This window comes from Protaetiibacter mangrovi (assembly GCF_024752305.1).
GTDB classification, from domain to species: Bacteria; Actinomycetota; Actinomycetes; order Actinomycetales; family Microbacteriaceae; genus Homoserinibacter; species Homoserinibacter mangrovi.
In genome coordinates this window covers 393,341-604,662 of the sequence record NZ_JANTHX010000008.1, presented here as the reverse complement: position 1 = coordinate 604,662, position 211,322 = coordinate 393,341, and the positions used below count along the sequence as shown (strand labels likewise).

Genomic DNA, 211,322 nt, shown 5'->3' with positions numbered 1-211,322 from the left:
CACGAGCGCGAGGGCGCCGCGCACGCTCACGCCGAGACGCACCTCCGTGGCCGAGCGGGTCGCCTCCGCGAGTCGGGAGACGTAGTCGTTGATCGAGGGGTCGACGTGCACCGTCCGCACGAGCGCGGCGAGCTCCACCACCTCGGCGGCCGAGATGACCGAGGGGATCACCGTGTCGTGGGCGCGCACCCCGGCGCCCTCCAGGATGCGCACGGTGGCGGCGTGGTCCGGGTAGCCGATCGACGCCTTCAGCAGGAAGCGGTCGAGCTGGGCTTCGGGCAGCCGGTAGGTGCCCGCCTGCTCGATCGGGTTCTGCGTCGCGATCACCATGAACGGGGCGTCCACCGGATGGGTGGCGCCGTCCACGGTCACCCGACCCTCCTCCATCACCTCGAGCAGCGCGGCCTGGGTCTTGGGGCTCGCGCGGTTGATCTCGTCGGCGAGCACGACGTTGGCGAACACGGGACCCTGGTGGAAGTCGAAGCGCCCCGTGCGCTGGTCGTAGATGCTGACGCCGGTGATGTCGCCCGGCAGAAGGTCCGGGGTGAACTGGATGCGGTTGCTCGTGCCGTCGAGGCTCTGCGCGATCGCCCGTGCGAGCGAGGTCTTGCCGGTTCCCGGGTAGTCCTCGAGCAGCAGGTGCCCCTCGCTGAAGAGGGCGATGAACCCGAGGCGCACCACGAAGGTCTTGCCGAGCAGCACCTGCTCGACGCCGGACACGAGGCGCCCGAACGTCTCATGGAAGCCGCTCGCCTGCTCGGGCGTCATCGTCATGGGAAGTCCTCTCGGATCGTTGGGGGCCGGCTGTCGGGTCAATGCGGGGTCTCCGTCCAGAGGTATGTTCGCGTATAGCTCGTGCCGTTGGCGGTCACCGTGACGGTGAGGTCGGGATAGGCGTTGCCGAGCACCCCTCCCCCGACGACCTCGCACTGGTTCGCGGTGGCGGGATCGTCGTCGGGACCGCACGTGATGTCGACCGTGTCGTAGCCGGGGACGCTGCCGATCGGCGTCGGCCCGCCCGTCCAGACCCAGTAGCCCTGGCCCGGGGACAGCGCGGTGACCGGCGGCACCGTCTCGATCGCCTGCAGCCCGCTCATCTCGATGCGCACCGGCACGCCCACGCCGATCACGGGCGACCAGTTCGGGCTGCACAGCCGCACCTCCGGGTACTGCTTGCACGCCTTGACCTGCACCGAGATGCTGTTGCCGTACTGCGTTCCGTTGGCCGTGAGGAACCCCGCGCCCGGAGTGCCCGAGTACTCGGATCCGTCGGTCGTGCCGCCGGACAGCCGGTACTGGAACCCGTCGACGTCGCTCGAGCCGCTCGGGATGGTGAAACCGGTGAGCCGGAAGTCCCAGGTGCCCGTGCCGCTCGACAGCGGGCCGACGAGCCCGATGCCCGCCACGTCGCCCGGCGCGGCCCGCGGGGTCGCGGTGACGGATCCGGACACCGTGCACCCCTGTCCGTTGTAGGCGTAGACCGTGAAGGTGTAGGTGGTGTTCGCGGAGAGGCCCGTGAACGTCGCGGATGCCGCGGTGCCGCCGAGCGTCTGCACGTCGCCCGTGGGTGGCGACAGCGTCGGCGATCCGGTGTCGACGCCCGTCACCGTGCACGCCGGCGCCGCACCGTCGTGGCGGGCCACGAAGTAGTTCGAGATCGCCTTGCCGTTCGCGTCGAAGGCGCCCGCCCACGCGATCGTCGCGGTCGTCCCGTCGGTGGTCGAGGCGGAGGCGGTGGGGCTCGCGATGAGGATCGGGGCGCCCGCGGGCGTGGCGCTGCCGCCCGCCTCGTTCCAGGTCGCGAGAGAGTTCGGCGCCTTGTTGCGCGCGCTCACCGAGAACGCGACGGCCGCACCGTTCGCGATCCCGGGGTTCGAGATGATCCGGGTGTACTCCGTGCCGACCGCGTCGTCCGCCGAGACGGACACCGTGGCGGTCAGCCCGCCCACCGTGACGAGGTAGCTGTCGATGGGGGTGCCGGCCGTCGCGGCGGGCTTGCGCCACACCACCCGGAGGCCGTGGTCGACGGGGGTCGCCGTGACGGCGCTCGGCGGCGGCGGGATGACATCCGACCAGATCGTGCCGGGGAGCTGGGTGGGGTCCGACTCGCCGATCGCGTTGACCGCGACCACGCTGATGCGGACCGCGTTGTCCGGTCCGTTGCCGGGGGTCGTCACCGCGCATCCCACCGTGATGGTGCAGCTGGTGGTCGAGAGCACCGATCCGGTGGCCGCGCTCGACAGCGTGACCCGGTACTCGCTGATGGGCGAGTTGTTGAAGGGCCCCGGCGCCCAGCCGAGCTTCAGCAGCCGGTCGCCGAACTCGGTGACGCGCAGATTGGTGACGGGGTCGGGCACGTCCTGCACCGAGATCGTCACGAGTCCCCACACGTAGCGGTCCACGTCGCCCGTCGCGTCGGCCACCTCGTACTGCAGGGTGACGTCCACGGGCTCCGCGGTGTCCGCGACGGTCACCGACAGGCGGGAGCGATCGGCGCTCGGCGTGATGGTGATACCCGCCGGCACCGCCGCCCCGTCGAGGCCGCGGATGTCGACGACGCGCAGCGGCACGTTCGGGAACGGGTTCGTCGCGTTGTCGTTGGCGAGTACGTCGACGACCGTCGTGGCGCCGCGCTTCGCGATCGCCTGGTCGGCGACCGGTTTCGCGAGCGGGCGTGTCGAGGGCACCACGCGCAGCTGCACGCGGCCCGACTGGCCGTCCTTGATGGCGTCGCGCACCGCGAGCGTGATGCTCGTCGTGCTGCCCTTGACCGCGGAGGGGTCGGCGCGCAGCACCAGCCGCTGGCCGTTCAGCTCGTAGCTGAAGCCGGCGGGCAGCGGATCCAGCACCGTGTAGGTGAGCTCGTCGATGTCGTCGTCGTACGGGTACTTGGTGAGCTTGACGAGGTCGAGCTCCTTCTCCTGACCCGGTTCGAACTCGACCACCGCCCCCGTGAACACGGGCGGCTGGTTGTCGCGCGGTTCGACCGTGATCGGCAGCGACAGCGTGGTCACGTGCCCGTCCGGGTCGGACGCCGAGCCGCCGTCGGTGACCTCGAAGGTGATCGACGCCGGCCCCCAGTACCGGTCGGCCGAGGTGTACTGCAGGGTGTCCTCGTCCACGACGAGCGAATCCCCGTTGGCATGCGTGGCGCGCACCGTGCTGGAGTCGGTGAGCCGCACCCGCGAGCCGCCGAGCGCCACCACGTACTCCGACAACTGGATCGTCAGCGTCGACTCGCTCTTGACGACCAGCAGCGGCGCCTTGGTGTTCACCTGCGGCAGCGCGTCGTCGTAGCCGGGCACCCGGATGAACGCGTAGGTGCGGATCGCGCTGTTGTCGGGGTGCACCACGGCGAACGGGATGATCTGGCTGCGGTCCTCGATCGTCACCCGGATGCGCTTGTTCGGCAGCACCTCCGCCGACGACGCGTAGCCGGGCACGAGCTCGACGCCGAGCTCCGACACCTCGCCGTCGGCGAAGAAGACCTTGTCGAGCACCGAGACGTCGACGGTGGTGCGGTCGAGCACGTCGGTCACGCTCAGCACCGAGTCCTCCGCGGTCGGCCGCGAGAGCGGCGCGTCCGGATCGACCGTCACCCGGATGAAGTTCGAGCTCGTGCCGCCCGTCTGGTTCTCGATCGTGTAGATCACGCTGTAGTCGCCCGGCACCGCCGGCGGGGTGATCTTCACGACGTCGTCTCCGACGATCTCGGCCGTGATGTCGGCGCCGTTGGGCTCGACCTGGCGGATGGTGAGCGCCGAGCCGTCCGGATCCGAGTCGTTGAGGAGGGGACGCACCGAGACCGTGCGACCGGGTCGCACGAGCACCGAGTCGAGGTTGGCGACCGGGTTGCGCGCGCCCTCGAGAGCCGGCGAGATGCCCACCCGGATCGTGCCGGTGGCGCGCGCGCCGAGTCCGTCGACGACGGCGTACTGGAAGACGTCCGTGCCCGAGGAGTAGTCGCCGGCCTGGTAGAGGATCGTGCTGCCCTCGACCGAGAGCACGCTGCCCTTCTCCGGGTTGGTCACCTGGCCCACCAGCTGCACGGCGTCGCCGTCCGGGTCGACCCCGCTCGTCGGGATGTCGATGCGCACCGTCTGCCCGGCGAGCACGCGCGCCGTCACGGTGAGCGGAACCGGCGGGTTGTTGGTGGCGAGGTTGCGCTCGCGCACCGAGATGAGCACGCGCGCCTGAGCCGTCTGCCCGTCGGTGCCGGAGATCGTGTAGATCGCCGTGTAGTTGCCCGCCGTCTCGGGCGCCAGGTAGCGCAGCCGATCGCCCGACGCGAACAGGAGGCCCGCGTCGGCGGGGAGCGGCTGAGCGAGATCGGGCTGGAGCGTGATCTCCTCGCCGTCGGGCTGCTCGTCGTTGTCGAGCACGGGGATGTCGATGACGTCGCCGACCCGCACCGTCACCTCGTCGTCGGTCGCGATCGGCGGCTGCAGCCGCAGCGGGTGCGGGATCTCGACGACCGTGATCGTGCCCTGCGCCTCCGCCAGGCCGTTGCTGATGCGGTAGTTGAAGGTGACGCTGTCGTCGAGCGGCGCCGTGAGGGTCACCCGGATGCGTCGCTGATCGAGCACCTCCACCTGGAGGCCGGAGCCGGCGGGGACGTTCATGACCCCGGTGACCACGAGCACGCCGCCCGCGGGGTCGATGTCGGTCGTCGGCGGATCCACGGTCTGCGAGCTCTGCGAGGTGATGAACATCGTCTTCGGCACCGTGATCGGCCGGGTGGAGGCGTCGGCGGGCGCGGAGACGTCGATGCGGACGGTCCCGGTGGCGGTCTGGGTGCCGTCGGTCACCGTGAACTCGACGTAATGGGTGCCCACCTGATCGGAGCGGAAGGTGAAGGTGCCGGCCTCGAAGCTCGCGACGATCGTGGTGCCGGCCTTCGGGGGCACGCCGCCGAGACGGATGGTGGCGTTGCCGCCGCGCACGTGCTGGAGGGGACGCACCGTGATCTCGTCGCCCGCCGAGGCGAGCGCGACCCAGGGCTCGACGACGATGTCGACGTCTCCGCGCGACTTGACCGTGACCTGGAGGGCGCCGTTGGTGGCATCCCGGCCGTCGGACACCGTCACCGTGACGGTCTTCACCCCCGTCGCGGCGCCGCCGTCGGTGAAGATGACGACGCCCTCCGGCTTGAAGCTCACCTGATCCGGGTCCGCGGTCGCGGCGCCCGTGACGAAGATCGCGTCGCCGTCCGGGTCGATCCAGTCGCCGCTGACCTGCGTGGAGACGCGACCGCCCTGCCCGACGGTCGCCTTCGAGGTCCGCACCTGCCTCGGCGGCGAGTTCTGGTCGGGGGTGCGCACCTCGACCGTCACGATCGCCGACGCCGACCCGCCGCGACCGTCGGAGATGGAGTACCCGAACACGATCGTGCCGCTCGCCTCGGCGGTGAGGGTCAGCTGGAGCTGCTGGTTGCGGCTCACCAGGTCGATCCGTCCGACCGAGTCGTCGATGGCGTCGACGGAGGTCACGACGAGCACGTCGCCGTTCGGGTCGTAGTCGTTCAGCAGCACCGGGAGCACGCTGGCCCGACCCGGTCGGGCCCCGAAGGTGTCGTCGACGGCGACGGGGGGCTGCTGGATCTCCTCGAGCTGCGGGGGCGTGTCGTCGGTGGCCTGCGGCTGCTCCTCCTGCTGCTGGTCGTCCGTGATCAGCTCGTCCCAGTTGTCGATGAGCTCGCCGTCGGCCTGCACCGCCCAGCTCGAGCCCCCCACGGCGTCGTTGAGGGCGACGTTGGCCCCGTTCACCGCGAACCGCAGGGTGGGCCCGCCCGGCATCCCCGACAACGGCAGCCGCGCGGGGTCGTCGGAGCCGCACCGTCGCCAGGCGGTGCCCGAGCTCCACGCGGCGTAGCGGCAGCCGTCGACGACCACCGGCTCGGCGGGAACGCCCGAGGCGTCGTCGACGAGCACCGTCGGGTCGCCGCCGTCCATGTCGGCGGCCACGAGGCCCTGCGAGTGCGCGACGAGCACCCGCGAGTTCGCGGGACCGGGCTGCTGCAGACGCACCCCCGCCCCGGCGAGCGCGGTGCTCAGCCCGCGCACGCCTGCGGCCGTCGCCAGCTCGTCGGTCGTGGTGTCGAGCACGGCCCAGCGCTCCCCCACCGCCGTCACCTGGACGGTGTCGGTGGCCGCCGCATCCGGGCCCCAGGCGATGTCGGAGCGTTCGCCGACCGTGTCCTCGTCGGCGTCCACCCGCCACAGCTGCGCGGCCTCCGGCACGTAGGCGAGCACCGCGCCCGTCTCGGTGACGGCGACCACGGCGTCCGTGCCGAGGCTCAGCGCGGCGGGGGATGCGGCGTCGAAGGAGCCGAGGTCGGCGAGCGGCACGAACCAGACCTCACCCGTCGCGCGGGCGACGATGACGACGCGATCGCCCGCGAGCAGCAGCTCGGGATCCTGGGGTGGGAGCGCGATGTCGTCGCCGAGCGTCGCGGTGGCCGGGTCGAGCTGCCGGACGGTGGCGCTCGCGCTGTCCACGAGCAGCACCGTCGATCCGGACTGCACGAGCTGGGGCGACGCCGCGTCCACCGCGACGACGCTGTCGAGCTCGAAGACGTCGGTGTTGGCGCGCCCGATCGCGTTCTGCACGGAGCTCGTGACCCACACCGACGGATCGCTCAGATCCATCCGCTGGGCGGAGTAGCCCGTCGAGACGATCGCCAGGGTCGCCACCACGGCGGTCACCACCGTGCCGCTCGTCACCGTGGCGACGAGCGAGCGATGGGCGGCGAACCAGGTGCGCACAGGTCAATCCTCGACGACGTCGACGCACTTCTCGGCACTCGCCGCACCGGTGGTCCCGTCGCGGTTGACGACGACCGTCACGCAGACGTCGTGTCCGGCGTCGGTGTCGACCACGAAGCGGCTGGCCGACTGCAGCGCCGGGGTGGACCGGACCCCGTCGTCGGTCACGGTGATCTGATAGCGGTCGCCGTCGGAGATGCCCGGGTCGGGCCAGCTGAACTCGACCCTCCCACCGCTCTGGACGTCCGCCTGGATGTCGCTCACCACGGGGATGCCGTCGCCCACGGCCCGCACGAGCACGACGAGCGCGACCGTGCCGAGCACCGTCACGAGCGCGGCCGCGGCGGCGAGCGCCCACGCCATCCGGCGGAAGCCGGTCCCGGCCGCCCCGGGTGCGCTCCGCGAGAACGGCCCGTCGGGCGCGCTCCGGTCGCGCACGGTGCCGACGGGGGCGTACGGCTCGCTGGGCACGGGGCGGCGGCGCCGACGTCCCGCCTTCGGCGGTGCGGATCCGGTGCTCACCGGGCGCAGGCGCGTGCGCTCCTCCTGGTCGGCCACGGTCCCGAGCGCCCAGTCGTCCATGGCGATCTCGGCCGCCGTCTGCGGCAGGCCGAGCTCCGTCTCGACGAGCTGCAGCTCGCGCACGAACTCGAGGGCGCTCTCCGGCCGCTGCTCGGGCCGGCGCGACATGCCCCGCCGCAGCAGCGCCTCGAGGCTCGCGGGCACGTCGGGGCGGCCGATGGCCTGCGGCTTGGCGCGGGCGATGCGCCCCATGAGGTCGCTCGACGAGTTCGCCCCGCCCGGCACCTCGAAGGGCGATCGCCCCGCCAGCAGCGAATACGTCGTCGCGGCGAGCGACCACACCTCCGAGGCGATCGATCCGGGCGTCTCGTCGAGCAGCACCTCGGGTGCCGACCAGGGGATCGACAGTCCGACCGAGTTCTCGTCCTTCTGCCCGCCGAGGGTCGAGGCGATGCCGAAGTCGGACAGCACCGGGTGCCCGTATGCCGTCTGGAGGATGTTCGAGGGCTTGATGTCGCGGTGCAGCACCCCGGCGCGGTGCGCGGTCTCGACGGCCGAGCCGATCTTGATCGCGATCCGCAGCACCTCGGGAACCGGGATCGGTTCGCGCCGGTACCGCTCCGAGAGCGACGACGAGCAGAGCTCCATCACGAGATACGGGCGCCCGTCGCTCGAGACGCTCGCCTGGTAGACCGTGAGGATCGACGGATGCGTGCTGAGCTGCGCCATCAGGTTCGCCTCGGCCTGGAACATCTGGCGCACCTGGTCGTTCACGACCTCGCTCAGCATGACCTTCACCGCCACCTGGCGCCGCGGCATGTTCTGCTCGTAGAGGAACACGTCCGCGAAGCCGCCGGATCCCAGCACGTGCACGTACGAGAAGCCCGGCAGCACGGGCGGCTGGGAGGGAAGACGTCGCACCACGACCTACCCCCTCGTCCCCGCCGAGCCTTCATTGTAGAGGCCGCTTCCTGCGGGTTCGGGCGCATCGAGCACGTCGACGATGACGACCGTCACGTTGTCGCGCCCCCCGGCCGCGAGTGCCGCGTCGACGAGGGCGGCGGCCGTCTCGGACGCCGACAGCCGGGCCGAGAGGTGCAGACGCAGACGATCCGCGTCGAGCTCCTTGGTGAGCCCGTCCGAGCACAGCAGCAGGCGCAGGCCCACCCGGATGGGGACCGTCCAGTAGTCGGGTCGCGGGACCTCGCGGAAGCCGAGGGCCCGGGTCACGACGTTCGACTCCGGGTGCGACTCGGCATCCGCGGCCGAGAGCAGCCCGGCGTCGACGAGCTCCTGGACGACCGAGTGGTCGTGGGTCACCTGCACGAGCTCGTTGCGCAGGAAGCCGTAGACGCGGCTGTCGCCGACGTTGAAGACCACGAATCCCGGTTCGGCGCCCGCCAGGTCGAGCACCGCGCCTGTCACCGTGGTCCCCGCGCCGAGCGGCAGGTCGGCCGCGAGCGTGTCGATGTCGCCCGCGGCGAGCCCGAGAGCCTCGCGGACCACCGCCTCGTCGACGTCGTCGCGCCCCGCGAGCGCGTGCAGCCGGTCGACGACCGCGGCGCTCGCGCGGTCCCCCGCCGCGTGACCGCCCATCCCGTCGGCGACGGCGAACACCGGCGGCTGCACGATCAGGCTGTCCTCGTTCGCCTGGCGGCGGCGCCCCACGTCGGTGACGGCCGCCCAGGAGAGGGTGATGTGCTCGTCCGGTCGTCCGGGGATCGCGAAGCGGTGTCCCGCGACGTCGTCGCCGTGCCGCGTCACGGGAGCCGCTCCGTCCGGGGCCGCGGCCGCTCCGGCCCCAGCACCTCCACGACGACCCCCTCGCCGAGGTCGATGCGGGTGCCGGGCGTCACGACCACCGACTCCCCGCGCCGCAGTGCCTGTACGGGAGATCCGGGCACCCGCACCTCGCTGCCGTTGAGCGTGCGCATGTCGGTCGCGACGACCACCGCCCCCTGCTCGCGCAGCTCGAGGTGCGTCGCCGAGATGCCGCCGGCGGGGCTGGCCACCGACACGAGATGCGGTGCGCTCGCGCTCGGTACGCGCTGCGCCCGCGGTCGCCGCCCGATGTGGACGGGGTGGTCGAGCGTGATCGGCTCGTCCTGGCCGACGCGGATGCGATGGTGGGGGCGCAGCGCTGTCGGCACGGGCGGGAGCTCGGGCACCGCCGGGCGGCGGGGCCGCGGTGCGGACCCCCGCACGATCGTGTCGCCGAGGGCGACCTCGACCTCGTCGACGTCGACGACGGAGCGGGCGAGTCTCTCGCGCACCGCGTGCGGGACCGTGTCGTCGCTGCTCTCGTGCACGCGCGCGTCACCCCCCTCCCTCGTCGCACCATTCTCCCGCGTACGCACGGCGGGCCCGTATCCCCCGAGGGGGTGAGGTCGGGTCACTCCCCGATGTAGCTCATGACGTGCTTGATGCGCGTGTAGTCCTCGAAGCCGTACATCGACAGGTCCTTGCCGTAGCCGGAGTGCTTGAAGCCGCCGTGCGGCATCTCGGCGACGAGCGGGATGTGGGTGTTGATCCACACGCAGCCGAAGTCGAGGTGCTTGGCGAAGCGCATCGCACGGCCGTGATCGCCGGTCCACACGCTCGAGGAGAGCCCGTACTGCACGCCGTTCGCCCAGGCGAGGGCCTCGGCCTCGTCGGAGAAGGTCTGCACCGTGATGACGGGTCCGAAGATCTCGGTCTGGATCGCGTCGTCGTCCTGCTGCAGGGCGTCGACGATGGTCGGCTCGATGAAGTAGCCCGCGCCGTCCTTGCGGCGGCCGCCGGCGACGATCTCGGCGTGGGAGGGCAGGGCGTCGATCATGCCCATCACCCGCTCCAGCTGGTTCGCGTTGTTGACCGGGCCGAAGAAGGTGTCGGGGTCGCTCGGGGCGCCCGTCGTCACGTTCTCGGCGACGTAGGCCGCGAGGGCCGCGACGAAGGCGTCGTGCGCGTCGCGGTGCACGAGCACGCGCGTGGCTGCGGTGCAGTCCTGACCCGCGTTGAAGTACCCGGCGGTCGCGATGCCCTCGGCCGCCCTGGCCATGTCGGCGTCGGGGAAGACGATCACCGGCGCCTTGCCGCCGAGCTCGAGATGCACGCGCTTGAGGTCGGCGGACGCCGCCTTCGCGACCTCCATGCCCGCCCGGACGGACCCCGTGATCGACACCATCTGCGGGGTGCGGTGCTCGACCATCCTGGCGCCCGTGGTGCGGTCGCCCGTGATGACGTTGACGACGCCCGCGGGGAGGAACTCGGCGCAGATCTCGGCGAGCAACAGGGTCGACTGGGGCGTGGTGTCCGAGGGCTTCAGCACCGTGGTGTTGCCGGCCGCGACGGCGGGGGCGAACTTCCAGACCGCCATGTTGAGCGGGTAGTTCCACGGGGTGACCTGCCCGACGACGCCGATCGGCTCGCGCCGGATCGAGCTCGTGTGGTCGGCCATGTACTCGGCGCTCGCGCGGCCCTCGAGGTTCCGCGCGGCACCGGCGAAGAAGCGGATCTGGTCGACCGACAGCATGATCTCGTCGTCGACGAGGGTCGTGCGCGGCTTGCCGGTGTCCTGGGACTCCAGGTCGGCGAACTCCTCCGCGCGCTCCTCCATCCTGTCCGCGATGCGGAACAGGGCGAGCTGCCGCTCGGCGGGGGTCGTCTCGCCCCAGGTCTCGAAGGCGCCGGCGGCCGCGGCGAACGCCGCGTCGACATCCGCCTGCCCGGAGACCGGCGAGCTCGCGTAGCTCTGCTCGGTCGCCGGGTCGATGACCGCGAAGCTGTCGTCGCCGCGGGCGTCGACGTACTCGCCGTTGATGAAGTTGCGCAGGATCCGTTCGGCCATGTGCTCACCCTAATCGCTTCGGACGGCACCCGGAACTGCTGATTTCGTCGCCACGACACTCTCGGATTGCGGATTCGATTGTCAGAGCCTCTCGGAGGTGAGAGAATCGAGCGCATGACGCCCCGAAGCCGCCCGCTCGCCCTCGACGACGTGTCGAAGGCGATCATCGAGCAGCTCCAGGAGGACGGTCGCCGCTCCTACGCCGAGATCGGCAAGGCGGTCGGGCTGTCCGAGGCGGCCGTGCGCCAGCGCGTGCAGAAGCTCACCGAGGCGGGGGTCATGCAGGTCGTCGCGGTGACCGACCCCATGCAGCTCGGCTTCTACCGTCAGGCGATGGTGGGCGTGCGCGTCACCGGCGACAGCCGGATGGTGGCGGCCCGCCTCGCCGAGATCGACGCCGTCGACTACGTCGTGCTCACGGCCGGCAGCTTCGACGTGCTCGCCGAGGTCGTCTGCGAGGACGACGACGACCTCATCGAGCTGCTCAACGAGCGCATCCGGCGCATCGACGGCGTCCAGTCGACCGAGACCTTCGTCTATCTGAAGCTGCAGAAGCAGCTCTACAACTGGGGAACCAGGTGATCGCACCATGACCATGATCGACAACGCCCTGAGCGCGCAGACCGAGCAGGAGCTGCAGCAGAAGGCCAAGGACCACCTCTGGATGCACTTCGCACGCCAGTCCGTGCTCGAGGAGCACGGTGCGCCCATCATCGTGAAGGGCGAGGGCCACCACATCTGGGACTCGCACGGCACCCGCTACTTCGACGGCCTCTCGGGGCTCTTCGTCGTGAACGCCGGCCACGGCCGCAAGCGCCTCGCCGAGGTCGCCGCGAAGCAGGCGGAGGAGCTCGCGTTCTTCCCGCTGTGGTCCTACGCGCACCCCGCGGCGATCGAGCTGGCCGACCGGCTCGCCGACTACGCGCCGGGCGACCTCAACCGGGTGTTCTTCACCACCGGCGGCGGCGAGGCGGTCGAGACGGCCTTCAAGCTCGCCAAGTACTACTGGAAGCTGCAGGGCCGGCCGACCAAGCACAAGGTCATCTCCCGCTACGTGGCGTACCACGGCACCCCGCAGGGGGCGCTCGCGATCACCGGCATCCCCGCGATGAAGGAGATGTTCGAGCCGATCACCCCGGGCGGCTTCCGGGTGCCGAACACCAACTTCTACCGCGCCGCGGAGATGGGCTACGAGGGCCAGAGCCTCGAGGGCTTCGGCCGGTGGGCGGCGAACCGCATCGAGGAGATGATCCTCTTCGAGGGCCCGGAGACCGTCGCGGCCGTGTTCCTGGAGCCCGTGCAGAACTCTGGCGGGTGCTTCCCGCCGCCCCCCGGCTACTTCCAGCGGGTGCGCGAGATCTGCGACAAGTACGACGTGCTGCTGGTCGCCGACGAGGTCATCACCGGATTCGGACGCATCGGCGACATGTTCGCCTCGACGACCTACGACATCCGCCCCGACATGATCACCTGCGCCAAGGGCATGACGAGCGGCTACTCCCCCATCGGCGCCTGCATCGTGAGCGACCGGCTGTACGAGCCGTTCCGCCACGGCACGACGGCGTTCTACCACGGGTACACCTTCGGCGGTCACCCGGTGTCGGCGGCCGTGGCACTGGAGAACCTCGCGATCTTCGAGGAGGAGGGGCTGGTCGAGCGGGTCAAGCAGAACTCGCCGATCTTCCGCTCGGCCCTCGAGAGGCTGCTCGACCTGCCGATCGTCGGCGACGTGCGGGGCGACGGCTACTTCTTCGGCATCGAGCTCGTGAAGGACAAGGCGACCCGCGAGACGTTCGACGACGACGAGTCGGAGCGTCTGCTGCGCGGCTTCCTCTCGAAGGCGCTCTTCGAGGCGGGGCTCTACTGCCGCGCCGACGACCGCGGCGACCCCGTCGTGCAGCTCGCGCCGCCGCTCACGATCGGGCCGGCCGAGTTCGACGAGATCGAGGGGATCCTGCGCTCGGTGCTCACCGAGGCCTGGTCCCGGCTCTGAGCCGCCCGTGAACGCGGCGTACCGCGGACTGTCGTACTGGCACGACTCGGCGGCCTCGGCGGGCGACGCCCTCGAGCCGCGCGCCGCACTCGACGGCGACACGGATGCCGACGTGGTCGTGGTCGGCGGGGGCCTGACCGGGCTCTGGACGGCCTGGTACCTGCACGAGCGGGAGCCCGACGCGCGCATCCTCGTCGTCGAGAAGGAGATCGCCGGTTTCGGCGCCTCGGGCCGCAACGGCGGATGGTGCTCCGCGCTCTTCCCGCGTTCCGCCGCCTCGCTCGAGAAGGCGCACGGGCGCGATGCCGCGGCCGCCATGCGCCGCGCCATGATCGCGACCGTCGACGAGGTCGGCCGGGCCGCCGCCCGGGCCGGCGTCGACTGCGACTTCGTCCGCGGGGGCACGCTCGTCTACGCGCGCTCCGGCGTGCAGGAGCGCGCGGCGCGGGCCGAGGTCGAGGAGGCCGCGGACTTCGGCACGGACCCGCTCGAGTGGTGGGGTCGGGATCGCGTGCACGCCGCGGGGGCGACGGGCGGCGTCTTCGACCCGAACTGCGCGCGCGTGCACCCGGCCAAGCTCGTGCGCGGTCTCGCGGCGGCGCTGGAGGCGCGCGGTGTCCGCATCGCGGAGGGCACGACCGCCCTCGAGGTGTCGCCGGGTCGGGTGGCGACGGACCGCGGGGTCGTCTCCTGCGATCGGGCGGTGATCGCGCTCGAGGGCTACGGCGCGGGCTTCCGGCAGACGCACCGTCGCATCCTGCCGCTGTACTCCCTCATGATCGCGACCGAGACGCTTCCCACCGCCTTCTGGGACGAGGTCGGCATCCCGCACGGCCGCACCTTCAGCGACTACCGCAACCTCATCGTCTACGGACAGCGCACCGCCGACGACCGCTTCGCCTTCGGCGGGCGCGGAGCCCGCTACCACTGGGGCAGCGCGATCCGGCCGGAGTACGACCGCGTCGACCGGGTGTTCGCGCACCTGCGCCGCACCCTCGGCGAGCTGTTCCCCGCGATCGGCGACGCCCGGGTCACGCACACCTGGGGAGGCCCGCTCGGCGTGCCGCGCGACTGGCACGCGGCGGTGCGCTACGACCCCGAGACGCGGATCGGGTGGGCGGGCGGCTACGTCGGTGACGGCCTGTCGACGACGAACCTCGCCGGGCGCACGCTCGCCGACCTGCTGAGCGGCACCGACTCCGAGCTGGTCCGCCTGCCGTGGGTCGGCCACCGCTCGCCCGACTGGGAGCCCGAGCCGCTGCGCTTCGCGGGCGCCAACGCGGGACTCGTGGCGATGACGGCCGCCGACCAGGAGGAGCGGCTCACCGGCCGCGGCTCGCTCGTGGCGAAGGTGATGGGTCCGCTGGTCGGGCACTGAGCGTCGCAGCACCCGGACGGCGCCGCGTCAAGGGGGCTGACCCGGACGGGCGGCGGGGCTAGCGTGGCCCCGATGAGCACCGACAGCGCCGCCGCGGACGCGCCTCCCGCCCACTCGCGCCGGGAGACGCATCCGGCCGTGTCGACGCTGGTGCTGCTCGGCTCGGTGATGCTCACCTCGACCGTCGGCATGGGCGGTGCCATCGCGACGATGCGGAACGTGTCGGGCTGGTACGCACTGGCCGACAAGCCGGCCTGGACGCCGCCCGACATCGTCTTCGCGCCCGTGTGGACGGCGCTCTACCTCGCGATGGCGGTCGCCGCCTGGCTCGTCTGGCGACGACGCCACGAGGTCGACGTGCGCTCGGCGATCGCGGCGTACCTCGTGCAGCTCGCGCTCAACGCCGCCTGGACGCCGGTGTTCTTCGCGCTCTACCCGGCGTGGGGCGCCGCGGCGCTCTGGCTCGCCTTCGCGATCATCGTGGCGCTCTTCGGGACCGCGATGTTCACCGCGCTGCGCTTCTGGCCGGTGAGCCGACCGGCGTCCGTGCTGCTGTGGCCCTACCTCGGCTGGCTGGTGTTCGCCGCCGGGCTCAACGCCACGGTCGCCGCGTACGCGGGCTGAGCGTCACGACCGCGGGAACAGGGCGTCGATCGCCGCGACCTCGTCGGGCGTCGGCCGCCATCCCGAACCCGCGCGGGCGTTCGACGCGATCTGATCCGGACGCGTCGCGCCGGCGATCACACTCGAGAGCTCGGCCCGGGCGAGCAGCCAGCCGAAGGTCGCCTCCAGGATGCCGATCCCGCGCTCGGCGGCGAAGGCCTCGAACGCCTCGATCGCGTCCCACGGGGCGTCGTCCGCGATGTGCGGGCGCTGGCGCGCGATCCGGGAGTCGGCGGGCCGTTCGGTGCGGCTGAACTTGCCGGTGAAGAGGCCGTTCGCGAGCGGGAAGTACGGGAGGAACCCGAGCCCGCGCTCCCGCACCGCGGGCAGCACGTCGTCCTCGACCGCGCGCGCGAGCAGGCTGTACTCGTTCTGCGCCGAGGCGAAGCGCACCGTGCCGGCCCGCGTCGCCGCGACGTCGGCCTCGCGGATCGCGCCGCCGTCGAGGTTCGAGTGCCCGATCGCGCGCACCTTGCCCTCGCGCACGAGCTCGTCGAGCGCGGCGAGCGTCTCCTCGACGGGCGTCGACGGGTCGGGGGTGTGCAGTTGATAGAGGTCGATGCGGTCCGTCCGGAGCCGGGCGAGCGACCCCTCGACGGCGGCGCGGATGTACGCCCGGCCGCCGCGGGGGCCCAGCTCGGCCAGGGGCGATGGGTAGTCCTGGTGACCGAACTTGGTGGCGACGACCGCCTCGTCGCGACGCCCGCGGAGAGCCTCGCCGAGCAGCGTCTCGCTCACCCCGTATCCCGATCCGTAGATGTCGGCGGTGTCGAAGAAGGTCACGCCCGCGTCGAGTGCGGCGGTCACCACCGCGGTGGCGCCCTCCAGGGTCTCGGTGCGGGTGCCGGGGCGGCCGAGGTTGTTGCACCCCAGACCGACGACCGAGACGAGCAGTTCCGACGGGCCGAGCTCGCGCATCTCCATGTCGCGAGCCTACGCGTCCGCTCCTCCCCCGACCGGCCGCCCGCGTGCCCGTCCGCGATGTCCGATTCCCGCCGGTGGGTGTCGCGGGTCGGGGTTACGCTCGTGCCATGACCAGCCCCTCCGTGTCGTCCGACCCCCTGGCGCTCCGCCGCCTCGACAGCCCCATCGGGCGCATCGAGGTGGTCGGAGACGGCGCCGCGATCGTCGCGCTCTCGATCGAGCGCGACGGCCTGCTGCCCCACGACGAGCTCGACGAGCGCCCCGACGCCGTCACCGACCGGGCGGTCTCCCAGCTCGAGGAGTACTTCGCCGGGAGGCGGCGGGACTTCGACGTGCCGGTGTCGCTCGCGGGGACCGCCTTCCAGCGCGAGGTGTGGGAGCAGCTCGTCGAGCTCCAGTGGGGCGAGGTGATCTCCTACGGCGAGCTCGGTCACGCGACGGGGCGCGCGACCGCCGGTCGCGCGGTCGGCGGCGCCGTCGGGGCGAACCCGGTGCCGATCATCGTGCCGTGCCACCGGGTGCTCGGCGCGAACGGCGTCATCACCGGCTACTCGGGTGGCGAGGGCATCCCGACCAAGACCTGGCTGCTCGACCACGAGGGCATCCCGCACGCCTCGGGCACCCGCCCCGCCGAGACGCCGCTCGAGCTGTTCGCCGCGACGGATCCGGCCGCGTGACCCGGGCCGACCTGCTCGTCGCCGACGACGGGCTGGCGCGCTGCGGCTGGGTCGGCGACGACCCCGAGTACCGCCGCTACCACGACGAGGAGTGGGGCCGGCCCCTGCACGGCGACCGTGCGCTGTTCGAGAAGCTCGCGCTCGAGGGGTTCCAGGCGGGGCTGTCCTGGATCACGATCCTGCGGCGCCGACCGACCTTCCGCGCCGCGTTCCGGCAGTTCGACATCGATGCCGTGGCCGAGTTCGGCGACGACGACGTCGCGCGGCTGATGGGCGACGCCGGCATCATCCGCAACCGGGCGAAGGTCGAGGCGACGATCTCGAACGCGCGCGTCACCCGCGCGCTCGTCACCGCGGATCCGGGCGCGCTCGACCGCCTCGTCTGGTCGTTCGCGCCACCCCCTCGGTCGCACCGCCCGGCGACGCTCGGCGACATCCCCGCGGTCACGCCCGAGGCGACCGAGCTGAGCCGCGCGCTCAAGAAGCTCGGCTACCGCTTCGTGGGACCCACCACGATGTACGCCCTCATGCAGTCGGCGGGACTCGTCGACGACCACGTGGCCGGCTGCCACCGGGCCGAGCGCTAGACGACGAGCTCGAGCTCGCCCGGGGCGCCCGGCTCGAGAACGAACCCGGCGTCGCCCGCCCACGCGCGCAGACTCGCGGCATCCGGGTGATCGATCCCGGCGAGCAGCATGGCCCGCACCAGGCGCCCCTTGCCCGCCTTGTTGAAGTGGTTGAGCGCGCGCCGGCGACCGCCCTCGTCGGTGACGACCCGTACGAAGACGCTGTCCGGGCGCGACGGTGCGGGACCGAAGGCGGCGTACGCCTCCGAGCGCAGGTCGAGCACGAGCCCGGGTTCCCGGGCCACGATCGCCGACACGGGCGCCGACCAGAGGGCCCGCATGCCGACACCCGGCAGCCGGGAGTCGGCCGAGAGCCGATAGGCGGGGATCGGGTCGAGCGCGCGCGTCAGGCCGAACAGCGCGGAGGCGATCGCCAGGTGCCGGTGCGCGAACGCACGCGCCGCATCCGGGAGCGACGGCGCGTCGAGGGCGTCGTAGAGGACCCCGTCGTAGCGGTCGATCGCGGGACGCACCGGTGAACGGCGCACGCGCAAGTTCCGCAGCACCTCGGCCTGCTGGCGCGGGCCGAGGCCCAGCGCGCGCGCCGACGCGGCCGGGTCGCGTGCGAGCTCCTCGAGGGCGGTCATGGCGCGGCGCCGCGCCGCGGCGAGCTCCCGGAACCCGAGCTCGGACACCCGCAGGCGACTGCCCTCGACGCCGCCCTCCCGCTTGGTCTCCGACGGGGGCAGCAGGATGAGCACACGCCAGCCTACGACGGGCGGGGGCGCCCCGAGACCAGGGCGAGGCCGGCGCCGACCGTGAGCAGGATCCCGCCGAGGAGGAGGCACCCCAGCGGATCCGGGCCGGTCGGCGCCAGGTCGTCGGCCTGGAAGGTGAGGACCCCGATCGCCGTCCCCTCTCCCCCCGGATCGACGTCGTCGGCCAGCCGCGCGGTGACCGTCACGCTCACCCGGCCCGCACCGAAGGCCGACCCCACCGCCGACGAGACCGGGGCGCAGGCGACCCCCGCGCCGCACACGTCGACGTCCAGCACGGCGTCGACGAGGACCCCGTCGCGCTCGACCCACGAGAAGGCGACGAGCGTGGCGTCGCGCGCGAGCGCAGCCTCTCCCGTGCGGGTCGCCGTGGCGCCCGGATCCAGCCGGCCGAAGTCGAGCACGAACTGGAGCGCAGGCGCCGAGCGGGCCGTGGATGCGGGGAGGAGGGCCCCGCCCACGCAGGCGACGAGCGCACCCAGCACGAGCAATGCCGCGCCGAGGCGCGCGGGGAGCCGAGCACGCGTCATGTCGCCGCCTTCCGCTCCCCCGGTCGCCGCCGCCCCCCGGAGGTGACGCTCAGCGCGACGAGCGCGACGAGCCCGATCACCAGCGGGATGCCGACGACGGGACGCGACACGGTGATGACGAGGTCGCCGACGCCCGGGAGGGTCAGCACCGGGTGCCACACCCGCGCATCCGCCGCCACGCGGTACGGGGCCGGGTCCGGAGTCCCGTTGGCGTCGCCCTGCATCCGGATGTCGACGCCGCCCCCCACGCGATCGATGCCGACGATGCGGTGCGTCACGAGGCGGTCGACCCGGGGGTCCTGCAGGGTGACCACCTCGCCGACCTCGAGCTCGCCGACATCCTGGCGCACGGCGAACAGCAGATCGCCCTGGCGGATCGTCGGCGACATCGACCCCGAGACGACGAGCAGCGGTTGCACGAGCCCGGCCTGGTTGGCGATCCACACCCCGCCCGCGAGCACGCCGACCACGGCGAGCACCCACACCAGGGCCTCGCCTGCGACACGCAGGAGGGTGGTCACGACGTCACCGGCTGGGCGCGCCTCAGTCGGAGGTCCCCGTCACGAAGAAGACGATCGTCCCGTCGAGCCCCATCGCGGCGGGCGGGAAGTCCGCGGTCGTCGTGATGTTGAGGTTCCCGGAGATCGGCGACGCGCACGTGGGATCGGAGGGCACCGCCGTGCCCACCGACGGTGCATCGACCGTCGCCGTCACCTCGGCCCCGGCGGTGTCGAACAGCTCACCGGCGAGGGTGGGCGTCGAGATCGCCGTGATCGTCCCGTCCGCGGTGCCGACGTTGCACAGCTCGAACGGAAGGTCGACGTCGACGCCCGGCGAGAGCTCCACGGCATCGACGTCGAGTTCGATCGGCGCGGTCTCGGTGGTCTCGCCCGGGATCCCGATGTCCTCCCAGTCGCCGGCCCCGACACGACCCTGCAGATCGAAGCTGCTCGACGTCGCGGTCGCACCGAAGTAGACGTCGTCGGTCCAGGCCGCGATCGTGATGGCGGCGCCGATCCCCACGACGGCGATGCTCGCGAGCGACAGCCGCGCGGCCAGCCCGATCCGGCGGCGCCGACGCGCCGCCTCCTCCACGATCTCCTCGTTCATGTTCTTCCTCCTTCTCCTCGGTATGAGAGAGCTGTCGCCGCCGATGCGGTCACGGGGTGATCACGCCTGTCGAGCGCCCGAGGAACGCGCAGGAGCTGATGACCCGGTCCTCGCGACTCGAGACGTAGGCGTACTGGCTGTCGTAGGGGGTGAGCGAGACCCGGTAGTCGGCCCCGGTCGCGCCGGTCGCCCCCACCGAGTTGCCGGGCGCTGTGCCATCCCAGTGCGTGTAGTCGATCCACTGCGCCTGCTCGGCGGGCGTCGCCTGCGCGGCGAGCACCTCATCCCAGGCGAACGACGCGGTGTACCCCACGTAGTACGGCAGGTAGCCGCGGATCGTCACGATCACGCAGGGCTGGGTGCCGTTGCGCACGAGCGTCACGTCGACCACCTCCCAGGTTCCCGGCCCCTCGGGCTGCCACGCGGGCGTCGGCACGCCGAGGGCGCAGAACTGGAGGTGGAACGGCGTCGTGCTGCTCGCCCACTGATCGGGCCGCTGCGGGGTCACGATGAGATCGCCCGAGTCGGCGTAGTCGGCCGCCTGGGTCACCACCAGGTCCCCGGGGTAGAAGGTGCCGACCGGTGTCCCGAAGGGAGGACCCGGCTGGTTGAAGGGAGGCATCCCGGAATGGATCAGGACGCTCCAGGCGGCGGGGTCGTCCGACTCCGTCCGCACGTCGACGTCGAAGCAGAACTGCGTCGGCGAGGTGACCGACCAGACGGGCAGCGCATCGAACGAGGTGGCCGGCACCGAGTCGGGGTCCGGGATCACGACCGTGCCGACCTCGGGCGGCGGATCGGCGATCGCCGTGATCCCGAGCTCGGCCGAGGCGCCGTCCTCCCATGCCGCATCCGTCGGAGAGACGGATGCGCGGACGGCACCCGCCACGAGTCCGGTCACGAGCCCGCCCGCGAGGGCCGCGACGAGGATCACCGGGCGTGCGCGCACGACTCAGCCCTGCACCGTGAGTTCGAGCACGACGGTGGTCTGCACCCCGTACAGGCCGGTGAAGTCGTCGACCGTGGTCAGGGCGATCGTGCCGACGACGTCGTCGGGCGGATCGGTCGGCACACCGCCGCCCGCAGGGGACGCGGGGCAGGACCCCGCGGGGATGACCGTGCCGACCGGTACACCCGAGGCGACGATGCCTCCGGCCGGGACCAGGTAGTCGCCGCGCACTCCCCCGGCGTCGACCTCGTAGGCGTCCGTGGCGACGAGGGTGCCGTCCGCGCTCCCGGCGTTGCAGATGAAGACGTCGCCGAGGTAGCTCGTATCGGGTGTCGCGGCCGCGATGTCCCCCAGGTGGAGCGGGACCACGAGGGTGTCGGGGTCACCGGGCAGGCCCACGTCCACCCAGTCGGCGCTGTCGGAGAACCGCACCCAGATGTCGAGGCTCGTGGCGCTCGCGTCCGCGCCGAACGGCACCTCGTCGACCCATGCTGCCGCCGTCGAGCCCACCGCGGCACCGAAGCCCGCGATGCCCACCACCCCGACGACCGCCAGCACGCGCATCCGCTGCGCGCGCGACGAGGGGTGCACGGTCACGAGTCCCCCTTCGGAGTCAGACTCCTCAGGCTAACCGCTGTGCCCCGTCCGGGGCTAGACCGCTCGGTCTACCGGACGCCCCGTCACCGCTGCAGGAAGGTCAGCGCCCGCTCCACGTTGACGCCCAGAGGATCGACCGAGTCGAGGGTGATCCGGGCGATCGCGCCGCTCGGACCCGTCCACTCCTCCCACTCGTCGAGACTCTGCTCGACGGCGAAGGCGCCGGGGAGCGCCGACGACCTGAGGCGCTCGGCGCGCGCGGTGAGCCGCTGGTGGTGCAGCACCTCGTCCGAGCAGACGACCTCGATGAAGCGCACCTCGGAGCGCTGCCGCTCGGCGAGCTTCACCCACTGCTCGCGCGCCGGGCTGACCGCGTTGACGGCATCCACGACGACACTGCCGCCGCCGGTCAGCACCGCGTCGGCGAACGCCTCCGCCACCAGGTAGGCCGCGAGGCCGGTGGGCTGGTCGGCACCGATCCCGGCGGACAGGATGGCCGCCTCGATCGGATCCACCGAGACCACGGGCACACCCATCCGGTTGCCCACGACCTCGGCGATCGTGCTCTTGCCGGCCGCAGGGAGACCCGCCATCACGATGAGCATGGCTCTACTCTAGGAGTCGGCGGGGTCGGTCGGCACCACCCGTGCCGATCGGGATCAGACCAGCTCGGCCGTGCCGGCCACGATGGTGACCGTGTCGCCCTGCACCGAGAGGAAGCCGTCCTCCACGCGCGCCGTCACGACGGTGCCGTCGGTCGCGGTGATCCGCGACTCCCCGGGTGCGAGGATCCCGAGCACGGGCTCGTGCCCGGTCAGGATGCCGATCTCGCCCACGGTGGTCCGGGCGATGACCTGCTTGGCCTCGCCGGTCCACAGCTCCCGCTCCGCCGAGACGACCGCGACGTTGAGCACCATGGTCAGCTGTTCTCCTTCTGGAGGCGGTCCCAGTTGCGCTCGACGTCGGCGATGCCGCCGACGTTGAAGAACGCCTGCTCGGCGACGTGGTCGAACTCGCCCTTGACGATCGCGTCGAACGACTCGACGGTCTCCTTGAGGGGCACGGTCGACCCGTCGACACCCGTGAACTTGGTCGCCATGTAGGTGTTCTGCGACAGGAACTGCTGGATGCGGCGGGCGCGCGACACGGTGATCTTGTCCTCTTCGGAGAGCTCGTCGACACCGAGGATCGCGATGATCTCCTGGAGCTCCTTGTTCTTCTGGAGGATGGCCTTCACCGAGGTGGCCACGCGGTAGTGGTCCTCGCCCAGGTAGCGCGGGTCCATGATGCGGCTCGTCGACGACAGCGGGTCGACCGCGGGGTACAGACCGCGCGAGGCGATCTCGCGGCTCAGCTCGGTGGTCGCGTCGAGGTGCGCGAAGGTCGTCGCCGGGGCCGGGTCGGTGTAGTCGTCGGCCGGCACGTAGATCGCCTGCAGCGAGGTGATCGAGTGACCGCGGGTCGAGGTGATGCGCTCCTGGAGCACACCCATCTCGTCGGCGAGGTTCGGCTGGTAACCCACGGCGGAGGGCATGCGGCCGAGCAGCGTCGACACCTCGGAGCCCGCCTGGGTGAAGCGGAAGATGTTGTCGATGAAGAGCAGCACGTCCTGCTTCTGCACGTCGCGGAAGTACTCGGCCATGGTCAGCGCCGAGAGGGCGACGCGCAGACGCGTCCCCGGGGGCTCGTCCATCTGTCCGAACACGAGGGCGGTCTTGTCGAAGACGCCCGCCTCCTCCATCTCGTGGATGAGGTCGTTGCCCTCACGGGTGCGCTCGCCGACGCCGGCGAACACCGACACACCACCGTGGTTGGCGGCGACGCGGTAGATCATCTCCTGGATGAGGACCGTCTTGCCGACGCCCGCACCGCCGAAGAGGCCGATCTTGCCACCCTGCACGTACGGGGTCAGCAGGTCGATGACCTTGATGCCGGTCTCGAAGAGCTGCGTCTTCGACTCGAGCTGGTCGAAGGCCGGGGGCTTGCGGTGGATCGGCCAGCGCTCGGTGACCTCGATGGTCTCGCCGGGCTCGGCGTTCAGCAGGTCGCCGGTCACGTTCCACACGTGGCCCTTGGTGACGTCGCCGACGGGGACCGAGATCGCCTCGCCGGTGTCGCGCACCTCCTGGCCGCGGACCAGGCCGTCGGTCGGCTTCAGGGCGATCGCGCGCACGACGTCGTCGCCGAGGTGCTGCGCGACCTCGAGCGTCAGCGTGGTCGTGCTCTCGCCGATGGTGACCTCCGTCTGGAGGGCGTTGTAGATCTCGGGGATCGCGTCGTGCGGGAACTCGATGTCGACGACGGGGCCCGTGACGCGCGCGATGCGTCCGACGCCGCCGGCGGCGGGAGCGTCGGATGCCGTTGCCTTCTTGGTAGCGGTAGCCATGGTTTCTCTTCCTGATCGTTACTTCGCCGAGCCGAGGGCGTCTGCGCCGCCCACGATCTCGGAAATCTGCTGGGTGATCTCCGCCTGACGCGCGTTGTTCGCGAGGCGGGTGTAGTCGCGGATGAGCTTGTCGGCGTTGTCGGAGGCCGACTTCATCGCCTTCTGCGTCGCGGCCTGCTTCGAGGCGGCCGACTGCAGCAGCGCGTTGAAGATCCGGCTCTCGATGTAGACCGGGAGCAGCGCATCCAGCACCTTCTCGGGCTCCGGCTCGAACTCGTAGAGCGGGAACACCTCCGCGTCACCGGGCGCGTCCACGCCCTCGACGACCTCGAGCGGCAGCAGGCGCACCACCTCGGGCTCCTGCGTGAGCATCGACACGAAGCGGTTGTAGACGATGTGGATCTCGTCCACGCCGCCCTCGGCCGACGACTGCACGAAGCGGGAGACGATCTCCTCGCCGATCTCCTGCGCGGTCGCGAAGGACGGGGTGTCGGTGTCGCCGATCCAGGCGCGCTCGGGGGTGCGCTTGCGGAAGTTGAAGTAGCTCACGCCACGACGTCCGACGACGTAGTGCACCACCTCGCGGCCCTGCTCGGTGAGGAGCATGGTGAGCTCCTCGCTCGCGCGCAGGACGTTCGCGTTGAACGCGCCCGCGAGTCCGCGGTCGGAGGTGAAGACGACCACGGCGGCGCGGTGGATCTTCTCCGGCTCGGTCGTGAGCACGTGGCCCACGTTCGAGTAGGTCGCGACGGCCGAGACGGCGCGCGTGACCGCGCGCGCGTACGGCGCGGAGGCCGAGACCCGCTGGAGCGCCTTCTGGATGCGGCTCGCCGCGATCAGCTCCATGGCACGGGTGATCTTCTTGGTCGTCTGGGCAGAGCGGATCTTCTGCCGGTAGACCCGAAGCTGGGCTCCCATGTCCTATCTCTTCCTATCGGTGTGTCGTTCGAGGGCGGTGCGGCGTGCGCGGATCAGCGCTTGCCCTTCACGATGCGCTCCTGGTTGACGTCCTCGACGTCGGTCGCCTCGAACTCCTCGCGACCGAGGGCGTCGAGGTCGACGCCGCCGCCCGGCTGGAAGTCGACGATGAACGCGTCGATCGCCTTCTCGAGCTCGGCCTCGGTGGCGTCGTCGAGCACGTTCGTCTCGCGCAGCGTGTCGAGGATCTTCGTGTTGCGGCCCAGGTGGTCCAGCAGCTCGGACTCGAAGCGCAGCACGTCCTCGACCGGGATGGTGTCGAGTTTGCCCTTCGTGCCGGCCCAGATCGAGACGACCTGCTGCTCGACGGGGAACGGCGAGTACTGCGGCTGACGGAGGAGCTCGGTCAGGCGCGCGCCGCGCTCGAGCTGACGACGGCTCGTCGCGTCGAGGTCCGAGGCGAACAGCGCGAACGCCTCGAGCGCGCGGTACTGGGCGAGCTCGAGCTTCAGGGTTCCGGAGACCTTCTTGATCGACTTCACCTGGGCGTCACCGCCGACGCGGGACACCGAGATGCCCACGTCGACCGCCGGACGCTGGTTGGCGTTGAAGAGGTCGGACTGCAGGAAGATCTGGCCGTCGGTGATCGAGATGACGTTGGTCGGGATGTAGGCCGACACGTCGTTCGCCTTGGTCTCGATGATCGGCAGACCCGTCATCGAACCGGCGCCGAGCTCGTCCGACAGCTTCGCGCAACGCTCGAGCAGACGCGAGTGCAGGTAGAACACGTCGCCGGGGTAGGCCTCGCGGCCCGGCGGGCGGCGCAGCAGCAGCGACACGGCGCGGTAGGCCTCGGCCTGCTTCGACAGGTCGTCGAAGATGATCAGGACGTGCTTGCCGCCGTACATCCAGTGCTGGCCGATGGCCGAACCGGTGTAGGGCGCCAGGTACTTGAAGCCGGCGGGGTCGGAGGCCGGAGCGGCGACGATCGTCGTGTACTCCATGGCGCCGGCGTCCTCGAGAGCGCCCTTGACGGCCGCGATCGTGGAGCCCTTCTGACCGATGGCGACGTAGATGCAGCGAACCTGCTTGCTGACGTCGCCCGAGTCCCAGTTGGCCTTCTGGTTGATGATCGTGTCGATCGCGATCGCCGTCTTGCCGGTCTGGCGGTCGCCGATGATGAGCTGGCGCTGGCCGCGGCCGACCGGGATCATCGCGTCGATCGCCTTGATGCCGGTCTGCATGGGCTCGTGCACCGACTTGCGCTGCATGACGCCGGGAGCCTGGAGCTCGAGGGCGCGACGGCCCTCCGCCTTGATCTCGCCGAGACCGTCGATCGGGTTGCCGAGCGGGTCGACCACGCGGCCGAGGAAGCCGTCGCCGACGGGCGAGGAGAGCACCTCGCCGGTGCGGGTGACCTCCTGGCCCTCCTCGATGCCGGTGAACTCGCCCAGCACGATGACGCCGATCTCGTTCTCGTCGAGGTTCAGCGCGAGGCCGAGGGTGCCGTCCGCGAAGCGGAGCAGCTCGTTGGCCATGACGCCGGGGAGACCCTCGACGTGGGCGATGCCGTCGGCGGCGTCGGTGACGGTGCCGACCTCGGTGGCCGCGGCGGCCGAGGGCTGGTAACCGGCGACGAAGTCCTTGAGGGCGTCGCGGATCTCGTCGGGGCTGATGGTGATGTCTGCCATGGGGTGCCTGTCTGTCAGGTTGTCGGGGCCGGGTTATCCGGCGAGCTGGAGTCGGAGGTCGGCGAGGCGGGTCGCGATCGTGCCGTCGATGACGGTGTCGCCGACCTGCACGCGCACCCCGCCGATGACGGCGGGATCGATGAGGTACTGGAGGCGCGGGGTGCGCCCGAGTCGCTGCGTGAGCTGCGTCTCGAGCGTGGCCTGCTGCGCGGCGGCGAGCGGCGCGGCCACCGTGACGGTCGCCACGATGCTGCCCGCGGCATCCGCCACGATGTCGGCTGCGCCGCCGAGCAGCGCGCCGATGCGGCGCCCGCGCGGGCTCTGCACCAGGTGCCGGGCGATCGCGAGGGTTCCGGCGGAGCCGGACTTCGCGAGCAGCTTCGACACGAGGGCGGCCTTCGCGGCCGGCTCGGCGAGCTTGCTGCCGAGGGCCAGTTCGAGCTCGGCGTCGCTCGACGCGGCCCGCTCGAGCGCGAACAGCTCCCCGACGATCGCGTCGGCGCTGGGGGCGGCGCCCGCGATGGCGCGGATGCCGATCTCCTCGACGCCGTCGACCAGGTCGGATGCGGTCGACCAGCGACTGGAGGCGAGGCCGGCCAGCAGCTCGGTGGCCGCGGGGCTGAGGGTGGAGAAGATGCGCCCGATGAGGGCCTTCTTCTCCGTCGGCTCGACCGCGGGGTCCGCGAGCAGCGAGCGCAGCTGTGCGGAGGAGTCGAGCGCCCGAGCGGCGGCGAGCAGCTGCTCGCCGGTCTCGAGCGTCGTGCCCTTCGCGGCGGCCAGCTCTGCGGCCCCTGCGGCGAGTGCGGCGCGAGTCGCGGAACCCATTACTTCGAGGCCCCCAGCTCGGCGAGGAAGCGGTCGACCACCACGGCGGCCTTCGCGTCGTCGGACAGGCTCGCACCGACCACGCCGGAGGCGAGGTCGAGGGCGAGCGTGCCCACCTCCTGCTTGAGCGAGGCGAGCGCTGCGGCGCGCTCGGCCTCGATCTGGGTCTGCGCGTTGGCGACGATGCGCGCGGCATCGGCCTGCGCCTGCTCACGGATCTCGGCGGAGATCTTGCCCGCGTCGAGACGCGCGGTCTCGCGGATCTTCGCTGCCTCGGCGCGCGCCTCGGCGAGCTGGGCCGTGTAGTCCTCGAGCGCTGCGGTGGCCTGCGCCTGCGCCTCCTCGGCGCGCTTCAGGCCGCCCTCGATCGCCTCGGCGCGCGCGTCGAGCGCCTTGTTGATGTTCGGCAGCACCTTCCAGACGACGAAGAGCAGGACGATCAGGAACGCGACGGTGCCCCAGATGAGGTCCGGAAGCGCCGGCAGCAGGATGCTGCCGCTCTCCTCGCCCTCGGCGGCGGCGGTGAATGCGAGATGCATTCAGACTCCTTCGAACGAGGGGATGACTTACGGGGCGGGGAACGGGATGAACGCGACGCCGATGGCGATGAAGCAGAGCGCCTCGGTGATCGCGATACCGATCCACATGAGGGTCTGCAGGCGACCGGCGAGCTCGGGCTGGCGGGCGACCGACTCGATCGTCTTGCCGACGATGAGACCGACGCCGATACCGGAGCCGATGGCCGCGAGGCCGAAGGCGAGCGGCGCGAGGTGTCCAACGAGGTTCATGGATGATCCTTTCGGGGATGGTGCGGGGATGCCGCGGGCTCAGTGGCTCTCGGCCAGAGCCAACTGGATGTAGATGGCGGTGAGGATGGTGAAGATGTAGGCCTGCAGGGCCGCCACGAAGATCTCGAGGACGGTGAACGCGACACCCAGGGTGAGCGTGCCGAAGCCGATGAGGCCGATCGCCTGACCGCCGACGAGGATCGCGAAGAAGAAGCCCGTCGCGGAGAAGCAGAGCACGAGCAGCATGTGGCCCGCGACCATGTTCATCGTGAGTCGGAGGGTCAGCGTGATCGGGCGCACGATGAAGGTCGAGAGGAACTCGAGCACGGCCACGATCGGCTTGACACCGGTCGGCACGCCCGGGAGCCAGAGCGAGTTCTTCAGGAAGTGCCCGACGCCGAACTTCTTGACGCCCGCGTAGATGAAGGTGACGTACGCGATGATCGCCATCAGGAGCGCCTGGCCGATGAGGCCCGTGCTCGGGATCTGGAGCCCGGGGATGGTGCTCGTGAGGTTCAGGCCGAGCAGCAGGAAGAAGATCGTGAACAGCAGCGGCATGAACCGCTTGCCGTCCTTCTCGCCGAGGGTGTCGATGACGATGCCCTTGCGCACGAAGTCGACCACGAACTCGAAGGCGGCCTGGCCGCGGCCCGGGACGAGCTTCATGCTGCGCGAACCGAGCCACAGCAGCAGCACGACCACCGTCACCGCGAGCAGGCGGATCAGGAGGACGCGGTTGAGCTCGAACGGCGTGCCGGCGAAGAGGATGGCGTCGGGGAAGAACTCATCGATCGAAGGACCGTGGAAATCGCCGTCGCCCGTTCCGTCGGCGGCGACGAACGGGATGAGGGTGGCTAGCAGAGACAGAATGCTCTCCAGAATCGGGGCGTGCGAAACGCGGCGATCGAAGGGGATGTGACACTCACACTATCAGACATTCCGGGGCCCCCCGCCGGGCTGATCGGGCCCTTGGTCCCTGTTCTCGGCGGGCAATTCGACGTCGACGTAGGGCACGCGGGTGCGCACCATCGCGACCACGTCGACGACCAGCGAGGCGAGCACCGCGACGATCGCGACGATCGCGAAGACGGCCGGATCCAGCCAGTCCTGACCCCGCAGGACGAGCGAGAGCACGAAGAACAGCACGAGCTTGAGGAACCAGGTGCCGAGCACGATCCCGAAGTACGCCGGGTTGAGCATGTCGCCCCCGGCGACCCGGGATGCGATGAGGATGCTCGCGGAGGTCGTCGCGCCGAAGACGAAGGCGAGCGAGGCCCCGAGCACTCCCCCGACGAGCCCCGGCGTGCCCGCCACGAGCGCGCCGATGCCGCCGCCGAGAACGGCGAGCACCGCGGCGACGATCGCACCCCAGATGAGCGCGCGCGTGAGGACGCGGTTGACGGCGGTCATGCGGATGACTCCTTCTCCTGCAGCCGGCGCAGAGCCTCCCGCGCGGCGGCGTCGCTCGGCTCGATGTCCAGGTTCGCCGCCGCGTCGAGCGGATCGAAGCGCGCGAGCTGCGCATCCGCCGCGGTCGCGGCATCCGCGCTCTGCACGGCGGCCTCGACCGCCTTGCGCCGGCTGAGCGGCGCGAGCGTGACGATCGCGCACGCGACGAGCCCGAGCACCGTCGCGAGCGCCGCCCACCAGGTGTCGATGAACAGGAACAGCAGCATGCCGATCGATGCCGCAGCGGTCCACGCGTACAGGATGAGCACCGCGTGCAGGTGCGAGTGCCCCATGTCGAGCAGTCGGTGGTGCAGGTGCTTGCGGTCGGCGCTGAACGGCGACTTTCCGGCGCGGAGGCGACGGATCACCGCGAGGCTGAAGTCGAGCAGCGGCACCACGAGGATCGCGAACGGCAGGAGCAGCGGGATGAGCGCCGGGAACAGCTGCCGGGCGCTTCCGACCGTCTCCTCGATGCGATCCGGGTCGATCTGGCCGGTGACAGCGATCGTGGACGCCGCCATCATGAGGCCGACCAGCAGCGCGCCGGCGTCGCCCATGAAGAGACGAGCCGGGTGCCAGTTGAGCGGCAGGAAGCCGACGCAGGCGCCGATGAGCACGGCCGAGATGAGCTGCGCGAGGTTGAAGTAGTCGCTCTGCCCGGTCGGACCCGACGACACGAAGAACACGTACACCGAGAACACGCCGTTGGCGATGATCGCGACACCCGACACCAGGCCGTCGAGACCGTCGATGAAGTTGATGGCGTTCATCACGAGCACGATCACGATCACCGTGATCACGAGCGACTGCCACGGGGCGAGGGTGACGATGACCGACGACGACGAGTCGGCCGCGCCGAACAGCTTCGGCAGCGGGAACGAGAGGAACTGGATGCCCGACCAGGCCAGCAGGGCGGCGGCGAGCAGCTGGCCGGTGAGCTTGGTGAGCCAGTCGAGGTCCCAGATGTCGTCGGCGACGCCGATGAGCACGATCATGACGGCCGAGCCGAGCAGGCCCCAGACGTGGGCGGGCTGCGAGTAGATGATCGCGAGCGAGGGGAACAGCGATCCGACCGCGAAGGCGGCCACGACGCCGAGGAACATCGCGACTCCGCCGAGCCGCGGGGTCGGGCGGGTGTGCACGTCGCGCTCGCGGATCTTCGGGTAGAGCCGGAAGCGTGTCGACAGCTTCCAGATCACCATCGACAGACCGAACGAGACGATCGCGGCGATCCCCGCGGTGACGATGTAGAAGATCAGTCGCATCGATCGGCTCCGACGACGCGCACGATCTCGGCGTCGGGGATGACGCCGTGGCGGACGATGCGCAGCCTGCCGTCCGGGTGCTCGAGGTTGGTGGCGTCGACGATCGTGGACCCCGTGTGGGCGGCCGCGTCGGGGTAGCCCTCCCCCGCGGCGCCCGCCTCGAGGTAGACGGCGACGCTGTCTCCGAGCATCGCCTCGGCCTCGGCTGCGGAGAGCGCGGCGGGCTCGCCGGTGCGGTTGGCACTCGACACCGCGAGCGGGCCGGTCTCGGCCAGCAGCTCGAGGGCGATCGGGTCCGACGGCATCCGCAGCGCGACCGTGCCCCGGGTCTCGCCGAGGTCCCAGTCGAGCATCGCCCGCGCGCGCAGGATCACGGTGAGCCCGCCGGGCCAGAACTCGGCGACCAGGGCGCGCACTTCATCCGGGATCGGGTCGGCCAGCGCGTCGAGGGTCTCGACACCCGGGACGAGCACGGGCGGCGGGGCCGTGCGGTCGCGTCCCTTCGCGTCGAGCAGGCGCTGCACGGCTGCCGGCGAGAAGGCGTCGGCGGCGACCCCGTACACCGTGTCGGTGGGGATGACGACGAGTTCGCCGCGCCCGATGGCGCCGCGGGCGAGGCGCATCCCGGTCATCAGCTGGTCGGGGACGCCCGTGTCGTAGATCGCCATGGCCCCTCCATCCTAGGAGTGCGCGCCGGGGCCGCCGATCGGGTTCTCGCTCGTCTCGGCGGTCGCCGAGGGTTCCGGGCGTCGGCGAGGATGGAGGTGATGAGCCTGCTGTTCCTCTTCGACATGGACGACGTCCTCTACGACTACGACTGGCGCGCCCGGATGGCCGGGCTGACCGCGCTCACCGGCCTCGAGCTCGCCGAGCTGCGCCGCCGCTGGTGGCACGACGAGGGCGAGTGGGCCGCCGAGGCGGGCGGCTTCGCGGACGGCGAGGCGTACCGCGCGGCCTTCGGTGCGGCGTTCGGCGTCGAGATCACGACGGACGACTGGCTCGCCAATCGGCGATCAGCGATGACGGCCCGTCCGGATGCGATCGCCGCCGTCGCGCGCGCCGCCGAGCTCGGGAGGGTGAGCCTGCTCACCAACAACGGTCCCCTCGTCGACGAGCACCTCGCGCGGCTGGCCCCCGAGATCGCGCCGCTGTTCGGTGACCACCTGCGCACCTCGAGCCGGTACGGCGCCCGCAAGCCCGATCCGCGCGTGTTCGAGCGCGTGCTGGAGCACTACGCGACCGACCCGCGCGACACCTTCTTCGTCGACGATCTCCCGGAGAACGTGGCGTCCGCCGCATCCCTCGGCATCACGACCTACCGCTACGGCACGGCCGAGGGCTTGCGCGCCGCGATCAAGGACTTCGCCGCCGCGCGCGCGTAGCCGCGCCCTGGCCCGGGCAGCATCCCGAATCAAGGAGCCGAGCAACCCAACTCAAGGACGCCGTGTGCCTGCCGTGGCCCATGTGGCGAATGCGGCCGGCTGAGCGGCTCGACTCCTTGAGATCGGTTGCCGAAGTCCTTGATTCGGGATGCCGAGGGAGAGGTGAAGAGGCGGGGAGGCGGACTTCGCACTGCACGCGCCGCGGATCATCGCGGCGCCGAGGGACTCAGCGCAGCGCCGTCGTCGCGCGGTCGCGGCCCAGGAGGTCGCGGTGGGTCGCGGCGGCGCGCCAGCCGTCGGCCTCGAGGAGGGCGCGCAGCTCGGCGCCCTGCAGCTCGCCGTGCTCGATCACGAGCGCGCCGCCCGGGCGCAGCAGGGCGAGCGCGCGTCGTGAGAGCGCACGCACGACGTCGAGCCCGTCCGGCCCTCCGTAGAGCGCGACGGCGGGATCGTGGAGCCGCACCTCCGGATCGCGCGGGATCGCGTCGTCGGGGATGTACGGCGGGTTGGAGACCAGCACGTCGACCGTGCCGTCGAGCTCGGGCAGGGCCTCGGCGAGATCCGCGAAGACGAGGCGCAGGTTGTCGGCGCCGATGCGGCGCGCGTTCTCCTTCGCCCAGATGAACGCGCGCGGCGAGTTCTCGACCGCGGCGACGCGGGCGTGCGGCACCTCGGTGGCGAGGGCGAGGGCGAGGGCACCGGATCCGGTACCCAGGTCGACCGCCACCGGCACCGGCGAGGCGACGGCCTGCAGCGCGTCGATGGCGAGCTGCGCCACGAACTCCGTCTCGGGGCGCGGCACGAAGACGCCGGGTCCGACGGCGAGCTCGAGCGAACGGAACGGCGCGACGCCCGTGATGTGCTGCAGCGGCTCGCGGGCCGCGCGGCGCTCGACGGCCTCGAGGTAGGCGAGCAGCTCGTCCGGATCGACGCCCGAACCCGTGACGGCCTTCGCCTGCACCTGGCCGCGGCTGAGCCCCAGCACGTGCGCGAGCAGCAGCTCGGCGTCCGCCTCGGGCGTCGGCACGTGGGCCAGCTCGAGCACGCGGACGCCGTGGGCGCGCAGCTCCGAGACGGATCTCAGCGGGGCGAGGTCGGTCATGGTCATCGGCGTGGGGTCACTCGGCGAGCGCGGCGAGCCGCGCCTCCTCGTCCATCTGGATGCACGAGTCGAGCAGCGGCTGGATCGAGCCGTTCATCACCTGGTCGAGGTTGTACGCCTTGTACCCGGTGCGGTGGTCGGCGATGCGGTTCTCGGGGAAGTTGTAGGTGCGGATGCGCTCCGAGCGGTCCATCGAGCGGATCTGACTGCGGCGGGCGTCGGATGCGACGGCGGCGAGCTCCTCCTGCTGCTTCGCCAGCAGCCGGGCGCGCAGCACGCGCATGCCCGCCTCGCGGTTCTGCAGCTGCGACTTCTCGTTCTGCATCGACACGACGATGCCGGTCGGCAGGTGGGTGATGCGCACCGCCGAGTCGGTCGTGTTGACCGACTGGCCGCCGGGGCCCGAGGAGCGGAAGACGTCGATCTTCAGCTCGTTCGGATCGATGTGGATCTCCTCGGGCTCGTCGACCTCGGGGAACACGAGCACGCCCGTCGTCGAGGTGTGGATGCGTCCCTGCGACTCGGTCGCCGGCACCCGCTGCACGCGGTGCACCCCGCCCTCGTACTTGAGGCTCGCCCACACGCCGTCGGCGGGGTCGGTGGCGTTCGACTTGATCGCGACCTGCACGTCCTTGTAGCCGCCGAGGTCGGACTCGGTGCGCTCGAGCAGCTCCGTCTTCCACCCGCGCGACTCGGCGTAGTGCAGGTACATCCGCAGCAGGTCGGCCGCGAACAGCGCCGACTCCTCGCCGCCCTCGCCGCCCTTGATCTCCATGATCACGTCGCGCCCGTCGTCCGGGTCGCGCGGGATCAGGAGCCGCCGAAGCTTCTCCTGCGCCGACTGCACCGACTCCTCGAGAGCGGGCACCTCCTCGGCGAAGGCCTCGTCCTCACGGGCGAGCTCGCGCGCCGCCTCGAGGTCGGACTGGGCCTGCTGCCACGCGGCATGCGCCGCGGCGATCTGGCTCAACTCGGCGTAGCGCCGGTTGACCTTCTTCGCGCGCGCCGCATCCGCGTGGATGGCGGGATCGGCGAGCTGCTGCTGGAGCTGTTCGTGCTCGGCCAGCAGCGACTGGACCGACTCGAACACGGCTCAGGCCTTGTGCGCGGCGTGGCCGTTGCCGTTGCCGCCGTTGCCGTTCGGCAGCGACTGCTGGATCTGCACCAGGAACTCGGTGTTGGAACCGGTCTCCTTGAGCTTCGACAGCACCACCTCGAGCTGCTGCTGCAGTTCGAGACCGGCGAGCGCCCGGCGCAGGCGCCAGGTGATCTTGACCTCGTCGGCCGAGAGCAGCTCCTCCTCGCGGCGGGTGCTCGAGGCGTAGATGTCGACCGCCGGGAAGATGCGCTTGTCGGCGAGCGCGCGGGAGAGGCGCAGCTCCATGTTGCCGGTGCCCTTGAACTCCTCGAAGATGACCTCGTCCATCTTGGATCCGGTCTCGACGAGCGCGGTCGCGAGGATCGTCAGCGAGCCGCCGCCCTCGATGTTGCGCGCCGCTCCGAAGAAGCGCTTCGGCGGGTAGAGCGCCGACGCGTCGACACCACCCGAGAGGATGCGCCCGGATGCCGGCGAGGCCAGGTTGTAGGCGCGGCCGAGGCGCGTGATCGAGTCGAGCAGCACGACGACGTCGTTGCCGAGCTCCACGAGGCGCTTGGCGCGCTCGATGGCGAGCTCCGCCACGGTCGTGTGGTCCTCGGCGGGGCGGTCGAATGTCGAGGCGATGACCTCGCCCTTCACCGAGCGCTGCATGTCGGTGACCTCTTCGGGGCGCTCGTCCACGAGCACCACCATGATGTGGACCTCGGGGTTGTTGACCGCGATCGCCTTCGCGATGGCCTGCAGGATGAGGGTCTTGCCCGCCTTCGGCGGGGCCACGATGAGACCGCGCTGGCCCTTGCCGATGGGCGCGATGAGGTCGATGATGCGCGTCGAGAGCTTCTCGGGCGTCGTCTCGAGGCGCAGGCGCTCGTTCGGGTAGATCGGGGTGAGCTTGCCGAAGTCGACGCGGTCGGCGGCCTCCTCGACCGTGCGGCCGTTGATGGAGTCGATCTTCACGATCGCGTTGTACTTCTGACGGCCGCTCTGCTGGTCGCCGTCGCGCGGCTGGCGGATGGCGCCGACCACGGCGTCGCCCTTGCGCAGGTTGTACTTCTTCACCTGGCCGAGCGAGACGTAGACGTCGCTCGGACCGGGGAGGTAGCCGGTGGTGCGCACGAAGGCGTAGTTGTCGAGCACGTCGAGGATGCCGGCGATGGGGATGAGCACGTCGTCGTCGGAGATCTCGGGCTCGAGCTCGTCGACGTTGCCGCTGCGGCGGTTGCGGTTGCGGTCGCGGCCACGACCGCGGCGTCCGTCGCCGTCCTGCTGCTGCGCGGCGGGGCCGTTCTGGCCCCCGTCGGACTCGCCCTCGGCGGGCTGCTGGCCGTTCTGGCCGTTCTGCTGCTGGCCGTTCTGGCCACCGCGGCCGCCACGGCGGTTGCGGCTGCGACGGCTGGGCTGCTGGCCCTCGCCCTCGGTCTCGCCCTCGGTCTGCTGCTCGGAGGCGGGGACCAGCTTGTCGAGCTCGAGACCGAGCTCGGCGGCGGCGGCGTGCTGCGCGGCGCTGCGGCGCTGCTGCGGCTGCGCGGCCTCCTCGGCCTGCGGCAGGGCTGCGGCGATCGCGGCGGCGTCGGCCGACGGAACGCTCGCCCGGCGGGATCCGCGGCGGGGTGCGGGCGCCTCGGCCGCGGGCTGCTCCTCGGGAGCCGCCTGCTCGGCGGGGGCCTCGGCGGCGGGTGCCTCGGTCGCCTCCTGCGCGGCGGGCTGCTCCTCGGCGGGCTGCTCGCCCGGCTGCTCCTCGGCGGGCGCCTCGACCTGTGCGGTCACGGCGTCATCCGCCCCGGGAAGTTCGGAGAGGGTGTCCACGAGATCTCCTTTACGCATCGAAGACACGCCGCTGATGCCGCGTGCGGCGGCCAGAGCCTGGAGCTCGGGCAGGCGCAGACGGCTCAGAGCGGCGCGGTCCCCCACGACATCGGCGGGGGTGGTGGTGTCAGTCACGACTGGGTTGTCCTTTCGACCCGGGCACAGAACTTCCCGGGATGGAGGCGCCGCCCGCTGCGGTTCGGGTTGCATGAAGATGCGGGAAACCGCGGTCGGCGAGCGCCGGTGAGATGCACCCTCGCGCCGGCCTAAGCGGCGGCGTCGTCCGAGTGCAGCACCACTGTAGCACCCCGGAAGTCGACGGCGAGCATCAGGCACTCCCACCGCGACTCGGCGTGCTGGGCGATGAGCTCGGCGGCCCGGAGGCGCTGCGCGGGGTCGGAGCCGAGCACCAGGATCGAGGGCCCGGCGCCGGAGACGACCGCCGCGAGACCGTCGGCGCGCAGCATGCGGATGAGCGCATCCGTCTCCGGCATCGCGCTCGCCCGGTAGCTCTGGTGCAGCTTGTCCTCGGTGGCGGCGTGCAGCAGCTCGGGGCTCTGGACGAGCGCGGCGATGAGCAGCGCCGACCGCGAGACGTTGAAGATCGCGTCCTCGTGCGGCACCGAGTCGGGCTGGAGGCTGCGGGCGAGCGCGGTCGACATCGTGCGCTCGTGCGGCACGGCCACCAGCGGGCTGACCCCGCGGTGCACGATGAGCTTCTTGTAGCGCGGCCCCTCGGGGGTGACCCACGTGATGGTGAGACCGCCGAAGAGGGCGGGCGCGACATTGTCGGGGTGGCCCTCGAGCTCGGTGGCGAGCGCGAGCAGCCGCTCGGCGTCGAGGTCGACGATGCCCTCGAGCAGCCCCTTGGCCGCCATGATGCCCGAGACGATCGCGGCACCGGAGGACCCCATGCCCCGACCGTGCGGGATGGTGTTGTGCGCGACCAGCTCGAGCCCCGGGAGCTCCTGGCCGAGGGCCGCGAAGGTGTGCGCGATCGCGCGGACGACGAGGTTCGACTCGTCGGTGGGCACCTCGCCCTCGCCGACGCCGACCACCGTGACGGTGGCCCCCGGGCGCTCGCGGACGGTCACCTCGAGCTCGTCGTAGACGGCGAGGGCCATGCCGAGCGTGTCGAAACCCGGTCCGAGGTTCGCCGTCGTCGCGGGGACCTTGACCGTGACCGAGCGGCCGATGAGGCTCATGCAGAGGCCGTCGCGTCGGCGCCGCTCGGCGCGAGGTTCAGCACCCCGGCGATCTCGTCGACGTCCACGGCGACGCTCGTGGGCCGCACCTCGGACCCGTCGGCCGCCTGCAGCGCCCACTGCGGGTCCTTCAGTCCGTGACCGGTCACGGTGAGCACGACCGTGGAGCCGGCCGGGATCACGCCGGCCTCGGCGCGCTCGAGGAGCCCTGCGACGCTCGCCGCGGACGCGGGCTCGACGAAGACGCCGACCTCGCTCGAGAGGATGCGGTGGGCCTCGAGGATCTTCGCGTCGCTGATCGCGCCGAAGTAGCCGTCGGTCTCGTCGCGCGCCGTGAGCGCGAGCTCCCAGGACGCCGGGTTGCCGATGCGGATCGCCGACGCGATGGTCTCGGGATCGCGCACGATCTCGCCGCGCACGATCGGCGCCGACCCCTCGGCCTGGAAGCCGAACATCCGGGGGCGCTTCGTGGTGACGCCGCGCTCGGCCTCCTCCTTGTAGCCCCGCGTGTACGCCGTGTAGTTGCCGGCGTTGCCGACCGGGATGAGGTGGAAGTCGGGCGCGTCGCCGAGCACCTCGACGACCTCGAACGCCGCCGTCTTCTGGCCCTCGATGCGGTCGTTGTTGACCGAGTTGACCAGGTGCACGGGGTAGTTCGCCGCGAGGTCGCGGGCGATGTCGAGGCAGTCGTCGAAGTTGCCCCGCACCTGCAGCAGCTCGGCGCCGTGCGCGATCGCCTGCGCGAGCTTGCCCATCGCGATCTTGCCCTCCGGCACGAGCACCGCGGCGGTGATGCCGGCGTGCGTCGCGTAGGCGGCGGCGGATGCGGAGGTGTTGCCGGTCGAGGCGCAGATGATCGCCTTCGCGCCGTGCTCGACCGCCTTCGAGACCGCCATCGTCATGCCGCGGTCCTTGAAGGAGCCCGTCGGGTTCATGCCCTCGAACTTCACCCACACCCGGGCGCCGGTGCGCGCGGAGAGCGCGGGCGCGGGGATCAGCGGGGTGCCGCCCTCGCCGAGCGTGATGATCGGAGTCGCGTCCGTCACGTCGAGCCGGTCGGCGTATTCGCGCAGCACGCCGCGCCACTGGTGAGCCATTGTCTTCCTTAAAGTCCCTCGACCCGGAGCACGCTGTCGACCCGGGCGACCACGGGGCTGTCCGCGAGTGCGGCGACGGTCGCGGCGAGCGCGGCCTCGGTCGCCCGATGCGTGCCGATCACCAGCGTAGCGCCGGGCGCATTCCCGTCCTGACCGTCGGCCGCGGGGTCGACGACCGACTGCTGCACCGCCTCCACCGACACGTCGTGCTCCGAGAACACCGAGGCGATCTGCGCGAGCACGCCCGGGCGGTCCAGCACGCTGAGCGTGATCTGGTAGCGCGTGGTGACCGAGGTGATGGGAAGGATCGGAAGGTCGGCGTGGGTCGACTCGGCGACGCCCGGGCCGCCGACGACGTGCCGGCGGGCCGCCGAGACGAGGTCGCCGAGCACGGCGGATGCGGTCTGCACTCCCCCGGCCCCCGCCCCGTAGAACATCAGGCTGCCCGCCGCCTCGGCCTCGACGAACACGGCGTTGTTGGCGCCGTGCACCGCGGCGAGCGGATGCGTCGTCGGGATGAGCGCCGGGTGCACGCGCGCGGAGACGCCGTCGGCGCCCGTCTCGGGGTCGACCAGCCGCTCGCATACCGCGAGCAGCTTGACGACGAAGCCGCTGCGCTGCGCCGCCGCGACCTGCTCGCGGGTGACGCCCGTGATGCCCTCGCGGTGCACGCCGTCGACCGGGACGGCCGTGTGGAAGGCGAGGCTCGCGAGGATCGCGGCCTTCTGCGCGGCGTCGAATCCCTCGATGTCGGCGGTCGGGTCGGCCTCGGCGTAGCCGAGCTCGGTCGCCACGGCGAGGGCCTGCTCGAGCGAATCCCCGCCCTGGTCCATGCGGTCGAGGATGTAGTTCGTGGTGCCGTTGACGATGCCGAGGATCCGGTGCACGCGGTCGCCCGCGAGGCTGTCGCGCAGCGGGCGGATGATGGGGATCGCCCCGCCGACGGCGGCCTCGTAGTACAGCTGCGCGCCGACCTGCTCGGCGATCGCGAACAGCTCCGGGCCGTGGGTGGCCAGCAGCGCCTTGTTGGCGGTGATGACGTCCGCGCCCGAGGTGAGGGCGAGCTCCAGGTATTCGCGCGCCGGCTCCAGTCCGCCCATGACCTCGATGACGATGTCGGCGCCGAGGATGAGCGAGCGCGCATCCGTCGTCAGCAGCTCGCGGGGGATGTCGGCCGTGCGCGGCGCGTCGAGGTCGCGGACGGCGATGCCCACGAGCTCGAGCCCGGCGCCCACGCGCCCCGCGAGCTCGTCGGCGTGCTGCAGCAGCAGCGCCGCCACCTGGGCGCCCACGGAGCCCGCCCCGAGGACGGCGATGCGGAGATTGCGGTATTCGATCATTCAGTTGTCCCGATCATGGATGGACTCCACCTCGACCTGGTCGGCCCCGGAGGAGTAGCCGGAGTCGCGGCGCAGCAGGTCGTGGGTGTTCTCGCGGCGGATGAGCACCCGGCTCTTCCCGTCGCGGACGGCGACCACGGCCGGGCGGCCGAGGTAGTTGTAGTTGCTCGCGAGCGACCAGCAGTACGCACCCGTGGCGGCGACCGCCAGCAGGTCGCCCGGGCGCACGTCGCCGGGCAGGTAGTCGTCGCGCACGACGATGTCGCCCGACTCGCAGTGCTTGCCGGCGACGCGCACGAGCGCGGCGTCGGCGTCCGAGACGCGGTTGGCGACGCGGGCCGTGTAGTCGGCGCGGTAGAGCGCGGTGCGCAGGTTGTCGCTCATGCCGCCGTCGACGCTCACATACCGCCGGGTGGCCGACTCGTCGACGCGCACGTCCTTGATGGTGCCGACCTCGTAGAGGGTGACGCCGGCGGGGCCCACGATGATGCGGCCCGGCTCGATCGCGATCGCCGGCACCGGGATGCCGTGGTGCGCGCATCCGGACTCCACCGCGACGGCGAAGTCGGCGGCGATCCGCTCGATGGGGGTGACCTCGTCGGCCGAGGTGTAGGCGATGCCGAACCCGCCCCCGAGGTTCAGCTCGGGCACCTCGCCGCCCGCGAGCAGCTCGGCGTGCAGCGCGAGCAGGCGCCGGATGGCCTCGGCGAAGCCCGCCGACTCGAAGATCTGCGACCCGATGTGCGAGTGCAGCCCGAGGAACTCGAGGCTCTCGTGGGCGCGGATCAGCGCGACGGCGTCGGCGGCCTCGGAGAGCGGGATGCCGAACTTCTGGTCTTCCCGCGCCGTCGCGAGGTACTCGTGGGTCGAGGCGTGCACCCCGCTGTTGAGCCGCAGGCGCACCTTCTGCACGCGACCGTGCCGGGTGGCCGCCTGCGCGACACGGTCGATCTCGACGACGCTGTCGAGAACGATCGCGCCCACGCCCAGGCCGACCGCGTGGTCGATCTCGGCGAGGCTCTTGTTGTTGCCGTGGAACCCCAGGCGGCGCGGGTCGAACCCCGCCTCCTCGGCGACCGCGAGCTCGCCCCCGCTGCAGACGTCGAGGTTGAGACCGGCCTCCCGCATCCAGTGCGCGACCTCGATCGAGAGGAACGCCTTGCCCGCGTAGTAGACGTGGGTGGCGACCCCGAGCGGGGCGAAGGCGGCGGCGAACGCGTCGCGGATGCGGGCCGCGCGCCCGCGGACCTCGTCCTCGTCGACGACGTAGAGCGGGGTGCCGTAGGCGGCGTGCAGCGCCGGGGCGGGGATGCCGCCGATCGCGAGGGCGCCCGATGCCGTGCGCGCCGCGGACTCCGGCCACACCCCGGCGGCGAGCGCGTTCGCATCGTCCGGGTGGGCGAGCCAGCCGGGGGCGAGGGGGTTGGCGGTCATGCGGACCTCACGGGCACGTCGGAACGGGAAGTGAGGCGAGCGGACCCGGCTTGGTCCCTGAAGCCGTGACGATTGTAGCCGAGGCGCGGATCGGCCTCAGGACGTCGCTCGCCGCCAGAACGCCCGGACGACGAACGCGTAGCCCGTCGCGGTGGCGCCCGCGACGACCGCTCCGATGACGATCCCGAACAGGGGCGACGCCGAGTAGAAGATGATCGGCGAGAGGAAGCCGCCCACCACGGCGCCGATGACGACCGCGACGATCTCCTTCCGCATCCGCCGGGGCCGCCCGCTCGCGGCGGCGAGGCTGAGCATCCCGAACAGGAACGGCGGCAGGGCCATCCCGAAGCCGACGAGCACGACCGCGGGCAGCAACGACAGCAGCAGCCCCTGGTCTCCGTCGGCGGCCAGCGTGCCGATGACGCCGAGGATCGCGGCGACGCCGATCCCGCCGACGGCCTCGATCCAGAACATGCGCCAGACCATCCGCCCGAACCGGGGCGGCTCCCCCGGAGCTGCGGCGGGCTCGCCGTCGCTCACGCGGCGCAGCTGCCCTTCTGCTGGAAGGCGGTGCCGCCGAGCGCGGTCCCGGATCCGTCGAGGGTGGCGACCAGCTGGTCGCCCTCGACCCGCAGGCCCGTCACGGTGAGCGCGGAGGGCAGCGCGTCGGCGATGCACACGGTGCGCTGCTGGAGCAGCGCGTCGGCGAGGAGCCCGAACACCGGGTCGGCCCGGAGCTCGTCGGCGGTGTACTGCGCCCCGGCGATCCGGACGCTCGTCGGGTCGAAGGCGAGCTGCCCCCCGACGGCGGACGGGGTGAGGCCGAGGCCGAGCTCGAAGCTGAGTCCGAGCACCGAGAGGTTGCCGGTGGCGACGATCTCGGCGCCGTCGAGCGTCACGTCGTCGATCGTCGCGCCCGTGATCTGGGGGCTCAGCGCGGCGAGCCCGGACTCCGGCACGGCGAGGCGCACCGTGAGCTCGCGGGTGGGCGCGCTCGTGTCGATCGGCACGCCGCGGGCGACGATGTGGAGGTCGCCCGACAGATCCCCGAGGTCGAGTCCGTCGACCTCGACGTCGACCTGGTCGAGGGATCCGGTCAGCGCCTGGAACAGCACCGGTCCCCCGCCGATCGAGACCTCGACGGGCGTCGTCTCGGGGACGTCGAGCGCCGACGCGACCCGCTCGGCGATCACGTCCTCCGCGGCACCGCGCGCCAGCGCGTCGATCGCGAACCCGGCGGCGACGAGCAGCACCACGACGCCGAGCAGCACCCACGGCCAGGCCCGTCGGCGACGGGGCGCGAGCTCGGCGGGCGTGGGGGTTGCGGCGCTCACGTCACATCCGCTCCGGGGCCGCGACGCCGAGCAGGGCCAGGCCGTTGCGCAGCACCTGACCGGTCGCGTCGTTGAGGGTCAGACGGGCGGCGTGGACCGGCTCGATCGGGTCGTCGCCCTGCGGGATGACGCGGCACGCGCCGTACCAGCGGTGGTAGGCGCCCGCCAGGTCCTCGAGGTAGCGGGCGACCCGGTGCGGCTCGCGCAGCTCGACCGCCTGCAGGGTGATGCGCGGGAACTCGGCGAGCGCGCCCAGCAGCTCGCTCTCCGTCTCGTGCGCGAGCCGGGCCGGGTCGAAGCCGTCCCGCGTGACGCCCGCCGCCTCGGCGTTGCGCGCCACCGCCCGCGTGCGGGAGTGCGCGTACTGCACGTAGAACACGGGGTTGTCGTTGGTCTTCCTGGCGAGCAGGTCGAGGTCGATGTCGATGTTCGAGTCGATCGAGCTGCGCACCAGGGCGTAGCGGGCGGCGTCCACGCCGACCGCGTCGACGAGGTCCTCCATCGTGACGACGGTGCCGGCGCGCTTGGACATCCGCAGCGGTTCGCCGTCCTTCAGCAGGTTGACGAGCTGACCGATCAGGATCTCGTGGTTCACGTAGGGCACGTCGCCGAACGCGGCGGTCATCGCCATGAGGCGCTGGACGTAGCCGTGGTGGTCGGCCCCGAGCAGGATGATGCAGCGGTCGAAGCCGCGCTCGCGCTTGTCGAGGTAGTAGGCCAGGTCGCCCGAGATGTAGGCGGGCTCGCCATCCGACTTGATGACGACGCGGTCCTTGTCGTCGCCGAACTCGGTGGTGCGCAGCCAGGTGGCGCCGTCGGCCTCGTAGATGTGGCCGAGCTCGCGCAGGCGCGCGACGGCGCGCTCCACGGCACCCGAGGAGTGCAGCGAGTTCTCGTGGAAGTAGACGTCGAAGTCGACCCCGAACTCGTGCAGGCTCGCCTTGATCTCGCCGAACATCTGCGTGACGCCGAGCTCGCGGAAGACCTCCTGCTGCTCGGCGCGCGGAAGCGCGCTCAGGTCTCCGGGGTAGTCCTGCTCGACCCGCGCGGCGATGTCGAGGATGTAGCTGCCGCCGTAGCCGTCCTCGGGAGCCGGCTCGCCGAGGTGCGCGGCGAGCAGGCTGCGTGCGAAGCGGTCGATCTGGGCGCCGTGGTCGTTGAAGTAGTACTCGCGCGTGACCTCGCCGCCCTGCGCCTCCATGAGGCGCGCGAGGCTGTCGCCGACCGCCGCCCACCGGGTGCCTCCGATGTGGATCGGACCGGTGGGGTTCGCGGAGACGAACTCGAGGTCGATGCGCACACCGGCGTAGAGCACCCCGGTGCCGTAGGCCGACCCCTCGGCGAGGATGCGCTCGGCCAGCGCGCCCGCCGCGGCCGCGTCGAGCGTGATGTTGAGGAAGCCCGGCCCGGCGACCTCGGCGCCGGCGATGCCGTCCACCTCGACGAGCGTCGCGGCGAGGGCGTCGGCGAGCTGGCGCGGGGCGACGCCGAGGCGCTTGCCGAGCTTGAGCGCGACGTTCGAGGCCCAGTCGCCGTGATCGCGGTTGCGGGGGCGTTCGAGGGTGACGTCCTCGGGCGCGACCTCGTCGGGGTCGACCCCGTGCTCGGCCGCCGCACGGCGCACGTGGTCGAGCAGGAGGGCGGCGAGATCGGCGGGATTCACGATGCTCGATCTTAGAGGCCGCAGCCTGACGGTTCCCCGCCCGTCGCGTCGGGCCGCGATCGGAGCGGGGTGACAATGGGGGGATGTCGCGCCGCTCCCCCGCCCTCGTGTCGTCCGCATCCGTGCTGCTCGCCGCATCCGTGCTGCTCACCGGATGCGGGGTCCCGGATCCCGCGCCGAGCACCAGCGCCGACGCGAGCGGAACGCCCGCCCCGTCCGGGAGCGCGACCCCGACCGCGAGCCCGGGCGACGCCACCTCGACCCCCGTCGACGTGCCCTGCGACACGCTCGTCACGGGGCAGGCGATGTACGACTACAACCCCAACTTCAGCCTGCTGCCGTCGTGGACCCCGGATGCCGGCACCCCTGCCGCCGAGGCGGCGGACGCCGAGGGGGTCGTCTGCCGCTGGCGCAACGACACGAGCGGCGAGACGATCGACATCTCCGTGGCGTCGCTGAACGGGGCCGCCCTCGACGAGAAGGCCAACGAGACGTTCAGCCAGAGCACGATGGTGCCCACCTACGGCGGCGACGAGGGCTACTTCGCGGTCGGCGGCGGCGGGGGCGAGGCGGTCGTCTTCGACGGCTCGTACTGGATCGTGGTGAGCTCGACGCTGTTCTACGAGCCGGGCGACGCCGAGCCGATCGTCGCCGCCGTGCTCTCGGCGCTTCCCTGAGCGGAGCGGGTCAACCGAGCTCGACCGGCTCGCGGTGGTCGTCGACCAGCCGCTCGTCGGCGCGGGCGTCGATCGACATCGCCCGCAGCTCGACGTCGGCGAGCGTGTTGGTCTCGAAGGCCGTGTCGGCCGCGTCGCGACCGGTCGCGATGCGCACCAGCCCCGTGCGCGGGGCGAGCCGTGTCGCGTCGACCACGACCCAGCGACCCTCGACCAGCACCTCGACGACCGCGTGCAGATCCATCGGGTCCAGCTGCGGGGCGTACACCGAGACGACCCGCGCCGGATGGTCGAGGGCCCGGAGCATGGCCGCCGTCACGTGCGCGAAGTCGCGGCAGACGCCCGCGCCCGCGTCGAGCGTCTCGACGGCGCCGCCGGTCGGCGAGGTCGCCGCCGGGGTGTAGTCGAGGTGGTCGTGCACCCAGTCGCCGACGGCTCGAGCGAGCGGCCATCCCTCCAGGCCCGGGAAGGTGTCGCGTGCCCGCTGGGTGAGTGCGTCCGACTGCACGTAGCGGCTCGGCCGCAGGTACACCACGGGATCCAGGGCGTCGACGGACGCGGGGGCCGACCGCCCCACGACGGTCGCCGTGTAGTCGAGCTGCAGCACCCCCGGGGTCGCCTCGAAGAGCTCGAGCCGGGTGCCGTGCGCCTCGCGCTGCGGACGAGGACGGATCTCGCGCCCGTCGAGCGCGACGCGCAGGGTCTCCACCGTCGTCGGAACCCCCTCGGCGACCGAGACGGCGAGCACGAAGGCGGTCGGATCGTGCACCTCGAAGGTGAGGCTCGACCGCACCTCGCGTCGCGGCGTCATGGGCGGGTGGCTGCGAGGGGGGCGAGCGGCATGCTGATAGCCTAAAGTCCCGCGCCCTCGTAGCTCAGTGGATAGAGCGCTTCCCTCCGGAGGAAGAAGTCGCACGTTCGAATCGTGTCGAGGGCACCACACTGGATCCATGCGGATCGTCGTCGCCCCGGACTCGTTCACCGGGTCGATCTCGGCGCACGACGCCGCAGCGGCGATCGCCGCGGGCTGGCGCGCCATCCGCCCCGACGACGAGGTGCGCGAGCTGCCGCAGGCGGACGGCGGGGTCGGAACCCTCGAGGTGGTCGCGCGGGCCCTCCCGGGCGCGCTGCTCCACGATGCCGGGCCGGTGACGGGCGCCGACGGCCGCCCCGCGCCCGGTCGCTGGCTGGAGCTGCCCGACGGACGTGCTCTCGTCGAGCTGGCCGACTGCGTCGGACTCTGGCGGATGGCGGCGCCCGACCCGCTCGGCGCCTCCACGCGTGGACTCGGGGAGCTGCTCGGGCGGGTGCTGGATGCGGGCGTCCGCCGCATCGTCGTCGGGCTCGGCGGTTCGGGCTCGACGGACGGGGGCGCGGGGGCCCTCGCCGCGCTCGGGGCCCGGCTGCTCGACCGATTCGGGGAGCGGGTACCTGACGGTGGATCCGGACTGCTCGGTCTCGCCGAGGTCGAGCTCGTCGGTCTCCGCCCGGCCCCCGCGGAGCTCGTGCTCTGGTGCGACGTCGATGCACCGCTCACCGGGATCCGCGGGGCGGCATCCGTGTTCGGGCCCCAGAAGGGCGCCGACGTCGACCAGGTTCTCACGCTCGATGCGGCGCTAACACGCTTCGCCGAGCTGCTCGGCGGCGACCCCGATGCCCCCGGAGCGGGCGCCGCCGGAGGAACCGCCTACGGGCTGCGCACGGCGTGGAGCGCGAGCCTGGCCCCCGGATCAGAGGAGGTCGGGGAGCTGACCGGCCTGGACGCCGCCGTCGCCGCGGCGGACCTCGTGATCACCGGGGAGGGGCGCGTCGACGCGAGCTCCACCCGCGGCAAGGTCGTGGGCGCCGTGCTGAATCGCGCACGTGCGGCGGGCACCCCCGCAGCGCTCGTCGCCGGCTCGTTCGCGGGCGCGACGGCGACCGGCATGGGCGCCGTCTCGCTCTCCCGGTCGGCGGGCTCGCCCGCGGCTGCGATGGCCGACGCCTCCCGCTGGCTGGAGCAGGCCGGGCGCAAGCTCGCGCTCGAGGCCGACGGGAACGCCGTCTCCGAGACGTGAGCCGAGGACCGGAGGCGCGGCTCAGCTGTGGCGGCGGCGACCGGAACGCAGGAGCACCGCTCCGGATCCCAGCACGACGACGGCGAGCACGAGCATCCCGAGCGGCTCGACGCCCGTCGCGGCGAGCGTGGGAGCGGTCGGCGCCGGTTCCGGCGACGCGGCGGGCGCGGCCTGGATCTCGACCGCGCCGAGGTCGATCCGCTCCGGACCGGCAGCGGTCGAACGTGCCACCCGCGGTTCGCCGCGCTGGTCGACGGCGGCGGAGCTCGTGATGCTCGGGTCGCCCGCGTCGATGACGGGGCTCGAGGCGAGCGGGAGGTGCGTCCAGGTCGGACCGCCGTTGTCGGCGAGCGGCCCCAGCAGGGGATCGACGTCGAGCAGGTTGCCCCCCAGATCGTTGACGCCGCCGGGCACGTCGCCGATCAGACTCCACGAGACGGCGAAGGATCCGGCGATGTCGGAGTTCGCATTGCCGCTGATGACGGAACCGCTGATGGTGCTGCTGCCCGGGCCGGAGATACCGCCGGCCGTGCCGTCCGTCGAGTCGTTGCCGACGATCGTCGAGCCGCTCACGGTGAGGGTCGCGCCCGCGGTGAAGCGGTAGATGCCGCCGCCGACGGGTGCGCTGTCGCCCGAGATCGTCGAGTCGCCGATCACCAGGGTGCCGCTGTTGAGGAAGATCCCGCCGCCGGAGTTGGGCGCGGTGTTGCCCGAGATCTCGACGCGTTCCAACACGGTCGAGGATGCGGTCGCGACGCCTCCGCCGCTCGCGGTCGCGGTGTTCCCGAAGATCCGGGTGTCCTCGATGCGCAGCAGACCGGAGTACGCCGACGCCCCGCCACCGTAGGTTCCGGTGTTGCCCGTCAGGATCGTGTCGCGGATCGTCACGTCCGCTCCGCCGTTGTTGACGTAGACGCCTCCCGAGTTCGAGCCCGCTCCTCCCCCACCGGTGATCGTCACGCCGGAGAACACGACCTGGGCCGGGGACGTCACCGCGAACACCGAACCCGTTCCGTCGCCCGCGACGGTCAGCTGCGACGCCCCGGGGCCGTCGAGCGTCGTCGCGTCCGTGACGGTGATCGTGCCGGAGGTGAGAGCGATCTCGCCCGTCAGCCCGGACGCGAAGGTAACGACGTCGGCGCCGGGGGTCGCGTTGGCGTCGAGGATCGCCTGGCGCAGCGACCCCGCACCGCTGTCGGCGAGGTTGGTCACCTCGAACGTCGCGGCCTGCGCGGGAGCAGCCGCGGCGACCGCACCCCCGCCCGCCAGGGCGAGGGTGGCGCACACGGCCAGGACGCTTCGAACTCGGCGCATCGTCATCCTTCGATCGGGTGGTGGCGACGTCCTGGACGGGGCCGCGGTGATCGGCCGACTGGTGGTCCGGGTCGTACGCTTCGAGGGTACCGAGGCGGGTGGCGCCGAACGTGCCGTCGGGCGCCTCCGAACGCCCCCGGTTCGAGGGGCACCGATCGCCGCACGAGGATTCCGACCGGGGTCCCCCAACGTTCCCGCTCGACACGGCGTCTGTGGAGATAGGAGGGTGTGAACCGTGACACGAGCCGGATGGGAGCGCGTGGTGGCCGAACTGGTCGCCGAACGCGGTGACGCCCTCATCCGCTACGCCACCCTGCTCACGGGGAGCCCCGACGACGCCGCCGATCTCGTGCAGGACGCCCTCGTGCGCACCTTCGGCCGGCTGCGCAACGGTTTCACCGTCGCGAGTGCCGAGGCGTACGTGCGACGGGCGATCCTCAACGCGGCGCTCGACCGCGGACGCCGGGTCACCCGCTGGCGCAAGCTCGCGCCGAGTCAGTACGAACCGGACGAGCTGCCGTCGGCGGAGGACGCGACCGGGCTGCGCCTCGACCTGCACGACGAGCTGCGCAAGCTCACCCCGCGCGAGCGCGCGTGCATCGTGCTGCGCTACTACGACGACCTCAAGGTCGACGACGTCGCGGAGGCCCTCGGCATCAGCTCGGGGGCGGTCAAGCGCTACCTGAGCGACGGGCTCGCCAAGATGGCGATCGCGCTCGCCGACGACGGCACGGTCGAGGGCCGCCTCGGCCCCGGCGGCGCGCGTCCGGGCACCGGCACGACACCGCTGCGCCGGACCACCCCGTCTTCCGACGCGAAGGAGGGCGACCGTGCCCGACGAGTCTGAACTGCGCGACCGGATGCGCGACGGCGACGCCGGCGGCGCGCTCGACGCGGGCCGCATCATCCGGCGGGCGCGGATGCGGCGCCTCCCGAAGCAGGCCGCGATCAGCGTGCTCGGGGGGCTCGCCGTCGCCGCGATCGTCGTGCCCGTCGCGATCGGGGTCGGCGGTACCCGGACGATGTCCGCGAGCGACAGCGCCGCGGGGTCGGCGGCGGCCCCCGAGTCGGAGAAGGATGCGACGTTCGCGGGCTCCGAGGCCCAGGACGGCGCGGGGACGGTCTGCGATCCGCCGGTCTGGGGCGGGGAGCCCGCGCCCTCGGGGGTCGAGGTGAGCGCGATCTCGCAGGGCGAGGACGTGACGCTGACGCTCGTCAACGACGGCACGCAGACGCTGCGCGGTCGCGTGGCGGGGGGTCCGACGCTGCTGCTGTCGTCCGACGACGCCCTCGCGGGGTGGTCCGCGGCGGCGACCGATCCGGCGCCGGTCGACCTCGCCCCGGGCGAGCAGCTGATCCTCAGCGTCGCGCTCGAGGCCGTCGCCTGCGACGGGGGCGCGCTGACTCCCGGCGTCTACGGTCTCGAGGTCGAGCTCCCGATCCTGACCGAGGACGGCACGACCGTCACCGCGACGTCCCGGCGCACCCCGATCGAGGTGGGCACCGCACAATAGGATCCAAGACGGGCGCCTCCCCGGCGCCGGCCGGACTGGAGCCTCCATGACCTTCGTCGTCGTCCCGCAGTGGCAGGGTTCGCCGTCGAGCCGCGCGATGCGTCTCGCCGAAGGTGCGGAGGCGATCCGCGCGGACCTGCCGGCATCCTCCACCCGCGAGGTCGCGGTGCCGCTCGAGGCCGGCGACGAGCAGGGCACGGGGATCGCGCGCTTCGGCTCGCTGCAGCTCGTGCGCGAGCGGCTCGGAGACGTGCTCGGCGAGCTCGACGATGCGGCGATCGTCATCGGCGGCGACTGCTCGGTGTCGTCGGCCGCGGTCGCGCACACCGCCGGCCCCGACCTCGCGCTCGTGTGGTTCGACGCGCATCCCGACCTCAACACGCCCGGCACCTCGCCCTCCGGAGCGTTCGGCGGCATGGTGCTCGCCTCGCTCGTGGAGGACGGCGTCGTCGACGCGGGGCGCGTGGTCGTCGCCGGGGCGCGCGAATGGGACCCGGGCGAGGAGGAGTTCGCGGGCGCCCGCGGGATCGCCTCCGTCGACGTCGCGGCACTCGCGGATGCCGCGGCCTTCGCCGATGCCGTGGCGGCGACCGGTGCGACCCGCGTCTACGTGCACATCGACCTCGACGTGCTCGACCCGGCCGAGTTCGACGGTCTGCTCGAGCCCATCCCGTTCGGGGTCTCCGCCACGCAGCTCGTCGCCGCCGTCAGGGCGCTCGTGGCCCGGTTGCCGCTCGCGGGCGCGACGATCGCCTCGTTCGCACCCGAATCCGCCGAGAAGGCGGTCGACGACGCGCCGACGATCCTGCGTCTCATCGCGGCCCTGCGCGGATAGCCGCCCGCCGCCTACGCTCGGCACATGAACGTGCGCGAGGTCGACGTCGTGGTGATCGGAGCGGGGACGGTCGGTGAGAACGTCGCCGACCGGGCCCGTCAGGGCGGGCTGGAGACGGTCGTCGTCGAGGAGGAGCTGGTCGGCGGCGAGTGCTCGTACTGGGCGTGCATGCCCTCGAAGGCGCTGCTGCGCGCGGGGTCGGCGCTGCGCGCCGCGCGGGCCGTCGGCGGTGCGGCGGAGGCGGTGACCGGCGAGCTGGACCCGCGCGCGGTGTTCCGCCGACGCGATCGCATCACGCACCACCGGGACGACGCCTCGCAGGTCGACTGGCTCGACGGCGCGGGCATCGGATTGCTGCGCGGGCACGCGCGGTTCGTCGGCCCGAAGCGCCTGGTGGTGACGGCATCCGACGGCTCGACCACGGAGCTCGTGGCCCGTCACGCGGTCGCCGTGTGCACCGGCTCGGTGCCCGTGCTCCCCGACGTGCCGGGACTCGCCGAGCTCGACCCGTGGACCTCGCGCGACGCCACCTCGGCATCCGAGGCGCCGCCGACGCTCGCCGTGCTCGGCGGCGGGGTGGTCGGATGCGAGCTCGCGACCGCCTACGCGAGCCTCGGCAGCAGGGTCACCCTCGTCGCCCGGCGCGGCCTCCTCGGCGGCCAGGAGCCGTTCGCGGTCGAGCTCGTGCGCGAGGGTCTCGAGGCGGCGGGCGTGCGCGTGCTCACCGACACCGAGGTGGTGGACGCCCACCGTGCCGAGAAGAACGCGGTGCTGACGCTCGACGACGGCACGCGCATCCTCGCCGAGCAGGTGCTCGTGGCAACCGGTCGAGTCGGACGCACCCGCGACCTGGGGCTCGAGGAGCTGGGCCTCGCCGCCGGCGACCGCATCGAGGTCGACGACACGATGCGGGTCGAGGGATTCGACTGGCTGTACGCCGTGGGCGACGTCAACGGACGTGCGAAGCTCACCCACCAGGGCAAGTACCAGGCGCGCGCGGCGGGCGACGTGATCGCGGCCCGCGCCGCGGGTCGCCCCGTCGACGACGCGCCCTGGGGGGCGCACGTGGCCACCGCCGACCACCGCACCGTTCCCCAGGTGACGTTCACGGATCCGGAGGTCGCCTCGGTGGGACTCACCGCCGCAGCCGCCGAGACGGCGGGCGTGAACGTGCGCGTGCTCGACTACGACCTCTCCTGGCTCGCGGGGGCGACGGTGTACGCCGACGACTACCGTGGCCGGGCGCGCGCGGTGGTCGACGTCGATCGCGGCGTGCTCGTGGGCGCGACCTTCGTGGGCGCGGATGTCGGCGAGCTGCTGCAGGCGGCGACGATCGCGATCGTGGGAGAGGTGCCGCTGGACCGGCTGTGGCACGCGGTGCCCGCATACCCGACGCTCAACGAGGTGTGGCTGCGGTGGCTCGAGGAGTTCGGGCGACCCGGGACAGCATGATCGCCCCGGTGCGACCCGAGAACCCGGGCCGGATGGAGCGCGCCGCCGCAGCCCTCGTGCGCGGGGCTGTCGCGGTCCCGGGGCTGCGGCGCGCGCTGCTGTGGCCGGCGGTCGCGCGACCGGGCTACTGGTTCGCGACGGGATGCGCGTTCGTCTGGGGAACCGTGCTGATCGGCCGGCACCGCTCGGGCCACGGGCTGCACATCATCCAGGGACTCCCCCGCTGGGCGTTCGGACGCGGCGGCACGACGATCGGCGCCGTGTACCTCACGCGCGACAACGTCGCCGACCGGGTGCTGCAGCACGAGGCGGTGCACATGCGGCAATGGCGGCACTACGGACTCAGCATGCCGGTGCTCTACCTCGCCGCAGGGTTCGTTGCCCGCACGAATCGCTTCGAGGTCGAGGCGGGGCTGCGCGAGGGCGGGTACGTGTAGCGCGGGGGTGGGCGACTCTCGTCGGCCGGTGCGGCCGGGCTTCGCCTCCTCCCGCTCGGGCGGGTTGGCGACTTCTCCACGAATACCGCCCCGACTCTCGAACATTTGTTCGAGTCGTGGGAGGATCGGGTATGGCTTCGATCACCGACTCCCTCACCCGTCTGGGTGACCTGTCGGTGCCGTTCACACCCGTGTCTGTGACGGGTTGGGGTGATGCCGAACTGCTTGCGTCGCAGGGTCGGATCGCCGAGGTGCGGCGTCGTCTGGATGCGGTCGCGGCGACCGTGGCGGGTGAGATCGCCCACCGCTCCCGCCGCGAACTCGGGCACGCGGGGCTCGCGCAGTCGGAGGGGCTGCGGACTCCGGAGGAGTTGATCGCAAAGGTGTCCGGCACCTCGACCCGGGATGCCCGCACGCTGATGAAGACGGCAGAGCTGCTGCCGGCGCGTGAACTCGCCCCGGATGCGGCACCGGTGCCGCGGTGGCAGCGGCTGATCGGCGACGCGGTCGCGGCCGCGACGATCTCGGTGGAGGCGGCGGAACTGATCCGCACCCGCCTGATCGCCGCTGAGGGTGTCGACGAGAACGCCCTCGCGACCGCGGCCGGGCGGCTGCTGGCTGAGGCGTCGGGTCTCACCATCGAGCAACTCGCGATCCGGGCGGGCCGTGTGCGTGACGAACTGGACCTGGCCGGCATCGCCGAGCGGGAGCAGGAACTCCGGGCGAAGCGGTTCCTGCGGGTGAGTCCGCAGTTGGATGGGATGACCCGGGTGACGGGGTTGCTGGATCCGGAGTCCGCGGCGATCGTGGTGCCGATCCTCGACGCCGCCACCTCACCCCGCCGCGGCGGACCCCGATTCGTGAACCCGGACGCGGTCCAGCGTGTGGAAGACATCATGCGGGATGAGCGCAGCACGGAGCAGCTCGCCCTCGACACGCTCGTCGAGCTCGTGCGGATCGGATCGCGTGTGGACGACGGCAAGCTGCTCGGGGATCGGAAGCCCGCGGTGCGGATCCTGGTCACGCGGACCGATCTCGACGCCCGGGTGGGTGCGGCGTTCTTCGAAGGGCAGAGCGAGGCGGTGTCGGTGCAGACGGCGGAGCGGTTCATCTGTGCAACCGGCGCCATCCCGATCCTCTTCGACGACGACGGCAAAGCCCTCAACCTCGGGCGGGAACACCGACTCTTCTCCGAGAAACAACGGACCGCGATGGCCGCCCGCGACGGCGGGTGCCTGATGTGCGGCAGACCACCGTCCTGGTGCGAAGCACACCACATCGACCACTGGGACGAACACGACGGCCGCACCGACATCGACAGTGGGGTGCTGCTGTGCCGGTTCTGCCACCTCACCGTGCACAACAACCGGTGGCGCATCCGACGTGACGGCGGTGACTACCTGCTCGAGAAACCCGACCCCAACGGGGTCCTGCGGCACACATCCCTGCCCTCCCGCAGCCCCGCACTCTCGCGACTCCTCGCCGGGTAACCGACCGCGGAGCAGGGGCTCGAGGGGTCTCGAGACGCGTGCCGCCACGCGACGCGCTCCTCGACCACCGGCAGGGGCGGCAGGTCAGTCGCTGGTGAGGGCGTGGGCGGCGCGGTCGCCCGAGACCCAGGCGTACACGTGGTGCTCGCGCTCGGACTCGACCGGCAGCATCTCGGCCAGCCAGGCGTCGACCGCGGTGCGCATGCTCTGCCCGAGATCGCGGCGCAGCCAGGTGACGCACACGCGCCCGGGCGCCGAGAACTCGCGGACACCGGAGGCGTCGGCCACCTCCAGGAAGATGCGCCCACGCGCCTTCGCGGGCAGCGTCGCCGCGACCGTCTCGGCGATCGCGATGTCGGCGTCGACCGCGCCGAGCAGCACCGAGGCACCCTCGCCGGGGTTCCAGGCGATGGTGGCGGGCAGGACGTCGGAGAGCAGCATCGCTCTCAGTATAGGTCAGCCTTACCTAAGCGATGCTGCGAGAGCGCTGCGACTCCTACGCTCCCGTCCCGACCCGCGGGGCGTCGTCCTCGCGGGCGTCCGCCGCATCCTCCCCCGCGCTCGGGGGTACGGCCCCGAGCGGTGCCACGACGGTCGCATCCGCCTGCGTGAAGCCCTTGCGGCGCAGAGCACGCGCGCGCTTGCCGGCGCTGCGCAGTCGCGGGTTCACGTACTCGTCGATCCCGAAGTTCACGAGAGCGAGCCCCGTGCCGACGAGCGCGATGCAGAGCCCGGCCGGCAGATACCACCACCAGCGCTCCGGGAACGCGTTCTGACTCTGGGCCCAGAACAGGATCGTGCCCCAGTTCCAGCGCGTGATGGGGGTGACCCCCACGAACGCGAGGGTCGTCTGGGTGAGGATCGCCGCCGTCACCGTGCCGACGAAGCTCGAGGCGATGATCGCCATGAGGTTCGGCAGCATCTCGACGCCGATGATCCGCCACAGCGGCTCGCCGTTGGCGCGGGCGGCCTGCACGAAGTCCCGGTTGCGCAGCGACATCGTCTGGGCGCGCAGCACGCGCGCACCCCACGCCCAGCCGGTGATCGCGAGCACGACCGCGATGAGCAGCATGCTCGGATCGTCGAAGTTCGAGGTGATGATGATGATCAGCGGCAGCCCCGGGATCACGAGGAACACGTTCGACAGCGCCGAGAGCGCCTCGCTGCCGAAGCCCTTCAGATAGCCCGAGGTGACGCCCACCAGCACCGCGATGAGCGTGCCGATGACGCCCGCCGCGAAGCCGACGAACATGACGTCGCGGCTGCCGATGATGATCTGGCTCAGGATGTCCTGGCCGAGATGCGTCGTCCCCAGCCAGTGGGTGGGGCTCGGCGGCGAATTGCGCGCCTCCAGGTCGATCGCGTTCGGGTCGTAGGGTGCGATCCACGGCCCCACGATCGCCAGCACCCCGAAGAACGCGAGGATGACGAGCCCGACGACCGACTTGCCGTTGCGGAACATCGCGAACGCCTCGCTGAACCGCTTCGAGCGCGGCGCCTCGGCGGTGGCGATCGTGCCGGTGAGGGTGCTCACAGCGCCTCCTCCTGTCGGGTGCGCGGATCGAGGGCCGCGTGGGCGATGTCGGCGATGATGTTCGCGACGAGCACCGAGAGCGTGATCACGAGGAAGATGCCCTGCATGAGCGGGTAGTCCTTCGCGAGGGTCGCCTCGAACAGCCGCAGACCGAGGCCCGGGTAGCTGAAGATCATCTCCATGATGAGGGTGCCGCCGACGATGAAGCCGAGCGACAGCGCGAAGCTCGACAGCTGGGGCAGCACGGCGTTGCGGGCCGCGTAGTTCACCACCACGCGCCGCGGCGAGAGGCCCTTGGCCTGCGCCACCGTGATGTAGTCCTCGTCGAGCACCGTGATCATCATGTTCCGCATGCCGAGGATCCACCCGCCGAGCGAGGTGATGACGATCGTGAGTGCCGGCAGGGTGCCGTGGTAGATCACGTTCGAGATGAACTCCCAGCTCAACGCCGGCGTCAGCGTCTTGTCGTAGGCGTGGGATGCCGGGAACCAGCCGAGCGTCGTCGAGAACAGGGCGATCATGATGAGGCCCAGCCAGAAGTACGGCACCGTCGACAGGAAGGTCGCCACGGGAACCACGAACTCCGCGCGGCTGCCCCGCCGCCATCCGATGTAGGTGCCGATCGAGGTGCCCACGAAGAAGCTGATGAGCGTCGCGATGCCGACGAGCCCGACCGTCCAGGGCAGCGCATCCGCGATGACCTCGCTGACGGGTGCCAGCCCCTTCGACAGCGACCGCCCGAGATCGCCCTGCAGCAGCAGCCCCCAGTAGTCGAGGTACTGCTGCCAGAGCGGCCGGTCGGTGTTGAGGCCGAACAGCACCTTGAGCGATTCGATCGCCTCGGGGCTGACCTTGCCCTGGTTGCGGGCGAGGTAGGCGGTGATCGGGTCGCCCTTCATGAAGCGCGGCAGGAAGAAGTTGATCGTGATCGCCGCCCACAGCGTGAACAGGTAGAAGACGGCACGGCGCAGCAGGAATCTCATCGGCCCGCCTCCTCGGCGCGGGTGGCTCCGAACAGCAGGTCGGGGTTGGGTGAGGCGTCGCGGAGGCGCCGGGTGTACTCGTGCTCGGGCTCGAGGATCACGCGGTCGGCGGGGCCGCGCTCCACCACGACGCCGCGGTTGAGCACCATGATCTCGTCGGAGAAATGCCGCGCGGTCGCGAGGTCGTGTGTGATGTAGAGCACGCCGAGGTTCGACTCGCGCTGCAGCTCGGCCAGCAGGTTGAGCACCCCCAGCCGGATGGAGACGTCGAGCATCGACACCGGTTCGTCGGCGATCAGGAGCTTCGGTCGCGAGGCGAGCGCGCGCGCGATCGCCACGCGCTGCCGCTGGCCGCCGGAGAGCTCGTGCGGGTTGCGGTCGGCGAGCACCGGGTCGAGCCGCACCCGATCGAGCAGCCGCGTCACCTCGGCATCGATCTCGCGCCGGGGCACGACGTGGTCCAGGCGCAGCGGGCGCTCCAGGTGGTGCCGCACCGTGTGGTACGGGTTGAGCGAGGCGAACGGATCCTGGAACACCATCCGCACGGTCTGCCGGTACCGCCGCAGGGCACGACCACGGTGCGGGATGGGGTGCCCGTCGAGCAGGATCTCGCCGGAGCTCGGCGCCTCGAGCTGCGTGAGGATCTTCGCGATCGTCGACTTGCCGGAGCCCGACTGGCCGACGAGGGCGATCGTGCGCCCGGATTCGAGGGTGAAGCTCACGTCGGCGAGGGCGCGCAGGGCGCCCGCGCCCCGCACCCGGTAGACGCGGCTGACGTGGGAGAACTCGAGCGTGGTCATCGCGCCTCCCCCGTCCGCAGGAACCCGCCGCGGTCGCCCGTGAGGCTCGGGAAGGAGCTGAGCAGCGTGCGGGTGTACTCGTGCCGAGCCCCTCGGTAGATGTTGGCCGGGGTGTCGAGCTCGACGATCTCGCCGGCCTTCATGATCGCGATGCGGTCGCTGATCTCGAGCAGCAGCGGGAGGTCGTGGGTGATGAAGATGACGGAGAAGCCGAACCGGCTGCGCAGCTCGGAGATCTGCTGGAGGATCTCGCGCTGGATGAGCACGTCGAGGGCCGTGGTGGGCTCGTCCATGATCATGAGCTGGGGCTTGAGGGCGAGCGCCATGGCGATCATGACGCGCTGGCGCATGCCTCCGGAGAGCTCGTGCGGATACGACCGCAGGCGATCGCGACCCACCTGCACGATCTCGAGCAGTTCGGCGCACTGCGCGCGGCGCTCGGCGCGCGACATCTCCGGGCGGTGGGTGAGGAACACGTCCTCGAGCTGACTGCCGATGTTCTTCACGGGGTTGAGCGCGTTCATCGCACCCTGGAAGACCATCGACACCTTGTCCCAGCGGAAGCGGCGCAGCGCATCCGTGCCGAGGGCGGTGATGTCGATGTCGTCCCCGTCGCGATCGTGGAAGATCACGCCGCCCGCGCTGATGACCGCCGGCGGGCGCAGCAGGCGCTGGATCGCGTAGGCGAGCGTCGTCTTGCCGCAGCCGGACTCGCCGGCGAGGCCGAGGATCTCGCCGCGTTCGAGCCGCAGGGACACGCCGCGGACGGCGTGCACGGGCGGGTCGACGTCGTAGACGACGTCGATGTCGTCGATCGTCAGCAGCGTCTGGTCGGTCACGGGTTTCCCTTGTCGTCGTCCGGCGTCGTCACCGGATGGATCTCGCGGATGGGTGCCCCCGGTCGCCCGGGGGCACCCACCACCATGGTGCGTGTTACTTCGCGGGCTGCAGCTTGGTCAGGATGAGCAGCTGCTGCGGGCGGGTCGGCTCCGGAACCGCGTAGGGGTCGTCATCCGACGGCCATCCCACGTAGTTGCGGGTGTTGTACTCGCCGATGAAGGGGCGCGTGCCGATCGGCAGGATGACCGCCTCGTCGACGAACGCCGTCTGCATCGTCTCGAGGGCCGCCTCCCGACCTGCGTCGTCCGACGCGTTCGCGTAGTCGGCGAGCGCCTGGGTGACCGTCGGGTCGTCGAAGCGGCCGAAGTTGTAGCCCTCCGACTGCTCGCCGATCGGCAGGTAGCGCGCACCGTCCATCGCGTCCGAGTAGATGTCCCACGGGGTGAGGCCGGTGTCGGTCCAGTGCAGGATCGCCTGGAAGTTGCCGGTGCCCTTGTTGGCCCACCAGGTGTCGACGTCCGGGGTGTCGACGGTCGCGTCGATCCCGATCTCCTTGACCTCGTCGGCGATGAGCGTGATGCCCGTCACGTAGTCGCTCCAGCCCTGCGGCACCTGGATGGTGAAGGTCACCTGGGTGCCCGAGGGGTCGACGAGCTTGCCGTCGCCGTTCCAGGTGTAGCCGGCATCCGTGAGGATCGACTTCGCCTCGTCGACGTCGACCGAGTACTCCTGGCCGGTGTAGTCGCCCGTGATGTACGGGTCGCCGGCGGGGGTCGGCAGACCCGTCACCGAGGTGAGCGCGGGCACCGATCCCTCGCGGGCGATCTCGCGGTGCTTGTCGCGGTCGACGATGTAGTTCATCGCCTGGCGCAGCGCCTTGTCGTCGAACGGCTTGGCGGTGGTGTTGAACCACAGCGCGTCCACGCCGAGGCCCGCGGGGGCCCAGTACTCGTTGTTCTCGTCCTTCGACAGGTAGGCGTCGTCGATGTTCGGGATGAACGCCTGCGCCCAGTCGGCCTCGCCGTTCGCGAGGGCGGTGGTGAGCGCCGTGTTGTCGTTGTACGAGACGTAGTACAGGGTCGGCACCGCGAGCTCGCCGCCCCAGTAGTCGTCGCGCTGGTCGAGCTTCACGCTCTGCGAGCTGAAGCTCGTGAGCGTGTAGGGACCGGTGCCGACGGGCTCGGGGTTGGTCTCGGTGGTGACGTCCGACACGCCCTCCCAGATGTGCTTCGGCACGATGAAGCTCTGCAGCACCTTGTCCTGCTTGACGAACACCGAGCTCGTGAAGGTCACGGTGACCGTGTCGCCGTCGACGGTGATGTCGCCGAACGGGATGGCCGCCGGGTTGATCGCCGCGTTGTCCTTCATGAGCTGCAGGGTGAACGCGATGTCGTCGGCTGTGAAGTCCTCGCCGTCGTTCCAGGTGACGCCGTCGCGTGCGGTGAGCTGCACGCTCATGTAGTCGTCCGCCCAGGTGACCTCCTTGGCGAGCCACGGCACGATGTCCTGGCTCGGGTCGATGAGGTTGACGAAGGCGAGCGGTTCGAAGATGACGTTCGCGTAGCCGAGCTTGAGGGCCGACGAGTCGCCGATCCACGGGTTGTTGTTCTCGGTGGCGATGGCACCGTCGGGCTTGGCGATGGTCAGGGCGGCTCCGCCCGAGTCACCGCCGTCGTTCCCCCCGGCCGAGCAGCCGGTGAGGAGCAGGGCCGACGCGATGCCGATCGCGGCGACCGAGGTCATCCACTTCTTCATGGACTCTCTCTCCTTGATGATGTGATGGATCCGGCTCGTGCCGGAGGAGGGTGGGGTGGTGCCCGCGGGTGCTGTGTTCTCCTCTACAGTGCGTCGGGGTCGTCCACCTGGACCGCGGTGTCCAGGAGGAGCTCTCGGACGGATCGCCCGACGCCGAGCCGGTATTCCCCGGCTACGGTAATCCAGCGATCCTGTTCGGCGTCCCAGGCCTCGAACGAGCGCCTCGGGACGGTGACGACGACCCGGCGGGACGCGCCCGCGGGGAGGTCGACGCCGGCGAATCCGGCCAACCAGCGGACCGGACGCTCCACGAGCGCCCCGGTGGGGGGCTCGAGGTACAGCTGCACGGTCTCGCGCGTCGCACGCGCGCCCGTGTTGGTCACGGTGACGGCGACCGACACCTCGCCGTCGGCGGCGAGTCGCGGGGTCTCGACGCCGTCGTAGCTCACGCTCGACCAGCCGAGGCCGTGGCCGAAGGGCGCCGCGGGACGGGCGGCCGAGCGCTCCCAGCCGCGGTAGCCGACGTGGATGCCCTCCGTGTACCGGACGCGGCCCTCGGCATCCGGGACCGCGTGCGGCACCGGCACGTCGGCCTCGTCGGCGGGGAGGGTCCAGGGCAGGCGACCGGCGGGCTCGAGGTCGCCGGCGAGCACGGCGGCGAGGGCGTGGCCCATCTCCTGTCCGGGGAACCAGACCCACAGCACCGTGCGCGCCCGCGCGAGCCAGGGCAGGATCACCGGGGCGCCGGCGTTGACGACCACCACGGCGTCCGGGGCGACGTCGAGCACGCGCTCGACGAGTTCGTCCTGACGGCCGGGCAGGCGCAGGCCGGTGCGGTCCCAACCCTCGGACTCGACCTCCTCGTTGGTGCCGACGATCACGACCGTGAGCTCGGCATCCGCGGCGGCGGCGACGGCCGCGGCGAGCTCGGTGTCGGGATCCTCGCCCGGGGCGCGGTGGCGCAGTCCCGCGCGGATGATCGCGCCGTAGCCGCCCGCGCGGATCACGAGGTGCTCGCTCTCGAGCGAGACGACCCGGGGTGCGTCGATCTCGACGTCTCCCCCGTGACCCTCGGGGGTGTTGATCGACGAGTCGAGGATCACCTCGACGCCGACCTCGTCGGCGTGCTCGGCGACGGTCTCGCCGTCGATGCGGACGAGGTAGCCGCCGACCGTCGCGACCTCGAGGCGGTGGGTGCCCGGTTCGGTGAGGCGCAGTTCGGCGCGCAGCCGCACGCGGTGCACCGCGTCGCCGAGGTCGCGCAGCCAGCCGTCCCAGTCGTGCAGTCGGCGCGTCTCGAGCACGCGTCCGTCGGCCGCGAGCAGCTCGGCCTCGAGAAGCGCGCCGTCGGCGTGCGCCGTGCGGTCGGCGAGCTCGAGGTCGGGGGTGAGGCGGCGGGAGTCGCCCCCGCGGCGGACGACGAGCTCGGCACCAGGGAATCGTGCGGCGAGCCCTTCCGCGGGGGCGACGACGTGCGCCGGATGCACGGTCGAGCTGCCGCCGCCCAGCACGTGGGGGCGCACGGCGTTCGGGCCGAGCAGGGCGATGCGTGCGGGGGCCGGGCGATCCCAGACCGGGGCCTGCTCGTCGCGGCGCAGCACGACGGTGGAGCGGGCGGCGACCCGCGTGATGAGCTCGGCGACGTCGGGGCCGGCGCTCGGAACCTGCTCGGGGGCGTCGAGGGCGCCGACGCGGCGGGCGAGCAGCAGGATGCGCGCGACCTTGTCGTCGACGAGGCCCTCCGGCACGCGGCCCGCGCGCACCGCCTCGAGCAGTCGCTCCTCCCACGGCCCACCCGGCCCGGGCATGATCACGTCGAGGCCGCCGAGGGCCGCGCCCTCGGTCGAGCGGGCCGCCATCCAGTCCGAGACGACGACGCCGTCGAAGCCGAGCTCGCCCTTGAGCAGATCGGTGAGCAGGTGCCGGTGATCGGTCATCGGCGAGGCCTCGACTCCGTCGTCGACCCGGTTGTAGGCGGCCATGACCGACCAGGCGCCGACCTCGCGGACGGCGTATTCGAACGGGGCGAGCGAGACCTCGCGCAGCGTCTGCGCGTCCAGGGTGGCGAGGTACTCGGTGCGGTCGGTCTCGGAGTCGTTGGCGATGTAGTGCTTGACGCAGGCCGCCACGCCCTCCCGCTGGATGCCGCGGATGACCGCCCCGCCGACGAGCGACGTCAGCAGCGGATCCTCGGAGTAGCACTCGAAGTGCCGCCCGCCCACGGGCGTGCGCTGGATGTTGACCTGGGGGGCGAGCACGACGTCGACGCCGTGGTCGCGCGCCTCGCGGGCGAACGCCGCGCCGACCTCCGCGGCGAGCTCGGCGTCCCAGGTGGCGCCGACCGCGCTCGGTGCGGGGAACAGCGCCGAGGTCTCGCCCGGCACCTCGCCGAGGCCGCGCACCCCGACGGGGCCGTCGGACATCGCGATGGAGCGCAGTCCCACCGAGGGCAGCTCGTGCAGCCGCCAGGCGGTGCGGCCGGTCAGCACGCGCACCTTCTCGTCGAGGGTCAGGCGTCGGACGAGGTCCCGGACGTCGCCGTCGCGCTCGAGCGCGGGTGCGGCGGGCTGGCTCACGTGGTGCTCCTCGTCATCGAGTGGGTGGTACGGCGGAAATACTTACATGCTGGTCAGCAAGTTGCAACACGCGAGCCGAATCTTGTGCTTTTCCCCGGTCAGAGGCACATCGTGGGAACGCTCTCACGCTCGCTAGGCCCGCCGGGCACCTCGCGAAGCGCCGAATCCGGTTACAGGAGAGTCAGTAAGCCCGGGTGCTATAGTCGCCCGCATGACGAGCCCCGGGCGCCGCGAGCCGAAGATGCGCCAGGAGACGGTCCAGCGTCGCGAGGAGATCCTCAAGGCGGCCCTGCAGACCTTCGGCGCGAAGGGCTACAACAAGGCGCCGCTCACCGAGATCGCCGAGCAGGTCGACATGACCCACGCCGGCATCCTGCATCACTTCGGCTCCAAGGACCGACTGCTGCTCGAGGTGCTCAGCTACCGCGACAAGACCGACGTGGCGCATCTGGACGGGCAGCACATCCCCGACGGCATCGAGCTGTTCCGCCACCTCGTGCGCACCGCGATGCTCAACAGCCGCCGCGCCGGCATCGTGCAGGCGTACGCCGTGCTCTCGGCCGAGTCGGTGACCGACGGCCACCCCGCCCGCGACTTCTTCGACGCCCGCTACCGCACCCTGCGCGCCGAGGTGCGGCGGGCGTTCGAGCTGGTCTGCGAACAGCACGGCGTCGCCGACCGCAGCCGCGTCGACGACGCGGCCGCCGCCATCCTCGCCGTCATGGACGGCCTGCAGGTGCAGTGGCTGCTCTCCCCCGCCGACGTCGATCTGGCGCGCGCCACCGAGTTCGCGATCCGCTCGATCGTGTCGGGCGTGCTCTCGCCGCAGCCCTCGCCGCTCGACGAGCCCGAGACCGGGACCCGCGATGCGCGCGAGCCGTTCGTCTCGCTCGGCGACTCCATGAACCCGCTGCCGACCCCCGCGCCGGTCGAGTAGGCGCGCGGCCGCGAGCGGCTACCAGCCCGGCGGATGCCGGCGCTGCCAGCCGAGCCGACGCTCGAGCTGCGCACCGAGGGCGAGCAGCGTGCGCTCGCCGCCCGGCCGACCGATCAGCTGCACCCCCATCGGCAGGCCGGCATCGGTCACCGCGACCGGCAGGGTGATCGCCGGCAGGCCCGCGACGTTCGCGAAGCTCGTGAACGGGGTGTACGCCACCTGCTGCGCGAAGTTGCGCTCGCCGTCGTCGGGGTCGTACCAGCCGACCGGGCGCGGGGTGAGCGCGAGCGCAGGCATGAGCACCGCGTCGAAGGGGGCGAACAGCGCGATCGTGCGGCGCTCGAATCCGGTGAGGGACGAGAGCGCCTCGCCGAGCGGCCGGGCGCCCAGCGCGCGGCCGCGTTCCACGAGCCAGCGGGTGAGCGGCTCGACGAGCGCGAGCTGCGCGTCGTCGAGCGGCAGGGTCGCCGCCCCCGCCTGCCAGACGGTGCGGAACGCCGGGGCGTAGCCGGGCTCCTCGGGCATCCGCAGCTCGTCGAGACCGTGCCCGAGTGCCGCGAGCTCACCGACGGCGACGTCGAGCGCCGCGCGCGCCTCGGGGGCGAGCTCGAGCTCGTAGGCGCCGGACCACGGCGAGTCGGTGCACACGGCGAGCTGGAAGCGCCCCTCCCCCCGGGTCGCGGCGCCGAGGAACGGACCGTCGCCGCCCTCGTCGGGGGGCTGGGTGGCCCAGGCGGCGGGGGCTCCCGGGGGCGCCGCGAGCGCATCGAGCAGCAGGCCGGCGTCGGCGACGGTCCGGGCGAGCGGGCCGGCCGCGACGAGCCCCGCGAGCCCCGCGAATCCGGATGCGGCGGGCACCCGCCCGCGAGACGGCTTGAGCCCCACGAGCCCGGTCGCGGCGGCGGGGATGCGGATCGAGCCCCCGCCGTCCGAGCCGGGCGCGACCGGCAGCAGGCCGGCGGCGACCGCGACCGCCGCGCCTCCGCTCGAGCCGCCCGCGCCGAGCGCCGGGTCGTACGGGTTGCGCGCCGGGCGTCCGGCGAGCGGCTCGGTGTAGCTCGGGAAGCCGAACTCGGGGGCCGCCGTCGCGCCGAGGCTGACCGCGCCGGCGTCGTCGAGCACGATCGCGAGCTCGTCGCTGACCTCGGGCACGTGGCCGGCGAAGGCGCGCGAGCCGAACGCGCTCTCCCGACCGGCGCGGGCGACGAGCGCCTTGTCGGCGAGCGGGAGCCCCCACAGCGCGAGGGCGTGCGGCAGCGACGCGACCTCGTCCGCGCGACGCAGCGCCGCATCCGGATCGACCACCGCGAAGGCCGCGAGCTCCGGGTCGAGGAGCTCGATGCGGCGGAGGTAGTGCTCGAGGAGCTCGCGGGGTGCCACCTCCCCGCGCCGCAGCCAGTCGAGCTGCTCGACGGCGCTCAGATGGTGGAGTTCGAACACCCTCCGAGCGTAGAGGGGTTGACATCCGGAGACGAGGATGCTTGGTTAGTTACTCAAGTAATGAACCGACCATCCAGGAGCACCCGTGGACGACAGCCGCCCGATCTTCCTCCAGATCGCCGAGCAGCTCGAGAACGACATCATCTCCGGCGCGCTCCCGGAAGAGACCCAGGTTCCCTCCACCAACGAGTTGGCAGCGTATCTGCGCATCAACCCGGCGACCGCCGGCAAGGGCGTCAACCTCCTCGTGGACCAGGGGATCCTCTACAAGAAGAGAGGGATCGGCATGTTCGTCGCCGACGGCGCCCGCGCGCGCCTCGTGGCCCAGCGCCGCGACCAGTTCCGCCAGCAGTACCTCGCGCCGCTGCTGGCCGAGGCGGAGAAGCTCGGGATCACCCCGGGCCAGCTCGCCGACATGATCCGGACGGAGGCGCACTCGTGACCGCCGTCGTCGAGGTCGCCGGCCTCAGCAAGCACTACGGCGGTGAACGCGGCTCGCGCGTGCACGCCGTCACGGATGCCGGCTTCGCGCTCGAGGAGAACCGCATCCACGGTCTGCTCGGCCGCAATGGAGCGGGCAAGACCACGCTCATGCAGCTGCTCACCGGACAGGAGTTCGCGAGCTCCGGCGAGATCCGCGTGTTCGGGCAGAACCCCGTCGAGAACGCCAAGGTGCTCGACCGGGTCTGCTTCATCAAGGAGAGCCAGCGCTATCCGGACGACTTCCGGGTGAAGCACGTGCTCGCGACCGCACCACGCTTCTTCGCCGACTGGGACGAGGACTTCGCCGACGAACTCGTCGAGCGTTTCCGCGTGCCGGTCGGACGCCGGATGAAGAAGCTGTCACGCGGGCAGCTCTCGGCCGTCGGGGTGATCGTCGGACTCGCGAGCCGCGCGCCGCTGACCTTCTTCGACGAGCCGTATCTCGGGCTCGACGCGGTCGCACGGCGGTTGTTCTACGACACGCTGCTCGCCGACTTCGCGGAGCACCCCCGCACGGTCGTGCTCTCCACCCACCTGATCGACGAGGTGAGCAACCTGCTCGAGCACGTACTCGTCATCGACGAGGGCCGCATCATCATCGACGCGGACGCCGACGAGCTGCGCGGCTCCGCGGTGGACGTCGTGGGGCCGCGCGGCGCCGTCGAGGCCTTCACGTCCGACCGCGAGGTGCTGCACCGCACCGGGCTCGGCGGGCTCGCGAGCGCGACCGTCGCCGGCCTCGACGAGGCCGGGCGCACGGCCGCCCGCGACGCGGGTCTCGAACTGGCCGCCGTGTCGTTGCAGCAGCTCGTCATCCGCACCACGATCGGCGAGAGCGTCGATCCCACGAAGGGAACCCCCGAATGACCACCATGACCGCGGTGTCCGCGCCGCGCTCCGCACCCTCGCGCGTCTGGCGCATCGTCCGACTGATCACCGCCAACCCCACCACGACGGTCGTGCTGCCGTGGGCGATCCTCGGCACGATCTTCCTGCTGAACTGGCTGATCTGGCTGCTCATCTTCGCCAACGTCGGCGCCGAAGGCATGACCGACGCGCAGGAGGGGATCCAGTGGAGCGGCGCAGCGTTCTACATCTTCGTCTACATGCTGGTGCTCGCGGTGCAGGCCATCAACCTGTCCTTCCCGCTCGCCCTCGGCTACGGGTCGACGCGCCGCGAGTTCTCGCTCGGCGCCGGACTCACCTTCGTGCTGCTCGCCGCGATGTACGCCGTCGGGATGACCGTCGGCGCGGCGCTCGAGAACGCGACCGGCGGATGGGGACTCGGCGGCACCTTCTTCCGCACGATCTACTTCGGCGGCGACCAGCCCTGGTATCTCCAGTTGTGGATCTACTTCTGCTGGTTCCTGTTCTTCTTCTTCACCGGCACGATCTTCGCCTCGGTCTACGTGCGCTGGAAGGCGCTCGGGCTCATCGCCACGTTCGCGGTCGTCGGCCTCGCCGCGGTGGGCGTCATCGCCCTGCTCACGCTCTCGGAGAGCTGGAACATGGTCTGGGAGACGATCGCGCACCTCGGCGTGGTCGGATCCGTGTCGGTGCTGCTGATCCCGTCCGCGGTCTCGGCGCTGCTCGGCTACCTGCTGCTGCGCCGGGCCACCACGCGCGGCTGAACGGTCAGTCCAGCTCCTGGAACAGGGTGAGCGCCACCCCGTCGGGACCCTCGAGGCGCGCGTTGAGCGAGCGCCAGGGGGTCTCGACGGGCGCAGCCACGAGCTCCGCTCCCCCGGCGACCGCGGCCTCCGTCGCCGAGGCGGCATCCGCCACCTCGAGCGCGACGCGCATCGTCAGCGGATAGCCGTGCGCGGCGGGGGCGCCCACCTCGACCCGGTCGATGAACTCGACCTGGGAGCGGTTGGCGAGCTCGAGCGTCGCCGAGGGGATGCCGAGGATCACGACGCGCGCATCCCCCTCGCCGTCGTAGGACTCCTGCACGGGCAGCCCGAGCGCGTCGCGGTAGAACGCGACGGCCGCGTCGAGGTCGTCGGTCTCGAGCACGAGACGCAGCTGCCGGGCGCTCACTTGAGGCTCTTCTGCATGAGCACGGTGCCGAGCCAGCGACCGAACTTGAAGCCGACCTTGCCCATGTGGCCGATCTCCTTGAAGCCGAAGGCCGTGTGCATGGCGATCGAGGCGTCCGCACCCTTGTCGGCGATCACGGCGATCACCTCCTTGATGCCCGCCGCCTTCGCGCGGGAGAGGAACTCGGACATGAGGGCGGTACCGAGGCCCTTGCCCGTCGACGCGGCCCGCAGGTAGATCGAGTTCTCCACCGTGTAGCGGTAGGCGGCCTTCTGCTTCCACGGCGTGGCGTTGGCGTAGCCGAGCACCTGGCCGCTCGGCGACACCGCGACGAGCCACGGGTAGCCGAGCTTGGCGTTGTGCCGGAACTTCGCCCGCAGCTCCTTCAGCGTCTGCGGCTCCTCGTCGAAGGTGACCGTGGAGTTCGCCACGTAGTGGTTGTAGATCTCGCGGATGTCGGGCAGGTCGCCCTCGGTCGCGTCGCGGATCTCGAAGGCGAACTCCGGCTCCGGCTCCGGGGCCTTGCGCAGGTGGGGGGGCAGCTGCCGACGCGGGTTGTATTCCTCCTCGAGCATCCGCCCCTCCGATCCTCAGGTCACGTCGCGGCGCCAGGTCGTGAGTCCGCCGATCGCCAGGAACAGCACGGCGTAGCCGCCGAGCACGAGTCCACCTTGCCACCATTCGAGGGCGTCGGCTGCGCCTCCCGCGATGAGCGCGTAGATGCTCGAACCGACGAGCGCGTCGGTGGCGGCTCCGGGGAGGAAGCGTCCGATCGCGGCCGTCCACTCCCAGAAGTTGGCGGCCAGACGCAGCAGCGGTTCCAGGAACTGCGTGAACGCGAGCACCACGACGATGACGGCCACCTGGTTCGGCAGCAGCACGCCGAGCGCGACGCCGACGACCGCCCACAGCGCCATGGCGATCGCGGCGCGGGCGATGAGCGCCAGGTTGTCGGCCGAGCCGAGATCCGGATGCACGCCCGTGAGCTGCAGCACGAGCGCGCCGACGCCGACCGATGCGGCGACCCCGACGACTCCGAAGACGACGCCCCAGATGAGCCCGGCACCGACCTTGCCGCCCAGCACCCGGCCGCGACGCGGGGTCGCGAGGAAGGTCGGGGTGAGGGTCTGGTGACGGAACTCCGCGGTCGAGGCGAGCGCCCCGAACAGCAGGGGGAAGACGTATCCGACCGCGGTGACCGTGCTGTAGACGAGCGGCGGGATCGACTCGGGTCCGACCATGCCGCCGCTCTGGTCGACGAGCACACTGCCGAGGGCCGCGATGCCGGCGGCGTTCAGGCCCACCCAGCCGAACAGGATGAGGGCGAGCACCCACCACGAGCGGGTGGTCGAGATCTTGCGCAGCTCCGAGCGCAGCGAGCGGATCATCAGCGGATCTCCCCTTCGCCCACGATCTCGAGGAAGACGTCCTCGAGACCCTCGCGTTCCGGCACGAGCAGTTTCAGCGGCACCCCCGCGGCGAACGCGAGGCTCCCGATCCGTTCGGCGTCGACCCCCGAGACGCGCAGCCCGTCGGCCGCCGCCTCGACCACCGCCCCCGACGCGGCGAGCGCCCGGGCGAGGGCGTCCCGATCGGCGGCGTCGACGCGCACCCGCGCGACCGCGCCCGACTCGAGGCCGTCGAGGGTGCCCTCGTAGGCCAGTCGCCCGTGCGAGATGATCACGACCCGATCGACCGTCTGCTGCACCTCGCTCAGCAGATGCGAGGAGACGAGCACGGTGCGCCCCTCGGCGGCGAGGTCGCGCAGGAAGACGCGGATCCACCGGATGCCCTCGGGATCGAGGCCGTTGATGGGCTCGTCGAGCACGAGCGCGCCGGGATCCCCGAGCAGGGCGAACGCGAGCCCGAGCCGCTGGCGCATGCCGAGCGAGTAGCCGCCCACCCGACGGCGGGCGGCATCCGCGAGCCCGACCCAGGCGAGCACCTCGTCGACGCGGGAGTCGCGGATGCCGGCGGCGGCCGCGGCGACCCGCAGGTGGTCGCGACCGGAGCGCCCCGGGTGGAAGCTCGCCGCCTCGAGCGCCGTGCCGACGGTTCCGAGCGGGTCGGCGAGCTCGGTGTAGGCGCGGCCGTCGAAGGTCGCCCGACCGCTCGTGGGCCGCACCAGCCCGAGCAGCGAGCGCAGGGTCGTGGTCTTGCCCGCGCCGTTCGGGCCGAGGAACCCGGTGACGACTCCCGGTTCGACGCGGAAGCTCAGATCGTCGACCGCTGTCGTGCCGCCGAAGCGTTTCGTGAGGGACTGGATCTCGATCACGGCGCCGGTCATGATCCCACGCTACCCAGTCGTGTCGAGTCGGCGCAGGTCCCAGTCCACCGGCGGCGCGCCCGCGTCCGTCAGCAGCTCGTTCGCGCGGCTGAAGGGGCGCGAACCGAAGAAGCCGTTGTGCGCCGACAGCGGACTCGGGTGCGCGGAGGCGATGACCCGAGTCGTGCCGAGGAGCGGGCGCAGCGTGCCGGCATCCCTCCCCCACAGGATCGCGACGAGAGGGGCATCGCGGGCGACGAGCGCGCGGATGGCGTGCTCGGTGACCGCCTCCCACCCCATGCCGCGATGCGAGCCGGAGGCGCCCGCCCGCACCGTGAGCACCCTGTTCAGCAGCACGACGCCCTGGCCGCTCCATCCCGAGAGGTCGCCGTGCTCGGGGGGCGTGACGCCGAGATCGCTCGCGAGCTCCGTGTAGATGTTCTGCAGGCTCCTCGGCAGCGGGCGCACGTGCCGCTCGACCGCGAAGGACAGCCCGATGGCGTGCCCGGGGGTCGGATACGGATCCTGGCCGACGATGAGCACCCGCACCGCGTCGAAGGGCTGGGTGAAGGCGCGCAGCACGTTCGCCCCCGCCGGAAGGTAGGGGCGTCCCGCCGCGACCTCCGCCCGCAGCAGCTCCCCCATCCGGGCCACCTGCGGGGCCACCGGTTCGAGCGCCGCCGCCCAGCCCGGGTCGACCAGCTCCGTCAACGGACGGGGCGAGGTCACGAGCACCCGCTCATGCGCCCAGGGTGCCGACGATCACGCCCGCCGGCTCGTCGAGCACCTGCCACACGCTCCCCGCGCCGAACACCGCGAAGCCGTCGTCTCCGACCACGAGCACGGTCTTCTCGTCGATCGCGACTCCCCCGTCGACGAGCCCCGCCTCCGTCGCCGCGACCAGGCGGCTGAGCGTGCCCCACTGGGCGGCGTGCACATCGACCGCGAGGTCGACGAGACCGAGCCCCTCCACGACGGCGACCTCGTCGAGGTCCTCGCCCGTCTCCTCGGGGCAGACCGCGATGCCGTTGATGCGCCACCCGCCGACGATCGCGCGGTCGGCGGCGATCATGGCGCCCGCCGAGAAGCCGAGGTAGGGCAACCCGTCGGCGACGAGCAGCCGGATCTCCTCGACGAGCGGGTCGATCGCGGCGTGGTAGGCCGGCGTCAAGCCGCCTCCCACCACGAGCGCGTCGATGTCGGTGAGCACCTGCGGGGCGAAGGCCTCCCCGGAGGCGATCACCGAGACGACGGGATCGCACGCCGCGACCGCACGCAACGACTCGGGGTACCCCGTGCGGTACTCGAGCGACGGGGTGTCGTCGTCCACGACGATCAGCACGCCGATGCGCGGCACCATGCGTCCGCTCCCGGCGGCGCGCGCCGCGGCCTCCGCGAGGAAGGCGGAGGTGACCTCCGGGTCGCCGCCCGGCGTCCATCCCCCTCCGACGAGGTGCACGCTCACGCGGCGCCCTCCGCGTCCTCCTCGAGGGCGTCCGCGGGGTAGGCGACCGGGCCCGCGGAGCTCCACGGGAACATGATCCAGCGCTCCGTGCGCTTCCACACGTAGAAGGGCTCGTGCACCGTGCCGGGCTTGGAGTAGAGGCACACCGTGCGCACCTCGCCGCCGCCCGCCTCGAGCAGCTGCAGCACGAGCGCGAGGGTGCGCCCCGAGTCGGCGACGTCGTCGGCGAGCAGGATGCGCTTGCCCACGAGCGACTCGCGATCGAGCGTCGGCGGCAGCACGACGGGTTCGTCGAGCCGCGACTCGACGCCCGTGTAGAACTCGACGTTCAGACTGCCGAGCATCTTGACGTCGAGCGCGTAGCCGAGCGCCCCCGCGAGCGGGAGCCCACCGCGGGCGATCGCGATGATCGCGTCCGGGCGGAACCGGTCGGCGGCGATGGTCTCGGCCAGTTCGCGCGACGCCGTGCCGAAGGTGCTCCAGTCCAGGATCTCGCGCTCGTCGGCCGCCATGCGTCAACGGTACCCATTCGCCGAGCACCTAGTATCCGTTCATGGCGACCCGAACCCGCAGCGCCTCTGCGATCACCTTCTCCCTCGTCGGCTTCCTGTTCCTCGTCGAACTGACGAGCGGCATCCTGCAGGGCTTCTACGTGCCCCTCATCCCGGACATCGTCGAGCACCTGCGGATCCACGACGGCGACTTCAACTGGTTCGAGGCGGCGCAGCTGCTGCTCTCGGCGATCGTCGTGCCGATCTTCTCGAAGCTCGGCGACATCTACGGCCACAAGCGGATGCTGCTCGTCACGACCGCGCTCACCGCGGGCGCGACCTGGTGGCTGGCCACCACGACGGACTTCACGAGCTTCCTCGTCGCCTGGGCGCTGCAGGCGTTCTACGTCGTGTGGCTGCCGCTCGAGGTCGCGCTCATCTTCGACCGCGGTCGGCGCAGCGGCACGGGTCGCTCGCAGACCCGGCGTTCGGCGGGCTTCCTCGTGGTCGCCCTCGAGGCGGGTGCGATCATCGGAGCGCTCGGCGCGAGCCGGGTGCTGCGCGCGACGGGCGGCGACATCATGCTGACGCTCTTCGTGCCCGCGATCGTCGTGAGCCTCGTGTTCTTCGCGATCCTGTTCGGCGTGCCCGAGTCCGAACCGCAGGGTCGCCGGCGACTCGACGGCGTCGGATTCGCGCTGCTGTCCGCGGGGCTGCTGCTGATCACCGCGGGACTCGTCTTCCTGCGCGTCGCCAAGCTCGGCGACGCCGACATCCCCCTCGAGGTGCGGCTGCTGGTGCTCGCGGCCGCCGTCGTGCTCGGCGGAATCGTGCTGTTCGCCTTCGCCCGCTGGGAGCTGCGGCATCCGGATCCGGCGATCGACCTGCGCGTCATGCGGCAGCCCGCCATGTGGCCGGTGCTGCTCACGGCGGCGCTCTTCGGCATCAGCGTGCTCGGCGCCCAGGCGCCGCTCTCGACGTACGCCGCCACCGACCCGGGTGAGCACGGATACGGTCTCGGCCTCGACGCCGACACGCTGTCGTACCTCATCGGCGCCTACCTGGTCGCCATGATCGTGGGCGCCCTCGCCTTCTCGGCGGTGTCGAAGCGCCTCTCGCCGCGCCTGTCGCTCATCATCGCGACCGCGTTCGTGGCGGTGGGATACCTCGCGTTCCTGCCCTTCCACCTCGAGGTCTGGCAGGTCGTCGCGAACATGGTGATCGCCGGCATGGGCTCCGGCGCGCTCGTGGCGGCGCTCCCCGCCGCGGCGGCCGCCGCCGCCCCGCTCGGGCAGACGGGCGTCGCGTCGGGCATGACGAACACGACCAAGACGATCGGCGGAGCCTTCGCCTCGGCGGTGTTCGGGGTGGTGCTGGTCTCGGCCGGTGCCGAGGTCGCCGAGACGACCGTGGCCCCGCTCGCCGGCTACATGACCGTGTGGGCGATCTGCGGCGTCGGGGCGCTCGTGGCGATGGCGCTGCTGTTCTTCGTACCGAAGCTCGCCTTCGCCGACGTCGAGCCCGAGGCGGCGCTCGTCGAGTAGCGGCGCGCTCAGCCCTTCGGGGTGAGGGCGCCCGTGTGGATCGTGCGCACCGCCGACTGCGCGACGGGCTTCACGATCACCAGGTCGAGGTCGACATGGGGCGGCAGCTCGACCGCGTGCACGATCGTCTCCGCGATGTCGCCTGCCGTCAGCGGATCGGCGACGCCCGCGTAGACCGCGTCGGCGGCCGCCTGGTCGCCCTTGTAGCGCACGAGCGAGAAGTCGGTCTTGACCATCCCCGGGGCGATCTCGATCACGCGCAGCGGTTCACCACCGAGCTCGAGGCGCAGCACGGCGAGCATCGCGTGCTGGGCGTGCTTCGCCGCGTTGTAGCCGCCTCCCCCGGGATAGACGGTGTGCCCCGCGATCGAGGTGACCGCGACGATGTCGCCCGCACCGCGCTCGCCCGAGCCCGCACGCAGCGCGGGCAGCAGGGCGGCGATCATGCGCTGGGTGCCGAGCACGTTCGTCTCGAACATGACGCGCCAGTCGTCGAGGATCGCGTCCTCGATGCTCTCGGTGCCGAGCGCCCCGCCCGCGTTGTTGACGAGCGCGTGCAGCGGGCCGCCCGCCTCGACCTCCGCGCGCACGCGGGCGACGTCGGCGTCGTCCGTGATGTCGGCCACGATCGGGGTGAGCACGCCCTCCGCCGCGAGCGCCTCGAGGCGGTCGGCGCGGCGCGCGACGCCCATCACCTGCCACCCGTGGGACGCGAACAGGCGAGCCGTCGCCTCGCCGATCCCCGAACTGGCCCCCGTCACCACCACGCGATACGTCATGGCTCCACGGTACGGGGTGCGAAGACCACCGGCTTACGCTGGGCAGGTGACAGACACCGCGTCGGTTCCGACCAAGCCGCGGGTGCGGGTGCCGTTCTGGGACAACGCGCGATTCGCCTGCATCGTGCTCGTCGTCATGGGCCACGCGATCCAGCGCCAGACGAGCGACTCCGACAACGCGTTGACGCTGTACCTGTTCATCTACGCGTTCCACATGCCCGCGTTCGCGATCGTGTCGGGCTACTTCTCGAAGGCCGACCCGCCCGGTGCGCGCCAGATGCGGCGCATCATCACCGACTTCGTGCTGCCCTACGTGATCATGCAGACGATCTGGTCGCTCGTGCAGTGGCTCGTCGAGGGCGTGTCGGTGTTCAACCCCACCGAGCCGCACTGGACGCTGTGGTTCCTTCTGGCACTCGCGATCTTCCGGATGGTGCTGCCGTATCTGGCCCTGCTGCGCTGGCCGCTCATGTGGGCCGTCGTCGCGTCGGTGACGGTCGGGTTCTTCGCCAACGTCGACTCGACGTTCTCGCTGTCGCGCGCGATCGGCATCCTGCCGTTCTTCGTGCTGGGCTGGCGGTTGCGCAGCTGGCGGCTCGCCGATCGCTGGCAGGTTCTCGGCACGGGTTCCGTCTGGGGGGTGCGCGCGCTCGCGATCGCGGTGCTCGGCGGGTGGCTCGCCACGGTGCTGACGAACATCCACGCCTTCCGCGAGTTCGACCTGCGCTTCTGGTTCTTCTACGACGACTCGTACAAGGACCTCGGCGAACCGGTGTGGTGGGCGGGGCTGCTGCGCCTCGGCCTCATCGTGCTCGCGGTGCTGCTGAGCGCCGCGTTCTTCACGCTCATCCCGCGTCGGCACACCTTCTTCACGGCGTTCGGGCAGGCGACCATGTACGTCTACCTGCTGCACTCGTTCGTGCTCTACCCCATCCGCGAGTCGGGCGTGCTCAAGGACGACCACTCCTCGGCCGTGTGGCTGCTCACGATGGTGTTCGCGTCGCTCGCGATCTCGATCGTGCTGTCGAGTCCCTGGGTGCGGAAGGTCTTCCGCCCGCTCGTCGAACCGAAGCCGAGGTGGCTGTTCGCCCGCCCCGACGAGCGGCCCCCCGCGCCGTCGCGCACCGATCCGACCGGAGCACGACGGCGCTAGGCCTCACTCCGAGGGCGCCTGCGGCGGCGCGCCGTGCGAGACGCGCTTCGGCAGCACGAAGACCAGCGCAAACGCCGCCACGGCGAAGACCGCGGAGACGAGCATCGCGTGCGCGGCGGATTCGGCGAACGAGGCCGCGACGTCCGTCGGTCCCGAGATGTCGAGCGTTCCGAAGAACACCGAGCCGATCACGGCGATGCCGATGGCGGATCCGATGCGCTGCATGGTACCGATCACCCCCGATGCGGCCCCCGCCTCGGTGCGGTCGACCGTCGCGACGATGAACTGCGCGTTGGGGGCGATGAACAGCCCCGATCCGACGCCGGCGACGGCGAGCGGCGCGAGCAGCTCCCAGTTGGTGAGGTCGGCGGCCGGCACGAGCAGCAGCACCAGCCAGACCGCGACGAGCCCGAGGGCGACGAGGGCGGTGCCGAGCACGAGGGCCGTGCGACCGAAGCGGTGCGCGATCCGATCGCTCTGCGAGGCCCCCACGATCGAGCCGAGCGCGAACGGGATCGACACGAGACCCGATTCGAGCGCGGTGTGGCCGAGACCCGACTGCCAGAGGATCGAGATCGTGAAGAAGATGCTCGTGAACGCCGCGAAGTAGACGAGCGCCAGCACCACGCCGCCGGTGAACGCCGGGTGGCTGAAGAGGTGGGGCGGCACGAGCGGGGTCGTCCGCCCGCGGCGGGTCAGCACCACCTCCCACACGGCGAACAGCACGACGAGCACGACGCCGCCTGCGAGGGAGAGCCAGGTCCAGAGCGGCCAGTCCTCGTCCTGTCCCTGGATCAGCGGCACCAGGATCGCGACCAGCGCGCCGGCCAGCAGCACGAAGCCGAACCAGTCGGCGCCGCGAGCCTCTCCGCCCTCCGCTCCACCGGGGAGCAGCAGCAGCGCCGCGACCACGGCGACGACGCCGATGGGAAGGTTGACGAAGAAGATCGACCGCCAGCCGTCGGTGTCGCCGAGCGCCTCGATCAGCAGGCCTCCGACGATCGGGCCGAGCGCCGTCGAGACGCCGATCGCCGCGCCCATGACGGCGAACGCCTTGCCCCGGTCGCGCCCCGCGAACATGAGCTGGATGAGGGCGGTCACCGGCGGGAAGAACAGACCCCCGAACAGGCCCTGGGCGACGCGGGCGACGACGAGCGCCGTGCCGTCGGCGGCGAGCCCGCAGGCGAGGCTCGCGACGGTGAACCCGGCGAGGCCCACCAGGAACACCCACTTGTGCCCGATGCGGTCGCCGATGCGACCGGCGGGGATGAGGATGAGGCCGTAGGCGAGCGCGTAGCCCGAGATGATCCACGAGAGCGTCGCCTCGGAGGCGTCGAGGCTCGTGCGGATGGTCGGCAGCGCGACGTTGACGATGGTCGTGTCGAGCATGCCCATGGCGACGCCCAGGATGAGCACGGCGAGGGCGAGCCAGCGTCGCCGATCGCCCTGGAGCGCGGTGGGGGTGGATGCGAGGGCGGTCATGAGTCCTTCTGGTTCTTCCGGGTCCGCTCGTCGCGGACGATGTCGGGGACGGCGGCGAGCAGCTCGTCGTGCCAGTCGAGTTCGGCCTGCAGCCGGTGCAGGCCGTGGCGGGTCGAGAGCCATTCGGCCTCGGTGAGGTAGGGGCGGATGCGTTCGCGGTGCGCGATCTGGTGTTCGAGGATCGCCTGCAGGCGCTCACGCCGGTCGCGGATCACGGTCTCGAGCTCGTCGAGGGTGTCGGGGTCGAGCGACGAGATGGCGAGGTCGACGGGGTCGTGACGCCAGGAGAGCTCCGCGAGCATGTCGCGGCGCAGCGCACGCAGCGCCTCGCGACCGGCATCGGTGATGCCGAACACCTGCCGCTCGGGATAGTTGCCCTGCTTCTCGGTGCGGACGGCCTCGATGAGGCCCTCGGCGGCGAGGCGGCGGGCGGCGCCGTAGAGCCCCCCGACCGAGATGTCGGTCCACTCGTGCACGTGCTCCTGCTCGGCCAGCGCCACGAGGGCGTGGCCGTGCATCGGGCCCCGCTCCGCGAGCGACGCGAGGATGTAGAACCGGATGGATGACACGCGACTACTTTCACGCAAGTAGTCGCGTGTGTCAAGTCGAGTGCCGCCCCGATGTGACGCGATGTTGCGCGATGCGTTGCCGTCCGCTCGCCGACGGACGTACCGTTCCCGACGAGCGGACTCCCCGTCCGCCGACCCGAACGAGGAGCGAACCATGTCGGACTGGAAGTTCGAGACCCAGCAGATCCACGCCGGCGCCGCACCGGACCCGGTGACCAACGCCCGCGCGACCCCGATCTACAAGACCACGTCGTACGTGTTCAACAACGCCGACCACGCGAAGAACCTTTTCGCGCTCGCCGAGTTCGGCAACATCTACACGCGCATCATGAACCCCACCCAGGCGGTCATCGAAGACCGCATCGCGGCGCTCGAGGGCGGCACGGCCGCGCTCGCCACCGCGTCGGGCTCCAGCTCGATCACCTACGCGATCCTGAACATCGCAGGCGCCGGCGACCACATCGTCTCGTCGAGCTCGATCTACGGCGGCACCTACAACCTCTTCAAGTACACCTTCGCCAAGCTGGGCATCGAGGTCACCTTCGTCGAGAACCAGGACGACGCCGAGGAGTGGCGCGCCGCGGTGCGCCCCAACACGAAGGCGTTCTTCGCCGAGACGATCGGCAACCCGCGCATCAACGTGCTCGACATCGAGCTCGTCGCGGGGGTCGCCCACGAGAACGACGTGCCGCTCATCGTCGACAACACGATCGCGACGCCGTACCTCATCCGCCCCTTCGAGCACGGGGCCGACATCGTCGTGCACTCGGCGACGAAGTTCCTCGGCGGCCACGGCACGGTCATCGCCGGCCTCATCGTCGACGGCGGCAGGTTCCCCTGGTCGCAGCACGTCGACAAGTTCCCCGGGCTCACCGAGCCCGACCCGTCCTACCACGGGGCGAGCTACACGACCGTGCTCGGCGACGGCATCGCCTACGTCATCAAGGCCCGCGTGACGCTCCTGCGCGACACCGGTGCGGCCCTCTCCCCCGACAGCGCCTTCAGCCTCATCCAGGGCGTCGAGACCCTCTCGCTGCGCATCGAGCGCCACGTGCAGAACGCGCAGGAGATCGCCGAGTGGCTCGAGAACCACCCGGATGTCGCCTCCGTCAACTACGCGGGCCTCCCCTCCAGCCCCTGGTACGCGGCGGCCAACAAGTACGCCCCGCAGGGCGTCGGCGCCGTGCTGTCGTTCGAGCTCAAGGGCGGCGTCGACGCGGGGCGCGCCCTCGTCGAGAACGTGGCGCTGTTCAGCCACCTCGCCAACATCGGCGACGTGCGCAGCCTCATCATCCACCCCGCCTCCACCACCCACTCGCAGCTGACCCCCGAGCAGCAGCTCACGACCGGCGTCACGCCGGGCCTCGTGCGCCTCTCGGTCGGCCTCGAGCACGTGGACGACCTCAAGGCCGACCTGCAGTCCGGTTTCGACGCCGCGCGCAGGGCCGTCTCGGCGAACGCGCGGGCGTAGTCCGCAGCGCAGCGAGCCCCCGTCGAGTCCGCTCGACGGGGGCTCGTGCGTAACACGCACCCGCGACGCGCCAGAATGGGCGGGATGGACTGGCAGACACCCGAAGACGCGGTGCCCTCCGCGTTCGTCACCGAGTCCAACCGGCTCGCCATCTCGGCGAAGCCGCCCGCATCGGGCGCCTGGCGGATCGGCGACGACCCGGGAGCGCGCCGCTTCCAGCGACTCGGACCGATGGAGTTCGAGCGCGGCGGCAGCCTGCCCGCCGTCACGATCGCCTACGAGACCTGGGGCACGCCGAACGCCGCCGGCGACAACGCCGTGCTCGTGCTGCACGCCCTGACGGGCGACAGCCACGTGACCGGCCCGGCCGCGCCGGGGCATCCGACCGCCGGGTGGTGGTCGGGCCTCGTGGGCCCCGGCAAGGTGCTCGACCCGGAGCGGTGGTTCATCGTCGCGCCCAACATGCTGGGCGGCTGCCAGGGCTCGACGGGACCGGCGTCGGTAGGGCCCGACGGGCTCGAGTGGGGCCCGCGCTTCCCGTACCTGACCATCCGCGACCAGGTCGAGGCGCAGCGCGCCCTCGCCGACGCGCTCGGCATCCGCCGCTGGGCCGCCGTGATCGGCGGCTCGATGGGCGGGATGCAGTCGCTCGAGTGGGCGATCAGCCACCCCGAGCGGGTGGAGCGCTTCGCCGTGCTCGCGGCGCCGCCGGCCTCCTCGGCCGACCAGATCGCCCTCAACTCGGTGCAGTCCGAGGCGATCCGGATGGATGCCGGCTTCGCCGGCGGCGACTACTACAACGCCGAGGACGGCGAGGGGCCGCACGCGGGTCTCGCGCTCGCCCGCCGCATGGCCCTGCTCAACTACCGCTCCCCCACCGAGCTCGACGACCGCTTCGCGCGCAGCTGGCAGAGCGGCCTGAACCCGATGGGCGGCGCGGGGCGCTTCGCCGTCGAGAGCTACCTCGACTTCCACGGCAACAAGTTCACCCGCCGCTTCGACGCCAACAGCTACCTCGTGCTGGTCGACGCGATGAACTCGCACGACGTGGGTCGCGACCGCGACGGGATCGCCGCCGCCCTGTCGCGGGCGACGGGGCTCGGCCTCGTGCTCGGCATCGACTCCGACCGCCTGTTCCCCGTGCCGGGTCAACGCACCATCGCCCGCCACCTGCCGAACAGCCTGAGCGGCGCGGAGCCCGTCGTGATCTCCTCGCCCTTCGGCCATGACGCGTTCCTCATCGAGGACGCCCTCGTCGGCCCGGAGCTCGCCCGCCTGCTCGACTCCTGACATTTCGCGGCTGACACGGCGCGCCGCTACCCCCGTTCGGGTGGTGACCTCTGCCACGATGGGGGCAGGAGGCCCGGCGACCCGACGGGGTGAAGCGCTCGATGGATCTGATCGCCAAGGAACGCGACCGCGTGCTGCAGCGTGCCGCCCGCGTCTACGGCCTCAGCTTCACCGTCGCCTCGCTGCTCTGCTATCTGCTGCCGGGCGCCGTCGACGGCACCGCCGCGATCGGGATCGGCGCCCTCCTCTACGTCGTGCTCGCCGGCGCCCAGTTCATGCTCGGCATCAGCCGCAATCCCGTCTGGGTGCTGTTGACCCTCGCGGCCGGCATCGGCATCCTGGCGATCGCGACCGAGGCGGGCACCGCATCCCTCGGAGAGGGCGGCATGACGGCCCTCCAACTGCTGATGTCGGGCTCGCTCGCGGCGGTCGCGATCGTGCTCACCGGCACCGCCTGGCGGATCGTGGGGCTCGGCGCGGCGTTCGTCGTGCTGACCTTGGCCTCGTTCTGGCTCACCTCCGCCTCGCAGGCCCCGTTGCGCACGGGCGGCCTGCTCGTGCTCGGCTGGTTCCTCGCCGGAGGCATCGGGGTCTGGGTCTCGGCGGGGGTGCCGCAGATCAGCAAGCGCATCGCGAGCATCGGGCGCGCGCACCGGGCGGAACGGCAGGCCAGCGAGCTCGAGGCTCAGCGCCGCCAGTCGGCGCGCCTGCTGCACGACACGGTGCTCGCGACGCTCACCCTGCTCGCGCACTCGGGCGTCGGCGTCACCCCCGAGGCGCTGCGCGAGCAGGCCGCGGAGGACGCCCGCCTGCTGCGCCAGCTGCGCCTCGGCTCGACGCCCACGCCCCAGGCCTCCGGCAGCTACCAGCTCGAGTCGGGCGGCGATCCGGAACCCGTGCTCGGCCGCACCCTCGAATCCGTGAAGCAGCGCTTCGGACGGATGGGGCTCACCGTCAGCTGGCACGGCACGGGTCAGGTGCTGCTGCCGAGCGAGGTGCTCGACGCGTTCCTGCTCGCCCTCGCCGAGTGCCTCGAGAACGTGCGACGCCACTCCGGCGTCACCGAGGCCCACGTCACGATCACCGAGGACGACAGCACGGTGCGCGCCATGGTCACGGATGCGGGGGTCGGCTTCGCCATCGCCGACATCGACGAGGCCAAGCTCGGCTTCGCCGAGTCGGTGGTGGCACGACTGCGCGACGTCGGCGGCAATGCGCGGCTGTTCTCGGCGCCCGGGTCGGGGACGACCGTCGTGCTGGAGGTGCCCAGATGACCGCGGGGATCCCCGAGGAGAACACCCTCGGCATCGTGGTCGGCAACGCGGCGCGCGCCGTGTCGAAGACGGCCAAGCGGCTCGGTCGCGCCGGAGCGCGTCCGAGCCTCGGTTCCGCGTTCCTCGCCCTCGGCGCCGACGTCTTCGTGGTGCTGCGCGCGGTGTACGGGCTCAGCTGGTTCGTGGTGTTCTGGCAGCGCTACCCGATGCCGGGTGCGGCCGCGAGCGCGTGGGGTGTGCTCATCGTCGTCATCGTGGGGGCGGTGATCGCCTCCCGTGCGGGGGGTGATCGCATGCCGACCTGGGGGTTCTCGCTCGTGCTCGTCGGCATCGCGGCGGCCGTCACCCTCGACCTCATCGCGGTCTGGGACCTGCACGACCTCGGACGCACGCTCACCGCGGCGACGGCCGCGGGTGCGGCGCTGCTGCTCGTGGTCACCCAGCGCGGGGCGACGGAGCTGCTCGTCTCCGCAGGCGTCCTCGGCGTCGTGCTCGCCGTCGCGATGTTCCTCAACACCCCACCCGACGCGCCGTTCGACGCCGACCGCATCGCGCCGCAGCTGGCCGCGATCGCGTTCACGGTGCTGCCGGCCGTCATCGGCGTCCTGCTGGTGCAGGGGCATCGGCGCATGGTCCAGCTCGAACTCGACCGCGTCCTCGTGCAGAGCACGGTGTCGGCGCCGCGTTACGCGGTGGGCATGCTCGCCTCGGAGGAGCTGGCCCGACTCGACCTCGCCGCCGAGCGCCTCCTCGACTCCATCGCCACCAAGAAGACGGCGCTCCCGCTGACCCCCAAGACCGCATCGCTCGCGGCCTCGCTCGCGACCGAGCTGCGGCTGCACCTCATCGAGGGCCGCCGGGAGACCTGGCTCTATCACGCGGTGAGCGAATCCGAGATGCTCGGCCGCTCGGTCACCCTCGTCGACAAGTCGGCCCTCGCCGGTCTGCTCGACCCGGCGCAACGCGACGGCCTCCTCGCCGCCGCCTGGATGCTCGTGAGCGACACCCGCAAGAAGGCGGGACCGCACCGCAGCATCACGATCCAGCTCGGTCCGCTCGCCCCCTCGACCACGACGCGGGACGACCACAAGATCCCGATCCCGATCACGATCACCAGCAGCGGAATCCGGCGCAATCGTGTCGATCCGTCGATCTGGGCCGCCCTCGGACGGGTCGGGCGCTACTCTGACACCACCGAGGAAGGAAGCCTCCGCGTCGACATCGACGCGGTGGTGGACAACCCCGCCGACGTGTGATCCCCCGATCCTCCGAAGGAGACCGACATGCCAGCCCCGATCCGACTCGCGGTGGTCGACGACCACCGCATGATCCTGAGCGGGCTCGCCAACTGGATCCGCAACGCCACGGACGAGATCGACGTGGTGGCCGAGCTCACCACCTGGCCCGAGCTGCTCACGCACCCCTCCTTCCCCGTCGACGTCGTGCTGCTCGATCTCGACCTCAAGGACAACATCCCGATCGCGGTGAAGATCTCGGCCCTCAAGTCGACCGGGGTGCGGGTCGTGCTCATGAGCACCTACTCCGAGCCGAACGTGGTCCGCGAGGCGCTCGCCGCCGGCGCCCTCGGCTATCTCGTGAAGAGCGAGGACGCGGCGATGATCGTGGAGGCGATCCGCGCGGCCGCCGTGGGCGAGAGCTTCATCTCGGCCGAGCTCGACCTGGCGATCAACGCGTCCGACATCGGGGGCGCCCCCAAGCTCTCGGCGCAGGAGCGCCGTGTGATGGCCCTCTACGGCGGCGGCGAGCCGGTCAAGTCGGTCGCCTACCAGCTCGGCATCTCCGAGGAGACGGCCAAGAGCTATCTGAAGCGCATCCGCGAGAAGTACCGCGTCGCGGGCATCGACGTCGGCACCAAGGTGGCTCTGCGCCGCCGCGCCATCCAGGACGGCATCCTCATCCAGGACTCCCCCACCGGCACCTTCTGACGCGGGGCCGCTAGGCGCCGACGGCGACCGCCGAGCGGCGGTCGGCCGCGGCCGTGACCGCGGTGCCCGCGAGCGCGAGCAGCACCCCGGGTACGCAGGCGAGGAGCCCGACCCAGGTGGGTGCGAGGTATCCCCAGCCCGCGGCGATGACGGCGCCCCCGAGGAACGCACCGAGGGCGTTCCCGATGTTCAGGGCGGAGTGGTTGACGGCGGCCGCGAGCGTCTGGCTGTCGCCCGCGACATCCATGAGGCGCGTCTGGATCGTCGGGGACAGCGCCGAGGCCGCCGCACCGACGCCGAACAGGAAGACGAAGAGCCCGACCGGCCACGGCGCGGTCAGGGCGAGACCGAGCAGCATCGCCGCGAAGACGCCGAAGCTCGCGAACAGTGCGCGCAGCACGCCGCGATCGGCCGCCCACCCTCCGATGAGGTTGCCGAGCGTCATCCCGAGACCGAGGGTGACGAGGGCCCAGGGCACCGCCGACTCGGGCAGCCCGGTGACCTCGGTGGCGAGCGGCGCGACGTAGCTGTAGACCGCGAAGAAACCCGCGAACCCCACCGAGCCCGTCAGCAGGGCGAACCAGACGGCGGGCCGCCGGAACGCCCCCAGCTCGCGCCGCGCGGTCGCCTGCGGATCACCGGGTTGCCAGGGCACGGTGAGCGCGATCGCCGCGACCGAGAGCGCGAAGATGGCCGCGACCGCGAGGTAGGCGACCCGCCACCCCGACTGCTGCCCGAGGAAGGTGATGAGCGGCACGCCGACTACGTTGGCGACCGTGAGCCCCGAGAGCACGAGCGCCACGCCCTGCCCCCGCTTCCCCGGACCCATGAGCGACGCGGCCACGAGCGCCGCGATGCCGAAGTACGCGCCGTGCGGCAGGGCCGCGAGGAAGCGGAACAGCACGACGAGCGGGAAGCTCGGCGCGAGCGCGGACGCCACGGTGCCGATCGTGAACGCGACCACCAGCCCGAGCAGGATGCGGCGCCGCGGAAGTCGGGCGGCGAACACGGCGATCGTCGGCGCCCCCACGACCACCCCGAGCGCGTAAGCCGCGATCACGACGCCCGCCTGGGCGATCGCGTCGTCCGGCGCCTGGCTCCAGGTCGACGGCAGCAGGTCGCGCGCGATCTGCGGGAGCAGCCCCATGGCGACGAACTCGGTCGCGCCGATGCCGAACCCGCCGAGGGCGAGGGCGAGCAGCGCCAGCCGGGTGCGGGCGGGTGACAGCGGTGCGGCGTCGGGGGTGCTCACGTGAGCTCTGGCTCCGTTCGGATCGCATCCACGAGGGCGACGAGGGCCCAGGCGAACAGTGCGAGGTAGAGGACGTTGCGCGCGGTGAGCGCGACGAGGAGAACCGGATCGAGGCTCAGAAGCTTCCCGTACCAGTAGGGATAGACCACCTGGGTGAGCCCGGCGATGAGCAGCGCGAGGACCGCCGGCACCCGGAACGAGGGTCCGCCCTCGAGTCGCGCCGCCACGAGCCCGAAGATCACGGGGACCGCGAGCCAACCCGCGAACTGCGGCGAACCGACCTTGTTGAACGCGATGAGGGCGACGGTGAGCGCCAGCAGCAGCGGGGGCAGCAGGCGCGCGGACGGGTGCCCACGGCGCGCGCCGACGATCCCCAGCACCACGACCGCGCCGACGGCGAGCGCGAGCAGCGGGGTCGACAGCGACGCGGCGAGCTCGGTCCCCGGCCCCTGGAGCTGGTAGGTCAGGATCTGCCGGTCGTAGTAGACGGAGGTGCCGGCGTGCGCCCAGGCCGCCCACATCGCGGGGACGGCCAGCACCGATTCGATCTGCAGACCCCGTCCCGACTGCTCCGTGACGAAGCTGACGAGGCTCGCACCGCCGCCGAGGATCAGACCGACGGCCAGCACCACCGCCGAGGTCGCGGCTGCGGATGCCAGGACGGTCAGGCGGCTGCGGAGGGCGATGACCGCACCCGCGACGAGCGCGGCGGGCCAGACCTTGATCCACGCGGCCGCCGTCAGCAGCACGGCCCCGAGCGCGGGCCGGCCGACGACGAGCAGCACCCCCACGATCGCGAGGGCCGTCGCGAAGGTGTCGATGCGCCCGAGGACGACGGGGCCGACGGCCGCGAGGAACACGATCCACCACCAGGCCGCGGCCGCCGTCTCGCGGGTCGGTCGCCCGCGATGCAGCAGCACGGCGAACGCCGCGGCATCCGCGATCAGGGCGAGCGTCAGCCAGGTGCTCGCGTAGAAGGTCCAGCCGAACAGCGTGGAGAGGGCCATGGGCACGATCGCGAGCAGCGGGTACACCCAGGAGGTGTCGATCCCGACCCAGATCCCGTCGTCGAACCCGCGGTGCATCCAGTACGCGTAGACGAGGGTGACGTCGCCCATCGGCAGACTCGGCGCGGTGAGGCAGATCAGCCCGAGCACGAGGTGCACGAGCACGAACGCCCCCCAGAGGGTCACCGGATGGGTGAGCAGGGCGCGCGACCGGCGGCGGACGCCGGATTCCCGCACCGCATCCGTCATGTCGCCAGCGTAATCGGGGCGCGTGACCCCGCATGACGCGCCGCCCGGCGCGCGGCTGCCGATTCAGGCGATGATGGGTGACGTCCGTTCCCCCACCACAGCACCCGGAGGCACCGTGTCCCGCATCCGCCCGCGCCTGCTCGCCATCGCAGCGGCGTCCGCACTCGCCCTGAGCCTCGCCGCCTGCGCGAGCACCCCCGACAGCTCCGCGTCCGGCGACGCCGACGAGGGCTACATCACGCCCGGCAAGCTCACGATCGCCACCGGCGAGACCGCCTACTACCCCTACGTCATCGACGACGCCCCGGAGTCGGGCGAGGGCTTCGAGGCGGCCGTCGCCTACGCGGTGGCCGACCAGCTCGGCTTCGCCAAGGACGATGTGGTGTGGGTGCGCACGAGCTTCGAGTCGGCGATCGCGCCCGGCCCGAAGAGCTTCGACTTCAACATCCAGCAGTACACGATCACCGACGAGCGCACGCAGGCCGTCGACTTCTCGTCGCCGTACTACGCGGCGAGCCAGGCCGTCGTGGCCATCCAGGGTGGCAAGGCGGACGGCGTGGACACGCTCGCCGGCCTCAAGGACCTGCTGCTCGGCGCCATGGCGGGCTCGACGAGCGCCACCACCATCGACGAGGCCGTCGCACCGAACGTGGCGCCGCAGCTCTACAACTCGAACGAGGATGCGGTCGCCGCGCTGCAGGCGGGCCAGATCGACGCCCTCGTGCTCGACCTGCCGACGGCGTACTACGCCACCGGGGTCTACATCGAGGACTCGTTCATCGTGGGCGAGCTGCCCGCCGCCGGCGTGCCCGACGAGTGGGGGCTGCTGCTCGCGAAGGACTCGCCGCTGACCGCGAAGGTCACCGCCGCGGTCGACGCGATCCGCGCCGACGGCACGCTCGACGAGATCACCGACGAGTGGCTCGGCTCGGGCCAGGGCGTGACCCTGCTCAAGTGACGACGCGCTAGCGTCACCACGTGACGATTCAACCTCCGGGCTCCGCTCGGCCGGAACCTCACCGGCCGAGCGAGCTCGAATCGGGGCGCCGCGCGTACCGTCGACGGCAGCAGACCCGCTCGGTGCTGATCGCCGCGGCCTCGACGGTCGTGGTCGGCGCGCTCGTCTGGGCGTTCGTCATCAACACCGAGGGGTGGGCGAAGGTCCAGGCGTTCTTCCTCGACCCGGCCATCGCCCTCGCCTCGCTGCCGAAGATCTGGGACGGGTTCCTGCTGAACCTCGAGGTGCTCGCCATCTCGGTCGTCACGGTCGGGGTCGTCGCGCTGCTGATCGCCACCTTCCGCACCCTCCGCGGTCCGGTGTTCTTCCCGCTGCGGGTGATCGCCGCCGCCTACACCGACCTCTTCCGCGGGATGCCGTTCATCATCGTGCTGTACATCGTCGGAATCGGGATCCCGACGATCACGAACACCCGCATCCCGCCGATCGTGCTCGGGGTGATCGCCGTGACGCTCACCTACTCCAGCTACGTCGCCGAGGTGATGCGCGCGGGGATCGAGGCCGTGCACCCCTCGCAGCGTCTCGCCGCCCGTGCGCTCGGACTCGGCTACGTGCAGACGCTCGTGCGGATCGTGCTGCCGCAGGCGATCCGCAAGATCACCCCGCCGCTCATGAACGACTTCGTGGCGATGCAGAAGGATGTCGGGCTCGTCTCGATCCTCGGCGCGGTCGACGCCGTCCGCGCGGCTCAGATCGCCGCGTCGCAGACGTACAACTTCACGCCGTACATCGTGGCCGGGGTGCTGTTCGTACTGCTCGCGATCCCGACCATCCGCCTCACCGACTGGTACTCCGCGCGGCTGCGCGACCGCGAGCAGATGGGGTCGATCGTATGAGCGCCGTGCTGACGGCGAGCGAGCTGTGGAAGACGTTCGGCGAGAAGGAGGTGCTGCGCGGGATCTCGCTCGAACTCGCGACGCACGAGGTGGTCGCCCTGATCGGGCCGAGCGGATCGGGCAAGTCGACGCTGCTGCGCTGCCTGAACCTGCTCGAGCCGATCGACGACGGCCGCATCCTGCTCGGCGAGGAGGACATCTCCGACCCGCGGGTGAAGCCGGATGCCGTCCGGGCGCGCTTCGGGGTGGTCTTCCAGCACTACAACCTGTTCCCGCACCTCTCGGTGCTCGACAACGTCACCCTCGCCTCCCGGGTGGTGCACGGCGTCGCACGGGCGACGGCCGAGGAGCGCGGCACGCGGCTGCTCGAGCGCATCGGGCTCGCCGACAAGGCGCGTGAGCACCCCGACCGCCTGTCGGGCGGGCAGCAGCAGCGCGCCGCGATCGTGCGCGCGATCGCCACCGACCCCGAGGTGCTGCTGCTCGACGAGATCACGAGCGCCCTCGACCCGGAGCTGGTCGGCGAAGTGCTCGACCTGGTGCGCGAGCTGGCGGCCGACGGCGCGACGATCCTCATGGCGACCCACGAGATGGCGTTCGCGCGCGACGTCGCGCACCGGGTGCTGTTCCTCGACGGCGGCGTCGTGGTCGAGGAGGGTCCCGCCGCCGAGCTGTTCGCGGCCCCCCGCGAGGCGCGCACCCGGGAGTTCCTCGCCCGGATGAGCTAGCCCGCGAGCAGCTCCCGCACGACCGCGGGCAGCTCGGCACACAGTCCGAGCACCGTGAACGGAGCGCCGCGGCCGGCGCGCTCGGCGGCGAGGCCGTGCAGCACGGTGGCCGTCGCGGCGAGCGGGGCGGCGCATCCGGGGTCCGCCTCGAGTTCGAGCGCGTGGGTGGCCAGCAGCGCGCCGAGCACCCCGGCGAGCGCGTCGCCGGTGCCGGCGGTCGCGGTCCAGGCGGGCGCCGCGGAGACCTCGAGCAACCCGCCGCCGGGGTCGGCGATGCGCGTGGTGTGGCCTTTGAGCAGCACGACCGCCGAGTAACGCGACGCCGCGTCGAGTGCCGACGCCGCCGGTTCGGCCAGCACCTCGGAGCGGTCGCGGCCGAGCACCCGCGCGAGCTCCCCCGCGTGCGGCACGAGCACGCGGGTGCCCGCCACGCGCTCGACGAACGGGAGCGCGCCCGCGTCGATCACGGTCGGCACGGGATCGGCGAGCGCCCGGTCGCGATGCGCGGCGGTCAGCTCGTCGAGGTCGTCGGGATCCTGGCCGGAGCCCACCACCCAGGCCTGCACGCGGCCCTCGGCGGTGACCGCCTCGGGGCGCCGCTGCAGCACGAGCCGGGTCGGCCTCCCGGCGCCGTGATAGCGCGCCATGCCCACCCCGGTGTGCAGCGCGGCCTCCACACCGATCACCGCCGCACCCGGGTAGCGAGCGGAACCGGTCACGAGACCCACCACACCGCGGGTGTACTTGTCGTCGGCGGGCCCGGGGACGGCGATCCAGCGCGCGGCATCCACCGGCCCGAAGCTCGTGCCCATGCGGCCACGATAGTTTGAATCGGTGAGCATCAGCATCCCCGGTCGTGTCGTCGTCTTCGACTACGGGGAGGTGATCTCGACGCCCCCGGGTGAGGTCGACGCGGGCCTGCTGCCGGAGATCGCGGGAGCCGACCCCGACACGTTCTGGCCCGTGTACGCCCGCTACCGCGACGACCTCGACCAGGGCGTGCTGAGCGTCGTCGACTACTGGCGCCGGATCGCCGACGACCTCGGTGCCAGCTGGGACATCACCACGATCCAGCGGCTGTGGGCGATCGACTTCCGCAGCTGGATCGGCGTCGACCCCGGCACCATGGCCCTCATCGAGGAGCTGCACGCGGGCGGCACCCGCACGGCCCTGCTGTCGAACGCGGGGTTCGACTTCGGCGGACCGTTCCGTTTCTCGCCCATGGCGACGTTGTTCGAGGCCGTCTTCGTGAGCGCCGAGCTCGGGCTGCTGAAGCCCGACGCCGAGATCTACCGTCACGTCGCCGAGGAGCTCGAGATCGAGCTGGACCGGATGGTGTTCATCGACAACAAGGCGGTCAACGTCGAGGGTGCCGCGGCGCTCGGCGTGACCGGGCACGTGTTCACGGGAGCGGAGAGGCTGCGCGCCTTCCTCGAGTCGCTGGCGGAGGTGGCCTGATGCCCGGCCTGTTCGACCCGATCACCCTCCGCAGCACCCCCATCCGCAACCGGCTCTGGGTGGCGCCCATGTGCCAGTACTCCTGTCTGGACCGCGACGGGGTGCCGACCGACTGGCATCTCGTGCACCTCGGCGCACTCGCCCGCGGCGGCGCGGGGCTCGTGATCGCCGAGGCCACCGCCGTCGTGCCGGAGGGGCGCATCTCCCCCGAGGACACGGGCATCTGGTCGGATGAGCAGGAGGCAGCGTGGGCGCGGATCGCGGAGTTCATCCGCGGGCAGGGCGCCGTCGCGGGCATCCAGCTGGCCCACGCGGGTCGCAAGGCGTCGACGTTCTCGCCGTGGGGCGACGCGCGCCACGGCTCGGTTCCCTCGGACGAGGGTGGTTGGCCGACCGTCGCGCCCTCGGCGGTCGCGTTCGAGGGCTACGCCGTCCCTCGCGCGCTCGACGCCGACGAGCTGCCGGGTCTCGTGCGGGCGTTCGCGGATGCCGCGGTGCGGGCGGTGCGGGCCGGTTTCGGCCTGGTGGAGATCCATGCGGCGCACGGCTACCTGCTGCACCAGTTCCTCTCGCCGTTGTCGAATCACCGCACCGACGCCTACGGCGGGCCGCTCGAGAACCGCGCCCGCCTGCTGCTGGAGATCGTGCGCGCGGTCCGCGCCGCCGTCGGCGAGGAGCTGCCCGTCCTGGTGCGCTTCTCCGCGACCGACTGGGCCGACGACGGCTGGGATCCGGAGCAGACCGCGACCGTCGCGGCCTGGGCGCGCGATGCCGGGGCGGACCTGTTCGACATCTCGAGCGGCGGTCTGGTGGCGCACCAGGCGATCCGTCTCGGACCGGGCTATCAGGTGCCGTTCGCCGAGCACATCGGCGACGGTGCCGAGGTGCCGGTGTCGGCGGTCGGCCTCATCACGACCCCGGCGCAGGCGGACGCCGTGGTGCGGGAGGGCCGCGCCGACGCCGTCATGCTCGGCCGCGAGCTGCTGCGCGACCCGCACTTCCCGCTGCGGGCGGCCCACGAGCTGGGCGTCGACCTCGACTACTGGCCCCCGCAGTACCTCCGAGCGAAGCCCCGCCCGTGACTCGGGCGGAGCCGGCGGTGACCACGCTCGCCCCCGGCGGGAGCAGCGCGGCGGATTATCGCCGCGCCTAACGACGGCGGAGCCGAGGCGACCGCGCTCGCCTCGGCGTGAGCCGGCGCCGCGGATTATCGGGCGCCTTAACGACGGCGGAGCCGGGGGTGACCGCGCTCACCCCCGGCGGGAGCCAGCGCGGCGGATTATCGCCGCGCCTTAACGAGCAGTCGCGTCGTGCACTTCGCCGACGAGCTCCTCGATGATGTCTTCGAGGAAGAGCACGCCGCGGGTGGCGCCGTTCTCGTCGAACACCCGTGCCACGTGGCTGCCGGCACGCCGCAGGGTCGCGAGCGCGTCTTCGAGCTCCATCCCGCGGTACAGCGAGATGAGCTGGCGGATGCGCTTGGGCGGCACCGGGTCGTCGAACTCGTCGTCGCGCAGGTCGATGACGTCTTTGAGGTGCACGTAGCCGCTCGGCTCCCCCGCCTCGTCGACGAGCACGTAGCGGCTGAAGCCGTGCTGCGCGACGGCGCCTTCGACGTCTCCCGGGGTCGCGTCTTCCGGCAGGGTGACGAGCGCGTCCATGCCGAGCGCGACATCCGCCACCGTCTTGGTGGTGAACTCGAACGCGTTGCTGAGCGTGCCCGTGGAGTCGGTGAGCACCCCTTCGCGCGTCGAGGTGCGCACGATGAGCTCCACCTCTTCGACGGTGAAGGCGCTCGTCGCCTCGTTCTTCGGCTGCACCCGGAACAGCAGCAGCACGCCGTTGGCGGTGGCGTTGAGGGCGCGGATGACGGGGCGGAAGATGGTCGCGATCGCCACGAGCGGTGTGGCGAGGATGAGCACCGAGCGGTCGGGCACCGAGAACGAGAGGTTCTTCGGCACCATCTCGCCGAACACGACGTGCAGGAACGACACGAGCACGAGCGTCACGATGAACGCGACGGTGCCGGAGACGGCCTCGGGCCAGCCGAAGGCACCGAACGGCACCTCGAGGAGGTGGTGGATGGCGGGTTCGGAGACGTTGAGGATGAGCAGCGAGCACACGGTGATGCCGAGCTGGCTGGTCGCGAGCATCAGGGTGGCGTGCTCCATCGCCCAGAGCGCGGTCTTGGCGGCGCGCGATCCGGCCTCCGCCCGCGGTTCGATCTGCGAGCGACGCGCCGAGATGACGGCGAACTCGGCGCCCACGAAGAAGGCGTTGACCACGAGCAGGATCACGAGCCAGGCGATCCCCCACCAGTCGGAGGCGTTCATCGCTGCTCCTCCGGCTCGGCGGGGTGCGGGGTGAAGCGCACGCGGTCGATGCGTCGTCCGTCCATCCGCTCCACGCGGAAGGTGCCGGCGCCGACCTCGACGGTGTCACCGGCGGTGGGGATGCGCCCCAGCTCGCTCATGAGGAAGCCGGCGACGGTCTCGTAGGGCCCGTCTTCGGGCACGGTGACACCGGCGCGTTCCAGCAGCTCGTCGGGACGCAGCGCACCGGGGAAGGTCAGCCAGTCGCGGCTGCGGACGACGTCGGCGCGGGAGCGGTCGTGCTCGTCGGACACCTCGCCGACGAGCTCCTCGACGAGGTCTTCGAGGGTGGCGACTCCCGCCGTGCCGCCGTACTCGTCGACGACCACGGCGATCTGGTAGCTGCGGCCGCGCAGCTCGCCGAGCAGCACATCCAGCTTCATCGTCTCGGGCACGCGCAGCGCATCGGATTGCAGGGCCGACACCGGCACCTTCCCGCGGCGCTCGCGCGGCACGGCGACCGCCTGCTTGAGGTGCACGATCCCGACGATGTCGTCGGGTCCTTCGTCTGTCACCGGGAAGCGGGAGTAGCCGGTGCGGCGTGCGAGGGCGATCACGGCCTCCGCGGTGTCGGTGCGCTCGACGGCCGCGAGCCGCGGGCGTGGGGTCATGACGTCGGCTGCGGTGTGCTCCGAGAACGCGAGGGTGCGCGAGAGCAGGGTCGCGGTGTCGCGGTCGAGGGCGCCTTCGCTCGCCGAGCGGCGCACCAGGCTCTTGAGCTCGTCGGCGGTGCGGGCGGAGCTCAGCTCCTCCTTCGGCTCGATGCCGATCCCCCGCAGCACCGCGTTGGCGGTGCCGTTGAGCAGGGCGACGAACGGTTTGAACACGGTCGTGAAGACGAGCTGGAACGGGATGACGAGCTTCGCCGTCTGCCGGGGGAGGGCCATGGCGAAGTTCTTCGGAACGAGTTCGCCGATGATCATCGACAACAGGGTCGCGACGGCGACCGCGACGATCGTCGCCGTGACCCGCGACGTGGTCTCGCCCAGCCCCCACGCCTCGAACAGCGGCCGCAGCCATCCGCTGAACGCCGGCTCGAGGGTGAAGCCCGCGAGCAGCGTCGTGAGGGTGATGCCGAGCTGCGCGGCGGAGAGGTGCGTCGAGGTGACCTTGAGCGCCCGGATGGTCGGGCCGAGCATGGTCTCGCCCTTGGTCTGGCGGTCCTCGAGGTCGTGGCGGTCGAGGTTGACGAGCGCGAACTCGCTCGCCACGAAGAAGCCGGTTCCGACCGTGAGGACGACACCCGCGATGAGACCCCACCATTCGGCGCTCATCGGGCATCACCCCTCGCGGTGGTCACCGGCGCGGGTCTGTGGGTTGGCTCTGACGTCGAAGACGGAGGGTCATCCATGATCGGGCAAGACTACCGTGCCGCCGACCCGTGAGGCTGGGCGATCGCCGGGGCGTTCACCTATCCCGCCCCGCTCATCCCTCCCTCGCGGTAGGTTTCGCCAAACACAGATACCACGAGACCGGGAGGTCCTTTGTCGAATGAGGACACACCACCTCCACACTTCGACCTTGCCCTAGGCTGCCCCGCATGAAGACGAGCGATGCGCTCTCGGATCTCGAAGGCTACGCCGGAGGAAGATCGCGTCTGTCCGCCCTCGAATTGCCCGAAACCCTCGAACTCTTGTGCCGTTGGTACGCCGATGAGCGCGCGGACGACGCGCTGGCAATCACCGATGACGGTGACGGGCTCTTGGTCGAGTGGGGAACGTTCGCATTCGACGGCACTCCGTGGCAGTTCTCGGTGACCCGCCAGTTCACAATCTGGGAAGACGACAGCGACGAGGACGTGGAGCTATGGCAGCTCGCGATCACGTTCATCTTCGCGTCGACATCGACGAACGAAACGCTCACCGACTCGCGCTGGTGCTTCGATCCAGATGATGTGGTGGCGTTCGCAGACTCTGTGCGCACTGGCCCCGCGTGGACAGCCGCCACCGGCGACCGGGCGCTCGCCTCCGAAATCGACTACGAGCAGGTCTGACGAGCCTCGGCTCGGCGGTCACCAGCTGACCGGGAGCGCCTTGCCCTCCTCGTAGCCGGCGGCCGACTGGAAGCCGACGACGGCGCGCTCGTGGAAGTCGGCGAGGGATGCCGCCCCCGCGTAGGTGAAGGAGCTGCGCACCCCCGAGGTGATCATGTCGAGCAGGTCCTCGAGCGAGGGGCGGTTCGGGTCGAGGTAGATCTTCGAGCTCGAGATCCCCTCGGCGAACAGCTCCTTGCGCGCGAGCTCGTAGGGGTCGAGGCGTCCGAAGCGCTCCTGCACCGCCTTCGTGGAGGCCATGCCCCAGCTCTCCTTGTAGAGGCGCCCCGCGTCATCCGCCTCGAGCCGCCCCGGCGCCTCGATGGTGCCGGCGAACCAGGAGCCGATCATCACGGATGCCGCCCCCGCCGCGAGCGCGAGCGCCACGTCGCGCGGGTAGCGCACACCGCCGTCCGCCCACACGTGGGCGCCCAGTTCGCGGGCCGCATCGGCCGTCTCGAGCACGGCCGAGAACTGCGGACGCCCGACCGCCGTCATCATGCGGGTCGTGCACATGGCGCCCGGGCCGACGCCGACCTTGAGGATCGAGGCGCCCGCCTCGACGAGGTCGCGCACGCCGTCCGCGGTGACGACGTTGCCGGCGACGATCGGCAGCCCCAAGCCGAGACCGGAGATCGTCCGCAGGGCCCCGAGCATGCCCTCCTGGTGTCCGTGGGCGGTGTCGACGACGAGCACGTCGACGCCGGCCTCGGCGAGGGCACGCGCCTTCGCCGCCACGTCGCCGTTGATGCCGACCGCGGCGGCGACCCGCAGCCGACCGTCGGCGTCGACCGCGGGGGCGTAGATGGTCGAGCGCAGGGCGCTTCGCCTCGTCACCGACCCCACGAGGCGACCGTGATGACGCACGAGCGCCACCTCGACGCCCGCATCCACGAGCAGGTCGAAGGCGGCGCGCGGCCCGTCCAGGTCGTCCGCGTCGAACGAGGCGACGCCGCCGTGCACGAGGTCGCCGAGGCGCGCGTCGGGCAGCGCCGTGCCGAGCCGGGACGCGGGAACGCACCCGGCCTCCCCGCCGTCCGCATCCCGCAGCACCACGACGCCCGCCGCGATCGCGGGCACGATCCGCAGCGCGTCGGCGACGGTCGCGTCGGCGGAGAGCTCGATCGGCGCGTCCCAGCCCACCGGCTGCTCCTTGACGCGCCGGATCGCGGCGTCGAGCTCCTGCAGCGGCAGGTCCTGCGGCAGCACCCCGAGGCCACCGCGCCGTGCGAGGGTCGCGGCGAGCCGCGGACCGGTGACCGAGTTCATGTTGGCCGACACGATCGGGATGGTCGCCCCGGTCCCGTCGGTCGTCGCGAGGTCGACGGCGAGGCGGCTGGCGACGCCCGATCGGCTCGGCACCAGGAAGACATCCGAATAGGTGAGATCGTGGGCCGGCACCTGTCCCGTGAAGCGCATGGTCCAACGGTAGGACCTGCGCGCCGCCCCTGCATTTCCCGAGGCTGTGAGGTTTCCCGAACAACGGGAGGAACGTCAACGAGACGCGGCCCTGCACGTTACGCTTGACGGTGGTGTGACCAGCGGGGATCGCCCGGATCCCTGGCACCGGCGAGTAGTGAGAGTGGGCGGTCGGCTGTGTCCAACCCCGTCACCGGAGTGACGCCCGAGGAGAGCGCCTCGGGAGAGTTCGGAGCCAATGAGTGGCTCGTCGACGAGATGTACGAGCGGTACCTCGTCGACAAGGAGTCGGTCGACCGCAGTTGGTGGCCGATCCTCGAGTCGTACCGCCCCGTCGACGACCCGACGCCCACCCAGGCGATCCCGGTCGTGACCCCGGATGCGGCCCCCGCACCCGAGCAGGCCGCGCCCGCCGCCGAGTTGCCCGCGCGCGCCGCGGAGGCGCCCGCGCCCCCCGCCGCCCCGGCACCCGCGGCGTCCCAGCCCGCGCCCGCCGCGTCGGAGGCGAACCCGCCGACCACCCCGATCGCCCGCACCACCTCGGCACCCGCGAAGCCGCAGCCGATCCCCGCCGAGGCGCCGACCACCGCCTCGACGCCGGTCGTGTCGGAGTCGGCCGAGCCGGAGGAGACGGTCACCGTCCTCAGGGGCATGGCGAAGACGCTGTCCACCAACATGGACCAGAGCCTCAGCGTGCCCACCGCGACCAGCGTGCGCACGGTGCCGGCGAAGCTCATGATCGACAACCGCATCGTGATCAACAACCACCTGCGCCGCGCGCGCGGCGGGAAGGTCTCGTTCACCCACCTCATCGCGTGGGCCATGGTGCAGACCCTCAAGGAGTTCCCGAGCCAGAACGTGTTCTACCGCGAGGACGAGGGCAAGCCCACCGTCGTCGCCCCGGCGCACGTCACCCTCGGCATCGCGATCGACCTCCCGAAGCCCGACGGCACGCGTTCGCTGCTCGTGCCCGGCATCAAGCGCGCCGACACGATGAACTTCGCCGAGTTCCTCACCGCCTACGAGGACGTGGTGGCCCGCGCCCGCGGCAACAAGCTCACCGCCGCCGACTTCCAGGGCGTGACGATCTCGCTCACCAACCCGGGCGGCATCGGCACCGAGCACTCGGTGCCGCGCCTCATGCGCGGTCAGGGCTCGATCATCGGCGCCGGCGCGCTCGAGTACCCCGCCGCCTTCCAGGGTTCCTCGCCGAAGACCCTCGTCGAGATGGGCATCGGCAAGACCATCACCCTCACCAGCACCTACGACCACCGCGTCATCCAGGGCGCCGGCTCGGGCGAGTTCCTCAAGAAGGTGCACGAGCTGCTCATCGGCGAGCGCCACTTCTACGAGGACATCTTCGCGGCGCTGCGCATCCCCTACGACCCGATCCACTGGGCCGAGGACATCAACGTCGACCTCTCGGAGCGCATCTCGAAGACGAGCCGCGTCCAGGAGCTCATCAACTCCTTCCGCGTGCGCGGCCACCTGATGGCCGACGTCGACCCGCTCGAGTACCGTCAGCGCTCGCACCCCGACCTCGACATCGCGAGCCACGGCCTCACCTTCTGGGACCTCGACCGCGAGTTCGTCACGGGCGGCTTCGGCGGCAAGCGCCAGGCCCTGCTGCGCGACATCCTGGGCGTGCTGCGCGACTCGTACTGCCGCACCGTCGGCGTCGAGTACATGCACATCCAGGACCCGGATCAGCGCGCCTGGTTCCAGGAGCGGCTCGAGCAGAAGTACGAGAAGCCCTCGCACGACGAGCAGCTGCGCATCATGGGCAAGCTCAACGAGGCCGAGGCCTTCGAGACCTTCCTGCAGACCAAGTACGTCGGCCAGAAGCGCTTCAGCCTCGAGGGCGGCGAGTCGACCATCGCCCTGCTCGACGAGATCCTGCAGGGCGCGGCCGAGGCGGGCCTCGACGAGGTCGCGATCGGCATGGCGCACCGCGGCCGCCTCAACGTGCTCACCAACATCGCCGGCAAGACCTACGGCCAGGTGTTCCGCGAGTTCGAGGGCACCCAGGACCCGAAGTCGGTGCAGGGTTCCGGCGACGTCAAGTACCACCTCGGCACCGAGGGCACCTTCACGGCCATGAGCGGCAAGGAGGTGCCGGTCTACCTCGCCGCGAACCCCTCGCACCTCGAGGCGGTCAACGGCGTGCTCGAGGGCATCGTGCGCGCCAAGCAGGACCGCAAGGCCGACGGCCAGTTCGCCACGCTGCCGATCCTCGTGCACGGCGACGCCTCGATGGCCGGCCAGGGCGTGGTCGTCGAGACGCTCCAGATGTCGCAGCTGCGCGCCTACAAGACGGGCGGCACCATCCATCTGGTCATCAACAACCAGGTCGGGTTCACGACGACCCCGCAGGACGGTCGCAGCTCGGTCTACTCGACGGATGTCGCCAAGACCATCCAGGCGCCGATCTTCCACGTGAACGGCGACGACCCGGAGGCCGTGGTGCGCGTCGCGGAGCACGCCTTCGCGTACCGCCAGAAGTTCAAGCGCGACGTCGTCATCGACCTCGTCTGCTACCGCCGTCGCGGGCACAACGAGGGTGACGACCCCTCGATGACCCAGCCGCTGATGTACAACCTCATCGAGGCCAAGCGCAGCGTCCGCACCCTCTACACCGAGGCGCTCGTGGGACGCGGCGACATCACGCAGGAGGAGTTCGAGGAGGCGCAGAAGGACTTCCAGGAGCGCCTGGAGCGCGCCTTCGCCGAGACGCACGCGGCCCAGACCGGCTCGATCCCGGTCGTGTCGAACGACCAGAAGCCGGTCGCCGACCTCGAGCGGCCTGTCGCGCAGCAGCGCGAGGACGCGGCCGCGGGCGAGCCCGCCTCGACCGCGGTCGACCTCGGAGTCGTGGAGCTGGTCGGCGACGCGCACGACAACCCGCCCGCCGGGTTCACCGTGCACCCGAAGCTGCAGCAGCTGCTCAAGAAGCGTTTCGACATGAGCCGCAACGGCTCCATCGACTGGGGCTTCGGCGAGCTCATCGCGCTCGGTTCGCTGCTGCTCGAGGGCACCCCCGTGCGCCTCGTCGGGCAGGACGCCCGCCGCGGCACCTTCGTCTCCCGGCACGCGGTCTTCCACGACCGTGAGAACGGCCAGGAGTGGCTGCCGCTCGGCAACCTCTCCGACTCCCAGGCGCGGCTCGCGATCTACGACTCGCTGCTGTCGGAGTACGCGGCCCTCGCGTTCGAGTACGGCTACTCGGTCGAGCGCCCGGACGCGCTGGTGCTGTGGGAGGCGCAGTTCGGCGACTTCGCGAACGGCGCCCAGACCGTCATCGACGAGTTCGTGTCGTCGGCCGAGCAGAAGTGGGGTCAGCGCTCGAGCGTCGTCATGCTGCTCCCCCACGGCTACGAAGGTCAGGGGCCCGACCACTCGTCGGCCCGCATCGAGCGCTACCTGCAGCTCGCCGCCGAGAACAACATGACGATCGCACGCCCGTCGACGCCCGCGTCGTACTTCCACCTGCTGCGCCGCCAGGCCTACGCCCGTCCGCGACGACCGCTCATCGTCTTCACGCCGAAGTCGATGCTGCGCCTGCGGGGCGCCACGAGCGAGGTCGCCGACTTCACGCAGGGCAAGTTCGAGCCCGTGCTCGACGACGCCCGCATCCAGGACCCGTCGACCGTGAAGCGCGTGCTGCTGCACTCGGGCAAGATCCACTACGACCTGCTGAACGAGCTGGAGAAGCGCGGCGACGCCGGAGCCTTCGCCCTCGTGCGCCTCGAACAGTTCGCCCCGCTGCCGACCGAGCAGCTGCTGGCGGTGCTCGACAGGTACCGCGACGCGGAGCTCATGTGGGTGCAGGACGAGCCCGAGAACCAGGGCGCGTGGCCGTTCCTGTCGTTCGAGCTCGCACCGCAGCTCGGCGACCGCGTCCTGCACGTGTCGTCGCGCGCCGCGTCCGCCTCCCCCGCGACGGGCTCGTCGAAGCGCAGCTCGGCCGAGCAGGCCGCCCTCATCGCGAAGGCGCTCGAACTCTAGACGGCGGTCTCGAGACGCGTCGCGCTGCGCTCTTCGACCACCTGAGTCGCGTCCATTCGTGGGACGAGCGAAGGAGGGGTGGCGGCGCGGTTCCGCGACGCTGGCATCGGGACTGGCGGGAGCGCGCCGACGCGAAGCGGCGGCACGCGGGGGCATGCGTCGCGGAACCGCGCCGACTCCCCTCCGAAGCGTCGAGAGGCTACGACCCGAGGGAGGCGAGGATCGAGGCGCGGAGCTCCTCGGGGGCCTTCTCCTGGCAGGCGCGCTGCACCTTCTGGGTGAGCGTCAACCCCACGAGGTGCTCGGAGGAGCAGTCGACGCAGCCGTCGAGGTGCTCCTGGACGTCGCGGAGGTCCTGTTCCGACAGCTCGCGGTGCAGGAACTCCTCGAGCTCGGCCTTGGCCTTGTCACAGCCGCAATCGGTCATCTCGTGCTCCCGGATGGTGTGTCCGCGACGGTGTACCCACGCTCGCGGGCGTATTCGGCGAGGCGCTCGCGAAGCAGGCGGCGTCCGCGGTGGAGTCGGCTCATGACGGTGCCGACGGGGGTCTTCATGATGTCCGCGATCTCCTGGTAGGAGAAGCCTTCGACGTCGGCGAGGTAGACGGCGAGGCGGAAGTCCTCGGGGATCGACTGCAGGGCCTCTTTGACGTCGCTGTCGGGGAGGTGGTCGATCGCCTCGGCCTCGGCGGACCGGGTGGTGCGCCCCTGGGTGAGGGATTCGGCCGATCCCAGCTGCCAGTCCTCGAGGTCGTCGAGGGTGCCCTGGTAGGGGCTGCGCTGGTTCTTGCGGTAGCTGTTGATGTAGGTGTTCGTGAGGATGCGGTACAGCCACGCCTTGAGGTTGGTGCCCTGCTCGAACCCGGCGAACGCCGCGAACGCCTTCGTGTAGGTCTCCTGCACGAGGTCGCCGGCGTCGGCGGGGTTGCGGGTCATCCGCATGGCCGCGGCGTAGAGCTGGTCCATGAACGGGATCGCCTGCTCGGCGAACAGCCCCCGCAACTCGTCGGAGGTGGGCTTCGGGCGCGCACTGTCAGCCATCGGCGTCGAGTCTATGCCGAGCGCACCTGTGCGTCCGGTCATCGTGGGTACGTCCAGCACCAGCACGCTCGCTCCTCCCTGCCCCGTGGCGGGCACTACTCTTGTCAACCGATGGGCGTTCTGCGGTATTCCGGTCGTGAGGAGTCGATCCTCGGGCTCGCGGCGCGGGCGGAGGAGACGGATCCGCTGATCGTGGGCGCCCTGGCACCTCCCGTGCCGACGGGTCCCTGGGCGGCGCCGCTCGCCGACGGTCCGCTGTCGGCCCGTCTGACGCTCCCCGGCTCGAAGAGCCTCACCAACCGCGAGCTCGTGCTGGCGGCCCTCGCCGACGGGCCCTCGACGCTGCGACGTCCCCTCCACTCGCGCGACACGGCGCTCATGGTGGAGGGCCTGCGCAATCTGGGTGTCGACGTCGTCGAGGTGCCGGGCGACGGCGACTTCGGCCCCGACCTGCGGATCACCCCGGGCGAGCTGCTGGGCGGCACGATCGACGGCGGCCTCGCCGGCACGGTGCTGCGGTTCCTGCCGATCGTGGCAGCCCTCGCATCCGGTCCGAGCAACGTCGACGGCGACCCCTACGCCCGCAAGCGCCCGATGCGCACGACGATCGACGCCCTGCGCGGTCTCGGCGTGGAGGTGAACGACGACGGACACGGCACGATGCCGTTCACCGTCCACGGCACGGGCGAGGTGCGCGGCGGCGAGCTCGCGATCGACGCCTCCGCCTCGAGCCAGTTCGTGTCGGGTCTGCTGCTCGCGGCTGCGCGGTTCACGGAGGGGCTGACGCTCCGGCACACCGGGGAGCGGCTGCCCAGCATGCCCCACATCCGCATGACGATCGAGTGCCTGGCCGGTCACGGCGTGCACGTCGACGAGCCGGAGCCGGGCGTGTGGGTGGTCGCACCGCAGCCGATCCGTGCGCGTGAGGTGACGATCGAACCCGATCTCTCGAACGCCGGCCCGTTCCTCGGCGCCGCGCTGCTCGCGGGCGGGACGGTGACCGTCGGCGGCTGGCCCGCGTCGACCACCCAGGTGGGTGACGAGTTCCTGCGGATCCTGCCGTTGCTCGGTGCCGGGGTGACGCGCTCGGGCGACGAGGTGACCGTCGACGGCGGAGCGGGCGTCCTCGGCGGCACGCCGCTGCACGCCGCGGACCTCGACCTCACGATCGGCGGCGAGCTCGCCCCGACGATCGCCACCCTGCTGGCCTTCGCCGACGGTCCGAGCACGATCACGGGCATCGGGCACCTGCGCGGTCACGAGACCGATCGGCTGACGGCGCTGGCCACCGAGATCGGACGCCTGGGCGGCGAGGTCGCCGAGCTCGACGAGGGTCTCGAGATCACCCCGCGGGCGCTGCACGGCGGCGCGTGGGAGGCGTACGCCGACCACCGCATGGCGACATCGGGTGCGCTCGCCGGGCTGGTCGTGCCCGAGGTGACCGTCGACGACATCGGCACGACCGCGAAGACGCTGCCGGAGTTCCCGGAGCTCTGGACCCGGATGCTGGGCCGCGACCGCACCGCCACCCGCTGGGAGCCGCTGCCGCTGTGAGGCCGGGACGGTGAGCTGGCTCAGCGACGACGACGAACCGGAGGGCTTCGACGCCTGGGACGAGTCGGATGTGCGCGTGCGCCCGAACCCGAAGGGCAACCGACCGCGCACCAAGACGCGTCCGACCCACGACGACGCCGTCGAGGGGCGCGTGCTGTCGGTCGACCGCGGGCGGTACAGCGTGCTGGTCGACGCGGACTCCCCCGCCGAGCACGCCGCGACCGCCACCCGCGCGCGCGAACTGCGCGACCAGGCGATCGTGACGGGCGACCGGGTCGATCTCGTCGGCGATGCGAGCGGCGACGAGGGCACGCTCGCGCGCATCGTGCGGGTGCGCCCGCGTACGACACTGCTGCGCCGCAGCGCCGACGACACGGACGCGGTGGAGCGGGTGATCGTGGCCAACGCCGACCAGCTGCTCATCGTCGTGGCCGCCGCCAACCCCGAACCCCGTCCCCGTCTCGTCGACCGCTACCTCGTCGCCGCCTACGACGCCGGCATCCAGCCGCTCATGGTCGTCACCAAGACCGACCTGGCCGACCCGGAGCCGTTCCTCGCCAACTTCACGGCCCTCGACATCCCCGTCGTGCGCAGCGCCCCGGGCGCCTGGCCGGTCGACGAGCTGGCGCCGCTGCTCGCGCACCACACGACGGTCGCCGTCGGCCACTCGGGGGTGGGCAAGTCGACCCTCGTGAACGCCCTCGTCCCGGGTACCGACCGCGCCGTCGGCGTGGTGAACGCCGTGACGGGACGCGGGCGGCACACCTCCTCGTCGACCCTGTCGCTGCGGGTGCCGAGCGGCGGGTGGATCATCGACACCCCGGGCGTGCGCTCGTTCGGCCTCGGCCACGTCGACCCGGCGAACATCCTGCGCGGCTTCCCGGACCTGGCCGCGGTCGCCGAGGATTGCCCGCGCGGGTGCACCCACCTCGCCGACGCCCCGGACTGCGCGCTCGACGACGCCCTGGAGCGCGGCGAGCTCGACCCCGCCCGCGTCGACTCGCTGCGCCGCCTGCTGTCCTCGCTAGGCTCGACCACGTGAGCGACTCCCCCGCGTACGCGATCGCCGACGACCTCGCCGTCGCCCTGACCCTCGCCGCCGAGGCCGACCTCATCGCGATGGACCGCTATCGCTCGCAGGATCTCGGCATCCAGCTGAAGGCCGACAAGTCGATCGTGACGGATGCCGACACCCGGGTCGAGCGGATGATCCGCGACCATCTGGCCGAGGCCCGCCCGCACGACGCGGTGCTCGGCGAGGAGTTCGGCGACGACGGCGACTCCCGGCGGCGGTGGATCGTCGACCCGATCGACGGCACGAGCAACTTCGCGCGCGGCGTGCCCATCTGGGGCGCCCTCATCGCCCTGGTCGTCGACGGCGCGCCGGTGGTCGGCGTCGTGAGCGCGCCCGCCCTGGGCCGCAGGTGGTGGGGCGCCACGGGGCACGGGGCGTGGCTGCAGCAGGACGGCGGGACGGCGCATCGCATCCGGGTCAGCGCGGTCGACCGTCTCGAGGAGGCGACGCTCAGCTACAACAACCTGCAGACCTGGGACCAGTACGGATACCTCGACCGCCTCGTGGCCCTGTCGCGGGCCGTCGGGCGCACCCGCGCCTTCGGCGACCTGTGGTCGTACATGCTGCTCGCCGAGGGCGCGATCGACATCGCCGGCGAGTTCGACGTGAAGCCGTGGGACATCGCGGCGCTCGTTCCGATCGTGACCGAGGCGGGGGGCCGGGTGTCGACCGTGCGCGGAATCGACGCCCTCGACGAGCTCAGCGTGCTCGCGACGAACGGCCCCCTGCACGACGAGGTGCTCGCACGATTGGCATGACAGCGTTCACATCGTGAAGTGAATGCAGCCTCTCGCGCCGCGGCCGCATCGCGCACCATCCCCCGTGATTCCTGGGCTGTTACCGAATAGTTACCGAATATCGGCCGCGCCGGGTATCTTCAACTCTTGAATGCAGTGCACAATCGCACTGCCACTGTTCACAGCCGAGCAGAGGTACTTCGAGGAAGTTCCCCCTCACACCATGAGAAAGGGAGTGACGTGAAGAAGTCATCGTTGATTTCGATCGCTGCACTCGCCGGCGCTTCTGCGCTGGTTCTTGCCGGATGTTCGTCCACCTCGGGTGATGGCGGCAACGGAGGCGGAACCGCCTCCACGCGCGCCTGCGTCATCCTGCCCGACACGGAGTCGTCGGACCGCTGGGAGAACGGCGACCGCCCCGCGCTCGAGAAGGCGTTCACCGACGCCGGCTTCGAGGCCGACATCCAGAACGCCCAGGGCTCGACCGACAAGATGGCGACCATCGCCGACCAGCAGTTCTCCAAGGGCTGCGGCGTGATGCTCGTCGTCGACTACCAGGGCGCCGGCTCCGCCGTCGTCGACAAGGCCAAGGCCGAGGGCGTGCCGGTCATCGCCTACGACCGCCCGATCTCGGGGGCCGACTACTACGTCTCGTTCGACAACGAGCAGGTCGGCGAGCTCGAGGGCCAGTCGATCGTCGACGGCCTGAACGCCGCCGGCAAGGACCCGGCCACGGCCGTCGTCGTCTACATGGGCGGCGACCCCTCGGACGGCAACGCGGCGATGTTCCACGACGGCGCCGTCAAGGTGATGGAGGCCGCGGGCATCAAGCCGGCCGCCGAGCCGACCGGTGTCTGGGACACCGACAAGTCCGCGACCAACTTCGAGCAGGCGCTGACCTCGCTCGGCGGCAAGGTCGACGCGGTCTGGTCGGCGAACGACGCCAACGCGGCGGGCATCATCTCGATCCTCGACAAGAACGGCCTGACCGTTCCCGTCTCGGGTCAGGACGCCTCGGTCGCGGGTCTGCAGAACGTGCTGCTCGGCAAGCAGACCGCCACGGTCTACAAGCCGTTCCAGCTCGAGGCCAAGGCCGCGTCGGACCTCGCCATCAAGCTCCTGAACGGTGAGTCCCCGACCGCCGACAAGAAGCTCGACGACGGCACGCCGTACATCGCGGTCACCCCGGTCCTCGTCGGACCGGACGACGTGCAGAAGGTCATCGACGACGGCAACGCGAGCGCGTCGGAGCTCTGCACCGGCGACGTCGCCGCCGCCTGCGAGGCGCACGGCGTCAAGTAGCACCGCAGGGAGGGCCCCGCGCCGCGACAGTGCGCGGCGCGGGGCCCTCTCCCCTGTCGACACCGCCCGCTCCCCGGGTGGAACATGAGACGGGACGAGGTCGTCCCAGAAAGGAGGGGCCCCCATGGCTGATACCCCCCTCATCGAACTCACGGACATCGTGAAGAGCTTCGGCCCGGTCAGCGTGCTCAAGGGCGTGAACCTCAAGGCCTACCCGGGCAAGGTCACCGCGCTCGTCGGCGACAACGGCGCCGGCAAGTCGACCCTCATCAAGGGCCTCGCCGGCGTCCAGCCGTACGACGGCGGCACGGTGAGCTTCGAGGGCCGCACCGTGAACCTGCACAGCCCGCGCGACGCGTCCCACCTCGGCATCGAGGTGGTGTACCAGGACCTCGCGCTGTGCGACAACCTCGACATCGTGCAGAACATGTTCCTCGGCCGCGAGGAGACCGCGGGCCCGATCTTCGACGAGGGCCAGATGGAGCGCGAGGCCAGCGAGACGCTGCGCTCGCTCTCCGTGCGCACCGTCAAGTCGGTGCGTCAGAAGGTGTCGTCGCTCTCGGGCGGCCAGCGGCAGACGGTCGCCATCGCCCGTTCCGTGCTGAAGAACGCGAAGCTGGTCGTGCTCGACGAGCCGACCGCCGCCCTCGGCGTGGCGCAGACGGAGCAGGTGCTCAACCTCGTGCGTCGCCTCGCCGACCAGGGTGTCGCGGTCATCATCATCAGCCACAACCTGCAGGACGTCTTCAAGGTGGCCGACTACATCAACGTGCTCTACCTCGGCACGATGGTCGCCTCGATCCCGACGGCGGAGACCACGAGCGACGACGTCGTGGGCTACATCACCGGCAGCAAGACCTACGACGGAGCGAACGCATGACCACCACGCCCGAGACGCCGAACCCCCCGGCGTCCCTCGACACCACCAACCTCCCCGCGGAGGGCGGCTTCATCGGGAGCGGCCAGGAGGGCGGGATCCGGGACCAGGCGCGTTCGTACATCCAGCGCGTCCGCTCGGGCGACATGGGCGCGCTCCCGGCCATCGGCGGCCTGATCGTGCTCGTGATCCTCTTCACGATCCTCAGCCAGGCGATGCTCGGACAGCAGTTCTTCCTCACCGAGCGCAACTTCGCCAACCTGCTCACCCAGGCGTCCTCGCTCGTGATGCTCGCCATGGCCCTCGTCTTCGTGATCCTGCTCGGCGAGATCGACCTGTCGGCGGGTGTCACCTCGGGCGTCGCGCTGTCGGCGTTCGTCGTGCTCACCAAGCCCGACACGATCAACATGCCCTGGGTGCCGGCCCTCCTCATCGCGCTCGCCGTGGGTGTGCTCATCGGCGCGTTCATCGGATTCTTCGTGGCGCGCGTCGGCATCCCGTCGTTCGTGGTCACACTGGGCCTGTTCATCGGCCTTCAGGGCGTCACGCTCATCCTGCTCGGCGCCGGCGGCGTGTTCCGCATCCAGATCCCCGACTTCCTCGCCATCGAGAACTCCAACCTGCCGGTGTGGGGCGGCTGGGTGATGCTCGGCGTCATCCTGGTCGTGTCGTTCGGGATGTCGATGTGGGATCGCGCACTGCGCACCCGCGCGGGTGTGCCGAACCGCACCTTCGCCCTGGTGATCGCGAAGCTCGTCGTGATCGCGGTGCTCGGCGGGTTCGTGGTGGCGGTGCTCAACCAGAACCGCTCCTCGAGCATCAAGGAGATCGTCGGCGTGCCGATCGTCGTGCCGATCGTGCTCGTGATCCTGTGGGTCGGCACCTTCCTGCTCGACCGCACCAAGTTCGGCCGCTACATCTACGCGATCGGCGGCAACGCCGAGGCGGCCCGGCGCTCGGGCATCAAGGTCATCACCATCCGCTGGGCGGCGTTCATCGTCTGCTCCGTGCTCGCGGTGGTCGCGGGCGTGTTCAGCGCCAGCAAGGTGGGCTCGGTGAACGCCGGATTCGGCGTCGACACGGTGCTGAGCGGTGTCGCCGCCGCGGTCGTCGGCGGCGTCAGCCTCTTCGGCGGTCGCGGACGCCTGATGCACGCCGCGATCGGAGCCCTGGTCATCGCGGTCATCGCGAACGGTCTGGGTCTGCTGAACCTGCCCGCCGGTGTGAACTACATCGTCACGGGCGGCGTGCTCATCCTCGCGGCGACGGTCGACGCCGTGTCGCGCGTGCGCGCGGGGGGCTCGCTCTTCCGCACCTGACCCGCTCCGCGCACGAGGGGCCGTCCGGGATCCGGGCGGCCCCTCGTCGTGTCCTGCGCGGGCACCAGAACGGGGGCGGGTCAGCGCGGTCCTGTTTCGGCTACTCTGCTCGCGATCCTCATCGCATCCGCATGGGGACCGCGGATGCGCCTCCGCGTCGTTCGATCTCGCCCGCCCGGGCCGGACACGCACAGGAGCGCAGCGTGAACACGCACACCCGACCATTCGCCGCCACGACGCTGATCGCGACCGCCTTGGCGCTCGCGGGCTGCGCGCCCGACGGGCCCTCCCCGATCGGCGCCGGAGCCGCCTCGACCCGCGCGTGCGTCATCCTGCCCGATACGGCGACGGCCCGGTGGGAGCAGGACGACGCACCGGCCATCACCCGGTCGATCTCGGATGCCGGCTTCACCGTGGACCTGCGCAACGCGGGCGGCGCCACCGGCAACTACGAGTTGCTGGGCGAGGAACTGCTCGGCGGCGGCTGCGGGGTGATGATCCTGGCCGACTTCGACGGCGCCGCCGTCTCGGTCGCGAGCAAGGCCCGCGAGCAGGGCGTGCCGGTGATCGCGTACGACCGCCCCATCTCCGACTACCTCGTCGCCTTCGACCTCGACAACATCGGCCGGCTGGAGGCGGAGAGCGTGGTCGACGGTCTCCGATCCGCGGGCAAGGACCCCGCGACGTCCACCGTGTACTTCGTGGGAGGCGACCCGAGCGACACGAGTTCGGCGTCGGTGCGCGCAAGTGCGGCCGCGGTGCTGATCGCCGCGGGGGTCGAGACCTCGTCGTCCTTCGACGGCTCGGGCGACCCGCAGGACACCGCGCACCGCTTCGCCCAGCAGCTGGATGCGAAGGGCGGTCGGATCGATGCCGCGTGGGTCATGAACGATACGGACGCGCAGGGTGTCGTCCAGGTGCTCGACGCGCGGGGGATCACGGTGCCCGTGTCGGGTCAGGGCGCCACCGCGGAGTCGCTCCGCAATGTGCTGCGGGGGACCCAGACGACCACGATCGCCAAGGACTACCGTGCCGAGGCGCGCGCTGCCGCGGTCATCGCGATCGGGCTGCTGTTCGGTAACGACCTCGACCCGGAGACCGACGGCTTCACGCTCGACGGCGTCCCGTACACCAAGGTCCCGGTCGAGAGGATCGGGCAAGGGCAGCTGCGACAGGCGGTGCTCGACGGCCTCGTGAGAGCGGACGTGCTGTGCGCGGGGGCCGAGTCCGCGTGCGCATCCCTCGGGATCGGCTGATCCGTGCCGGCCCCGAACTGGGGCCATCCGCCGCCTCCGCACTTCATCCGGCCGAAACACGCCTCCCCTAGCCTCGCCGCAGGGGTTCCACGGTGGTGCCCGAGCGCGCCACCGACTCCGTGCGGCGCGTCGTCCAGGGGGAAGGATCCGGCATGTCGCGTGCACGCACCCAGGGGGCGCTCGCCCTCGTCGTTCTCCTCGCATCCGGTCTCGTGGGCTGCTCGGGCACCGAGACGGCGGCCGGCCCGGTGTCGACCCGCGCCTGCGTGATCCTGCCCGACACCGACGCGTCCACGCGCTGGGAGGAGAGCGACCGCCCCGCGATCGAGCGCGCCGCCCGGGACGCCGGGTTCGCCGTCGCCGTGGAGAGCGCCCCGGGCGACCCGACCGAGTACGCCGCGGTCGCCGACGGCCTGCTGGCCGACGGCTGCGGCGTGATGATCCTCACGGACATCGGCGGGGCCGCGGTGCCCGTGGTCGACACGGCGCACACCGCCGGCATCCCGGTCATCGCCTACGACCGCCCGCTCGCGGGCGCCGACTACCTGGTGTCATTCGACTACGCCGAGATCGGGCGGATGCAGGGGCGGTCCATCGTGGAGGCCCTGTCCGCCGAAGGTCGCGCGCCCGGGCTCGCGAACGTCTACTACGTCGGGGCCGACGCGAGCGACGCGACGACCGCGATGATCCGCGAGGGGGCGATCGACACGATGGCGTCCGCGGGGGTGTCCGCGTTCAGCGAGTTCGCGGGGGCGGCATCCGCCGACGAGCTCGCGGCGAACTTCTCGACGGCGCTCGACGCCCACAACGGGCGGGTCGACGCCGTCTGGGCGGCCAACGACACCACCGCGGCGACGGTGGTATCGGTGCTCGACGCGCGCGGACTGACCGCCGCCGTCACCGGTCAGGACGCCACCACGCAGGGCCTGCGCAACCTCATCCTCGGCAAGCAGGTCTCGACGATCGCGAAGTTGTACCGCGACGAGGCGACCGCTGCCGCCAAGGTCGCGGTGAAGCTGCTGTTCGGCGAGGAGCCCGACGCCGACGGCGAGCTCGACGGCACGCCGTTCGTCTCGGTCGGATCCTCGCTCGTGACCTCGGCGAACGTCGCGTCCTACCTCAACTCGGGCGCCGTCTCGGCCTCGGCCGTGTGCTCCGGGATCGAGGCGGCCTGCGCCGCCCTCGGCCTGTAGGGGTCAGCCGCCGACGACGCTGCGCTGCTCCGAGCCCACGTAGGCCGAGAGCGGACGGATGAGCGCGTTCGCCGCCGCCTGCTCGCGGATGTGGGCCGTCCACCCCGTGACGCGGCTGGCCACGAAGAGCGGCGTGAACAGCTCGGTGTCGAAGCCGATGAGGTGGTACGCGGGGCCCGAGGGGTAGTCGAGGTTCGGCTTGATGCCCTTGCGCTCGTCCATCGCCCTCTCGAGAGCCGTGTACAGCTCGCCGAGATCCGGCCGGTCGTACTCGACGAGCAGGGTGTCGAGCGACGCCTTCATCGTGGGCACGCGCGAGTCGCCGTTCTTGTAGACCCGGTGCCCGAATCCCATGATCTTGCGCTTGGAGGCGAGGGCCTCGTCGAGCCACTCCTCGGCACGATCGGCGAACACGATCTCGTCGAACATGTGCATGACGGCCTCGTTCGCGCCGCCGTGCAGCGGCCCCTTGAGGGCGCCGATCGCGGCGGTCACCGCGGAGTACAGGTCGGACAGCGTCGAGGTGACGACACGGGCCGTGAAGGTCGACGCGTTGAAGGAGTGCTCGGCGTACAGGATCATCGAGACGTCGAACGCCGTGACCACCACGAGATCCGGCACCTCGCCGAAGGTCATGTGCAGGAAGTTCGCCGAATAGCCGAGGTCGTCGCGCGGCTCGACGAGCTCCTCGTCGCGCAGCCGGCGCTGGGTGTAGGCCACGATCGCGGGCAGCTGAGCCCAGAGGCGCTTGGCCTGGTCGAGCATCGCCTCGGGCGAGGTGTCGGCGGTGGTCGGATCGGCGGCGCCGTAGGCCGAGACCGCCGTGCGCACGACGTCCATCGGGTGCGCGTCGAGCGGCAGCAGGTCGATCGCCTGTTTCGCCACGTGGCTGAGCTCGCGGTGCTCGCGCTCGAAGGCCTGCAGCTCCTCGAGCTGCACGGGCGTCGGCAGCTCGCCGTGCCACAGCAGGTAGGCGACCTCCTCGAAGGTGCAGTTGGCCGCGAGCTCCTGCACCGGGTAGCCGCGGTACAGCAGCGAGTTCGTCTCGGGGTTCACCTTGGAGACCGCGGTCACGTCGACGACGACGCCCGCGAGACCCTTCTTGATGTCGGGATCGGTCATGTCAGCTCCTGTTGTTCTTCAGATCGAAGGTGTAGACGCCGGCGTCGAACTCCGAGTACCCCGCGTAGTCGACCAGTTCGTACAGCCTCGCACGGGTCTGCATCTCGGGCACCCTGCTGTTGAGGCTGCCCTCGGTGAGGATCGTCTCGAGGCCGCGCTCGGCGGCCCCCATGGCCAGGCGCAGCAGCGACACCGGGAAGATGACGATGTTCACGCCGACGTCGGCGAGCTGCTGCGTGCTGAACAGCTCCGACTTGCCGAACTCGGTCATGTTGGCGAGGATCGGCACGTCCACGGACGCGCGGATCGCCTCGAACTCGGCGAGGTCGGCCATCGCCTCCGGGAAGATCGCGTCGGCGCCCGCGTCGACGAGCTTCTTGGCGCGGTCCTTCGCCGCCTCGAGCCCGTCGACACCTCGGATGTCGGTGCGCGCCATGACGAGGAAGTCGGGGTCGCGTCGGGCCTCGACGGCCGCCCGGATGCGCTTGAGCGCCGTCGCCTCGTCGACGACCGCCTTGCCGTCGAGGTGCCCGCAGCGCTTCGGGTTCACCTGATCCTCGAGGTGCATGCCCCCGAGTCCGGCGTCCTCGAGCACCTGGACGGTGCGCGCGACGTTCATCGGCTCGCCGAATCCCGTGTCGGCGTCGATGAGGGTCGGCAGCTCGGTCACCCGGGCGATCTGCCCGCCGCGCTGCGCGACCTCCGTCAGCGTCGTCAGCCCGATGTCGGGCAGGCCGAGATCGGCGGCCAGCACGGCACCCGAGATGTAGACGCCCTCGAAGCCCTTGTCCTCGATGAGCTTCGCGGACAGCGGGTTGAAAGCGCCCGGCATCCGCACGAGGTCCCCCGAGGCGAGCCGCTCGCGGAATGCGCGGCGCTTGGCGGATGCGGTGAGTGTCGAGTGCAGCATCAGAACAGTCCTTCCGGGGCGAGCGGCAGGCCGGCCGCGACGATGTTGAGCTGGGAGACCTCGGCAGGGGTCAGCTCGGGGAGCCGCTCGGCGAGGTCGAGGAAGCGCTCGATCTCGGATGCGACGAGCACGTCCTCCGCGAGGGTGCGGAACTTCGCCACGTAGTCGGCGCGCGCGAAGGGCCGGGCGCCGAGCGGATGCGCGTCGGCGACCGCGATCTCGTCGACGATGCGCGAGCCGTCGCTCAGCTCGATCTCGACCCGTCCGCCGAACGCCTTCTCGGCGGGGTCGTCCGAGTGGTAGCGGCGCGTCCACTCGGCGTCCTCCGCCGTCGTGACCTTGTGCCAGAGCGAGACCGTGTCGGGGCGACCCGCGCGCTCGGGCGCATACGAGCCGACGTGGTCCCAGGCGCCGTCCTGGAGCGCAACGGTGAAGATGTACGGGATCGAGTGGTCGAGGGTCTCGCGGCTGGCGGTCGGGTCGTACTTCTGCGGGTCACCCGAGCCGGAACCGATCACGTAGTGCGTGTGGTGGCTGGTGTGCAGCACGATCGCGGCCACCGCATCCGGGTTCCGCAGCTCGGGGTGCTCAGTGCCGAGCTTCCGCGCGAGGTCGATCCAGGCCTGCGCCTGGTACTCGGCGGAGTGCTCCTTGGTGTAGCTGTCGAGGATGCCGCGCTTGGGCTCGCCCCACTCCGGCAGCGGCACCTCGTAGGAGGCCTGCGGTCCGTCGAGCAGCCAGGCGATGACGCCGTCCTCCCCCTCCCAGATCGGCGCGGGCGAGGTCTGCCCGCGCATCGCGCGGTCGATCGCCTCGACGGCCATCTTGCCCGCGAAGGCCGGGGCGTGCGCCTTCCACGTGGAGATCTGCCCCTTGCGCGACTGACGGGTCGCCGTGGTGGTGTGCAGCGCCTGGCCGATCGCCTGGTAGATCACCTCGGGGGCGAGGCCGAGCAGGGTGCCGATGCCGGCGGCCGCGGAGGGTCCGAGGTGCGCCACGTGGTCGATCTTGTGCTTGTGCAGGCTGATCGCCCGCACCAGGTCGATCTGGATCTCGTAGCCCGTCGCGATGCCGCGCACGAGGGCCGCGCCGTCGGCGCCCGCGTGCTGCGCGACGGCGAGGATCGGCGGGATGTTGTCGCCCGGGTGCGAGTACTCGGCGGCGAGGAACGTGTCGTGGTAGTCGAGTTCGCGGACCGCGACCCCGTTCGCCCACGCGGCCCACTCCGGCTGGTGCGCCCCCTCGACGCCGAAGACGCGGGCTCCCCCGTGACCGGGTCGGGCATCCGCCTGCGGTCGGGCGAGCGCCTGCCCGCGGGCCGCGACGACGGGACCGCGCGACAGGGAGGCGGCGGCGACGGCAGCGTTGTCGATGACACGGTTGACGATCATGTCGGCGACGGCGGGCTCGACCTCGACCGGGTCGACGGCGACCTGGGCGATCTTCCAGGCGAGCTCGTCGGAGCGCTCGAGGCCCTCGTCGCTGCGGTGGGTGCGGACGGTGTGGCGCTTCATGCGCTCTCCTTCGGTTCGGACGCCTCGAGGCGGGGGTTGGCCTGGATGTGGCGCAGGCTCGCGCGCAGGTGGATGCGGGTCGCGGATCGTGCGAGCTCGGCGTCGCCGTCGCGGATCGCCTCGGCGATCGTGCGGTGCTCGGCCGCCGCGCGCACCAGGCGGGCCGGGTCGTCCTGCGACAGCCGGCGGATCCGCTGCAGATGCGTGCGCACCCCGCGCAGCGCACCCACGAGGTACGGGTTGCCGAGGCTCTCGTCGATCGCGTCGTCGAAGCGTTCGACGAGGGCGTAGTAGGCCTCGAGCTCCCCCTGCTCGACCAGGGCGGCCGCGCCGTCGAAGTCGTCGGCGAGGCGCGCGAACTCGCCCGGATCCCGGCGCTCGGAGGCGAGAGCGGAGGCCGCGGTCTCGAGGGCCTCGCGCAGCTCGAAGAGCTCCGAGACGGCGGCGGGCGAGACCTGGGCGACGACGAGTCCGCGCCCGGACTGGGCCTCGACGAGACCGTCCGCGGTGAGGCGCGAGAGCGCCTCGCGCAGCGGGGTGCGGGAGATGCCGAGCCGGGTCGACTGCTCGACCTCGCCGAGCACCGTCCCGGGGGCGAGACGCCACTGCAGGATCTCGCGCCGCAGCGTCTCGTACGCTCGGTCACTCGCTCGTCCGCTGAGCATGCTCACAGGTTCAATGTATACATTGAACCCCGGTTACGCTACGGAATAGCCCGAGAAGGGGCCGTTTGTATACACAGACGGCCCCTTCATCGTTCCCCGAGGCTACTTCGCGACGGCGAAGCCCGCGTTCCAGCCGATCTTCTCACCGGCGGCGAGGCTGATCTGCAGGAACCCGACGCCCTCGAGCTCGCGCGCCCGCTTGAGCGATCCCGCATCCTCCGCCTCGAGACCCGCGGCGCGCACGAAGCCGATCACGGCATCCTTCGCGCCCTGGTCGTCGCCCGCGACGAGCACCGTGGTCGTCGCGTCGCCGACCGTGCCCGAGGCGAGCGTGGCCGCGAAGTTGGTGTTGAAGGCCTTGACGACGTGCGCGCCGGGCACCTTCTCGGCGATGACCGCGGCGGCGGAGCCGTCGGCGGGCACGACGAGGCCGTCGAAGGTCGAGAAGTCGACGGGGTTGGTGATGTCGACGACCGTCCTGCCGTCGAGCTGGGCGCCGTACGTCGCGACGACGTCCTCGACCGCGGCGAAGGGGATCGCGAGCACCACGATGTCGCCCGTGAGCGCGTTCCCGAAGGTCGCGGCGGTGGCGCCCGCGTCGGCGGCGAGGGCCCTCGCCTTGTCGAGGTCGCGTGCGATGACCTGCACCTCCGCGCCGCCCTTCGTCGCGATCGCAGTGATCGCGCTGCCCATGTTGCCGATTCCGATGATGCTGATCGAGGTCATGTCCCCGCCGTCCTTCCATTTAGTTGTTGCGTCAACCATAGGCACAACAAGGTTGTCGGAGCAACTATTCCCGTACACTGCCGACATGCCTCGACTCGTTCCCCGCCTCGACGAGCAGGAGTCCGCGGCGTGGCTCGCGCTCGTCTCGCTCCTCGAGTTGCTGCCGAGCGCCCTCGACTCGCAGCTGCAGCGCGACTCCGAACTCACCCACTTCGAGTTCGCGGTGCTCTCGATGCTGAAGTTCGCCGGCGAGCCGATCCGCATGAGCGAGCTGGCCGCGGCCACCTCCGCAACCCTCCCCCGCCTCTCGCACGTCGTGTCGCGTCTGCAGCGACGCGAGCTCGTCGAGAAGGTCGCCAGCGAGACCGATCGCCGCGCCACCGACGTGGTGCTCACCGACGCCGGACGCCGCATCCTGGTGCGCGCCACCCCCGGCCACATCGCGCTCGTGCGACGCGCGGTGATCGACTCGCTCAGCCGAGAGCAGCTCGAGCAGCTCACCGCGATCGCCGACAGCATCACGAACGCCCTCGACCCCGACCGCCGCTTCGCCGCACTCGTCGACGGTGGTCTCGAGACGCGTGCGCTTCGCGCGCGCTCCTCGACCACCTGAGCGCGCGAGTTCTCGAGACCACCGGCTCGCTAGGCTCGTCGCATGACGGACACCGACGCTGTCGCCGCCGCGAAGAAGGCGGTGGAGGAGGCGCAGGCGGCGCTCGCCGCTGCCGAGGCGGAAGCGGCGACCTCCGCAGCCGCTCCCGCTCCCCCGGTCGGCGGCCCCCTCGACGCCGCAGCGGTCGACGCCGTGCGGGCGGGGTACGCCTTCGACGCGCCCGCGCTCGAGATGGGCGCCCTCGTCAACGGCGACGCGCTCGCCGACGTGCCGGTGCGCATCCCGCTGTCGATGGTCAACCGGCACGGACTCGTCGCCGGCGCCACCGGCACCGGCAAGACCAAGACGCTCCAGGTGCTCGCCGAGCAGCTGAGCGCCGCCGGCGTGCCCGTGTTCGCCGCCGACATCAAGGGCGACCTCTCCGGCATCGCCTCCCCCGGCGCACCGAGCGACAAGCTGCTCGCGCGCACCCGCGGGGTCGGCCAGCAGTGGACCGCGCACGCCTCCCCCACCCAGCTCTACGCGCTCGGTGGCGACGGCATCGGCGCCCCCATCCGGGCGAGCGTCGAGGGGTTCGGCGCGGTCATGCTCAGCAAGGTGCTGGGCCTCAACGAGACCCAGGAGTCGAGCCTCGGGCTCGTCTTCCACTTCGCCAAGGAGCAGCAGTTGCCGCTCGTGACCCTCGACGACCTCCGGGCGGTGCTGAAGCACCTGACGAGCCCGGACGGCAAGGCGGCACTCGAGGACCTCGGCGGTCTGTCGAAGGCGACCGCCGGCGTCATCCTGCGCGAGCTCATCGCCTTCGCGGAGCAGGGGGCGGATGTCTTCTTCGGACTCCCCCAGATCGACGCGGCCGACTTCTTCCGCACCGAGGCGGGCGCCGACGGCACCGAGCGCGGCGTCGTGAGCCTGCTCGAGGTGCGCAGCCAGCTCGGGCGGCCGGAACTGTTCTCGACGTTCCTCATGTGGCTGCTGACGCAGCTGTACGAATCGCTGCCCGAGGTCGGCGACGTCGACAAGCCCAAGCTCGTCTTCTTCTTCGACGAGGCGCACCTGCTGTTCCGTGGCGCGAGCGACGACTTCCTCGCGATCGTCACCCAGACCGTGCGCCTCATCCGCTCGCGCGGCGTCGGCATCTTCTTCGTCACCCAGACCCCCAAGGACGTGCCGGGCGACGTGCTCGCCCAGCTGGGCAGCCGCGTGCAGCACCAGCTGCGCGCGCACACCCCCGACGACGCGAAGGCACTCAAGGCGACCGTGTCGACCTACCCGAACTCGCCCTACGACCTCGGCGAGGTGCTCACGACCCTCGCCATCGGCGAGGCGATCGTCACCGTCATGAACGAGAAGGGCGCCCCGACCCCGGTCGCGTGGACGCGCCTGCGCGCGCCGGAGGGTTCGATGGACCCGACACCGGATGCGGCGCTCCAGGCGGCGGTCGCCGCGTCGCCGATCACGGCCAAGTACTCCACCGCGAGCACGGTCGAGGGCGCCGCCGCACTCCTCTCGGCACGCGCCGCGACCGAAGCGCCCGCCGCTGCACCGGAGCCCACCCCCGCCCAGCAGCGCAAGGCCGCCGAGGCGGAGGCCCGGGCGGCGCGCACCGCGAAGCAGGCGGCCGAACGCGAGGCGCGCGAGCAGCGCCGCCAGGCGGAGCGCATCCAGAAGGAGGTCGTCTCGGGCGGGATGAGGATCGCCCGCGACGTCATCGGCAGCCTCTTCAAGCGCCGATGAGCGACCCCACCGAGGTGCTGCCCGCCGTGCCGCCGCCGCACGAGCCCGCGCCGCTGCGGCCGCGCCGCGCCCGGATGCGGACCCGCACACGCGTGATGATCATCGCCGGCGGCGCCGCGCTGATGGTGCTCGCCCTGGTCGCCGGAGCACTCGTCGGGCAGCGCATCGCCGACGACGACCGTCGGGCCGCGCAGCAGGAACTCGCGGACGCCGAGGCGGCGCGAGCCGCGGCGACCGCGCGCGTCGAGACGGCCGCGCAGGAGCTCGAAGCGCGGGTCACGGCGACCGATGCCGCCCTCGCGATCACGGGAGCCGGACTCGACGACGCGGCACGGCCCGCCCTGCAGGCCGCGCGGGACGCGGTCGCGGGCACCGCCCGCACCGACGGCGCCGACGCGGGGATGCTCCCCGACGACACCGAGCTCATCGCGGAGCGTGCGACGCGGCTCGAGGATGCCGTCGCCGTGCTCGACCAGGCGGTCGCCGACTACCTCGCCGCCGCCGCGGCGTCCGGATCCGCGCTGCTCGGAGACCGCGCCGACGCTGCCGACGACGTGAAGTCGGCGCTGCAGGCCCAGCTCGACGCGCTCACCGCATCCGATCCGGCGGAGGTCGCCGAGACCCTCACCGCCTACCGCGCCGCGGTGGATGCGGTCGTCGCCTCCTCCGACGCCGCCCGCGTGCCCGCGACCCCGGGCGGCACCGGGGTGCGGATCACCGACCCCTCGTCGCTGCAGGTCGTGGTGAACAAGCGCCGCGGGCTGCCCGGCGACTACGTGCCGCCCGGCCTCACGACGCCCGCGAACATCCCGGGCGCCACCCAGGTGCGCTCCGAGCTCATCGCACCGCTCGAGCAGATGCGCGTCGACATGGCCGCCGCCGGCATCACGCTGCGGATGTCGAGCGCCTATCGCAGCTACGCGCGGCAGGAGACGATCTACAACGGCTTCGTCGCGAGCGAAGGGGTCGCGGGCGCCGACACGCACTCGGCCCGCCCCGGCAACTCCGAGCACCAGACCGGTCTCGCCGTCGACCTCGACGACGGAACCGGCTGCAACCTCAACGGGTGCTTCGGGAGCACGGCGGGCGGCAGGTGGCTCGCGGAGAACTCCTGGAAGTACGGCTTCATCCTGCGCTACGGCGACGGCTGGCAGCCGATCGTCGGGTACACGTACGAGCCCTGGCATTTCCGCTACGTGGGCGTCGACGTCGCGACCGACATGCACGATCGCGGCATCCGCACGCTCGAGGAGTACTACGGGCTGCCCGCGGCGCCCGACTACGGCTGAGCGCTCGGGATGAACGCCGACGGGTTGGTGCCGAGGCACGCGGAGATCGCGTGCAGCTCGGCGAAGGTCAGCTCCTGAACGGCGTCGAGCTTGCGGTCGAGGGTGGCGAACGGGATGCCCGTGCGCGACGCCAGGTCGCGTCGGCTCACCCGGGCACGCGCCATCCGCGCCTCGATGCGCCGTGCGATCTCGGCGGCGTCGGCGGGGAGATCTGTAGCCATTCAGCTACAGTATCGATGCTGTCACCCGTCAACAAGGGTCGACGGCTGCGTTTCCCAGCCACGTCCTGTAGCCGCGCCGGGGATATCGTTAACCGCATGGTCGCAACCGATGCCGAACGATTCGCCGAGACGGTCGCGGCGCAGGTGCGCGCGGAGATCGCCGCCGCCGGCACCACCGTCGCGGGGGTGGCCCGCACGACGGGCATCAACCGCGAGACGCTCGACCGCTGGGTGAAGGGCGAGCGCGCCATGAACCTCGCGACGCTCTACCGGATCGCCGCCGCCGTCGGCGTGCCGCCCCACACGATCGTCGAACGAGCCGAGGAGCGGTTCGCGAAGACCGCGGCATCGCACGATGTCGGTCGCGCACCGGACTATGACGTCAGCCCCGGCGGGCCGGACCCGGCGCTGCCCCTCGCGGCCGACCGCGGGGTGAGGAAGTCCGACCAGCAGTAGGGAGACGGCGATGCGCGACCTGCTCCGCCTCGCCGCAGACGCCGGACTCACCGTCCACGCCTGCCGTCTGCCCGACGGGATGCTCGGCTGCTACGAGCCGGACCGCGCCCGGATCTGGTTCGACATCCGGCTCACCCCGGCCGAGCGACGCAGCGTCATCGCCCATGAGCTCGGGCACCACCACTACGGCCACCGCGGCAGCACGCCCGCGGCGGAGCGCCGCGCAGACCGGTACGCCGCCGTGCTGCTCGTCGACCCCGAGGAGTACGCCCGGATCGAGCGCGTGCATCCCGACGTGCACACGATCGCGGACGAGCTTCAGGTCACCGTCAAGATCGTCGAGGCGTTCCGCGACCAGTGCCTCGAGCGTCGAGGCGACGCGACCGTCGTCCGCCGGTTCTCGGCCTGATCCCCCACGGAGACGACGATGCAGGCGCCCCGTGGTGGTGGGGCGCCTGCATCCCGTGCAGAGCGAGGACATCCCCCGATCTGGGGCGTCCGGGCGGGGCCGGTCCTCGCTCGACCCTGCCCGGACGCCGGTCAGAGGAGCTGGAACGTGTTCAGCATCTGCGAGAGGACGGTGTCCTTCTCGTAGTCGGTGTTCAGCTGGGCGACGAGCACCACGGTCGCGGTGCCGTTGTAGTCCTGCGTGGCCAGCACCAGCTCGTACGTGCCCCCGCAGTCGTAGTCGGAGTACAGGCCCGTGTAGTAGCCGTCGTCGTAGCTCTGCGCCGTGGTGATGGGCGTGCAGGCCGAGCTGAAGTCGAACTGCGCGAGCGCGTCCTGCGGTGTGATGCTCGCATCCCCCGCGATCAGCTGCATGCCCGAGGTGTTGAAGCTCGACTGGAACCCGGCCAGGTCGGCCGAGGCGGAGACGCTGTAGTACGTGCCGCCGTTGCCGTCCGACAGGCTCGACCCGTCGACCTGGCTCCATTCGCTCGGGACGTCGATCGAGAGCACCCCGGCGTCGTCCTGGACGGTCGTGAAACCGCCGGAGGCCGTGCCGCCGTCGCCGCCGAGCACGCCCGTCTGCGTGACCGCGAGCTCCTTGCCGTTGATCTGGCCGGTGAGCAGGGCGTCGTCGGCCGGGCGGTACACGTCGACGTCGATCGTCGCGTCCACCCCCTGCGTGTCGAGCACCTTGCAGTAGTCGGCGAGGGTGCCGTCCTGGCCGACGCTCACACCGCCGAGCTTGTAGATGAGGTCGCCCGGCTGCACGCCCGCGACATCCGCGGGTCCGCCCGCCTGCACCGACTGCACCCAGATGCCCGCGAGCGAGCCGTCGTCCGACTGCCAGGCCTGGGCGTTGATGCCGATCGACGAGACGCGCTCGCCCTTCGACAGCGCGGTGAACGCCTCCTGGGCGACGTCGCGGTGGATCGCGTAGTTGTAGTCGAGCGAGTCGTTTCCGGCGTAGTTCACGCCGACGACGGCGCCGGCCGGGTCGATGAGCGGGCCGCCGGAGTTGCCACCCCGGATGCGTGCGTCGTGCTCGATGACATGGGCGAGGGAGGCCCACTGGGTGTCGAAGGCGAAGTCGTTCTTCGACACGATGCCGCGGGTGAGGGTGAACTCCTCGGCCGCGCCGAACGGATAGCCCGCCGAGTAGACGTCGAGGCCGGTCTTGATCTCACCCTGGTGCCAGGCGAGGTGCGGGAAGTCGGCGCCCTCGAGCTGCACGACGGCGAGGTCGAGGCACTCCGAGGCGCCGAGCACCTTCACCTTGACCTCCTTGTCGGGGTCGCCTCCGAGGTACCCCGAGAGGGTTCCGGCGCCGACGACGACGTGGTTGTTGGTCATGGCGAGACCGTCCGAGGTCAGGATGAAGCCCGAACCGACCCAGCCGTACTCGGAGGAGTCGAGGGTTCCGGGCTCGATGAACGTGCCCTGCCCCTTGATGTAGACGGTGGCCGACTGGACGTCGTCGAAGCCGACGGCGCTCGAGCCGCCGCCGCCGAGGCCCGGGATGAGGCTGCAGCCGCTCAGCGCGGCCGCGGATGCGGTGATGATCGCGCCGGCCGCGGCGAGGCGGCGCAGCGCAGCGTGGTGGTGCTGCGAGGACATGTGAGGACTCCTTCGGGGGATGACCGACCGGGCGAGGACCAGATCGGAGCACCAGTGTGGTCCTGCAGACACCCCGAATACCCCAGCGAACGACCCCAGTTCCGAGAACTAGGGGCGCCTCAGGAGACCCTCCGACAGCGCGTGATGACGACCGGGAGTGGAGATGGGGGGAATTGAACCCCCGTCCATCGCTGTGAGCCTGCGCCTTCTCCGGGCGCAGTCCGTGAGATCGTTCTGCTCGGCTCCGACCTTTGTCACGAACACCTAGGTCGACGAGCCCAGCCCCAGTGAAAGTCCCGCGCGGCCCTGGAACACGACCGCGCAGCGAGCCCCCTCGATGACGCCAGGATCCGGATCGGGGGCGAGTCCGGACTGACGGACCTATCTACTCCGCTTAGGCAGCGAGAGCGAGGTCGGTGCGCTTAACGTTGGCACCTGTGGTTTGCGGAGGGCGTTAACGAGATAACCCCGCATCCTCGGCCCGCTTCTCGCAGTTTCGCAGGCGATGTCGAAACCGATCATCCCCATGGTCACCTCCGGATCCTCGGGATCCGTGAGAGGTGGGCCGTCATCACGCGCTGTGGAGTTGTGAACGCCGCCGTCACCGGCAGCGGAGTCCCATGATAGCCGAGCCCGCCGACGTGCGGCAGGATGGCGCCATGGGCACCGTCATCACCGTCCAGGGCCGCTTCACGGCCTGGTACCCCGCCGAACGCGCCACGGTGAGGCTCGCCGTCGGCTTCGACGGGCCGAAGCGCGAGGGGGTGCTCGCCTCGGCGACCGCGGCCGTGCAGACCGTGCTCGACTCGGTGAAACGCCTGCACGACGCGGATGCGGGACCCGTCACCTGGTTCTCGTCGGACCGCATCCGGGTGTGGGCGCAGCGCCCGTGGAACAACGAGGGCAAGCAGCTCGCCCCGGTGCACCACGCCGCGATCTCGATCACGGTGAAGTTCCGGGACTTCGACGCGCTCGCCGACTGGCTCACGGAGGCCGCCACCGTCCCGGGGGTGCAGGTGAACGGGATCGAGTGGGCCCTGACGGAGGCCAAGCGCACCTCGGTGACGGCGGAGGTGCGCTCACGCGCCGTCAAGGACGCCGCCGACAAGGCGCGCGTGTTCGCGCAGGCGATCGGTCTGTCGCAGGTCACGGCGCAGGCGATCGCCGACCCCGGGATGCTCGGCGTGAGCGGCGACGGTGGGGCGCCCGCACCGGCGATGATGCGCGCGGCGGCGTTCGCCGCACCGCCGGCAGGGGGTTCAGCCCTCGACTTCACGCCGGAGGACATCGAGGTCTCCGCATCCGTCGACGCCCGCTTCGAGGCGAGCTGAGCTACTCCCCCAGGTGGCGGCGGCTGGACATGGCCCGGTCGGCTTCGCGCTTGTCCTGCCGCTCGCGCAGCGCCTGGCGCTTGTCGTACTCGCGCTTGCCCTTCGCGACCGCGAGCTCGACCTTCGCCTTGCCGTCCTTGAAGTAGATCGACAGCGGCACGAGCGTGTAGCCGCCCTCCTTCGTGCGGTGGCTGATCTTGATGATCTGCGCCTTGTGCAGCAGGAGCTTGCGCTTGCGCCGGGTCGCGTGGTTGGTCCACGAGCCCGAACCCCACTCGGGGATGTGCACGGCGTCGAGCCACAGCTCGCCGCCGTCGATGAACGCGTAGCCGTCGACGAGCGACGCCTTGCCCTCGCGCAGCGACTTCACCTCGGTGCCCGACAGCACGATGCCGGCCTCGTAGGTGTCCTCGATCGTGTAGTCGTGGCGCGCCTTGCGGTTGGTCGCGACGACCTTCTCGCCCTTCTCACGGGGCATGGCGCACCTCCCAGCACGGCATCCGACGCCCGCGCCGATCGCGGGCAGCCGTTCAGTCTATGCGACCTCAGGCCTTGAGGTAGCGGCGGATGGCGACGCTCGCCGAGAGCGCGGCGAGCAGCGCCCCCACGCCGATCAGGATGGGCACCACGAGCAGCGCCTGGTCGAGACCGATGAAGGTGTAGTCGGTGATCCGCTCGGCGAGGTAGCCGTGCACGAAGAACTGCACGATCGCCACGACGGCGGCGCTCGCGAGCACCGACCCGATGAGCGAGGCGAGCACGCCCTCCAGGATGAACGGCGTCTCGATGAAGCGGTTCGATGCGCCGACGAGGCGCATGATGGCGAGCTCGCGGCGCCGCGAGAACGCCGACAGCCGGATGGTGGTCGAGATGAGCAGCACGGCCGCCACGAGCATGAGTGCGGCGATGCCGACGGCGGTGTAGCTGGCCGCGTTCATGATGTCGAAGATCGGCTGCAGCAGCGCGCGCTGGTCGCTGACCTCGTCGACCCCCGGCATCCCGCTGATCGAGTCGATGATCACATCCGAGTCGTTCGGGTCGACCAGTTTGATCTGGAAGTCGGCGGCGAACGAGTCGATCGTGGCGATGTCGACGATCGAGGAGCCGGCGAACTCCTGCTGGAACCGGGCGTAGGCGTCGTCGGGAGTCTCGAACGTGACCTTGTCGACGAACTCGCCGAGCGTGGGCCCCGACAGCTGCGCGTCGACCGCGTCGATCTGCTCCTGGGTGGCGGCGGCGCCCTCGCACCCCGGCGCGACCTCGATGCACATGTAGACCGTCACCTCGGCGCGGTCGTACCAGTAGCCCTTCATCTCCCCGATCTGCAGTTGCAGCAGGATGGCGGCGCCGAAGAAGGTCAGCGAGATGAAGGTGACGAGCACCACCGAGACGACCATCGAGAGGTTGCGGCGGAAACCCTGGCCGACCTCCGACAGGATGAGCCCGAGCCTCATGCCTCGTCTCCCGGCTCGACGAGCGGCGGAGGCACGGGCGGCGCGGATGCCGTCGCCGTCGGCGCCGAGGCGGGCACCTGCTTCGGGATGTAGAACGACGCGGTCTGCGGCGCCGGCGTGCGCACCGGAGGTGCGGACACGGGCACCGGGGGCGCGGATGCGGGGGCCGGCGGGGTCGAGCCCTGGACGGCATCCCGGGCGGGTGCGCCCGCCGTGCGGAGCTGCTCGCGCTCCATCGCCTGGCCGAAGTCCTGCACGGGGATCGCCTGCGTCTGGTATCCGCCCTGGCGCTCGTCGCGCACGATCTGGCCCGAGATGAGCTCGATCACGCGGCGCTTCATCGTGTCGACGATGCCGGAGTCGTGGGTGGCCATGAGAACGGTCGTGCCGTTCGCGTTGATCGTCGACAGGAGCGTCATGATGCCGGCGCTCGTCGCGGGGTCGAGGTTTCCGGTCGGCTCGTCGGCGAGCAGGATCGCCGGCTTGTTGACGATGGCGCGCGCGATCGCGACGCGCTGCTGCTCACCGCCCGAGAGCTCGTGCGGGTAGCGCCCGGACTTGCCGGCGAGCCCCACCATCTTGAGCACATCCGGCACCGCCTCCTGGATGAACCCCTTCGACTTGCCGATCACCTGCAGGGTGAAGGCGACGTTGTCGAACACGGTCTTGTTCGGCAGCAGCCGGAAGTCCTGGAACACGACGCCGAGACTGCGCCGGAAGTACGGCACCTTGCGGTTGGCGAGCGTCGTGAGGTCGTGCCCGAGCACGTGGATCTTGCCCTTGGTGGGCCGCTCCTCCTTGAGGATCAGCCGCAGGAAGCTCGACTTGCCCGATCCGGAGGCGCCGACGAGGAACACGAACTCGCCCTTGAGCACCTCGAGGCTCACGTTCCCGAGGGCCGGGCGGGTTGCACCGGAGTAGGTCTTGGACACCTGGTCGAAACGGATCATGGCGTGTCGAGCCTAAGCAGGTGATTCCGGGACCCCGGCTGCGACACTCCCCCCGTTCGGGATCAGTCGTCGTGGTCGGACTTGCGCCAGCGGATGCCGGCCGCGATGAAGCCGTCGAGGTCGCCGTCGAAGACGGTGGCCGGGTTGCCCGATTCGTAGCCGGTGCGCAGATCCTTGACGAGCTGCTGGCCGTAGAGGAAGTAGGAGCGCATCTGGTCGCCCCAGCTCGCTGTGATGACGCCGGCGAGCTCCTTCTTCTTGGCGGCCTCCTCCTCCTTCTTCAGCAGCAGGAGGCGGGTCTGCAGCACGCGCATCGCGGCGGCGCGGTTCTGGATCTGCGACTTCTCGTTCTGCATCGACACGACGATGCCGGTCGGCAGGTGGGTGATGCGCACCGCCGAGTCGGTCGTGTTGACCGACTGGCCGCCGGGGCCGGACGAGCGGAACACGTCGACGCGGATGTCGCCCTCGGGGATGTCGACCTCGATGGCCTCCTCCATCACCGGGATCACCTCGACCGCGGCGAAGCTCGTCTGGCGCTTGTCGGCCGAGCCGAACGGGCTGATGCGGGCGAGCCGGTGGGTGCCGGCCTCGATCGAGAGCGTGCCGTAGGCGTAGGGCGCGTCGACCTCGAAGGTGGCCGACTTGATGCCGGCGCCCTCGGCGTAGGAGGTGTCCATGACCTTGACGGGGTAGCCGTGGCGCTCGGCCCAGCGCAGGTACATGCGCATGAGCATCTCGGCGAAGTCGGTGGCGTCGTCGCCGCCGGCGCCCGAGCGGATGGTGACGACCGCCGAGCGGGGGTCGTACTCGCCGTCGAGCAGGGTCTGCACCTCGAGGTCGCCGACGGTCTTCTTGAGCGCCTCGAACTCGGTCTCGGCCTCGGCGGCCGACTCGGCGTCGTCCATCTCGCGCGAGAGCTCGATGAGCACCTCGAGGTCGTCGATGCGGCGCTCGACGGCCGTGATGCGGGCGAGCTCCGCCTGCCGGTGGCTCAGCGCGCTCGTCACCTTCTGCGCGCTCTCGGGGTCGTCCCAGAGGTCGGGGGCGCCGGCCTTCTCGGAGAGGTCGGCGATGTCGGCCTGGAGCCGCTCGACGTCGACGACGGCGCGGATGTCGTCGAAGGTGCTGCGGAGGGCGGCGAGCTGGGGGGGAAGGTCATCGAGCATGGCGGGTACAGCCTACCCAGCGCACCGAGGCGCGGCGCCGGGGCGGCATCCGCGGGGGTAGCGTGAGAGGCATCCCATGAGCAACACCGAGGCTCCCCGTTTCCCGTGGCGGCAGGTGGTCGTCGCGGCGTTCCTGCCCACCATCCTGTTCTCGATCGGCGAGGGCGCGATCATCCCGATCATCCCGGCGGTGGCGCACGGGCTCGGCGCCGACATCCCGGGCGCCGCTCTCATCGCCGCGATGATCGTGGTCGGCGAGCTGGCGGGCGACATGCCGGCCGGGGCGCTGGTGGCGCGGATCGGCGAGCGCACGGCGATGATCGGGGCCTCCGCCCTCTCGATCGCGGGGGTGCTGGTGGCTCTCGTCGCGCCGAACCCCGTGGTGCTCGGGGTCGGGATCCTGTTGATCGGGGTGGCGACCGCCGTGTTCGCGCTCGCCCGGCACGCGTTCATGACGAGCTTCGTGCCGCCGGTCTACCGCGCGCGGGCGCTGTCGACCCTCGGGGGCACCTTCCGCTTCGGCTACCTCGTGGGGCCCTTCGCGACGGCCGCGGTGATCCAGGCCACCGGATCGGCGGCGAACGCCTTCTGGATCCAGCTGGCCGCCTGCGTCGCGGCGATCGTCGTGCTGCTCGTGTTGCACGATCCGGCCGACCTCGTGACGACGCGGCCCGGTCCCGGCGCGCGCGCGGCCGCCGAGGAGGAGCGCGGGCTGTTCCGCACGATCGCGGCCAACCGCGGCGTGCTGCTCACCCTCGGCACCGGCTCGGCGCTGGTGGCCGCCCTGCGCGCCAGCCGGATGCTGATCCTGCCGCTGTGGGCGGTGTCGATCGGCATCGACGAGGCGACGACGGCGATCATCATCGGTTCGGCCGCGGCGCTCGACTTCGCCCTGTTCTACGCGGGCGGCTGGATCATGGACCGCTTCGGGCGGCTGTGGACGGCGGTGCCGTCGATGATCGGGCTCGGCACCTCGCATCTGATCCTCGCGTTCACCCACGACGCGCCGGGTGCCGAGACCTGGTTCGTCGTGGTGGCCGTGCTGATGGCGCTGTCGAACGGCATCGGGGCCGGCATCCTCATGACGCTCGGCGCCGACCTCGCCGACCCCGCGCATCCGGCCCCGTTCCTCGGCGCGTGGCGGTTCACCGCCGATTCGGGGGCGGCCGCCGCGCCGCTGCTCATCTCGGCGCTCGCGCTCGTCGCCTCGCTGCCGGTGGCGGTCGGGGTGATGGGCGTGCTCGGGTTGCTCGGCGCGCTCGACCTGCGCGTCTTCCTGCCGCGCCACGTGGGCGCCGCGCGACGGGTCAGGTGAACAGCAGCACGTCCTCGTGGCCGACGAGCACCGAGGCGATGCGGTCGCCCTCGACGCCCAGGATCACGACGAGTCCGTCGGAGGAGGCGCGCAGCGCGATGACGTCGGCGGGCACCAGCTCGCCGTAGTAGGGGCTCATCCGCACCTGGTCGAGGTAGGCCGGGTCGACGGGCGAGCTCCAGCCCGACGAGCCGCTCGTATAGCCGATGAGCTCGCCCGTGGCGTCGGCGGCGCTGATGACGCCGCAGCACTCCGAGGAGGCGAGGATGTAGTTCACCGGGTCGGTCAGGTAGGGGCCGACCGCCGCCGGGTCGCCCGCCTCGATGCCCGCGACGATCGCCGCACGCTCGGATGCGTCGATCTCGGCGACCGGCGGCACCGTCTCCTCCGCGGGCTCCACGGTGGGGGTCTCGCTCGGCGTCTCGGATGCCGCGGGCGTGCCGGTCGGGGTCGGCGCCTCGCCCGGGGTGCACCCGGCGAGCGCGACGAGCAGCAGGGCGGCTGCGGCCGCGGAGGCGAGTCGGGCGGTCGTGGCGGTCATGAGGCTCCCTTTCGACGGTTCACCTGCACGACGTCGGCGGCGGCGGATCGGGTTGACACCCGACTCCTCCACTCTCCGGCGCTCGTCGGCGCGCGTCAAGCGTCGAACAGCCAGTCGCCGTCGCCCGCGTCCCCGACCTCCGCGAGCGGACGCAGCCCCTCCGGCAGCGGCCACGCGAGCCGGTGCTCCTCGATCGGCCCGCCGATCGCCCCGCCGTAGTCGCGGACGACGCGGATGCCGTGGGGCGACACCTCGGCGATGCGCACCCGCAGCGGGCCGGCATCCGGGCGCTCGAGCAGGAACGGCTCGGCGAGGTAGCCGATGCCGAGCGCGTCGAGCAGCTCCTCGGCGGCCAGCCAGTCGAGCACGCCCGCCCGGTCGCGCCCGAGCAGGTCGACGGGCACGAAACCGTCGCCCTCGGGCCGCATCCACCCGAGGCGCTCGCCGTCGCCACGGCGGTGCTCGATCCAGTCGCTGCGGTCCACGGGTCCAGGCTACGGGTGATCGGCAGACGCGACATCAGTGGCCGTATCCTTGCGGGCGTGAGCAGATCGCACCGGGTGGCCGTGCTCGTGCTCGACGGTGCGAAGCCGCTCGACGTGGGCGTTCCCGCGCAGGTGTTCTCGGCGCGGCCGAGCATGCCCTACGAACTGCGGGTGTGCGGTGTCGCGGCGGGCGTCGTGGCCGGCGGCGAGGGGCTCGCCTACCAGGTCTCGTCGGGGCTCGAGACGCTCGGCTGGGCCGACACCGTGATGATCCCGGGGTACCGGACCCCGGCGGAGGTCGACCCGCCCGCAGAAGTGGTCGAGGCGCTGCGGGATGCCCACGCGCGCGGTGCGCGGCTCGCCGCGATCTCGACGGGGGCGTTCGCGCTCGCCGCGACCGGGCTGCTCGACGGGCGGCGCGCCACCACCCACTGGCACTACACGCAGGCGCTGCGGGCGCGGTATCCACGCATCCGGGTGGACGAGAACGTGCTGTTCGTCGACGAGGGCTCGCTGCTGAGCTCGGCGGGTGGCGCCTCGGCGCTCGACCTGTGCCTGCATCTGGTGCGCCGCGATCATGGCGTCGCCCTGTCGAACCACGTCGCCCGGCGGTTGGTCGCGGCGCCGTACCGCAGCGGCGGCCAGGCGCAGTTCGTGCCGCGGAGCGTGCCCGAGCCGCTCGGCGAGCTGTACGCGTCGACGCGGGAGTGGGCGCTCGCGCATCTCGACGAGCCGATCACGGTCGCCGACCTGGCCCGACACGCGCGGGTGTCGCCCCGCACCTTCTCACGGCACTTCGTCGAGGACACCGGCTACACGCCCATGCAGTGGGTGCTGCGGGCGCGCGTCGACCTCGCCCGCGAGCTGCTCGAGTCGAGCGAGCTGCCGATCGAGCAGATCGCCGCGCACGCCGGGCTCGGCACCGGGGCGAACCTCAGGCTGCACTTCCAGCGGGTGCTCGGCACCTCGCCGAGCGAGTACCGCCGCACCTTCACCCGGGGCGCCTGACCGCATCCGAAACTGGCTGGATCCTTGCGGATATCGGCACGCGCGCCATCGGTGGCGCCGGCACCGCGGGCGGATGCTCGATGCGGACGAAAGGAACCCCATGCCCACCCGCATCGCCATCAACGGATTCGGCCGGATCGGCCGAAACGTGCTCCGTGCTCTGCACACCCGCGACACCGAGCTCGAGGTCGTCGCGATCAACGACCTCACCGCCCCCGAGACACTCGCCCACCTGCTGCGCTACGACTCCTCGTTCGGGCGCTTCCCGGGCGAGGTGACGGTCGACGGCGACGCGCTCGTGGTCGACGGCCGACGCATCCGGGTGCTCGCCGAGCGCGAGCCCGCGCAGCTGCCGTGGGGCGAGCTCGGCGTCGAGATCGTGGTCGAGTCGACGGGCCGCTTCACCGCCGCCGGTGCCGCGCAGGCGCACCTCGACGCGGGCGCGCGGCGCGTGCTCGTGAGCGCCCCCGCCGACGGGGCGGATGCGACCCTCGTCTACGGCGTGAACTCCGACCGCTTCGACCCGGAGCTGCACACGATCGTGTCGAACGCCTCCTGCACGACGAACGCGCTCGCGCCGCTCGCCTCGGTGCTCGACGAGCTCGCCGGCATCGAGCACGGCTTCATGACCACCGTGCACGCCTACACGCAGGAGCAGAACCTGCAGGACGGGCCGCACAGGGACCTGCGCCGCGCCCGCGCCGCCGGCGTCAACATCGTGCCCACCACGACCGGCGCCGCGAAGGCCATCGGCCTGGTGCTGCCGCAGCTCGACGGCAAGCTCTCGGGCGACTCGATCCGCGTGCCCGTGCCGGTCGGCTCGATCGTCGAGCTCAACACGGTGGTGTCGCGCGACGTGACCCGCGAGGAGGTGCTCGCCGCCTACCGTGCCGCCGCCGAGGGACCGCTCGCCGGCATCCTGCAGTTCACCGCCGACCCGATCGTGTCGAGCGACATCGTCGGCAACCCGCACTCGTCGATCTTCGACTCGGCGCTCACCCGCGTCGACGGGCGGCACGTGAAGGTGGTCGCCTGGTACGACAACGAGTGGGGCTTCTCGAACCGCGTCGTCGACAGCCTCACGCTGCTGGCCGGGGCCTGAGCCGCTCCCCCGCCCGCTCGGTGCCGCTCAGCCGAACACCGAGCGGGCGGTCGCGGTCGCCTCGACGCGCAGCCCCTCGGGCACGAACATCGTGACGACGGGCGGATGCCACACCGACGAGACCGTCACGGTGGCGCTGCGCCCGTCGGCGGTGAACGCCTGCTCGAGGGTCAGCCCCTCGAGCTCGGCGACCGGATTGCCGGCGAGGTAGTCGGCGGCCGCTACCGCGATATCCGCGCTCTCGAGCACCGGACGCGGCCCGTCGGGGGTGAGGGCGACCGCGTCGAGCTCGAACGCCTCCGCTCCGACGAGCGAGGCGCCGTCGGCGATCGTGAACAGTCGCTTCTTCTCGAGGTAGAGCGAGGTGGCCGCGGTCACCAGCAGCACGACGATGAGCCCGAGCATGCCGAAGAAGATCACGAGCGGCAGCGTCGACCCCTCGTCGTCGGCGAGGGCCGGGCGGCGGCTCACGACCCCGCCCGGAAGCGCGACACCTGCTCGGTGGCGACCGCGTGCACCGGCACGCCGAGCGGCACGTCGAGCCCGAGCACCGGCGGGGCGAACGGCAACGGCACGACGGTCGACAGCTCGACCGTCACGAAGCCCCGACGGGCCAGGCAGTCGACGGGGTCGGGTCGGCAGCTGATCGCGACCTCGGCTGCACCCGCGTCGAGCCCGTAGTCGGCGAGCGTCACCCGCAGGGCGCGCTCGGCGGCCGCGCGCGCATCCGCCTCCGTCGTCGCCTGCACGAACACGCGGCTCGCCTGGCGCACCGCACCCTCGGTGCCGAGCGCGGCCGCCTGCAGCGACGACACGACCAGCACGAGGTAGACGAGCGGCACCAGCAGCAGCACCCCCACCGTGATGAACTCGAGCGACGCCGAGCCGTCGTCGCGCCCGAGACGGTGGCGGAGGGCGTCAGTCCAGCGTCTCGCGCGCGGCATGGCCCTCCACCTCCAGCGCACGATCGGGGCCGAGCAGGCCGGCGAGCGGCAGCCGGGTGCGCACCGTGACGATCACCGCCGGCACGCCCATCCACGAGCCCTCGCGCACCTCGATGTCGCCCGCGTAGTCGGAGCCGATCGCCTCCGAGATGAGCGCGGCGGTGCGCGCGACGGCATCCGCCGGCTCGTTGTCGGCGAGCGCGCCGTAGCGCGCCCCCTCGGCGGCCGCGTCGAGCACGGTGTTGCGGATGTGCAGGGCCAGGGCGAGCTGCAGCACCGCCAGGGTGAGGACCGTCAGCAGCACCCCGACGAGCACGAACTCGACGGGTGCCGAGCCACGGTCGTCGCGCAGGGAGGCGCGGATGCCGCGAACCGGCACCTCAGATCCCGGAGACCTTGTCGATCGCGTTCTGGAAGATGTCGCCGAGGGCGGGCCCGGCGAGCGCCCAGATCAGGATGACGAGCGCGGCCGTCATGAGCGTGATCAGCACCCAGCCGGGCACGTCGCCCCGATCGTCCTGGAGGCGGTGCAGGAGTCGTCGCATGCGCCCAGTGTGGGGTGGTCGGCGCGGAGGCGTCGCGAGTTGTCCACAGGCGTCGCCCGGCGCGCGCAGGGCGCGCGGGTGCAGAGTGGACGACATGAGCGAACTCGTCGACGTGCGTTCCCTGGATGTGGAGTCTCCCGCGGTGGAGACGCAGCGCATCATCCGAACCGGCACGACCTGGCTGGCGGCGGCCATGGTCGCCCCCGTGCTCGGCCTCGGGCCCCTCGTCGCGAGCGGATGGCGACCATCCGACCTGCCACCCGTCGCCGACGGTGTGTTCTGGCTCGGCGCCCTCGCCGCCGCGCTCGGCGTCGCGGGTCTCGTCTGGGCGGGGTGCCCGGTGCTCGGGTTTCCGCTCGCGGAGGCCCACCGCCAGAAGGTGGTCTGCATCCGGGTGGGTATCGTGCTCGCCCTCAGCGGTATCGCGCTGAGCGGCCTCGCGATCCTGCTGAGCCCCGCCGGCTGAGGCGGCTCAGAAACCGAGCTGCAGCACCAGCGTCGCCGGGAAGAGCGCGAACGCGACGGTGACCGGCAGGATGAGGAAGACCAGCGGCACGAGCATCGCCACCTCCTTGCGGCCCGCCGCCTCGAGCAGCTGACGCTTGGCGACGTCGCGCGAGTCCTGCGCCTGGGCGCGCAGCACCTCGACGAGCGGGCTGCCGCGGTCGAGGGCGGTCGTGAGCTGCTCGACGGCGCGGGTCAGCGCGGGGAGTTCTAGGGCGGCGGCGCAGCGGGTCAGTGCGTCGCTCAGCGCGACCCCCACCTCGACCTCGGCGATCACCTGGGCGAGTTCGCGGGCGAGCTCGCCCGAACCGACCCGCGACACCCGCCGCAGGGCGTCGCGCACGGTCTCCCCTGCCGCGAGCGCGAGGCTCAGGAACTCCAGCACCGTGGGGAGCTCGGCGGCGATCCGACGCATCCGTGAACGTGCGCGGGCGGCGAGCAGCTGCTCGGGCAGCAGCAGTCCGCACGCGGCGGCGACGATGGCGAGGATCACGACGACCACGGGCGACACGCTCGCCGAGCGCGCGAGCATCAAGGCGCCGACGATGCCGACGGCCGCTCCCCCGGCCGCCCAGAGCAACTGGCGCGACCGGAACGCCGCGACGCTCGCCGGCGAACCCGACTGGCGCAGGCGCCGCGCGACCACGGCGTCCCCGCCCAGCACGGCGGCGAGACCGTCGCCCACACGCGCCAGCACGGGTGCGACCAGCTCGGCGAACACGGATGCCGGTTCCCCCGCGCGGCGCGCGCGCAGCTCGCGCGCGGCCGGCGACACGTCGAGCACGTAGGGGGCGACGCGGTCCGCGAGGCGGCTCGCACCCACCCGGGGAACCAACGCGGCGAGGGTCCACAGGCCGAGGCCCAGCACGATGCCGAGACCGACCGCGAGGGCGACCGTGGGACTCACGCGAACCACCGCCGTTCCTCGGGAAGCCGCCCGACGGTGATCATGAGCCGGTAGGCGACGATCGTGACGACGAGCCCCACCGCGAGCACTGCGACGCCCGCGGGAGAGTTGTAGGCGCGCACCGCCTCCGGTCGCGCGGCGAGCAGCAACAACACGAGCCACGGGGCCGCCACGCCGAGCCGGGCGGCGCTGACCACCCAGCTCTGCCGCGCCTCCACCTCCGAGCGGATGGCGGCATCCGCCCGCAGGTGCGCGGCGAGCGCCCGCAGCACGCTCGGCAGCTCGGTGCCGCCGACCTCCCGCGCGACCCGCAGAGTCTCGACCACCCGGTCGGCGACCGGATCGGCGAGGCGGTCCTTCAGGGCGTCGAGCGCGACGAGGAACTGGCCCGTGGCGCGCAGATCCCCGCCGAAATCGGTGAACGCGGGGCGCAGCGGTGCCGGGCCGCTCTCCCCGAGCTCGGCCAGCGCATCCGGAAGAGATCGACCCGATCGCAGCCCGGCGACCAGGTGGTCGATCGCATCCGGCCAGACGGCGCGCATCGCCCGACGTCTGGACCGTGCGCGCCCGCTCAGCACGGCGAACGGCAGGGCTCCGGCCGCCAGACCGGCGGCCACCGCGAGCGCGACGACCGGCACGAGCGCCACGACCACCGCGGCGGTCGCGAGGGCCAGCAGCACCGCGACGGCGACGACGGTGGGTGCCGACACCCGGCTGAGACCGGCCTGCCGCACGAGCACGCCGAGGCGCGCGAGCGGGCCGGCTCGACGTGCCGTGACCCGGTCGCCGGCTGCCGGCCAGAGCCAGGGCGCGGCGACCAGCACGAGACCGAGCCCGAGCACGAGGCCCCACGCCGCGGCGATCACCGGCTCGCCTCCGCGGATGACGGGGCCGCCGCATCCCGCAGGATCGCCGACGGGTCGACCCCCGCACGTGCGAAGGTCGCCAGGCGAGGCGGCAGCGCGCCGGTGGCGACGAGCCGGTCGCGCTCGAGGGCGAACAGCGTGACCGCCTCGATGCCCTCATCGTCGACCCGACCGCTCGGCGCGACCACCTCGACCACGCGTCGCCGGCCGTCGCGCCCCAGCTCGGCGTGCACCACGAGGTCGATCGCCGATGCGACCGTCGGCGTGACGAACGACGCGTCGATGTTGCGGCCCGCGAGCAGCGGCAGCGTGCTCAGCTTGCGCAGCGCGTCGCGGGCGCTGTTGGCGTGCAGCGAGCACATGCCCGGGATTCCCGAGTTCAAGGCGATGAGCAGATCGAGCGCCTCCGCCTCGCGCACCTCCCCGACGATCAGCCGGTCGGGGCGCATCCGCAGCGACTCCTTGATGAGGCGGCGCAGGCTGATCTCGCCGGTGCCCTCGAGGCTCGGCTGCCGGCACTGCAGCGCGACATGATCGGCGGCGTCGACCGCGAGCTCGAAGGTCTCCTCGACGGTCACGACGCGCTCGCGCGGGCGGCACGAGCCGATGAGGGCGCCGAGCAGGGTCGTCTTGCCGCTGTGGGTCGCCCCGGTGACCAGGATGTTGTGACCGCTGCGCACCGCGACGTGCAGGAACCCGGCCGCCTGGCTCGTGAGCGAACCGAGCGCCACCAGGTCGGGCAGGGTGCGCATGCCGGTGCGGAACCGCCGGATGTTGACCGACACGTGCCGGCGGGCGACATCCGGGATCACGGCGTGCAGGCGTGAACCGTCGGGCAGCGAGGCGTCGACGAACGGCGAACCGAGGTCGATGCGGCGGCCGGTCTGCTGCAGCATCCGCTCCAGCAGCTCGCGCACCTCGCCGTCGGTGAGTTCGAGCGGCACCCGCTCGGAGATGCCGTCGCGGGCGACGAAGATGCGGTCGGGGGCGTTGATCCACAGCTCCTCGACGCGGGGGTCGTCGAGGTACGGCTGCAGCGGGCCGAGCCCGGTGAGGGCGGCGACCACCTGGCGGGCGACGCGCCCCTCGTCGTCGAGCAGCGGCACCGAGCCGCCGAGCGCGAGCTCCGCGTAGCGCTGCACCTCGTCGCGCACGTAGCGGTCGGCGAGCTCGCGATCGCCCCGCAGGTCGACGCCCTCGCGGCGCACGCGCTCGCGCACCTGCTCGGCGATGACCCCGACCGCGCTCGTCACCCGCACAGCATGCCCGGATGCGGCGGGCGGCATCCGCGGTTCTCCACAGCCGGCCGAGCGGCCGCCGCTGTCCTGCCCGAATCAAGGAGTCGAGCAACCCATCTCAAGGAACTCGGCCGCGCCGGGTGCGCACCAGCCGACATCCGCCACACCCGCAACACCGACTCCTTGATTCGGGTTGCTCGACTCCTTGATTCGGGACCGGAGCCGGATCCCTAGACTGAACGCACCGCGCGGGAGTGGTGGAACGGTAGACACGCAGGATTTAGGTTCCTGTGCCTCACGGCATGCGGGTTCGAGCCCCGCCTCCCGCACGAGACCCCCGCACATCCGGGGGTGAACCCCCAGGTTCACGGATGCGGTGAGCGGCTACGCTGAACGCAACCCGCCCGCCGATCGCCCCGGCGACCGACGCTCAGGAGATGCCTCTCGTGCCGTTCACCACCGCCGCCCTCGCCCTCGTCGCCGCCGCGCCCATGGGGCTCATCCCCTGGCTCGACCCGCACGAGATCATCGTCGCGGCGGGCCCCTGGGCGCTGCTCGTGGTGTGCCTCATCGTGTTCGCCGAGACGGGCCTGCTGGTCGGGTTCATCCTGCCGGGCGACACCCTGCTCATCATCACGGGCCTGCTGAGCTTCACCGGCACCATGACCGAGTCGGGCACCGGCATCCAGATCCCGATCTGGTGGGTGTGTCTCGCGATCGCGTTCGCCGCGTTCCTCGGCGGCGAGGTCGGTTATCTCATCGGCCACAAGGCGGGGCCGCGCATCTTCGAGCGGCGCGAGAGCGGACTGTTCTCGAAGGAGAACGTGATCCGCACCAACAAGTTCTTCGAGCGCTGGGGTCCGATCGCGATCGTCATCGCGCGCTTCGTGCCGATCGTGCGCACCTTCGCCCCCGTCGCCGCGGGCGTCGCCCACATGAAGTACGGGCGCTACTCGCTCTACAACGCGATCGGCGCCTTCATCTGGGGTGCGGGGCTCACCTTCGCCGGCTTCCTGCTCGGCTACATCCCGCCGCTCGCCGACTTCGTCACGAACTACATCGACCTCATCCTGCTCGGGGCGATCTGCCTCGCGGTGATCCCGACGGTGTTCCACTACGTGCAGGGGGTCGTGAAGGCGCGCCGCGCCCGCAAGGCCGGCGACCAGCCGCTCACCGACGCCGAGGTCGCGCTCGACCCGACGCTGCTCGACGACTGAGGTCTAGCCGCCGACCACGAGCAGCACCAGCAGCGTCACGTTCAGCACGATCAGCAGCGCCGCGGCGACCGCCGCCAGCACGGTCACCCAGGGGCGGTTGGCCGCGTCGCCCATGAGCGCGCTGCGGGTGGTGAGAGCCACGAGCGGCACCAGCGCGAACGGGATGCCGAACGACAGCACCACCTGGCTCAGCACGAGCGAGAGCGTCGGCGGCGCTCCGACGAGCAGCAGCACGAGCGCCGGGAGCAGCGTCACCAGCCTGCGCACCAGCAGCGGGATGCGCACCCGCAGCAGCCCCTGCATGATCTCGGCGCCGGCGTAGGCGCCCACCGACGTCGAGGCGAGACCGGAGGCGAGCAGCCCCACCGCGAACAGGGTCGCCACGACCGGACCGAGTGCGGCGCCGATCGCCGCGTGCGCGCCCTCGAGCGTGTCGGTGCCGGCGACCCCCGGCAGCGTGGATGCGGCGAGCAGCAGGATCACGAGGTTCACCGTGCCCGCGATCGCGAGGGCGATCGTCACGTCGATGCGGGTGGCCCGCAGCACGAGGCGACGACGCGGCCCCTCCTCGACCGCCCCGAAGCGGTCGCGGGTGAGGGCCGAGTGGGCGTAGATGGCGTGCGGCATGACCGTCGCGCCGAGGATCGACGCCGCGAGCAGCACCGATCCGGCATCCGTGAACCGCGGCACGAGCCCGGCGACCGCCTCCCCCGGGTCGACCGGCGCGACGACGAGACCCGCGCAGAAGCCGATCGCGATGATCGCCACGAGCCCGATCACGACCCGCTCGAAAACCCGCGGCCCGCGACGGCTGTGCAGCACGAGCAGCGCGAGCGACACCGCACCCGTGATGACGCCGCCGACGATCAGCGGCAGCCCGAACAGCAGGTTCAGGGCGATCGCCCCGCCGATCACCTCGGCGACGTCGGTCGCCATCGCCACGAGCTCGGCCTGCGCCCAGTAGAGGTAGCGCGCCGGGCGGGTGCGGAAGCGCTCCCCCAGCAGAGCGGGGAGGCTCCGGCCGGTGGCGATGCCGAGCTTCGCGGAGAGGTACTGGATGAGCCATGCCATCGCGTTGGCGACCACGACCACCCAGACCAGCAGGTAGCCGTACTGCGCCCCGGCGCTCGCGTTGCTGGCGACGTTGCCGGGGTCGAGATAGGCGACGCCCGCGACCATCGCGGGGCCGAGCAGCCCCCAGACGCCGCGCGCACCCCGATTTTTCGGCATACCGAAAAATCTAGCGGATGGGCGCGATCCAGACCGCCTCGCGGGCGTCGGCGGGCAGTTCGGCGACCGCCACGACGGTGTCGAGCCCGATCCCCTCGTCGCGGATGCGCCGCAGCACCTCGGGATCGCGGTCGCTGATGCGCGCGACCGCGCCGCGCGCATCCGCCGGCAGCTCCGACGCGAGCACGGCGTCCGGACGTGTGACGACACCCTCGGCATCCGGGATGGGGTCGCCGTGCGGGTCGCGCACCGGATGCCCGAGCTGCGCATCGATCGCATCGAGCAGCCGGTCGCTCAGCGCGTGCTCCAGCACCTCCGCCTCGTCGTGCACCTCGTCCCAGGAGTACCCGAAGCCCTCGACGAGCCAGGTCTCGACGAGCCGATGGCGGCGCACCATGCGCAGGGCCGCCGCGCGTCCGGCATCCGTCAACGCGATCGCCCCGTACGGCGCGTGGGTGACGAGACCCTGCCTCACGAGCTTCTTCACCATCTCGGTGACGGTCGACGGCACGAGCCCCAGGCGCGCCGCGAGCTGGGTGCCGGTGATCGGCGCGTCCTGCCACTCGGTGTGCCCGTAGATGGCCTTCAGGTAGTCCTCGATCACCGAGGATGCGGCGCTAGCGATGGGCGTGCTCCTCGTGGTCAGCGTGGCCCGCGGGCTCGAGCTGGAAGGTGGAGTGCGCCACGTCGAAGTGCTCCGCGAGGCACCCGCCGAGCGTATCGAGCACCGCGTGGGTCTCGCCCCGCTCGAACACGCCCGGCTCGACCACCACGTGCGCGGTGAAGACAGGTGCGCCCGAGGTGATGTTCCAGATGTGCACGTCGTGCACCGCCACCACGCCCTCCGCCTCGCACAGGTGCTCGCGGATCTGCGCCACGTCGCGGTCCCGCGGCGCCGACTCGGTGAGCACCCGCACGACGTCGCGCAGCAGCAGGAACGCGCGCGGTGCGATGAGGGCGGCGATCACGAGGGAGGCGATGGCGTCCGCCGCCGCGAAGCCGGTCACGAGGATCACGACGGCCGCCGCGATCGCCGCGATCGAGCCGAGCAGGTCGCCGAACACCTCCAGCAGGGCGCCGCGCAGGTTGAGCGAGCGGCGGTCGCCGCCGCGCAGCACGAGGAACGCCACGACGTTCGCGGCGAGGCCCACGACGGCGATCACGAGCATCGGCGCGGCGTCGACGTGCGCGGCGCCGCCGGTGAGACGGCCGATCGCCTCGACGGCGACCACCGCCGCCACGACCACCAGGATCAGGCCGTTCGCGAGGGCCGCGAGCACCTCCATGCGCTGGAAGCCGAAGGTGTGCCGGTCGGTCGCGGGGCGAGCGGCGACGACGGATGCGGCGAGCGCCACCGCGAGCCCGATCGCGTCGCTCGACATGTGGCCCGCGTCGCCGAGCAGCGCGAGCGATCCGGAGAGCACCGCGCCGACGACCTCGGCCACCAGCACGAGCAGCGTGATGCCGAGCGCGATCGCGAGACGCACGCGGTTGCCGCCCGCCGCGCGCGCATGATCGTGCCCGTGTCCGTTGCCCACCCCTTCAGGCTAGGCGCGACAGGCACCCCGCGAGGCCGGGACCGGCTTCTCGGGAATGACGACCGTTCTCAGCCGTAGAGCTCCCGCAGCTGCACCACCAGGCCACCGAAGGCCCGGGACCGATGGCTGATGGCGTTCTTCTCGTCGGGCGTGAGCTCGGCCGAGCTGGTGGCGATGCCGTCGGGCCGGAACACCGGGTCGTAGCCGAAGCCGTGCGCCCCCGCGGGTGCCTCGAGCACCGCCCCGGGCCACACGCCGCGCACGGTCAGCTCGCGGTCGCCGTCGACGAGCGCCGCGACGCACACGAACTCGGCCGCGCGATCCGTCTCGCCCTCGAGGTTCGCGAGCAGCAGCGTGTAGTTGTCGACGTCCTCCCTCGTGCCGGCGTAGCGGGCCGAGTGGATGCCGGGGGCGCCGCCGAGAGCCGCCACCGCGATGCCCGAGTCGTCGGCGATCGACGGCAGACCGGTGTGCGCGTACGCGGCGCGCGCCTTGATGAGCGCGTTCGCCTCGAAGGTGTCGCCGTCCTCGACCGGCTCGGGCCCGTCGTAGCCGACGAGCTCGTGCGGCCCGAGTCGCTCACCGAGGATGCGGCGCAGCTCCTCGACCTTGTGGGCGTTGTGGGTCGCGAGGACGAAGGTGGTCACCCTGCGAGCCTACGGCGACCCCTCAGCCGAGGCGACGACGACGACGCGCGGCCACCACCGTCAGGAGGGTGCCGAGCGCGGCCATGAGGCCCGCGCCCGCGGCGAACGGGGTCGCGTCGGCGGCTCCCGTCGCCGCCAGTTCGGGCGCGGCGGCCGGGGCCGGGGGCACGAACGAGGCGTCACCGAGGGTCGGGAGCGACGCGAGCGCGGTCTCCGGGTCGCTCAGCGTCTCGGCGTCGATCGCCCACACGTGCGGCGGCACCTGGAAGAGCCCGAGGATCACCCCGATGAAGTCCGAGATGTCGGCGTCGGGGTCGCCGACCGCCGTCTGGATGAGGTCGGTGACGCAGATGGGACCGGCGACATCCGCGAGGTCGCCCGTGAAGACGTAGTAGGTCGGGTCGGGCGACGTCGACACGCGGGCCGAATAGGTCACCCCGTCCTCGCCGACGAAGCTGAACGTGGTCGCCACGGGGGCGTAGGTGGTCGCGTAGGCGGAGAACACGTCCTCCGCGTCGAACCCGCACGCCGCGAGCACCGCATCCGGAACGGTGGAGATCGGCGCGGCGCTCGTGACGGGCGCGACGACGGATCCGAGGAGGTGCAGCGAGGTGTCGGTGGAGTTGTCGGTGTCGACGGCGAGCGGCTGGATCCACGAATCGACGTCGTCGAAGCTGCCGCCGAAGAAGGAGCCGGTGCCCTGGAAGTACGGGTTGACGCCGGACGAGTCCGGCGAGTTGCTGCGGGTCGCGGTGAGCGGGTCGAACCCGTCGGGGAACCCGCTGTCCGGCGCGTCGAGCGTGAACTCGACCTTGCCGAGGCCGTACTGGGGGATGCACTCCATGTACCAGTTGTCCGAAGGATCCCCGATGGACTCGTGATCGGCGAAGGTCTCGCACGGGGTGTCCACGACGGCGGCGGCGGGAGCCGCTGCGCCCGCGCCCACGGCGACGACGCCGATCGTTCCAGCGGACAGCAGGGCGGTAGTCTTCCTCAACGCGGCGCTCCTCGGGTCGAACACGCACGACCGCTCGGGGTGGCGGTCGCGCACACACTATCAGGAGATTCCCAGCCACGATGACACCCGACCGCGGCACATCCGACGACGCCCACATCTGGTACCGGGAGCTCGGCGCCACCGCATCCGGACTCCGGGTCGCCGAGGCCTGGGAGAGCCCCGCGCACCCCGACGGCGCCTACTCCGACGACGACCCGGGCGCCGCCGCCCTGGTGTGGCGGTCGAGCGCCACCGAGCGGGGTGCGCTCCACGTGGAGATCCCCGAGGAGCGCGCACCCGGCGCACCCGAGCTGTGGTTCGTGGCGGTCGACGAGCCGCGCGCACGTCCCGCGGCCTGCAACCTCGTCGCCTACACCGGGGGCGACATCCCGCCCGGCACGATCATCACCCCGTACGCGTTCGCGACGCTCGGCATCCCGTCGGACGCCCAGCTCGGAGCGGTGCGCTGGTACCGAGACGGCCTGGTGCACCAGATCTACGTGTCGCCCGACCATCGACGCCGCAACATCGGCAGCACCCTGCTGTACGCCGCGGGCGCGTGGCAGCAGGCGAACCGCTGGCCCGGCTGGATCCACTCGGATGGCCGCCGCACCCAGCTCGGCCAGCTGTTCCTGGCGGCGAAGCGGCACGTCGGCCGGATCGCCCCCCTCACTGAGACGATGCCGGCGATGGATCCGGACGCGCGCCAGGGCCGCTGATCGCACACTCGTCGGCACCTGTTCGGGGGCTCGCGACCGGAACGACCGCGAGATAATCTCAGCTCGCGGACCGCATCCGCGGGCCGCGCCACTCGGCGGCGACCCGACACCGGCGGACCACAGCTCGGGGGCGCCATGGACGCGCAGTCGGAACCCACCATCTGGTACCGGGAGCTCGGGCGCACCGACACCGGGCTGGCGCTCGTGGAGGCGTGGGAGGGCGTGGGCCACCCCGAGGGCGCCTACGTCGCCCGGGTTCCGGACGACGCGACCCTCGCCTGGCGCACCTCGGCGACGCCGCACGGTCTGCTGCACGTCGGCATCCCCTTCGAACGCGCGCCCGACGCTCCCCCGCTCTGGTTCCTCGCCATCGACGAATCGCACGGGCGCGCGCCGTCGGCGACGATCGCCGCCTACACCGGCGACCAGCTCCCCGACGGCACGATCGTCGGGTCGCTCGGCTTCGCGCGCCTCGGAGTGCCGGCGGATGCGCAGCTGGGCGAGGTGCGCTGGTTCCGCGACGGGCTCGTGCACCACATCCACGTCGACCCGGCGTTCCGTCGGCGCGACATCGGCACGAGCCTGCTGCACGCCGCCGGGGCCTGGCAGCAGGCCAACCGCTGGCCGGGCTACCTGCACGCGCGACGACCCCGGAACCGTCTGGTGAGGCGGTTCCTCGACCGTTTCGACCTCCCCGGCCGGATCAGCGACTAGGAGGCGGCGAGCTCCGCGCCGAGCGCCTCGGCCTGGATGCGCGCGAGCTCCGCGTTGCCCGCGAGCGCCAGGTCGAGCAGCGAATCGAGCTCGCGCCGGTCGAACGGCGCGCCCTCGGCGGTGCCCTGCACCTCGACGAAGAGCCCGCGGCCGGTCACGACGACGTTCATGTCGGTCTCGGCGCGCACGTCCTCGACGTAGGCGAGGTCGAGCATCGGCGTGCCGTCGATGATCCCCACCGACACCGCCGACACGGTGTCGATGAGCGCCCGTGCGTTCTTGCCGATGAAGCCCCGCTCGCGACCCCACGCCACGGCGTCCGCGAGCGCCACGTAGGCGCCCGTGATGGCGGCGGTGCGGGTGCCGCCGTCGGCCTGCAGCACGTCGCAGTCGATCACGATCGTGTTCTCGCCGAGCGCCTTCGTGTCGATGATGGCCCGCAGGCTGCGTCCGACGAGGCGCGAGATCTCGTGGGTGCGCCCACCGACGCGGCCCTTGACGGACTCGCGGTCCATCCGCTCGTTGGTGGAGCGCGGGATCATGGCGTACTCGGCGGTGACCCAGCCCTTGCCCTTGCCCGTGAGCCAGCGCGGCACACCGTTCGTGAAGCTCGCCGTGCACAGCACCTTGGTGCCGCCGAACGAGATGAGCGCGCTGCCCTCGGCCTGCGCGCTCCAGCCGCGTTCGATCGTGACGGGGCGCAGCTGCGCGGGGGTGCGGCCGTCGGCGCGGACGCTCTCGTCGAGGGGGCTGGCGGTCATGCGGTTCTCCGTTCGGGCGGATGCGGTCGGGGGATCAGCTGCCGAGCACCGAGATGGCGCCGGTCGGGAAGTTCTCGACGTGCCGCACCTCGGGGCCGAGGAATCGGGCGGCGAGGGTGCGGAAGGCGCGCTCGTCGCCGGTCGACTCGAAGCGGTGCTGGGGCGGGGCCGTGGCGCCCCTCTCGATGCCGTGCGACACGAGCGTGCGGTAGACGTCGGCGGCGGTCTCCTCGGCGCTCGACACGAGCCGCACCCCGGGACCCATCACGTACTGGATCGCGGCCGACATCAGCGGGTAGTGGGTGCAGCCGAGCACGAGCGTGTCGACATCCGCCTCGATGAGCGGCGTGAGGTACTCCTGGGCGACGGCGAAGAGCTCCGGTCCGCTCGTGACGCCGGCCTCGACGAACTCCACGAAGCGCGGGCAGGCGCGGCTCACGAGCTCGAGCCCCTCGGCGGCGGCGAACGCGTCGTCGTAGGCGCGCGACTGGATGGTGCCGACCGTGCCGATCACGCCGACCCGGCCGTTGCGGGTGGCGCGCACCGCGGCGCGCACGGCGGGCTGGATCACCTCCACCACCGGGATGCCGGCGCCCACCGTGTAGCGCTCGCGCGCATCGCGCAGCACCGCCGACGAGGCGGTGTTGCAGGCGATCACGAGCGCCTTGACGCCCTGGGCGACCAGATCGTCCATGACGCCGAGCGCGAGCGCGCGCACCTCGGCGATCGGGCGGGGGCCGTAGGGGCCGTTCGCCGTGTCGCCCACGTAGAGGATCGCCTCGTGCGGCAGCTGGTCGAGGATCGCGCGGGCCACCGTGAGCCCCCCGACCCCCGAGTCGAACACCCCGATGGGCGCGTCGACGGGAGCGGATGCGGTCACGGTGTCCCAGCGTACCCGCGGCATCCGTCGTCCCCGCCCTGCGCGCGCCCCGCCACTCCTGCCCCTCCTCCCGAATCAAGGACTCGAGCAACCCGAATCAAGGAACCGGCGTGGCTCCTGATGCTGCTGAGCCGGATATGGGCGTTCCGCGAGCGCACCTCCTTGATTCGGGTTGCTCGGATCCTTGATTCGGGCGCCGGGAGGATGTCGGGGCTGTGGATGGGGCTCCCGCCGGATCGCGCGGGTGCCCTAGCGTGGCCGCATGCGCAGAACGGCTCGTCTACTCCCCCCGGCGCTCGCGCTGCTGCTGCTCACGGCCTGCACCACCCCGGCGCCGATGCCCACGCTGCCGCCCACCCCGGATGCCGACCCCGTCTTCGCCTCGGACGAGGAGGCGCTGGCCGCCGCGGAGGAGGCGTATGGGAAGTACCTGACTGCGGTCGCGACTGTGCTAGCGGATGGCGGTAGTCAACCGGAAAGGCTAGAACCGTTTCTTACTGCGGACCTGTACGCGCAGGAGTTGCCCGCGTATGAGGAGCTCCAGGAACAGGGCTGGAAAGGTGTCGGCACCTACTCGTTTGCCATGACACCGCAAGACGTTGACGCGAGTTCCGGTGATATTGCGGTTTACGTGTGTGACGACCGATCAAATCTGGACATCGTGGATGAGACCGGCAATTCAGTGGTCGATCCGGGTCGGCCCGACCGGGCCGCATCAGAAGTACTTTTCGTCTGGAACGGCGGCTTGCGAATCGCGGCGCAAACAAGTTGGGATGGCGGCGGAGTGTGCTAGTCCACGTCTTGGGCGCAGTCTCCATTCTTCTCGCGACCCCAATAGCGGTTGATTCCGCCAGTGAGCAGTGCACACGCTTGGAGTTCGATCTCGGCCATTGCAGCATCGGCGCATCCATCGACGACGACGCCGCGGTCCTCGACGGCTCCGCCACGGACACGGACGGCTCCGGCACCTCCACCCCCGGCTCCGGCACCCCCGGAGGCGGCGGTGGCACCCCCGCCGACCCGGCCACGTGCACCCGGGTCGACCCCAGCACGCTCGGGTGCGCGCCGCGCGACGACTTCGATGTGACCGTCATCACGCTCGCCGACATCGCGCGCTTCCGTCCCGCGCCGGGCGTGCAGCGGATGGAGCCCGACGGCTGGGTCGTCGTCGGGCTGCCCGCCAACATCTACTCGATCGTCGATCGGCAGGTCGTCGCGGGCACCCTGCTCGGCCAGCCCGCCGACGTGCGGTTCACCCCGGTCGCGTGGCGGTGGGACTACGGCGACGGATCCGGCGCGACTCTCGCGACGAAGGGCGGCACCTGGGCCGCCCTCGGGTTGCGGGAGTTCGACGCCACGCCGACCAGCCACGTCTACCGCCTCGGCGACGACTACACGATCCGGTTGAGCATCGTCTACCACGCCGAGTACCGGATGTCGGGAGGCGCGTTCACCCCGATCGCCGGCACCCTGACGCTGCCCGCCAACGAGCTGCGCATCACCGCCGGCGGAGCCAAGACGGTGCTCGTCGACCGCGACTGCACGGTCGCGCCCCACGGTCCCGGCTGCTGAGGGCCCGGCTGCTGACGACCCGACCGCCGCGGCCCGCGCGGTGCCAGGATGGCTGACGTGACGGACGACGCAACCCGCGACCCCACCGCCTCCCCCCTCGTGTCGGCCGCTCTGCACACCGACCGTTACGAGCTCACGATGATCGACGCGGCCCTCCGCGCCGGCACCCACGACACCCCGTGCGTGTTCGAGCTCTTCGCGCGCCGCCTGCCCGACGGGCGCCGCTACGGCGTCGTCGCGGGCACCGGGCGTCTGCTCGACGCGATCGCCGACTTCCGCTTCGGCCCCGACGAGCTCGCCTACCTCGAACGAGAGCGCGTGGTCTCCGACGAGGCGCTCGACTGGCTCGCCTCCTACCGCTTCACGGGCGACATCCGCGGCTACCGCGAGGGCGAGCCCTACTTCCCCGGGTCGCCGCTGCTCGTCGTCGAGGCGGGCTTCGCCGAGGGCGTCGTGCTCGAGACCCTCGCGCTCTCCACGCTCAACTACGACTCGGCCGTGGCGAGCGCCGCCGCCCGGATGGTGTCGGCCGCCGGCGGGCGGCCGCTCGCCGAGATGGGGTCGCGGCGCACCGGCGAGCACTCCGCCGTCGCCGCCGCCCGTGCCGCCTACATCGCCGGGTTCGGCGCCTCCAGCAACCTCGAGGCGGGACGCACCTGGGGCGTGCCGACGATGGGGACCGCCGCCCACGCGTTCACCCTGCTCTTCCCCGACGAGCCGAGCGCGTTCCGGGCCCAGATCGCGAGCCTCGGCACCGGCACGACCCTGCTCGTCGACACCTACGACATCCGCCAGGGCGTCGAGAACGCGGTGCGCGCCGCAGGGCCGGAGCTCGGTGCCGTGCGCATCGACTCCGGCGACCTCGGGGTGGTGGTGCGGGAGGTCCGGGAGCAGCTCGACGCGCTCGGGGCCGACCGCACGCGCATCACCGTCACCAACGACCTCGACGAGCACGCCATCGCGGCGCTCGCCTCCGCCCCGGTCGACTCCTACGGGGTCGGCACCGCCCTCGTGACCGGCTCCGGCGCCCCCGCGGCGAACATGGTCTACAAGCTCGTGGCCCGCCAGGGCGCCGACGGCGACTGGGTGGGGGTCGGCAAGTCGTCGGAGGGCAAGGCCACGGTCGGGGGGCGAAAGCAGCCCGTCCGCGCCCTTCGGAACGGGGTCGCGGTCGCGGAGGAGATCCACGTCGACGACCCGCCCGTCACCGCCCTCGGACCCGACGCCGGGCGCCTGCTGCACGTGCCGCTCGTGACGGCCGGCGAGCCCGTCGACGAGGCCCGGGGGCCTGCGGGGGTCGAGGCGGCACGGGCGCACCACGCCCGCGCGATGGCGGAGCTGCCCGCGGATGCGCTGCGCCTGTCACGGGGCGAGCCCGCCATCCCGACCCGCTACCTGTAGACGGGGCCCGCTGCGCCGCTCGGCGGCCGGCCGACCGGCAGGCGCGCTACTTCAGGCGGTCGTAGATCTTCTGGCAGTCGGGGCACACCGGGAACTTCGACGGGTCGCGACCCGGGATCCACTTCTTGCCGCAGAGGGCGCGCACCGGCTTGCCCGTCACCGCCGACTCGACGATCTTGTCCTTCTGCACGTAGTGGGCGAAGCGGTCGTGGTCGCCGTCCTCGGTGAGCTCGCCCTCGAGGAGCTTCTCGAGCTCCCGGTCGAGCACGTCGGTGCCCCCGCCGATCCGATCCGCATCCAGCTCGCTCATCCGCCCAGGGTACGACGGATCGGGCCGGCGCGCCGCCGTCAGTTGCGCAGCGTGAAGGCGAGCAGCTCGGGGCCGCGCGCGTCGAAGCTGCGCCCGCCGCCGCGCACGCCGAGGGCCAGCACACCGGCCCCGCTCAGCACCCCCGCGGCGAGGGTCAGCCAGCCCCAGTAGCCGCCGTGCATCCACCACACCGCCGCGAGCAGGAAGGTGGGCGCGGCGGCGAGCAGCGCGAGCAGCACCGACATGCCCTGCGCCGCCCCGCCCTGGCTGGTGGCGGCCTGCGGGGACTGCCAGGCGGGGTCGCCGGGCCGCGGCGCCGCGTAGGGGAACCGCGCCGAGTAGAGGCTCCCGACGCCGATGCCGCCGAGCAGCAGGGCGGCGCAGACGCCGCCGAGCGGTGCCGCGATCCCGACGTCGCCGTAGCCCCACGCGGTCAGCGGGATGCCGATCGCCAGCAGCACGATCCCCCAGAGCAGCACCGGGACGGCCCGACCCCAGCGGTCGTCGGCGCCGGGCGTCTGCGCCGCCACGTGCTGCCAGACCGCGGTGTTGTCGTAGGCGACGTCGTTGTGCACGGTCGACCAGCCGAGCAGGAAGGTCATGAGCGGCAGGGGCACCAGCACCGCGATCTCGAACGGCACGCCACCCACCCAGAGCGCCAGCAGGGTGATGGCGAGGATGAACGGGAGCACCGCGTACACGGCCCGGTACCGCGGATCGCGCAGCCAGTAGGTGAGCGAGCGGGCGGCGATCGCGCCGGCCGGGCTCGCCGGGAAGCGGGCGAACAGCCCGGGTACCCGCTCGCGACGCGGGCCGGGCTGCCGACGCGTCGCGCTCAGCTGCGCCCCGATGACGCCGAACCACACGACGAGCAGCACCACGACGAGCAGCGTCGACAGGCCGAGCGCCCCCCACGCCGCCGCGGGGTCGTCGATGCTCGACGACGCCTCGCCCGGCGCGGCCCAGAGCATGCCGAACGGGCTCGCGGCGAGCACCTCCGGCACCCGGCGGAAGAAGGTGTTGAACGGCGCGACCGTGCGGATCAGGTCGAGCAGCGACGGGATGCGCGTCGCGAGCACGACCACGATCACCGCCCCGCCCACGAGCAGCACGAGCACCGAGAGGAAGTCGATCCAACCGGCGATGCGCGGATGCCGACGCAGCACCATCCCGAGCTGCCGCGCGAGCTGGATGGTGAGCAGCGTCTGCAGGAAGATCAGGGGCGCCGCAGCCCAGGCGACCTGGCGGGAGCTCTCGTCGGGCCAGGCGACCACGGGGGCGATCGCCATCGGGATCAGCAGCAGTCCCGGACCCACCACGGCGAAGGCCAGGAACGCGAGCGCCACCGTGACCGACCCGATCGGGTAGCCGAGGAAGGCGCGCGCCGACAGCACCGGCCGACGCACGACCATCATCGGGATCAGCAGGGCCGCGAGCATCAGCCATCCCCCGACGGTGGTGGTGGCGCGCTGCACGAACTCGTCGTCGAACTGGCTGACCCACCGGGCGCCCGCCCAGAAGCCGATCACCCCGGCGACCGCGACGAGCAGGCCGAGCACGATCGCGATCACCTGCGGAACCGGCCGCCGGAATCCGTTGGCCAGGATGCGCAGCCTCAGTCGGAGAAGTTCTGCAACCACTCCATGCCCTTCACGGCCGCCTCGCCGCCGGCGAGCTCGACGAATCGCTCCTCGAGGCTGCGCCCCTCGAGCACCTCGTCCATGCGGCCCTCCGCGAGCACCCTGCCGTCGGCGATGATGGCGACGCCGTCGCACACCCGCTCGGTCAGCTCCATGCTGTGGCTGGAGAGGATCACCGTGCCGCCCGCGTCGACGAAGCGGCGCAGCACGCCGATGACCACCGCGGCGGACACCGGGTCGACCGACTCGAACGGCTCGTCGAGCACGAGCAGGCGCGGCGCGTGGATCATGGCGGCGGCGATCGCGATCTTCTTGGTCATGCCCGCCGAGTAGTCGGACACCAGCCGGTGCAGCGAGTGCTCGAGCCCGAACGCCGCCGAGAGGTCGGCTGCCCGCTGGGCGATGGTGGCCCGGTCGAGGCCGCGCAGCGCACCGGCGTGGTACAGGAACTCGGCACCGGTCAGGCGGTCGAAGAGGCGGAGGCGGTCGGGCAGCACCCCGATCTTGCGTTTGGCGAGGGTGGCGTTCTGCCACACGTCGAGGCCGAACACCCGCACGACCCCGTCGTCGGGGCGCAGCAGCCCTGTGATCATGGAGAGCGTCGTGGTCTTGCCCGCGCCGTTCGGGCCGACGATGCCGAAGAAGGAGCCGGGTGCCACCACGAGGTCGATGCCGTCGACGGCGGGAGAGCCGCCGAAGTACTTGGTGAGCCCCTGCACCGAGAGCGCCACCTCGACCTCGGCGGGCGTGGCGGCGGGTGACTCGGGGGCGGTCGCGCGCACGGGACGCCGCTTCGACCGCGGGGCGCGGGGCTCCGGCTGCACGACCTCTTCGACCACCTCGTCCTCGACGACCGCTTCGTCGACGGCGACCGCCTCGTCGACGACCGCCTCCGCCTCGACGACCTCGACCGCATCGTCCATGACCGGCGCGGCATCGGTCTCGCGGTGCAGCAGCAGCTCGGGGGCGACGACGGCGACCTCGGCGCTCAACGCGTCGGCGCTCGACTCGAGCTCGGCGGCGACGAGGGCGGCCGGACGCGCCGGCACGACGTGCGGTGCGCCGCTCCGGGCCCGGGAGGCCGCAGACGCGGAACCACGACGCGCCGATGAGCCGGTGGGTCGCCGGCTGGAGGTCGTGGGGGTGGTGGGGTCTGACTCCACCGGTTCACCGTATCAATACGCGGGAGGGGGTTCGGATCCCGTCGGACGGATTCATCCGCGCGGATGACACGGGCTCCGAGCAGCCGTGCACGGGGTTATCACGAAAAGAGAACGAACGGTGAACTCACCGTGACTTCCCAATGACCGTCGATAAACTCGCATCAGCACGACGGCGTGTCCCTATATCGACGTGCGGGTGAACAGCAGGGAAAACCTCGCCCGCACCGCTGACTTCACCGAGGAGACCCCGTGACCACCCAGATCGTGATCCTTGCCGCCGGCATGGGCAGCCGGTTGGGCCGCTCGCTCCCCAAGCCGCTCACCGAGCTGAGCGACGGCCGCACCATCATGCGCCAGCAGTTCGACAACATCCACCAGGCCTTCGGCCGGGACGTCGAGGTGACGATCGTGGTCGGCTACAAGCTCGAGCACATCATCGAGGCGTTCCCGCAGGCCGACTTCGTCTACAACGAGGCCTACGACCAGACCAACACCTCCAAGAGCCTCCTGCGCGCCCTCCAGGCCACCAAGGACGCCCCGGTGCTCTGGATGAACGGCGACGTCGTCTTCGACCCCGAGGCCCTCGTGCGCGCCGGCGACCTCGTCGCCCGCGACCAGAGCTTCGTCTCGGTCAACACCGCGAAGGTGTCCGACGAGGAGGTCAAGTACACGACCGACGAGACCGGCCACATCCGCGAGCTCTCGAAGACGGTGCGCGGCGGGCTCGGCGAGGCGGTCGGCATCAACTTCGTCTCGGCGCGCGACAAGGCGGCGCTCGTGCGTCAGCTGCAGCGCTGCGACGCGCAGGACTACTTCGAGCGGGGCATCGAGCTCGCGATCGAGCACGACGGCGTCCGCTTCCAGCCGGTCGACATCTCCGACCTGTACGCGGTCGAGATCGACTTCGCGGAAGACCTGGAGCGCGCAAACCTCTTCGTCTGAGTTCTTCTGCGCACGCCGCGGAATACAGCGGCGCCAAAGGACATAGATTGTTGCGGTGACCTCTGCCGCGCTGTCCCGACGCGACTGGTCGCCGTTCACGCGGTACCGGCGGTCGCTGTGGCTGCTGACGACGCGCGACCTGAAGGTGCGCTACTCCACGTCGTTCCTCGGCTACGTCTGGTCGATCCTCGATCCGCTGGTGATGGCGGGCATCTACTGGTTCGTCTTCACGCAGGTGTTCGGCCGCGGGGTCGGACACGAGCCGTACATCGTGTTCCTGCTCACCGGGCTGCTGCCCTGGATGTGGTTCACCGGCGCGGTCTCCGACTGCACGCGCGCGTTCACCCGCGAGTCGAAGCTCATCCGCTCCACCACGATCCCGCGCACCATCTGGGTGACGCGGCTCGTGCTGTCGAAGGGCATCGAGTTCGCCGCGAGCATCCCGGTGGTCGCCCTGTTCGCCATCCTCAGCCTGTGGTCGGACACCCCCGCCCAGCTGCACGTCGAGGCGCTCTGGTCGCTGCTCGCGATCGCGATCCAGGCGGCCCTGACCGTGGGCATCGGGCTCATCGTGGCACCGCTCGTGGTGTTCTTCCGCGACCTCGAGCGCGCCGTGAAGCTCGCGCTGCGCTTCGTGTTCTACGCCTCGCCGATCATCTACGGCATCCCCGACCTGCCGACCACGCCGATCGACTTCCACTTCTGGGCGGCGTTCAACCCCCTCACCGGCATCTTCTCGCTGTACCGGGCGGCGTTCTTCCCCGTCGAGCTCGACTGGTTCGCCGTGGGAGTGGCCGCGCTCATGTCGCTCGCGCTCCTCGCCATCGGCGTCGCCGTGTTCCGCCGCACCATCCGCACCGTGCTGAAGGAGATCTGATGGAGGCCGCGCTCGCGCCCGGCACCGAGGTCGCCATCGCCGTCACCGGGGCCGGCATCCGGTTCAAGCGCAACCGGTCCTCGCGGCGCAGCTTCAAGGACCTCTTCGCAGGGCGCGACCGGCGCACCCGGCCCGGCGAGTTCTGGGCGCTGCGGAACGTCGACTTCGAGGTGCGGGCGGGCGAGGCGATCGGCGTGGTCGGCCGCAACGGGCAGGGCAAGTCGACCCTGCTGAAGCTGGTCGCCCAGGTGGTCTACCCCGACGAGGGTGCCGTCGAGGTGCGCGGCGGGGTGGCGCCGCTCATCGAGATCACGGGCGGCTTCGTGAACGACCTCTCGGTGCGCGACAACGTCTACCTGACGGCCGGCCTGCACGGCATGACGCGTCGCGAGATCGACGAGCGCTTCGACGAGATCATCGAGTTCGCCGAGATCGCCGACTTCGTCGACACCCCCTACAAGCACCTGTCGAGCGGGATGAAGGTGCGCATCGCGTTCGCGGTGATCTCGCGTCTCGAGGAGCCCATCATCCTCGTCGACGAGGTGCTCGCCGTGGGCGACAAGGCCTTCCGGGAGAAGTGCTACACCCGCATCGAGGAGCTGCTCGCGGGCGGACGCACCCTGTTCTTCGTGTCGCACAGCGAGCGCGACCTGCTGCGCTTCTGCACGCGAGGCCTCTACCTCGACAAGGGGGCGCTCGTGCTCGACGCCCCGATCCGCGAGGTCGTCGAGCGCTACAACGCCGACTACGGCACCACCTGAGCGTCACCGCGCCGCCGCCGGATCGCGGCTGCGGCGCGACGGATACCCGTCAGCACGGCGTGCGCCGGCACGCCGACGGCGAGCACCGCGGCATCCGCGACCCCGCGGCCGCTGCCCGGGAAGGCGCGCACGCGCTGCCAGCGCAGCCGCATCCGCCCGCCCGCGACGGGCAGGGCGGACCGTGCGGGGCTCTCGCCGCGGCGACGCGCCGCCACCAGCTCGGCGACGTCGGACCAGAGCCGGTCGTCGCCCGGCGGGTGGAAGTAGTTCGCCGTCAGCCACCCGGGCTCCGGGTGACGGAAGCGTCGCGCGATCACGTCGTCGGCACCGCCGAACAGGCCGCTCCCGACGAACACGATGTTGATCAGCTCGTCCGCGACGCCGAACGACGACAGGGCGATCACCGGCACGCCGCGGGCGATCGCCTCCACCGCCGCCGTCGAGCTGACGGTGACGAGGCCCTCCGCCCCGTCGAGCGCGGCCGCCATCGACGCGTCGGAGACGAGCAGATTCGCCGGGGCCGTCGACCCCGCGGCCTCCTCGGAAACGAGCTCGGGGATCGGATGCCGCTCGTCGTGCGTCTGCCGCTCCCCCGGCCGGGCGCGCACCTTCACCACCACCCGCCGTCCGGGATCCGCCGCCGCGGCCGCGAGCAGCATCCGCGCCACCTCGCGTCGCTGCTCCAGCGCGGCGGGCACGAGCGACTGCACCGCGAACACGAGGTCGGTCCCCTCCGCAGCGGCGACCCGGCCGGGGCGCGCGAAGGGCAGCGCGGCGAGGGTGACGCGGTGATCCCAGCCGTGCGCCCGCGAGAGCTCGGCGAACTCGCGCACCTCGCGGTGGCTGTGCACCACGAAGAGCTCGGCCTGCGCCCGGAAGAACAGCGCCTTGCGGGTCGCCGGGATCGAGATGCCCGGCATGCCCGACACGAGCACTGGGCGGGGGTGGAGCGCGCCGAGCTCGCGCAGCAGCACGCGCGCCTGCGGGCCCCGCGTCGCGACGAGCACGACGTCGGGTGCGAGCGCGGCGACGCGATCCGCGAGCTCGCCGAGCGCGACGGTCTCGACGTCATCGGGGTCGAAGCCCGTGCCGAGCAGTGCGGCCGCGCGCTGTCCGGGGCTCGGCAGCGCGGGGGTGCGCACCAGCAGCACGGTGCGCCGCATCCCGGTCGGCGCCGTGGCGAGCGTGGCCGCGGCCCACTTGAGGTACGAGTCGCTGTCGGCGATCGCGAGGATCCGCGCGCCGACGGATGCCGGCCGCCCGGTCAGACGGTCACCCGCCGCAGCTTCTCCATGGGGGCGAGCTCACCCGGGAACACCCGCTTGACCCCGTCGCCCAGCGCCTCGCCGATGATCCGGATGTCGCGCACCAGGTGCTCGAACCCGGTCGGCTCGAGCGAGGCCGCGTGGTCCGATCCCCACATCGTGCGGTCGAGGGTGATGTGCCGCTCCACCGCCGTCGCCCCGAGCGCGACCGCCGCCAGCGAGATCTGCAGTCCCCGCTCGTGGCCCGAGTAGCCGATCGGCACCCCCGGGTAGCGGCCCTGGAGCGTCGCGATCGTGCGCAGGTTGGCCTCCTCGGGCGGCAGCGGGTAGGTCGAGGTGGCGTGCAGGATCACGAGCCGCTCGGAGCCGAGGATCTCGACGGCGGCGTCGACCTGGTCGAGCGTCGACATGCCGGTCGACAGGATGATCGGCTTGCCGGTCGCCGCGAGCGCCCGCAGCAGCTCGTGGTCGGTGACCGACGCGGAGGCGACCTTGTGGGCGACGACGCCGAGCTCCTCGAGGAACGCCACGGAGGGCGCGTCCCACGGCGAGGCGAACCAGTCCAGCCCGCGGAGCGTCGCGTGGTCGCCGATCTCGATGTACTGCGCGCGGTCGAACTCGACGCGGTGCCGGTACTCGAGATAGCTCATCTCGCCCCACGGCGTCTCGCGGCGCACCTCGCGCATGTGCTCGGGGGTCGCGATGTCGGGCGTGCGCTTCTGGAACTTGACGGCCTGGGCGCCCGCATCCGCCGCGACGTCGATCAGCGCCTTCGCCAGCCCGACGTCGCCGTTGTGGTTGAGCCCGATCTCGGCGATCACGTACACGGGCTGGTCGGGTCCGATCCGGTGCGATCCGATGGCGACGGCGGTCACGGGGTGTCCTCTCGTGGGCGGGCGGGGGCGGGCGCCACGATGCGTGCGGCGTCCGGCTCGCGCGCGATGAGCACGCGGTCGGCCAGCTCCCGCACGGCGCCGTCGCCACCACGGTGGTCGAGTACGATGCGTGCCGCTGCGCGGACCAGCGGATGCGCCCCCGGCGTGGCGATCGGCCACCCGACCAGCGCGAGGCACTCGAGGTCGTTGACGTCGTTGCCGAGATAGGCGATCCGGTCGAGGGCGACGCCCGTGTCATCCGCCCAGTCGCGCAGCGCGCTCGCCTTGTCGTCGAGTCCGTGCCGCACCTCGACACCGAGCTTGCGGGCACGGGCGGCCACCACCCGGTTGCGCTCGGTCGAGAGGATGAGCACGGGAACGCCCGCGCGCACCAGCCGGGCGACACCCATCCCGTCGGAGCGGCTGACGGTGACGAACTCCGACCCGTCCTGGCCGATCAGCACCCGGTCGTCGGTGTGCACCCCGTCGAAGTCGGTCACGACGGCGTCCACGTCGAGCGGCGGCACGCGGTCGACCACGGCGGCCATCGCCGTCGCCATCCGCAGCTGCTCCTCGGTGTCGATCTCGATCGCGTGGGCCTCGGCGACGACGGATGCCGCGACCACGCCGAAGAAGCGATGGCGGGCCCGGCGGTATCCGCCCGCGTCCAGCACGTAGAAGGCGCCCGTCTCGAGGTACTCGGGCGCGCGGTCCTGCCGCCGCGGTCGGCGCCGCGGATCGTGGTTGACGCCCTCGAAGCCGCCCTCCGCGGCCGGGCGCCAGAGGAAGCCCCAGGACGGCACCGCCGAGAACACCGAGTCGGCGGACCCGTCGCGCACGGTGCCGATCGCGGTCTGGATGTCGGCGGGATCGATGAAGGGCGAGGTCGCCTGGATGAACACCACGACGCCCACCTCGATCCCGTGCTCGGCGAGCGTCTCGAGGGTGTGGTCGATCGCCGACTCGGAGCTCGCGGTGTCGCCGGCGAGCTCTGCAGGCCGGTCGACGACGTCGGCGCCGCGGGCGCGGGCGACCTCGGCGATCTCCGGATCGTCCGTCGACACCACGACCCGATCGATCGCGGCCACGGCGAGCGCGCTCTCGACGGCGCGCGCCACGAGCGGCACGCCCCCGACGCGTCGCAGGTTCTTGCTGGGCACCCCGCGGGAGCCTCCGCGGGCCGGGATGATCGCCACGACCTCGCTCACGCGTCCGCCTCCTGCGTCTCGGCCGCGGTGCGCGGCGATCCGGAGCGGATCACGCTGCCGGTGCCCGCGAGCACCGCGGCGAGCGTGACCGACGCGCTCGAGCGCAGCGTGTGCACCTCGAGCGGGTCGCTCGCCGCGGCGAGCACCAGCTCGACGGGCACGCCGGTGCGCACCACCGTCACGCCGGGGATCGCCGCGACCGCGTCGAGCAGCTCGACCGGCTCCCGACGGTGGGGCAGGTAGGCGAGCGGCGCCGCGCGCGCGAGCGCCCGCACCCACTCGAGGTGCGCGGAGGGACGCAGCAGGCCGTCGACGACGCGCGCCGTGCCGAGCGCGATGCGGTCCGCGGGCAACGGGATGCGGGGCGCGCCGCCGCGCCGCGCCGCCGCGCGCAGCCAGGGGAAGCGGTTGACCTCGACCGCCGCCCCGAGGCGCTCCGCCGGAGTATGGGCCGCGGTGAAGGCGGTGAACAGCTCGAGGCGTCGCTCGGAGGCGAGGCGACGCAGCTTCTCCCCCGCGAGCTCGCCGAGCAGCACCTTGGCGCGCGACTCCCGCTGCCCGGGGCGGCCGAAGGGCACCTCGCCCAGGATCGCCCGCACGGTGTGCACGACCATCGCCCCGTCGTCGACGATGCTCAGCCGACGCGGTGCGGGCAGCACCGCGGTCGCCGCGCGGGCCTGGCCCGAGAGCGGGTCGCCGAGCACCCAGTGCCGTGCCGTGCCGAGCGCCGTCCACGGGATGCCGTAGTACGGCTCGAAGCGCGCGAACGGCGCCCCCATCCGGTGCAGCAGCTCGGCGGTGGCGACGACCTGCGGATCGAGGATGCGGTAGACGACCCGCGTGGGCTGCCCGGTGTCGGCCAGCCGGCGGGCGGCCCACTCGGCGGCGCTCAGCAGCTGCAGCGGGGATTCCACCCACGCGAGCGCCGGATGCGCCTGCTGCGAGCTGCGCGGCATCGGCCCTCCCCGTGGTCAACCTGCTCGGTGACCAGCGAACGCCGCGTCGGTGAGCGCCCGGGGTGGCCTCGGTGAACGACCGGGTGTGGGCGGGTGAATTCGCCGCGCATGCGCTTCCGGGGACCGCCGCATAGCCTGGGGGGATGGAGGAGTCCGCCGCGGAGCGCCGGGGGCCGGCCGCGGATCCGGTCGGCCCGGGGTCCGAGCTGGTGCCGGCCGCCCCGCCGACCCCGACCGTGCTGCCGCCCGTGAGCGGGTCCGAGACGCCCGGTGCGGCGGGCGACGAGGTCGCGGGCGGTGCCGGGGACTCGCGGCTCGACCAGCTGCTCGACCGGGTCATGTCGGTGCACCGCCCCGCCGTGCTCGCGCACCTGCGCGGCATCCGCTCGCGGTACCCGGATGCGACCCCCGAGCAGGTGCTGCGGATCCTGGAGCGGCGCTACCTCACCACGGTCACCACGAGCGGGGCCGGGGTGGGTGTCGCGGCCGCGGTGCCCGCGGTCGGCACCGGCGCCGCGCTCGCGCTCTCGGGCGCCGAGACGGTGCTGTTCCTCGAGGCGACCGCGCTGTTCGCCCAGTCGGTCGCCGAACTGCACGGCATCCCCGTCGACGACCCGGAGCGCGGGCGCGCGCTCGTGCTGGCGATGGTCATCGGCGGCCCCTCGCAGGAGCTGATCGCGCAGTTCACCGGGCAGGCGACCGGGCGCGGCCCCGCCAAGCCCGAGTTCTGGGGAACGCTGATCGCGAAGAACCTGCCCCGCACGGCCGTCACCCAGTTCATGGATCGGGTGCGCAAGGTGTACCTGCCGCGCATGCTGGCCTCCGCGGGCGGCGGGATCGTCGGCCGGGTGCTCCCCTTCGGAGTCGGGGCGGTCGTGGGCGGCACCGCGAACCAGCTGCTCGGCCGCCGGGTCGTGAAGACGGCGCGCACCGCGTTCGGTCCCCCGCCGTACGTCTTCCCGTCGAGCACCCAGCCCAAGGTGGTGGCGCCGGGACCGCGTGCCACGAAGAGGGCCGAGCGGGCGGTCGCCGCGGGCGAGCGGCGGGCGATCCGCGCCGCGAAGCGCAACCCGCCGCATCCGGGCTGAGCGGCGTCAGTCGCCCGAGGTCGGCATCGCCTCGTCGTCCTCGTCGTCGTCGAACGGATCCGACTCCGAGGTGCGGGGATCGGCGGCGTGGATCGTCGCGAAGCGCTCCCACTCCGCCACGAGGCGGTCGACGGCATCGTGGAAGCGCGCGGTCGCGGCACCCGGCGAGGTGTCGCCGAAGTGGTGCTGCGACCAGAAGGCGAGGGTGGATCGGGCCGACTCGTCGTTGAGCGCCCGATCCACCGCCGCCAGCACCTGGGGCGCATCCTCGGCGCGCAACCACTCGGCCGCGCCGAGGAAGCCCTGCTCGTCGACCTCCGCGTCCGGTGACGACGGGCGGGCCACGAGGATGGGCTTGCCGACCGCCAGGCGGTCGTACACCATCGCCGAGATGTCGGTGACGGCGACGTCGGCGGCGGCCAGCTGCCAGCCGAGCTGGGGGCCGTCGTCGTACACGTGGTGCGCGGCGGGGTCGGCGGCGTTCGCCGCCGCGATCGAGGCGATGATGCTCTCGTTCGCCGCGCGGTAGTCGCGATCGATCACCCCGGACCGCGGATGCGGGCGGTACACGAGCCGGTGCGCCGGCGAGGCGAGCACGGCCCGGGCGAGCGCGACGCCGTGCGAGGCGATCGAGCCGTAGGCGGCCGCCGGGCGGTCGCCCTCCCAGGTGGGGGCGTACAGCACGACGATGCGATCGTCGTCGGGGTAGGGCACCTCGCCCGCGAAGTGGTCGGCCTGCGGGCGTCCGATCGGGATCGCCTTCGTGGCGACGTCGTACGCCCACAGCTTCGTCGAGAGGCGGTCGACGGCCGCCTGCCCGGCCACCAGGGCGTAGTCGTACGCCTTGAACTGGTTGGTGGTCATGTACATCTTGTCCGACTCGCCGTGGTTGATGAACACGTGCCACATGCGGCCGTAGCGGAACATCTGGAAGTTCTTGGTGTTCTGGTTGACGTAGAACACCATCCGCACATCGTGCCGGCCGACGAACGCCTCGAGGTCGGTCACGCGCCGCGCGTACACGACCGGGACGGGCGACTCGTCCTTCAGGGTGAGCGTCGCGCCGGGGCTGCGGGTGAGGATCGTGACCGGGTGGGTCGCGGCCAGCTCGGCGAGCGGCGCGTACCACTGGCGGATCTGGTAGAGGTTCACCCGGGTGTCGGCGAAGTACACGGCGATGTGCACCTCGGCGGGTTCACCCGTGCCCTCGGTCTCGATGCGGTGGGCCAGCTCCCGACGGGTGGTCCGCGATCGCAGCGCGTTGCGCAGCACCTTCCGCGCAGCCCGCAGATCGCTCGCGATCCCCATCGCCCGCCCCTTCTCGGCGCCCGCGCGCCCGAACCATTACACCAGCAGGCGACGACCCGGACGCCCCGGGGGCGGGCATCGTTACCGATCGGTTGCGCACGACCGCAGCCCCGCATTCCGGGCGCGGACCGCGGCGCGTGACAGAATCGGTGCCGTGCCGGCCACCTTCACCTTCGGCGCCGGCAACGCTCGGAAGCTGCTCCGCCTCCCCCTCTACGCGCTCGGCTCCCTCGCCGCGTTGCTCGTGCCGCGCACCCCGCGGATCTGGGTCTTCGGATGCGGCATCGGCCTCGGCGAAGGGGCGCTGCCGCTGTACCGCGCGGCGCGCGAGCGACTCGGCGACGAGGTGCGCCTCGTGTGGATGGCGTCGTCGGACGCCGAGCTCGCGGAGGCCCGGGCGCTCGGATTCGACTCCGTCGCCAAGCACTCCTGGCGGGGGTTCCGGCTCACCCTGCGGGCGCGGGTTCTCGTCGTCACCCACGGCTTCGGCGATGTGAACCGCTACGCGACCGGCGGCGCGTTCGTCGTGCAGCTGTGGCACGGCATCCCGCTCAAGAAGCTGCACCTCGACTCCCCCGCGACGCTCAAGGTGCGCGGGATCCCCGACCACCGCTACGTCCGGGCCCTGCTCGCACGGGCCTATCGGCATGCCGGACGCGGCATCGACCTGTTCCCGGTGGCGTCCGAGCTGGTCGCCCCGCGGATCGCGTCGGCGTTCGGCGTGCGCCCCGAGCGCATCGTGGCGCTCGGCGACATCCGCGACGACGCGCTGCTCGCGCGGGGGCGCGACGAGGTGCGCGCGGACGCCCGGCGGCTGCTCTCCGCGGCCGCGGGCGACATCGACGACGCCTCCCGGGTCGTGCTGTACGCGCCGACCTGGCGCGACGGGGCCCCCGACCCCGGCACGCCGACGCGCGAGGAGTGGGAGCTGATCGCGCGCTGGCTCGACGCACGCGACGCGGTGCTGCTGGTGCGCGCGCACCCCCTGGGTCTCGGCGACTACGCCGCCGGTCCCGCGGTCTCCGACCGCATCCGGATGCTCGGCGCGCACGAGCTGGTCGACGTGACCCCGGCCCTCGCGGGCGTCGACGAGCTCGTGACCGACTACTCCTCGATCGCCTACGACTGCGCGCTCGCCGACGTGCCCACGGTGTTCTTCGCCCCCGACGTCGAGCTGTACGCGCGCAAGCGCGGACTCTACGAGAACTACCGGGTGTTCAGCGACGACCGCTACGTGGCCAGCTGGCAGCACGTGCTCGAACAGCTCGACGCGGTGGGCACCGACTCCGCTCTCGGCCGACGGCTCGCGGCGCACACGGTGTGGCTGCGCGAGGAGCACGTCGACCGGCTCGACGGCCGCAGCGCCGAGCGCGTGCTCGCCGAGATCCTCGCGCGCACCGGCACCCGGGTCGACGAGCACGTGCCCGACGGGCGCCTCGCGCGCGCCCGGGTCGTCGAGGCCGAGTTCGAGGAGGCGGCGGACGGACCTGCCCTACGGGTCACGGTCGCCGACCCGGTGCGCCCCGTCGACGCGGTGCGCCTGGAGGGCGCCCGCGCACGCGTCGAGGCGCCCGTCGCCGCCGGCGGCTCGCTCAGCGTGCGGCTTCCGCTGCTGTGCGAGCGCTGGGGGGTGCCCGGTCTCGCGCTGCCGTCGGGCGAATACCGGCTGACGCTCGACGGCGACATCCCGACGAGCAGGCTCCTGGTCGACGCCGAACCGGCCGGCCGGTTCGTGCACCCGCTCTTCCATGCCGAGTTGCGCGCGCAGGCCGGCGGCCTCGTGCTGACCGTCTCGGCCCCGCTGGCCGCCGACGAGCGCGGGCACCGCAACCAGAGGCGGCTGGAGCGCGCGTACCGGAGGGCGACGCCGGTTCCCGAGGACGCCGTGTTCCTCGAGAGCTTCTACGGGCAGTCGGCGTCGGACAACCCGCTCGGCATCGCCCGCACCCTGCGCCGGATGCGCCCCGACGTGACGCGGTACTGGAGCGTCGTCGACGGCTCGGTCGCGGTGCCGGAGGGGGATGTGCGGCTCATCGAGGGCAGTCGGGAGTGGTGGCGGGTGCGCGGCTCGGCGCGCGTGCTCATCGTCAACGACTGGTTGCGCAAGCGGTTCCGACGGCGCCGGCACCAGCACGTGCTGCAGACCTGGCACGGCACGATGCTCAAGCGCCTCGCGCTCGACCGGGCGGGTGTCGGGGCGCGCACCCGCGTCGCCGTGCGTCGCGAGAGCGCGCGGTGGGATGCGCTGCTCGCGCAGAACGCCTACAGCGCCCGCATCTTCCGCTCTGCCTACGCGTTCACACGCGGCACCTGGGACGAGGGCTATCCCCGCAACGACCGGCTGGTCTCGGGGGCGGATGCCGGCGCCATCCGGCGGGCCGTCGGCATCCCCGACGACGCCCGGGTCGTGCTCTACGCGCCCACCTGGCGCGACGACCGCACCGAGATGGTCGACTACCTCGACCTCACCACCTTCGCGCGCGAGCTCGGCGACGACCACGTGCTGCTCGTGCGCGGGCACTCGCGCACCCTCCGCTACGGACGCGACCTCGAGGCCGAGGGGCTCGTCGACGTGACGAGCTACCCGAACGTCGCCGACCTGCTCGAGGTGGCCGACGTGCTCGTCACCGACTACTCCTCGGTCATGTTCGACTTCTCGGCCACCGGCCGTCCCATCATCTTCTTCACGCCCGACCTGGCGCACTACAGCTCGGATCTGCGCGGGTTCTACTTCGATCTGCTCGCGGAGGCGCCGGGGCCGGTCGTGCGCACGCGGGAGGAGCTGCTCGACGCCATCGCCGACGCGGATGCCTCGCGGCACCGCTACCGCCAGCAGGCCGCCCGCTGGCGCGAGCGGTTCACCCCCCTCGACGACGGCGACGCGGGCCGCCGCGTGGTGCAGCGCATGACCGGCGCCGGATGGCTCTAGCGGCCGCTCACGACTCGGTGCGGGAGGTGTCGACCGCGTCGCGCGCGCCCCGGGTGACCCCCAGCAGGAATCCGGAGCCCCAGCTGAGGTGCATCACGGCGATGGCATACGCCACGCGGAGCCGGTCGATCACGCCGCCCGGGGAGCGCACCGCGGCGAAGCCGAGGAGCGCGAGGTAGAGCAGCGGGCCGAGGTAGACCAGCGCGAGCAGCCAGCCGACCCACCCGGCGACGAGCCCGCTCGCCAGGAGGGGGGCGACGAGCACGCACAGCAGCAGGTCGATCACGAACAGCGGCGGCGCGAAGTAGCGCAGCGAGTTGCGACCTCCGAGGCGCCGCACGAGCTCCCCGCGCCACACGCCCGTCGCCCAGAACTGGCGCGACAGCGCGCCCCAGCTCGATCGCGGCCAGTAGCGCACCTGCAGGGCCGGATCGAACCAGACGAGATGGCCGGAGTTGCGCAGCCGGAAGTTCAGCTCCCAGTCCTCGCCGCGCCGCAGCGTCTCGTCGTAGCCGCCGACGGACCGCAGCAGCGCCGCGTCCATGACGCCGAGGTAGGCCGACTCCGCCGGCCCCTCGGCGACGGCGTCGTCGTCGTGGTAGCTCGCGCCGCCGAGCCCGAACCGGCTGTTGTAGGCGCGCGCGATCGCCGCCTGCACCCCCGGCCGCCCGGCGGCCGCCATGACGCCCCCGACGCTCGCGGCGCCCGTGCGCTGAAGCGTCTCGACGCCGCGCGCCGTGTAGCCGGGCGACAGCTCGGTGTGCGCGTCGACCCGCACGATCACGGGATGACGCGCCGCCTCGATCGCCCGGTTCAGACCGATCGGGATGTCCATCCCGGGGTTCTCCACCACGCGGATGCGGTCGTCCGCGGCGGTGAGCCCGGAGATCACCTCGGCGGTGCCGTCGGTCGACGGTCCGAGCGCCAGGATGACCTCGACGGGTCCGGCGTAGTCCTGCGCGAGCACCGAGCGCACGGCATCCGCGACGTAGCCGACCTCGTTCAGCACGGGCATCACGTAGGAGACGCCGGGAGCCGCGTGCGGCTGTGCCATGCGTCCTCCCGGTCGGCCCGCGGATGCGGTCCGCATGAGCCTAGCAACGGCGCGGACCCCCGGACGCCGAACCGCGCCCTCGTTCCCGACGGGATGGGAACGTGGGCGCGGTTCGGGAGCCGACCGGGACGGGACTCAGCTGGAGAGCTCTCCCAGCGTCACGTCGACGGTGGTCACCTTGCCGCCGCGCTCGTAGCTCAGCGTGGTCTTCGATCCCGCGGCGAGCGCGCGCACCTGCGCGGTCAGATCGGTGCTGCTGGTGATCTGGTGGCCGTCGAACTCGGTCACCACGTCTCCCACCTTCAGGCCGGCCGCGTCCGCTGCGCCGCCCGAGACGACCTCGGCGATGTAGGCGCCCACGACGTCCGACTGGTCGGAGGTGGCGGTGCTGACGCTCGCGCCGAGCAGGCCGTGGCTCGCCGCGCCGTCCGAGATGATCTCCTCGGCGATGCGCTGCGCGAGCGACGCCGGGATGGCGAAGCCCACGCCGATCGACCCGCTCTGGCTCGTGCTCGACGACCCGGTCGAGGCGATGGCCACGTTGATGCCCACCAGCTGACCCTGGTCGTTGAGCAGGGCGCCGCCCGAGTTGCCGGGGTTGATCGCCGCGTCGGTCTGGATGACCGGCAGCGAGATGGTCGAGCTGGTCGACCCGGAGCTCGAGCTCGAGCCGTCGCCCTGGTCGAAGTTCCAGAAGTCGAACGGTCCCTGACCGCCGTTCTGCTGCTGGTCGGGCGTCTGGTCGGTGTCGCCCGAGTCGGGCACCGCGGACGACTGGATCTGGATGCTGCGGTCGAGCGCGCTGACGATGCCGTCGGTCACGGTGTTCGACAGGCCGAGCGGTGCGCCGATCGCGATGACCTGGCTGCCCACGTCGAGCGCGTCCGAGTCGCCCCATTCGACGGGCGTGAGGCCGGACGCCCCCTCGAGCTTGATCACGGCGAGGTCGACGATCGGGTCGATGCCGACGACGGTCGCCGCGTAGATGTGACCGTCGGCCGTCGTGACCTCGATCGTGCCGTCGGCGGACTCGCCGTCGAGGGTCACGACGTGGGTGTTGGTGAGCACGTAGCCGTCGTCGCTGAGCACGACGCCCGAGCCGGTGCCGCCGGAGCTGCCGGTGGTGACGTTGATCGTGACGACCGAGTCGGCGGCCTTGGCGGCCACGGCGGTGACCGCGTCGACGCTGCCGGGGTTGTTGACCGTGATGGTCTGGCTGCCGCCGGTGCTCGACGTCGACTGCGTCGAGGGCTGGCTCGTGATGGCCCACGCGGCGACGCCCGCGCCGGCCCCGCCGCCGAGGAGCGCGGCCACGACCGCGGCCGCGATGATCGGCACGGCGACCGAGCGCTGCTTGACGGGCGCGGCACCGGCCCCCGGCTCCTGGGGGGCGGCGAAGCTCGGCGGGAGCTGCCCGCCCGCACCGCCCGAGGTCTCGGTCGGTGCGCTCGCCGCAGGCGCCTGCGCGACAGGAGCCTGCTCGACGGGGGCCTGCTCGACGGGCGCCTGCTCGACGGGGGCGAAAGCGGCCGGCGTCTGCCCCGGCTGCGTCGTCTCGTGCTCGGCGCCCTCGGGTGCGGAGGCTTCGGGGGTGGTGTTCTCTGACGACTCGAAATCGGACATCGGTGGCGCTCCTTTCACGCAGTCGTCAGCGTGCGATCCCAAGCTGAACGATCTCTATGCTCGCCCTGGGAGCCTACTTCGCCGCACATGTGACCTCCCTGGCCGCGGCGATCGGCGAGCACCGGTAGCGTGTGCGCGTGACCGACGCACCCTGGATCCGCGCGGCCCGCGGTGCCCTGCTGCTCGGCGACGACGGCCGGGCCCGCCCGACGATCTTCGCCGAGATGTCGGCCCTGGCGGCGGCCACCGGTGCCCTCAACCTCGGCCAGGGGTTCCCCGACGAGGACGGGCCCGCCGAAGTGCTCGAGGAGGCGCGCGCGGCCATCGCGTCCGGCATCAACCAGTACCCGCCCGGCCTCGGGATGCCCGTGCTGCGCGAAGCCGTCAGCAGCCACCAGTCGCGCTTCTACGGGCTCGAGGTCGATCCCGACCGCGAGGTGCTCGTCACGGCGGGGGCGACGGAGGCGCTCGCGGCGACCCTGCTCGCCTTCGTGGACCGCGGCGACGAGGTGGTCACCCTGGAGCCGGTCTACGACTCCTACGCCGCCGTCATCGCCCTCGCGGCAGGCCGGCACGTCCCCGTGCCGCTGACGGCACCCGACTTCCGGGCGGACCCGGATGCGCTGCGGGCCGCCGTCACCGACCGCACCCGCATCATCCTGCTCAACTCGCCGCACAATCCGACCGGAGCGATGCTCGACCCCGCGTTCCTCGACCTCGCGATCGAGCTCGCACATCGCCACGACGCCCTCGTGGTGACCGACGAGGTCTACGAGCACCTGGTGTTCGACGGGCGCCGCCACGTTCCCGCGGCGACCCGACCGGGGGCGCACGGACGCGTCATCAGCATCTCGAGCGCCGGCAAGACCTTCTCCACGACGGGATGGAAGATCGGCTGGATCACCGCCGCCCCGGAGCTGCGGGACGCCGTGCTGGCCGTGAAGCAGTTCCTCACCTACGTCAACGGGGCGCCGTTCCAGCCGGCCGTCGCGCGCGGGCTCGCCCTTCCCGACTCCTACTTCCTCGACGCCGCCTCGACCCTGCAGCACAAGCGCGACCTGCTCTCGGACGGGCTGCGCGCCGCCGGATTCACCGTGAGCCGCCCGAGCGGCTCGTATTTCGTGATCGCGGACGCCGCACCGCTCGGGATCACGGACGCCGAACGGTTCTGCCGTCTGCTTCCGGAGCTCGCCGGCGTCGTCGGCGTCCCGCTCACCGCGTTCGTGCATCCCGACCGCCGTGCGCCGTACCGCTCGTCGGTGCGGTTCGCGTTCTGCAAGCGCGTCGAGGTGCTCGAGGAGGCCGCGAGGAGACTGGCCGACGCCACCCTGTGAGGGATGCCCGCCCTCCCCCGAAGGGGGTGTACAGACCTGTCCATTTCGCCCCCTATGATGGGCGCACCCACCACACCCGATCGGCACCTCATGGCACCCACCACCCCGTCCGCCGCATCCATCCTCGACGCCGCCTGCGCCATCGTCATCGGCGACGGCGTCGACGCCCTCGGCTACGGCACCCTCGCCCAGCGCCTCGACGTCGCCCCCGACGACGTCGCGGCCGTGTTCCCCGTCTTCGAGGACCTGCTCGCGGCGCTGCTCACCCGCGAGACCAACGAACTCGCGCGCATCATCGCCGACAACGTCGAACGGGATCCGCGCGGCGGACTCCCGTCGCGGATCTTCGGCTACGCGCTCGCCGCCGTGTACGAGCACCCGCTCGCGCGCGCCCTCTACCTGACCGACCCCGCCGGCCTGAACCGCATCATGCGCTCCGTCGACGGGGTGGCGCCCGTGCCCGACCTGAGCATCCACCCCGAGCTGCTGCCCACCCTGCAGGATGTCGGCATGGTCCGTCGGGACGTCGACCCGCACGCCGTGGCCGCGGTCATCAGCGTGCTGGGGTCGGGGGTCGCGATGTCGGCGCCCGGTCAGCTGATCGACACCGTCGCCTCCGGGCTCACGACGATGCTGGAGCGCTCGGTCGACGCCGACGTCGTCGACACGACGCCCGGCAAGGTCGTGTTCGCGCGCTTCGCCGAGTCCCTGGCCGTCGGCACCCCTCCTCGCTAGGCTCGGCCACGACGGCGGGCACACCTCCCGCCGCGGATCGAAGGGGTGCCACCGCATGTCGAACGACGACGTCATCGAGGTCAGCCGGTTCATCAAGTCCGTGTGGTGGCTCGTGCTGCTGCGCGGCATCTTCGCGATCATCCTCGGCGTGCTGGCGTTCGTCGCGCCGGTGCTCACCGCGATCGTCTTCGTGTGGGTGTTCGCGTTCTACGCGATCGTCGACGGCGTCGTCAACATCATGCACGCGATCTCGGTGCGCAAGTCCGACCCCACCTGGGGCTGGCTGCTGACGATCGGCATCGTCGGCGTGCTCGCCGGGATCGGTGTCGCCATCTTCCCGGCCGCCGCCGGCGCGCTGGCGCTGCTCGTGCTGCTCTGGATCGTCGCCATCTGGGCGGTCATCGGCGGCATCTTCGGCATCCCGGCCGCCGCGGCGCTCGCGAGCGGCGGGGCGAAGGCCATGGGGATCATCTTCTCGGTGGTGTCGATCCTCTTCGGCATCGTGCTCATGGTGATGCTGTTCACGACGCCGCAGTCGGCCCTGATCGGCCTGATCTACGTGCTCGGCGCGTGGGCCGTGATCGCCGGCATCGTGCTCATCATCATCGCGTTCCAGGCCCGCTCGGCCGCGAACGCGAACCTGGCCGCCGCCTAGAGCGGCTCGACCCGGTAGCGGCGCAGCTGCAGCGCCGGGTTGAGGTGCCGCACCTCGCGGATGCGGGCGGGGCTGATCCAGGCGACCGCCACATCCGTCGCCTCGCCGATCGTGACGAGCTCCACCCCCATCGGGTCGACGACCATACTGTTGCCGGCGCCGACGGGCGGCGCCTGGTCGGCCGCCGCGAGGTAGATGGTGTTCTCGATGGCCCGCGCCGTCACCAGGGTGCGCCAGGCCGACTCCTTGAGCGGGCCCCGCACCCACTCCGCGGGGAGCACCACGAGGTCGACGCCCGCGTCGACGAGTCGACGGGTCACCTCGGGGAAGCGCACGTCGTAGCAGGTCTCGAGGCCCACCGTGAAGCCGCCGGCCGGGAACGTCGCGGGCTCGGCGAGCGGACCCGCCACGATCCAGTCGGACTCGCGCTGCCCGAAGGCGTCGTAGAGGTGCTGCTTGCGGTAGTGGGCGACGAGCTCACCGTCGGGGTCGAGCGCGACAACCGTGTTCGCCGCGCGCTCGGGCTCCCCGGGGACGACCTCGAGCATCCCCGCCACCAGGTGGATGCCGAGCTCGGCGGCGATCTCGGCGAGCCCGCGCACGAACGGGCCGTGCAGCGTCTGCGCCGCCTCGACCCAGTCGGCGCCCATCGTCGGCGTGAAGTACGACGAGTACTCGGGGAACACCACGAGCATCGCCCCGCGCGATGCCGCCTCCACGGCGAGGCGCGAGATCTCCTCCAGATTGGCGGACGTGTCGTCGCTCGGGGCGAACTGCGCGACCGCCACCGCGAACGGGGCGTCTTCGGCGTTCATGGCGTCAGCCTACGCCGCGCACCGAACGGCGGAACCCGAGATATCATCGTGCAACCACCACCACACCCTGCCCCGAGGTGCCGCATGATCGCATCGCCCCGCCGCTCCCCCACCACGCGACCGCTGCGCCCGGTCGCCGCGTCGGCCGCCGCCCTCGTGCTCGCGGCGGCACTCGCCGCCTGCGCGTCCGGGATGCCCGGCGACGGCACGTCGAGCTCCCCGCCGATGCCGTGCGCGGGCTCGACCGACTCGCCCTGCGCCACCACCTCGCCGAGCCCGACGGCGAGCCCCACGCCCACGGCAACCTCGGCCGGGCTGCCCGACGGCGCCGAGCAGAACCTCGCGGATGCCGTCTCGAGCGGCAACACGCAGGCGGCCGAGGGCTACCTCGCCGATCCCACACGCGTCGTCATCGCGGCGAGCGAGGCCGACACCCAGGAGTCGCCCGTCGACGCCGTGCTGGCACTCGACTACGTGCAGCCGGGCGTCGGCTCATGGGACTTCGGTCTCGCCGGCGTCACGATCGAGCAGTACGCCGGCAATCCGATCTACGGCGCGTTCTTCCCGCCCGACGCGATCGTCGGCCGCTCGGACACGGGGGCCGTCGTGTCGTTCGTACCCGACGGCGACCGCATCGGCACGATCTTCATGTCGATCGACGAGTCGCTCATCACGGAGTACTGAGGCCCGCCCCTCGACGCGCGGGACTACACTCGCGCCATGGCGGTGGTGCTGACCCCCTACCTGAGCTACCGGGACGCGTCGGCGGCGATCACCTGGCTCGAGGCGATCGGGTTCCAGCTCGTGACCCGTCAGGACGACGCCGAGGGCGCCGTGCTGCACGCCGAACTGCGCTGGGACGACGCGGTCGTCATGCTCGCGGGCGACGATCAGCCGTACTCCGTCGCCCCGCTGATCGGCATCTCGACCGGCGCGGGTGTCTATCTCGTCGTCGACGACGTCGATGCGGTCTACTCGCTCGCCGTCGGCGCGGGGGCGACCGCGGTGCTCCCGCCCGAGGAGACCGAGTGGGGATCGCGCCGGGCCCGCGTGATCGACCCCGGAGGTCGCGAGTGGAGCTTCGGCTCGTATCGACCCGGGTTCGGCTGGTAGACGAAGAAGGGCCGCCCTGACGGGCGACCCTTCTTCATTTCGTTGCGGGGACAGGATTTGTCCCCACCGCCTCCCCCAGACGCGCTGCGCGCGCCAGGGGCCCCTCGGCGGCGTAGGCCCACCTGCTCGCAGGTGCAGATCCACTCGTCGCAAGCAAACGAAGAAGGGCCGCCCTGACGGGCGACCCTTCTTCATTTCGTTGCGGGGACAGGATTTGAACCTGCGACCTCTGGGTTATGAGCCCAGCGAGCTACCGAACTGCTCCACCCCGCGGCACAAGGAATGAGCCTAGCACGGAAGCGGAGCGGTCGCGGACCACCGGTCGATCAGCCCGCCGCGGCGATCGCAGCCTCCACGGCGGTCTGCATCCGCTGGTCGGCCTCCGCCGCCGCGACCAGGTCGCCCTCGGCGTAGGCGGCGGTGCGGTCGGCGAGCGCCTGCTGGTAGTCCTTCAGCGCCTGCTGCAGCGCGGCGTCGTCGACCGTCGAACCCGAACCGGTGTCGCCGCCCGTGTCGCCACCGGTGTCGGTGCCTCCCGTGTCGCCGCCGGTGTCGGTGCCGCCGCCCTCGGCGCCGGCGTCGCCGCCGTTGGCACCCGAGTCGCCGCCGAAGATCGCGTCGAGCGCCTCGTCGAGGGTGTCCTCGAAGGCCACCTGGTCGCCGAACGCCACGAGCACCTTGCGCAGCAGCGGGTAGCTGGTCTCACCCGTCGAGGCGACGTAGACCGGCTGCACGTAGAGCAGGCCGCCGCCGACGGGCACCGTCAGCAGGTTGCCGAGCGTCACCTTGCTGCCCTGCTGGTTGAGCAGGTTGAGCTCCGACGCGACACGCGCGTTCGAGTTGAAGTTCGACTGCACCTGGCCGGGCCCGGGCACCGTGTCCTGGGTCGGCAGGGTGAGCAGGGTCAGCTTGCCGTAGTCGGGCCCCGCATCCGCGTTCGCCGAGAGGTAGCCGGTGAGCACGCTCTGCCCGGCATCCGTCGCCTGCTTCTGCGGGATGTAGGTGGAGTAGATCGAGAACGACGGCGTATCCGCATCCGGCATCTGCATCGTCAGGTAGTACGGCGGCTGCGTCGTCGGCGACGAGGTCGACCCGGTCGGGTCGTTCGGCGTGGCCCACGCGTCGTCGCCCGAGTAGAACGTTCCGGCGTCGTCGACGTGGTAGGTCTGCAGGATCGCGCGCTGCGCCTTGAACAGGTCGGCGGGGTAGCGCACGTGCGCCGTGAGCTCGTCGCTCATTTCCGAGGCCGACTTCAGAGTCGTGGGGAAGATCTTCTGCCAGGTCTTCAGCAGCGGGTCCTCGGTGTCCCACGCGTACAGGGTCACGTGACCGTCGTACGCGTCGACCGTGGCCTTCACCGAGTTGCGGATGTAGTTGATGTCGTCGAGCGGGTAGTCGGGGCTCGGGGTGTCGGTGTCGGCGATCATCGACGAGAGCTGCTGGATGCTCGAGTAGGGGTAGTCGGCGGTCGTCGTGTAGCCGTCGACGATCCACACCAGGCGCCCGTCGACGACGGCCGGGTAGGTGTCGGTGTCGAGCGTCAGGTACGGCGCCACCTTCTGCACGCGCTCCAGCGGGTCGCGGTTGTAGAGGATCTGCGAGTCGGAGGTGACCGCGTCCGAGAGCAGCAGGTCGGCCGACTGGAACTTGAGGGCGTAGACGAGCTTCTTCACGACGTCGTCGAGCACCGGCCCGCCGTCGCCGTCGAAGGTGAACGTCGCGGCGTTGGCGTCGCTCTGGTCGCCGCCCCGCGGGTAGTCGATCTCGATCGGGGTCGAGTCCTTCGGCGCGCCCACGATGGAGTACTCGGGCGAGTTCTCGCCGAAGTAGACGCGGGGCTCGTACTCCCCCAGCTCGCCCGTCGACGGGATGCCCGACTCGAGGAACTCGGGCGTGCCGTCCGCGGCGCGCTTGTTGCCGTACGCCGCCACGACGCCGTAGCCGTGGGTGTAGACGAGCGTGTTGTTGTACCAGCTCTGGTTGCTCTGGCCCGCCTGGTTGAGCTCGCGCACCGCGATCACGGTGTCCTGGGTCGAACCGTTCACGTCGTAGCGGTCGACGTCGAGGTGGGTCTGGAACTGGTAGTACTGCTTGACCCGCTCGAGCTGCCGGAAGGTGGGGCTCACGATCGCGGGGTCGAGGATGCGGATGCTCGCGGTGGTCTGGGCGTCCTCCCGCAGCTGACCGGCGGTGGCGGTCGTCACCGCGTCGTAGTTGACGACGTCGATGTTCTGCAGGTTGTATCCGGCCCGGGTGGCGTCGAGCGAGCGCTGGATGTACTCCGCCTCGAGCTGCTTCGCGTTCGGGTCGACGGTGAAGCGCTGCACGATCGCCGGGTAGATGGTGCCGATCACGAGCGCCGAGACGATGAGCAGCGCGGTGCCGATGAGCGGCAGGCGCCACCGCCCGATCGCCGCGGTCACCACGAACAGCACCGCGACGAACGCCGCGATGCCCGCGAGGATCGCGCGACCCGGGATGCCGGCGTTCACATCCGTGTAGGTCGCGCCCGTCACGGCGCCGGTGTCGTCGGTGAGGGTGGCGTACTGGTCGAGCCAGATGCTCACCGCCTGCAGCGCGACGTAGACGGCCGCGGTGATCGCGATCTGGATCCGCGCGGCGCGCGTCACGCGCACCTCGCGGCCGTTGATGCGGATGCCGCCGTAGAGGTAGTGCGTCGCGATCGCCGCGATGCCCGAGATCAGCACGATCGCCGAGGCGTAGGCGACGATGCCGCGGTAGAAGGGCAGCTCGTAGACGAAGAACGAGACGTCGAAGCCGAACTGCGGGTCGGTGGTGCCGAACTCGGTGCGGTTCAGGTACTGCAGCACCGTCGTCCAGCGGGCCGCGGTCGAGACGCCCACGAAGAGGCCGAGCAGCACCGGGATGCCGATCATCGCCAGACGTCGCAGGGGCTCGATCACCTGCTGATAGCGGTCGAGCTGCGAGTTGAGCTTCTGGTAGAGCGGCCGCGAGCGGAACGCGATGTAGATGCTCGCCCACATGGCGATCGCCATCGCCGCGAACCCGACGAGGAACATCACCGCCATCGCCCACCACTGCGTGGTGAGCACGGAGAGGTAGCCGAGCTGGTCGAACCAGAGCACATCGGCGTACAGGTAGGCGAAGGCGAGGAAGCCGACGACGAGCACCGCGAGGATCGCGATGACGATCGCGATCGTGCTGCGCCCTCGGGAACGGGTGTCGGCGGTGCTGCTGGCGGATGTCACGGGTGGCGCTCCTGCGGGTCAGCGGGGGCGGAAGGACCCCGGCGGCTCCGCACCATCCTATGCGGCTCCCGCCGTGGACGCTCTGGGCGAAGACTCAGCCGCAGCGGGCGAGGTCGGCGGTCGAGGCGCCCGCGCCGATCGCCGTGACCACGTCGATCGCCTGGTCGAGATCGTCGACCGCGAACACCTGCAGTCCGTCCGGGATGTGCCCGACGACCTCACCGCAGTTGTCGCGCGGCGCGAGGAACCAGTCGGCACCCGCGTCGCGCGCGCCGTACATCTTCTGGCGGATGCCGCCGATCGCCCCGACGTCGCCCGCGGCGTCGATCGTGCCGGTGCCTGCGATGTGCGCGCCGCCCGTCAGGGCGCCGGGGGTGAGCGTGTCGTAGATGCCGAGCGCGAACATCATGCCGGCGCTCGGACCGCCGACGTCCTGCAGGTTGATGGTGACGTCGAACGGGAAGGCGTAGTCCTCGCCCGGCACGATCCCCACCATGGGGGAGTCGTCGGTCGCGGACCGCGCGACCGTGGTGACGGCGACGGTCTGCTCCGCGCCGTCTCGCCGGATGCCGAACGAGACGGTGGCTCCGACCCCCGCATCCGCGATCGCCGCCCGCAGCTCGGAGTCGCTCGCGACCGCCTCGCCGTCCACCGTGAGGATCTCGTCGCCGATCTCGAGCATCCCGTCGGCGGGGTCGCCCGCCGAGACCGCGGCGACCACGACCGTCGACTCGTACGCGACGCCGAGCTCGCCGAGCGCCGCCGCGGTGGCCGACTGCTGCGAGGTGCGCATGTCGAGCGCGCTCTCCTGATCGGCCTCGTCCTGGGTCTGCCCGGCCGGGTAGACCGCGTCGATCGGCACGATCGCGCGGCGGGGGTCGAGCCAGGCGCCGACCACGTCGAACCAGTCGAGCGGGTTCTCGTGCGACCCGTCGAGGTACACGGTGAGCAGGTCGAGTCGACCGTCGGTCGGGTAGCTCTCGGCGCCGTCCACCTGGAGCACGGGGACCTCCTCGCCGTCGACCTCGGTGGTGCCGAGCGTGTCGTACACCGGCCCGGGCCGCTCGACCACGTACGGCGCCGGCGAGATGGCGAGCAGCAGCGCCGCCAGGATGGCGACGATCAGGAGGCCCTGACCGACCAGCTGACGCCGAGAATCGGGTCCGCGGTCCGCGCCTGTCGTCACCAGTTCCTCCGTGTTCGCTGCGGGCGCAGCCGAGACGCCGTCAGCCTAGGACAATTTCCCGGTGGCGCCCTGGGAGGGGCGACTAGCGTGGGCGGCATGGCAGACGAGCCCCGCGATCCCTTCTCCGACGGGTCGGACAAGGATCCCGGAGAGGAGTTCCGCGACATGCTGCGCGACTTCCTGGCCGGCGACACCGACCTCGATCCCGCGCAGCTCGCGAGCGCCGCGGGGCTCCCCGCCGACCCGGAGCTCGTGCAGCGTCTCATCGGGCAGCTGCAGCAGGCACTGCAGAACTCCGGAGACGGCATCAACTGGTCGCTCGCGAAGGAGCAGGCGACGGCGCTCGCGGCGCGGTCGGCGGTGACCTCGACCCCGGCCGAGGTGTCGGCGCTCGAGCAGGCTCTGCACGTGGCGGCGCTGTGGCTCGACGAGGCAACCGACATCGCGAGCCTCACGACCGAGCCGACCCTGCTCACCCGCGCAGGCTGGGCCGAGGCGACGATGCCGGTCTGGACCCAGCTCGCGGAACCGGTCGCGAACTCGATCGCGACCGCCCTCACGGACGTGCTCGAGGAGCAGGCCCCCGAGGAGCTCACGGGCATGCTCGGCGACGCGGGGCGCCTCATGCGCAACGTGGGCGGCACGCTGTTCGCGATGCAGCTCGGCCAGGTGGTCGGCCAGCTCGCCCAGGAGGTGGTGTCGGGCGGCGACGTCGGCATCCCCCTGCTCGACGGCGAGCAGCGCCAGGCGGCGCTCGTTCCGCAGAACGTCGACGACTTCGCGCGCGGCCTCGAGATCCCGGTCGACGAGGTTCGCCTCTACTTGGCCGTGCGCGAGCTCGCCCACGCCCGGCTGTTCCGGCACGCGAAGTGGCTGCGGCTGCACCTCTTCAGCCAGATCACCGACTACGCGCGCGGCATCCGCATCGACACCGGCCCCCTCGAGGAGCTGGCGGCCGACTTCGACCCGCAGAACCCGGAGGCGCTGCGCGAGGCGATGACGAGCGGCAAGCTCATCCCGCCGAAGACCGACGAGCAGCTCGCGGCGCTGCGCCGCCTCGAGACGACCCTCGCGCTCATCGAGGGCTGGGTCGACGTGGTGACGGCCGAGGCGAGCGGACGGCTCCCGAAGTCGGAGGCCATCGCCGAGACGGTGCGCCGCCGCCGGGCCGCGGGCGGGCCGGCGGAGTCGGCCTTCGCGAGCCTCGTCGGCCTCGAGCTGCGCCCGCGGCGCCTCCGCGAGGCCGCCGCGATGTGGCAGGCCGTCACGGATGCCGCGGGAGCCGCCGGACGCGACGCGCTCTGGGCGCACCCCGACATCCTGCCGACCGACCTCGACATCGACGACCCGACGCTGCTCATCGCGCGGCTCACGGGCGACGAGCCGGAGGAGGACGACGTCGACCGCGCCCTCCAGGACCTGCTCGACGACTCGACCGGCGATCGGCCTCGCGAGGACTGACCCGGCTAGAGCGGCCGGGCCAGCAGCGCCACGACGACCTCGCCGCCCTTGGTGGGCTGCTGCGCGAGCTCGTGGAATCCGAGGCGCGCGTGGAAGGCGAGCGACTCGGGGTTCGGCGGCTGCACGTTGACCTCGCAGGTGACCTCGGCCGCCCCGCGGGCACGCGCCTCCTCGAAGACGCGCTGGTACAGCCGGCGCCCCGCTCCGAGCCCGCGCGCGTCGGAGCCGAGCACGATGCGGTCGACGTAGAGGAAGTCGTCGCCGCGCGCGCTGAACCAGCGGTAGTTCTCGCTCGCGTAGTCGAGCCCGGGCGTCATCGCCAGCAGGAATCCGACCGCCGCGCCGTCGCGCTCGGCGACGAGCACCAGCGCGCTGTGCGCCACGAGCGCCGCGAACTCATCCGCCGGCGTGATCGGCACCGCGGGGTACGCGGCGTCGTTGATGGCGACCAGGGGGGCGAGGTCGTCGGGAGCGTACGGGCGGATCAGGATCTCGGACACGCCTGTCACGCTAGCGCCCGCGCGGTGCTCACCCCACCCACGCCTCCGTGACCTTCGTGCGCATCCAGCTGAGCGGGTCGACGAAGGTGTCGCCCACGATGATGCTGAAGTGCAGGTGGGCCCCGGTGCTCTCGCCGGTGCTGCCGACGCGGCCGATCACATCGCCGCGGTGCACGACCGTCCCGACGGGCACGTTGCTGCCCGAGATCATGTGCGCGTAGCCGCTGTAGACGATCTGGCCGTCGATCTCGTGCTGGATGACGACGTAGGAGCCCCAGCCCTCCATCGGCCGCGACACCACGACGCCGTCGGCGATCGCGTGGATGGCCGTGCCGTACCCGGGGGTGAAGTCGATCCCCGAGTGCTGGGTCGAGCAGCCCGCGCACGGTGCCGACCGGTATCCGAAGAGGCTCGTGATCGGCGAGGTCGGGGCGACCGGCCACTGGATGGGCGTGTAGTAGCTGAGGGCGATGTCGTCGCGCTCGGTCGGCAGCGGCAGCGCCGCCTCGGACTGGGCGAGATTGGCGGCGCTCAGGGTGAGCTGCTGGCCCACGACCGTCGGCTCGGCCGGCTCGATCGCGGTGGCCGAGGCGGGCAGGTCGTGCACGACGATGAGGGCCATGCTGAGCGCGACCGTGCCGACGGCGAGGCGGCGGCGGCTGATGCCGCGAAAGATTCCGAGGGGCAGGTGGTGGGCGGCGCGGAGGTCGGATGCGCGCGTGGCGGGGTGGAGCGGATGGGGCACGTCGGTCTCTCGGGTTCTGTCCCGCGGGGCGGGAGAGCGCTGCGGCGCGCCGTCGGATCTTCGGGTCTGGCCGATCTCGGGCGATCGACCCGGCGGAGGTGGTCACGCCGGGGCCGCTCGAGGGCCTCATCTACCGTGACCCATCTACCTGGCAGAAGCCTGGCATCCGCCTCCGGATCATGTGGGAGCGCTCCCGGTCGAGTGGGAGCGCTCCCGACAGCGAACACCCCGGGAACACTCGGGCAACTCCCCGGCTGCTCCCTTGCCTCGCACGGTCGTGCAGTCGTTCAATGGACGTGTCCCCCGAACGAGGGCGTGGTCGAGAAGGGACGTGGACATGCATCTGACGGTCGAATCGCAGGCGACCATCACCGAGCTGGACGTCGAGCGGGTACTCGACGACGTGCACCGGGTGCGCGACGGGAATCGCGTGCTGGGATACGTGCTCGAGACCGGGCTGGTCTTCGTGACCCTGCGCGGCGACATCTTCAACACCTCCGTCGAGGTCGGTCAGTCGTACGACCTCGACACGGCGGTGCGCATCCTGGCGCGTCGCTGACCCGGCCGGGCGGCAGCGCCGCGGGGGTGGCGCGCACCCGGTGAGCGGGCCCGCCGTTACAGTGTGCGGGTGACGACGGCGCAGCCCGATCGGCGCGGCATCGACCTCGACCGCCGCGACCTGACCCTCGACCTCGCGCGCGTGTTCTGCGTGCTGCTGGTCGTGGTCGTGCACCTGCTGTTCGTGGGCGTCGGACCGGACGCCGACGGCGGCCTCGCGATCAGCCGTCCGCTCGAGCAGCAGCCGTGGTTCTGGATCGCGACCTGGTTCGGCCAGGTCATGCCGCTGTTCTTCGTGGTCGGCGGATTCGCCACGGCGACGTCGCTGCGCGGTCATCGCAGCCGCGCGGCGGATGCCGACCGGGGCCGTGCGGAGGCGGACCGGGCGTTCCTGCACGCCCGGATCCAGCGGCTGGCGCGCCCCGCACTGCCGCTGTTCGTCTTCCTCGCCGCCGCGCTCGGCATCGCGACGGCCATCGGGGTCGACCCCGGACTGCTGGACGCGGTGGCGACGGGCGTCGGCAGCCCGCTCTGGTTCCTGTGCGCCTACCTGATCTGCCAGCTCGCGGCGCCGTTCCTGCTCGACCGCCACGAGCGCGCACCGCGTGCCACCGTCGCGGTGCTCGCGGGTGCGGTGGTGCTCGTCGACGTCGCGCAGTTCGCGATCCCCGGAGCACCGCTCGACCCCGCGGGGATGAGCGTGCTGGGCTACCTCAACCTGCTCTTCGTGTGGCCGCTCGTGCAGCAGCTCGGATTCTGGTACGCCGACGGCGCCTTCGCGCGGCGGCGAGGGTGGCAGCTGCTGCTGATCGCCGTCGCGTGCTGGACGAGCCTCGTGCCGCTCACCCTGTGGGGGCCGTACTCCGCCGACATGCTCACCAACCTCAACCCGCCGACGGTGCCCCTCGTCGTGCTCGGGCTCGGGCAGGCGGCGCTGCTGCAGCTGCTGAAGACCCCGCTCACCGCGCTCATGCGCACCCGCGCGATGCGCGGCATCGTGTTCGCGCTCGGCTCGCGGCTCATGACGATCTACCTGTGGCACCTGCCGCTGATCCTCGCCCTCGCGGGACTCGGCCTCGTGATCCCGGGCGCGGCGCCCGCCCCCGGCAGTGGCTTCTGGTGGGCGAGTCGACCGCTCGTCTACCTGCTCGTGTTCGGGTTGCTGTTCCTGCTCTCGCTCGCGCTCGGCCGCCTCGAGCGGCCCGGCGCCGTCGTGCGCCCCGCGGCGGCCGCGGTGCTCGGCCTCGCGAGTCTCGCCACGATCGCGCCGACCGCGGCTATCACGATCTCCGGTCTCGACCTGGTGCTCGCCGTCAGCGGCGCGCTCGGCTTCACACTGGCCGTGCTGCTGCTCGGCGTGGGTCAGAAGCCGACGTCGAAGCCCGCGTCGCCGAAGCCCGCGTCGCCGAAATCCGCCGCGCCGAAGCCGGCATCCGGGTCGGACCCCGCATCCGTGTCGGACGCCGCGCTGTCGTAGGCCGCGTCCCAGGGCAGGAACGCGCTCACGAGCGCCGAACCGACGACGTACCCGGCCACGGTGCCGAGCAGCGAACTGGCGAGCATCGAGCCGAAGCCGGGGGCGCCCGGGGTGACCCCCGCGCTGCTGCCCGACAGCGAGCTCTCGAGCGAGCCCGGGCGACGCAGCTCGGCGCGCGTCGCGGCACGGGCGAGCGTCGCCGGTTCGCTCGAGAGGGGGCGCTCGCCGGTGCCGGCGCCGCGGCTCAGCTCCTCGTAGACGAGCGCGCGCTGCCCGTCGGTCAGGCGGGCGAACGCCTCCGCGTGCACCTGCTCGATGGTCTCCGGGGGTGCCGTGCGCAGCAGGTAGCGGTAGCGCTCGATCGCCCGCTCGTCCTCCGTGCGGGCGGTCGGCACGGTCGACGAGACGGCGCGCGGCGACTGCTCCTCCGCTCCGAAGATCCGGTCCAGGAATCCCATGCGTGCCTCCGTCGCCCACGCTACGAACCGGTGCTGGACGAGCGCTGGGATGCGGCTGGCAGGCGGCTAGGGAAGAGGCTGGAGCAGGCCGTCGACCACGAGTTCGCGCACCTCGGCGGCCACCGCGGGACGCATCGCGGCGGCATCCGCTCCCAGCAGCTCCGCGACCGCGTCGATCAGCACGCCGAGCGGCAGCTCGCCGTCGCACGCGCCGACGACGGCGGCGAGCGCCGGGTCGGCACGCAGCTCGCGGCGGAGTCCCCCGCCCTGGCGCAGCACGATCACCGAGGGATCGGCCTCTCCCGGCCAGTGGCTGCGCTCCTCCGTCACATCCCCCGCGACCCGGAAGGCCGCGCCGAGCAGCCCGCCGTCGTCGAGGGAGGCGATCCGGTCACGGGCGGCGAGGCAGGCCGAGAGATGCGCCCCGATGCCCACGACGCCGTCGAGCGGGGCGCTCACGCGCTCGGTGCGCCGGAACGGCGGCACCGCATCCGGACGGCGCAGCACGAGGTAGCCGAAGCCCACCTCCGTCACACCGCGGCGGGCGAAGTCATCGAGCCAGAGGCCGCTCAGGCGCTCGAACTCGGCGGTCCCCGAGCGCGTGCCGCCGTCGCGGATCCAGGTCTCGGCGTAGCGGGCGGGGTCGAGCCGGTCGCGTTCGACGATCCAGGCGTCGAGTCCCACGGCCTCGGCCCACCCGGCGGCGCGGGCGAGACCGTCCGCATCCGCCCGGTACTCCCAGTTGCCGAGCAGCTGCGCCGTGCCGCCCGGTTCGAGGTGGGCTGCCGCCCCGGCGACCACCGACGCCACCAGGGCGTCGCCCTCGAGCCCGCCGTCCCGGTACTCGTAGGCGGGCACGCCCGCGGTGCGCGGCGTGATCACGAACGGCGGATTCGACACGATGCGGTCGAAGCGCTCCCCGGCGACCGGCTCGTACAGGCTGCCGAGCCGGAACTCGATGCCGTCGACGGCGTTGAGCTCGGCGTTGAGCCGTGCGTAGTGCAGGGCGCGCTCCGAGATGTCGGTCGCGACCACCCGCCGGGCGAAGCGCCGGGCGTGCAGCGCCTGGATGCCGCACCCGGTGCCGAGGTCGAGCGCGCTCGTGACCTCGTCGGGGAACTGCAGCGCGGCGAGCGTCGTCGACGCCCCGCCGATCCCGAGCACGTGGTCGACCCGCAGGGCGGATCCGGTGGCGAGTTCGCCGAGGTCGGAGGCGATCCACCACTCCCCCGCGCCGTGCGGGTCGACGAACGCGTACGGACGCAGGTCGACGAGCGGGCGCAGCCGGCCGCCGTCGCGCTCGACGAGGCCGAGGGCGACGGCCCCGTCGACGCCGAGGTGGGGCAGCGCGGCCGCGAGCTCCCCCTCGTCCGCGTGGGAGCCGAGCACGAACAGCCGCGCCAGCACCGCCGCCGGATCATCGGATGCCGCCAGGGCACGCCCGGCGGGGATCCGGTTGCCGCGCTGCAGCGCCGCCTCGGCATCGGCGCCCCAGAGGGCGTCGAGTCGGTCGACACGGTAGCGGGCCGCCTCGAGGTCGGCGCGCAGCGCGGGGATCGTCACGCGTCCATTCTGACGTCGAGGGGATGCGCGAGCTCGTCGCGCGGCATCCGTGCGGCGAGGATCGCCACCACGGCGAGCACGGGCGGGACCAGCGCCGCCACGAGGAAGACCGGGGTGTAGCCGACGAGCTCGCCGACCGGGCCGGCGACGGCCATCGAGATCGGCAGCAGCGCGAGCGACACGAAGAAGTCGAGACTCGAGACCCGACCGAGCATGTGCGGAGGCACGCGGCGCTGCAGGAGGGTGCCCCAGATGACCGAGGCGCCGGCGTAGCAGGCGCCGACCACGAACGCGGCGGCTGCCATCGCGCCGAGGGAGCTCGTGACGGCGATGACCACGAGCGGCAGGCTGCCGATGCCCCAGCCGAGGTTCATGATCGTCAGATAGCGGCGCGGCAGGCGGAGGGAGCCCACCACGACCGAGGCGATCGCGCCCCCGAGGCCGAATGCGGCGAGCACGACGGCGTAGCTGCCCGCCCCGCCGCCCGTGCGCTCCGTGACGGCGAAGGGCAGCAGCACCTCGAAGGGCCCCATGATCACGAGCACGATGAGGCACGCGTACAGCAGGGTGGCCAGCAGCCACGGCGTGCGCACCATGTACGAGAACCCGTCCCGCACGTCGATCACGAGGGAGATCACCGGATGCCGGTCGGTCTCGACCTCGCGACGCACGGCGGTGCGCCGCAGCGCGAGCAGGCATCCGATGGCGGCGAGCTGGCTGAGGGAGATGACCGCGAAGGCCGCCGCGGGCGAGAACACCGCGATGAGGGCGGCGGCGACGGCCGGGCCCGCAGCCTGGTGCACCGCCGGGCGCAGCAGCCCCTCGAAGCCGTTGGCCGCCAGCAGTTGGTCGGCGGGGAGGATCGCGGGGAGGAGGGCCGAGTACGCGGGCAGGAAGAACCCGTCGGCGACCCCGATCACGAAGCTCACGACGGCGAGCTGCCAGACCTCGAGCGCACCCGCCAGGGCGAGCACGGCGATGATCGCGACGAGCACGAGCTTGACCGCCTCGACGGTGAGCAGCACGAGCTTCTGCGGCACCCGATCGGCGACGGCTCCGCCGACCAGCACGGCGATGACGAGACCGACGGCGTTCGCGCTCGCCACCCACGACACCTCGATCGGGCCCCCGCCGTCGCGCTTGATCTGGAAGACGACGGCGATGAGCCAGACGCCCGCCCCGAACAGCGAGAGGGCGAGCGCCGTCGCGAGCACGCGGTACTGCGTCGTACGGAACGGACGCAGAGCGCGCGGCATGCGGTCGCGGCGCCCCGGGGCACGGGGCGCGTCCGCCGAGCCGTTCACGCTCCGATGACGGAGAAGACGTTGCCCGCGGGGTCGGTGAACCACGCGATGTCGGGACCCTGTCCGGCGGCGCGTCCCCGCATCACGCCGCGCTCGTCCTGCGGCATGCCCTCGTAGCGCTCGAGCTCGACGCCCGCGGCCACCAGCTCGTCGACCGCCGCGTCGATGTCGGGCACCACGAAGTTGAGCACCGTGAAGCCCGCGGGCTCGTGATCCGGCTTCGGGTACACGAACACGCTCGCGCCGCCGACGCGCAGATCGATCGCACCCATCTCGTTGGTGGTCGCGTCGATACCGAGGGTGTCGCGGTAGAACGCGAGCGCCGCATCGATATCGTCGACCGAGAAACCGCTGAAACCATCGACCGTCGTGAGCATGGCCCACCCCTCTCCCATGTGTACACTGTCCACAATCGCACGTCACCGGAGCATGCGCCAGCCCGAGGAGGCATCGGAAGCGCCATGAGCACCGCACGCGCCACCTATCGTCACGGCGACCTCCGACGCTCGCTCATCGAGGCGGGGGTCGAGCTGGCGCGCGAGGGCGGACCGGACGCCGTGGTGCTGCGCGAGGCCACCCGCCGCGCCGGGGTCTCCCCCAACGCCGCGTACCGGCACTTCGCCGACCGGGCCGAGCTCGTCGACGCCGTGAGCGACGCCGCCCAGGGTGCGGCGGCCGCCGCGATCGAGGCGGAGCTCGACTCCGTGCCCGCGGCGACGGGTGTGGAGTCGGCGCAGGAGCGGCTGCGGGCGGTCGGCATCGGCTACCTGCGGTTCGCGCGCGACGAGCCCGGGCTGTTCCGCGCGGCGTTCGGTGTGCCCGGCGGCCTCGAGCGCGCGTTCGTGAGCGAGAAGGCCGGACCGGGCGGCTCGAGCCCGTTCGCCCTGCTGGCCGGCACCCTCGACGACCTGGTGCGCTTCGGCGCGCTGCCCGAGGAGCGCCGGCCGGGTGCCGAGCTGCTCGCCTGGTCGGCGGTGCACGGGCTCGCGATGCTCGTGCTCGAGGGGCCGCTGCACGACCTCGACGAGCAGACGCGCACGATGGCCGGGCGCCGCGTCGTCGAGATGGCCGTCCGCGGGATCTGAGCACTGCATCCTCGGTTCGGGTTAGCCTGGCGGGACATGGATGCGCTGACCGCCGAGCAGATCCGCGACTCGTTCGTGAACGCGGGATCGCTCGACCGCGACCGCATCCCGCTGCCCGGCCTGCACGAGGTGCTCTGGGACGACCGCGAGTTCCTCGGCTGGCGCGACGGCTCGACCGCGAACCGCGGCTACCTCGTGTACTGGCGCGACGAGCGCCCGGTCGGCCTCGTGCTGCGGGCGGCGGAGAGCCGCCTGGCGGGCGGGTCGGCGATGTGCTCGCTGTGCCAGATCGCCCAGCCCGCGGGCCAGGTGCGCTTGTTCTCCGCGCTGCGCGCCGGGGATGCGGGCCATGCGGGCGACAGCGTGGGCACCTACATCTGCGCCGACCTCGGCTGCTCGCTGCTGATCCGGATCGCGCCGCACGGCAGCCCGTGGGATCCGAACCCGGATGCGGTCGTGGCCGACCGCGGCGCCGGGCTCATGCGGCGGCTCGACGCCTTCGCGTCGCGCGTGCTGGCCTAGCGCCCGATCAGTCGAGCGCCGGCAGCAGGTGGAACGGGATCATGAACGACACCGAGACGCCCAGGATGCCGCCGAGGAACAGTGCCGCGCCGGCGAGCGCGTTCTGGTCGCCGACCTCGAAGGCGTAGCCGAACGCGGCGAACGACGCGAGGAAGATCACGAACGAGACCAGGAAGACGACGACCTTCATGCCGCAACCTTATCGCGCGGCGACGGCTTGACTTCGCGGCGACGCGGGTGCACTCTATAACTGCTCAGTTACATAACCGTTAGGTTCCGAATGCACACCGTCGAGGACGACCGGCTGGACGCCGTGTTCGCCGCGCTCGCCGACCCGACCCGCCGCGCCATCCTCGCCCGGCTGGCCGAGGGCGAGGCGAGCGTCGCCGAGCTGGCGCGACCCTTCGCGATGAGCCAGCCCGCCGTCTCCAAGCACCTCAAGGTGCTCGAAGGCGCGGGGCTCGTCTCGCGCACGCAGGTCGCCACCACGCGGCTCAGCCATCTCGAAGCGCAGCCGCTCGCGGAGGCGGACGCCTGGATGCGTCGCTACAAGCGGTTCTGGAACGAAGGATTCGACAAGCTCGACGCGGCGCTCGCCGCGTATCGCGATCAGGAGGACGAGACGTGACCACCATCCCCGAGGTGCCGGCGACCACCGACACCGACGTGCACATCTCGCGGGCGTTCGACGCTCCGCGGCCGCTCGTCTGGCGGTTCTTCATGGAGCCCGCACTGCTGGCGCAGTGGTTCGGACCTGCGAGCGTCACGGTCGACCCCGAGTCGGTCGTGATCGACCCGCGCACGGACGGGCGCTGGCACCTCGACATGGTCGACGCCGCGAGCGGTGACCGGTTCCCGCTGCGCGCCACGCTCACCTCGGTGATCGAACCCGAGTACCTCGAGGGGCGCATCGACGGCGAGCAGTTCGGCCCCGAGGGCGGGGTGACGCTGCGGATCTGGTTCCACGACCACGGCGAGAAGACGCGCGTGACCCTGCACCAGGGCCCCTTCGCCCCCGAGGCGCGCGCCGCCACCGCATCCGGATGGGGCGAGTCGTTCGAGAAGATCGACGCGCTCCTCGCGGCGGGTGCCGCATGAGCGCGCCGGCCGCCGAGGCGGTCACCGGGATCGCGACCTCCGCCGACGGCACCCCCATCGCGTGGGAGCACCGCGGCACCGGACCGGTGCTCGTGCTGGTCGACGGGGCGCTGTGCGACCGCTCGTTCGGGCCGGCCCGGCCGGTGACGGACGAGCTCGCGGACGCGTTCACGGTCGTGAGCTACGACCGCCGCGGACGCGGCGAGAGCGGCGACACCGCCCCCTACGCCGTGGAGCGCGAGATCGAGGATCTCGCGGCGGTCGTCGACGCGGCGAAGGCCGCGACCGGGGCGAGCGAGGTGGACCTGCTCGGCCAGTCGTCGGGCGCCGGGCTCGTCTACCGGGCGGCTGCGGCCGGGATTCCGGTGCGGCGCATCATCGGCTACGAGGCGCCGTTCGTGGGGCTGCGCCCCGGCACGGACGGCCGCCCGCACGACTACCTCGGCACCGTCGAGACGCTGCTCGCGGACGGGAAGAACGGCAAGGCGGTCGACTACTTCATGGTCGACATGGTGGGAGGCCCGGGCTTCCTGCCGATCATGTTCCGGCTGATGCGCGGCCCGTGGAAGCACCTGCGCGCGGTCGCCCCGACGCTGCCCAACGACATCCGCGTGATGGGCGGCGACTTCGAGGTGCCGACCGGGCTGCTGGCCGGCATCCGGGTGCCCGCGCTCGTCATGGCCGGCACGAAGTCGCCGGGCACGATGCGCGAGGCGCAGCGCCGGATCGCGGAGGCGATCCCCGGCGCCCTGCACCGCGAGCTCGAGAAGCAGACGCACCAGGTGGCGCCGTCGGCCCTGTCGCCCGAGGTGCGGAGCTTCCTGCTGGGGTGAGCCGGGTCAGCCCGCGGCCTTGACGATCTTCGAGATCGCCCAGCCGAGAGCCGTGATGACCGGGATGGAGACGGCCAGAAGGGCGATCGTGTTCGGCCGGAAGTGCAGCCCGTCGTCGCCCGCGATGTAGGCGCCCACCGGGATCGCCGACCCGCCGCCGCCTCCCCCGCTGCCGTACTCGTCGGAGTCGCCCGCGCCGAAGCCGTAGGCGACGAGCGCCACCGGCACGAGCTCGACGCCGCCGACCGTCTGCTTCTCGCCGTAGGCGAGCTTGACGCTGCGGTCGGGAACCCCCGCCGCGAGCTTCTCGGTGAGCTTGTCCCTGCTGATCTGCGCATCCGCCATGCCGCCGACGCTACGCGCGCGCGGGCGGGCTGTCGAGGTGCGTCGTGCGACCGGGGCGGACACCTGGGACAATGGGACGTATGAACGGCGCGGCATCCACCAGGCGAGGCGCGCGCCGCGCGCTCGACCAGTGGGTGTGGGTGCTCCCGGCGATCGGCGTCGTGGCGCTCGTGCTCACCTGGGACCGCGACCTGCCCGGCGCCCTCTACCTGCTCGTCGGGGCGGTGCTCGTGGGCACGGTGCTCGCCGCGGTGCACCACGCCGAGATCGTCGCGCACCGGGTGGGCGAACCGTACGGCTCGCTCGTGCTCGCGGTGGCGGTGACCGTCATCGAGGTCGGGCTCATCATCACTCTCATGCTCGGCAAGGAATCCGTCGACACCTCGACCCTCGCCCGCGACACCGCGTTCGCCGCGGTGATGATCACGCTCAACGGCATCCTGGGTCTGTCGATCCTGATCGGTTCGATCCGGCACGAGACCCCGCGGTTCAACCCCGAGGGTGCGGGCGGCGCGCTCGCCGTGGTGATCACGCTGACCACGCTCACGCTCGTGCTGCCGACGTTCACCGTCTCGGAGCCCGGCGCGCGCTTCTCGCCCAGCCAGCTCGCCTTCGTGGCGATCGCGTCGATCGTGCTCTACGGGGCGTTCGTGCTGCTGCAGACCGGACGCCACCGCGACTTCTTCCTCCCCGTCGCGAAGGACGGGCGCGTCATCGACGACGACCACCACTCCGAACCGCCGTCGAACCGGGCGACCTTCGTGAGCCTCGGCCTGCTGCTCGTCGCGCTCGTCGCCGTCGTCGGTCTCGCCAAGGCCGTGTCGCCGGGCATCGAGGACGTCGTGGACGCCGCCGGCGTGCCGCAGTCGTTCGTCGGTGTCGTGGTCGCCCTGGTGGTACTGCTGCCGGAGGGGGTCGCCGCCGCCAAGGCCGCCGCGCGCAACCGGCTGCAGACCTCGCTCAACCTCGGCATCGGCTCGGCTATGGCCTCGATCGGCCTCACCATCCCGGCACTCGCGATCGCCTCCATCTGGCTCCCGACGCCCCTCACCCTCGGGCTCGGCCCGGTGCAGATCATCGAGTTCCTGCTGACCGTGGGCGTCACCATCCTGACCGTCGTACCCGGGCGCGCCACCCGCCTGCAGGGCGCGGTGCACCTCGTGCTGTTCGCGGCGTTCCTCTTCCTCGCGACGACGCCGTAGGGCGCGGCTCCGGGGAGGATCTCTCCCGAATCAAGGAGTCGAGCAACCCGAATCAAGGATGCGCGCCTCGGAATCCGCCTCACCCGCCGCATCCGCCCCATCCGTCACGCCGACTCCTTGATTCGGGTTGCTGGGTTCCTTGAGTCGGGCAGCCGGCGGATGCGCGCGGTGCCTCGTGCGGGGCGCCGACGGCCGCGGCCCCCGCACGGGTAGGGTCGAGGCGAGCCCAGGGAGGCCCGGATGCCGGAACTGACGGACACCGACCGCGTCGCGGTCTACATCGACTTCGACAACATCGTCATCTCGCGCTACGACCAGCTGAACGGCGACGGCGGCTGGCGCAAGGACAACGCCCGGGATGCGCGGTCGGCCGTGCAGGGCAAGCTGCAGGCGGCGCGGGTCGACGTGAGCGCGATCCTCGACTACGCCTCCTCGTTCGGCACGGTCGCCGTCACGCGCGCCTACGCCGACTGGTCGGTGCCGGCGAACGCCGCCTACAAGGGCCAGCTCGTCGACCGGGCGATCGACCTCACCCAGCTGTTCCCGGCATCCGGCACCAAGAACGGCGCCGACATCCGGCTGTCGGTCGACGTGCTGGAGGACCTCTTCCGCCTGCCCGACATCACGCACGTCGTGATCGTCGCCGGCGACTCCGACTACATCGCCCTCGCCCAGCGCTGCAAGCGCCTCGGCCGCGTGGTCGTCGGCATCGGGGTCGCGGGCGGCACGAGCAAGGCGCTCATCTCGGCATGCGACGAGTTCGAGAACTACGACGAGCTGCCGGGCGTCGAGGCGGCGCCGACGCGCCCGAGCGGGCGCAAGCAGGCGAGCGCCCCCGAACCGGATGCCGCTCCCGCGGCCGAGCCGGCACCGGCGACCGCGAGCGCGCCCAAGAAGGCGCCGGCGGCGAAGAAGACGGCCGCGCCCACGATCGCGCCGCTCGCGACCGACCCGTTCATCTCCCCCACCGACGGCGCCGACGGCACCGTGAGCGACCGCGAGGCGACGCGCCTCCTGGTGCGTGCGCTCGAGTTCGCGCACACCAAGAACGAAGACGCCGAGTGGCTCAACGCCTCGGGCGTCAAGTCGCAGATCAAGCGGCTGAACCCGTCCTTCAACGAGAAGTCGCTCGGGTTCTCGAGCTTCACCGACTTCGTGAAGTCGCGCGGCAACCTCGCCGAGGTGCAGGTCGACGGGCAGCAGCGCCGCATCCGCCTGCGCTCGCACGCCGTCAAGAGCGGCGAATAGCAGCACGGGGAATGCGCCCCGCGCGCGCCCGGTTGCAGCGACCATGACGACTTTCGGCATCATCGGCGCAGGCCACATCGGATCGCAGCTCGCCCGGGCGGTGATCGCCCACGGCCACGAGGTGGTGATCGCGAACTCGCGCGGGCCCGAGACGCTCGTCGAGCTCGTCGCCGAGCTCGGCCCGCGGGCGCGCGCCGCGACGGCGGCGGAGGCCGCGGATGCCGCCGAGGTCGCCGTCGTCACGGTGCCGCTGCGCGCGCTCGCGACGATCCCCGTCGCCCCGCTCGTGGGCAAGATCGTGCTCGACACGAACAACTACTACTGGGAGCGCGACGGCCACATCGCCGAGCTCGACCGCGGCGAGGCGACGGTCAGCGGCCTGCTGCAGACGCACCTGCCCGAGTCGCAGGTGGTGAAGGCCTTCAACCACATCACGGCCGCCGACATCACCACCACCGGCACCCCCGCGGGCACGCCGGATCGGCGGGCGCTCGGCACCGCATCCGACTCCGACGCCGCGATCGCCTTCGTCACGCGGCTCTACGACGAGCTCGGGTTCGACACCGTGTCGGCGGGCGGGCTCGACGAGTCGTGGCGCCTCGAGCGCGATCGCCCCGCCTACGTGGTGCGGCAGAACGCCGACGAGCTGCGCGCCAACCTGGCGAAGGGCTTCCGGGTGCGCGAGGCCGACGCGGCCTAGGCCCACCCGAGGGCGGCGACCGCCCAGAGCAGCCCCCACCACACCAGCAGGCCACCGACGAGGCCCACCACGATCTGCTTCGTCCAGCGGAACAGGGCGAACGTGACGAGCGCGGCGACCACCGCGGGGATGGTCTCGGGGAGGGAGAACACCTCCCGTGGGGCGAGGATGCCGGGCACGGCGATCGCGCCGAGCACGGCCGGGCCGACGAGCGGCAGGTAGCGCAAGGTGCGCTGGGGCGGGCGCAGCCGCTTCGAGATGAGGAAGATCACGCGCGTCACGTAGGTGACGACGCCCGAGAGCACGATCGCCAGCAGGTCACCCATGGCCCACCTCCGCGCGTGCGTCGGGGGCGGCATCCGGATCGCGGGGTGCGGTGCGGGCGAGCACCACTCCCCCGGCGATGAGCCCGACGAGCGCACCCACCAGCAGCCCCATGCCGAACGGCAGCCCGTGGGCGAGGAACGCCGCGAGCCCGCCGACGGCGGCCGCGACCAGCCCGGCGCTGTCTTTGATGAGCGGCAGCACGAGCAGCAGGAAGGTGAGCGGGATGGCGAGCTCGAGCGGCACCCATCCCGGGATGAAGCCGCCGAGGAACACCCCGAGGGTGGTGAGACCCGTCCAGCCGACGAGGCAGGTGAGTCCCGCGGCGAAGTAGTAGCCGAGCTGCTCGGCGCGGGAACCGGCGCCCTCCGCACGCTCGAAGCGCGTGATCGCGAGCGCGTAGACGGGATCGGCGAGCAGGAACGCCCCCGCCATCCGCTGACCGCGCGTCCAGCCGGCGAGGTGCGGTTCGAGGGATGCGCTGTAGAGCAGGTGGCGCGCGTTCACGATGAGCACGGTCGCGACGACGAGCGCGATGCCCGCGCCCGAGTCGAGCAGCTGGATCGCCACGAGCTGGGCGGCCCCCGCGAACACGATCGGACTCGACGCGATCGACACGGCCGGGCCGACATCCGTCTGCGCCATCGCCGCACCCGCCGCCAGGCCGAAGGGGATGTAGCCGAGCACGATCATCACGGCGTCGCGGATGCCCTGCAGCACCGCGGAGCGCGTGCGCTCGCGGTCGGTGGGAGGGGCCGTGCTCACCGCCCCACTGTGCCACGCACGCCCGACGCGCGCGCGATCCGATTCGCGTCCGCTGGCCCGGTCCCCTGACGGTGGTCGGGCGCTACGATCGGCGCAACGATCCGTCGAAGGAGACGCCATGACCGTTCCGGAGATCAACTACATCGCCGTGCTGCTCGCGACCCTGTCGAGCATGGTGGTCGGCGCCGTCTGGTACACACCGAAGGTGTTCGGCAACTACTGGATGAAGCAGGCCGGCATCGAGCGCGGCCAGATGGGGTCGGCCGTGCGGCCGATCATCGTGACCGTCATCGTGAGCTTCATCACCGCCTGGGTGCTGGCCGGCGCGGCGTACATCTCGTTCACCTTCTACGGCGGCAGCTTCTTCTGGAACGCGATGCTCACGGGCGTGATCCTCTGGGCGGGCTTCACGGCGGCCCGCTTCATCACCCACGACCAGTTCGACCGCCGCACCGCGGGCCTCACCGTGCTGAACTGCGCGCACGAACTGGTGACGATCGTGATCATGGGCGTCATCATCGGGGTCTGGCCGGCCTGATGCCCGCGCCGCTCATCTACTTCTCGACCGTCTCGCTCGACGACTACCGGGAGGACGCCGACGGGCGTTTCGACTGGAGCACCCCCGACGACGAGGTGCACGCCTTCATCAACGAGCTGTTCGCACCCGTGCACCTGCACCTCTACGGGCGCAGGAACCACGACGTGATGATGTTCTGGGACGAGACCGACCCCGACGCGCTCGAAGGGCCGTCCCGCGAGTGGGGGCGGTACTGGCAGACGGTCGACAAGGTCATCTACTCGACGACGCTGACCGAGGTGCCGATGCGCCGCGCCCGGCTGCGCTCGCGGTTCGACGCCGACGAGGTGCGCCGTTGGAAAGCCGAATCGGATGCGCCGATCGCCATCGGCGGCGGGGCGCTCGCCTCCGAGGCGGCGCGCGCGGGCGTGCTCGACGAGCTGCACCTCGTCGTGACACCGACGCTGCTCGGCGGCGGCACCCCGTACCTCGACCACGGCATCCGGCTCGACCTGGAGCTGCTCGACGAGCACCGCTTCGCGGGCGGCTCGCTCTACCTGCGCTATGCGGTGCGGCACCCCAGCTGATTGAGTAGCCCGCGCAGCGGGCGTGTCGAAATCAGCGTCGTGTGGGGGCTGGTTTCGACACGCGCCCTGCGGGCGCTACTCAACCAACGGGGTTTCGACACGCGGCGTCGCCGCTACTCAACCAGCGGGGTCTGCGCGCCCCTCAGCTGATTGAGTAGCCCGCGCAGCCGGCGTGTCGTAATCAGCGTCGCCCACCGTCCCCCGCCGATACGCGCTCCTGCTGAGCGACGGCAGCAGGTCGAAGTCACCCCGGATCAGCGCCTCACGCTTGGCACGCGACCATCCCTGCACGCGCTTCTCGATGCCGTACGCCTCGGCGACCGACTCGCACTCGTGCACGAAGACCAGCTCGACCGGCATCCGGCTCGAGGTGTAGCTCGAACCCTTCCCCGTCGCGTGCTGCGCGGCGCGGGCCTCGACGTTGCGCGAGCTGCCGACGTAGTAGCTCCCGTCGCCGCAGCGCAGGATGTACATGCCGATCGTCATGAGCGCATGGTGACGGATGCGGCGAGGCGATGGGCGCGACCATGCACAGGCTGGTTTCGACACGCGGCTTCGCCGCTACTCAACCAGCGGGGTGCGCGCCCTGCGGCGCGGCACGAGGGCGAGCGCGAGGCCCACGAGGCCGAGCACGAGGCCGAACGCGGCCGCCCACCAGGCCGTGTCATCCGGGATCTCGAGGTAGGTGGTGATGCCCAGGATGCGCGCGAGACCCCACGGCAGCAGCCCCAGCTGGTCGTTCCAGAGGGTGAGCGCCTGCTCGAGCCCGGCGGCGCCGACGATGACGGCGGGCACCGCGAGGCCCGCGCCGGCCGCGGTGAGCACGATGCCCGTGGCGCGGCGGGCGCCGAGGCGGCCGGCGAGCGCCCAACCGGCGGCGACGAAGGTCCACAGGAACAGCGCGAACGCGACCGTGATGTAGGTGGTGCGCAGCAGCGGGTCGGTCCAGAAGCCGTACCAGTAGCCCCCGGGGCCGGTGAACGACAGCGAGGCGAGCGTCAGCGTGCAGCGCAGCACCACGACCCCGCCGACGGTCGCCACGATGACGCGCCCCGAGCGTCCGCGCAGCAGCGCCAGCAGCACCGCCGCGAACACCGCCCAGGCCCCGAGGGTCACCGCGAACTGCACCGGGGCGAGGAACGAGGTCTGCACGGCGCGGGTGCCGACGAGCAGCGCACCCGGCACCACCACGAGCAGGATGCGGTCGAGGCCGTCGAGGCCGAGGGATGCCTCGGCGGCGCGCCACGGGCGGGTCGCCGAGATCCAGGTGGCGCGCGCCGCCGCGGCCCCCGGTCGCCGCACCAGGCGGGTGCGCGACGAGAGCATGCCGATCAGCAGCCACGCGAGGGCGAGGGCCAGCAGCACGCGCGCGATCCACGCCATCGCGAGGTCGCGGTCCGCGTGCTCCACCCCGAGCTGCGCGGCGGTGAGGTTCCACGCCGGGTGGTCGACGTCGCCCTGGTAGCGGTCGAGGTGGGCGGCGGCGGCGGATGCGAACTCGTCGCGGGCCTGCTGCCAGGCGTCGTAGGCGGCCGGGTCGAGCGTGGCGTGCCAGCGCCCCGCCTCCAGGAACATCGCCCGGTAGGAGTTCAGCAGGCCCAGCACGTCGACCTCGTAGTCGAGCGAGTCGGTCAGCTGCTCGTAGGCGCCGTCGTACCAGCTCGCCGCATCCGTCTCCTCGACGAGGTCGCGCATCCGCTCGGCCGCGGCGACCGCGGCATCGCCCTGCGCGATGGCCTCGTTGATGCCGTCGGCGCCGACGATCGCCGAGATGGTGTCGAGGGTGGCCGTGTCGCCGGTGAGGATGTCCCACTCGAACAGCCACATCTGCGGCGGCGGCTCGAGGCCCACCGCGAAGACGCGGTTCTCGGCGAAGGCCTGGATGTAGAGGCCCTCGCGGATCGCCTCGCGCGAGTCGGCCATCGCGGCGACGACCGCCGACACGGTGGCGGGGTCGTCGGAGAGGTACCGGCGCGCCCAGGCCGCGTCGACGGCGGCGAGGTCGGCATCCGGGTCGCGGGCAATCGCTACGGATGTCATCGTGTTCAGCTCGTACAGCTGCCAGAAGCCGGACTGCAGGTAGAGCGTCATGGGTCCGGCGCGCCACGGGCCGCCGTCCTGTGTCCAGGTCCAGATGCCCTCGATGTGCGGGTTCGCGGCGAGCAGCGTCTGCATCGCCCACTGGAACTCCGGGCCGAGGTCGTTCGGGAACGAGCCGAACGCCTCGAACTCGCGGCGCGACTGGAACTCGACGATGCGCCGCTGGTCGCCGGTCTCGAGGGTCTCGTTGAGCGGCAGCCAGCTGTAGAAGTCGCCGAGCGTGTACTTCGTCGACACGATGAGGTTCGGCGAGTCGATCCCGTCGAGCACCGCGTGGTACGAGGCGGGGTCGGTGTGCATGTCACCGACGTCGCCGATGCCGACCGACCACGTGCGGAAGATGACCTCGCGGCCGGACGCCTCCGCCGCATCCAGGAAGCTCGTGAGCATCGTGCGCACCGCGGTCACGCTGCGCACCGCGAGCGCCGAGTAGTAGTCCCAGCCGGGTTCGGCATAGATCGAGCCGCCCTCGCCGATCCGGATGAGCACCCCCGAGATCGCGGGCACATCCGCGTAGAGCTCGTCGAGCGCGTCGGTGTAGACCTTCCAGAGCTCGGGGTTCTCGGTGTCGGAGCCGAAGTGCTGCTCGAGGTAGCTGTCGAGCTCGGGGGTGAGCGCGAGCATGTCGGTGCGCAGGTAGATCTTGACGCCCAGCTCGGCGGCGCGCTCCCAGAACGGTGTGAACGCGGCGCGCAGGGCGGCGGCGCGGGCGATGTGCGGATCACCGTCGGGGTAGACGCCGCCGTCGGCGGTCGAGAAGTCGACGTACTCGATGAAGCCGTTCCACGCGACGGCGGTGTAGCCGAGGGCGAGGATGTGGCGCAGGTACGCGTCCCACTCGTCGTAGTCCCCCGCGAGCGCCGACTGGTCGACGTAGGGGGCGTCGGCGAGGTAGGCGTTCTCGAACGCGCCGGAGACGTGGGAGTAGTTGTCGCCCGCCTCCCACTCAGCGGGGTCGGCCTCGACGCCCACCGCGCCGAGGTCGACCATGCGGAACGGGAGCTTCGAGGTGACGGTCTCGCCGAGGTGCGCGGCCACGTCGGTGCCGGCGCGGATGGCGGCGGCCAGGTCGTAGACGCCGCGCACCGCACCGGTCTCCCCCGCGGCCTCGATGCGCAGGGCGCTCGGAGTGCCGGTGAGGGTGTACGTGTCGTCGTCGGCGGTGCCGGTGATCGCGACCGCGAGGGTCGCGGTGCCGTCGGTCGTGGCGGCGCTGTCGACGGCATCCGTCAACTCGTCGAGGGCGGCGCCCATGCGCACGGTGTCGGGGGCGTCGATGCTCGTGAAGGTCGGCGGCGGCACGGATGCGGCGACCGCGGGCGCCTGCGGCTCGGCGGGCGTCATCTGCTGGGCAGGTTCCGCGCGGATGCCGAGCGCGTCGCTCACGACGAACGCGACCCCGGCGCTGAGTGCCAGCAGCACGACGGCGGTGACGATCGCGAGCACCCCGCGCCGCCGCCCCGTCGTCATGGGTCGAGCCTAGGGCCGCCGCGATGTCGCCGATGCACACGTCCCGTTGGTTGAGTAGCGCCGCAGGCGCGTGTCGAAACCCCGCTGGTTGAGTAGCGCCGCAGGCGCGTGTCGAAACCAGCCCCACTCGACGCTGATTTCGACACGCCCGCTGCGCGGGCTACTCAATCAGCTGGGGCGGCCCGCTGCGCGGGCTACTCAATCAGCTGCGGCTGGCGACGGGCTGCCGCAGGATCGTGCGCAGCCTCTCGGGCGCGGTACGCCGCAGGTCGCTCAGGTAGATCTCGTGGTGCCGCCCCGTCAGCGCCAGCCCGTTCGCCGGCACGAACTCGTGGTGCATCCGCTCGAGCACCGGGCCCTCGGCGTCGAACGGACCCAGGTGCAGGGTCTGCACACAGCGCCCCTCGTCGAGCGTCTCGAGTCGGATGTCGCCCGAGCGGGGCGGCGCACCCTTCGCCGCGACGCGGTCGCGGGCGGCGGCCACCGCATCCGCGTCGATCCAGTCGGGCTGACGGATCAGCAGCGTCCAGCTCCAGGCCGCCTTGTCGCGGCGTGCCGTGAAGGCATCCATGTCGTCCGCCCACCACAGGCCCTCGAGCGGCATCACCACGAAGTCGCGCCCCGCCGCCTTGCTCGCGAACTTGAGCGTGTAGGCGAGGGGGAACAGCGCCTCCACCGCCTCGGCGAACGGCCGCGTGTTGGGGTCGCCCGCGCCGTCGATCGCGAGGTAGCGCGCCGACGGCACGTCGAGGATGCGGAACTGCCCCGCCCGGGCGCGGGTACGCATCCGTCGTCTTCAGGTCGAGCTTGTCGCTCACGACGCGCCCCGCAGTGCGACGATCGCGCGGGCGACCCGACGGATGAGGTCGTCGGGAAGCGGGTCGCGGTGCGGCAGCACGAGCGAGTCCTTCGCGGCACGCAGCGGCGCCACCTCCGCCTCGAGCGGCTCCGGCAGCGGGGGCACGGGGTAGATGCCGATGTGCTTCTTCCAGCCGGCGAAGTGCAGGGCGTAGCGTCCGCCGAGCATGACCGCGGCGATGCCGTACCGCATCCGTTCCTCACCATCCGGAACTTCTGCACGGATGGCCGCCCGCACCTGCTGCAACCGCTCGGCGACCTCGGGCGGGAAGCCCGCGATGTACGCGTCGACGGTGGCGGGCTTGTCGGTCATGGGTTCATGATGGCGCGCCGCCCCGACACGTGCACCCGCTGGTTGAGTAGCGCCGCAGGGCGCGTGTCGAAACCAGCCCGCTCGGCGCTGATTTCGACACGCCCGCTGCGCGGGCTACTCAATCAGCTGGGGTGGTCCGCTCCGCGGCGGCGCGTGAGGGCGCGGGCGCCGACGAGGGCGAGGCCCGAGGCCAGCAGCAGCGCCGCGAGGGCGAGGCTGCCATCCGCATCCGCACCCGTCGCACCGAGGGCGGCGGGAGCCGTGACGCCGAGCGCGAACCAGCCGATCACGTTGCCGTCGGCGTCGAGCACCGCAAGGCGGTGCTGCCCGGCGGCGAGCGAGGCCGGGATCGTGAACGTCACGGTGCCGCCGCTCGACACCACGGCGCTGCCGAGCGAGGTCGGGGTGGAGAAGATCCAGCCGTAGACGGTCTGCCCGCCGTACTCCCCGCCGACGGTCACGGTGATGCGCTGACCCGAGGTGGCCGAGCCGGGGCCCGTGACGCCGTTCTGCGTTCCGGGGGTGAGGTCGCCCTCCCCCGGCGTCGGCGGCGTCGTGCCCGGGTCGGTGCCGGGCTCCGTGCCCGGGTCGGTACCCGGGTCGGTGCCGCCGCCGAGCTCCGTGCAGCGGATGCTGCCCTGCCGCAGCGAGATACCGTCCGTGTTGGCGTCGTCGGCGTAGAACACCGGCTTCAGCCCCGATGCGCACGTGGACTGAGGCGCGATCGCGAAGCCCTCGTTGGCGTAGTTGGCGGCATCCGCGGGGCGCGCGTAGCGGTGGGTGACCTCGTAGGCGCCGGTCGCGCCGATCTGCAGGGTGGCGGTGCGGCCGTCGCAGGCCTCGTCGCAGGCCGCCCACAGCAACTGGGTCTCGGGCTCGTAGTCGACCTCGCGGGCCCCGGGGGTGTCGATCGTGGCGACGCGGGTGGCGGTGGAGCCGGTCAGGTCGAGCGCGTAGGCGTAGACGTCGTCGGTGGCTTCGAGCGCGACGAAGAAGATGCCGGACCCGTGGGTCGGGTAGTCGGCCGGGTCGTAGGCGAGGCCGGTCGACTCGTCGACGAAACCGCGGGCGGTGAGCACGGCATCCGGGATCCAGGTGATGCCCTCGAGCCCGGAGTTCGCGCCGATGGTGCCGACGGTGGCGGTGAGGTCGGCCGACAGGTTCCACTCGTTGGTGGCGGTGAGGGTGCTGCCCGTGCCCGACACGTCGTAGCGCAGGATCGAGGGCCGCGAGACCCCGGATGCGGCGCTCGAGCGCTCGGTGGCGACGTAGACCCCGCCCGCCGAGCCGCCGTCGGCGACCGTCACGCCCTCCGAGTCGGGGGCGATGGAGCCGTCGGGGTAGGCGAGCTGCTTGCCGTCGCCCCAGCCGTCGGCGCCGTTCCAGGCGCCGCCCGCGCCCGGCGCGAGCTTCACGAGGGTGCCGGTGCCGTTGACGACGCCCCACAAGATCGGGTCGCCGAACGCCGGCTGCTCGTAGTCGAGGCCGGAGAGGTCGCCGTCGAACGGCACGTCGGTGGCAACCGCGGTCTCGGTGGTGCCACCCGGCCACACCTCCACATCCGGGTCGGGTTCGGGGGTGCTGTCGCTGCAGTCGTTGGCGAGGCCCTTGGTGGAGGCGCCCGAGTCGGTGAAGTCGCCGGTGCCGTCGGGGCAGCGCGCCCAGGTGACGGATGCGTGAGCGCTCCACGAGGTGCTGTCGACGAGCGTCGACGGGTCGACCGCGCCCGAGTAGAGGTTCACCGAGTCGGCGCCGCCGAGCCCGAAGCCGAGGAACGCCTCCTCGATCACCAGGTAGCCGCCCGACTCGATGGTGGTGCCGGATGCGAACGGCACGGCCGTGTGGCTGCCGTCGCCGTCGAGGATGCGCCACCCGCTGAGGTCGGCGGAGTTCGTCTCGTCGAGGTTCTTCAGCTCCACCCAGTCGCCGGGGGTGCCGCCCGACGACTCGACCTCGTTGATCACCACGTTCGCGGTGGTCGGCTCGGGGTCGACCGGCGTCTCGGGAACGCAGTCGTTGGCGGCGCCCTTGGTGGCGCTCTGCGTGATCGCGAAGTCGCCCGACGCATCCGGGCAGCGCCCCCACGAGGGGCTCGCGTGGGTGCCGGAGGGCCAGGTGGTGCTGTCGAGCAGGGTCGTGCCGTCGGTGTCGTAGAGGCGCACCGAGTCGCCCTTGCCGAGCCCGTAGAGGAAGTTCGTGCCGTTGTCGAGCACCAGGTAGCCGCCCGCCGCGACCCAGGCGCCGGCGGGGATCGTGTAGGGGTTCACCACGTCGTTGTCGCGCACGACCAGGCCGCCCGCGTCCACCGGCACGTCGCCCGTGTTCACGAACTCGATCCAGTCGCCGGGGGTGCCGCCGTCGCTGACCGCCTCGTTGATCTTCAGGGTGGCGGATGCGTCGGGGCACGCGTTGGCGGCGCCGGGGGTGGATGCGGTGGTCTCGACGAACGCGCCGGTGCCGTCGGCGCAGCGGCCCCAGGTGTGGGTGGCGTGGGCCGTCCAGCTGGTGCCGTCGACGAGGGTGGTGCCGTCGGCGAGGAACAGCCGCGCCTGGTCGGCGCTGCCCAGCCCGAACCCGTTCGGCGCCTCGTCGACGGTGAACGTGAAGTACCCGCCCGGCGCGATGGTGGTGTCCGCCGGGATGGCCTTCACGCGGCTGTCGTTGTTGTCTTTGACGATCCACCCGCTCACGTCGACCGGCTCGCTGCCGACATTCTTGAGCTCGACCCAGTCCTTCGCGACGGTGTCGCTCGACTCCACCTCGTTGATCACGACGGTGGGGAGGGGCGCTGCCTGTGCGGCTTGCGCGGCGATGCCGACGCTGGATGCGGCGAGCGTGGCGATCGCGCATGCCGCAAGCAGCGCGCGCAGGCGGGCGTGGGTGGGCGTGATGGTGCGGCGGTACATCGGGGTCCCTTCGCGATCGGCGCGATGCGCCGTGCGCGAGTGTGGCGTGACCTCGTGAACTCCGAGTGAATGAGACTCGAACGGCGACCGCTTCTTTCAGCAGTCCCCACTTCCCTCTGTTCGACGTGAGTCAGCGCATGCCTGCGCGGGCTTGCCGAGCGGCGCCGAGTGCACGCCGCGCCGCCTATAGGTGTTGAGCTCCCCTGTCAGGGGGCTGGCTAATCCACACAATCTGCGTCGCGCCAACTACGAGCGCTTCGGCCTCGAACCTGGCTTCTTGCGTTGCTTCTTAGCAAGCCCGGGTGCTGGAGGTCGATAGTTCTTCGCGTCCGCCGACTCCGTTTCCTTCTGTGCTTGCGAATCCGCTGCCCAAGCGACGAACACAAGCTCCAGCATGAAGGCACTCAGCGCTCCCATCAGGGTCACGCCCGCGCCCGTCACAAACCAAACGGACCAACTCTGCAGTTCAACATGCGTCGTGACGGATACGACCAGCGGCCAGATGCTTACGAATGCGGGAAGGGCGAGAGTCGCAATCATCCCGGCGGATGGACGACTGAACAATCCGACCCGAAACCCGTTTGGTGACGGCTTCGGTCGCTCATCACGACGCCAGAGTCGCACTCTGCTCCGAGGGAGCCGAGCCAATGCGCGAGTTTCGAGAGCTGCCGCGAGTACTCCGATTGGATACAGCGTGGCAAGTAGTGCGGCCCCATCGAGGGGAAGGACCATTCGCCCTACGTAGTCGAAATAGCTTCTAATCAGTTCCGGCATGGACGAAGGTTAGCCATGCAGGTGCCAGCGCAGAGCCGGAATAGAGGGGCGGTGCAACTCGGGTCACCGTGCTTTCGATGTGAGACGAGCCATGTGACGCCCGAGAGCGTCGTCAAGCACGGACACCAATACATTCAGGAACTTGTGCCACTGGACAAGGTCCGCTCGGGACGTGTTCAGGATGGACGCGGTGTGAGCCACGGCATGCCTACGCCCGACCACAGCCTCCAGCGTGTCGACCACAAATGTACTGGCCGTGGGTTGTCCCCATTCACGATCAAATGCGGCCTTGATGTTCGTGAACACCGCGGGGTACGCGACCGTCTTGAAGATTGCCTTGACTTGCGCGGGATTGGGGTTACCGCCGGTCTCAGCAATCTCGGTGCTCAGAATCTCACCCCGGTGAACTCGCTCAACCGCCGCAAGAACTCCAGGCAATCGTTGGCTGTGCTCCTTGACGGGATCCCAAGACTTCGCTTTCATGGCCGCGTCAAGTCCGGTGTATACGGCTTGCACCTGCAATTCGATCGGCAACTTCGCGAAGACGATCGGTGGGGACGCGACGTTCAAGGACTGAAGCGACTCCGCAATGGCTTGTTTCAGATAGTGCTCAAAGGCGCCGACCATTAGTACGACCGCGCCACCACGCAACCCCTCCACCGTCGACCGATCGACCAGCGGCGGGGGGTCCGGATAGCGCCCCTCTAGAGCGATGAGCGCAGCGACCATTGCGTTCGATTGCCGAAAGTCGCTCGCAGCCGCCGTCGCCACTACGGACCTAGGACGGAATCGAAGAGACGGTTCATCATCTCGATCCTGGCGCGGAAGCGTGCAGGCGTATTGGTTGCCGCATCGATCGACTGCCGGAACTCCGGAACGGTGAACAACTGCTTGTACGCATCGATGAACTCCGCGTCTCGGCCACTAACACTAGGAAGGTCGCGTCCCATCGCTGCGAACATCTGCGCGTCGAATAGTGCCGCAAGAATCGGGCTACGAAAGGTCCCGTTGTCGGGATTGAAACGGCGGAACGCCTTGTCGTCAAAGGCAGCTTCAACGATCTCCAACGTTCTCAAGAAATCCTCCCGCAGCTCTGCAAGACGACTCTTGGTCGGACGCTGGTTATCAGCCATGAAGCGATCGAGTCGCTTCGCCATGCCGCCTGAGAACGTCGCCCAGTCGGAGCGGAACGCGAAGAATCGGAGGACAAGTTCGACGTCACGCATTTCCTTGTAGAGCGTTGATGTCGCGGGTCGCGTAATACCCAACAGTCGGCGGAATCGTTCGTCCTCGGACAGGTCCAGCATCAGATCGTTCAACGGACCCGGCCAAGTGCTGTTGCGAATCTCCTGGGGGTTGAGCGTTACACCACCCGTGTTGAGGCGCCTGAAAACCTCGAACTTCACGTTCTTGTCAGACTGCCGAAGGATGATCGTCGCGCGCAGATTTGCTCGAGTACTAATGATCGCCTTCAAGCTCGGTTCGAGGTCGTCGTAGGTCTTGTCGTTCAGCTCCGTATAGACCTTGAGTCCTCGAAGCCGCAGACGTCCTCGCATGAAGCTGTGTACAGCGGTGAGTCGCTGCTTCCCATCGATAACCGAGTACTTCCCGTAGTCGTCCTCGTTCAAGAAGATCGGCGGGATCGGGACGTTCATAAAAAAAGATTCGATCAACCGCGACTGCCGATCGGCCTTCCATCTATCGCGCCGCTGATAGCGCGGGGACAGGTCAATCTGCTCATTCGACACCAGGTCTGCAAGCGTGTTGAGGTTGTAGTCGAGAACACTCGTCAACAACTCTCTTTCGCTCGAACTTAGGTCCGGGTCGTCGTCCTCAGACTCGTCAAGCTCTTCTGGAGAGTCAATGTCCAGTTCGAGTTCCTCAACCGACTCATCGTCGCCATCACCAAATGATTCCGGCAAGGTGCCCTCCTTGGTCGCGGCCAGCCTAGCGAGACACCCGATACGCGGCACCCGCGCGAAGGGGGGCCACGTTGTCGACAACTCGAGCAGCGTGTTCGCGCTCAAGCGCTGGCTCGCAACGGACACCTGGCCCACCCGGCAGTGAGCACCGGGCCGACTACGACGAGTACCCATCCGAAGATCGCCCGGGCGAGAATCAGGCGAACGTAGCGTCGCTCAGCGACACATACGCGCTCCAGCGCGAACGACACGGGCGTCGCACGAGCGCCATCCGCCCCACTTCGCCGTCGCCCGCTCCAGCACCAGTTCGCGCACACGCGCCGCATCCGCCTGGCCGCGCATCGCCTTCATGACGGCGCCGGCGGCCCGCACCTTGCCGTCGCGGATCTTCTCGAGCACGTCGGGCTGCGCGGAGAGAGCCTCTTCGATCGCGGCGATCAGGGCGCTGTCGCCGGAGACCACCTTGAGTCCGCGCTTCTCGGCGACCTCGGCGGGTGAGCGCTCGCCCGCCATCACACGCCCTCGAGCGCCTGATGCGTCATCCGTTCGGTGAGAGCGCGCAGTCAAGCCGACCGGTGGGAGTATCGACGCATGACCGAGCAGCTCGACCGCGCGCGAGACGCGTGGTTGGGTACGCGTGACGGCGCGTCTGGTTCGGAGTACGGCGAGCTGCTCGAAGCCGCAGGCGACACCGCGAGTGCTCGTGCGGTGTATGACGAACTGATCCGATCCGGATACCTGATCGGCTACTACGCGCTGGCGTGGCTGGAGCACGACTCGGGCAACGCCGAGCGGGCGAGGGATCTTCTGCGCAGGTACCTTGACGCGGACGGCGAACCCGACGAGCAGACCGAGCTGGTCGCGGGAGTGCTCGGCCACTGGCTCTGGCACGACACGAACGATCCGGATGCCGAGGGTCTGCTCATCCGCGGAGCCGACGCATACCCGAGCGCCCGTGCCGACCTGGCGCATCTGTATCGCGCCACGGGACGCTCCGCGGAGGCGGAGGGCCTCCTGAAGATCGGCGTCGACCACAGCGAGACCGAGAGCTTCATCGTGCTCGGCAATCTTCTCGACGAGACCGGGCGAACTGACGAGGCGAAGGCTCTCTACGTTCGCGGCTTCGAACTCGGCGATGCCCACTGCGCCTACAACCTCGCCCTCGTTCTGCTGCGCGAGGGTCGGAACGACGAGGCGGATGAGTGGGCGCACCGCGCGGCCGAGGCGGGCGATTCCCGCACACGCGCCTTCCTCTCCCAGGCCCGATAGCGATGGATCACGAGAGCTGGATCGACGTGCTCGACTCGACGACGATCTCGGCTGTGCGGTACGACGCGCGGCGGCAGCTTCTCGACATCCGCTTCACGAACGAACGCATCTACCGCTACGACGGCGTGACCGAGTTCGTGTACCGCGCCCTCATGAGGTCCGACAGCAAGGGTCGCTACTTCAACGAGATGATCCGCGACGGGTTCGACTACGACGAGCTCGACTGAGAGCGCGCGGCGGGGAGGCCCCTCGGGAAGCTGCTAGCGTGCTTCTGCCCCTCGCACTCGACGAAGAATGCACAGGTCCATGGAACCCGCCACCCGATACGCAGCGTTCGCCCTGCGCTCCGCCATCGTGATCGTCATCGTGTCGGGTCTGCTGCTCGGCGAACGGAGGTTCGCGTTCTTCACGAGCCAGAGCAACCTCATCGCGCTCGGGTACTTCGTCACGGCGCTCGTTCTCATGGCGCAGCGGCGGGGAACGGTCACGCCTGTGCCCGCGCTACGCGGGGCGGTGACGTTCTGGCTCACGACGACGGCCCTGATCGCGCACTTCCTCAACAGCCACGGCATGAACCCGATCCCAGGGCTCTTCGATCCCGACCCGGCCGTCGCGATCAACAACACGGGGCTCTTCTTGCTGCATTACGTGTCGCCGATCCTCGTGCTGATCGACTGGCTCGTCATCGGCCCGCACGGAGTCGTCCGCTGGCGCACCGCTCTCGTGTGGCTGCTGTACCCGATCGGATACGGAGTCGTCATGATCGTGCGGGGAACGCTGCTGCCGGCCGTGAACGACCGGTACCCGTATCCATTCCTCGATCCGACCGTCGCCGGCATCGGCGGCATGAGCCTCGCGCTCGGGCGAGTCATCCTGATCCTCGCGGCGATCGCGTTCGCGGTGATCGCGGTGGATCGGCTCGTTTCACTGCTCGCCCGTACGAGAGAACGCGCTACTGTCGCCAGCTGACAATTCTGTACATAATGTTCACTTTGCCCAGAACGTACTACGATGTGCGCATGAACTCCCTCAGCCGATCCGTGACCACCGTCGCGCTCCGCGACGAACTCGCGGACGTCGTCGGGCGAGTCTCGTATGGCCACGAGCGCGTGGGGGTCACTCGTCACGGCAAGCTCGCCGCGGTGGTGATCAGCGTCGATGACCTCGAACTGCTGGAAGCCCTGGAGGACGCCCGCGATGCAGCCGACTTCACGGCCGCGAAGGCCGACGACGACGGCACTCGGGTGAGCCTCGCCGAGCTGCGCGACGAACTCACCCGGTGAGTCGCTACTCAGTCGAGTTCACGACTGCAGCAGCCCGAGAAGTCCGCAAGCTCGACCCCCAGATCCGGCGGCGACTTCTCGACGCTATCGAGAACCTTGGTGACGACCCACGCCCACACGGCGCCCGAAAGCTCGTCGGCTACGACGACGCGTGGCGCATTCGCGTCGGCGACTATCGCGTGCTCTACGAGGTGCGCGACGAGGCCGTGCTCGTGACAGTCTTCACAGTCGGGCACCGGCGCGCGGTGTACGAGGTCCGGTAGCGAGATCCGCGACGGGTTCGACTACGACGAGCTCGACTGAGAGCGCGCTCGCCCCAGACGGAACCCCACCCATCCGGCGATGGTGACGAAGCCGACGATGAGCAGCACGACTCCCGCGACAATGCCAGGGGTCGGCCACAGCGGCACGAAGGTGTTCGAGCTGAGGGGCGCGTAGGCGGTCCAGCCGAAGGACACGGGCTGGGTGACCAGAAGAACGGCACCCAACACGGAGAGCACTCCGCCGACGAGCAGCAGCCCGAACTTCCGGAGGAACCGCATCCGACTACTCCGCCGTCGCCCGCTCCAGCACCAGCTCCCGAACGCGCGCCGCATCCGCCGACCCGCGCATCGCCTTCATGACGGCACCGATGACGGCGCCGGCGGCCTGCACCTTGCCGTCGCGGATCTTCTCGAGCACGTCGGGCTGGGCGGCGAGGGCCTCGTCGATCGCGGCGATCAGGGCACCGTCATCCGAGACCACCTTCAGGCCGCGGGCCTCGACCACCTCGGCCGGGCGGCCCTCCCCCTCGATCACGCCCTCCAGCACCTGGCGGGCGAGGCGGTCGGTGAGGTCACCTGACTCGACGAGAGCGATCAGCTCCGACACGTGCAGCGGCGACACCAGCTCGGCGGGCTCCGCGGAGCGGGTGTTGGCGATGCGGGCGATCTCGCCCGTCCACCACTTGCGGGCCTGGGCGGGGGCGGCGCCGGCGGCCACCGTCTCCTCCACCTCGACCAGCAGCCCGGCGTTCTTCACGTCGCGGAACTCCAGGTCGGTGAAGCCCCACGCCTCCTGCAGGCGGCGACGGCGCACGGCCGGCGCCTCGGGCAGGGCGGCGCGCAGCTGCTCGATGAGCTCCGGGCTCGGCTCCACCGGCAGCAGGTCGGGCTCGGGGAAGTAGCGGTAGTCGTCGGCATCCGACTTGGGGCGACCGGCGGAGGTGACGCCGCGGTCCTCATGCCAGTGGCGGGTCTCCTGCGTGATCGTGCCGCCCGCGGCCAGGATGGCGGCCTGCCGCTGGATCTCGTAGCGCACCGCGCGCTCCACCGAGCGGAACGAGTTCACGTTCTTCGTCTCGGTGCGGGTGCCGAGCTTCTCCTGCCCGCGGGGGCGCAGCGACACGTTCGCGTCGCAGCGCAGGTTGCCCCGCTCCATCCGGGCCTCCGAGATGCCGAGGGCGCGCACGATGTCGCGGATGGTGGAGACGTACGCCTTGCCCACCTCGGGGGCGCGGTGCTCGGCGCCGAAGATCGGCTTCGTCACGATCTCGACCAGCGGCACGCCCGCGCGGTTGTAGTCGACGAGCGAATACTCGGCGCCGTGGATGCGTCCGGTCGCGCCGCCCATGTGGGTGAGCTTGCCGGCGTCCTCCTCCATGTGGGCGCGCTCGATCGGGATGGTGAAGGCGGTGCCGTCCTCCAGCTCGATCTCGACCGACCCCTCGAAGGCGATCGGCTCGTCGTACTGGCTGATCTGGTAGTTCTTCGCCAGGTCGGGGTAGAAGTAGTTCTTGCGGGCGAAACGGCTGCTGGGTGCGATGCTGCATCCGAGCGCCAGGCCCAGCGAGATCGAGTACTCGACCGCCTTCTCGTTCACCACCGGCAGGCTGCCGGGCAGGCCCAGGCACAGCGGGGTGATCTGCGTGTTCGGGCCGGCGCCGAAACCGCCGGGCGCCGCCGGGTTGGGGGCGTCGCTGAACATCTTGGTGGCGGTCGAGAGCTCGACGTGCACCTCGAAACCGAGCACCGGCTCGAACAGCTCGAGCGCCTTGTCGAAGTCCATGAGGTCGGGCTTGGCCATGGGTTCGATTCTAGGTGCGGTGCGGGGGGCGCGATTGCTGCTGGCGGAGACCGGCGTTCGCCCGCTAGCCTTCACGCGACCAAGGGCGAGTACCCCATAGGGATCGCCTCCCGGATCCCGCGTGTAACACCGGGGGCCAGGTACCGATAGCCGTGATACACGGACGCGTACCCCGAACGAGGAATTTACTCGTGACGGCGTGCGCCAAAGTCCCCTATCCGACGATCGAAGTCGCGATCCGCGCCGGGGTCGAGTTCCGGCGGCGCTGCGTCAGCCGCGAGAAGCAACCCCGAGCGGTGCACTATTGCGTTCACTGCAAGGCGTGGCATGTGACCTCGCAGAGAGCGCGACCGAACCGCTGGTTCATCCGACCGCTCCCCGAGGAGTGACGATGGTCGGCGTCCTTCCCCCATGGCGAGCGGCGACCGCGAATTCTCCCCTGGTCTCGCCCGGCCCCCGCCCGGCTTCGCAGAACCCCGGAATCATGGCTCCATGACCGACGCACAGCATCCGGAGCCGCAGAACGACTCCGGATGCGCGGCAGCCGATCAGCCGAACTCAGCGGGGAACGTCGCCCCGCCATGCACCCGACTCGTGGCCGGCGCTCTCGATGTACTCCTTGAAGTTCTTGAGGTCCTTCTTCACCGCGTGCGACCCCGCGCCGACCAGCGAACCGAGCAGCTCGAGGGCGCCATCCGGCTGCCAGTCGAGCTGCGCGGTCACGCGGCTCGAGGTGTCGCTCAGCTTGTGGAACGTCACAACGCCCGCGTGCTGGGTGTCGCCGCCGGTACTCGTCCAGGCGACCCGCTCATCCGGATGCTGCTCCGTGATCTCGGTGTCGAACTCGCGGGTCGCGCCGCCCACGTTCACCACCCAGTGCTGGTGGGTGTCGTCGGTCTGCGTGATGCGCTCCACCTCGTCGAGGAAGTGCGGGAAGCTCTCGAACTGGGTCCACTGGTTGTAGGCCGTCGTGACGGGCACGTCCACGTCGATGCTCTCGGTGATCTGCGTCATGATGACTCCTTTTCGTCACCACCAGCCCACCTCGCGCGCACCGATCGCCCCAGGGCCTTGACGCCCGCCGCCTCAACGGTTACGCGTCGACCACCACGCCCACCACACCAGCACCGGTTGCAGAAACAGGCGCGCGAAGCGCTTGTCGTCGCTGTCGAGTCCGGGTGCGTCGCGGCGGCTCACCCAGTGCGCGATGTTGCCGGGCAGCACCGCCACGAAGAAGGCTGCGGTGGCGACGCCCACCCAGGGTCGCGCTCTGCGGGGAGCGACCGCGAGCGCGGTGCCGAGGGCGAGCTCCGCCACCCCGGATGCGACCAGCACCGTGTCCTTGTCGAACGGCACATACGGCGGCACCGCGGCGCGGAATCCGCGGCGGCCCCAGGTGAGGTGGCCGGATCCGGTGAACAGCAGCAGGGCGGCCAGCGCGAAGCGGGCCACGGTGCGGGCGGTCATCCGCGGACGGGGGTGCGCGTCGACCACCACGCCCAGGCCACCAGCGCGGGCTGGAAGAACAGCCGCGCGAAGCGCTTGTCATCCGTGTCGAGGCCGAAGCCGTCGCGGCGGCGCACCCACTGGCTGATGTTGCCGGGGAAGATCGCGACGAAGAACGCCGACGCCGCCGCACCCACCCACGGACGGATGCCGCGCGGGCTCGCGGCGAGCGCCGTACCGAGGGTGATCTCGGCCACCCCGGATGCGACGACCGTCGTGTCGGGGTCGAGCGGCACCCAGTCGGGCACCTGCGCCTGGAACTCCTGCCGGGCCACCGTGAGGTGGGTGATGCCGGCGAACACGAGGGCGCCGCCGAGCGCGATGCGGGCGAGGGTGCGTGCGGTGCTCATGCTCCAGGGTCGCACGGATGCGGGGGGCGGCGCCCGCGGTGCCTCCGGCCCTCCTCCCCCCGCCGACACCCCCACGACTTCTCCACGAATACCGTCCATACTCTCGAACATTCATTCGAGTCGTGGGAGAATGGAGCATGACCTCGATCCCCGACTACCTCGCCACCATCGGTGGGCCCGACACCGCATTCGCGGTGCCGCAGGTGACGGGGTTCGCGGATGCCGAACTGCTCGACGGGCAGCGTGCGGTCGCCGAGCTGCGGCGTCGAATCGATGCCGTCGCGGCCGCCTTCGCCGGCGAGATCGCCCATCGCTCGAGGCGAGAGCTCGGGCATGCCGGGCTCGCCCAGGCGAACGGTCTGCGGTCGGCAGAAGATCTCATCGCGAAGGTGACCGCAGGATCGCGGCGCGACGCGCACACGCTCGTCAAGGCGGCCGAGCTGATGCCCGCTCCCCCGCGGCCCGACCTCCCGCCCGCGCCGGCGCTTCCCCGCTGGCAGACGCTCGTCGGCGATGCGGTCGGGTCCGCGGCCATCTCCGTGGAAGCGGCGGGCATCATCCGCAGCCGGCTCGCGGCCGCCGCAGACGGTGCCGACGACGACGCGTTGGCGGCGGTGGCCGAGGCGCTCGTGGCCGAGGCTCCGGGGCTCACCATCGAGAACCTCGCGATCCGCGCAGCACGGCTGCGCGACGAGCTCGACCTCGCCGGCATCGCCGAGCGCGAGCGGGCTCTGCACGACAAGCGCTTCCTGCGGGTGTCGCGCCAGCTCGACGGCATGACGCGCATCAGCGGGCTGCTGGATCCGGAATCGGCCGCGGTCGTGGTGCCGATCCTCGACGCGGCCACCTCGCCCGGCCGCGGTGGCCCGCGATTCGTCGACCCCGAGGCCGCCGCGCGCGCCGACGAACTCGCCCGCGACGAGCGCACCGTCGACCAGCTCACCCTCGACACCCTCGTCGAGCTGGTGCGCATCGGGGGTCGCGTCGACGACGGCACGATCCTCGGCGACCGTGCGCCCGCCGTGCGCATCCTCGTCACGCGGGCCGACCTCGACTCCCCCGCCGGGCCCGACGGCGAGCGCACGGGCGCGGCCTTCTTCGAGGGCCAGGCCGAGGCGGTGTCGATCGCCACCGCCGAGCGCTACATCTGCAGCAGCGGCGCCGTGCCGATCATGTTCGACGGCGACGGCCGGGTGCTCAACCTCGGTCGCGAGCAGCGGCTGTTCAGTCGCAAGCAGCGCATCGCGATGGCTGCACGCGACGGCGGATGCCGCATCTGCGGGGCGCCACCCTCCTGGACGGAGGCGCACCACATCGACCACTGGGACGAACACGGTGGCCGCACCGACATCGACGACGGCGTGCTCTTGTGCAAGTTCTGCCATCTCAACGTGCACAACAACCGCTGGCGCATCAGGCGCGACGGCGGCGACTACCTGCTCGAGAAGCCCGACGGCGACGGCATCCTGCGCCGCACACCCCTGCCCTCCCACAGCCCGGCACTCGCCCGGCTGCTCGCCGGGTGACGGCGGACTCGAGACGTGTCGCCCTGCGGACGGCGCTCCTCGACCAGCCGAGTCTCACCGCCGGTCGAGTTGAGCGAACCCCTCAGGGGCGTCGAGACACTCAGCACCCTGGAAGACCTCGCACCACCAGGCGTAGCGTCGGGCACATGACCACCTGGGCAGAGGTCGACGACTACTTCTCGCAACTGATCCCCGAAGACGACGCACTCGTCGCCGCACACGCCAGCTCGAGCGAGACCACGCTCCCCGGAGCGGATGTCACGCCGCACCAGGGCGCGCTGCTCGCCATGCTGGCGCGCACGCTCGGGGCGCGGCGCGTGCTCGAGTTCGGCACGCTCGCCGGCTACTCCACCATCTGGCTGGCGCGCGCCGTCGGACCGGACGGGCACGTCGACACGCTCGAGATCGACCCCGGCAACGCCGCCGTCGCCCGGCGCAACTTCGACGCCGCCGGCGTCACCGCGCAGGTGCAGCTGCACCTCGGCCCGGCAGCCGCCACCGCCGAATGGCTCATCGACACCGGCACCGAGCCGTACGACCTGGTGTTCATCGACGCCGACAAACCCAACAACCCGCACTACCTCGCCGCCGCCCGGCAGCTCACCCGACCCGGCGCGCTCATCATCGTCGACAACGTGGTGCGCGCAGGCGCCGTCGCCGACCCCGACGACGACACCCCCGCCGTGCTCGGGGTGCGGCGCCTCGTCGACGACATCGTCGCCGCCGGGCTCGACGCCACCGCCATCCAGACCGTCGGCGCCAAAGGCTGGGACGGATTCGCCATCATCCGGGTCTGACCCTGGTGCGACGTCGGTCGGCATGTGTACAGTGTCCACATTCGACAGGGAGGTTCCATGACGACGCCCATGCCCACCGTCTCCGACTACGACACCTGGCGCGCCGAGCTGGATGCGCTGCGCATCCGCGAGAAGGCCGCCACCCACGAGCTCGACGCGATCGCCGCCCAGCGACGGCGGCTGCCGATGGTCGAGCTGCCGGAGTACACCCTCGTCGGCGAGCACGGCCCGGCGACACTCGCCGAGATCTTCCAGGGCAAGCGCCAGCTCATCACCTACCACCACATGTGGCAGCAGGGCGCCGAATGGCAGTGCCCCGGCTGCACCGGCTACACCGCCCAGTTCACGCGGCTCGACTTCCTCGAGCCCTACGACGCGCGCTTCGTGCTCGTGTCGCAGGCGCCCATCGAGGAGCTGCTCGCCTACCGCGACAAGGTCGGCAACAAGATGGAGTGGTACTCCACCTGGGACAGCCCCTTCGGCGCCGACGTCGACGCGCCCCGCAACGGCGGATTCGCGGTCAACGTGTTCCTGCGCGACGGCGACACCGTCTACCGCACCTGGCACACCAACGGGCGCGGCACCGAGCAGCTCAGCCAGACGTTCCCGTTCATCGACCTGCTGCCCTACGGACGCCAGGAGGCGTGGCAGGACTCCCCCGACGGCTGGCCGCAGGGCGACCCGGGCGAGGGGTGGTTCAATGCGTGGGACATCGCGCGGCTCTACGGCGCGGATGCGGATGTGGTGGCCGGGGAGGCCCACCACCGCCACTGAGGGCTCTGTGGGGGCT

At 71.6% G+C, this 211,322-nt stretch carries 213 protein-coding genes, 3 tRNA genes, 1 other RNA gene and 1 pseudogene; 90 read left to right on the top strand and 128 right to left on the bottom strand.

The genetic code is table 11. The features are described from left to right. The 6 genes from NUH29_RS14305 to NUH29_RS14280 form a co-directional block, all read right to left on the bottom strand. On the bottom strand, window positions 1-774 hold a 774-nt coding region (locus tag NUH29_RS14305), incomplete at its 3' end, for an AAA family ATPase (protein WP_258799919.1). Between the two features lie 38 nt (window positions 775-812). After that, on the bottom strand, window positions 813-6,764 hold the full coding sequence (locus NUH29_RS14300; RefSeq protein ID WP_258799918.1) for an Ig-like domain-containing protein: 5,952 nt from the start codon (window positions 6,762-6,764) through the stop codon (window positions 813-815). Between the two features lie 3 nt (window positions 6,765-6,767). Then, a complete protein-coding gene (locus NUH29_RS14295; protein ID WP_258799917.1) occupies window positions 6,768-8,210 on the bottom strand; it encodes a serine/threonine-protein kinase in 1,443 nt (480 codons plus the stop codon). Window positions 8,211-8,213: 3 nt separating this feature from the next. Beyond that, entirely contained in the window at window positions 8,214-9,050 is an 837-nt protein-coding gene (locus tag NUH29_RS14290) for a PP2C family protein-serine/threonine phosphatase (protein ID WP_258799916.1), read from the bottom strand. After that, complete coding sequence (locus NUH29_RS14285) at window positions 9,047-9,595, bottom strand: hypothetical protein (RefSeq protein ID WP_258799915.1); 549 nt, start codon at window positions 9,593-9,595, stop codon at window positions 9,047-9,049. Before NUH29_RS14285 ends, NUH29_RS14290 begins: the two co-directional genes overlap by 4 nt. 83 nt (window positions 9,596-9,678) lie before the next feature. Further along, the gene (locus NUH29_RS14280) at window positions 9,679-11,115 is read right to left on the bottom strand and encodes an aminobutyraldehyde dehydrogenase (protein ID WP_258799914.1); all 1,437 of its coding nucleotides are present in this window, start codon (window positions 11,113-11,115) and stop codon (window positions 9,679-9,681) included. A gap of 114 nt (window positions 11,116-11,229) precedes the next feature. Between NUH29_RS14280 and NUH29_RS14275 the strand changes: the two genes are divergently transcribed. The 4 genes from NUH29_RS14275 to NUH29_RS14260 all read left to right on the top strand — a co-directional run bounded on the left by NUH29_RS14275 (window position 11,230) and on the right by NUH29_RS14260 (window position 15,110). Next, entirely contained in the window at window positions 11,230-11,697 is a 468-nt protein-coding gene (locus NUH29_RS14275; RefSeq protein ID WP_258799913.1) for an Lrp/AsnC family transcriptional regulator, read from the top strand. 7 nt (window positions 11,698-11,704) lie between these two features. Then, window positions 11,705-13,108, top strand: coding sequence for an aspartate aminotransferase family protein (locus NUH29_RS14270; protein ID WP_258799912.1), 1,404 nt, complete (start codon window positions 11,705-11,707; stop codon window positions 13,106-13,108). A 7-nt stretch (window positions 13,109-13,115) separates the two neighbouring features. Further along, window positions 13,116-14,486 (top strand): NAD(P)/FAD-dependent oxidoreductase, encoded by a 1,371-nt coding sequence (locus NUH29_RS14265; protein WP_258799911.1) that lies wholly within the window; start codon window positions 13,116-13,118, stop codon window positions 14,484-14,486. Window positions 14,487-14,558: 72 nt separating this feature from the next. Further along, window positions 14,559-15,110, top strand: coding sequence for a TspO/MBR family protein (locus tag NUH29_RS14260; protein ID WP_258799910.1), 552 nt, complete (start codon window positions 14,559-14,561; stop codon window positions 15,108-15,110). A 3-nt stretch (window positions 15,111-15,113) separates the two neighbouring features. Here NUH29_RS14260 and NUH29_RS14255 read toward each other — a convergent pair whose 3' ends face one another. Next, entirely contained in the window at window positions 15,114-16,073 is a 960-nt protein-coding gene (locus NUH29_RS14255) for an aldo/keto reductase (protein WP_258799909.1), read from the bottom strand. 107 nt (window positions 16,074-16,180) lie between these two features. Here NUH29_RS14255 and NUH29_RS14250 point away from each other — a divergent pair, with 107 nt between their 5' ends. Both NUH29_RS14250 and NUH29_RS14245 read left to right on the top strand, forming a co-directional pair. Further along, window positions 16,181-16,750: a methylated-DNA--[protein]-cysteine S-methyltransferase gene (locus NUH29_RS14250; RefSeq protein WP_258799908.1), complete on the top strand. Its 570-nt coding sequence runs from the start codon at window positions 16,181-16,183 to the stop codon at window positions 16,748-16,750. Further along, window positions 16,747-17,337 carry a DNA-3-methyladenine glycosylase I gene (locus tag NUH29_RS14245; RefSeq protein ID WP_308445779.1) on the top strand — a complete coding sequence of 197 codons (591 nt, stop codon included), beginning with the start codon at window positions 16,747-16,749 and terminating at the stop codon, window positions 17,335-17,337. Before NUH29_RS14250 ends, NUH29_RS14245 begins: the two co-directional genes overlap by 4 nt. Here the strand turns inward: NUH29_RS14245 and NUH29_RS14240 are convergent. The 18 genes from NUH29_RS14240 to NUH29_RS14155 all read right to left on the bottom strand — a co-directional run bounded on the left by NUH29_RS14240 (window position 17,334) and on the right by NUH29_RS14155 (window position 31,268). Continuing rightward, a complete protein-coding gene (locus NUH29_RS14240) occupies window positions 17,334-18,077 on the bottom strand; it encodes a YaaA family protein (RefSeq protein WP_258799907.1) in 744 nt (247 codons plus the stop codon). The genes NUH29_RS14245 and NUH29_RS14240 overlap by 4 nt on opposite strands. 8 nt (window positions 18,078-18,085) lie before the next feature. Next, complete coding sequence (locus NUH29_RS14235) at window positions 18,086-18,622, bottom strand: hypothetical protein (RefSeq protein ID WP_258799906.1); 537 nt, start codon at window positions 18,620-18,622, stop codon at window positions 18,086-18,088. Further along, the gene (locus NUH29_RS14230; protein WP_258799905.1) at window positions 18,619-19,143 is read right to left on the bottom strand and encodes a signal peptidase I; all 525 of its coding nucleotides are present in this window, start codon (window positions 19,141-19,143) and stop codon (window positions 18,619-18,621) included. Before NUH29_RS14230 ends, NUH29_RS14235 begins: the two co-directional genes overlap by 4 nt. 22 nt (window positions 19,144-19,165) lie before the next feature. After that, window positions 19,166-19,732, bottom strand: a complete 567-nt coding sequence (locus NUH29_RS14225; RefSeq protein ID WP_258799904.1) for a hypothetical protein — start codon at window positions 19,730-19,732, stop codon at window positions 19,166-19,168. A 49-nt stretch (window positions 19,733-19,781) separates the two neighbouring features. Next, on the bottom strand, window positions 19,782-20,681 hold the full coding sequence (locus NUH29_RS14220) for a hypothetical protein (protein WP_258799903.1): 900 nt from the start codon (window positions 20,679-20,681) through the stop codon (window positions 19,782-19,784). 3 nt (window positions 20,682-20,684) lie between these two features. After that, window positions 20,685-21,278, bottom strand: coding sequence for a hypothetical protein (locus NUH29_RS14215; RefSeq protein WP_258799902.1), 594 nt, complete (start codon window positions 21,276-21,278; stop codon window positions 20,685-20,687). Window positions 21,279-21,361: 83 nt separating this feature from the next. Continuing rightward, window positions 21,362-21,883 carry a P-loop nucleotide/nucleoside kinase family protein gene (locus NUH29_RS14210; RefSeq protein WP_258799900.1) on the bottom strand — a complete coding sequence of 174 codons (522 nt, stop codon included), beginning with the start codon at window positions 21,881-21,883 and terminating at the stop codon, window positions 21,362-21,364. A 54-nt stretch (window positions 21,884-21,937) separates the two neighbouring features. Beyond that, window positions 21,938-22,195 (bottom strand): F0F1 ATP synthase subunit epsilon, encoded by a 258-nt coding sequence (locus NUH29_RS14205; RefSeq protein ID WP_258799899.1) that lies wholly within the window; start codon window positions 22,193-22,195, stop codon window positions 21,938-21,940. A 2-nt stretch (window positions 22,196-22,197) separates the two neighbouring features. Continuing rightward, complete coding sequence (atpD, locus tag NUH29_RS14200; RefSeq protein ID WP_258799898.1) at window positions 22,198-23,664, bottom strand: F0F1 ATP synthase subunit beta; 1,467 nt, start codon at window positions 23,662-23,664, stop codon at window positions 22,198-22,200. A gap of 18 nt (window positions 23,665-23,682) precedes the next feature. Beyond that, complete coding sequence (locus tag NUH29_RS14195) at window positions 23,683-24,582, bottom strand: F0F1 ATP synthase subunit gamma (protein WP_258799897.1); 900 nt, start codon at window positions 24,580-24,582, stop codon at window positions 23,683-23,685. Between the two features lie 53 nt (window positions 24,583-24,635). Next, the gene (gene atpA / locus NUH29_RS14190) at window positions 24,636-26,273 is read right to left on the bottom strand and encodes a F0F1 ATP synthase subunit alpha (RefSeq protein ID WP_258799896.1); all 1,638 of its coding nucleotides are present in this window, start codon (window positions 26,271-26,273) and stop codon (window positions 24,636-24,638) included. 33 nt (window positions 26,274-26,306) lie between these two features. Then, a complete protein-coding gene (locus NUH29_RS14185; RefSeq protein ID WP_258799895.1) occupies window positions 26,307-27,098 on the bottom strand; it encodes a F0F1 ATP synthase subunit delta in 792 nt (263 codons plus the stop codon). Further along, a complete protein-coding gene (locus tag NUH29_RS14180; RefSeq protein ID WP_258799894.1) occupies window positions 27,098-27,637 on the bottom strand; it encodes a F0F1 ATP synthase subunit B in 540 nt (179 codons plus the stop codon). Before NUH29_RS14180 ends, NUH29_RS14185 begins: the two co-directional genes overlap by 1 nt. A gap of 27 nt (window positions 27,638-27,664) precedes the next feature. Beyond that, entirely contained in the window at window positions 27,665-27,886 is a 222-nt protein-coding gene (gene atpE, locus NUH29_RS14175) for a F0F1 ATP synthase subunit C (RefSeq protein WP_258799893.1), read from the bottom strand. A gap of 39 nt (window positions 27,887-27,925) precedes the next feature. Then, window positions 27,926-28,594 (bottom strand): F0F1 ATP synthase subunit A, encoded by a 669-nt coding sequence (gene atpB / locus NUH29_RS14170; RefSeq protein WP_308445778.1) that lies wholly within the window; start codon window positions 28,592-28,594, stop codon window positions 27,926-27,928. Window positions 28,595-28,816: 222 nt separating this feature from the next. Continuing rightward, window positions 28,817-29,296: a Cg1360 family ATP-synthase-associated protein gene (locus NUH29_RS14165; protein WP_258799892.1), complete on the bottom strand. Its 480-nt coding sequence runs from the start codon at window positions 29,294-29,296 to the stop codon at window positions 28,817-28,819. Further along, entirely contained in the window at window positions 29,293-30,594 is a 1,302-nt protein-coding gene (locus NUH29_RS14160; protein ID WP_373317470.1) for an MraY family glycosyltransferase, read from the bottom strand. Before NUH29_RS14160 ends, NUH29_RS14165 begins: the two co-directional genes overlap by 4 nt. Then, window positions 30,591-31,268: an L-threonylcarbamoyladenylate synthase gene (locus tag NUH29_RS14155; protein WP_258799889.1), complete on the bottom strand. Its 678-nt coding sequence runs from the start codon at window positions 31,266-31,268 to the stop codon at window positions 30,591-30,593. The genes NUH29_RS14160 and NUH29_RS14155 overlap by 4 nt, the downstream gene beginning before the upstream one ends. A gap of 99 nt (window positions 31,269-31,367) precedes the next feature. On the opposite strand from NUH29_RS14155, the gene NUH29_RS14150 reads away from it, so the two are divergent. Then, on the top strand, window positions 31,368-31,982 hold the full coding sequence (locus NUH29_RS14150; RefSeq protein WP_258799887.1) for an HAD-IA family hydrolase: 615 nt from the start codon (window positions 31,368-31,370) through the stop codon (window positions 31,980-31,982). A gap of 226 nt (window positions 31,983-32,208) precedes the next feature. Here NUH29_RS14150 and prmC read toward each other — a convergent pair whose 3' ends face one another. The 10 genes from prmC to argS all read right to left on the bottom strand — a co-directional run bounded on the left by prmC (window position 32,209) and on the right by argS (window position 44,062). Next, the gene (gene prmC / locus NUH29_RS14145) at window positions 32,209-33,084 is read right to left on the bottom strand and encodes a peptide chain release factor N(5)-glutamine methyltransferase (RefSeq protein ID WP_258799933.1); all 876 of its coding nucleotides are present in this window, start codon (window positions 33,082-33,084) and stop codon (window positions 32,209-32,211) included. 16 nt (window positions 33,085-33,100) lie between these two features. Further along, complete coding sequence (prfA, locus tag NUH29_RS14140) at window positions 33,101-34,174, bottom strand: peptide chain release factor 1 (RefSeq protein ID WP_258799885.1); 1,074 nt, start codon at window positions 34,172-34,174, stop codon at window positions 33,101-33,103. A 3-nt stretch (window positions 34,175-34,177) separates the two neighbouring features. Further along, window positions 34,178-36,199 (bottom strand): transcription termination factor Rho, encoded by a 2,022-nt coding sequence (rho, locus tag NUH29_RS14135; protein WP_373317465.1) that lies wholly within the window; start codon window positions 36,197-36,199, stop codon window positions 34,178-34,180. 56 nt (window positions 36,200-36,255) lie between these two features. After that, entirely contained in the window at window positions 36,256-37,194 is a 939-nt protein-coding gene (thrB, locus tag NUH29_RS14130; protein ID WP_258799881.1) for a homoserine kinase, read from the bottom strand. Further along, window positions 37,191-38,291: a threonine synthase gene (gene thrC / locus NUH29_RS14125; RefSeq protein ID WP_258799879.1), complete on the bottom strand. Its 1,101-nt coding sequence runs from the start codon at window positions 38,289-38,291 to the stop codon at window positions 37,191-37,193. Before thrC ends, thrB begins: the two co-directional genes overlap by 4 nt. A gap of 8 nt (window positions 38,292-38,299) precedes the next feature. Beyond that, on the bottom strand, window positions 38,300-39,631 hold the full coding sequence (locus NUH29_RS14120; protein ID WP_258799877.1) for a homoserine dehydrogenase: 1,332 nt from the start codon (window positions 39,629-39,631) through the stop codon (window positions 38,300-38,302). Continuing rightward, the gene (gene lysA, locus NUH29_RS14115) at window positions 39,632-41,065 is read right to left on the bottom strand and encodes a diaminopimelate decarboxylase (RefSeq protein ID WP_258799876.1); all 1,434 of its coding nucleotides are present in this window, start codon (window positions 41,063-41,065) and stop codon (window positions 39,632-39,634) included. It abuts the gene before it with no gap. A gap of 96 nt (window positions 41,066-41,161) precedes the next feature. Continuing rightward, window positions 41,162-41,605: a hypothetical protein gene (locus NUH29_RS14110; protein WP_258799875.1), complete on the bottom strand. Its 444-nt coding sequence runs from the start codon at window positions 41,603-41,605 to the stop codon at window positions 41,162-41,164. Then, window positions 41,602-42,399, bottom strand: a complete 798-nt coding sequence (locus NUH29_RS14105) for an LmeA family phospholipid-binding protein (RefSeq protein ID WP_258799874.1) — start codon at window positions 42,397-42,399, stop codon at window positions 41,602-41,604. Before NUH29_RS14105 ends, NUH29_RS14110 begins: the two co-directional genes overlap by 4 nt. Before the next feature lies 1 nt (window position 42,400). Beyond that, window positions 42,401-44,062: an arginine--tRNA ligase gene (gene argS, locus NUH29_RS14100; protein WP_373317464.1), complete on the bottom strand. Its 1,662-nt coding sequence runs from the start codon at window positions 44,060-44,062 to the stop codon at window positions 42,401-42,403. 83 nt (window positions 44,063-44,145) lie between these two features. Between argS and NUH29_RS14095 the strand changes: the two genes are divergently transcribed. Beyond that, window positions 44,146-44,739: a DUF3558 domain-containing protein gene (locus NUH29_RS14095; RefSeq protein WP_258799873.1), complete on the top strand. Its 594-nt coding sequence runs from the start codon at window positions 44,146-44,148 to the stop codon at window positions 44,737-44,739. Window positions 44,740-44,749: 10 nt separating this feature from the next. Here the strand turns inward: NUH29_RS14095 and NUH29_RS14090 are convergent, their stop codons facing one another. Then, on the bottom strand, window positions 44,750-45,550 hold the full coding sequence (locus tag NUH29_RS14090) for a transglutaminase-like domain-containing protein (protein ID WP_258799872.1): 801 nt from the start codon (window positions 45,548-45,550) through the stop codon (window positions 44,750-44,752). Window positions 45,551-45,603: 53 nt separating this feature from the next. Between NUH29_RS14090 and NUH29_RS14085 the strand changes: the two genes are divergently transcribed. Both NUH29_RS14085 and NUH29_RS14080 read left to right on the top strand, forming a co-directional pair. After that, window positions 45,604-45,679, top strand: a tRNA-Arg gene (locus tag NUH29_RS14085). 10 nt (window positions 45,680-45,689) lie between these two features. After that, window positions 45,690-46,796: a glycerate kinase family protein gene (locus NUH29_RS14080; RefSeq protein WP_258799871.1), complete on the top strand. Its 1,107-nt coding sequence runs from the start codon at window positions 45,690-45,692 to the stop codon at window positions 46,794-46,796. A 21-nt stretch (window positions 46,797-46,817) separates the two neighbouring features. Here the strand turns inward: NUH29_RS14080 and NUH29_RS14075 are convergent, their stop codons facing one another. Continuing rightward, window positions 46,818-48,110: a choice-of-anchor Q domain-containing protein gene (locus NUH29_RS14075; RefSeq protein WP_258799870.1), complete on the bottom strand. Its 1,293-nt coding sequence runs from the start codon at window positions 48,108-48,110 to the stop codon at window positions 46,818-46,820. A 235-nt stretch (window positions 48,111-48,345) separates the two neighbouring features. Here NUH29_RS14075 and NUH29_RS14070 point away from each other — a divergent pair, with 235 nt between their 5' ends. The 6 genes from NUH29_RS14070 (at window position 48,346) to NUH29_RS14045 (ending at window position 53,838) form a co-directional block, all read left to right on the top strand. Further along, entirely contained in the window at window positions 48,346-48,957 is a 612-nt protein-coding gene (locus tag NUH29_RS14070; protein ID WP_258799869.1) for a SigE family RNA polymerase sigma factor, read from the top strand. After that, entirely contained in the window at window positions 48,941-49,624 is a 684-nt protein-coding gene (locus tag NUH29_RS14065) for a COG1361 family protein (RefSeq protein WP_258799868.1), read from the top strand. The genes NUH29_RS14070 and NUH29_RS14065 overlap by 17 nt, the downstream gene beginning before the upstream one ends. A gap of 46 nt (window positions 49,625-49,670) precedes the next feature. Further along, window positions 49,671-50,459, top strand: a complete 789-nt coding sequence (locus NUH29_RS14060; RefSeq protein ID WP_258799866.1) for an arginase family protein — start codon at window positions 49,671-49,673, stop codon at window positions 50,457-50,459. A 24-nt stretch (window positions 50,460-50,483) separates the two neighbouring features. Continuing rightward, the gene (locus NUH29_RS14055) at window positions 50,484-51,911 is read left to right on the top strand and encodes a dihydrolipoyl dehydrogenase family protein (protein WP_258799864.1); all 1,428 of its coding nucleotides are present in this window, start codon (window positions 50,484-50,486) and stop codon (window positions 51,909-51,911) included. Window positions 51,912-51,919: 8 nt separating this feature from the next. After that, on the top strand, window positions 51,920-52,348 hold the full coding sequence (locus NUH29_RS14050; RefSeq protein ID WP_258799863.1) for a hypothetical protein: 429 nt from the start codon (window positions 51,920-51,922) through the stop codon (window positions 52,346-52,348). Between the two features lie 131 nt (window positions 52,349-52,479). Next, the gene (locus tag NUH29_RS14045) at window positions 52,480-53,838 is read left to right on the top strand and encodes an HNH endonuclease signature motif containing protein (RefSeq protein WP_258799862.1); all 1,359 of its coding nucleotides are present in this window, start codon (window positions 52,480-52,482) and stop codon (window positions 53,836-53,838) included. 84 nt (window positions 53,839-53,922) lie between these two features. On the opposite strand, the gene NUH29_RS14040 is transcribed toward NUH29_RS14045, so the two are convergent. From NUH29_RS14040 to NUH29_RS14010, 7 genes are all read right to left on the bottom strand, one after another. Beyond that, complete coding sequence (locus tag NUH29_RS14040; RefSeq protein WP_258799861.1) at window positions 53,923-54,279, bottom strand: SIP domain-containing protein; 357 nt, start codon at window positions 54,277-54,279, stop codon at window positions 53,923-53,925. Between the two features lie 55 nt (window positions 54,280-54,334). After that, complete coding sequence (locus NUH29_RS14035; RefSeq protein ID WP_373317463.1) at window positions 54,335-55,372, bottom strand: ABC transporter permease; 1,038 nt, start codon at window positions 55,370-55,372, stop codon at window positions 54,335-54,337. Then, complete coding sequence (locus NUH29_RS14030) at window positions 55,369-56,355, bottom strand: ABC transporter permease (RefSeq protein ID WP_258799860.1); 987 nt, start codon at window positions 56,353-56,355, stop codon at window positions 55,369-55,371. Before NUH29_RS14030 ends, NUH29_RS14035 begins: the two co-directional genes overlap by 4 nt. Further along, the gene (locus NUH29_RS14025) at window positions 56,352-57,155 is read right to left on the bottom strand and encodes an ABC transporter ATP-binding protein (protein ID WP_258799859.1); all 804 of its coding nucleotides are present in this window, start codon (window positions 57,153-57,155) and stop codon (window positions 56,352-56,354) included. The genes NUH29_RS14030 and NUH29_RS14025 overlap by 4 nt, the downstream gene beginning before the upstream one ends. After that, window positions 57,152-57,994, bottom strand: a complete 843-nt coding sequence (locus NUH29_RS14020; protein ID WP_258799858.1) for an ABC transporter ATP-binding protein — start codon at window positions 57,992-57,994, stop codon at window positions 57,152-57,154. The genes NUH29_RS14025 and NUH29_RS14020 overlap by 4 nt, the downstream gene beginning before the upstream one ends. 94 nt (window positions 57,995-58,088) lie before the next feature. Further along, window positions 58,089-59,750, bottom strand: coding sequence for an ABC transporter substrate-binding protein (locus tag NUH29_RS14015; RefSeq protein WP_258799856.1), 1,662 nt, complete (start codon window positions 59,748-59,750; stop codon window positions 58,089-58,091). Between the two features lie 83 nt (window positions 59,751-59,833). Beyond that, on the bottom strand, window positions 59,834-62,326 hold the full coding sequence (locus NUH29_RS14010; protein ID WP_258799855.1) for a beta-glucosidase family protein: 2,493 nt from the start codon (window positions 62,324-62,326) through the stop codon (window positions 59,834-59,836). Window positions 62,327-62,537: 211 nt separating this feature from the next. On the opposite strand from NUH29_RS14010, the gene NUH29_RS14005 reads away from it, so the two are divergent. Further along, window positions 62,538-63,263, top strand: coding sequence for a TetR/AcrR family transcriptional regulator (locus NUH29_RS14005; protein ID WP_258799854.1), 726 nt, complete (start codon window positions 62,538-62,540; stop codon window positions 63,261-63,263). 18 nt (window positions 63,264-63,281) lie between these two features. On the opposite strand, the gene NUH29_RS14000 is transcribed toward NUH29_RS14005, so the two are convergent. Continuing rightward, window positions 63,282-64,703: an amidase gene (locus NUH29_RS14000; RefSeq protein ID WP_258799853.1), complete on the bottom strand. Its 1,422-nt coding sequence runs from the start codon at window positions 64,701-64,703 to the stop codon at window positions 63,282-63,284. An 85-nt stretch (window positions 64,704-64,788) separates the two neighbouring features. On the opposite strand from NUH29_RS14000, the gene NUH29_RS13995 reads away from it, so the two are divergent. The 3 genes from NUH29_RS13995 to NUH29_RS13985 are packed head-to-tail and all read left to right on the top strand — an operon-like array spanning window position 64,789 to window position 66,817. Beyond that, window positions 64,789-65,145 carry a GntR family transcriptional regulator gene (locus NUH29_RS13995; RefSeq protein WP_258799852.1) on the top strand — a complete coding sequence of 119 codons (357 nt, stop codon included), beginning with the start codon at window positions 64,789-64,791 and terminating at the stop codon, window positions 65,143-65,145. After that, a complete protein-coding gene (locus tag NUH29_RS13990; protein WP_258799851.1) occupies window positions 65,142-66,053 on the top strand; it encodes an ABC transporter ATP-binding protein in 912 nt (303 codons plus the stop codon). The genes NUH29_RS13995 and NUH29_RS13990 overlap by 4 nt, the downstream gene beginning before the upstream one ends. A 5-nt stretch (window positions 66,054-66,058) precedes the next feature. Further along, window positions 66,059-66,817, top strand: a complete 759-nt coding sequence (locus NUH29_RS13985; protein WP_258799850.1) for an ABC transporter permease — start codon at window positions 66,059-66,061, stop codon at window positions 66,815-66,817. A 4-nt stretch (window positions 66,818-66,821) separates the two neighbouring features. Here NUH29_RS13985 and NUH29_RS13980 read toward each other — a convergent pair whose 3' ends face one another. The 7 genes from NUH29_RS13980 to NUH29_RS13950 are packed head-to-tail and all read right to left on the bottom strand — an operon-like array spanning window position 66,822 to window position 71,469. Further along, a complete protein-coding gene (locus tag NUH29_RS13980) occupies window positions 66,822-67,226 on the bottom strand; it encodes a VOC family protein (protein ID WP_258799849.1) in 405 nt (134 codons plus the stop codon). Continuing rightward, entirely contained in the window at window positions 67,223-67,801 is a 579-nt protein-coding gene (locus NUH29_RS13975) for a GNAT family N-acetyltransferase (protein ID WP_258799848.1), read from the bottom strand. The genes NUH29_RS13980 and NUH29_RS13975 overlap by 4 nt, the downstream gene beginning before the upstream one ends. A gap of 15 nt (window positions 67,802-67,816) precedes the next feature. Beyond that, complete coding sequence (locus NUH29_RS13970; RefSeq protein ID WP_258799847.1) at window positions 67,817-68,614, bottom strand: ABC transporter permease; 798 nt, start codon at window positions 68,612-68,614, stop codon at window positions 67,817-67,819. Continuing rightward, the gene (locus tag NUH29_RS13965) at window positions 68,614-69,513 is read right to left on the bottom strand and encodes an ABC transporter ATP-binding protein (RefSeq protein WP_258799846.1); all 900 of its coding nucleotides are present in this window, start codon (window positions 69,511-69,513) and stop codon (window positions 68,614-68,616) included. Before NUH29_RS13965 ends, NUH29_RS13970 begins: the two co-directional genes overlap by 1 nt. Window positions 69,514-69,522: 9 nt before the next feature. Continuing rightward, on the bottom strand, window positions 69,523-70,221 hold the full coding sequence (locus NUH29_RS13960) for a uracil-DNA glycosylase (protein WP_258799845.1): 699 nt from the start codon (window positions 70,219-70,221) through the stop codon (window positions 69,523-69,525). A 10-nt stretch (window positions 70,222-70,231) separates the two neighbouring features. Beyond that, on the bottom strand, window positions 70,232-70,957 hold the full coding sequence (locus NUH29_RS13955; protein ID WP_258799844.1) for a Type 1 glutamine amidotransferase-like domain-containing protein: 726 nt from the start codon (window positions 70,955-70,957) through the stop codon (window positions 70,232-70,234). Next, entirely contained in the window at window positions 70,954-71,469 is a 516-nt protein-coding gene (locus tag NUH29_RS13950; protein ID WP_258799843.1) for a phosphoribosyltransferase, read from the bottom strand. The genes NUH29_RS13955 and NUH29_RS13950 overlap by 4 nt, the downstream gene beginning before the upstream one ends. Window positions 71,470-71,510: 41 nt before the next feature. Between NUH29_RS13950 and NUH29_RS13945 the strand changes: the two genes are divergently transcribed. Continuing rightward, window positions 71,511-72,992 (top strand): MFS transporter, encoded by a 1,482-nt coding sequence (locus NUH29_RS13945; protein WP_258799842.1) that lies wholly within the window; start codon window positions 71,511-71,513, stop codon window positions 72,990-72,992. A gap of 8 nt (window positions 72,993-73,000) precedes the next feature. On the opposite strand, the gene NUH29_RS13940 is transcribed toward NUH29_RS13945, so the two are convergent. Beyond that, window positions 73,001-73,771, bottom strand: coding sequence for an SDR family NAD(P)-dependent oxidoreductase (locus tag NUH29_RS13940; RefSeq protein WP_258799841.1), 771 nt, complete (start codon window positions 73,769-73,771; stop codon window positions 73,001-73,003). Window positions 73,772-73,817: 46 nt separating this feature from the next. Here NUH29_RS13940 and NUH29_RS13935 point away from each other — a divergent pair, with 46 nt between their 5' ends. Then, window positions 73,818-74,924 (top strand): acyltransferase family protein, encoded by a 1,107-nt coding sequence (locus tag NUH29_RS13935; protein ID WP_258799840.1) that lies wholly within the window; start codon window positions 73,818-73,820, stop codon window positions 74,922-74,924. Window positions 74,925-74,927: 3 nt separating this feature from the next. Here NUH29_RS13935 and NUH29_RS13930 read toward each other — a convergent pair whose 3' ends face one another. Together NUH29_RS13930 and NUH29_RS13925 are read right to left on the bottom strand one after the other, a co-directional pair. After that, a complete protein-coding gene (locus tag NUH29_RS13930; protein ID WP_258799839.1) occupies window positions 74,928-76,406 on the bottom strand; it encodes an MFS transporter in 1,479 nt (492 codons plus the stop codon). Then, window positions 76,403-76,975: a PadR family transcriptional regulator gene (locus NUH29_RS13925; protein WP_258799838.1), complete on the bottom strand. Its 573-nt coding sequence runs from the start codon at window positions 76,973-76,975 to the stop codon at window positions 76,403-76,405. Before NUH29_RS13925 ends, NUH29_RS13930 begins: the two co-directional genes overlap by 4 nt. Window positions 76,976-77,036: 61 nt before the next feature. Here NUH29_RS13925 and NUH29_RS13920 point away from each other — a divergent pair, with 61 nt between their 5' ends. The 5 genes from NUH29_RS13920 (at window position 77,037) to NUH29_RS13900 (ending at window position 82,956) form a co-directional block, all read left to right on the top strand. Further along, a complete protein-coding gene (locus tag NUH29_RS13920) occupies window positions 77,037-78,446 on the top strand; it encodes a bifunctional o-acetylhomoserine/o-acetylserine sulfhydrylase (RefSeq protein ID WP_373317462.1) in 1,410 nt (469 codons plus the stop codon). 84 nt (window positions 78,447-78,530) lie between these two features. After that, entirely contained in the window at window positions 78,531-79,736 is a 1,206-nt protein-coding gene (gene metX, locus NUH29_RS13915) for a homoserine O-acetyltransferase MetX (RefSeq protein ID WP_258799837.1), read from the top strand. 101 nt (window positions 79,737-79,837) lie between these two features. After that, window positions 79,838-81,010, top strand: coding sequence for a sensor histidine kinase (locus NUH29_RS13910; RefSeq protein ID WP_258799835.1), 1,173 nt, complete (start codon window positions 79,838-79,840; stop codon window positions 81,008-81,010). Then, the gene (locus NUH29_RS13905; protein WP_258799834.1) at window positions 81,007-82,266 is read left to right on the top strand and encodes a hypothetical protein; all 1,260 of its coding nucleotides are present in this window, start codon (window positions 81,007-81,009) and stop codon (window positions 82,264-82,266) included. Before NUH29_RS13910 ends, NUH29_RS13905 begins: the two co-directional genes overlap by 4 nt. A 27-nt stretch (window positions 82,267-82,293) precedes the next feature. After that, complete coding sequence (locus tag NUH29_RS13900) at window positions 82,294-82,956, top strand: response regulator transcription factor (protein ID WP_258799833.1); 663 nt, start codon at window positions 82,294-82,296, stop codon at window positions 82,954-82,956. A gap of 10 nt (window positions 82,957-82,966) precedes the next feature. Here the strand turns inward: NUH29_RS13900 and NUH29_RS13895 are convergent, their stop codons facing one another. Next, window positions 82,967-84,208 carry an MFS transporter gene (locus NUH29_RS13895; RefSeq protein ID WP_258799832.1) on the bottom strand — a complete coding sequence of 414 codons (1,242 nt, stop codon included), beginning with the start codon at window positions 84,206-84,208 and terminating at the stop codon, window positions 82,967-82,969. After that, window positions 84,205-85,464 carry a glycosyltransferase 87 family protein gene (locus NUH29_RS13890; protein WP_258799831.1) on the bottom strand — a complete coding sequence of 420 codons (1,260 nt, stop codon included), beginning with the start codon at window positions 85,462-85,464 and terminating at the stop codon, window positions 84,205-84,207. The genes NUH29_RS13895 and NUH29_RS13890 overlap by 4 nt, the downstream gene beginning before the upstream one ends. A gap of 115 nt (window positions 85,465-85,579) precedes the next feature. Here NUH29_RS13890 and NUH29_RS13885 point away from each other — a divergent pair, with 115 nt between their 5' ends. Genes NUH29_RS13885 through NUH29_RS13875 form a run of 3 tightly spaced genes read left to right on the top strand, consistent with a single transcriptional unit; the run spans window position 85,580 to window position 88,046 of the window. Beyond that, window positions 85,580-86,422 (top strand): ABC transporter substrate-binding protein, encoded by an 843-nt coding sequence (locus tag NUH29_RS13885; RefSeq protein ID WP_258799830.1) that lies wholly within the window; start codon window positions 85,580-85,582, stop codon window positions 86,420-86,422. A 20-nt stretch (window positions 86,423-86,442) separates the two neighbouring features. After that, window positions 86,443-87,318, top strand: a complete 876-nt coding sequence (locus NUH29_RS13880) for an amino acid ABC transporter permease (RefSeq protein WP_258799829.1) — start codon at window positions 86,443-86,445, stop codon at window positions 87,316-87,318. Beyond that, the gene (locus NUH29_RS13875; protein ID WP_258799828.1) at window positions 87,315-88,046 is read left to right on the top strand and encodes an amino acid ABC transporter ATP-binding protein; all 732 of its coding nucleotides are present in this window, start codon (window positions 87,315-87,317) and stop codon (window positions 88,044-88,046) included. The genes NUH29_RS13880 and NUH29_RS13875 overlap by 4 nt, the downstream gene beginning before the upstream one ends. Here the strand turns inward: NUH29_RS13875 and NUH29_RS13870 are convergent. Beyond that, window positions 88,043-88,858, bottom strand: a complete 816-nt coding sequence (locus NUH29_RS13870) for an ADP-dependent NAD(P)H-hydrate dehydratase (protein WP_258799827.1) — start codon at window positions 88,856-88,858, stop codon at window positions 88,043-88,045. The two genes, NUH29_RS13875 and NUH29_RS13870, sit on opposite strands and share 4 nt — an antisense overlap. Window positions 88,859-88,880: 22 nt before the next feature. Here NUH29_RS13870 and NUH29_RS13865 point away from each other — a divergent pair, with 22 nt between their 5' ends. After that, a complete protein-coding gene (locus NUH29_RS13865; RefSeq protein ID WP_258799826.1) occupies window positions 88,881-89,504 on the top strand; it encodes an HAD family hydrolase in 624 nt (207 codons plus the stop codon). Then, the gene (locus tag NUH29_RS13860) at window positions 89,504-90,586 is read left to right on the top strand and encodes an NADH:flavin oxidoreductase/NADH oxidase (RefSeq protein WP_258799825.1); all 1,083 of its coding nucleotides are present in this window, start codon (window positions 89,504-89,506) and stop codon (window positions 90,584-90,586) included. Before NUH29_RS13865 ends, NUH29_RS13860 begins: the two co-directional genes overlap by 1 nt. 210 nt (window positions 90,587-90,796) lie before the next feature. Here the strand turns inward: NUH29_RS13860 and NUH29_RS13855 are convergent, their stop codons facing one another. After that, the gene (locus NUH29_RS13855) at window positions 90,797-91,837 is read right to left on the bottom strand and encodes a hemolysin family protein (RefSeq protein WP_258799824.1); all 1,041 of its coding nucleotides are present in this window, start codon (window positions 91,835-91,837) and stop codon (window positions 90,797-90,799) included. After that, window positions 91,834-93,150 (bottom strand): hemolysin family protein, encoded by a 1,317-nt coding sequence (locus NUH29_RS13850; RefSeq protein ID WP_258799822.1) that lies wholly within the window; start codon window positions 93,148-93,150, stop codon window positions 91,834-91,836. The genes NUH29_RS13855 and NUH29_RS13850 overlap by 4 nt, the downstream gene beginning before the upstream one ends. 266 nt (window positions 93,151-93,416) lie before the next feature. Here NUH29_RS13850 and NUH29_RS13845 point away from each other — a divergent pair, with 266 nt between their 5' ends. After that, window positions 93,417-93,869: a hypothetical protein gene (locus tag NUH29_RS13845; RefSeq protein ID WP_258799820.1), complete on the top strand. Its 453-nt coding sequence runs from the start codon at window positions 93,417-93,419 to the stop codon at window positions 93,867-93,869. 18 nt (window positions 93,870-93,887) lie between these two features. On the opposite strand, the gene guaB1 is transcribed toward NUH29_RS13845, so the two are convergent. Beyond that, on the bottom strand, window positions 93,888-95,327 hold the full coding sequence (gene guaB1, locus NUH29_RS13840) for a GMP reductase (protein ID WP_258799819.1): 1,440 nt from the start codon (window positions 95,325-95,327) through the stop codon (window positions 93,888-93,890). Window positions 95,328-95,504: 177 nt separating this feature from the next. Here guaB1 and NUH29_RS13835 point away from each other — a divergent pair, with 177 nt between their 5' ends. Then, complete coding sequence (locus NUH29_RS13835) at window positions 95,505-99,332, top strand: multifunctional oxoglutarate decarboxylase/oxoglutarate dehydrogenase thiamine pyrophosphate-binding subunit/dihydrolipoyllysine-residue succinyltransferase subunit (protein WP_258799818.1); 3,828 nt, start codon at window positions 95,505-95,507, stop codon at window positions 99,330-99,332. A gap of 199 nt (window positions 99,333-99,531) precedes the next feature. Here the strand turns inward: NUH29_RS13835 and NUH29_RS13830 are convergent, their stop codons facing one another. Together NUH29_RS13830 and NUH29_RS13825 are read right to left on the bottom strand one after the other, a co-directional pair. After that, the gene (locus tag NUH29_RS13830) at window positions 99,532-99,759 is read right to left on the bottom strand and encodes a zf-HC2 domain-containing protein (protein WP_258799817.1); all 228 of its coding nucleotides are present in this window, start codon (window positions 99,757-99,759) and stop codon (window positions 99,532-99,534) included. Further along, entirely contained in the window at window positions 99,756-100,373 is a 618-nt protein-coding gene (locus NUH29_RS13825; RefSeq protein WP_258799816.1) for a sigma-70 family RNA polymerase sigma factor, read from the bottom strand. The genes NUH29_RS13830 and NUH29_RS13825 overlap by 4 nt, the downstream gene beginning before the upstream one ends. A 111-nt stretch (window positions 100,374-100,484) precedes the next feature. On the opposite strand from NUH29_RS13825, the gene aroA reads away from it, so the two are divergent. From aroA to NUH29_RS13785, 8 genes are all read left to right on the top strand, one after another. Continuing rightward, the gene (gene aroA, locus NUH29_RS13820; RefSeq protein ID WP_258799815.1) at window positions 100,485-101,927 is read left to right on the top strand and encodes a 3-phosphoshikimate 1-carboxyvinyltransferase; all 1,443 of its coding nucleotides are present in this window, start codon (window positions 100,485-100,487) and stop codon (window positions 101,925-101,927) included. Window positions 101,928-101,937: 10 nt separating this feature from the next. Beyond that, entirely contained in the window at window positions 101,938-102,969 is a 1,032-nt protein-coding gene (gene rsgA, locus NUH29_RS13815; RefSeq protein ID WP_258799814.1) for a ribosome small subunit-dependent GTPase A, read from the top strand. After that, a complete protein-coding gene (locus NUH29_RS13810) occupies window positions 102,966-103,760 on the top strand; it encodes an inositol monophosphatase family protein (RefSeq protein ID WP_258799813.1) in 795 nt (264 codons plus the stop codon). The genes rsgA and NUH29_RS13810 overlap by 4 nt, the downstream gene beginning before the upstream one ends. 219 nt (window positions 103,761-103,979) lie before the next feature. Beyond that, window positions 103,980-105,041: a sugar ABC transporter substrate-binding protein gene (locus NUH29_RS13805; protein ID WP_258799812.1), complete on the top strand. Its 1,062-nt coding sequence runs from the start codon at window positions 103,980-103,982 to the stop codon at window positions 105,039-105,041. Window positions 105,042-105,165: 124 nt separating this feature from the next. Beyond that, window positions 105,166-105,921: an ATP-binding cassette domain-containing protein gene (locus NUH29_RS13800; protein WP_258799811.1), complete on the top strand. Its 756-nt coding sequence runs from the start codon at window positions 105,166-105,168 to the stop codon at window positions 105,919-105,921. After that, window positions 105,918-107,237: a sugar ABC transporter permease gene (locus NUH29_RS13795; RefSeq protein WP_258799810.1), complete on the top strand. Its 1,320-nt coding sequence runs from the start codon at window positions 105,918-105,920 to the stop codon at window positions 107,235-107,237. Before NUH29_RS13800 ends, NUH29_RS13795 begins: the two co-directional genes overlap by 4 nt. A gap of 203 nt (window positions 107,238-107,440) precedes the next feature. Then, window positions 107,441-108,493, top strand: coding sequence for a substrate-binding domain-containing protein (locus NUH29_RS13790; protein WP_258799807.1), 1,053 nt, complete (start codon window positions 107,441-107,443; stop codon window positions 108,491-108,493). A 152-nt stretch (window positions 108,494-108,645) separates the two neighbouring features. Then, complete coding sequence (locus NUH29_RS13785) at window positions 108,646-109,686, top strand: substrate-binding domain-containing protein (RefSeq protein ID WP_258799806.1); 1,041 nt, start codon at window positions 108,646-108,648, stop codon at window positions 109,684-109,686. 3 nt (window positions 109,687-109,689) lie between these two features. On the opposite strand, the gene NUH29_RS13780 is transcribed toward NUH29_RS13785, so the two are convergent. From NUH29_RS13780 to NUH29_RS13760, 5 genes are all read right to left on the bottom strand, one after another. Beyond that, window positions 109,690-110,808 (bottom strand): bifunctional 2-methylcitrate synthase/citrate synthase, encoded by a 1,119-nt coding sequence (locus NUH29_RS13780; RefSeq protein WP_258799805.1) that lies wholly within the window; start codon window positions 110,806-110,808, stop codon window positions 109,690-109,692. A gap of 1 nt (window position 110,809) precedes the next feature. Beyond that, window positions 110,810-111,718, bottom strand: coding sequence for a methylisocitrate lyase (prpB, locus tag NUH29_RS13775; RefSeq protein WP_258799804.1), 909 nt, complete (start codon window positions 111,716-111,718; stop codon window positions 110,810-110,812). After that, window positions 111,718-113,232 carry an MmgE/PrpD family protein gene (locus NUH29_RS13770; RefSeq protein WP_258799803.1) on the bottom strand — a complete coding sequence of 505 codons (1,515 nt, stop codon included), beginning with the start codon at window positions 113,230-113,232 and terminating at the stop codon, window positions 111,718-111,720. The genes prpB and NUH29_RS13770 overlap by 1 nt, the downstream gene beginning before the upstream one ends. After that, window positions 113,229-113,897, bottom strand: coding sequence for a GntR family transcriptional regulator (locus NUH29_RS13765; RefSeq protein ID WP_258799802.1), 669 nt, complete (start codon window positions 113,895-113,897; stop codon window positions 113,229-113,231). The genes NUH29_RS13770 and NUH29_RS13765 overlap by 4 nt, the downstream gene beginning before the upstream one ends. Before the next feature lie 102 nt (window positions 113,898-113,999). Continuing rightward, entirely contained in the window at window positions 114,000-114,623 is a 624-nt protein-coding gene (locus tag NUH29_RS13760) for an NADPH-dependent F420 reductase (protein WP_258799801.1), read from the bottom strand. A gap of 85 nt (window positions 114,624-114,708) precedes the next feature. Between NUH29_RS13760 and NUH29_RS13755 the strand changes: the two genes are divergently transcribed. Genes NUH29_RS13755 through NUH29_RS13745 form a run of 3 tightly spaced genes read left to right on the top strand, consistent with a single transcriptional unit; the run spans window position 114,709 to window position 118,259 of the window. After that, entirely contained in the window at window positions 114,709-115,236 is a 528-nt protein-coding gene (locus NUH29_RS13755; RefSeq protein ID WP_258799800.1) for a MarR family winged helix-turn-helix transcriptional regulator, read from the top strand. 42 nt (window positions 115,237-115,278) lie between these two features. Continuing rightward, the gene (locus NUH29_RS13750; protein WP_258799799.1) at window positions 115,279-116,970 is read left to right on the top strand and encodes a helicase HerA-like domain-containing protein; all 1,692 of its coding nucleotides are present in this window, start codon (window positions 115,279-115,281) and stop codon (window positions 116,968-116,970) included. After that, window positions 116,967-118,259 carry a M15 family metallopeptidase gene (locus tag NUH29_RS13745; RefSeq protein WP_258799798.1) on the top strand — a complete coding sequence of 431 codons (1,293 nt, stop codon included), beginning with the start codon at window positions 116,967-116,969 and terminating at the stop codon, window positions 118,257-118,259. The genes NUH29_RS13750 and NUH29_RS13745 overlap by 4 nt, the downstream gene beginning before the upstream one ends. Here the strand turns inward: NUH29_RS13745 and NUH29_RS13740 are convergent. Next, window positions 118,250-118,480 carry a helix-turn-helix domain-containing protein gene (locus tag NUH29_RS13740; RefSeq protein ID WP_258799796.1) on the bottom strand — a complete coding sequence of 77 codons (231 nt, stop codon included), beginning with the start codon at window positions 118,478-118,480 and terminating at the stop codon, window positions 118,250-118,252. The two genes, NUH29_RS13745 and NUH29_RS13740, sit on opposite strands and share 10 nt — an antisense overlap. Before the next feature lie 96 nt (window positions 118,481-118,576). Between NUH29_RS13740 and NUH29_RS13735 the strand changes: the two genes are divergently transcribed. Both NUH29_RS13735 and NUH29_RS13730 read left to right on the top strand, forming a co-directional pair. Then, a complete protein-coding gene (locus NUH29_RS13735; protein WP_258799794.1) occupies window positions 118,577-118,936 on the top strand; it encodes a helix-turn-helix domain-containing protein in 360 nt (119 codons plus the stop codon). Window positions 118,937-118,946: 10 nt separating this feature from the next. Then, complete coding sequence (locus NUH29_RS13730; RefSeq protein ID WP_258799793.1) at window positions 118,947-119,345, top strand: ImmA/IrrE family metallo-endopeptidase; 399 nt, start codon at window positions 118,947-118,949, stop codon at window positions 119,343-119,345. Between the two features lie 131 nt (window positions 119,346-119,476). Here NUH29_RS13730 and NUH29_RS13725 read toward each other — a convergent pair whose 3' ends face one another. Together NUH29_RS13725 and ssrA are read right to left on the bottom strand one after the other, a co-directional pair. Continuing rightward, a complete protein-coding gene (locus NUH29_RS13725; RefSeq protein ID WP_258799792.1) occupies window positions 119,477-121,000 on the bottom strand; it encodes a S1C family serine protease in 1,524 nt (507 codons plus the stop codon). Between the two features lie 155 nt (window positions 121,001-121,155). Beyond that, window positions 121,156-121,526: a transfer-messenger RNA gene (gene ssrA, locus NUH29_RS13720) on the bottom strand. A 133-nt stretch (window positions 121,527-121,659) separates the two neighbouring features. On the opposite strand from ssrA, the gene NUH29_RS13715 reads away from it, so the two are divergent. Beyond that, window positions 121,660-122,331, top strand: a complete 672-nt coding sequence (locus NUH29_RS13715; protein ID WP_258799791.1) for an SIMPL domain-containing protein — start codon at window positions 121,660-121,662, stop codon at window positions 122,329-122,331. A 1-nt stretch (window position 122,332) separates the two neighbouring features. Here the strand turns inward: NUH29_RS13715 and smpB are convergent, their stop codons facing one another. The 4 genes from smpB to prfB form a co-directional block, all read right to left on the bottom strand. After that, a complete protein-coding gene (smpB, locus tag NUH29_RS13710; RefSeq protein WP_258799790.1) occupies window positions 122,333-122,809 on the bottom strand; it encodes an SsrA-binding protein SmpB in 477 nt (158 codons plus the stop codon). 67 nt (window positions 122,810-122,876) lie between these two features. Next, a complete protein-coding gene (ftsX, locus tag NUH29_RS13705; protein WP_258799789.1) occupies window positions 122,877-123,785 on the bottom strand; it encodes a permease-like cell division protein FtsX in 909 nt (302 codons plus the stop codon). Beyond that, complete coding sequence (gene ftsE, locus NUH29_RS13700) at window positions 123,782-124,735, bottom strand: cell division ATP-binding protein FtsE (protein WP_258799788.1); 954 nt, start codon at window positions 124,733-124,735, stop codon at window positions 123,782-123,784. The genes ftsX and ftsE overlap by 4 nt, the downstream gene beginning before the upstream one ends. 62 nt (window positions 124,736-124,797) lie before the next feature. After that, complete coding sequence (gene prfB / locus NUH29_RS13695) at window positions 124,798-125,904, bottom strand: peptide chain release factor 2 (RefSeq protein ID WP_258799787.1); 1,107 nt, start codon at window positions 125,902-125,904, stop codon at window positions 124,798-124,800. Window positions 125,905-125,980: 76 nt separating this feature from the next. Between prfB and NUH29_RS13690 the strand changes: the two genes are divergently transcribed. Next, window positions 125,981-127,219, top strand: coding sequence for an MFS transporter (locus NUH29_RS13690; protein ID WP_258799786.1), 1,239 nt, complete (start codon window positions 125,981-125,983; stop codon window positions 127,217-127,219). On the opposite strand, the gene NUH29_RS13685 is transcribed toward NUH29_RS13690, so the two are convergent. Both NUH29_RS13685 and NUH29_RS13680 read right to left on the bottom strand, forming a co-directional pair. After that, window positions 127,212-127,760 carry a hypothetical protein gene (locus NUH29_RS13685; RefSeq protein ID WP_258799785.1) on the bottom strand — a complete coding sequence of 183 codons (549 nt, stop codon included), beginning with the start codon at window positions 127,758-127,760 and terminating at the stop codon, window positions 127,212-127,214. The two genes, NUH29_RS13690 and NUH29_RS13685, sit on opposite strands and share 8 nt — an antisense overlap. Before the next feature lie 95 nt (window positions 127,761-127,855). Next, entirely contained in the window at window positions 127,856-128,245 is a 390-nt protein-coding gene (locus NUH29_RS13680) for a hypothetical protein (protein WP_258799783.1), read from the bottom strand. Window positions 128,246-128,302: 57 nt separating this feature from the next. Here NUH29_RS13680 and NUH29_RS13675 point away from each other — a divergent pair, with 57 nt between their 5' ends. Next, window positions 128,303-129,253 carry a GlxA family transcriptional regulator gene (locus tag NUH29_RS13675; protein ID WP_258799782.1) on the top strand — a complete coding sequence of 317 codons (951 nt, stop codon included), beginning with the start codon at window positions 128,303-128,305 and terminating at the stop codon, window positions 129,251-129,253. A 100-nt stretch (window positions 129,254-129,353) separates the two neighbouring features. Continuing rightward, window positions 129,354-130,355 carry a type I glyceraldehyde-3-phosphate dehydrogenase gene (gap, locus tag NUH29_RS13670; RefSeq protein ID WP_258799781.1) on the top strand — a complete coding sequence of 334 codons (1,002 nt, stop codon included), beginning with the start codon at window positions 129,354-129,356 and terminating at the stop codon, window positions 130,353-130,355. 27 nt (window positions 130,356-130,382) lie between these two features. Here the strand turns inward: gap and NUH29_RS13665 are convergent, their stop codons facing one another. The 4 genes from NUH29_RS13665 to NUH29_RS13650 are packed head-to-tail and all read right to left on the bottom strand — an operon-like array spanning window position 130,383 to window position 131,844. After that, window positions 130,383-130,826, bottom strand: a complete 444-nt coding sequence (locus tag NUH29_RS13665; protein ID WP_258799780.1) for a pilus assembly protein TadG-related protein — start codon at window positions 130,824-130,826, stop codon at window positions 130,383-130,385. Beyond that, window positions 130,823-131,299, bottom strand: a complete 477-nt coding sequence (locus tag NUH29_RS13660; protein ID WP_258799779.1) for a hypothetical protein — start codon at window positions 131,297-131,299, stop codon at window positions 130,823-130,825. Before NUH29_RS13660 ends, NUH29_RS13665 begins: the two co-directional genes overlap by 4 nt. Beyond that, window positions 131,274-131,678, bottom strand: a complete 405-nt coding sequence (locus NUH29_RS13655; protein ID WP_258799778.1) for a TadE/TadG family type IV pilus assembly protein — start codon at window positions 131,676-131,678, stop codon at window positions 131,274-131,276. The genes NUH29_RS13660 and NUH29_RS13655 overlap by 26 nt, the downstream gene beginning before the upstream one ends. Before the next feature lies 1 nt (window position 131,679). Continuing rightward, window positions 131,680-131,844 carry a hypothetical protein gene (locus tag NUH29_RS13650; protein WP_258799777.1) on the bottom strand — a complete coding sequence of 55 codons (165 nt, stop codon included), beginning with the start codon at window positions 131,842-131,844 and terminating at the stop codon, window positions 131,680-131,682. A 94-nt stretch (window positions 131,845-131,938) separates the two neighbouring features. Between NUH29_RS13650 and NUH29_RS13645 the strand changes: the two genes are divergently transcribed. Beyond that, on the top strand, window positions 131,939-132,310 hold the full coding sequence (locus tag NUH29_RS13645) for a hypothetical protein (RefSeq protein WP_258799776.1): 372 nt from the start codon (window positions 131,939-131,941) through the stop codon (window positions 132,308-132,310). Between the two features lie 6 nt (window positions 132,311-132,316). Here NUH29_RS13645 and NUH29_RS13640 read toward each other — a convergent pair whose 3' ends face one another. From NUH29_RS13640 to NUH29_RS13630, 3 genes are read right to left on the bottom strand one after another with little or no spacing between them, the layout of a single operon-like run. Further along, window positions 132,317-133,264 (bottom strand): type II secretion system F family protein, encoded by a 948-nt coding sequence (locus tag NUH29_RS13640; protein ID WP_258799775.1) that lies wholly within the window; start codon window positions 133,262-133,264, stop codon window positions 132,317-132,319. Beyond that, complete coding sequence (locus tag NUH29_RS13635; RefSeq protein ID WP_308445777.1) at window positions 133,252-134,121, bottom strand: type II secretion system F family protein; 870 nt, start codon at window positions 134,119-134,121, stop codon at window positions 133,252-133,254. Before NUH29_RS13635 ends, NUH29_RS13640 begins: the two co-directional genes overlap by 13 nt. Next, complete coding sequence (locus tag NUH29_RS13630) at window positions 134,118-135,407, bottom strand: TadA family conjugal transfer-associated ATPase (RefSeq protein WP_373317461.1); 1,290 nt, start codon at window positions 135,405-135,407, stop codon at window positions 134,118-134,120. The genes NUH29_RS13635 and NUH29_RS13630 overlap by 4 nt, the downstream gene beginning before the upstream one ends. Window positions 135,408-135,607: 200 nt before the next feature. Between NUH29_RS13630 and NUH29_RS13625 the strand changes: the two genes are divergently transcribed. After that, window positions 135,608-135,688: transfer RNA gene (locus NUH29_RS13625), tRNA-Leu, on the top strand. 108 nt (window positions 135,689-135,796) lie between these two features. Next, window positions 135,797-136,576 (top strand): DedA family protein, encoded by a 780-nt coding sequence (locus NUH29_RS13620; protein WP_373317460.1) that lies wholly within the window; start codon window positions 135,797-135,799, stop codon window positions 136,574-136,576. Window positions 136,577-136,579: 3 nt separating this feature from the next. On the opposite strand, the gene NUH29_RS13615 is transcribed toward NUH29_RS13620, so the two are convergent. From NUH29_RS13615 to NUH29_RS13595, 5 genes are all read right to left on the bottom strand, one after another. Continuing rightward, window positions 136,580-137,806 carry an Nramp family divalent metal transporter gene (locus NUH29_RS13615; RefSeq protein ID WP_258799773.1) on the bottom strand — a complete coding sequence of 409 codons (1,227 nt, stop codon included), beginning with the start codon at window positions 137,804-137,806 and terminating at the stop codon, window positions 136,580-136,582. Between the two features lie 10 nt (window positions 137,807-137,816). Further along, window positions 137,817-138,410, bottom strand: coding sequence for a metal-dependent transcriptional regulator (locus NUH29_RS13610; RefSeq protein ID WP_258799772.1), 594 nt, complete (start codon window positions 138,408-138,410; stop codon window positions 137,817-137,819). A gap of 13 nt (window positions 138,411-138,423) precedes the next feature. Beyond that, window positions 138,424-139,344 (bottom strand): cation diffusion facilitator family transporter, encoded by a 921-nt coding sequence (locus tag NUH29_RS13605; RefSeq protein WP_258799770.1) that lies wholly within the window; start codon window positions 139,342-139,344, stop codon window positions 138,424-138,426. A gap of 68 nt (window positions 139,345-139,412) precedes the next feature. After that, complete coding sequence (gene rdgB / locus NUH29_RS13600) at window positions 139,413-139,991, bottom strand: RdgB/HAM1 family non-canonical purine NTP pyrophosphatase (protein ID WP_258799769.1); 579 nt, start codon at window positions 139,989-139,991, stop codon at window positions 139,413-139,415. Between the two features lie 22 nt (window positions 139,992-140,013). Next, entirely contained in the window at window positions 140,014-140,988 is a 975-nt protein-coding gene (locus tag NUH29_RS13595) for a hypothetical protein (RefSeq protein WP_258799768.1), read from the bottom strand. A gap of 80 nt (window positions 140,989-141,068) precedes the next feature. Between NUH29_RS13595 and NUH29_RS13590 the strand changes: the two genes are divergently transcribed. Then, the gene (locus NUH29_RS13590; RefSeq protein ID WP_258799767.1) at window positions 141,069-141,707 is read left to right on the top strand and encodes a GNAT family N-acetyltransferase; all 639 of its coding nucleotides are present in this window, start codon (window positions 141,069-141,071) and stop codon (window positions 141,705-141,707) included. 135 nt (window positions 141,708-141,842) lie between these two features. Continuing rightward, a complete protein-coding gene (locus NUH29_RS13585; RefSeq protein WP_258799766.1) occupies window positions 141,843-142,421 on the top strand; it encodes a GNAT family N-acetyltransferase in 579 nt (192 codons plus the stop codon). Here NUH29_RS13585 and rph read toward each other — a convergent pair. Beyond that, entirely contained in the window at window positions 142,418-143,182 is a 765-nt protein-coding gene (rph, locus tag NUH29_RS13580) for a ribonuclease PH (RefSeq protein ID WP_258799765.1), read from the bottom strand. The genes NUH29_RS13585 and rph overlap by 4 nt on opposite strands. A gap of 34 nt (window positions 143,183-143,216) precedes the next feature. Then, window positions 143,217-144,086, bottom strand: coding sequence for a glutamate racemase (gene murI / locus NUH29_RS13575; protein WP_373317459.1), 870 nt, complete (start codon window positions 144,084-144,086; stop codon window positions 143,217-143,219). A 238-nt stretch (window positions 144,087-144,324) separates the two neighbouring features. On the opposite strand from murI, the gene NUH29_RS13570 reads away from it, so the two are divergent. The 3 genes from NUH29_RS13570 (at window position 144,325) to NUH29_RS13560 (ending at window position 147,035) form a co-directional block, all read left to right on the top strand. Continuing rightward, a complete protein-coding gene (locus tag NUH29_RS13570; protein ID WP_258799763.1) occupies window positions 144,325-144,855 on the top strand; it encodes a hypothetical protein in 531 nt (176 codons plus the stop codon). A 77-nt stretch (window positions 144,856-144,932) separates the two neighbouring features. After that, window positions 144,933-145,634 (top strand): hypothetical protein, encoded by a 702-nt coding sequence (locus NUH29_RS13565; RefSeq protein ID WP_258799762.1) that lies wholly within the window; start codon window positions 144,933-144,935, stop codon window positions 145,632-145,634. Between the two features lie 57 nt (window positions 145,635-145,691). Beyond that, window positions 145,692-147,035: a nicotinate phosphoribosyltransferase gene (locus NUH29_RS13560; protein WP_258799761.1), complete on the top strand. Its 1,344-nt coding sequence runs from the start codon at window positions 145,692-145,694 to the stop codon at window positions 147,033-147,035. 46 nt (window positions 147,036-147,081) lie between these two features. Here NUH29_RS13560 and NUH29_RS13555 read toward each other — a convergent pair whose 3' ends face one another. From NUH29_RS13555 to NUH29_RS13545, 3 genes are read right to left on the bottom strand one after another with little or no spacing between them, the layout of a single operon-like run. After that, entirely contained in the window at window positions 147,082-147,345 is a 264-nt protein-coding gene (locus tag NUH29_RS13555; RefSeq protein ID WP_258799759.1) for a DUF3039 domain-containing protein, read from the bottom strand. 38 nt (window positions 147,346-147,383) lie between these two features. After that, window positions 147,384-148,985 carry a hypothetical protein gene (locus NUH29_RS13550; protein ID WP_258799756.1) on the bottom strand — a complete coding sequence of 534 codons (1,602 nt, stop codon included), beginning with the start codon at window positions 148,983-148,985 and terminating at the stop codon, window positions 147,384-147,386. After that, complete coding sequence (locus tag NUH29_RS13545; protein ID WP_258799755.1) at window positions 148,961-150,148, bottom strand: ABC transporter ATP-binding protein; 1,188 nt, start codon at window positions 150,146-150,148, stop codon at window positions 148,961-148,963. The genes NUH29_RS13550 and NUH29_RS13545 overlap by 25 nt, the downstream gene beginning before the upstream one ends. Window positions 150,149-150,397: 249 nt before the next feature. On the opposite strand from NUH29_RS13545, the gene NUH29_RS13540 reads away from it, so the two are divergent. Genes NUH29_RS13540 through NUH29_RS13530 form a run of 3 tightly spaced genes read left to right on the top strand, consistent with a single transcriptional unit; the run spans window position 150,398 to window position 152,728 of the window. Next, a complete protein-coding gene (locus NUH29_RS13540; RefSeq protein WP_258799754.1) occupies window positions 150,398-151,090 on the top strand; it encodes a phosphocholine cytidylyltransferase family protein in 693 nt (230 codons plus the stop codon). Window positions 151,091-151,145: 55 nt separating this feature from the next. After that, window positions 151,146-151,967 (top strand): ABC transporter permease, encoded by an 822-nt coding sequence (locus NUH29_RS13535; RefSeq protein WP_258799753.1) that lies wholly within the window; start codon window positions 151,146-151,148, stop codon window positions 151,965-151,967. Beyond that, window positions 151,967-152,728, top strand: a complete 762-nt coding sequence (locus NUH29_RS13530) for an ABC transporter ATP-binding protein (protein WP_258799752.1) — start codon at window positions 151,967-151,969, stop codon at window positions 152,726-152,728. Before NUH29_RS13535 ends, NUH29_RS13530 begins: the two co-directional genes overlap by 1 nt. On the opposite strand, the gene NUH29_RS13525 is transcribed toward NUH29_RS13530, so the two are convergent. From NUH29_RS13525 to NUH29_RS13510, 4 genes are read right to left on the bottom strand one after another with little or no spacing between them, the layout of a single operon-like run. Next, complete coding sequence (locus tag NUH29_RS13525) at window positions 152,713-153,954, bottom strand: DUF6716 putative glycosyltransferase (RefSeq protein ID WP_308445781.1); 1,242 nt, start codon at window positions 153,952-153,954, stop codon at window positions 152,713-152,715. The genes NUH29_RS13530 and NUH29_RS13525 overlap by 16 nt on opposite strands. A gap of 38 nt (window positions 153,955-153,992) precedes the next feature. After that, window positions 153,993-154,868, bottom strand: a complete 876-nt coding sequence (locus NUH29_RS13520) for an N-acetylneuraminate synthase family protein (protein WP_258799750.1) — start codon at window positions 154,866-154,868, stop codon at window positions 153,993-153,995. Continuing rightward, complete coding sequence (locus NUH29_RS13515; RefSeq protein WP_258799749.1) at window positions 154,865-156,076, bottom strand: acylneuraminate cytidylyltransferase; 1,212 nt, start codon at window positions 156,074-156,076, stop codon at window positions 154,865-154,867. The genes NUH29_RS13520 and NUH29_RS13515 overlap by 4 nt, the downstream gene beginning before the upstream one ends. Next, window positions 156,073-157,032, bottom strand: a complete 960-nt coding sequence (locus NUH29_RS13510; RefSeq protein WP_258799748.1) for a hypothetical protein — start codon at window positions 157,030-157,032, stop codon at window positions 156,073-156,075. The genes NUH29_RS13515 and NUH29_RS13510 overlap by 4 nt, the downstream gene beginning before the upstream one ends. Before the next feature lie 143 nt (window positions 157,033-157,175). On the opposite strand from NUH29_RS13510, the gene NUH29_RS13505 reads away from it, so the two are divergent. After that, complete coding sequence (locus NUH29_RS13505; protein WP_258799746.1) at window positions 157,176-158,120, top strand: hypothetical protein; 945 nt, start codon at window positions 157,176-157,178, stop codon at window positions 158,118-158,120. Window positions 158,121-158,126: 6 nt separating this feature from the next. Here NUH29_RS13505 and NUH29_RS13500 read toward each other — a convergent pair whose 3' ends face one another. Continuing rightward, window positions 158,127-159,428 (bottom strand): CDP-glycerol glycerophosphotransferase family protein, encoded by a 1,302-nt coding sequence (locus tag NUH29_RS13500; RefSeq protein WP_258799745.1) that lies wholly within the window; start codon window positions 159,426-159,428, stop codon window positions 158,127-158,129. 154 nt (window positions 159,429-159,582) lie between these two features. On the opposite strand from NUH29_RS13500, the gene NUH29_RS13495 reads away from it, so the two are divergent. After that, window positions 159,583-162,357 carry a CDP-glycerol glycerophosphotransferase family protein gene (locus NUH29_RS13495; protein ID WP_258799744.1) on the top strand — a complete coding sequence of 925 codons (2,775 nt, stop codon included), beginning with the start codon at window positions 159,583-159,585 and terminating at the stop codon, window positions 162,355-162,357. Between the two features lie 7 nt (window positions 162,358-162,364). Here NUH29_RS13495 and NUH29_RS13490 read toward each other — a convergent pair whose 3' ends face one another. Both NUH29_RS13490 and NUH29_RS13485 read right to left on the bottom strand, forming a co-directional pair. Further along, window positions 162,365-163,447 carry a glycosyltransferase family 2 protein gene (locus NUH29_RS13490; RefSeq protein WP_505912359.1) on the bottom strand — a complete coding sequence of 361 codons (1,083 nt, stop codon included), beginning with the start codon at window positions 163,445-163,447 and terminating at the stop codon, window positions 162,365-162,367. A 99-nt stretch (window positions 163,448-163,546) separates the two neighbouring features. Next, the gene (locus tag NUH29_RS13485) at window positions 163,547-165,034 is read right to left on the bottom strand and encodes a S1C family serine protease (RefSeq protein ID WP_258799742.1); all 1,488 of its coding nucleotides are present in this window, start codon (window positions 165,032-165,034) and stop codon (window positions 163,547-163,549) included. A 131-nt stretch (window positions 165,035-165,165) separates the two neighbouring features. On the opposite strand from NUH29_RS13485, the gene NUH29_RS13480 reads away from it, so the two are divergent. The 3 genes from NUH29_RS13480 to NUH29_RS13470 all read left to right on the top strand — a co-directional run bounded on the left by NUH29_RS13480 (window position 165,166) and on the right by NUH29_RS13470 (window position 167,758). Continuing rightward, a complete protein-coding gene (locus NUH29_RS13480) occupies window positions 165,166-166,368 on the top strand; it encodes an aminotransferase class I/II-fold pyridoxal phosphate-dependent enzyme (protein ID WP_258799741.1) in 1,203 nt (400 codons plus the stop codon). Between the two features lie 90 nt (window positions 166,369-166,458). Then, window positions 166,459-167,103 carry a TetR/AcrR family transcriptional regulator gene (locus tag NUH29_RS13475; RefSeq protein ID WP_258799740.1) on the top strand — a complete coding sequence of 215 codons (645 nt, stop codon included), beginning with the start codon at window positions 166,459-166,461 and terminating at the stop codon, window positions 167,101-167,103. Between the two features lie 55 nt (window positions 167,104-167,158). Further along, the gene (locus NUH29_RS13470) at window positions 167,159-167,758 is read left to right on the top strand and encodes an HdeD family acid-resistance protein (protein WP_258799739.1); all 600 of its coding nucleotides are present in this window, start codon (window positions 167,159-167,161) and stop codon (window positions 167,756-167,758) included. Here NUH29_RS13470 and NUH29_RS13465 read toward each other — a convergent pair. Further along, window positions 167,755-168,573 carry a carbon-nitrogen hydrolase family protein gene (locus NUH29_RS13465; protein ID WP_258799738.1) on the bottom strand — a complete coding sequence of 273 codons (819 nt, stop codon included), beginning with the start codon at window positions 168,571-168,573 and terminating at the stop codon, window positions 167,755-167,757. The two genes, NUH29_RS13470 and NUH29_RS13465, sit on opposite strands and share 4 nt — an antisense overlap. Window positions 168,574-168,657: 84 nt before the next feature. Between NUH29_RS13465 and NUH29_RS13460 the strand changes: the two genes are divergently transcribed. Further along, on the top strand, window positions 168,658-169,257 hold the full coding sequence (locus tag NUH29_RS13460; protein ID WP_258799737.1) for a hypothetical protein: 600 nt from the start codon (window positions 168,658-168,660) through the stop codon (window positions 169,255-169,257). A gap of 36 nt (window positions 169,258-169,293) precedes the next feature. Next, a complete protein-coding gene (locus tag NUH29_RS13455; RefSeq protein ID WP_258799736.1) occupies window positions 169,294-169,686 on the top strand; it encodes a VOC family protein in 393 nt (130 codons plus the stop codon). 199 nt (window positions 169,687-169,885) lie between these two features. Here NUH29_RS13455 and NUH29_RS13450 read toward each other — a convergent pair. From NUH29_RS13450 to NUH29_RS13440, 3 genes are all read right to left on the bottom strand, one after another. Further along, window positions 169,886-169,959: transfer RNA gene (locus tag NUH29_RS13450), tRNA-Met, on the bottom strand. A 53-nt stretch (window positions 169,960-170,012) separates the two neighbouring features. After that, window positions 170,013-172,916, bottom strand: a complete 2,904-nt coding sequence (locus NUH29_RS13445; protein WP_258799734.1) for a UPF0182 family membrane protein — start codon at window positions 172,914-172,916, stop codon at window positions 170,013-170,015. A gap of 94 nt (window positions 172,917-173,010) precedes the next feature. Next, entirely contained in the window at window positions 173,011-174,102 is a 1,092-nt protein-coding gene (locus tag NUH29_RS13440; protein ID WP_258799732.1) for a YlbL family protein, read from the bottom strand. Between the two features lie 96 nt (window positions 174,103-174,198). On the opposite strand from NUH29_RS13440, the gene NUH29_RS13435 reads away from it, so the two are divergent. Further along, window positions 174,199-175,563: a zinc-dependent metalloprotease gene (locus tag NUH29_RS13435; protein WP_258799730.1), complete on the top strand. Its 1,365-nt coding sequence runs from the start codon at window positions 174,199-174,201 to the stop codon at window positions 175,561-175,563. 5 nt (window positions 175,564-175,568) lie between these two features. Here the strand turns inward: NUH29_RS13435 and NUH29_RS13430 are convergent, their stop codons facing one another. Both NUH29_RS13430 and NUH29_RS13425 read right to left on the bottom strand, forming a co-directional pair. Continuing rightward, complete coding sequence (locus tag NUH29_RS13430) at window positions 175,569-176,063, bottom strand: GNAT family N-acetyltransferase (protein ID WP_258799729.1); 495 nt, start codon at window positions 176,061-176,063, stop codon at window positions 175,569-175,571. A 28-nt stretch (window positions 176,064-176,091) separates the two neighbouring features. Further along, entirely contained in the window at window positions 176,092-176,808 is a 717-nt protein-coding gene (locus NUH29_RS13425; protein WP_258799728.1) for a M23 family metallopeptidase, read from the bottom strand. Between the two features lie 337 nt (window positions 176,809-177,145). On the opposite strand from NUH29_RS13425, the gene NUH29_RS13420 reads away from it, so the two are divergent. Next, a complete protein-coding gene (locus NUH29_RS13420) occupies window positions 177,146-177,367 on the top strand; it encodes a hypothetical protein (RefSeq protein WP_258799727.1) in 222 nt (73 codons plus the stop codon). Between the two features lie 69 nt (window positions 177,368-177,436). Continuing rightward, the gene (locus NUH29_RS13415) at window positions 177,437-178,843 is read left to right on the top strand and encodes an acyltransferase family protein (RefSeq protein WP_258799726.1); all 1,407 of its coding nucleotides are present in this window, start codon (window positions 177,437-177,439) and stop codon (window positions 178,841-178,843) included. On the opposite strand, the gene NUH29_RS13410 is transcribed toward NUH29_RS13415, so the two are convergent. The 4 genes from NUH29_RS13410 to NUH29_RS13395 form a co-directional block, all read right to left on the bottom strand. Continuing rightward, a complete protein-coding gene (locus NUH29_RS13410) occupies window positions 178,729-179,301 on the bottom strand; it encodes a hypothetical protein (protein ID WP_258799725.1) in 573 nt (190 codons plus the stop codon). The two genes, NUH29_RS13415 and NUH29_RS13410, sit on opposite strands and share 115 nt — an antisense overlap. A 66-nt stretch (window positions 179,302-179,367) precedes the next feature. Then, a complete protein-coding gene (locus NUH29_RS13405) occupies window positions 179,368-180,864 on the bottom strand; it encodes a DUF7059 domain-containing protein (protein WP_258799724.1) in 1,497 nt (498 codons plus the stop codon). Next, window positions 180,861-182,120, bottom strand: coding sequence for an MFS transporter (locus tag NUH29_RS13400; RefSeq protein WP_258799723.1), 1,260 nt, complete (start codon window positions 182,118-182,120; stop codon window positions 180,861-180,863). Before NUH29_RS13400 ends, NUH29_RS13405 begins: the two co-directional genes overlap by 4 nt. 44 nt (window positions 182,121-182,164) lie before the next feature. Then, window positions 182,165-182,545, bottom strand: a complete 381-nt coding sequence (locus NUH29_RS13395) for a VOC family protein (protein ID WP_258799722.1) — start codon at window positions 182,543-182,545, stop codon at window positions 182,165-182,167. Between the two features lie 84 nt (window positions 182,546-182,629). Between NUH29_RS13395 and NUH29_RS13390 the strand changes: the two genes are divergently transcribed. Next, complete coding sequence (locus NUH29_RS13390) at window positions 182,630-183,253, top strand: TetR/AcrR family transcriptional regulator (protein ID WP_258799721.1); 624 nt, start codon at window positions 182,630-182,632, stop codon at window positions 183,251-183,253. A 36-nt stretch (window positions 183,254-183,289) separates the two neighbouring features. Further along, window positions 183,290-183,775 (top strand): FBP domain-containing protein, encoded by a 486-nt coding sequence (locus NUH29_RS13385; RefSeq protein ID WP_258799720.1) that lies wholly within the window; start codon window positions 183,290-183,292, stop codon window positions 183,773-183,775. Window positions 183,776-183,782: 7 nt separating this feature from the next. Here NUH29_RS13385 and NUH29_RS13380 read toward each other — a convergent pair whose 3' ends face one another. Continuing rightward, window positions 183,783-183,965: a hypothetical protein gene (locus NUH29_RS13380; RefSeq protein ID WP_258799718.1), complete on the bottom strand. Its 183-nt coding sequence runs from the start codon at window positions 183,963-183,965 to the stop codon at window positions 183,783-183,785. 90 nt (window positions 183,966-184,055) lie between these two features. On the opposite strand from NUH29_RS13380, the gene NUH29_RS13375 reads away from it, so the two are divergent. From NUH29_RS13375 to NUH29_RS13365, 3 genes are read left to right on the top strand one after another with little or no spacing between them, the layout of a single operon-like run. Continuing rightward, a complete protein-coding gene (locus tag NUH29_RS13375; RefSeq protein ID WP_258799717.1) occupies window positions 184,056-184,403 on the top strand; it encodes an ArsR/SmtB family transcription factor in 348 nt (115 codons plus the stop codon). Continuing rightward, window positions 184,400-184,873 (top strand): SRPBCC family protein, encoded by a 474-nt coding sequence (locus tag NUH29_RS13370; protein WP_258799716.1) that lies wholly within the window; start codon window positions 184,400-184,402, stop codon window positions 184,871-184,873. The genes NUH29_RS13375 and NUH29_RS13370 overlap by 4 nt, the downstream gene beginning before the upstream one ends. Beyond that, window positions 184,870-185,706, top strand: coding sequence for an alpha/beta fold hydrolase (locus NUH29_RS13365; protein ID WP_258799715.1), 837 nt, complete (start codon window positions 184,870-184,872; stop codon window positions 185,704-185,706). Before NUH29_RS13370 ends, NUH29_RS13365 begins: the two co-directional genes overlap by 4 nt. Window positions 185,707-185,712: 6 nt before the next feature. Here the strand turns inward: NUH29_RS13365 and NUH29_RS13360 are convergent, their stop codons facing one another. After that, a complete protein-coding gene (locus tag NUH29_RS13360) occupies window positions 185,713-186,051 on the bottom strand; it encodes a hypothetical protein (RefSeq protein WP_258799714.1) in 339 nt (112 codons plus the stop codon). A gap of 80 nt (window positions 186,052-186,131) precedes the next feature. On the opposite strand from NUH29_RS13360, the gene NUH29_RS13355 reads away from it, so the two are divergent. From NUH29_RS13355 to NUH29_RS13345, 3 genes are all read left to right on the top strand, one after another. Further along, window positions 186,132-187,253, top strand: a complete 1,122-nt coding sequence (locus NUH29_RS13355; protein WP_258799713.1) for a calcium:cation antiporter — start codon at window positions 186,132-186,134, stop codon at window positions 187,251-187,253. A gap of 240 nt (window positions 187,254-187,493) precedes the next feature. Then, window positions 187,494-188,501 (top strand): NYN domain-containing protein, encoded by a 1,008-nt coding sequence (locus NUH29_RS13350; protein WP_258799712.1) that lies wholly within the window; start codon window positions 187,494-187,496, stop codon window positions 188,499-188,501. Between the two features lie 43 nt (window positions 188,502-188,544). Next, on the top strand, window positions 188,545-189,201 hold the full coding sequence (locus tag NUH29_RS13345; protein ID WP_258799711.1) for an NADPH-dependent F420 reductase: 657 nt from the start codon (window positions 188,545-188,547) through the stop codon (window positions 189,199-189,201). Here NUH29_RS13345 and NUH29_RS13340 read toward each other — a convergent pair. After that, the gene (locus NUH29_RS13340; RefSeq protein ID WP_258799710.1) at window positions 189,198-189,527 is read right to left on the bottom strand and encodes an AzlD domain-containing protein; all 330 of its coding nucleotides are present in this window, start codon (window positions 189,525-189,527) and stop codon (window positions 189,198-189,200) included. The genes NUH29_RS13345 and NUH29_RS13340 overlap by 4 nt on opposite strands. Continuing rightward, window positions 189,520-190,290: an AzlC family ABC transporter permease gene (locus tag NUH29_RS13335; protein ID WP_258799709.1), complete on the bottom strand. Its 771-nt coding sequence runs from the start codon at window positions 190,288-190,290 to the stop codon at window positions 189,520-189,522. The genes NUH29_RS13340 and NUH29_RS13335 overlap by 8 nt, the downstream gene beginning before the upstream one ends. A gap of 118 nt (window positions 190,291-190,408) precedes the next feature. On the opposite strand from NUH29_RS13335, the gene NUH29_RS13330 reads away from it, so the two are divergent. After that, entirely contained in the window at window positions 190,409-190,828 is a 420-nt protein-coding gene (locus NUH29_RS13330; protein WP_258799708.1) for a DUF1761 domain-containing protein, read from the top strand. Continuing rightward, window positions 190,828-191,394 (top strand): dihydrofolate reductase family protein, encoded by a 567-nt coding sequence (locus NUH29_RS13325; RefSeq protein ID WP_258799706.1) that lies wholly within the window; start codon window positions 190,828-190,830, stop codon window positions 191,392-191,394. Before NUH29_RS13330 ends, NUH29_RS13325 begins: the two co-directional genes overlap by 1 nt. A 117-nt stretch (window positions 191,395-191,511) precedes the next feature. On the opposite strand, the gene NUH29_RS13320 is transcribed toward NUH29_RS13325, so the two are convergent. The 8 genes and pseudogenes from NUH29_RS13320 to NUH29_RS13285 all read right to left on the bottom strand — a co-directional run. Then, window positions 191,512-191,880 (bottom strand): GIY-YIG nuclease family protein, encoded by a 369-nt coding sequence (locus NUH29_RS13320; protein WP_258799705.1) that lies wholly within the window; start codon window positions 191,878-191,880, stop codon window positions 191,512-191,514. A gap of 75 nt (window positions 191,881-191,955) precedes the next feature. Continuing rightward, window positions 191,956-194,964: an ABC transporter permease family protein gene (locus NUH29_RS13315; protein ID WP_258799704.1), complete on the bottom strand. Its 3,009-nt coding sequence runs from the start codon at window positions 194,962-194,964 to the stop codon at window positions 191,956-191,958. A 202-nt stretch (window positions 194,965-195,166) separates the two neighbouring features. Next, a complete protein-coding gene (locus tag NUH29_RS13310; RefSeq protein WP_308445776.1) occupies window positions 195,167-195,751 on the bottom strand; it encodes a GyrI-like domain-containing protein in 585 nt (194 codons plus the stop codon). A 27-nt stretch (window positions 195,752-195,778) separates the two neighbouring features. Further along, window positions 195,779-196,135 (bottom strand): iron chaperone, encoded by a 357-nt coding sequence (locus tag NUH29_RS13305; RefSeq protein ID WP_258799703.1) that lies wholly within the window; start codon window positions 196,133-196,135, stop codon window positions 195,779-195,781. Between the two features lie 122 nt (window positions 196,136-196,257). Further along, the gene (locus tag NUH29_RS13300; protein ID WP_258799702.1) at window positions 196,258-199,041 is read right to left on the bottom strand and encodes a lamin tail domain-containing protein; all 2,784 of its coding nucleotides are present in this window, start codon (window positions 199,039-199,041) and stop codon (window positions 196,258-196,260) included. A gap of 837 nt (window positions 199,042-199,878) precedes the next feature. Continuing rightward, on the bottom strand, window positions 199,879-200,544 hold the full coding sequence (locus NUH29_RS13295; RefSeq protein ID WP_258799701.1) for a HEPN domain-containing protein: 666 nt from the start codon (window positions 200,542-200,544) through the stop codon (window positions 199,879-199,881). Between the two features lie 41 nt (window positions 200,545-200,585). Continuing rightward, a complete protein-coding gene (locus tag NUH29_RS13290; protein ID WP_258799700.1) occupies window positions 200,586-201,842 on the bottom strand; it encodes a DUF262 domain-containing protein in 1,257 nt (418 codons plus the stop codon). 177 nt (window positions 201,843-202,019) lie between these two features. Then, window positions 202,020-202,270, bottom strand: a pseudogene (locus tag NUH29_RS13285) (Asp-tRNA(Asn)/Glu-tRNA(Gln) amidotransferase subunit GatB); the annotation flags it as partial. 58 nt (window positions 202,271-202,328) lie between these two features. On the opposite strand from NUH29_RS13285, the gene NUH29_RS13280 reads away from it, so the two are divergent. The 5 genes from NUH29_RS13280 to NUH29_RS13260 all read left to right on the top strand — a co-directional run bounded on the left by NUH29_RS13280 (window position 202,329) and on the right by NUH29_RS13260 (window position 204,552). Further along, entirely contained in the window at window positions 202,329-203,006 is a 678-nt protein-coding gene (locus tag NUH29_RS13280; RefSeq protein ID WP_258799699.1) for a tetratricopeptide repeat protein, read from the top strand. A gap of 2 nt (window positions 203,007-203,008) precedes the next feature. Beyond that, entirely contained in the window at window positions 203,009-203,233 is a 225-nt protein-coding gene (locus NUH29_RS13275) for a KTSC domain-containing protein (protein WP_258799698.1), read from the top strand. 79 nt (window positions 203,234-203,312) lie between these two features. Then, window positions 203,313-203,975, top strand: coding sequence for a Pr6Pr family membrane protein (locus NUH29_RS13270; RefSeq protein WP_258799697.1), 663 nt, complete (start codon window positions 203,313-203,315; stop codon window positions 203,973-203,975). 50 nt (window positions 203,976-204,025) lie between these two features. Continuing rightward, on the top strand, window positions 204,026-204,289 hold the full coding sequence (locus tag NUH29_RS13265) for a type II toxin-antitoxin system Phd/YefM family antitoxin (RefSeq protein ID WP_258799696.1): 264 nt from the start codon (window positions 204,026-204,028) through the stop codon (window positions 204,287-204,289). Next, complete coding sequence (locus NUH29_RS13260) at window positions 204,286-204,552, top strand: type II toxin-antitoxin system RelE family toxin (RefSeq protein ID WP_258799695.1); 267 nt, start codon at window positions 204,286-204,288, stop codon at window positions 204,550-204,552. The genes NUH29_RS13265 and NUH29_RS13260 overlap by 4 nt, the downstream gene beginning before the upstream one ends. Before the next feature lie 21 nt (window positions 204,553-204,573). Here NUH29_RS13260 and NUH29_RS13255 read toward each other — a convergent pair whose 3' ends face one another. The 5 genes from NUH29_RS13255 to NUH29_RS13235 form a co-directional block, all read right to left on the bottom strand. Then, a complete protein-coding gene (locus NUH29_RS13255; RefSeq protein ID WP_258799694.1) occupies window positions 204,574-204,831 on the bottom strand; it encodes a hypothetical protein in 258 nt (85 codons plus the stop codon). Between the two features lie 4 nt (window positions 204,832-204,835). After that, window positions 204,836-206,353 carry an Asp-tRNA(Asn)/Glu-tRNA(Gln) amidotransferase subunit GatB gene (gene gatB, locus NUH29_RS13250; RefSeq protein WP_258799693.1) on the bottom strand — a complete coding sequence of 506 codons (1,518 nt, stop codon included), beginning with the start codon at window positions 206,351-206,353 and terminating at the stop codon, window positions 204,836-204,838. 558 nt (window positions 206,354-206,911) lie between these two features. Continuing rightward, entirely contained in the window at window positions 206,912-207,367 is a 456-nt protein-coding gene (locus tag NUH29_RS13245) for an SRPBCC family protein (RefSeq protein ID WP_258799692.1), read from the bottom strand. Between the two features lie 72 nt (window positions 207,368-207,439). Further along, window positions 207,440-207,820, bottom strand: coding sequence for a DoxX family protein (locus NUH29_RS13240; RefSeq protein ID WP_258799691.1), 381 nt, complete (start codon window positions 207,818-207,820; stop codon window positions 207,440-207,442). Then, window positions 207,817-208,209, bottom strand: a complete 393-nt coding sequence (locus NUH29_RS13235) for a DoxX family protein (protein WP_258799690.1) — start codon at window positions 208,207-208,209, stop codon at window positions 207,817-207,819. Before NUH29_RS13235 ends, NUH29_RS13240 begins: the two co-directional genes overlap by 4 nt. 137 nt (window positions 208,210-208,346) lie before the next feature. On the opposite strand from NUH29_RS13235, the gene NUH29_RS13230 reads away from it, so the two are divergent. From NUH29_RS13230 to NUH29_RS13220, 3 genes are all read left to right on the top strand, one after another. After that, window positions 208,347-209,735: an HNH endonuclease signature motif containing protein gene (locus NUH29_RS13230; protein ID WP_258799689.1), complete on the top strand. Its 1,389-nt coding sequence runs from the start codon at window positions 208,347-208,349 to the stop codon at window positions 209,733-209,735. Between the two features lie 146 nt (window positions 209,736-209,881). Next, window positions 209,882-210,532, top strand: a complete 651-nt coding sequence (locus tag NUH29_RS13225) for an O-methyltransferase (protein WP_258799688.1) — start codon at window positions 209,882-209,884, stop codon at window positions 210,530-210,532. 57 nt (window positions 210,533-210,589) lie between these two features. Further along, window positions 210,590-211,306, top strand: a complete 717-nt coding sequence (locus NUH29_RS13220) for a DUF899 domain-containing protein (protein ID WP_258799686.1) — start codon at window positions 210,590-210,592, stop codon at window positions 211,304-211,306. The last annotated feature ends 16 nt before the right edge of the window (window positions 211,307-211,322 follow it).

What these genes read in the sequence shown, in the direction of transcription:
- NUH29_RS13225 (WP_258799688.1), top strand. Translation starts at nt 209,882, where the DNA reads ATGACCACCTGGGCAGAGGTCGACGACTACTTCTCGCAACTGATCCCC.
- NUH29_RS13725 (WP_258799792.1), bottom strand. Translation starts at nt 121,000, where the DNA reads ATGTCCTCGCAGCACCACCACGCTGCGCTGCGCCGCCTCGCCGCGGCC.
- NUH29_RS13340 (WP_258799710.1), bottom strand. Translation starts at nt 189,527, where the DNA reads ATGGGTGACCTGCTGGCGATCGTGCTCTCGGGCGTCGTCACCTACGTG.
- NUH29_RS14055 (WP_258799864.1), top strand. Translation starts at nt 50,484, where the DNA reads ATGAACGTGCGCGAGGTCGACGTCGTGGTGATCGGAGCGGGGACGGTC.
- NUH29_RS13310 (WP_308445776.1), bottom strand. Translation starts at nt 195,751, where the DNA reads ATGCGTACCCGCGCCCGGGCGGGGCAGTTCCGCATCCTCGACGTGCCG.
- NUH29_RS13645 (WP_258799776.1), top strand. Translation starts at nt 131,939, where the DNA reads ATGAGCGAACTCGTCGACGTGCGTTCCCTGGATGTGGAGTCTCCCGCG.
- NUH29_RS13420 (WP_258799727.1), top strand. Translation starts at nt 177,146, where the DNA reads ATGCATCTGACGGTCGAATCGCAGGCGACCATCACCGAGCTGGACGTC.
- NUH29_RS14040 (WP_258799861.1), bottom strand. Translation starts at nt 54,279, where the DNA reads ATGCTGCTCTCCGACGTCCTGCCCGCCACCATCGCCTGGAACCCCGGC.
- NUH29_RS14120 (WP_258799877.1), bottom strand. Translation starts at nt 39,631, where the DNA reads ATGATCGAATACCGCAATCTCCGCATCGCCGTCCTCGGGGCGGGCTCC.
- NUH29_RS13270 (WP_258799697.1), top strand. Translation starts at nt 203,313, where the DNA reads ATGGAACCCGCCACCCGATACGCAGCGTTCGCCCTGCGCTCCGCCATC.
- NUH29_RS13570 (WP_258799763.1), top strand. Translation starts at nt 144,325, where the DNA reads ATGCGCAGAACGGCTCGTCTACTCCCCCCGGCGCTCGCGCTGCTGCTG.
- NUH29_RS14075 (WP_258799870.1), bottom strand. Translation starts at nt 48,110, where the DNA reads ATGCGCCGAGTTCGAAGCGTCCTGGCCGTGTGCGCCACCCTCGCCCTG.
- NUH29_RS13875 (WP_258799828.1), top strand. Translation starts at nt 87,315, where the DNA reads ATGAGCGCCGTGCTGACGGCGAGCGAGCTGTGGAAGACGTTCGGCGAG.
- lysA (WP_258799876.1), bottom strand. Translation starts at nt 41,065, where the DNA reads ATGACCGCCAACCCCCTCGCCCCCGGCTGGCTCGCCCACCCGGACGAT.
- NUH29_RS13755 (WP_258799800.1), top strand. Translation starts at nt 114,709, where the DNA reads ATGCCTCGACTCGTTCCCCGCCTCGACGAGCAGGAGTCCGCGGCGTGG.
- NUH29_RS13300 (WP_258799702.1), bottom strand. Translation starts at nt 199,041, where the DNA reads ATGTACCGCCGCACCATCACGCCCACCCACGCCCGCCTGCGCGCGCTG.
- NUH29_RS13360 (WP_258799714.1), bottom strand. Translation starts at nt 186,051, where the DNA reads ATGGCGGATGCGCAGATCAGCAGGGACAAGCTCACCGAGAAGCTCGCG.
- NUH29_RS13365 (WP_258799715.1), top strand. Translation starts at nt 184,870, where the DNA reads ATGAGCGCGCCGGCCGCCGAGGCGGTCACCGGGATCGCGACCTCCGCC.
- murI (WP_373317459.1), bottom strand. Translation starts at nt 144,086, where the DNA reads ATGCCGCGGGTACGCTGGGACACCGTGACCGCATCCGCTCCCGTCGAC.
- NUH29_RS13330 (WP_258799708.1), top strand. Translation starts at nt 190,409, where the DNA reads ATGACCGTTCCGGAGATCAACTACATCGCCGTGCTGCTCGCGACCCTG.
- metX (WP_258799837.1), top strand. Translation starts at nt 78,531, where the DNA reads ATGGACTGGCAGACACCCGAAGACGCGGTGCCCTCCGCGTTCGTCACC.
- NUH29_RS13510 (WP_258799748.1), bottom strand. Translation starts at nt 157,032, where the DNA reads ATGCCGCGCAGCTCGCAGCAGGCGCATCCGGCGCTCGCGTGGGTGGAA.
- NUH29_RS14030 (WP_258799860.1), bottom strand. Translation starts at nt 56,355, where the DNA reads ATGAGATTCCTGCTGCGCCGTGCCGTCTTCTACCTGTTCACGCTGTGG.
- NUH29_RS14270 (WP_258799912.1), top strand. Translation starts at nt 11,705, where the DNA reads ATGACCATGATCGACAACGCCCTGAGCGCGCAGACCGAGCAGGAGCTG.
- NUH29_RS13740 (WP_258799796.1), bottom strand. Translation starts at nt 118,480, where the DNA reads ATGGCTACAGATCTCCCCGCCGACGCCGCCGAGATCGCACGGCGCATC.
- NUH29_RS13400 (WP_258799723.1), bottom strand. Translation starts at nt 182,120, where the DNA reads ATGCCGCGCGCTCTGCGTCCGTTCCGTACGACGCAGTACCGCGTGCTC.
- gap (WP_258799781.1), top strand. Translation starts at nt 129,354, where the DNA reads ATGCCCACCCGCATCGCCATCAACGGATTCGGCCGGATCGGCCGAAAC.
- NUH29_RS13395 (WP_258799722.1), bottom strand. Translation starts at nt 182,545, where the DNA reads ATGCTCACGACGGTCGATGGTTTCAGCGGTTTCTCGGTCGACGATATC.
- NUH29_RS13240 (WP_258799691.1), bottom strand. Translation starts at nt 207,820, where the DNA reads ATGACCGCCCGCACCGTGGCCCGCTTCGCGCTGGCCGCCCTGCTGCTG.
- ftsX (WP_258799789.1), bottom strand. Translation starts at nt 123,785, where the DNA reads ATGAGGCTCGGGCTCATCCTGTCGGAGGTCGGCCAGGGTTTCCGCCGC.
- NUH29_RS13585 (WP_258799766.1), top strand. Translation starts at nt 141,843, where the DNA reads ATGGACGCGCAGTCGGAACCCACCATCTGGTACCGGGAGCTCGGGCGC.
- NUH29_RS13685 (WP_258799785.1), bottom strand. Translation starts at nt 127,760, where the DNA reads ATGACCGCCACGACCGCCCGACTCGCCTCCGCGGCCGCAGCCGCCCTG.
- NUH29_RS13465 (WP_258799738.1), bottom strand. Translation starts at nt 168,573, where the DNA reads ATGAACGCCGAAGACGCCCCGTTCGCGGTGGCGGTCGCGCAGTTCGCC.
- NUH29_RS13945 (WP_258799842.1), top strand. Translation starts at nt 71,511, where the DNA reads ATGGCGACCCGAACCCGCAGCGCCTCTGCGATCACCTTCTCCCTCGTC.
- NUH29_RS14080 (WP_258799871.1), top strand. Translation starts at nt 45,690, where the DNA reads ATGCGGATCGTCGTCGCCCCGGACTCGTTCACCGGGTCGATCTCGGCG.
- NUH29_RS13765 (WP_258799802.1), bottom strand. Translation starts at nt 113,897, where the DNA reads ATGCTCAGCGGACGAGCGAGTGACCGAGCGTACGAGACGCTGCGGCGC.
- NUH29_RS13325 (WP_258799706.1), top strand. Translation starts at nt 190,828, where the DNA reads ATGCCCGCGCCGCTCATCTACTTCTCGACCGTCTCGCTCGACGACTAC.
- NUH29_RS13500 (WP_258799745.1), bottom strand. Translation starts at nt 159,428, where the DNA reads ATGGGGATCGCGAGCGATCTGCGGGCTGCGCGGAAGGTGCTGCGCAAC.
- prmC (WP_258799933.1), bottom strand. Translation starts at nt 33,084, where the DNA reads ATGACCGACCTCGCCCCGCTGAGATCCGTCTCGGAGCTGCGCGCCCAC.
- NUH29_RS13265 (WP_258799696.1), top strand. Translation starts at nt 204,026, where the DNA reads ATGAACTCCCTCAGCCGATCCGTGACCACCGTCGCGCTCCGCGACGAA.
- NUH29_RS13800 (WP_258799811.1), top strand. Translation starts at nt 105,166, where the DNA reads ATGGCTGATACCCCCCTCATCGAACTCACGGACATCGTGAAGAGCTTC.
- NUH29_RS13320 (WP_258799705.1), bottom strand. Translation starts at nt 191,880, where the DNA reads ATGACGATCGGCATGTACATCCTGCGCTGCGGCGACGGGAGCTACTAC.
- NUH29_RS13410 (WP_258799725.1), bottom strand. Translation starts at nt 179,301, where the DNA reads ATGGGATTCCTGGACCGGATCTTCGGAGCGGAGGAGCAGTCGCCGCGC.
- NUH29_RS14150 (WP_258799887.1), top strand. Translation starts at nt 31,368, where the DNA reads ATGAGCCTGCTGTTCCTCTTCGACATGGACGACGTCCTCTACGACTAC.
- prpB (WP_258799804.1), bottom strand. Translation starts at nt 111,718, where the DNA reads ATGCTGCACTCGACACTCACCGCATCCGCCAAGCGCCGCGCATTCCGC.
- NUH29_RS13855 (WP_258799824.1), bottom strand. Translation starts at nt 91,837, where the DNA reads ATGAACGCCTCCGACTGGTGGGGGATCGCCTGGCTCGTGATCCTGCTC.
- NUH29_RS13745 (WP_258799798.1), top strand. Translation starts at nt 116,967, where the DNA reads ATGAGCGACCCCACCGAGGTGCTGCCCGCCGTGCCGCCGCCGCACGAG.
- NUH29_RS13770 (WP_258799803.1), bottom strand. Translation starts at nt 113,232, where the DNA reads ATGAAGCGCCACACCGTCCGCACCCACCGCAGCGACGAGGGCCTCGAG.
- NUH29_RS13750 (WP_258799799.1), top strand. Translation starts at nt 115,279, where the DNA reads ATGACGGACACCGACGCTGTCGCCGCCGCGAAGAAGGCGGTGGAGGAG.
- NUH29_RS13985 (WP_258799850.1), top strand. Translation starts at nt 66,059, where the DNA reads ATGACCGCGGTGTCCGCGCCGCGCTCCGCACCCTCGCGCGTCTGGCGC.
- NUH29_RS14180 (WP_258799894.1), bottom strand. Translation starts at nt 27,637, where the DNA reads ATGCATCTCGCATTCACCGCCGCCGCCGAGGGCGAGGAGAGCGGCAGC.
- NUH29_RS13845 (WP_258799820.1), top strand. Translation starts at nt 93,417, where the DNA reads ATGAAGACGAGCGATGCGCTCTCGGATCTCGAAGGCTACGCCGGAGGA.
- NUH29_RS14205 (WP_258799899.1), bottom strand. Translation starts at nt 22,195, where the DNA reads ATGGTGCTCAACGTCGCGGTCGTCTCGGCGGAGCGGGAGCTGTGGACC.
- NUH29_RS13485 (WP_258799742.1), bottom strand. Translation starts at nt 165,034, where the DNA reads ATGTCCGATTTCGAGTCGTCAGAGAACACCACCCCCGAAGCCTCCGCA.
- NUH29_RS14235 (WP_258799906.1), bottom strand. Translation starts at nt 18,622, where the DNA reads ATGACGCGTGCTCGGCTCCCCGCGCGCCTCGGCGCGGCATTGCTCGTG.
- NUH29_RS14060 (WP_258799866.1), top strand. Translation starts at nt 49,671, where the DNA reads ATGACCTTCGTCGTCGTCCCGCAGTGGCAGGGTTCGCCGTCGAGCCGC.
- NUH29_RS13530 (WP_258799752.1), top strand. Translation starts at nt 151,967, where the DNA reads ATGGAGGCCGCGCTCGCGCCCGGCACCGAGGTCGCCATCGCCGTCACC.
- NUH29_RS13930 (WP_258799839.1), bottom strand. Translation starts at nt 76,406, where the DNA reads ATGACCGCCCTCGCATCCACCCCCACCGCGCTCCAGGGCGATCGGCGA.
- NUH29_RS13230 (WP_258799689.1), top strand. Translation starts at nt 208,347, where the DNA reads ATGACCTCGATCCCCGACTACCTCGCCACCATCGGTGGGCCCGACACC.
- gatB (WP_258799693.1), bottom strand. Translation starts at nt 206,353, where the DNA reads ATGGCCAAGCCCGACCTCATGGACTTCGACAAGGCGCTCGAGCTGTTC.
- NUH29_RS14155 (WP_258799889.1), bottom strand. Translation starts at nt 31,268, where the DNA reads ATGGCGATCTACGACACGGGCGTCCCCGACCAGCTGATGACCGGGATG.
- NUH29_RS14225 (WP_258799904.1), bottom strand. Translation starts at nt 19,732, where the DNA reads ATGAACGAGGAGATCGTGGAGGAGGCGGCGCGTCGGCGCCGCCGGATC.
- NUH29_RS13345 (WP_258799711.1), top strand. Translation starts at nt 188,545, where the DNA reads ATGACGACTTTCGGCATCATCGGCGCAGGCCACATCGGATCGCAGCTC.
- rph (WP_258799765.1), bottom strand. Translation starts at nt 143,182, where the DNA reads ATGACCGCCAGCCCCCTCGACGAGAGCGTCCGCGCCGACGGCCGCACC.
- NUH29_RS14045 (WP_258799862.1), top strand. Translation starts at nt 52,480, where the DNA reads ATGGCTTCGATCACCGACTCCCTCACCCGTCTGGGTGACCTGTCGGTG.
- NUH29_RS13650 (WP_258799777.1), bottom strand. Translation starts at nt 131,844, where the DNA reads ATGCGACGACTCCTGCACCGCCTCCAGGACGATCGGGGCGACGTGCCC.
- NUH29_RS13630 (WP_373317461.1), bottom strand. Translation starts at nt 135,407, where the DNA reads ATGCCGCCCGCCGCATCCGGGCATGCTGTGCGGGTGACGAGCGCGGTC.
- NUH29_RS13735 (WP_258799794.1), top strand. Translation starts at nt 118,577, where the DNA reads ATGGTCGCAACCGATGCCGAACGATTCGCCGAGACGGTCGCGGCGCAG.
- NUH29_RS13905 (WP_258799834.1), top strand. Translation starts at nt 81,007, where the DNA reads ATGACCGCGGGGATCCCCGAGGAGAACACCCTCGGCATCGTGGTCGGC.
- NUH29_RS13355 (WP_258799713.1), top strand. Translation starts at nt 186,132, where the DNA reads ATGAACGGCGCGGCATCCACCAGGCGAGGCGCGCGCCGCGCGCTCGAC.
- NUH29_RS14255 (WP_258799909.1), bottom strand. Translation starts at nt 16,073, where the DNA reads ATGGAGATGCGCGAGCTCGGCCCGTCGGAACTGCTCGTCTCGGTCGTC.
- NUH29_RS13780 (WP_258799805.1), bottom strand. Translation starts at nt 110,808, where the DNA reads ATGACCGATCCCGACATCAAGAAGGGTCTCGCGGGCGTCGTCGTCGAC.
- NUH29_RS13950 (WP_258799843.1), bottom strand. Translation starts at nt 71,469, where the DNA reads ATGGCGGCCGACGAGCGCGAGATCCTGGACTGGAGCACCTTCGGCACG.
- thrC (WP_258799879.1), bottom strand. Translation starts at nt 38,291, where the DNA reads ATGGCTCACCAGTGGCGCGGCGTGCTGCGCGAATACGCCGACCGGCTC.
- NUH29_RS13760 (WP_258799801.1), bottom strand. Translation starts at nt 114,623, where the DNA reads ATGACCTCGATCAGCATCATCGGAATCGGCAACATGGGCAGCGCGATC.
- aroA (WP_258799815.1), top strand. Translation starts at nt 100,485, where the DNA reads ATGGGCGTTCTGCGGTATTCCGGTCGTGAGGAGTCGATCCTCGGGCTC.
- NUH29_RS13795 (WP_258799810.1), top strand. Translation starts at nt 105,918, where the DNA reads ATGACCACCACGCCCGAGACGCCGAACCCCCCGGCGTCCCTCGACACC.
- NUH29_RS13475 (WP_258799740.1), top strand. Translation starts at nt 166,459, where the DNA reads ATGGCACCCACCACCCCGTCCGCCGCATCCATCCTCGACGCCGCCTGC.
- NUH29_RS13615 (WP_258799773.1), bottom strand. Translation starts at nt 137,806, where the DNA reads ATGCCGAAAAATCGGGGTGCGCGCGGCGTCTGGGGGCTGCTCGGCCCC.
- NUH29_RS14185 (WP_258799895.1), bottom strand. Translation starts at nt 27,098, where the DNA reads ATGGGTTCCGCGACTCGCGCCGCACTCGCCGCAGGGGCCGCAGAGCTG.
- NUH29_RS13830 (WP_258799817.1), bottom strand. Translation starts at nt 99,759, where the DNA reads ATGACCGATTGCGGCTGTGACAAGGCCAAGGCCGAGCTCGAGGAGTTC.
- NUH29_RS13890 (WP_258799831.1), bottom strand. Translation starts at nt 85,464, where the DNA reads ATGACGGATGCGGTGCGGGAATCCGGCGTCCGCCGCCGGTCGCGCGCC.
- guaB1 (WP_258799819.1), bottom strand. Translation starts at nt 95,327, where the DNA reads ATGCGCTTCACGGGACAGGTGCCGGCCCACGATCTCACCTATTCGGAT.
- NUH29_RS13785 (WP_258799806.1), top strand. Translation starts at nt 108,646, where the DNA reads ATGTCGCGTGCACGCACCCAGGGGGCGCTCGCCCTCGTCGTTCTCCTC.
- atpA (WP_258799896.1), bottom strand. Translation starts at nt 26,273, where the DNA reads ATGGCAGACATCACCATCAGCCCCGACGAGATCCGCGACGCCCTCAAG.
- NUH29_RS13920 (WP_373317462.1), top strand. Translation starts at nt 77,037, where the DNA reads ATGTTGCGCGATGCGTTGCCGTCCGCTCGCCGACGGACGTACCGTTCC.
- NUH29_RS13235 (WP_258799690.1), bottom strand. Translation starts at nt 208,209, where the DNA reads ATGAGCACCGCACGCACCCTCGCCCGCATCGCGCTCGGCGGCGCCCTC.
- NUH29_RS13910 (WP_258799835.1), top strand. Translation starts at nt 79,838, where the DNA reads ATGGATCTGATCGCCAAGGAACGCGACCGCGTGCTGCAGCGTGCCGCC.
- NUH29_RS13390 (WP_258799721.1), top strand. Translation starts at nt 182,630, where the DNA reads ATGAGCACCGCACGCGCCACCTATCGTCACGGCGACCTCCGACGCTCG.
- NUH29_RS14025 (WP_258799859.1), bottom strand. Translation starts at nt 57,155, where the DNA reads ATGACCACGCTCGAGTTCTCCCACGTCAGCCGCGTCTACCGGGTGCGG.
- NUH29_RS14095 (WP_258799873.1), top strand. Translation starts at nt 44,146, where the DNA reads ATGTCGCGCCGCTCCCCCGCCCTCGTGTCGTCCGCATCCGTGCTGCTC.
- NUH29_RS13590 (WP_258799767.1), top strand. Translation starts at nt 141,069, where the DNA reads ATGACACCCGACCGCGGCACATCCGACGACGCCCACATCTGGTACCGG.
- atpE (WP_258799893.1), bottom strand. Translation starts at nt 27,886, where the DNA reads ATGAACCTCGTTGGACACCTCGCGCCGCTCGCCTTCGGCCTCGCGGCC.
- NUH29_RS13975 (WP_258799848.1), bottom strand. Translation starts at nt 67,801, where the DNA reads ATGCTCGAGGAGGAATACAACCCGCGTCGGCAGCTGCCCCCCCACCTG.
- NUH29_RS13715 (WP_258799791.1), top strand. Translation starts at nt 121,660, where the DNA reads ATGGGCACCGTCATCACCGTCCAGGGCCGCTTCACGGCCTGGTACCCC.
- NUH29_RS14090 (WP_258799872.1), bottom strand. Translation starts at nt 45,550, where the DNA reads ATGACGCCGCGACGCGAGGTGCGGTCGAGCCTCACCTTCGAGGTGCAC.
- smpB (WP_258799790.1), bottom strand. Translation starts at nt 122,809, where the DNA reads ATGCCCCGTGAGAAGGGCGAGAAGGTCGTCGCGACCAACCGCAAGGCG.
- NUH29_RS13730 (WP_258799793.1), top strand. Translation starts at nt 118,947, where the DNA reads ATGCGCGACCTGCTCCGCCTCGCCGCAGACGCCGGACTCACCGTCCAC.
- NUH29_RS14210 (WP_258799900.1), bottom strand. Translation starts at nt 21,883, where the DNA reads ATGCTCATCGTGATGGCGGGTCTCCCTGCGGCCGGCAAGAGCACGATC.
- NUH29_RS13375 (WP_258799717.1), top strand. Translation starts at nt 184,056, where the DNA reads ATGCACACCGTCGAGGACGACCGGCTGGACGCCGTGTTCGCCGCGCTC.
- NUH29_RS13350 (WP_258799712.1), top strand. Translation starts at nt 187,494, where the DNA reads ATGCCGGAACTGACGGACACCGACCGCGTCGCGGTCTACATCGACTTC.
- NUH29_RS13900 (WP_258799833.1), top strand. Translation starts at nt 82,294, where the DNA reads ATGCCAGCCCCGATCCGACTCGCGGTGGTCGACGACCACCGCATGATC.
- NUH29_RS14280 (WP_258799914.1), bottom strand. Translation starts at nt 11,115, where the DNA reads ATGGCCGAACGGATCCTGCGCAACTTCATCAACGGCGAGTACGTCGAC.
- atpD (WP_258799898.1), bottom strand. Translation starts at nt 23,664, where the DNA reads ATGGCTACCGCTACCAAGAAGGCAACGGCATCCGACGCTCCCGCCGCC.
- NUH29_RS13870 (WP_258799827.1), bottom strand. Translation starts at nt 88,858, where the DNA reads ATGGGCACGAGCTTCGGGCCGGTGGATGCCGCGCGCTGGATCGCCGTC.
- NUH29_RS14195 (WP_258799897.1), bottom strand. Translation starts at nt 24,582, where the DNA reads ATGGGAGCCCAGCTTCGGGTCTACCGGCAGAAGATCCGCTCTGCCCAG.
- NUH29_RS13460 (WP_258799737.1), top strand. Translation starts at nt 168,658, where the DNA reads ATGATCGCATCGCCCCGCCGCTCCCCCACCACGCGACCGCTGCGCCCG.
- NUH29_RS14165 (WP_258799892.1), bottom strand. Translation starts at nt 29,296, where the DNA reads ATGACCGCCGTCAACCGCGTCCTCACGCGCGCGCTCATCTGGGGTGCG.
- NUH29_RS13860 (WP_258799825.1), top strand. Translation starts at nt 89,504, where the DNA reads ATGCCCGGCCTGTTCGACCCGATCACCCTCCGCAGCACCCCCATCCGC.
- NUH29_RS13660 (WP_258799779.1), bottom strand. Translation starts at nt 131,299, where the DNA reads ATGCCGCGCGCGAGACGCTGGACTGACGCCCTCCGCCACCGTCTCGGG.
- NUH29_RS13380 (WP_258799718.1), bottom strand. Translation starts at nt 183,965, where the DNA reads ATGAAGGTCGTCGTCTTCCTGGTCTCGTTCGTGATCTTCCTCGCGTCG.
- NUH29_RS13295 (WP_258799701.1), bottom strand. Translation starts at nt 200,544, where the DNA reads ATGGTCGCTGCGCTCATCGCTCTAGAGGGGCGCTATCCGGACCCCCCG.
- ftsE (WP_258799788.1), bottom strand. Translation starts at nt 124,735, where the DNA reads ATGATCCGTTTCGACCAGGTGTCCAAGACCTACTCCGGTGCAACCCGC.
- NUH29_RS13275 (WP_258799698.1), top strand. Translation starts at nt 203,009, where the DNA reads ATGGATCACGAGAGCTGGATCGACGTGCTCGACTCGACGACGATCTCG.
- NUH29_RS14250 (WP_258799908.1), top strand. Translation starts at nt 16,181, where the DNA reads ATGACCAGCCCCTCCGTGTCGTCCGACCCCCTGGCGCTCCGCCGCCTC.
- prfB (WP_258799787.1), bottom strand. Translation starts at nt 125,904, where the DNA reads ATGCTCGATGACCTTCCCCCCCAGCTCGCCGCCCTCCGCAGCACCTTC.
- NUH29_RS13940 (WP_258799841.1), bottom strand. Translation starts at nt 73,771, where the DNA reads ATGACGTATCGCGTGGTGGTGACGGGGGCCAGTTCGGGGATCGGCGAG.
- NUH29_RS13280 (WP_258799699.1), top strand. Translation starts at nt 202,329, where the DNA reads ATGACCGAGCAGCTCGACCGCGCGCGAGACGCGTGGTTGGGTACGCGT.
- NUH29_RS13505 (WP_258799746.1), top strand. Translation starts at nt 157,176, where the DNA reads ATGGAGGAGTCCGCCGCGGAGCGCCGGGGGCCGGCCGCGGATCCGGTC.
- NUH29_RS13385 (WP_258799720.1), top strand. Translation starts at nt 183,290, where the DNA reads ATGGATGCGCTGACCGCCGAGCAGATCCGCGACTCGTTCGTGAACGCG.
- NUH29_RS13490 (WP_505912359.1), bottom strand. Translation starts at nt 163,447, where the DNA reads ATGCGGACCGCATCCGCGGGCCGACCGGGAGGACGCATGGCACAGCCG.
- thrB (WP_258799881.1), bottom strand. Translation starts at nt 37,194, where the DNA reads ATGAGCCTCATCGGCCGCTCGGTCACGGTCAAGGTCCCCGCGACGACG.
- NUH29_RS13220 (WP_258799686.1), top strand. Translation starts at nt 210,590, where the DNA reads ATGACGACGCCCATGCCCACCGTCTCCGACTACGACACCTGGCGCGCC.
- NUH29_RS13455 (WP_258799736.1), top strand. Translation starts at nt 169,294, where the DNA reads ATGGCGGTGGTGCTGACCCCCTACCTGAGCTACCGGGACGCGTCGGCG.
- NUH29_RS13555 (WP_258799759.1), bottom strand. Translation starts at nt 147,345, where the DNA reads ATGAGCGAGCTGGATGCGGATCGGATCGGCGGGGGCACCGACGTGCTC.
- NUH29_RS13245 (WP_258799692.1), bottom strand. Translation starts at nt 207,367, where the DNA reads ATGACGCAGATCACCGAGAGCATCGACGTGGACGTGCCCGTCACGACG.
- NUH29_RS14275 (WP_258799913.1), top strand. Translation starts at nt 11,230, where the DNA reads ATGACGCCCCGAAGCCGCCCGCTCGCCCTCGACGACGTGTCGAAGGCG.
- NUH29_RS13620 (WP_373317460.1), top strand. Translation starts at nt 135,797, where the DNA reads ATGCCTCTCGTGCCGTTCACCACCGCCGCCCTCGCCCTCGTCGCCGCC.
- NUH29_RS13825 (WP_258799816.1), bottom strand. Translation starts at nt 100,373, where the DNA reads ATGGCTGACAGTGCGCGCCCGAAGCCCACCTCCGACGAGTTGCGGGGG.
- NUH29_RS14260 (WP_258799910.1), top strand. Translation starts at nt 14,559, where the DNA reads ATGAGCACCGACAGCGCCGCCGCGGACGCGCCTCCCGCCCACTCGCGC.
- NUH29_RS13435 (WP_258799730.1), top strand. Translation starts at nt 174,199, where the DNA reads ATGGCAGACGAGCCCCGCGATCCCTTCTCCGACGGGTCGGACAAGGAT.
- NUH29_RS13965 (WP_258799846.1), bottom strand. Translation starts at nt 69,513, where the DNA reads ATGACCGGCGCCGTGATCGAGATCCAGTCCCTCACGAAACGCTTCGGC.
- NUH29_RS13315 (WP_258799704.1), bottom strand. Translation starts at nt 194,964, where the DNA reads ATGACGACGGGGCGGCGGCGCGGGGTGCTCGCGATCGTCACCGCCGTC.
- NUH29_RS14015 (WP_258799856.1), bottom strand. Translation starts at nt 59,750, where the DNA reads ATGAAGAAGTGGATGACCTCGGTCGCCGCGATCGGCATCGCGTCGGCC.
- NUH29_RS13305 (WP_258799703.1), bottom strand. Translation starts at nt 196,135, where the DNA reads ATGACCGACAAGCCCGCCACCGTCGACGCGTACATCGCGGGCTTCCCG.
- rho (WP_373317465.1), bottom strand. Translation starts at nt 36,199, where the DNA reads ATGCAACCCGAACCGCAGCGGGCGGCGCCTCCATCCCGGGAAGTTCTG.
- NUH29_RS13470 (WP_258799739.1), top strand. Translation starts at nt 167,159, where the DNA reads ATGTCGAACGACGACGTCATCGAGGTCAGCCGGTTCATCAAGTCCGTG.
- NUH29_RS13690 (WP_258799786.1), top strand. Translation starts at nt 125,981, where the DNA reads ATGAGCAACACCGAGGCTCCCCGTTTCCCGTGGCGGCAGGTGGTCGTC.
- NUH29_RS13850 (WP_258799822.1), bottom strand. Translation starts at nt 93,150, where the DNA reads ATGAGCGCCGAATGGTGGGGTCTCATCGCGGGTGTCGTCCTCACGGTC.
- NUH29_RS14005 (WP_258799854.1), top strand. Translation starts at nt 62,538, where the DNA reads ATGACGAGCCCCGGGCGCCGCGAGCCGAAGATGCGCCAGGAGACGGTC.
- NUH29_RS13255 (WP_258799694.1), bottom strand. Translation starts at nt 204,831, where the DNA reads ATGCGGTTCCTCCGGAAGTTCGGGCTGCTGCTCGTCGGCGGAGTGCTC.
- NUH29_RS13970 (WP_258799847.1), bottom strand. Translation starts at nt 68,614, where the DNA reads ATGATCCGCTCGCTGCGCTCGGAGCTGCGCAAGATCTCGACCACCCGC.